The 227,880-nt window shown below is 66.0% G+C and carries 210 protein-coding genes, 1 tRNA gene and 2 pseudogenes (1 of these 213 only partly in view); 123 read left to right on the forward strand and 90 right to left on the reverse strand.

Annotated elements, in window-relative coordinates:
- The first annotated feature begins 167 nt into the window (after nt 1–167).
- Nucleotides 168–797 carry a GNAT family protein gene (locus RW112_RS10170; RefSeq protein ID WP_317781659.1) on the forward strand — a complete coding sequence of 210 codons (630 nt, stop codon included), beginning with the start codon at nt 168–170 and terminating at the stop codon, nt 795–797.
- 159 nt (nt 798–956) lie between these two features.
- Here the strand turns inward: RW112_RS10170 and arfB are convergent, their stop codons facing one another.
- The 3 genes from arfB to RW112_RS10185 all read right to left on the reverse strand — a co-directional run bounded on the left by arfB (nt 957) and on the right by RW112_RS10185 (nt 2,881).
- Nucleotides 957–1,379 carry an alternative ribosome rescue aminoacyl-tRNA hydrolase ArfB gene (arfB, locus tag RW112_RS10175; protein WP_317781660.1) on the reverse strand — a complete coding sequence of 141 codons (423 nt, stop codon included), beginning with the start codon at nt 1,377–1,379 and terminating at the stop codon, nt 957–959.
- Between the two features lie 73 nt (nt 1,380–1,452).
- Complete coding sequence (locus RW112_RS10180; RefSeq protein WP_317781661.1) at nt 1,453–2,562, reverse strand: cytochrome P450; 1,110 nt, start codon at nt 2,560–2,562, stop codon at nt 1,453–1,455.
- Between the two features lie 64 nt (nt 2,563–2,626).
- A complete protein-coding gene (locus tag RW112_RS10185) occupies nt 2,627–2,881 on the reverse strand; it encodes a hypothetical protein (protein WP_317781662.1) in 255 nt (84 codons plus the stop codon).
- A 497-nt stretch (nt 2,882–3,378) separates the two neighbouring features.
- Here RW112_RS10185 and RW112_RS10190 point away from each other — a divergent pair, with 497 nt between their 5' ends.
- From RW112_RS10190 to RW112_RS10205, 4 genes are all read left to right on the forward strand, one after another.
- Nucleotides 3,379–4,767, forward strand: coding sequence for a sigma 54-interacting transcriptional regulator (locus tag RW112_RS10190; protein ID WP_317781663.1), 1,389 nt, complete (start codon nt 3,379–3,381; stop codon nt 4,765–4,767).
- A 40-nt stretch (nt 4,768–4,807) separates the two neighbouring features.
- Nucleotides 4,808–6,814, forward strand: coding sequence for a VWA domain-containing protein (locus RW112_RS10195; protein WP_317781664.1), 2,007 nt, complete (start codon nt 4,808–4,810; stop codon nt 6,812–6,814).
- Between the two features lie 118 nt (nt 6,815–6,932).
- Nucleotides 6,933–7,223, forward strand: a complete 291-nt coding sequence (locus RW112_RS10200) for an antibiotic biosynthesis monooxygenase (RefSeq protein WP_317781665.1) — start codon at nt 6,933–6,935, stop codon at nt 7,221–7,223.
- Between the two features lie 131 nt (nt 7,224–7,354).
- A complete protein-coding gene (locus RW112_RS10205) occupies nt 7,355–7,696 on the forward strand; it encodes a YciI family protein (RefSeq protein WP_317781666.1) in 342 nt (113 codons plus the stop codon).
- A gap of 32 nt (nt 7,697–7,728) precedes the next feature.
- Here RW112_RS10205 and RW112_RS10210 read toward each other — a convergent pair whose 3' ends face one another.
- The 5 genes and pseudogenes from RW112_RS10210 to RW112_RS10230 all read right to left on the reverse strand — a co-directional run.
- The gene (locus RW112_RS10210; RefSeq protein WP_411709903.1) at nt 7,729–8,181 is read right to left on the reverse strand and encodes a DUF427 domain-containing protein; all 453 of its coding nucleotides are present in this window, start codon (nt 8,179–8,181) and stop codon (nt 7,729–7,731) included.
- Between the two features lie 121 nt (nt 8,182–8,302).
- A complete protein-coding gene (locus RW112_RS10215) occupies nt 8,303–9,121 on the reverse strand; it encodes a DUF6226 family protein (protein WP_317781668.1) in 819 nt (272 codons plus the stop codon).
- A gap of 360 nt (nt 9,122–9,481) precedes the next feature.
- On the reverse strand, nt 9,482–9,919 hold the full coding sequence (locus RW112_RS10220) for a VOC family protein (protein WP_317781669.1): 438 nt from the start codon (nt 9,917–9,919) through the stop codon (nt 9,482–9,484).
- Nucleotides 9,920–10,272: 353 nt separating this feature from the next.
- Nucleotides 10,273–10,578 carry a hypothetical protein gene (locus tag RW112_RS10225; RefSeq protein ID WP_317781670.1) on the reverse strand — a complete coding sequence of 102 codons (306 nt, stop codon included), beginning with the start codon at nt 10,576–10,578 and terminating at the stop codon, nt 10,273–10,275.
- 1,523 nt (nt 10,579–12,101) lie between these two features.
- A pseudogene (locus RW112_RS10230) lies at nt 12,102–12,296 on the reverse strand (3-hydroxyacyl-CoA dehydrogenase family protein); the annotation flags it as partial.
- Between RW112_RS10230 and RW112_RS10235 the strand changes: the two are divergent.
- Nucleotides 12,295–13,056: pseudogene (locus RW112_RS10235) on the forward strand (thiolase family protein); the annotation flags it as partial. The pseudogenes RW112_RS10230 and RW112_RS10235 overlap by 2 nt on opposite strands.
- 601 nt (nt 13,057–13,657) lie before the next feature.
- Nucleotides 13,658–15,826 carry a bifunctional polysaccharide deacetylase/glycosyltransferase family 2 protein gene (locus tag RW112_RS10240; RefSeq protein WP_317781671.1) on the forward strand — a complete coding sequence of 723 codons (2,169 nt, stop codon included), beginning with the start codon at nt 13,658–13,660 and terminating at the stop codon, nt 15,824–15,826.
- 114 nt (nt 15,827–15,940) lie between these two features.
- Here RW112_RS10240 and RW112_RS10245 read toward each other — a convergent pair whose 3' ends face one another.
- Entirely contained in the window at nt 15,941–16,291 is a 351-nt protein-coding gene (locus tag RW112_RS10245) for an ArsR/SmtB family transcription factor (RefSeq protein WP_305940917.1), read from the reverse strand.
- Between the two features lie 59 nt (nt 16,292–16,350).
- Nucleotides 16,351–17,088, reverse strand: a complete 738-nt coding sequence (locus tag RW112_RS10250) for an aquaporin (RefSeq protein ID WP_317781672.1) — start codon at nt 17,086–17,088, stop codon at nt 16,351–16,353.
- Nucleotides 17,089–17,133: 45 nt separating this feature from the next.
- Here RW112_RS10250 and RW112_RS10255 point away from each other — a divergent pair, with 45 nt between their 5' ends.
- The 12 genes from RW112_RS10255 to RW112_RS10310 all read left to right on the forward strand — a co-directional run bounded on the left by RW112_RS10255 (nt 17,134) and on the right by RW112_RS10310 (nt 27,116).
- Entirely contained in the window at nt 17,134–17,808 is a 675-nt protein-coding gene (locus RW112_RS10255) for a metalloregulator ArsR/SmtB family transcription factor (RefSeq protein WP_317781673.1), read from the forward strand.
- 138 nt (nt 17,809–17,946) lie between these two features.
- A complete protein-coding gene (locus RW112_RS10260; protein WP_317781674.1) occupies nt 17,947–18,369 on the forward strand; it encodes an arsenate reductase ArsC in 423 nt (140 codons plus the stop codon).
- 24 nt (nt 18,370–18,393) lie between these two features.
- Complete coding sequence (gene trxB / locus RW112_RS10265) at nt 18,394–19,383, forward strand: thioredoxin-disulfide reductase (RefSeq protein ID WP_317781675.1); 990 nt, start codon at nt 18,394–18,396, stop codon at nt 19,381–19,383.
- A gap of 33 nt (nt 19,384–19,416) precedes the next feature.
- Nucleotides 19,417–20,793 (forward strand): FAD-dependent oxidoreductase, encoded by a 1,377-nt coding sequence (locus RW112_RS10270; protein WP_317781676.1) that lies wholly within the window; start codon nt 19,417–19,419, stop codon nt 20,791–20,793.
- 38 nt (nt 20,794–20,831) lie between these two features.
- Nucleotides 20,832–21,494: an arsenate reductase ArsC gene (locus tag RW112_RS10275; RefSeq protein ID WP_317781677.1), complete on the forward strand. Its 663-nt coding sequence runs from the start codon at nt 20,832–20,834 to the stop codon at nt 21,492–21,494.
- Nucleotides 21,491–21,925, forward strand: a complete 435-nt coding sequence (locus RW112_RS10280) for a low molecular weight phosphatase family protein (RefSeq protein ID WP_317781678.1) — start codon at nt 21,491–21,493, stop codon at nt 21,923–21,925. The genes RW112_RS10275 and RW112_RS10280 overlap by 4 nt, the downstream gene beginning before the upstream one ends.
- A 2-nt stretch (nt 21,926–21,927) precedes the next feature.
- A complete protein-coding gene (locus RW112_RS10285) occupies nt 21,928–23,415 on the forward strand; it encodes an MFS transporter (protein WP_317781679.1) in 1,488 nt (495 codons plus the stop codon).
- Nucleotides 23,416–23,429: 14 nt separating this feature from the next.
- Nucleotides 23,430–24,041 carry a carboxymuconolactone decarboxylase family protein gene (locus tag RW112_RS10290; protein ID WP_317781680.1) on the forward strand — a complete coding sequence of 204 codons (612 nt, stop codon included), beginning with the start codon at nt 23,430–23,432 and terminating at the stop codon, nt 24,039–24,041.
- A gap of 154 nt (nt 24,042–24,195) precedes the next feature.
- Complete coding sequence (locus tag RW112_RS10295) at nt 24,196–25,335, forward strand: acyltransferase (RefSeq protein WP_317781681.1); 1,140 nt, start codon at nt 24,196–24,198, stop codon at nt 25,333–25,335.
- A gap of 50 nt (nt 25,336–25,385) precedes the next feature.
- A complete protein-coding gene (locus tag RW112_RS10300; RefSeq protein ID WP_305940926.1) occupies nt 25,386–25,589 on the forward strand; it encodes a hypothetical protein in 204 nt (67 codons plus the stop codon).
- A 125-nt stretch (nt 25,590–25,714) separates the two neighbouring features.
- On the forward strand, nt 25,715–26,119 hold the full coding sequence (locus RW112_RS10305) for a GNAT family N-acetyltransferase (RefSeq protein ID WP_317782177.1): 405 nt from the start codon (nt 25,715–25,717) through the stop codon (nt 26,117–26,119).
- Nucleotides 26,120–26,177: 58 nt separating this feature from the next.
- Complete coding sequence (locus tag RW112_RS10310; RefSeq protein ID WP_317781682.1) at nt 26,178–27,116, forward strand: 5'-3' exonuclease; 939 nt, start codon at nt 26,178–26,180, stop codon at nt 27,114–27,116.
- Nucleotides 27,117–27,153: 37 nt separating this feature from the next.
- On the opposite strand, the gene RW112_RS10315 is transcribed toward RW112_RS10310, so the two are convergent.
- Nucleotides 27,154–28,176: a LacI family DNA-binding transcriptional regulator gene (locus RW112_RS10315; RefSeq protein WP_317781684.1), complete on the reverse strand. Its 1,023-nt coding sequence runs from the start codon at nt 28,174–28,176 to the stop codon at nt 27,154–27,156.
- 111 nt (nt 28,177–28,287) lie between these two features.
- Nucleotides 28,288–29,730 (reverse strand): sugar porter family MFS transporter, encoded by a 1,443-nt coding sequence (locus tag RW112_RS10320; RefSeq protein WP_317781685.1) that lies wholly within the window; start codon nt 29,728–29,730, stop codon nt 28,288–28,290.
- A gap of 208 nt (nt 29,731–29,938) precedes the next feature.
- Between RW112_RS10320 and RW112_RS10325 the strand changes: the two genes are divergently transcribed.
- The 7 genes from RW112_RS10325 to RW112_RS10355 all read left to right on the forward strand — a co-directional run bounded on the left by RW112_RS10325 (nt 29,939) and on the right by RW112_RS10355 (nt 37,772).
- Nucleotides 29,939–30,403, forward strand: a complete 465-nt coding sequence (locus tag RW112_RS10325) for a GatB/YqeY domain-containing protein (RefSeq protein ID WP_317781686.1) — start codon at nt 29,939–29,941, stop codon at nt 30,401–30,403.
- Nucleotides 30,404–30,487: 84 nt separating this feature from the next.
- A complete protein-coding gene (locus RW112_RS10330) occupies nt 30,488–31,747 on the forward strand; it encodes an MFS transporter (protein ID WP_317782178.1) in 1,260 nt (419 codons plus the stop codon).
- Complete coding sequence (locus RW112_RS10335) at nt 31,744–32,424, forward strand: VOC family protein (RefSeq protein WP_317781687.1); 681 nt, start codon at nt 31,744–31,746, stop codon at nt 32,422–32,424. Before RW112_RS10330 ends, RW112_RS10335 begins: the two co-directional genes overlap by 4 nt.
- A gap of 137 nt (nt 32,425–32,561) precedes the next feature.
- Nucleotides 32,562–34,403 carry a gamma-glutamyltransferase gene (gene ggt / locus RW112_RS10340; protein ID WP_317781688.1) on the forward strand — a complete coding sequence of 614 codons (1,842 nt, stop codon included), beginning with the start codon at nt 32,562–32,564 and terminating at the stop codon, nt 34,401–34,403.
- Nucleotides 34,404–34,675: 272 nt separating this feature from the next.
- Entirely contained in the window at nt 34,676–35,056 is a 381-nt protein-coding gene (locus RW112_RS10345) for a VOC family protein (protein WP_317781689.1), read from the forward strand.
- 164 nt (nt 35,057–35,220) lie between these two features.
- Complete coding sequence (locus RW112_RS10350) at nt 35,221–36,183, forward strand: D-2-hydroxyacid dehydrogenase family protein (RefSeq protein WP_317781690.1); 963 nt, start codon at nt 35,221–35,223, stop codon at nt 36,181–36,183.
- Entirely contained in the window at nt 36,183–37,772 is a 1,590-nt protein-coding gene (locus RW112_RS10355; RefSeq protein WP_317781691.1) for a DASS family sodium-coupled anion symporter, read from the forward strand. Before RW112_RS10350 ends, RW112_RS10355 begins: the two co-directional genes overlap by 1 nt.
- Here the strand turns inward: RW112_RS10355 and RW112_RS10360 are convergent.
- From RW112_RS10360 to RW112_RS10375, 4 genes are all read right to left on the reverse strand, one after another.
- Nucleotides 37,769–38,917 carry a glycerate kinase gene (locus RW112_RS10360; protein ID WP_317781692.1) on the reverse strand — a complete coding sequence of 383 codons (1,149 nt, stop codon included), beginning with the start codon at nt 38,915–38,917 and terminating at the stop codon, nt 37,769–37,771. The two genes, RW112_RS10355 and RW112_RS10360, sit on opposite strands and share 4 nt — an antisense overlap.
- A 1-nt stretch (nt 38,918) precedes the next feature.
- Nucleotides 38,919–40,364 carry a C4-dicarboxylate transporter DctA gene (dctA, locus tag RW112_RS10365; protein WP_317781693.1) on the reverse strand — a complete coding sequence of 482 codons (1,446 nt, stop codon included), beginning with the start codon at nt 40,362–40,364 and terminating at the stop codon, nt 38,919–38,921.
- 137 nt (nt 40,365–40,501) lie between these two features.
- The gene (locus tag RW112_RS10370; RefSeq protein ID WP_317781694.1) at nt 40,502–41,599 is read right to left on the reverse strand and encodes a tartrate dehydrogenase; all 1,098 of its coding nucleotides are present in this window, start codon (nt 41,597–41,599) and stop codon (nt 40,502–40,504) included.
- Between the two features lie 174 nt (nt 41,600–41,773).
- Nucleotides 41,774–42,682, reverse strand: coding sequence for a LysR family transcriptional regulator (locus tag RW112_RS10375; RefSeq protein WP_317781695.1), 909 nt, complete (start codon nt 42,680–42,682; stop codon nt 41,774–41,776).
- Nucleotides 42,683–42,736: 54 nt separating this feature from the next.
- Here RW112_RS10375 and RW112_RS10380 point away from each other — a divergent pair, with 54 nt between their 5' ends.
- On the forward strand, nt 42,737–43,894 hold the full coding sequence (locus tag RW112_RS10380) for an alanine racemase (protein WP_317781696.1): 1,158 nt from the start codon (nt 42,737–42,739) through the stop codon (nt 43,892–43,894).
- Here the strand turns inward: RW112_RS10380 and RW112_RS10385 are convergent.
- From RW112_RS10385 to RW112_RS10395, 3 genes are all read right to left on the reverse strand, one after another.
- Complete coding sequence (locus tag RW112_RS10385) at nt 43,881–45,413, reverse strand: carboxyl transferase domain-containing protein (RefSeq protein WP_317781697.1); 1,533 nt, start codon at nt 45,411–45,413, stop codon at nt 43,881–43,883. The two genes, RW112_RS10380 and RW112_RS10385, sit on opposite strands and share 14 nt — an antisense overlap.
- Nucleotides 45,414–45,415: 2 nt before the next feature.
- Complete coding sequence (locus RW112_RS10390) at nt 45,416–46,663, reverse strand: CoA transferase (protein ID WP_317781698.1); 1,248 nt, start codon at nt 46,661–46,663, stop codon at nt 45,416–45,418.
- Between the two features lie 61 nt (nt 46,664–46,724).
- The gene (locus tag RW112_RS10395; RefSeq protein WP_317781699.1) at nt 46,725–48,125 is read right to left on the reverse strand and encodes an SLC13 family permease; all 1,401 of its coding nucleotides are present in this window, start codon (nt 48,123–48,125) and stop codon (nt 46,725–46,727) included.
- 133 nt (nt 48,126–48,258) lie between these two features.
- Between RW112_RS10395 and RW112_RS10400 the strand changes: the two genes are divergently transcribed.
- From RW112_RS10400 to RW112_RS10415, 4 genes are all read left to right on the forward strand, one after another.
- Nucleotides 48,259–48,966, forward strand: coding sequence for a FadR/GntR family transcriptional regulator (locus tag RW112_RS10400; protein ID WP_305940940.1), 708 nt, complete (start codon nt 48,259–48,261; stop codon nt 48,964–48,966).
- Nucleotides 48,967–49,105: 139 nt separating this feature from the next.
- Complete coding sequence (ribA, locus tag RW112_RS10405; RefSeq protein WP_317781700.1) at nt 49,106–50,959, forward strand: GTP cyclohydrolase II RibA; 1,854 nt, start codon at nt 49,106–49,108, stop codon at nt 50,957–50,959.
- Between the two features lie 80 nt (nt 50,960–51,039).
- Nucleotides 51,040–51,639 carry a dihydrofolate reductase family protein gene (locus RW112_RS10410; protein WP_317781701.1) on the forward strand — a complete coding sequence of 200 codons (600 nt, stop codon included), beginning with the start codon at nt 51,040–51,042 and terminating at the stop codon, nt 51,637–51,639.
- 181 nt (nt 51,640–51,820) lie between these two features.
- The gene (locus tag RW112_RS10415) at nt 51,821–52,705 is read left to right on the forward strand and encodes a helix-turn-helix transcriptional regulator (RefSeq protein WP_317781702.1); all 885 of its coding nucleotides are present in this window, start codon (nt 51,821–51,823) and stop codon (nt 52,703–52,705) included.
- A 13-nt stretch (nt 52,706–52,718) separates the two neighbouring features.
- Here RW112_RS10415 and RW112_RS10420 read toward each other — a convergent pair whose 3' ends face one another.
- Together RW112_RS10420 and RW112_RS10425 are read right to left on the reverse strand one after the other, a co-directional pair.
- Nucleotides 52,719–53,303: a hypothetical protein gene (locus tag RW112_RS10420; RefSeq protein WP_317781703.1), complete on the reverse strand. Its 585-nt coding sequence runs from the start codon at nt 53,301–53,303 to the stop codon at nt 52,719–52,721.
- A 101-nt stretch (nt 53,304–53,404) separates the two neighbouring features.
- The gene (locus tag RW112_RS10425; RefSeq protein ID WP_317781704.1) at nt 53,405–54,262 is read right to left on the reverse strand and encodes an SDR family oxidoreductase; all 858 of its coding nucleotides are present in this window, start codon (nt 54,260–54,262) and stop codon (nt 53,405–53,407) included.
- A 187-nt stretch (nt 54,263–54,449) separates the two neighbouring features.
- On the opposite strand from RW112_RS10425, the gene RW112_RS10430 reads away from it, so the two are divergent.
- Nucleotides 54,450–55,643 carry a winged helix DNA-binding domain-containing protein gene (locus tag RW112_RS10430; RefSeq protein ID WP_317781705.1) on the forward strand — a complete coding sequence of 398 codons (1,194 nt, stop codon included), beginning with the start codon at nt 54,450–54,452 and terminating at the stop codon, nt 55,641–55,643.
- Here RW112_RS10430 and RW112_RS10435 read toward each other — a convergent pair.
- Nucleotides 55,637–56,296: a class I SAM-dependent methyltransferase gene (locus RW112_RS10435; protein WP_317781706.1), complete on the reverse strand. Its 660-nt coding sequence runs from the start codon at nt 56,294–56,296 to the stop codon at nt 55,637–55,639. The genes RW112_RS10430 and RW112_RS10435 overlap by 7 nt on opposite strands.
- Nucleotides 56,297–56,760: 464 nt before the next feature.
- Here RW112_RS10435 and RW112_RS10440 point away from each other — a divergent pair, with 464 nt between their 5' ends.
- From RW112_RS10440 to hrpB, 3 genes are read left to right on the forward strand one after another with little or no spacing between them, the layout of a single operon-like run.
- Complete coding sequence (locus RW112_RS10440; RefSeq protein WP_317781707.1) at nt 56,761–58,155, forward strand: prealbumin-like fold domain-containing protein; 1,395 nt, start codon at nt 56,761–56,763, stop codon at nt 58,153–58,155.
- A 55-nt stretch (nt 58,156–58,210) separates the two neighbouring features.
- On the forward strand, nt 58,211–58,396 hold the full coding sequence (locus RW112_RS10445) for a VOC family protein (protein WP_317781708.1): 186 nt from the start codon (nt 58,211–58,213) through the stop codon (nt 58,394–58,396).
- Nucleotides 58,397–58,429: 33 nt separating this feature from the next.
- Nucleotides 58,430–61,114: an ATP-dependent helicase HrpB gene (hrpB, locus tag RW112_RS10450; RefSeq protein WP_317781709.1), complete on the forward strand. Its 2,685-nt coding sequence runs from the start codon at nt 58,430–58,432 to the stop codon at nt 61,112–61,114.
- A gap of 22 nt (nt 61,115–61,136) precedes the next feature.
- On the opposite strand, the gene RW112_RS10455 is transcribed toward hrpB, so the two are convergent.
- Nucleotides 61,137–61,676, reverse strand: a complete 540-nt coding sequence (locus RW112_RS10455; RefSeq protein ID WP_317781710.1) for a hypothetical protein — start codon at nt 61,674–61,676, stop codon at nt 61,137–61,139.
- Nucleotides 61,677–61,861: 185 nt separating this feature from the next.
- On the opposite strand from RW112_RS10455, the gene RW112_RS10460 reads away from it, so the two are divergent.
- From RW112_RS10460 to RW112_RS10470, 3 genes are all read left to right on the forward strand, one after another.
- Entirely contained in the window at nt 61,862–62,476 is a 615-nt protein-coding gene (locus RW112_RS10460; protein WP_317781711.1) for a PadR family transcriptional regulator, read from the forward strand.
- Nucleotides 62,477–62,626: 150 nt separating this feature from the next.
- A complete protein-coding gene (locus RW112_RS10465) occupies nt 62,627–62,767 on the forward strand; it encodes a hypothetical protein (protein ID WP_317781712.1) in 141 nt (46 codons plus the stop codon).
- A gap of 112 nt (nt 62,768–62,879) precedes the next feature.
- Nucleotides 62,880–65,060, forward strand: coding sequence for an elongation factor G-like protein EF-G2 (locus RW112_RS10470; protein ID WP_317781713.1), 2,181 nt, complete (start codon nt 62,880–62,882; stop codon nt 65,058–65,060).
- Between the two features lie 31 nt (nt 65,061–65,091).
- Here RW112_RS10470 and RW112_RS10475 read toward each other — a convergent pair whose 3' ends face one another.
- Together RW112_RS10475 and RW112_RS10480 are read right to left on the reverse strand one after the other, a co-directional pair.
- Nucleotides 65,092–65,769: an alpha/beta family hydrolase gene (locus RW112_RS10475; protein ID WP_317781714.1), complete on the reverse strand. Its 678-nt coding sequence runs from the start codon at nt 65,767–65,769 to the stop codon at nt 65,092–65,094.
- A gap of 60 nt (nt 65,770–65,829) precedes the next feature.
- Nucleotides 65,830–67,746, reverse strand: coding sequence for an amylosucrase (locus RW112_RS10480; protein ID WP_317781715.1), 1,917 nt, complete (start codon nt 67,744–67,746; stop codon nt 65,830–65,832).
- 182 nt (nt 67,747–67,928) lie between these two features.
- Here RW112_RS10480 and ligD point away from each other — a divergent pair, with 182 nt between their 5' ends.
- Entirely contained in the window at nt 67,929–68,951 is a 1,023-nt protein-coding gene (ligD, locus tag RW112_RS10485; RefSeq protein WP_317781716.1) for a non-homologous end-joining DNA ligase, read from the forward strand.
- An 11-nt stretch (nt 68,952–68,962) separates the two neighbouring features.
- On the opposite strand, the gene RW112_RS10490 is transcribed toward ligD, so the two are convergent.
- From RW112_RS10490 to RW112_RS10535, 10 genes are all read right to left on the reverse strand, one after another.
- Nucleotides 68,963–69,583 carry an L-threonylcarbamoyladenylate synthase gene (locus RW112_RS10490; protein WP_317781717.1) on the reverse strand — a complete coding sequence of 207 codons (621 nt, stop codon included), beginning with the start codon at nt 69,581–69,583 and terminating at the stop codon, nt 68,963–68,965.
- Nucleotides 69,584–69,655: 72 nt separating this feature from the next.
- Nucleotides 69,656–70,798: an XdhC/CoxI family protein gene (locus RW112_RS10495; protein ID WP_317781718.1), complete on the reverse strand. Its 1,143-nt coding sequence runs from the start codon at nt 70,796–70,798 to the stop codon at nt 69,656–69,658.
- A 24-nt stretch (nt 70,799–70,822) separates the two neighbouring features.
- Entirely contained in the window at nt 70,823–71,548 is a 726-nt protein-coding gene (locus RW112_RS10500) for an SRPBCC family protein (RefSeq protein WP_317781719.1), read from the reverse strand.
- Nucleotides 71,539–72,795, reverse strand: a complete 1,257-nt coding sequence (locus tag RW112_RS10505) for a vWA domain-containing protein (protein WP_317781720.1) — start codon at nt 72,793–72,795, stop codon at nt 71,539–71,541. Before RW112_RS10505 ends, RW112_RS10500 begins: the two co-directional genes overlap by 10 nt.
- Nucleotides 72,788–73,711: a MoxR family ATPase gene (locus tag RW112_RS10510; protein WP_317781721.1), complete on the reverse strand. Its 924-nt coding sequence runs from the start codon at nt 73,709–73,711 to the stop codon at nt 72,788–72,790. Before RW112_RS10510 ends, RW112_RS10505 begins: the two co-directional genes overlap by 8 nt.
- Nucleotides 73,708–74,322, reverse strand: a complete 615-nt coding sequence (locus tag RW112_RS10515; protein ID WP_317781722.1) for a nucleotidyltransferase family protein — start codon at nt 74,320–74,322, stop codon at nt 73,708–73,710. The genes RW112_RS10510 and RW112_RS10515 overlap by 4 nt, the downstream gene beginning before the upstream one ends.
- Nucleotides 74,306–75,220: an XdhC family protein gene (locus tag RW112_RS10520; protein WP_317781723.1), complete on the reverse strand. Its 915-nt coding sequence runs from the start codon at nt 75,218–75,220 to the stop codon at nt 74,306–74,308. The genes RW112_RS10515 and RW112_RS10520 overlap by 17 nt, the downstream gene beginning before the upstream one ends.
- Before the next feature lie 10 nt (nt 75,221–75,230).
- The gene (locus RW112_RS10525) at nt 75,231–77,627 is read right to left on the reverse strand and encodes an aerobic carbon-monoxide dehydrogenase large subunit (protein WP_317781724.1); all 2,397 of its coding nucleotides are present in this window, start codon (nt 77,625–77,627) and stop codon (nt 75,231–75,233) included.
- Nucleotides 77,624–78,175 carry a (2Fe-2S)-binding protein gene (locus RW112_RS10530; RefSeq protein WP_317781725.1) on the reverse strand — a complete coding sequence of 184 codons (552 nt, stop codon included), beginning with the start codon at nt 78,173–78,175 and terminating at the stop codon, nt 77,624–77,626. Before RW112_RS10530 ends, RW112_RS10525 begins: the two co-directional genes overlap by 4 nt.
- A gap of 5 nt (nt 78,176–78,180) precedes the next feature.
- Nucleotides 78,181–79,059, reverse strand: coding sequence for a xanthine dehydrogenase family protein subunit M (locus RW112_RS10535; protein WP_317781726.1), 879 nt, complete (start codon nt 79,057–79,059; stop codon nt 78,181–78,183).
- Between the two features lie 119 nt (nt 79,060–79,178).
- Here RW112_RS10535 and RW112_RS10540 point away from each other — a divergent pair, with 119 nt between their 5' ends.
- Nucleotides 79,179–80,156, forward strand: coding sequence for a LysR family transcriptional regulator (locus tag RW112_RS10540; RefSeq protein WP_317781727.1), 978 nt, complete (start codon nt 79,179–79,181; stop codon nt 80,154–80,156).
- 129 nt (nt 80,157–80,285) lie between these two features.
- Nucleotides 80,286–80,717 carry a VOC family protein gene (locus tag RW112_RS10545; RefSeq protein ID WP_317781728.1) on the forward strand — a complete coding sequence of 144 codons (432 nt, stop codon included), beginning with the start codon at nt 80,286–80,288 and terminating at the stop codon, nt 80,715–80,717.
- A gap of 38 nt (nt 80,718–80,755) precedes the next feature.
- Here the strand turns inward: RW112_RS10545 and RW112_RS10550 are convergent, their stop codons facing one another.
- Together RW112_RS10550 and RW112_RS10555 are read right to left on the reverse strand one after the other, a co-directional pair.
- Nucleotides 80,756–81,865 carry a class I SAM-dependent methyltransferase gene (locus RW112_RS10550; RefSeq protein ID WP_317781729.1) on the reverse strand — a complete coding sequence of 370 codons (1,110 nt, stop codon included), beginning with the start codon at nt 81,863–81,865 and terminating at the stop codon, nt 80,756–80,758.
- A gap of 189 nt (nt 81,866–82,054) precedes the next feature.
- Entirely contained in the window at nt 82,055–83,680 is a 1,626-nt protein-coding gene (locus tag RW112_RS10555) for a LuxR C-terminal-related transcriptional regulator (protein ID WP_317781730.1), read from the reverse strand.
- 200 nt (nt 83,681–83,880) lie between these two features.
- Here RW112_RS10555 and RW112_RS10560 point away from each other — a divergent pair, with 200 nt between their 5' ends.
- Both RW112_RS10560 and RW112_RS10565 read left to right on the forward strand, forming a co-directional pair.
- Complete coding sequence (locus RW112_RS10560; protein WP_317781732.1) at nt 83,881–85,263, forward strand: MBL fold metallo-hydrolase; 1,383 nt, start codon at nt 83,881–83,883, stop codon at nt 85,261–85,263.
- Nucleotides 85,260–86,591 carry an erythromycin esterase family protein gene (locus RW112_RS10565; protein WP_317781733.1) on the forward strand — a complete coding sequence of 444 codons (1,332 nt, stop codon included), beginning with the start codon at nt 85,260–85,262 and terminating at the stop codon, nt 86,589–86,591. The genes RW112_RS10560 and RW112_RS10565 overlap by 4 nt, the downstream gene beginning before the upstream one ends.
- A gap of 77 nt (nt 86,592–86,668) precedes the next feature.
- On the opposite strand, the gene RW112_RS10570 is transcribed toward RW112_RS10565, so the two are convergent.
- Nucleotides 86,669–87,319, reverse strand: coding sequence for a hypothetical protein (locus tag RW112_RS10570; protein WP_317781734.1), 651 nt, complete (start codon nt 87,317–87,319; stop codon nt 86,669–86,671).
- Nucleotides 87,320–87,462: 143 nt separating this feature from the next.
- On the opposite strand from RW112_RS10570, the gene RW112_RS10575 reads away from it, so the two are divergent.
- On the forward strand, nt 87,463–88,332 hold the full coding sequence (locus tag RW112_RS10575; protein WP_317781735.1) for a universal stress protein: 870 nt from the start codon (nt 87,463–87,465) through the stop codon (nt 88,330–88,332).
- Nucleotides 88,333–88,456: 124 nt separating this feature from the next.
- On the opposite strand, the gene RW112_RS10580 is transcribed toward RW112_RS10575, so the two are convergent.
- From RW112_RS10580 to RW112_RS10595, 4 genes are all read right to left on the reverse strand, one after another.
- Nucleotides 88,457–89,266: a maleylpyruvate isomerase family mycothiol-dependent enzyme gene (locus RW112_RS10580; RefSeq protein ID WP_317781736.1), complete on the reverse strand. Its 810-nt coding sequence runs from the start codon at nt 89,264–89,266 to the stop codon at nt 88,457–88,459.
- Nucleotides 89,266–90,102 carry a fumarylacetoacetate hydrolase family protein gene (locus tag RW112_RS10585; RefSeq protein ID WP_317781737.1) on the reverse strand — a complete coding sequence of 279 codons (837 nt, stop codon included), beginning with the start codon at nt 90,100–90,102 and terminating at the stop codon, nt 89,266–89,268. Before RW112_RS10585 ends, RW112_RS10580 begins: the two co-directional genes overlap by 1 nt.
- Nucleotides 90,102–91,244, reverse strand: a complete 1,143-nt coding sequence (locus RW112_RS10590) for a cupin domain-containing protein (protein WP_317781738.1) — start codon at nt 91,242–91,244, stop codon at nt 90,102–90,104. Before RW112_RS10590 ends, RW112_RS10585 begins: the two co-directional genes overlap by 1 nt.
- Before the next feature lie 142 nt (nt 91,245–91,386).
- A complete protein-coding gene (locus RW112_RS10595; protein ID WP_317781739.1) occupies nt 91,387–92,220 on the reverse strand; it encodes an IclR family transcriptional regulator in 834 nt (277 codons plus the stop codon).
- 48 nt (nt 92,221–92,268) lie between these two features.
- On the opposite strand from RW112_RS10595, the gene RW112_RS10600 reads away from it, so the two are divergent.
- The 8 genes from RW112_RS10600 to RW112_RS10635 all read left to right on the forward strand — a co-directional run bounded on the left by RW112_RS10600 (nt 92,269) and on the right by RW112_RS10635 (nt 99,825).
- Complete coding sequence (locus tag RW112_RS10600; protein ID WP_317781740.1) at nt 92,269–93,624, forward strand: aromatic acid/H+ symport family MFS transporter; 1,356 nt, start codon at nt 92,269–92,271, stop codon at nt 93,622–93,624.
- The gene (locus RW112_RS10605; RefSeq protein WP_317781741.1) at nt 93,617–94,867 is read left to right on the forward strand and encodes an FAD-dependent oxidoreductase; all 1,251 of its coding nucleotides are present in this window, start codon (nt 93,617–93,619) and stop codon (nt 94,865–94,867) included. The genes RW112_RS10600 and RW112_RS10605 overlap by 8 nt, the downstream gene beginning before the upstream one ends.
- A 217-nt stretch (nt 94,868–95,084) precedes the next feature.
- Nucleotides 95,085–95,579, forward strand: a complete 495-nt coding sequence (locus tag RW112_RS10610; RefSeq protein ID WP_317781742.1) for an HAD domain-containing protein — start codon at nt 95,085–95,087, stop codon at nt 95,577–95,579.
- Nucleotides 95,580–95,748: 169 nt separating this feature from the next.
- Nucleotides 95,749–96,957 carry an inorganic phosphate transporter gene (locus RW112_RS10615; protein WP_317781743.1) on the forward strand — a complete coding sequence of 403 codons (1,209 nt, stop codon included), beginning with the start codon at nt 95,749–95,751 and terminating at the stop codon, nt 96,955–96,957.
- Nucleotides 96,958–97,179 carry a hypothetical protein gene (locus tag RW112_RS10620; protein ID WP_317781744.1) on the forward strand — a complete coding sequence of 74 codons (222 nt, stop codon included), beginning with the start codon at nt 96,958–96,960 and terminating at the stop codon, nt 97,177–97,179.
- A 279-nt stretch (nt 97,180–97,458) separates the two neighbouring features.
- Nucleotides 97,459–98,403 carry a hypothetical protein gene (locus RW112_RS10625; RefSeq protein WP_317781745.1) on the forward strand — a complete coding sequence of 315 codons (945 nt, stop codon included), beginning with the start codon at nt 97,459–97,461 and terminating at the stop codon, nt 98,401–98,403.
- On the forward strand, nt 98,400–99,269 hold the full coding sequence (locus RW112_RS10630) for a hypothetical protein (RefSeq protein WP_305940973.1): 870 nt from the start codon (nt 98,400–98,402) through the stop codon (nt 99,267–99,269). Before RW112_RS10625 ends, RW112_RS10630 begins: the two co-directional genes overlap by 4 nt.
- Before the next feature lie 13 nt (nt 99,270–99,282).
- Nucleotides 99,283–99,825 (forward strand): dihydrofolate reductase family protein, encoded by a 543-nt coding sequence (locus RW112_RS10635; RefSeq protein ID WP_317781746.1) that lies wholly within the window; start codon nt 99,283–99,285, stop codon nt 99,823–99,825.
- Between the two features lie 44 nt (nt 99,826–99,869).
- On the opposite strand, the gene RW112_RS10640 is transcribed toward RW112_RS10635, so the two are convergent.
- Nucleotides 99,870–100,334, reverse strand: a complete 465-nt coding sequence (locus tag RW112_RS10640; RefSeq protein WP_317781747.1) for a hotdog fold thioesterase — start codon at nt 100,332–100,334, stop codon at nt 99,870–99,872.
- Nucleotides 100,335–100,545: 211 nt separating this feature from the next.
- Between RW112_RS10640 and polA the strand changes: the two genes are divergently transcribed.
- The 3 genes from polA (at nt 100,546) to rpsA (ending at nt 106,239) form a co-directional block, all read left to right on the forward strand.
- Complete coding sequence (gene polA, locus RW112_RS10645; RefSeq protein ID WP_317782179.1) at nt 100,546–103,188, forward strand: DNA polymerase I; 2,643 nt, start codon at nt 100,546–100,548, stop codon at nt 103,186–103,188.
- A gap of 77 nt (nt 103,189–103,265) precedes the next feature.
- A complete protein-coding gene (locus tag RW112_RS10650) occupies nt 103,266–104,555 on the forward strand; it encodes a GNAT family N-acetyltransferase (protein WP_317781748.1) in 1,290 nt (429 codons plus the stop codon).
- Nucleotides 104,556–104,763: 208 nt separating this feature from the next.
- Complete coding sequence (gene rpsA / locus RW112_RS10655; RefSeq protein ID WP_305940977.1) at nt 104,764–106,239, forward strand: 30S ribosomal protein S1; 1,476 nt, start codon at nt 104,764–104,766, stop codon at nt 106,237–106,239.
- Between the two features lie 112 nt (nt 106,240–106,351).
- Here rpsA and RW112_RS10660 read toward each other — a convergent pair whose 3' ends face one another.
- The 3 genes from RW112_RS10660 to RW112_RS10670 all read right to left on the reverse strand — a co-directional run bounded on the left by RW112_RS10660 (nt 106,352) and on the right by RW112_RS10670 (nt 108,110).
- Nucleotides 106,352–106,780 carry a DUF1810 domain-containing protein gene (locus RW112_RS10660; protein WP_317781749.1) on the reverse strand — a complete coding sequence of 143 codons (429 nt, stop codon included), beginning with the start codon at nt 106,778–106,780 and terminating at the stop codon, nt 106,352–106,354.
- A gap of 111 nt (nt 106,781–106,891) precedes the next feature.
- Nucleotides 106,892–107,425 carry a GNAT family N-acetyltransferase gene (locus RW112_RS10665; RefSeq protein WP_317781750.1) on the reverse strand — a complete coding sequence of 178 codons (534 nt, stop codon included), beginning with the start codon at nt 107,423–107,425 and terminating at the stop codon, nt 106,892–106,894.
- Nucleotides 107,412–108,110 (reverse strand): YigZ family protein, encoded by a 699-nt coding sequence (locus RW112_RS10670; RefSeq protein WP_317781751.1) that lies wholly within the window; start codon nt 108,108–108,110, stop codon nt 107,412–107,414. The genes RW112_RS10665 and RW112_RS10670 overlap by 14 nt, the downstream gene beginning before the upstream one ends.
- 22 nt (nt 108,111–108,132) lie before the next feature.
- Between RW112_RS10670 and coaE the strand changes: the two genes are divergently transcribed.
- The 4 genes from coaE to RW112_RS10690 all read left to right on the forward strand — a co-directional run bounded on the left by coaE (nt 108,133) and on the right by RW112_RS10690 (nt 114,303).
- The gene (gene coaE, locus RW112_RS10675; protein WP_317781752.1) at nt 108,133–109,422 is read left to right on the forward strand and encodes a dephospho-CoA kinase; all 1,290 of its coding nucleotides are present in this window, start codon (nt 108,133–108,135) and stop codon (nt 109,420–109,422) included.
- 40 nt (nt 109,423–109,462) lie between these two features.
- Nucleotides 109,463–111,544 carry an excinuclease ABC subunit UvrB gene (uvrB, locus tag RW112_RS10680; protein WP_305940982.1) on the forward strand — a complete coding sequence of 694 codons (2,082 nt, stop codon included), beginning with the start codon at nt 109,463–109,465 and terminating at the stop codon, nt 111,542–111,544.
- A gap of 164 nt (nt 111,545–111,708) precedes the next feature.
- On the forward strand, nt 111,709–112,737 hold the full coding sequence (locus RW112_RS10685) for a TerC family protein (protein ID WP_317781753.1): 1,029 nt from the start codon (nt 111,709–111,711) through the stop codon (nt 112,735–112,737).
- Nucleotides 112,738–112,869: 132 nt separating this feature from the next.
- On the forward strand, nt 112,870–114,303 hold the full coding sequence (locus tag RW112_RS10690; protein ID WP_317781754.1) for an MFS transporter: 1,434 nt from the start codon (nt 112,870–112,872) through the stop codon (nt 114,301–114,303).
- On the opposite strand, the gene RW112_RS10695 is transcribed toward RW112_RS10690, so the two are convergent.
- Both RW112_RS10695 and RW112_RS10700 read right to left on the reverse strand, forming a co-directional pair.
- Nucleotides 114,289–115,647, reverse strand: a complete 1,359-nt coding sequence (locus RW112_RS10695) for an alpha/beta fold hydrolase (protein ID WP_317782180.1) — start codon at nt 115,645–115,647, stop codon at nt 114,289–114,291. The genes RW112_RS10690 and RW112_RS10695 overlap by 15 nt on opposite strands.
- A gap of 31 nt (nt 115,648–115,678) precedes the next feature.
- Nucleotides 115,679–116,179: a GNAT family N-acetyltransferase gene (locus RW112_RS10700; protein ID WP_317781755.1), complete on the reverse strand. Its 501-nt coding sequence runs from the start codon at nt 116,177–116,179 to the stop codon at nt 115,679–115,681.
- A 139-nt stretch (nt 116,180–116,318) separates the two neighbouring features.
- Here RW112_RS10700 and RW112_RS10705 point away from each other — a divergent pair, with 139 nt between their 5' ends.
- Entirely contained in the window at nt 116,319–117,203 is an 885-nt protein-coding gene (locus RW112_RS10705; RefSeq protein WP_317781756.1) for an SGNH/GDSL hydrolase family protein, read from the forward strand.
- Nucleotides 117,204–117,218: 15 nt separating this feature from the next.
- Here RW112_RS10705 and RW112_RS10710 read toward each other — a convergent pair whose 3' ends face one another.
- A complete protein-coding gene (locus RW112_RS10710) occupies nt 117,219–119,765 on the reverse strand; it encodes a DEAD/DEAH box helicase (RefSeq protein ID WP_317781757.1) in 2,547 nt (848 codons plus the stop codon).
- 110 nt (nt 119,766–119,875) lie between these two features.
- Between RW112_RS10710 and RW112_RS10715 the strand changes: the two genes are divergently transcribed.
- The 17 genes from RW112_RS10715 (at nt 119,876) to RW112_RS10795 (ending at nt 139,194) form a co-directional block, all read left to right on the forward strand.
- Nucleotides 119,876–120,655 carry a trans-aconitate 2-methyltransferase gene (locus tag RW112_RS10715; protein WP_317781758.1) on the forward strand — a complete coding sequence of 260 codons (780 nt, stop codon included), beginning with the start codon at nt 119,876–119,878 and terminating at the stop codon, nt 120,653–120,655.
- A gap of 43 nt (nt 120,656–120,698) precedes the next feature.
- Nucleotides 120,699–122,432: an ABC transporter ATP-binding protein gene (locus RW112_RS10720; RefSeq protein WP_317782181.1), complete on the forward strand. Its 1,734-nt coding sequence runs from the start codon at nt 120,699–120,701 to the stop codon at nt 122,430–122,432.
- On the forward strand, nt 122,429–124,315 hold the full coding sequence (locus RW112_RS10725) for an ABC transporter ATP-binding protein (RefSeq protein ID WP_317781760.1): 1,887 nt from the start codon (nt 122,429–122,431) through the stop codon (nt 124,313–124,315). The genes RW112_RS10720 and RW112_RS10725 overlap by 4 nt, the downstream gene beginning before the upstream one ends.
- Nucleotides 124,312–124,692, forward strand: a complete 381-nt coding sequence (locus tag RW112_RS10730) for a GntR family transcriptional regulator (RefSeq protein WP_317781761.1) — start codon at nt 124,312–124,314, stop codon at nt 124,690–124,692. The genes RW112_RS10725 and RW112_RS10730 overlap by 4 nt, the downstream gene beginning before the upstream one ends.
- A gap of 45 nt (nt 124,693–124,737) precedes the next feature.
- Nucleotides 124,738–127,665, forward strand: coding sequence for an excinuclease ABC subunit UvrA (uvrA, locus tag RW112_RS10735; protein WP_317781762.1), 2,928 nt, complete (start codon nt 124,738–124,740; stop codon nt 127,663–127,665).
- Between the two features lie 107 nt (nt 127,666–127,772).
- A complete protein-coding gene (locus tag RW112_RS10740; RefSeq protein WP_317781763.1) occupies nt 127,773–128,489 on the forward strand; it encodes an HAD hydrolase-like protein in 717 nt (238 codons plus the stop codon).
- Nucleotides 128,476–129,144: a lysophospholipid acyltransferase family protein gene (locus tag RW112_RS10745; protein ID WP_305940993.1), complete on the forward strand. Its 669-nt coding sequence runs from the start codon at nt 128,476–128,478 to the stop codon at nt 129,142–129,144. Before RW112_RS10740 ends, RW112_RS10745 begins: the two co-directional genes overlap by 14 nt.
- A 38-nt stretch (nt 129,145–129,182) precedes the next feature.
- Entirely contained in the window at nt 129,183–131,192 is a 2,010-nt protein-coding gene (gene uvrC, locus RW112_RS10750; RefSeq protein WP_317781764.1) for an excinuclease ABC subunit UvrC, read from the forward strand.
- Nucleotides 131,193–131,260: 68 nt separating this feature from the next.
- Nucleotides 131,261–132,184 carry an RNase adapter RapZ gene (gene rapZ, locus RW112_RS10755; protein ID WP_305940995.1) on the forward strand — a complete coding sequence of 308 codons (924 nt, stop codon included), beginning with the start codon at nt 131,261–131,263 and terminating at the stop codon, nt 132,182–132,184.
- The gene (locus RW112_RS10760) at nt 132,184–133,206 is read left to right on the forward strand and encodes a uridine diphosphate-N-acetylglucosamine-binding protein YvcK (protein WP_317781765.1); all 1,023 of its coding nucleotides are present in this window, start codon (nt 132,184–132,186) and stop codon (nt 133,204–133,206) included. Before rapZ ends, RW112_RS10760 begins: the two co-directional genes overlap by 1 nt.
- A 9-nt stretch (nt 133,207–133,215) precedes the next feature.
- On the forward strand, nt 133,216–134,196 hold the full coding sequence (gene whiA / locus RW112_RS10765) for a DNA-binding protein WhiA (RefSeq protein ID WP_305940997.1): 981 nt from the start codon (nt 133,216–133,218) through the stop codon (nt 134,194–134,196).
- A gap of 123 nt (nt 134,197–134,319) precedes the next feature.
- Nucleotides 134,320–134,943, forward strand: a complete 624-nt coding sequence (locus RW112_RS10770) for a superoxide dismutase (RefSeq protein ID WP_043481406.1) — start codon at nt 134,320–134,322, stop codon at nt 134,941–134,943.
- 275 nt (nt 134,944–135,218) lie between these two features.
- Nucleotides 135,219–136,229, forward strand: a complete 1,011-nt coding sequence (gene gap / locus RW112_RS10775; protein ID WP_305940999.1) for a type I glyceraldehyde-3-phosphate dehydrogenase — start codon at nt 135,219–135,221, stop codon at nt 136,227–136,229.
- Between the two features lie 10 nt (nt 136,230–136,239).
- Complete coding sequence (locus RW112_RS10780) at nt 136,240–137,466, forward strand: phosphoglycerate kinase (protein WP_317781766.1); 1,227 nt, start codon at nt 136,240–136,242, stop codon at nt 137,464–137,466.
- Between the two features lie 80 nt (nt 137,467–137,546).
- Nucleotides 137,547–138,362, forward strand: a complete 816-nt coding sequence (gene tpiA / locus RW112_RS10785) for a triose-phosphate isomerase (RefSeq protein WP_317781768.1) — start codon at nt 137,547–137,549, stop codon at nt 138,360–138,362.
- A gap of 49 nt (nt 138,363–138,411) precedes the next feature.
- Entirely contained in the window at nt 138,412–138,669 is a 258-nt protein-coding gene (gene secG, locus RW112_RS10790; RefSeq protein ID WP_011691936.1) for a preprotein translocase subunit SecG, read from the forward strand.
- A gap of 147 nt (nt 138,670–138,816) precedes the next feature.
- Entirely contained in the window at nt 138,817–139,194 is a 378-nt protein-coding gene (locus tag RW112_RS10795; RefSeq protein WP_305941002.1) for an RNA polymerase-binding protein RbpA, read from the forward strand.
- Here the strand turns inward: RW112_RS10795 and pgl are convergent.
- The 6 genes from pgl to tkt are packed head-to-tail and all read right to left on the reverse strand — an operon-like array spanning nt 139,165 to nt 147,424.
- On the reverse strand, nt 139,165–139,983 hold the full coding sequence (gene pgl / locus RW112_RS10800; protein ID WP_317781769.1) for a 6-phosphogluconolactonase: 819 nt from the start codon (nt 139,981–139,983) through the stop codon (nt 139,165–139,167). The two genes, RW112_RS10795 and pgl, sit on opposite strands and share 30 nt — an antisense overlap.
- Nucleotides 139,973–140,914: a glucose-6-phosphate dehydrogenase assembly protein OpcA gene (locus RW112_RS10805; RefSeq protein WP_305941004.1), complete on the reverse strand. Its 942-nt coding sequence runs from the start codon at nt 140,912–140,914 to the stop codon at nt 139,973–139,975. The genes pgl and RW112_RS10805 overlap by 11 nt, the downstream gene beginning before the upstream one ends.
- Nucleotides 140,911–142,473, reverse strand: a complete 1,563-nt coding sequence (gene zwf, locus RW112_RS10810; RefSeq protein WP_305941005.1) for a glucose-6-phosphate dehydrogenase — start codon at nt 142,471–142,473, stop codon at nt 140,911–140,913. The genes RW112_RS10805 and zwf overlap by 4 nt, the downstream gene beginning before the upstream one ends.
- Before the next feature lie 15 nt (nt 142,474–142,488).
- Nucleotides 142,489–144,126: a glucose-6-phosphate isomerase gene (locus RW112_RS10815; protein WP_317781770.1), complete on the reverse strand. Its 1,638-nt coding sequence runs from the start codon at nt 144,124–144,126 to the stop codon at nt 142,489–142,491.
- Nucleotides 144,127–144,132: 6 nt separating this feature from the next.
- A complete protein-coding gene (tal, locus tag RW112_RS10820; protein WP_317781771.1) occupies nt 144,133–145,248 on the reverse strand; it encodes a transaldolase in 1,116 nt (371 codons plus the stop codon).
- 58 nt (nt 145,249–145,306) lie between these two features.
- Entirely contained in the window at nt 145,307–147,424 is a 2,118-nt protein-coding gene (tkt, locus tag RW112_RS10825) for a transketolase (RefSeq protein ID WP_317781772.1), read from the reverse strand.
- 438 nt (nt 147,425–147,862) lie between these two features.
- Between tkt and RW112_RS10830 the strand changes: the two genes are divergently transcribed.
- The gene (locus RW112_RS10830) at nt 147,863–148,822 is read left to right on the forward strand and encodes a heme o synthase (RefSeq protein ID WP_317781773.1); all 960 of its coding nucleotides are present in this window, start codon (nt 147,863–147,865) and stop codon (nt 148,820–148,822) included.
- Between the two features lie 297 nt (nt 148,823–149,119).
- On the opposite strand, the gene RW112_RS10835 is transcribed toward RW112_RS10830, so the two are convergent.
- Genes RW112_RS10835 through RW112_RS10845 form a run of 3 tightly spaced genes read right to left on the reverse strand, consistent with a single transcriptional unit; the run spans nt 149,120 to nt 151,795 of the window.
- Nucleotides 149,120–150,064: a COX15/CtaA family protein gene (locus tag RW112_RS10835; RefSeq protein ID WP_317781774.1), complete on the reverse strand. Its 945-nt coding sequence runs from the start codon at nt 150,062–150,064 to the stop codon at nt 149,120–149,122.
- A gap of 7 nt (nt 150,065–150,071) precedes the next feature.
- Complete coding sequence (locus RW112_RS10840) at nt 150,072–150,830, reverse strand: ABC transporter permease (protein WP_317781775.1); 759 nt, start codon at nt 150,828–150,830, stop codon at nt 150,072–150,074.
- Nucleotides 150,827–151,795, reverse strand: a complete 969-nt coding sequence (locus RW112_RS10845; protein WP_317781776.1) for an ABC transporter ATP-binding protein — start codon at nt 151,793–151,795, stop codon at nt 150,827–150,829. The genes RW112_RS10840 and RW112_RS10845 overlap by 4 nt, the downstream gene beginning before the upstream one ends.
- A 105-nt stretch (nt 151,796–151,900) precedes the next feature.
- On the opposite strand from RW112_RS10845, the gene RW112_RS10850 reads away from it, so the two are divergent.
- Genes RW112_RS10850 through RW112_RS10875 form a run of 6 tightly spaced genes read left to right on the forward strand, consistent with a single transcriptional unit; the run spans nt 151,901 to nt 157,069 of the window.
- Nucleotides 151,901–152,791 (forward strand): helix-turn-helix transcriptional regulator, encoded by an 891-nt coding sequence (locus RW112_RS10850; protein WP_411709891.1) that lies wholly within the window; start codon nt 151,901–151,903, stop codon nt 152,789–152,791.
- The gene (sufB, locus tag RW112_RS10855) at nt 152,791–154,254 is read left to right on the forward strand and encodes a Fe-S cluster assembly protein SufB (protein ID WP_305941014.1); all 1,464 of its coding nucleotides are present in this window, start codon (nt 152,791–152,793) and stop codon (nt 154,252–154,254) included. The genes RW112_RS10850 and sufB overlap by 1 nt, the downstream gene beginning before the upstream one ends.
- Nucleotides 154,254–155,504, forward strand: coding sequence for a Fe-S cluster assembly protein SufD (gene sufD, locus RW112_RS10860; RefSeq protein WP_317781779.1), 1,251 nt, complete (start codon nt 154,254–154,256; stop codon nt 155,502–155,504). The genes sufB and sufD overlap by 1 nt, the downstream gene beginning before the upstream one ends.
- A 19-nt stretch (nt 155,505–155,523) precedes the next feature.
- Nucleotides 155,524–155,880: a non-heme iron oxygenase ferredoxin subunit gene (locus tag RW112_RS10865; protein WP_305941016.1), complete on the forward strand. Its 357-nt coding sequence runs from the start codon at nt 155,524–155,526 to the stop codon at nt 155,878–155,880.
- Between the two features lie 45 nt (nt 155,881–155,925).
- A complete protein-coding gene (gene sufC, locus RW112_RS10870) occupies nt 155,926–156,723 on the forward strand; it encodes a Fe-S cluster assembly ATPase SufC (RefSeq protein WP_305941017.1) in 798 nt (265 codons plus the stop codon).
- Nucleotides 156,724–156,736: 13 nt separating this feature from the next.
- On the forward strand, nt 156,737–157,069 hold the full coding sequence (locus tag RW112_RS10875; protein WP_011691953.1) for a metal-sulfur cluster assembly factor: 333 nt from the start codon (nt 156,737–156,739) through the stop codon (nt 157,067–157,069).
- Between the two features lie 144 nt (nt 157,070–157,213).
- Here RW112_RS10875 and RW112_RS10880 read toward each other — a convergent pair whose 3' ends face one another.
- Nucleotides 157,214–158,095 (reverse strand): neutral zinc metallopeptidase, encoded by an 882-nt coding sequence (locus RW112_RS10880; RefSeq protein ID WP_305941019.1) that lies wholly within the window; start codon nt 158,093–158,095, stop codon nt 157,214–157,216.
- Between the two features lie 60 nt (nt 158,096–158,155).
- Between RW112_RS10880 and RW112_RS10885 the strand changes: the two genes are divergently transcribed.
- Complete coding sequence (locus tag RW112_RS10885) at nt 158,156–159,556, forward strand: class I adenylate-forming enzyme family protein (RefSeq protein ID WP_317781780.1); 1,401 nt, start codon at nt 158,156–158,158, stop codon at nt 159,554–159,556.
- A gap of 34 nt (nt 159,557–159,590) precedes the next feature.
- The gene (locus RW112_RS10890; protein WP_317782182.1) at nt 159,591–160,805 is read left to right on the forward strand and encodes a thiolase family protein; all 1,215 of its coding nucleotides are present in this window, start codon (nt 159,591–159,593) and stop codon (nt 160,803–160,805) included.
- Here the strand turns inward: RW112_RS10890 and RW112_RS10895 are convergent.
- The 3 genes from RW112_RS10895 to RW112_RS10905 are packed head-to-tail and all read right to left on the reverse strand — an operon-like array spanning nt 160,802 to nt 162,898.
- Nucleotides 160,802–161,461 carry an energy-coupling factor transporter transmembrane protein EcfT gene (locus RW112_RS10895; protein WP_317781781.1) on the reverse strand — a complete coding sequence of 220 codons (660 nt, stop codon included), beginning with the start codon at nt 161,459–161,461 and terminating at the stop codon, nt 160,802–160,804. The two genes, RW112_RS10890 and RW112_RS10895, sit on opposite strands and share 4 nt — an antisense overlap.
- On the reverse strand, nt 161,458–162,210 hold the full coding sequence (locus tag RW112_RS10900; RefSeq protein ID WP_317781782.1) for an ABC transporter ATP-binding protein: 753 nt from the start codon (nt 162,208–162,210) through the stop codon (nt 161,458–161,460). The genes RW112_RS10895 and RW112_RS10900 overlap by 4 nt, the downstream gene beginning before the upstream one ends.
- Nucleotide 162,211: 1 nt before the next feature.
- Nucleotides 162,212–162,898 (reverse strand): biotin transporter BioY, encoded by a 687-nt coding sequence (locus tag RW112_RS10905; RefSeq protein ID WP_317781783.1) that lies wholly within the window; start codon nt 162,896–162,898, stop codon nt 162,212–162,214.
- 325 nt (nt 162,899–163,223) lie between these two features.
- Here RW112_RS10905 and RW112_RS10910 point away from each other — a divergent pair, with 325 nt between their 5' ends.
- Nucleotides 163,224–164,822 (forward strand): ABC-F family ATP-binding cassette domain-containing protein, encoded by a 1,599-nt coding sequence (locus tag RW112_RS10910; RefSeq protein WP_305941025.1) that lies wholly within the window; start codon nt 163,224–163,226, stop codon nt 164,820–164,822.
- Nucleotides 164,823–164,887: 65 nt separating this feature from the next.
- On the opposite strand, the gene RW112_RS10915 is transcribed toward RW112_RS10910, so the two are convergent.
- From RW112_RS10915 to RW112_RS10930, 4 genes are read right to left on the reverse strand one after another with little or no spacing between them, the layout of a single operon-like run.
- Nucleotides 164,888–165,367, reverse strand: a complete 480-nt coding sequence (locus RW112_RS10915; protein WP_317781784.1) for a YbaK/EbsC family protein — start codon at nt 165,365–165,367, stop codon at nt 164,888–164,890.
- A gap of 3 nt (nt 165,368–165,370) precedes the next feature.
- Entirely contained in the window at nt 165,371–166,237 is an 867-nt protein-coding gene (locus tag RW112_RS10920; RefSeq protein WP_317781785.1) for an SURF1 family protein, read from the reverse strand.
- A complete protein-coding gene (locus RW112_RS10925) occupies nt 166,238–166,498 on the reverse strand; it encodes a hypothetical protein (RefSeq protein ID WP_317781786.1) in 261 nt (86 codons plus the stop codon).
- Nucleotides 166,495–166,926: a DUF3099 domain-containing protein gene (locus tag RW112_RS10930; RefSeq protein WP_411709892.1), complete on the reverse strand. Its 432-nt coding sequence runs from the start codon at nt 166,924–166,926 to the stop codon at nt 166,495–166,497. The genes RW112_RS10925 and RW112_RS10930 overlap by 4 nt, the downstream gene beginning before the upstream one ends.
- Nucleotides 166,927–167,066: 140 nt before the next feature.
- Here RW112_RS10930 and fabG point away from each other — a divergent pair, with 140 nt between their 5' ends.
- The 3 genes from fabG to RW112_RS10945 all read left to right on the forward strand — a co-directional run bounded on the left by fabG (nt 167,067) and on the right by RW112_RS10945 (nt 169,297).
- Nucleotides 167,067–167,792, forward strand: coding sequence for a 3-oxoacyl-ACP reductase FabG (gene fabG, locus RW112_RS10935; RefSeq protein ID WP_317781787.1), 726 nt, complete (start codon nt 167,067–167,069; stop codon nt 167,790–167,792).
- 145 nt (nt 167,793–167,937) lie between these two features.
- Nucleotides 167,938–168,354 carry an Hsp20/alpha crystallin family protein gene (locus RW112_RS10940; protein ID WP_411709893.1) on the forward strand — a complete coding sequence of 139 codons (417 nt, stop codon included), beginning with the start codon at nt 167,938–167,940 and terminating at the stop codon, nt 168,352–168,354.
- 181 nt (nt 168,355–168,535) lie between these two features.
- Nucleotides 168,536–169,297, forward strand: coding sequence for an SDR family oxidoreductase (locus RW112_RS10945; RefSeq protein ID WP_317781789.1), 762 nt, complete (start codon nt 168,536–168,538; stop codon nt 169,295–169,297).
- A gap of 104 nt (nt 169,298–169,401) precedes the next feature.
- On the opposite strand, the gene serB is transcribed toward RW112_RS10945, so the two are convergent.
- Nucleotides 169,402–170,295: a phosphoserine phosphatase SerB gene (serB, locus tag RW112_RS10950; protein WP_317781790.1), complete on the reverse strand. Its 894-nt coding sequence runs from the start codon at nt 170,293–170,295 to the stop codon at nt 169,402–169,404.
- Between the two features lie 133 nt (nt 170,296–170,428).
- Between serB and RW112_RS10955 the strand changes: the two genes are divergently transcribed.
- From RW112_RS10955 to RW112_RS10975, 5 genes are all read left to right on the forward strand, one after another.
- The gene (locus RW112_RS10955) at nt 170,429–171,214 is read left to right on the forward strand and encodes an ABC transporter ATP-binding protein (protein WP_317781791.1); all 786 of its coding nucleotides are present in this window, start codon (nt 170,429–170,431) and stop codon (nt 171,212–171,214) included.
- An 18-nt stretch (nt 171,215–171,232) separates the two neighbouring features.
- Nucleotides 171,233–172,018 carry a sulfite exporter TauE/SafE family protein gene (locus RW112_RS10960; RefSeq protein WP_317781792.1) on the forward strand — a complete coding sequence of 262 codons (786 nt, stop codon included), beginning with the start codon at nt 171,233–171,235 and terminating at the stop codon, nt 172,016–172,018.
- Nucleotides 172,019–172,079: 61 nt separating this feature from the next.
- On the forward strand, nt 172,080–172,889 hold the full coding sequence (locus RW112_RS10965; RefSeq protein ID WP_317781793.1) for an RNA methyltransferase: 810 nt from the start codon (nt 172,080–172,082) through the stop codon (nt 172,887–172,889).
- Between the two features lie 136 nt (nt 172,890–173,025).
- Nucleotides 173,026–173,283 (forward strand): type B 50S ribosomal protein L31, encoded by a 258-nt coding sequence (locus RW112_RS10970; RefSeq protein WP_028267311.1) that lies wholly within the window; start codon nt 173,026–173,028, stop codon nt 173,281–173,283.
- A gap of 93 nt (nt 173,284–173,376) precedes the next feature.
- The gene (locus tag RW112_RS10975) at nt 173,377–174,486 is read left to right on the forward strand and encodes a biotin/lipoate A/B protein ligase family protein (protein ID WP_317781795.1); all 1,110 of its coding nucleotides are present in this window, start codon (nt 173,377–173,379) and stop codon (nt 174,484–174,486) included.
- 104 nt (nt 174,487–174,590) lie between these two features.
- Here the strand turns inward: RW112_RS10975 and pepN are convergent, their stop codons facing one another.
- A complete protein-coding gene (gene pepN / locus RW112_RS10980; RefSeq protein ID WP_317781796.1) occupies nt 174,591–177,218 on the reverse strand; it encodes an aminopeptidase N in 2,628 nt (875 codons plus the stop codon).
- An 86-nt stretch (nt 177,219–177,304) separates the two neighbouring features.
- A complete protein-coding gene (locus tag RW112_RS10985) occupies nt 177,305–178,351 on the reverse strand; it encodes a YeiH family protein (protein ID WP_411709904.1) in 1,047 nt (348 codons plus the stop codon).
- A gap of 234 nt (nt 178,352–178,585) precedes the next feature.
- Here RW112_RS10985 and RW112_RS10990 point away from each other — a divergent pair, with 234 nt between their 5' ends.
- From RW112_RS10990 to RW112_RS11000, 3 genes are all read left to right on the forward strand, one after another.
- Nucleotides 178,586–180,142, forward strand: a complete 1,557-nt coding sequence (locus RW112_RS10990) for a circularly permuted type 2 ATP-grasp protein (protein ID WP_305943626.1) — start codon at nt 178,586–178,588, stop codon at nt 180,140–180,142.
- 81 nt (nt 180,143–180,223) lie between these two features.
- Nucleotides 180,224–181,150 carry an alpha-E domain-containing protein gene (locus RW112_RS10995; protein WP_317781797.1) on the forward strand — a complete coding sequence of 309 codons (927 nt, stop codon included), beginning with the start codon at nt 180,224–180,226 and terminating at the stop codon, nt 181,148–181,150.
- A complete protein-coding gene (locus RW112_RS11000) occupies nt 181,147–181,998 on the forward strand; it encodes a transglutaminase family protein (protein ID WP_317781798.1) in 852 nt (283 codons plus the stop codon). The genes RW112_RS10995 and RW112_RS11000 overlap by 4 nt, the downstream gene beginning before the upstream one ends.
- A 32-nt stretch (nt 181,999–182,030) precedes the next feature.
- Here RW112_RS11000 and RW112_RS11005 read toward each other — a convergent pair whose 3' ends face one another.
- Nucleotides 182,031–182,516 (reverse strand): pyridoxamine 5'-phosphate oxidase family protein, encoded by a 486-nt coding sequence (locus RW112_RS11005; protein WP_305941039.1) that lies wholly within the window; start codon nt 182,514–182,516, stop codon nt 182,031–182,033.
- Between the two features lie 156 nt (nt 182,517–182,672).
- Here RW112_RS11005 and RW112_RS11010 point away from each other — a divergent pair, with 156 nt between their 5' ends.
- Complete coding sequence (locus RW112_RS11010) at nt 182,673–184,370, forward strand: GAF domain-containing sensor histidine kinase (RefSeq protein ID WP_317782185.1); 1,698 nt, start codon at nt 182,673–182,675, stop codon at nt 184,368–184,370.
- On the opposite strand, the gene RW112_RS11015 is transcribed toward RW112_RS11010, so the two are convergent.
- The gene (locus RW112_RS11015; protein WP_411709894.1) at nt 184,367–185,131 is read right to left on the reverse strand and encodes a response regulator; all 765 of its coding nucleotides are present in this window, start codon (nt 185,129–185,131) and stop codon (nt 184,367–184,369) included. The two genes, RW112_RS11010 and RW112_RS11015, sit on opposite strands and share 4 nt — an antisense overlap.
- A gap of 273 nt (nt 185,132–185,404) precedes the next feature.
- Here RW112_RS11015 and RW112_RS11020 point away from each other — a divergent pair, with 273 nt between their 5' ends.
- Complete coding sequence (locus RW112_RS11020; RefSeq protein WP_317781800.1) at nt 185,405–185,848, forward strand: universal stress protein; 444 nt, start codon at nt 185,405–185,407, stop codon at nt 185,846–185,848.
- Between the two features lie 27 nt (nt 185,849–185,875).
- Here the strand turns inward: RW112_RS11020 and RW112_RS11025 are convergent, their stop codons facing one another.
- The 3 genes from RW112_RS11025 to glgC form a co-directional block, all read right to left on the reverse strand.
- The gene (locus RW112_RS11025) at nt 185,876–186,340 is read right to left on the reverse strand and encodes a pyridoxamine 5'-phosphate oxidase family protein (protein ID WP_317781801.1); all 465 of its coding nucleotides are present in this window, start codon (nt 186,338–186,340) and stop codon (nt 185,876–185,878) included.
- 90 nt (nt 186,341–186,430) lie between these two features.
- Nucleotides 186,431–187,882, reverse strand: coding sequence for an SDR family NAD(P)-dependent oxidoreductase (locus RW112_RS11030; RefSeq protein ID WP_317781802.1), 1,452 nt, complete (start codon nt 187,880–187,882; stop codon nt 186,431–186,433).
- 67 nt (nt 187,883–187,949) lie between these two features.
- Nucleotides 187,950–189,347: a glucose-1-phosphate adenylyltransferase gene (gene glgC / locus RW112_RS11035; RefSeq protein ID WP_317781803.1), complete on the reverse strand. Its 1,398-nt coding sequence runs from the start codon at nt 189,345–189,347 to the stop codon at nt 187,950–187,952.
- Nucleotides 189,348–189,448: 101 nt separating this feature from the next.
- Here glgC and glgA point away from each other — a divergent pair, with 101 nt between their 5' ends.
- On the forward strand, nt 189,449–190,645 hold the full coding sequence (gene glgA, locus RW112_RS11040; RefSeq protein ID WP_305941045.1) for a glycogen synthase: 1,197 nt from the start codon (nt 189,449–189,451) through the stop codon (nt 190,643–190,645).
- Between the two features lie 87 nt (nt 190,646–190,732).
- On the opposite strand, the gene RW112_RS11045 is transcribed toward glgA, so the two are convergent.
- On the reverse strand, nt 190,733–192,850 hold the full coding sequence (locus RW112_RS11045; protein ID WP_317781804.1) for an acyl-CoA dehydrogenase: 2,118 nt from the start codon (nt 192,848–192,850) through the stop codon (nt 190,733–190,735).
- The gene (locus tag RW112_RS11050; RefSeq protein ID WP_317782186.1) at nt 192,847–193,536 is read right to left on the reverse strand and encodes a TetR/AcrR family transcriptional regulator; all 690 of its coding nucleotides are present in this window, start codon (nt 193,534–193,536) and stop codon (nt 192,847–192,849) included. The genes RW112_RS11045 and RW112_RS11050 overlap by 4 nt, the downstream gene beginning before the upstream one ends.
- 156 nt (nt 193,537–193,692) lie before the next feature.
- On the opposite strand from RW112_RS11050, the gene RW112_RS11055 reads away from it, so the two are divergent.
- The 3 genes from RW112_RS11055 to RW112_RS11065 are packed head-to-tail and all read left to right on the forward strand — an operon-like array spanning nt 193,693 to nt 197,321.
- The gene (locus RW112_RS11055; RefSeq protein WP_317781805.1) at nt 193,693–195,063 is read left to right on the forward strand and encodes an acetyl-CoA C-acetyltransferase; all 1,371 of its coding nucleotides are present in this window, start codon (nt 193,693–193,695) and stop codon (nt 195,061–195,063) included.
- Nucleotides 195,064–195,072: 9 nt separating this feature from the next.
- Nucleotides 195,073–196,413, forward strand: coding sequence for a 3-oxoacyl-ACP reductase (locus RW112_RS11060; RefSeq protein ID WP_317781806.1), 1,341 nt, complete (start codon nt 195,073–195,075; stop codon nt 196,411–196,413).
- Complete coding sequence (locus RW112_RS11065) at nt 196,410–197,321, forward strand: MaoC family dehydratase (RefSeq protein WP_317781807.1); 912 nt, start codon at nt 196,410–196,412, stop codon at nt 197,319–197,321. Before RW112_RS11060 ends, RW112_RS11065 begins: the two co-directional genes overlap by 4 nt.
- Nucleotides 197,322–197,411: 90 nt before the next feature.
- Here the strand turns inward: RW112_RS11065 and RW112_RS11070 are convergent, their stop codons facing one another.
- The 5 genes from RW112_RS11070 to RW112_RS11090 are packed head-to-tail and all read right to left on the reverse strand — an operon-like array spanning nt 197,412 to nt 201,976.
- The gene (locus tag RW112_RS11070) at nt 197,412–198,533 is read right to left on the reverse strand and encodes an FUSC family protein (RefSeq protein ID WP_317781808.1); all 1,122 of its coding nucleotides are present in this window, start codon (nt 198,531–198,533) and stop codon (nt 197,412–197,414) included.
- A 51-nt stretch (nt 198,534–198,584) separates the two neighbouring features.
- The gene (locus RW112_RS11075) at nt 198,585–199,739 is read right to left on the reverse strand and encodes a serine hydrolase domain-containing protein (protein WP_317781809.1); all 1,155 of its coding nucleotides are present in this window, start codon (nt 199,737–199,739) and stop codon (nt 198,585–198,587) included.
- Between the two features lie 36 nt (nt 199,740–199,775).
- Entirely contained in the window at nt 199,776–200,855 is a 1,080-nt protein-coding gene (locus RW112_RS11080) for a glutathione S-transferase family protein (protein WP_317781811.1), read from the reverse strand.
- A gap of 9 nt (nt 200,856–200,864) precedes the next feature.
- Nucleotides 200,865–201,614: a M50 family metallopeptidase gene (locus tag RW112_RS11085; RefSeq protein ID WP_317781812.1), complete on the reverse strand. Its 750-nt coding sequence runs from the start codon at nt 201,612–201,614 to the stop codon at nt 200,865–200,867.
- Nucleotides 201,611–201,976 (reverse strand): TraR/DksA family transcriptional regulator, encoded by a 366-nt coding sequence (locus RW112_RS11090; RefSeq protein WP_317781813.1) that lies wholly within the window; start codon nt 201,974–201,976, stop codon nt 201,611–201,613. The genes RW112_RS11085 and RW112_RS11090 overlap by 4 nt, the downstream gene beginning before the upstream one ends.
- A 191-nt stretch (nt 201,977–202,167) precedes the next feature.
- On the opposite strand from RW112_RS11090, the gene RW112_RS11095 reads away from it, so the two are divergent.
- Nucleotides 202,168–202,671, forward strand: coding sequence for a hemerythrin domain-containing protein (locus RW112_RS11095; protein WP_317781814.1), 504 nt, complete (start codon nt 202,168–202,170; stop codon nt 202,669–202,671).
- Nucleotides 202,672–202,695: 24 nt separating this feature from the next.
- On the forward strand, nt 202,696–204,849 hold the full coding sequence (gene malQ / locus RW112_RS11100) for a 4-alpha-glucanotransferase (RefSeq protein ID WP_317781815.1): 2,154 nt from the start codon (nt 202,696–202,698) through the stop codon (nt 204,847–204,849).
- 15 nt (nt 204,850–204,864) lie between these two features.
- Here malQ and RW112_RS11105 read toward each other — a convergent pair whose 3' ends face one another.
- The 3 genes from RW112_RS11105 to RW112_RS11115 are packed head-to-tail and all read right to left on the reverse strand — an operon-like array spanning nt 204,865 to nt 208,323.
- Entirely contained in the window at nt 204,865–205,752 is an 888-nt protein-coding gene (locus RW112_RS11105; RefSeq protein WP_317781816.1) for an HNH endonuclease, read from the reverse strand.
- A gap of 30 nt (nt 205,753–205,782) precedes the next feature.
- The gene (gene lhgO / locus RW112_RS11110; protein WP_317781817.1) at nt 205,783–206,979 is read right to left on the reverse strand and encodes an L-2-hydroxyglutarate oxidase; all 1,197 of its coding nucleotides are present in this window, start codon (nt 206,977–206,979) and stop codon (nt 205,783–205,785) included.
- Between the two features lie 42 nt (nt 206,980–207,021).
- Nucleotides 207,022–208,323: a class I SAM-dependent methyltransferase gene (locus RW112_RS11115; RefSeq protein ID WP_317781818.1), complete on the reverse strand. Its 1,302-nt coding sequence runs from the start codon at nt 208,321–208,323 to the stop codon at nt 207,022–207,024.
- Between the two features lie 244 nt (nt 208,324–208,567).
- Here RW112_RS11115 and RW112_RS11120 point away from each other — a divergent pair, with 244 nt between their 5' ends.
- Nucleotides 208,568–208,750 (forward strand): hypothetical protein, encoded by a 183-nt coding sequence (locus RW112_RS11120; protein ID WP_317781819.1) that lies wholly within the window; start codon nt 208,568–208,570, stop codon nt 208,748–208,750.
- A gap of 71 nt (nt 208,751–208,821) precedes the next feature.
- On the opposite strand, the gene RW112_RS11125 is transcribed toward RW112_RS11120, so the two are convergent.
- Nucleotides 208,822–209,013: a hypothetical protein gene (locus tag RW112_RS11125; protein ID WP_305941059.1), complete on the reverse strand. Its 192-nt coding sequence runs from the start codon at nt 209,011–209,013 to the stop codon at nt 208,822–208,824.
- Nucleotides 209,010–209,483, reverse strand: coding sequence for a hypothetical protein (locus RW112_RS11130; protein WP_317781820.1), 474 nt, complete (start codon nt 209,481–209,483; stop codon nt 209,010–209,012). The genes RW112_RS11125 and RW112_RS11130 overlap by 4 nt, the downstream gene beginning before the upstream one ends.
- Nucleotides 209,484–209,596: 113 nt before the next feature.
- Between RW112_RS11130 and RW112_RS11135 the strand changes: the two genes are divergently transcribed.
- The gene (locus tag RW112_RS11135) at nt 209,597–210,100 is read left to right on the forward strand and encodes a hypothetical protein (RefSeq protein WP_317781821.1); all 504 of its coding nucleotides are present in this window, start codon (nt 209,597–209,599) and stop codon (nt 210,098–210,100) included.
- A 246-nt stretch (nt 210,101–210,346) separates the two neighbouring features.
- The gene (locus RW112_RS11140) at nt 210,347–210,865 is read left to right on the forward strand and encodes an HNH endonuclease family protein (RefSeq protein ID WP_317781822.1); all 519 of its coding nucleotides are present in this window, start codon (nt 210,347–210,349) and stop codon (nt 210,863–210,865) included.
- Between the two features lie 79 nt (nt 210,866–210,944).
- Here RW112_RS11140 and RW112_RS11145 read toward each other — a convergent pair.
- Nucleotides 210,945–211,027: transfer RNA gene (locus tag RW112_RS11145), tRNA-Leu, on the reverse strand.
- 165 nt (nt 211,028–211,192) lie between these two features.
- On the opposite strand from RW112_RS11145, the gene RW112_RS11150 reads away from it, so the two are divergent.
- Together RW112_RS11150 and RW112_RS11155 are read left to right on the forward strand one after the other, a co-directional pair.
- Nucleotides 211,193–212,497 carry a M20/M25/M40 family metallo-hydrolase gene (locus RW112_RS11150; protein WP_317781823.1) on the forward strand — a complete coding sequence of 435 codons (1,305 nt, stop codon included), beginning with the start codon at nt 211,193–211,195 and terminating at the stop codon, nt 212,495–212,497.
- A 47-nt stretch (nt 212,498–212,544) separates the two neighbouring features.
- Nucleotides 212,545–213,708: an acyl-CoA dehydrogenase family protein gene (locus RW112_RS11155; RefSeq protein ID WP_317781824.1), complete on the forward strand. Its 1,164-nt coding sequence runs from the start codon at nt 212,545–212,547 to the stop codon at nt 213,706–213,708.
- 47 nt (nt 213,709–213,755) lie between these two features.
- On the opposite strand, the gene RW112_RS11160 is transcribed toward RW112_RS11155, so the two are convergent.
- Nucleotides 213,756–213,989, reverse strand: a complete 234-nt coding sequence (locus RW112_RS11160; protein ID WP_028269225.1) for a DUF5703 family protein — start codon at nt 213,987–213,989, stop codon at nt 213,756–213,758.
- A 39-nt stretch (nt 213,990–214,028) separates the two neighbouring features.
- Here RW112_RS11160 and RW112_RS11165 point away from each other — a divergent pair, with 39 nt between their 5' ends.
- Entirely contained in the window at nt 214,029–214,295 is a 267-nt protein-coding gene (locus RW112_RS11165; protein WP_317781825.1) for a hypothetical protein, read from the forward strand.
- A gap of 43 nt (nt 214,296–214,338) precedes the next feature.
- On the opposite strand, the gene RW112_RS11170 is transcribed toward RW112_RS11165, so the two are convergent.
- On the reverse strand, nt 214,339–215,274 hold the full coding sequence (locus RW112_RS11170; RefSeq protein ID WP_317781826.1) for an aldo/keto reductase: 936 nt from the start codon (nt 215,272–215,274) through the stop codon (nt 214,339–214,341).
- A 52-nt stretch (nt 215,275–215,326) separates the two neighbouring features.
- Between RW112_RS11170 and RW112_RS11175 the strand changes: the two genes are divergently transcribed.
- Both RW112_RS11175 and mshC read left to right on the forward strand, forming a co-directional pair.
- The gene (locus RW112_RS11175) at nt 215,327–216,160 is read left to right on the forward strand and encodes an undecaprenyl-diphosphate phosphatase (RefSeq protein ID WP_317781827.1); all 834 of its coding nucleotides are present in this window, start codon (nt 215,327–215,329) and stop codon (nt 216,158–216,160) included.
- 15 nt (nt 216,161–216,175) lie between these two features.
- Nucleotides 216,176–217,453, forward strand: a complete 1,278-nt coding sequence (gene mshC, locus RW112_RS11180; RefSeq protein WP_317781828.1) for a cysteine--1-D-myo-inosityl 2-amino-2-deoxy-alpha-D-glucopyranoside ligase — start codon at nt 216,176–216,178, stop codon at nt 217,451–217,453.
- Between the two features lie 30 nt (nt 217,454–217,483).
- Here the strand turns inward: mshC and RW112_RS11185 are convergent, their stop codons facing one another.
- Nucleotides 217,484–218,389, reverse strand: a complete 906-nt coding sequence (locus RW112_RS11185) for a PAC2 family protein (RefSeq protein ID WP_305941092.1) — start codon at nt 218,387–218,389, stop codon at nt 217,484–217,486.
- A 186-nt stretch (nt 218,390–218,575) separates the two neighbouring features.
- Between RW112_RS11185 and RW112_RS11190 the strand changes: the two genes are divergently transcribed.
- From RW112_RS11190 to pafA, 9 genes are all read left to right on the forward strand, one after another.
- Nucleotides 218,576–219,325, forward strand: a complete 750-nt coding sequence (locus RW112_RS11190; protein WP_317781829.1) for an HAD family phosphatase — start codon at nt 218,576–218,578, stop codon at nt 219,323–219,325.
- Nucleotides 219,318–220,505, forward strand: a complete 1,188-nt coding sequence (locus tag RW112_RS11195; RefSeq protein ID WP_317781830.1) for a site-2 protease family protein — start codon at nt 219,318–219,320, stop codon at nt 220,503–220,505. Before RW112_RS11190 ends, RW112_RS11195 begins: the two co-directional genes overlap by 8 nt.
- A 102-nt stretch (nt 220,506–220,607) precedes the next feature.
- Nucleotides 220,608–221,675, forward strand: coding sequence for a tRNA (adenine-N1)-methyltransferase (locus RW112_RS11200; RefSeq protein WP_317781831.1), 1,068 nt, complete (start codon nt 220,608–220,610; stop codon nt 221,673–221,675).
- 82 nt (nt 221,676–221,757) lie between these two features.
- Nucleotides 221,758–223,539: a proteasome ATPase gene (gene arc, locus RW112_RS11205; protein ID WP_317782187.1), complete on the forward strand. Its 1,782-nt coding sequence runs from the start codon at nt 221,758–221,760 to the stop codon at nt 223,537–223,539.
- A gap of 50 nt (nt 223,540–223,589) precedes the next feature.
- Nucleotides 223,590–225,209, forward strand: coding sequence for a depupylase/deamidase Dop (dop, locus tag RW112_RS11210; RefSeq protein ID WP_317782188.1), 1,620 nt, complete (start codon nt 223,590–223,592; stop codon nt 225,207–225,209).
- A gap of 83 nt (nt 225,210–225,292) precedes the next feature.
- Nucleotides 225,293–225,496 (forward strand): ubiquitin-like protein Pup, encoded by a 204-nt coding sequence (locus RW112_RS11215; RefSeq protein ID WP_317781832.1) that lies wholly within the window; start codon nt 225,293–225,295, stop codon nt 225,494–225,496.
- Nucleotides 225,497–225,582: 86 nt separating this feature from the next.
- On the forward strand, nt 225,583–226,407 hold the full coding sequence (gene prcB / locus RW112_RS11220; RefSeq protein WP_317781833.1) for a proteasome subunit beta: 825 nt from the start codon (nt 225,583–225,585) through the stop codon (nt 226,405–226,407).
- Nucleotide 226,408: 1 nt separating this feature from the next.
- Complete coding sequence (prcA, locus tag RW112_RS11225; RefSeq protein ID WP_305941099.1) at nt 226,409–227,116, forward strand: proteasome subunit alpha; 708 nt, start codon at nt 226,409–226,411, stop codon at nt 227,114–227,116.
- 1 nt (nt 227,117) lies between these two features.
- Nucleotides 227,118–227,880, forward strand: partial view of a Pup--protein ligase gene (pafA, locus tag RW112_RS11230; protein ID WP_305941100.1) — the 5' portion only. The gene runs 602 nt beyond the window's last position; only the first 763 of its 1,365 coding nucleotides appear in the window; its start codon is at nt 227,118–227,120; its stop codon lies off the right edge, out of view.

A 227,880-nucleotide genomic window follows, 5' to 3' on the forward strand; every position in this document is an offset into this window, starting at 1 on the left:
GGGTGCCATGGCCGGTTGCGTCCACCCCGATTGTAGGACCCCTCGTAGCGCGGGGCCAGACCTTGAATTCGGACAGGAAAAGTGACTTCAACTGATCGCTTCGCGTTTACCTTGCGTTAGTGGTGGTCCCGGATGCTGTCCGGACGATCCCGCAAGGAAAGGTCACCATGACACTTCGCCTTCCCCGCGCCCTGCCGACGCTTCACACGGCCACAGGCCGCTTTGTCCTGTCGCCGTTCAGTCCGGACGACGTCGAGCCGCTGGCGCACCTCCTGGCCAATGACGACATCTGGGCCACGGGGTTCGGTGACGGGCACCACCGGCCAGGTACGCACGAGGAGTTGGTCCGCTTCGTCGACCGGCGCCATGAAGGTCTCCGGATCTTCGCGGTGCACTATACGGGCTTGCCAGGCGGCCCGTTGTTCGTTGGGACTACTGGTATTACGGAGTCGCACACACCGACACAGCGCGTGAAAATCGGCCGGACCCTCATCAGCCCGCCCTTCTGGGGAATGAAGGCAAACCATGAGGTGAAGCTGGCCCTGCTGGACTGGGTGTTTGCCCGCGGAGCAGGGCGCGTCGAATGCGATGTGGATCCGCGAAACCGCAGGTCCCTTTCGTCCCTCAAACGGTTCGGGTTCACTGTTGAGGGCACCCGTCGGCGTTCTTCGCGGCGGAACGACGGATCATGGCGGGACATCGTCGTGCTGTCATTGCTGACGGAAGAGTGGCCTGCGACCAGGGAACGGGCTCTTCGTGCCTTGGCCGATGTGCGCAATTTCCCGATGTGCCTCTGAAGTCGCCGGGTTGACTGTGGGCGGGGGCGTGGGACGGCGGCTGTGGTCCATCGTGGTCGCGGCCGTAGCATGCTTCGGCGTCGGGCGAGTTTTCGCGCCTAGATCCTTGTCCAAGGCTTCGAAGGCAGGGTCCAGGCCACTCTTCGGCCCGCGTCGGAGCTATTCGGCGGACGGCCGCTGGCGTTGCCTTTTGGTTGCCGACCGCAGCTGCTTTGTGGCGAGGCGACGCCGTTCCGATCCTCGGGTGGGCTTCGTCGGACGGCGGGGAGCCGCATCGGGAGCAAGGCCCTCGGAGACGAGTTCAGCCAGTTTGGCCAGCGCGATCTGTCGATTGCGGAGCTGTGATCGGCGCTCGGCGGCAGTCACGGTGATCACCCCGGAGCTTAGGCGTCGTCCGAGCCGGGCGACGAGCACCTCCCGCTGCCCGTCCGAGAGCACAGCCGACTCGGCGACATTCCAGGAGAGCTCGGCACGGCTGTCCGAGGTGTTCACGTGCTGGCCGCCCGGCCCGGATGAACGCGAGAACCTCCAGCTGAGTTCCGACGACGGGATCGTGAGCGCGGGGGTCACCTCCAGATCCATGCAACAAGTGTTGCATGGATGCTCCCTCCCGGTGCCGGACGGACTGGCGCGGACGGGTTCTGCGCCTTGTTGCTCAGGCTGCCTGCCAGCTGGCGGGAAGCGCCTTCAGCCCATAGACGATGGTGCTGTCCATCCGTTCCAGGCGCGCTCCCGGGGCGAGGGCCAGTCCGGGCAGCCTGGACAGCATGGCGGACAGTGCGATCCTTGCTTCCAGTCGTGCCAGCGGCGCTCCGAGGCAGAAGTGAATGCCGTGGCCGAAGGCCAGGTGCCGGTTCTGGCTCCGGTCGACGTCGAACTGCGCCGGGCGCTCAAATTGCCGTTCGTCGCGGTTCGCGGAGCCGATCCACGCGACCAGCGGGGCACCGGCCGGAATCCGGACGTCGCCCAGGGTGGTGTCAGCAACGGTCACCCGGTACATGGACTGCACGGGGGACCGGAAGCGGAGAACCTCTTCGATGGCCTGGGGAAGCAGGGCCGGCTCCTGCCGCAACCGCTCGATGGTGCCGGGCACTTCAGTCAGGCAAAGAACCGCGTTGCCAATCAGGTTGGTGGTCGTTTCATTGCCGGCCACGAGAAGCAGGCTGCAGAAACCCAGCAGCTCGGCCACATTGAGCTTCTGCCCGTCGATCTCTGCGGAGAGCAGGTTGCTGATCAGGTCCTTGCCGGGCCGGCTCCGGCGCTGCTCAATCAGGTTCAGGAAATACTCGGTCATCTCCACGTTGGTGAGGTGCTGGTCCTCATTCACCGCACCGGCCCGCGTTTGGCTGACGACGACGTCGGACCAGTGCTTGAAGCGGTCGCGGTCCTCAGCGGGTACACCCATGAGTTCCGAGATCACGATGACCGGCAGCGGATACGCCAACTCCTGGATCAGGTCTGCCGATCCCAGGGCAGCGAGCCCGTCCAGGAGCTCGTCCGTGAGCCGGGAGATGCGGGGAGCGAGAGCATCCACGGCTTTTGGCGTGAACGCCTGGGTCACCAGGGAGCGCAGCTGCCGGTGCCGCGGGGGATCGGCCGTGATCAGGCTGGACGCGAACAACTGCCCCGTCTCGGACGGGTCGTCACCGCCCATCCGCGAGGAGAACCTGGCATATTCGGACAATACCCGCTGCACATCGTCATACCGGAAGACATGCCAGCTGCCGGATTGGTCGTCATGAAAGACGGGTGCGGCCTGCCTCATTCTCTCGTAATGGGGAAAAGGATCCAGCGGATGCTCATCGGCCGCAGCGAAGTCCATGGCTGGGTCAGGCAGTCGCAGGGTAGCTGGAAAGGATGTAGTCCGCCGCGGCCGGTCCTTTCATCCGCCGCCGGGAGTTGCGCAGGTCAATGCCGCAGCGCTCCATGGCAGCCCGGAAGGCGATGTCGTCCACCGGAGTGATGTTGTGAAGCAGGCACCAGCTCGTGTACAGGCCGTAGAGACAGTCCGGTCCCAGGGGACAATGTGTGTCATCCGGAGCAGTGGCGTCGAGGAGGAATCGTTCGAAATGCGAGATGGCCATCAGGGGCTCTTTTCCGCGGGTGCAACATGGCGCCACCGTTCGGCTACAGCGGCTCTCCTTGCGGCCGTGCACCCGGCGGCAAAGAGGTCCCCACCTTGGAAAGGTGATTAGGACTGTTACGAATCTACGGAATTCCGACGCGCCTGTCTAGACTACGAAGCGGTCCGGAGGGGGCCTGGGAGCACCCCGCGAGGCAACCTACACGAGCGGCCACGGGTACCGCGTCCCGGTGCGGTCAACCGGCAGCACACCGCGGCCCTCGGCGAGCTGTGTCAGCTCCCGGCCGGACACCGGCTGTCCCCTGTCACAACGCCCTCAGGCCGCTCAAGGGTTCCGCACCAGCGGGAGCAGGGTGCCCCACGGTGTCGAAGTCGGTGTCGATTCCGACGGCGTTGCTGCAGTCATCAGCACCAAGCGTCGGCCGTTCCTCGGGCCCGCGCCCGGGAACTTCAGAAATTCCCTCGATTCCCCCAGCATTCGGGGACTACCGTAGAGAGGTGAGTGATCGTCCCGATATTTTCACGGTGGGTGAACTGCGTGCCTCCGGCCACGTCCACAAGGACCTGCGCCACGAAATCCGTGACAACCTGCTCGCCGCGCTCGCGGCCGCGCGCGATCCGTGGCCCGGGATGTACGGCTTCAGCAGGACTGTCCTTCCCCAGCTGGAGCGTGCCCTGATTGCCGGCCACGACGTCGTCCTGCTCGGTGAGCGGGGACAGGGCAAGACGCGGCTCCTCCGCACCCTGGCGGGGCTGCTGGACGAGTGGTCTCCGGTGATCGAGGACTCGGAACTGAACGAGCACCCTTATGAACCCATCACGGAGCACTCGCGCGCCCGGGCCCTCACCGAAGGCGACCGGCTACGGGTGGCGTGGCGCCACCGCTCGGAACGCTACGTCGAGAAGCTCGCGACGCCGGATACCTCCGTTGCCGACCTCATCGGCGACGTCGACCCGATGCGGGTAGCGGAAGGCCGCCGGCTCGGGGACCCGGAAACCATCCACTACGGCCTCGTTCCGCGCTCCAACCGCGGCATCATCGCCATCAACGAACTACCGGACCTGGCTGAGCGGATCCAGGTGGCGATGCTTAACGTGATGGAGGAGCGGGACATCCAGATCCGCGGCTACGTGCTGCGGCTGCCGCTGGACGTGCTCGTCGTCGCCTCCGCCAACCCGGAGGACTACACCAACCGTGGCCGGATCATCACGCCGCTGAAGGACCGCTTCGGCGCCGAGATCCGCACGCATTACCCGATAGAGCTGGACGACGAAGTGGCCGTCATCCGGCAGGAGGGGCGGCTGGTGGCCGACGTCCCGCCCGTCATCCTGGAAATCCTGGCACGGTACACCCGGGCGCTGCGGCTGTCCCCGGCCATCAACCAGACCTCCGGGGTTTCCGCGCGGTTCGCCATCGCGGGCGCCGAAACTGTCGCCGCCGCCGCGCTCCGCCGGGCAAGCGTGCGCGGGGAGGATGAGGCAGTGGCCCGGATTGTCGACCTGGAGGCGGCCGTCGAAGTCCTCACGGGCAAGATTGAGTTTGAATCCGGTGAGGAAGGGCGCGAGCAGGCTGTCCTCGACCACCTGTTGCGTACGGCCACCGCCGAAGCCGTACGGGCGCACTACCACGGCATCGACCTCGGTCCGCTCGTGGCCGCGCTTGACGGTCACACCACCGTGACTACCGGGGAGCAGATCACCGCCCGGGAGTTCCTCGAAAACCTTCCGTCCCTTGACGGGTCGAGCCTCTATGACGAGATCAGCGGGCGCCTGGGGGCCAAGAACGACGGGCAGCGGGCCGCGGCCATCGAACTTGCGCTGGAAGGCCTCTTCCTCGCCCGGCGGATCGCCAAGGAGTCCGACGACGAGGAAACGGTCTACGGCTAGCAATGGCCCCAGGCTGACACAGGATAGGGAAGGCAGCACCATGGGCGTTCACAACCGGTCATCCAGGTACAGCCGTTACAGGGGAGGACCCGATCCGCTGGCCCCGCCGGTGGACCTGGCAGAGGCGCTCGACGCGATCGCCGATGATGTCATGGCGGGCTACTCGCCCCGGCACGCCCTGCAGGAGTTCCTGCGGCGCGGCGGCCGTAACCGTGAAGGGCTTGATGACCTGGCCGGCCGCGTTCAACAGCGCCGGAGCGAACTGCTGGGCCGCCACCGGCTGGACGGCACCCTCAACGAGGTCCAAAAACTGCTGGACACCGCAGTGCTGGAGGAGCGCAAGCAGCTCGCCCGCGACGCCATGATGGACAACACCGACCGTGCATTCCGGGAAATGCAACTGCAGAACCTGCCCCGGTCCACGGCGGCGGCTGTCAACGAACTGGCCTCCTATGACTGGCAGTCGAGCACCGCCCGGGAGGCCTATGAGCGGATCAAGGACCTGCTGGGCCGTGAGGTCCTGGACCAGCGTTTCGCCGGCATGAAGCAGGCGCTCGCGAACGCCACCGATGAGGACCGCGAAGCCGTCAACGAGCTGCTGCAGGACCTCAACGGGCTGCTCGACAAACACCGCCGGGGTGCAGACACCGAGGCCGACTTCCAGAACTTCATGGGAAAGCACGGGCACTTCTTTCCCGAGAATCCCCAGTCAGTCGAGGAACTGGTCGACGCCCTTGCCCGGCGCGCGGCGGCGGCACAGCGGCTCCTGCAGTCAATGTCCGCTGAGCAGCGGGATGAGCTGATGCGCCTGTCCGCCCAGGCATTCGGCTCACCCGACCTCATGTCCCAGCTCGGCCAACTCGACGACACCCTGCGCGCACTGCGTCCCGGCGAGGACTGGACCGGCTCGGAACGCTTCGAGGGCCAGGAAGGACTGGGGCTTGGCGACGGCACCGGCGTACTCCAGGACATTGCAGAACTCGACGACCTGGCGGAACAGCTCTCCCAGTCCTACAACGGATCACGCCTCGACGATTTGGACCTGGACGCACTCGCCCGCCAGCTCGGGCAGAATGCCGCCGTGTCGGCCCGAACCCTCGCGGAGATCGAGCGGGCGATGCAGGACGGCGGCTACCTGCGGCGGGGAGCCGACGGCGACCTCCGGCTGTCCCCGGAGGCGATGCGACGCCTCGGCAGGTCACTGTTGCGGGACACCGCCAAGCAGTTGTCCGGCCGGCAGGGGCGCCGGGACACCCGGGTGGCCGGCGCGGCCGGCGAGCAGACCGGCTCCAGCAGGCAGTGGGAGTTCGGGGACGCCGAGCCGTGGGACGTCACGCGAACCATAACAAATGCGATCCGACGCACCATGGCAGACGGCGGTGATCCGGGCCGCGGACTGCGCCTCGGCGCGGGCGACATCGAGGTGGCGGAGACGGAGGCGCGTACGCAGGCGGCCGTCGTCCTGCTGGTGGACGTGTCATTCTCGATGGCAGCCGAGGGGCGGTGGGTGCCGATGAAACGCACCGCACTCGCCTTGCACCACCTGGTCTCGACCCGGTTCCGCGGTGACCGGCTGGAGCTGATCACGTTCGGCCGCTACGCGCAGTCCATGGACATTGGCGAGCTCACCGCCCTGGCATCCAGGCGGGAACAGGGAACCAATCTGCATCACGGTCTGCTGCTGGCCAGCCGGTTCTTTCGCCGCCACCCGTCGATGCAGCACGTCCTCCTCGTGGTGACCGACGGCGAGCCTACCGCGCATTTGTTGCCGGACGGGGACTCGTGGTTCGACTACCCGCCGGACCCGGAGACCATCCGTGTCACAGTTGCGGAGCTCGACCGCCTTGGCCGCGCAGGCGCACAAGCGACGTTCTTCCGGCTTGGGGATGATCCGGGCCTGGAGCGGTTTGTTCAGCGGATGGCCCGCAGGGTCGACGGCCGGGTGGTTGCGCCTGAGACCGGGGACCTCGGGGCCGCCGTGGTGGGGGAATACCTTCGCGCTCACTTCCGCGGCCGCCCCTACGACGACGCCGACTGGGCTTCGTAGCCGGTCGGAAGGCGGCCGGGAAGCGCGACTAACGATCAGCCGCGTCAGAGGCCGGAGCCCGGGCGGATAATTGAGGCGCCTTGGCCAGGTGCGGAGGTCCCTGTGTGAGACTGGTCTGGTGATTACAGAACACGCCCTCTTGCACGTCATCCCGGGCCAAGAAATGGACTTCGAGCGGGCGTTCAGTCAGGCCAAGCCAATAATTGCCTCGATGCCTGGCTTCCGAAAACTATCGTTGTCGCGTTCGCTCGAGTCGCCGGGTACTTATCTGCTGCTTGTCGAATGGGACCGGCTCGAAGACCACACGGTTGGATTCCGACAGTCAACGCAGTACGAGAACTGGCGCGCTTTACTGCACCACTTTTACGATCCCTTCCCTGTCGTGGAGCACTACACAAAAGTCCTCTAAGCGGTCGAGGCGCGGCGGATCACGGACCGCTTCGCGCGATAGTGGCCGTGCGACCGCTGAATCAGATGCGCCGCTCAACAGCATCTGCGAGGATAGTCCGGTCCCTGGAGTGTGAAGAAGGAGTCGACGCGATGACGAAGTACCTGATCTCGTTCCCGAGTGCCGCAATGGTCTTTCCCGCCGAGGACCTGCCGGCCGTTTCGGATGCGGCGCACGCGGTCGTGCAGGAGGCGAAGGACGCCGGCGTCTGGGTGTTCGGCGGCGGCATCGATGAGAGCATCCCGCCCGTCATGGTCGACGGCGATGGGACCGTGAGCGAGGGGACCTACCCGCAGACGACGCAACTCGAAGGCGGCTACTCCGTGCTGGAGCTGCCCTCGTACGATGCGGCGCTGGAATGGGCAGCCAAGATCGCGGCTGCCTGCCGATGCGCGCAGGAGGTGCGCGCATTCCAGTACGACCCCGCCAGCTGACGGCCCTCCACGTTCCTCTGCATCACGTGCGCTCACCACCCGGCCGTGCCCGGGCCACCCTTGAACGGGCCAACGATCTTCGTGGTGATCCAGCCGCCGTAAAAGTTACCTTCCTGGAAGGTGACCCGCTCGCCGTCGACCTCGCATGAATCCATGTGACCCGGGTAGAGGGCCACTCGGGTGCTGAGCGCCTCGAAACCCCGGGCCGGTTTCGGGTAGGTCCACCCGCCGCGGGGAACGAGGACTCCGCCGGCAACGACGTCGAAGTAGTGCGCTTCTCCCTTGAACTCGCAGAAGCTGGTGCCCTCGACCGGGACGAGTACACCGGCAGGGAATGCGTCCAGCGGCAGATAGTAGACAGGCGGATGACTCGTCTCCAGGACTCGCACTGCATCGGTGGTGTCGGCAATCACCTTCCCGCCTAGGCGCACAATAATCCGTTCCGATCGCGGCTCGACCCTCGGCGGCCGCGGGTAGTCCCACACCGATTCTTGACCAGCCTCGGGTTTGATGGGCTGGGGACGCCGAACGAAGCCGGGAAATCCGTGAGCAGGAGTCATGTCCCCATGTTGCCATCTTTCCCGGGCATGCCACCTGATACCAGGTTCAGCTTCCGCGCAGCGGCCAGGGACGCCACGCGCCGGGTACATCGCGCAGCCGGACCTCCGCGTCGTCGAGCCGGTAGGACGCGACAGGGACAGGTTCACCTTTTCCACTTTCAGAGCCGGATCCGTCGTACGCTGTCAGCGCGTATTCACTCCACCGCTGGCTGCCCACGGGGTAGCGTTCGCGGTAGCCGCCAGCCGCGACGGTGAGCACCAGCCGCTCCATCCGGTCTGCCGTTGTCTCAGCCGTTTCGTCACATGCATCGCAGCCGCACACGGGAAATGGAAAGTCGTGCAGCACCCCGGCATGCACTATGACGCCCGGATACCCGGTCAGCACAAACGTGAGGGACGCTGCCCCGGAGCGCCGCGGCGTGACCCTGACCGCCTGCAGCACGTCTCTGGCCTCCATCAGCAGTTCCGCGGCGAGCGCCGGGCCTTCGTGGACTTCCACGTCGTACACAGCAGCCAAGTGATCGATGAGAGCAAGGGCCACCCTGTGAAGGCCGGCGAATCGCTCCGGGTGGCTGTCGATGCCGTAGGAGTCCGGGGCCGGGCTGCCATCGCCCCATTGCTGACCGTAGGGAATGCGTGTCCCTTCAGCGGAGTAGTACGTGACCGCAGGAAGTGGCGGCCGGACGTAGCGCGGTTGTCCTGCAGGCGGCGAAACCGGGAGAGGAAGCCCTGCCGGGGACTCATCCGGCTTTTCCTGGGCCCAGTCTGCCAACACATCAATGAGGGCCTGCACCGCGGCTTCGTCTGCCCTGCGCAGGCCGTCGAGCAGACGATCGACCTCGAACTGCTTCTTCCTGTTTCCCACTGTAGGAGAGCCACCCTCGTAGGCGGTCCACCGCGAGTCAGGCCTCTGTCGGGCAATAGTGTTCCCGGCAAATATGGCTGCAGCAGCCCTTAGCATGCTGTCCTGCTCCAATTCGTACGCGTAAGCCCGAAGAAACCAAAAGAGCCGGCCAGGGTCATCGGCCAGCTCTTCGGCCCGCACACCGTGCCCGGCACAAAATCTCATGAACAGGACATAACCTCCAACATGCTTGACCTGCGGCTCAGGGCCCGATCTCGGCATGTATAGCCCGGTGCGGCGGGCCATTGGAGCCGGCAGTCCAGTTGGCTCCCCATCGAACAAGTCCTCTGCCGTTCCCATGCCGCGATCCCAGTCCGGGTGTCAGTCTTGCTTCAGTTTCTGGGCGAGCATCACGAGGATTCCGCTGGGACCCCGGACGTACGTGAGTTTGTACTCGTCGCCGTAGGTCGCCACGCCTCGCAGTGGATGGCATCCGTGCTTCGCGGCTACCTCAAGGGCTTTGTCGATGTCGTCGACCGAGAAGGCCACGCGGTGCATGCCGATGTCGTTGGGACGTGTTGGGTTCGACTCGATCGCTTTGGGGTGGATGTATTCGAAGAGCTCAAGTCGACCATGGCCGTCCGGGGTCTGGAGCATCGCAATCTTGGCGTGGTTGCCGTCAAGGCCGACAGCAGTGTCGGCCCACTCGCCGCTGACCGTGTCACGGCCAACGACCGTGAGCCCGAGGTCCGTGAAAAAAGCGATTGTTGCTTCGAGATCGCGAACGGCGATACCGACGTTCTCAAGTTTGATGGCCATGCGTTGAAGCTACCAAGGCGGACCCATTAGCTCCAGTGGCGACACTGGACGCGACTGAACAAGCACGGGAAGGCACAGAGCTTTTCTTGGGCGAAGCCGAACCCTGCCTGGGCTGAAAGTTGGCCTCTTCAGAGCTTCCCTTCCAAGGTGGCAAAGAATAGGCGGTCCGAAAGATTGCAACCCAATCGGCATTATTCATCGCATCAAAAAATGCCAAAACCCATCTTCGGCTGTGGCGCGCTCCCCGCACCCGGGCTGGCATCTTCCGGTGAGGAGCGGGCCGTTTTAGCTCCGCGGTGGTTTCTCGGACAACGATATGGGGACGAGTATCTGAATGAATATGAAGCCAGCGCCTACCGAACCATAATGATGAAATGAAGCTCTGTTCCCAGGGTTTCTTTTCCCCGCCACAGCAAGCGATTTGCGGTGTCTGTTGCGGTCTGTTCCGGTGTGGTGATCACTTTTTTGTCAGGTTGCATTGTGTCTTCGGGGGACGGATACCCGCCTTGTATGCCGCCGGCTTTCTCAGTGAACCCGCCGAGCGCGACAGCCGGCGGCATGGTGACGGTCCAAGCATCGGACGCCGGCTGTGATCCCCGCAATGGGGAGAACGCCCGCATCCAGGTCACCGTAACCGATGCGGCCGGCACGAAGGTCATCAACACAACTGCCCCGATGAATGACGCCGGCGGTTTCACCTACACCTTTGAGGTTCCATCCCAGGTGGCCATAGGAGACGCGACAGTTGAGGCTACACCGTACGGCATTGATTGGTGCGATGACACTGGCAGGAACAACCGCGCCGCCGGGCCAGACGCCACCATAGTGCGGGTGTCGTGTGCCGCACGAATTGAGCCACTGAGCATCACCCGCTAGAGGCTCCGGCAGTCCAATCAAGCTATTCGAACCTCATCAACAGCCGAACCTTGACCGGGCCGAAAACTGGCCATCTGGCGTGTGGGACTAGTTGGTGCCAGGAATTGGTCGCTCAGAGCGATAGCGACCTTTAACAGGCACCTGACTGGACAGCTCCTCCTGCAGTGTCGGTGAGCAGGGGCACGCGTCGGCCGGTGAGTCCAGTCAGGGTTGGGGCCAAATGCCAGCCCGTTGCTCTGCCCAAGGGGAAAGCCACCCTGACCGGGCAATTTTGAGTGCGAGCTTCCAGGACAATCCGTCGCCGGGGACTCCACGGGCGGCTTACCGCTCAGAGCCGAGGGAGGATCGCTGCAACCAAAAGGCTGATTGAGCGGAACCTCCTGCGGCGAGAAGCGATACTCCCGTTCCAAATAGGGACGAATGAGAATATGCTCCGTACAACAGCGCACCAGGCCGCCGGTTGTCCGGCTCCGGAGGGCTAAATGACGAAACGAGAAATTTTCGGATCTATGTTGGGCCTGATAGTCACCATCGGCGTGACCGTACTGGTCATGTCCTTATTGTTCCCTCCGGCCCATCCAAATTTCGGCGTAATGGTTGGAACGATCGTGACTGTGTTCGTGCTCCTCGAGGTTGCCCGAAACCTTTGGATTCACAGAATGCGCCGAAGTAACAGCGAATGACCTAGCTCAGATGCTCGGCACTGCTTCTGTGCGGTCCCGCATCGGCTCACTCGTAGACCGAACCCTGAGCGGCCCGAAAAGATGATCGGCCCGCCATATCGGCCGAAAAGTCCGTTCGCCGTGGGAACCAGTTGTCTTGGGATCAAAGCATTGGAATGCGGGCAGCCAGGAGCTCGTTTCAGGATGGGCTGTTTTTGGGACATGACCATGGTTTACGCTCTGGTCATGGCAAGCGGAACTGGGGGCACTGTCCTATAGCGGAAGGGAGCGAAAATGGCCAAGCGCCGAATGCACGGTATCTGGGTTTTGTACTTGTTGCCACCCTTCGCTTTCGCCGCCTTTCTCGTTTGGCTTATGAGGGACGTCTGGCACTGGTTCTGACAGGCCTCAGGGAAACTTTGAACCTCAAGTCCCTTACAACGGACTGTCCCTACACGCGCATCATCCGCAATTACCGCAGTGCGCATCCGCTGAGACTAGCCGCCAGCGTCCCGGGTGCTCCTGGTACAAACAGCGACCAGCTCCTGTTGCTTCCCACCGCAGTAACGCCATTCAACACGCGTGAACGTCAGTGGCGGCCAGCGGTGTCGCTGGCCGCCACTGACTTACTCGGCCGAGGCAGTTCAGGAATAGTCGTAGAAACCTTTGCCGGACTTGCGTCCCAGCTCGCCGCGCGCCACCAGGTCGCGGAGGATGCGGGGCGGGGCGAACCGCTCACCTAGCGTTTCATGCAGGTATTCGGCTATGCCAAGGCGCACGTCCAGCCCCACGATGTCCGTGGTGCGCAGCGGTCCGGATGCGTGCCGGTAGCCAAGGATGGGCTGGCGGCTGGTGAACAAGGCGATGCCGAAGGACTGGACGATCTCCCTGGGCGAGGCCACGGAGCGTTTGGCCGGGAAGTACGGCGTGACGCGCGAGGCGCAGGATGAGTTCTCGGCGAACTCGCACAACCTGGCCGCCGCGGCGTGGGACGAGGGGTTCTATGACAACCTGGTGGCTCCGGTGCCGGGCACGGACCTGGTCCGCGATGAAGGCATCCGGGCCGGGTCCTCGGCGGAGAAGCTCGCGGGGTTGAAGACGGTGTTCCGTGCCGAGAACGGCACGGTCACGGCCGGGAACGCGTCCCCGCTCTCCGATGGCGCGTCCGCGGCATGGATCGGTTCGGAGAACGCCGCCGGGATCCTGGGGATGGAACCTTTGGCCCGGATCGCGGGCCGGGGTGCGCACGCGAACGATCCGCAGTATTTCGGGTACGCGCCGGTGGAGGCTGCGAACAAGGCCCTCGCGAAGGCGGGCATCAGCTGGGAGCAGGTGGGCGCCGTCGAACTTAACGAGGCGTTCGCCGCGCAGTCCCTGGCGTGCATCAACGCCTGGGGGATCGACCACGAGATGGTGAACCGGCACGGCGGCGCGATCGCGATGGGCCACCCGCTCGGCGCCTCCGGCGGCCGGATCCTGGGCACCCTGGCCCGGTCCCTGCAGGCCTCCGGTGAACGCTGGGGCGTCGCCGCGATCTGCATCGGCGTCGGCCAGGGCCTCGCCGTCGTCCTCGAAAACGTCACAGCCGCCCGCAGCTGAATCTCGGAACGCGGGCTGCGGCACCGAAAGATGCCGCAGCCCCGTTCGCCTTCATGGTCATGCTTTTGGGATACGGATGGCGGATCATCTAAGGTTGATGCCCGATGGTAGCTCTTGATGAAACGCCCGATCAGTCGATGCCCGCGCCTCCGCGTGGGCCGGTCTTTGTAGACGGATCGGGCCGTCGCCTGCGGCTGGTGAAGCTTGTAGGCCTCGGGTCCGTGGGGCTTGTGGCGGGATATGTCGTTCTCCTGCTGGTTGCATTCATCGGGGGGCCCAACGTCGCCGCCCCGTACCTGCCTCTGCCTCCCGCCCCGGCGGCTCCCGCGGCCGGTGACGTTCCTTCTTTGCCTTCGACGCCGGCTCCCAGTAATTCAGCGCCCCCGGCTGGCGAGGCCGAGCCTGCGCCGGCCGCCTTCCAAGCGCCGGTGACCGAACCCTCTGCCGTTCCGGTGGCGCCACCGGCCGGTGGCACGGACGTTCAGCAGACGCACCCCTCTGATCCTGATACGGCTCCGGCGCCGCCCCCCGAGTCCACCTCGCCAGGCAAGAGCGGGACGGCTCCGGGCCAGACCACGCGGCCATCTGCCCCGTCGCAGCCGTGAGTGCGCGTCGCCCGGCTAAAACCGCAGTTCCCGTCAGTGTAAGGGCCCACTGGTTCGTCCTCATCGCCGTCCTGTTTGCGCTGGGAATTGCCCTCGCAGTGCAGGGATACATGCACCACCTTGCCGGGATCGGCGACGACTCCGTGCCGGCGAGTGCGTCTGCGGGAAGCGTGCCGGATGCCGTCTCGAGCGGCGGCCCCGTAGTAGACGCCCGGGGCGGGGAAGTCCGCACCGCGAGTCCTCCGGATCATACGCTCGCGCTCACGTTCGACGACGGCCCGGACCCTGTCTGGACCCCTCAGATCCTCGATGTCCTCCGAAAGCATCAGGTTCACGCGACCTTCTTTGTGGTCGGCTCCGCGGCCATCGACAACCCCGAGCTCGTGCGCCGCATCATCGCCGAAGGCCACGAGATCGGCGTGCACACGCTCACCCACACTGATCTCGGCACTGCCCCGTCCTGGCGACGCGAACTCGAAGTCCAGGGTGCTCAGGAGGCGATCACCGGGATCACCGGACAAGCCACCTCGCTGCTGCGCCCACCGTACAGCTCCGGGAACGAAGCGATCAACGACAGCACCTGGTCCGCCATGCGAACGTCTTCGGACGAGGGGTACATCACGGTGTTGAGCACCGTCGACAGCCAGGACTGGCGGCGGCCGGGAGTTGAAACGATCGAGCGGAATCTCGCCCTGTCCGGTCCGCAGGGGCAGGTGCTCCTCATGCACGACGGCGGCAGCGACAGGGAGCAGACGGTCGCCGCGCTCGATTCCGCCTTGTCGCGGTTCGCCGGCCAGGGCTACCGTGTGACAACCGTCGGCGACGCAATCGGGATTGACAGCATGCGGGACGCTTCCAGCGCGGAACAGATGACCGGAACCGCGTTCGTGCGGGGCATCCAGCTCAGCGATTTCGTCGTTACGGCTATCTCCTGGGGGCTGGTTGCGGCCGGCATCGTGACGCTTGTCCGTGCAGTCCTGGTGGTCGGCTTCGCGGCGCGCCACAGCCGGGCTGCGCGCCGTGTCCAGTCGGCGAGCCGGGGCCGGCGCCGCTTTGACGTGCCCGTCAGGCCGGAGATCACCGAGCCCGTCACCGTGATTGTCCCCGCCTACAACGAGGCCGTCGGCATTGAAGCCGCGGTCCGGTCCATCGCTGCCTCGAGCCACCCAGTGGAGATCATCGTGGTCGACGACGGTTCAACCGACGGCACCGCAGGCATCGTGGAAGCACTCGGCCTGCCCGGCGTCACAGTGATCCGCAAGGAGAACGGAGGCAAGCCGTCGGCCCTCAATGCCGGGCTTGACGCCGCCAGCCACGACCTTGTGGTGATGGTCGACGGCGACACCGTCTTCGAGCCGGATACGGTCCATTCACTGATCCAGCCGTTCGCCGACCCGCGGGTCGGGGCAATTTCGGGTAACACCAAGGTGGCCAACCGCGGCGGCATCCTCGGTGCCTGGCAGCACATCGAGTACGTCGTCGGCTTCAATCTGGACCGCCGATTGTTCGACGTCGCGGAGTGCATGCCGACCGTCCCCGGGGCCATTGGTGCTTTCCGCCGGGACGCCCTGCTGCGGGTCGGCGGAGTTAGCGACGACACGCTCGCCGAAGACACGGATCTCACCATGGCCCTGTGCCGCGACGGCTGGCGCGTCGTCTACCAGGACGACGCGCGGGCGTGGACCGAGGCCCCCGCCACCCTTGGCGCCTTATGGCGCCAGCGGTACCGGTGGTGCTACGGCACGTTGCAGGCAATGTGGAAGCACCGCGGCGCGGTGGTGCAGCGGGGAGCCGCCGGCAAGCTCGGCCGGCGCGGACTTGGCTACCTCCTCGTTCTCCAGGTGCTGCTGCCCCTGTTTGCCCCTATCGTCGACGTGTTTGCGGTCTACGGGCTGATCTTCCTCGATCCACTCCGGATCGCGGCGCTCTGGTTCGTCTTCCTGGTCGTCCAATTACTCATGGCCGGCTACGCGTTCCGGCTCGACAGGGAACGGCTCGGGCCGCTCTGGACGCTTCCGCTCCAGCAGTTCGTCTACCGGCAGTTGATGTATCTCGTGGTCATCCAGTCCGTGGTCACGGCGTTGGCGGGTGTACACCTTCGCTGGCACCGCATGGAGAGGTATGGCAGCCTGCGGGTCCCGCCAGCTACTGAACGCCAGGCGTAGGAGGGGCTGCGGTGGCATGGCCGGTGGCGATCCCCTGACGGTAGATCCGCCGGACGGCCGGCCAGTCGCCGTCGTGCATGGAACGGATGGTGACAGGGGACGGGACCGGCGCGGTCACAGGGTGGCCAAAAGTCCGGCCGTCTGCTCCAGGGCTCCGGGAACCAGGGAGTAGTAGGCCCACGTGCCGCGCTTCTCGCGGTGCAGCAGCCCGGCTTCCACCAGGATCTTCAGGTGGTGGGAGACCGTGGGCTGGCCAAGGTCCAGCGGCCCGGTCAGGTCGCATACGCAGGATTCACCGGAGGCGTCCGCCTTGACGATGGAGAGCAGGCGCAGTCGGTTCGGATCGGCCAGAGCCTTGAAGACCAGGGCTTTCTGCTTTGCCTCCTCTGCGCCCAGGGCAGGCGTACCTGCCGGGGCGCAGCAGGTTTCATCCGTGACCGGCTCGAGTACGGGCAGCGAGTTCATGTACCTATTATGCCCCAACATTGATAATCATCAATGTGTGGACGTCCCGCAAAACTCCGCTAGCCGGCCGCGGCGGAACTGTGCGGGAGCACGACGTCGTCCGCGGCACGGGCTGCGGCGGGGAACAGGACGAGAAGAAGGCCGAGGCCGATTGCCCCGCCGATCAGTTGCGCCACGACGAAGCCGGGCGCGGAAGGCGGGGCGATGCCGGCGAACGTGTCACTGAAGATGCGGCCGACCGTTACGGCCGGGTTCGCGAACGACGTTGACGACGTGAACCAGTATGCCGCCCCGATGTAGGCGCCCACCGCCGGCGCGGCCAGGACGCCCCGCTTGGTGGCTGCGAGGGCGAAAATGAGAAGAACGAGCCCCGCAGTCGCGACAACCTCGGCGAGCAGATGGCCCGGGGTGGCGCGCTCTTTGGTGGAGATGGAGGTCCCCACCTCAAACATCGCGTTCGCGAGCACGCTGCCACTTATTGCCCCTGCGGTCTGGGCCGCCACATAGGTGGCGAGTTCCGGCAAGGTCAATCCGGAGCCGATGCGCCGACCCAGGATCCAGTCGGCGAAGGAGACCACGGGGTTGAAGTGCGCGCCGCTGACCGGCCCCAGCATCAGGATCAGCACCGTCAGGCCCAGCACAGTAGCGGTGCTGTTCTGCAGCAGCTGCAGGCCAACATCGCCGGGGGAGAGTTGCTGGGCGGCGATCCCGGAGCCGACGACGATGGTCACGAGCAGGCAGGTGCCCAGCAGTTCGGCAGCGGCGCGGCGCCACAGGGGCGGCTGGTTTGAAGTCATGAAAACAGCTTGACCCAAAGAATAAACTCAGTCAAAATTGAATCAATGAAAATTGAGGCAACTGGGGAGTTCGGGGTTCGCGTCGCCAGGCACGCGGCCCTTGCCGATCCTGCGCGGCTGCGCATCGTGGATCTGCTGACCTTGGGGGACTTCTCCCCGACGGAGCTGCAGGCCGAGCTGGGAATGCCCTCCAATTTGCTGTCGCATCATTTGCGCACACTTGAAGACGCCGGGCTGGCCGTCCGGCGCCGCTCCGAGGCCGATCGGCGCCGCAGCTATTTCCATCTCGCAGCCGGCGCGCTGGAGGGACTGGTGCCAGGCGGCGGGCTTGGGGCCCGTCGTGTGCTGTTCGTCTGCACGCGGAACAGCGCCCGGTCCCAGCTTGCCGCCGCACTCTGGCAGCAGGCCAGCCATGTTCCGTCCATGTCGGCTGGCACTCACCCGGCTGACCGGGTCGCCCAGGGTGCCATCGACGCGGCCCGCCGTCACGGCATGGACCTCGAAGGCTGCCTTCCGCGCACGTTGGACCAGGTGGCGGAGGGCGGGGACTTTATGGTGACCGTCTGCGACAACGCGCATGAGGAGCTGCCGGGCCTTGCCGGTGCCCACTGGTCCGTGCCGGATCCGGTTCGCCTGGGTACGGAGGAAGCCTTCGAAGCGGCCTTCGCGGACATAGCGCGGCGCGTCCAGGGCCTGGCGCCCCGTGTGCTCACCGCGTAGTCGCCGCCTACGCAATCGGGTGGCAAGGCCTACATCCGTGACATATTGACAATCATCAATCTACTGCCAATACTCATTACATCGATCATCATCAATGTTCCACTGAGCGATGCCGAAACTGATTCCAGGAGAAACACTGTGAGCACCGAAACCGCCAAGAAGCCGTCCGTCCTGTTCGTCTGCGTCCACAACGCGGGCCGCTCGCAGATGGCCGCAGCCTTCCTCACCACGCTGTCCAACGGTGAAATCGAGGTCCGCTCCGCCGGTTCCCAGCCCGCCGAAAAGATCAACCCGGCAGCCGTCGAAGCCATGGCCGAGGTAGGCATCGACATGTCCTCGGAGATCCCGAAGGTCCTCACCACGGAAGCTGTCAAGGAATCCGACGTGGTGATCACCATGGGCTGCGGTGATGAATGCCCGTACTTCCCCGGCAAGCGTTACGAGGACTGGGTCCTGGAGGATCCGGCCGGCAAGGGCGTTGACTCCGTCCGCCCGATCCGCGACGAAATCAAGACCCGCATCCAGGGCCTGATCGAATCCCTCATCCCCGCCGCCAAGTAACCGTCCCGGACCAAGGAGCCTTTTGTGAGCACCCCCGCGAGCACCGAACAGCTGATCATCATCGGGTCCGGCCCCGCCGGCTACACCGCAGCCATTTACGCCGCCAGGGCTGGACTGCAGCCCCTGGTCCTGGCCGGATCGGTCACCGCAGGTGGTGCCCTGATGAACACCACCGAGGTGGAAAACTTCCCCGGTTTCCCCGGTGGTATCCAGGGCCCTGAGCTCATGGACGGGCTGCAGCAGCAGGCTGAGCGCTTCGGCGCCAAGGTGGTGTTCGACGACGTCACTGAAGTGACATTGGCCGGGCACCTCAAGCGCGTGGTCACCGGCGGCGGCGACACCCACGAGGCGCCCGCCGTCATCCTCGCCACCGGCTCCGCCTACAAGGAGCTGGGGCTGCCTGAAGAGAAGCAGTTCAGCGGCCACGGCGTTTCCTGGTGCGCCACCTGCGACGGGTTCTTCTTCCGCGACCAGGACATCGTCGTCGTCGGCGGCGGGGACTCCGCGATGGAGGAGGCGACGTTCCTGACCCGTTTCGCCCGGACTGTCACAGTGGTGGTCCGCAAGGGCGAACTGCGCGCCTCCCGCATCATGGCCCAGCGCGCCAAGGACAATCCCAAGATCAGCTTCGCGTGGAACACCGCCGTCACCAGGATCCACGGCGATGGCAAAGTCACCGGCGTGACCCTCACGGACACACGGACCGGTGAAACCCGCGAGCAGGCCGCAACCGGCATCTTCGTGGCCATCGGGCACCTGCCGCGCACGGAACTTGTGGAAGACCAGGTTGACCTGGACGCCGAGGGCTACATCAAGGTGGACGCTCCCACCACGGTCACCAACCTTTCCGGCGTCTTCGCCTGCGGTGACGCCGTGGACCACCGCTACCGCCAGGCCATCACGGCTGCCGGCACCGGGTGCGCCGCAGCCCTGGACGCTGAGCGCTACCTGGCCGCCCTGGACGATGCGGACAGCATCGCCACGGCTTTGGTGGAAGAACCCACCCACGCCTAGAGGCCGCCGCACCTACTGAAGAAAGAGGACCTGATGGATTCGACGACGAACCTTCCCATTGCAGTGATCGGCGCCGGCCCGGTTGGCCTGGCCGCCGCAGCCCACCTTTTGGAGCGCGGCCTGGAACCGCTGGTCTTCGAATCCGGGCCATCCGCCGGCGCGGCCATCGAACAGTGGCGCCACATCCGGCTTTTCTCGCCATGGCGGTACAACATCGACGCCGCTGCCGTCCGCCTGCTGGAAGCCGCCGGCTGGGAATCTCCCCGGCTCACGGCGCTGCCCTATGGCGGGGAACTGATCGACAATTACCTGGCCCCGCTGGCCGCACTGCCGGCCATCAGCTCACGGCTGGAAACCGGCGCAAAGGTCATCGCCGTGACACGGTCCGGCATGGACAAGACCCACACCCGTAACCGCGAAACCACCCCGTTCCTCGTCCGGGTGGAACACCAGGACGGCGAAATCCGCGACCATGCCGTGGCAGGTGTCATCGATGCCTCCGGCACCTGGTCCACCCGCAACCCGCTCGGCACCTCTGGCCTGCCTGCCATCGGCGAAGATACGGCTGCGGACAGGGTTTCCTCGCCGCTGCCCGATGTCACGGGACGTGACCGGGCCTCGTTCGTCGGACGCCGCGTCCTGGTGGTCGGGGCCGGTCACTCCGCAGCCAACACCCTGATCAGCCTCGCCGACCTTGCCAAGGAAGAACCGGACACCAGGATCCTGTGGGCCGTGCGCGGACCGTCCGCCGAGAAGGTCTACGGCGGCGGTGACGCGGACGGACTGCCTGCCCGCGGACAGCTCGGCAGCCGCCTCCGCCGGCTCGTTGGGGCAGGGACCATTGAACTGCACACCGGCTTCGGCATTGATTCCCTCAAGGCCCTGGAGTCGGGCGTAACCGTTGGAGCTGTCGACGGGCGCACGCTGGAGGCCGACGTCGTGGTTCCCTGCACGGGCTTCCGCCCGGACCTGGACATCCTGCGCGAACTCCGGCTCGACCTGGACCCTGCCGTCGAAGCGCCCCGGGAGCTCGGACCGCTGATCGACCCCGAATTTCACTCCTGCGGCACCGTTGCTCCCCACGGCGCCAAGCTCCTTGCCCACCCGGAACAGGACTTCTACATCGTCGGCATGAAGTCCTACGGCCGGGCGCCGACCTTCCTGCTGGCCACCGGCTACGAACAGGTCAGATCCGTGGTGGCAGCCCTCGCCGGGGACCGCGAGGCAGCAGACACGGTGCACCTGGAGCTTCCGGAAACCGGGGTCTGCTCCTCCGACGCCGGCACCAGCTGCGACGTTCCGGCCCCGGTCTCCGCAGGCACGGCGGATGCAGGCTGCTGTTCCGCACCCGAACCGGTACTGGTCGGCTTCCCCACAGGGCTGTCCCATGGTCGTTCCGGCAGCAACTGAACCAACATCGTCAGCAAACCCACCCTTGGAGTGCTGTTATGACTGAACACCGTGAACCCAGCCAGGGCCTGCAGGACCAAACAGAGCTTCTGCAGCGCATCAGCGCACGCCTCGCCGACCGGTTCTCAGGGATCTTCGCCGCGGAAACCGTCGAACGCTACGTTTTCGAGTCCTACACAGCCCTGGCCCGGACAGCGAAGATCACGGCCTATTTGCCGGCCACCACAGAACATTTCGCCACTGACAGGCTCAACGCCCTGGCCAAGTCCAAGGGCGCACTATCCACGGAAACTCCCGAAGTGCTGTTCGTCTGCGTGCAAAACGCAGGGCGGTCCCAGATGGCCGCCGCCTTGCTGACCGTCGAAGCCAAGGGCAGGATCAAGGTCCGCTCCGCCGGTTCCCTGCCAGCGGAAGAGCTGGACCCCGCCGTCGTGACCGTCATGGCCGAAATGGGGCTGGACCTTACCCGGGAGTACCCGAAGCCGCTCACAGACGATGTCGTACGTGCCTCCGATGTGGTGATTACGATGGGCTGCGGCGACTCCTGCCCCATTTACCCAGGCAAACGCTACGAAGACTGGGACCTGACGGAGCCTGCTGGCCAGCCGGTCGAAAAAGTCCGCGAAATACGGGACCACATCCACGACAAAGTAAAAGCCTTGACCGCATCCCTGCTCACTAAGGAAACGACTGTTTTATGACCCAGGAAACCACCCGTCCGGGGGAGGCCCCGGCCGTCCTCTTCGTCTGCAGCAAGAATGGCGGCAAATCCCAACTCGCCGCCGGTCTCATGAACCAGCTCGCAGGCGGGGCGGTGACCGTCTACTCCGCGGGCACCAAACCGGGCAAGTCCCTCAATCCCCAGGCCGTTGAGTCCCTGGCCGAACTCGGCGTCGATATCACGGGCGAGCACCCGAAACCCCTGACCGACGCGGTCCTGGACGCCGTGGACGTCGTCGTCGTGCTGGGCACCGAAGCAAAGGTCGAGCCGCGCGACGGCACCCGGTTCGAGGTGTGGGAAACGGATGAGCCCTCCGAGCGCGGCATCGAAGGCATGGAGCGCATGCGCTTGGTCCGGGACGACATCAAAGCCCGGGTCCAGAAGCTGAACGCGGAGCTGACCGGGAAGTAGCCGTGCCCGCCCCCGCGGTAACCCGGACACTGCTCGCGGAGGGTGCACCGCGGGGCGGCCTTGCAGCGTTGTGCGTTACCCAGACCACCGGCTGGGGCATCCTTTACTACGCGCTGCCCGCCGCGGTGCGGCCGATCAGCGAGGATACCGGCTGGGACCCGGCCCTCATCACCGCAGCCTTCTCCGCGGGGCTGCTTCTCTCGGCAGCTGCGGGCGTACCGATAGGACGTGCACTGGACAGGGCCGGGCCGCGAACCGTCATGGTTGGCGGCTCCTTTCTGGGAGTTTTGGCCCTGGCCCTGGCGGGATTGGCACCGAACCTGCCGCTGTTCGCCGGCGCCTGGCTGCTCGCCGGAACCGCACAGGCGGCGGTGCTTTATCAGCCGGCGTTCGCCGTGATCAGCCGCTGGTACGGCGCGCACCGGATCCAGCCGCTGACCATCCTGACCCTCAGCGCAGGATTCGCCTCCACGATCTTCGCCCCGCTCACTGCCGCCCTGAGCAACGGGATCGGCTGGCGGGCCGCTTTCCTGGTCCTCGCCGGACTCCTGGGAGTCATAACGGTGCCGCTGCACGCCCGCTACCTCAACCGGTCCTGGACCTCCGCCCAGCACGGGGTAAACCCCACAGTTGTCAGGCACCGGGTCCGCGACATCCGCCGCAGCCCTGAATTCATCGGGCTGCAGGGCCTCATGGTCCTGCTCTGCCTCGGCCTCTACACCGTGACGTTGAGCATCATCCCGCTGCTGATGGAAAAAGGCGCCGGCTATGCAACGGCTGCCCTCGGGCTCGGTCTTATCGGCGCAGGCCAGGTTGGCGGACGGTTGATCTTCTCTGCCATTCCATCCGCGGCGCGGCTACCGGTCATCACGGTCACCGCCACCGTTGCCATCCTCGTGCTCGCCCTCCTGCCAGGACCGGTGGCCCTGCTGATCGCGGCAGGCATGCTCGCCGGTGCCGTCCGGGGCTGCCAAACCCTGCTGCAGGCCACGGTCGTTGCTGATCTGTGGGGAACCGCCGGCCTTGGCACCCTTCAAGGCGCGTTCGCTGCACCGCTCACAGCCGCTACTGCCCTCGCCCCGGCCGCCGGACCGGCCATGGCGGCCTGGCTGGGCAGCTACACGAACATGGCCTACGCCATGGCCGCCGCCACCGGAACCGCGGCTGCCGTCATCCTCGCTGTTCGCTCGACAAAAGCCACCCACCGCCTTCGGGGGGTCGTGGAATGGGCGCCGGAGTGGCAGACTGCGGCCATGGATATCGAGCAATGGTGGGCGCAGCTCAAGCCGTCCACGAGGGCGTGGCTGATTGATAACAACGGCGACGCTGTTTCGGCGGAGATCGTCGCCGAGATCACGGACGCCGGAGGAAGCGTTGAGGCCGATGCCTGGTGGGTTGGCGAAAGCGGTCCCTCAGGTTTCTATTTCTCGGACGAAGCCATCGACTGGATCGAAGCGGTCGGAAACGGCGAAACGCCCGAACCTCGCTGACAAGGGTGAGAAGCATGACTATCTTGAAAATGACGCCCGAGGCCGAGGCCTCGGGCTTGACTGCTGAAATCTACGAGGCCGACCGCCGTTCCCTCGGCTATGTGCCTAGTCATACGCAGGCGATGAGCCTGAATCCCGAGGCCTACCTTGCCTGGGAGTCCCTCACCCGGGCCATCAGCTCCTCCCTCGGCCTCCGCCGGTATGAGCTGGTGACCCTGGCTGCCGCCCAGGCCATCGGATCGAGTCATTGCAGGCTGGCCCACGGGAAGAAGACGCTCACGATTATTGACGAAGAGCAGCTGCGTGCCATAGCCAGGGACTTCCACGATGCAGGACTGCCCGAGGCCGAGGTGGCCATGATGGACTACGCGGTGAAGCTGAGTGCTGACGCGGCTGCGATGACGGACACGGATGCGCAGCAGCTGCGCGATGTCGGTTTCAGCGACCGCGAGATCGCTGACATCACCATGGCTGCCGCCGCACGGAACTTCTTCAGCAGGGCTCTGCTGGCACTGGCCGTTGACACGGACGTTCCCGAAGGAATCAGCGACGAATTGCATGATGCGTTGCTGGCTCCGCTGGTCCGGGTTGACGCGCCCCGGACGGGCGGAGCGGCAGGCGCCTGAGTTCCTTGCCGGGCGAGCAAGGCCACCACGACCTATGCGCCGCCCGCCAGGGATCAGGTTTCGTCCAGATTGGCCGGGAATAATGAGCGGGGCGGCGCGTCGAACCGAACCGGCGCCCGAAACGAATTCATCCGGATAGGGCTGTGGAGGTCATTTGACGTTGCTGGTTGACGGAACGGTCGGAACGGTTGCCGGGCGGGCCGCCGGGCAAAGTGCGGTGCGACAGAGGCTGGACGGATTGGACGTCCTGCGTGGTGCTGCCGTGGGTGCCGTTCTCCTCGGACATTCCTGGCCAGGGGTTTTTCAGGGTGCCGGAATCGTCGGCGTCATAGCCTTTTTTGTGCTGAGCGGGTACCTGATCACGGGCGTGCTGCTTCGGGACATCGAACGGCACCGCAAAGTTCGCTACGGCCGTTTCTATGCGCACCGGGCCTTCCGGCTGCTGCCGGCGCTCATTGCCTTCCTGGGCGTCTATGCCGTCGTCGAACTGACGGCGGACGTCCTGGGGGATCGTTCCAAGGGAATCATCGGCTACACCCTCCTTGCCGGTTTTGGCTATCTCAAGGACCTGCCGCTTCCTTTTGATGTCAGCATGGCCATCGGGCCACTCTGGACACTGGCGGTGGAGGAACAGTTCTATCTGGTCTGGCCGGCACTGCTGGTGGTCGCGCTGCGGAGGAACCGCCAGGGACGGCTGGTGGGTTGGTCTGCCGCCGTCGTCATTTTCGTGATGACGGCCACTGTGCTGGGGATGCTTGTCCTGGCCCCGCACCTTCACTCGCTGGTTTACGCCCTTCCCACAACATGGGGACTGGGGCTGATCATCGGTTCGGCTGTGCGCCTCTACAGGGTCCGGGTGTTCCGCTGGTTCTCCGGCCCCCGGCTCCGGCTGGCGGCTTTGCCTGCCGCCGTCCTTGTCCTTGCCGCCCTGGCATTCTTCCCCAAGGCCAACGAATCGCCGGTTTTCTTCTTCGTTGGAGGCCCGCTGGCCATGGCTGCCGCGGCCGTCCTGGTAATACTGGCGGCATCCCGGCCGCTGAAAATGCCCGCGTGGACGCGCCCGCTGCAGTTGTTGGGCACGGTTTCGTACGCCGCGTACCTCTGGAACTATGTCATCATTCTCTGGCTGAACGACGGCTCCACGGCAGATCTGCCACCGCTGGTGGCTGTGTCGGCAATCCTGCTGACACTGCTCGTGGCGGTCATCAGCTGGCACACGGTCGAAAAGCTGGGCCGCCTGGGGCGCGATCGGTTCGACGCGCGGTATCAGGCCAAGGCGGGCTCCCGCCCATGAACGGCTGCCGGCCGGAGTAGGGTTTTGCCATAGTCGACGAAGGAGTCACCATGAGCTACAAATATCGAACCGTCCGGGTTCGCGGTACCGAGCTGGTGGGAACAATTGCCCGGAAACATGGCGGTGCGCCCGAAATTTACGAAACGTCCAAGGACGCGAGCACATCAGTGGTTCCGGTGTTCTTCGAGGAAACGGGCGAGATCCGCTTTTTCGACAGGTCAGTGCTGCAGGACGTTGTGGCGCCTGCCGGTTAGCAGCGAACGGCGGGGTAGACGCCGGCTGATGTGGCGAGCATGATGAAGCCGTGACTTCTGATGACTCAGCGGACGTGGAGGCGCCACGCCGGGCAACTCCGGCCGACGCGGTGACGGTGGCCCGGATGCTCCATGATTTCAACACCGAGTTTGAGACGCCGACTCCGGGCACGGACGAACTGACGTTGCGGCTTGCGCAGCTGCTGGCGGGGGAGGACGTGGCGGTGCTGCTCGTCGGCACGCCGCCCAAAGGGCTTGCTGTGCTGAGCTTCCGGCCCAATGTCTGGTACCCGGGCCCGGTGGCAATCCTGGATGAACTCTACGTTCAACCAGCCGTGCGGGGTCATCGCCTGGGGAGCGCGCTACTCGCCGCGGCTTGCGACATGGTCCGCGGCCGCGGCGGTGCGCTCCTTGAAATCAACGTCGACGGCGAGGACACGGATGCACGCCGCTTCTACGAAGCGCACGGGTTCACCAACACCGAACCCAACGGCACCGAGCCGATGCTCTACTACTATCAGGAGCTCTGACCGGCAGTCCGCGAACCGGCAGGATTCTCAAGGAGACACATCCGTGTCAGGATCAGGTATGCCCCACCGCCTGATGTTGCTGGACACTGCATCGCTATACTTCCGTGCGTTCTACGGCCTGCCCGACACGATCCGCCGCGAGGACGGCACGCCGGTGAACGCCGTTCGCGGTTTGCTGGACATGATCGCGCGGCTCACCATTGACTTTGAAGCCACGCATCTGGTGGCCTGCTGGGACGATGACTGGCGCCCGCAGTGGCGGGTTGACCTGATCCCGAGCTACAAGTCACACCGGGTGGCGCGGGAGGTGGCCGGTGCCCCTGACGTGGAGGTGGTGCCGGATGCGCTCGAGGCGCAGATCCCGATGATCCGCCGCGTACTGGAGCTTGCCGGCATCGCCGTCGTGGGGGCCGCTGAACATGAGGCCGACGACGTCGTCGGCACCTACGCCACCAACGCCGGCTTGCCGGTGGACGTGGTCACGGGCGACCGTGACCTCTTCCAGGTCATCGACGACGACCGCCAGGTGCGGGTGATCTACACGGCGCGCGGCATGAAGAACCTCGAAGTCGTGACCGACGCGGTGGTCGTCGGCAAGTATCGCGTGCTTCCCGAGCAGTACGCCGACTACGCGATTCTCCGCGGCGATGCTTCCGACGGGCTGCCGGGCGTGGGAGGTATCGGCGAGAAGACGGCCGCGGCGCTGCTCGGCGAATACGGGACGCTCGAGATGCTGCTCGCGGCGGCAACGGATGCGGAAAGCGGGCTGTCCGCATCCGTCCGGGCAAAGCTTGCAGCGGCAACTGACTACCTCAAAGTTGCACCCACGGTCGTGAACGTCGCACGCGACCTCGGGCTGCCGACGCTCGAGGAAGCGGGCGCGCAACTGCGCCCCGTGGCGGGCGATTCGCGCGCCGGCCTTGAGCGACTGGCCACCGAATGGAACCTTGGTGGTTCTGTCAGGCGACTCCTCGAGGCGCTCGACAAGCGGCAGTGAGGCGGCCGGCAGCGAAGGGGTCGCCTTCGCTGGTGCGCTAAGCCCTTGCTGCCGGCGCGGTGCTGTTGCGAACCACAAGGCGCGGGGTCAGCACTTCGGTGCGTTGGGGGAGGGCCGGGTCTGCCAGGCGTTCGAGGAGGAGCCGGGCGGCGCGGATGCCGACGTCACGGCTGACGGGGTCCACGCTGGTCAGCGAAAGGTGCCGGATGCCGGACAAATAGGTGTTGTCGTAGCCGACGAGGGAGAGCTGCGACGGAACGCCGATGCCGTGCTCGTCGGCAGCAGAGAGTGCTCCCACGGCGAGGATGTCGTTGGCGGCGAGGACAGCGGTGGGCGGCTGCACGCTGTCAATGAGGCCATTCATTGCTTCAAAGCCGGAATGCTCGCTCAGGTCAGTTGCCACCACGCGGATGTTCTCCCGGAGGCCATGACGGGACATCGTGTCCTCATATGAGCGGGCCCGCAAGGCAGCTGACCGGGTGGGTGCGGTGAGGTAGGCGATGTTGCGGTGGCCGAGTCCGATCAGGTGCTCGACGGCGGCGCGTGCTCCGGCGACGTCGTCATTGGTGACGATGTCCGCAGACAGTAGCTGGAAATCGCGGGCACCGGCGATCACCGTCGGAGTATGCGCTGCGGCCCGCACCAGGGTGTCATCGGCCTGGACGTCTCCGGCAATGATGAGGCCGTCGACCCGGAGATCCATGAATGCCGAGACCGGGCTCTCCCCGGGCCGGGCAAGATAGGTGGGATCACTCAGGACCATCCGCAGGTTCTGCTCACCGAGCACGCTCTGCAGCCCGTCGAGCAATTCCACGAACCAGGGGTTCGCCAGGTCGTCCAGCAAAACGCCGATGATTCCCGTGCGCCCGCTGGCAAGCCAGCGGGCAGCGTTGCTGGGCCGGTAATCGAGTGCTGCAATCGCGTCGGCCACCGCCTGCTTCTTTTCAGCACTGACTTTGGGGGAGCCACGCAGCACGAGCGAGACAAGGGCGCGGGAGACGCCGGCCACCCGGGCGACGTCGTAAATGGTGGGGCGTTTGGCCGCTTCCTGCTGCTTCACTTCACTCCCCGACGATCGGCCGTTTACTGCAGGCAAGCCTATCGCGGCCGGGGCGGCAGGTGCCGCTCCGGCCGCGATAGTTCACGGCGGCGTTGTGGAAAAGGCCGGACTCTACTTGGACCCGACCGGAGCGGCGATGACGGGCAGGCTGCCGGTGCGGAAGTGTACTTCCAGTTCCTCCAGCGACTGCCCCTTGGTCTCGGGAACGAACTTGGACACGAAAACCAACGAAACGATGTTCACCAGGACGAAGACTGCAAAGGTTCCGGTTGAGCCCAGGGCAACCACCAGGATCGGGAACAGGAAGGAGATGCCGGCGTTGACCGTCCACAGGGCAAAGACAGCGATCCCCATGGCGAACCCGCGGATGGCCATCGGGAAGATCTCCGACAGAAGGAGCCAGACGCACGTGCCGATGAAGCACTGCACGAAGGCGACAAACAGCATCATGGCGGCGAGGATCGTGTAGCTGACGAAATCTGACTGCGGCAGCATGAAGACGACGGCGAGGATCGCCTGTGACGCGACGACGCCGGAGAAGCCAATGACCAGCATGCGGCGTCGTCCGATGAAGCCCAGCAGGTAGATGCCCAGAATGGTCATCAGCACCGAGGTCACGCCCACCGCGACGGTGGCTACGAGTGAGGCGCTGACGCCGAGTCCGCTACGTTCCAGGATCGAGGGTGCGTAGTAGTTCACTGTGTTGATGCCGGTTGCCTGCTGGACCACTGCGAGGCCGATGCCGATCCAGAGGAGCTTGCGCATCCACGGGTTGTTCTTCAGGTCACGCCATGCGTGGGAGCGCTCATTCTTTGCAGTGTTCGCGGCTTCGACAATTTCCTTGTATTCGAAGTCGGCTTCTTCCGGGCTGCGGCTAAGGTCCAGGATGCGGCGGCTGTCCGAAAAGCGCTCCCGGATCGCGAACCAGCGGGGCGATTCGGGCAGGATGAGCATGCCGATCAACAGGGCGATGGCAGGAATGGACGCCACTCCCAGCATGAGGCGCCAGACCTCAGGATCGTGGATCAGCGAGTCGAGCAGGGCGTTGATGGCAAAGGCGAGCATCTGGCCGGTGACGATCATCAGTTCGTTGATGGTGACCATTCGCCCGCGCAGGTGGGCCGGTGCCATTTCCGCCAGGTAGAGGGGGCAGGTGACAGCGGCGGCGCCGACGCCGAGGCCGAGGATGACGCGGGCCACCACCATGAACCCGACCGTCGGTGCGATCGCACAGCCCAGTGCGCCCACCAGGAACAGCAGCGCGCAGATGAGGAGCGTGCCGCGGCGCCCGAGGGTGTCAGCCAGGCGGCCGCCGCTGAGGGCGCCTACCGCCGCACCCGGGAACAGCAGGGCGCTGACCACAGTGGCTTCTTCGACGGGGCTCATGCTCAGCGAATCCTGCATGTAGAGCAGTGCGCCGGAGATGACCCCGGTGTCATAGCCGAACAGGAGTCCGCCGAGGGTGGAGATGACAGTAAGGCGGGTCAGGTACCCGCGGTGTTTGGAGCCCGGTTTGTTCTGCGGTGCGGTAGGGCGTGCTGCATGCAACGACATTGTTGACTTCCTCGGATCGATTGGCCCGGACAACTGGACCGTGAGTGGGGTGCCGGCGAGTGTGCCAGATCACTTGCTGCACCCAACGTTAGAGCGCTCTAACGCTGAGGTCAAGACTTTGTTCTGACATGAGGTCAAATAGTCGGCCTGGCCGGCTCTGGACCAGCTCGGGGGACAATGGAGGCAAAGCCAACGAAACGAGAACACCATGACCACCCTCAAAGAACGCCTCCACGGCGACGTTGTGATCCATATGAAAGACCGGAACAAGGTGGCGCTAACCACCGTACGGAACGTCCTCGGCGAGATCGAAACACGCGAGAAGTCAGGCAAGACGCCGATTGAACTGGACGATGCCCAAGTCACCGGCCTGCTCCAGAAGGAGGCCGCCAAACGCCGCGACACCGCCAAGATCTATACCGAGGCCGGCGAGGCTGACCGCGCTGCCGCGGAAATCGCCGAAGCAGAGGTCATCGAGGCCTACCTGCCCAAAGCCCTGACCCGCGACGAGGTCGAAGCGATTGTGGACGAAGCAATCGCCGGCCTCAAGGCCGAAGGCCAGGAACCCTCCATGCGTCAGATGGGCTCAGTGATGAAGCCGGTCACTGCGAAGGTTGCAGGGCGGTTTGACGGCAAGACGGTCAGCGAGATCGTCCGGAGCCGCCTCGCCTAGCTGCCCCGGCTACTGGTGCGCGCAGCCTAACGGGACGAGAATGAGCTAGTGCTCTCACCTCGCCCCGGCGGCGACGTCAACGCCATGAGCGCCGGCGCCCGAAAGATCCAGCGTGTCTATCTCACGTTGACGCTGGGCAATACTGTTGCCGCCTCGTTCATCTGGGGCATCAACACGCTGTTCCTGCTGGATGCCGGGCTCAGCAACCTCGAAGCGTTTGCCGCCAACGCCTTCTTCACGGTGGGCATGGTGCTGTTCGAGGTGCCTACCGGAGTGGTCGCCGACGGCTGGGGACGGCGCGTGTCATTCCTGCTCGGCACTGTGACCCTGGCTGTAACCACCTACTTCTACTATCTCCTCTGGCAGCTGTCCGCCCCGTTCTGGTGGTGGGCGGTCGTGTCGGTCCTGCTCGGCCTGGGCTTCACCTTTTTCTCGGGCGCGGTGGAGGCCTGGCTCGTCGACGCCCTGCGCTTCGAGGGCTATGAGGGCGGGCTGGAAGCGGTGCTGGGGCGGGGAGTGATGGTGTCCGGCGTTGCGATGCTCGTGGGTTCTGTGGCCGGCGGCGTCATTGCGCAGATCACCGACCTGGGCGTACCTTTCCTCATCCGTGTGGCTGTGCTGCTGGCCATGTTTGTGGTTGCGTTCCGGCTAATGCACGACGTCGGTTTCACACCCGAGCGCTCGGCCCACCCCGTGCAGGCGACACGTGCCGTACTGAGGGCATCGGTCGATAACGGTTTGAAGAACCCGCCGGTCCGATACGTGATGCTGGCCGCGCCGTTCAGCGCCGGCGTCGGGATATATGTGTTCTACGCGCTGCAGCCGTATCTGCTTGAGCTCTTTGGCGATCCCCGGGCCTACTCCGTGGCGGGGCTGGCGGCGGCCCTGGTGGCTGGCGCGGACGTGCTCGGCGGATGGCTGGCGCCCCGGATCCGGCGTCGTGTTCGCAAGCGCACAACTCTATTGGTCCTGAGTGGCGCCATCGCAGCCATCATCCTGGTGGTGCTCGGCTTCACCCACGTATTCTGGGTGGCCCTTGTGCTGCTGACGCTCTGGGCGGTGGTCGACGCCGCGAGCGTCCCGGTGCGCCAGGCGTACCTGAACGACATGATCCCGTCCAAACAGCGGGCAACGGTACTCAGCTTCGACTCCCTTATTGGGTCAAGCGGTGGCGTGGTGGTGCAGCCGCTGCTCGGCCGCTCAGCCGATGCCTACGGATACGCGGCCTCGCTGGCAATCGGCGGCGTAATCCAGCTGATCGCGGTGCCGTTCCTGGTGGCCAGCCGCAGGCAGGGACACCCCGCCGATCTGTCCAACGCCCCGAGCGGCAAGGCTGTGTTGTGAACGCCCGGATCGATCACCTGGTGATCGCTGCCGATTCGCTGGAGCAGGGTGCCGCCTGGTGCGCGGCAATGTTTGGCGTTGAGCCCTCCGGTGGCGGCAAGCACGCGCTGATGGGCACGCACAACAGGGTGATGGCCATCAGCAGTGAAAGCTTTCCTGATTGCTACCTCGAGGTCATTGCGATCGACCCCGAAGCCCCGGAGCCGGGGAGGCCGCGTTGGTTCGGCCTCGACAACCCTGAACTGCGCGGTGCTGTCCGCGAATCACCCCGACTGGTGCACGCAGTCGCGCGCACGCGCCACATCGAGGTGCTGCGCGGGAACCTTGCGAACGTCGCCCTCGACCCCGGCGAAGTGCTGACTGCGCAGCGCGGCACCGCTCATGGCCTGTTGAAGTGGCGCATCACCATCCGCGACGATGGCCGAACTGAATGCGACGGCGCACTGCCCAGCTTGATCGAATGGGAAGGGCAACACCCGTGTGCCCACCTGCCTTTCAGCGGAGTGGCGCTGCATGGCCTGGTGCTGCGCGGAGTTCCGGCGCCGGCGGTCGAACTGTTGGGGCTTCCGGCCGTGCACACGGGCCCGATCGACGCTAATCACAAGGCGCCGCTCAGCGCGACGCTGGAATCGCTACGGGGCCCGGTGGTGCTCGATGCCTGGCGCCCCGCACGCTGAACGGTGCTGAAGCCTTCGGAGGGTGCGGCGCCGCCCCCATGGGCTGCCGTCCCAATGCATTGAGTGTTGAGTGTCACTACGGGCCGGAGTAACGTGACCCTCACCCCACTCCGCACCACCCTGACTCGGGAGCAACCATGCCAAAGGTGAGACGTCGAATTGCCGCCCTCACGGCGGCTCTGGCCATGAGCGTGACAGGCGGTGCCGTCATGAGCCCCGCCTTCGCAGATCCGCGGGAAGTTAAGAAGGAGCCCACCGCCGAGGGCTACGGCGGTGCTGTCAGCACCGTTGACCCGGAGGCATCCGCCGCGGCGATTGAGGTGCTCCGCAAGGGCGGCAATGCGGCGGACGCCGCCGTCGCCGCGGCCGCGACCCTGGGGGTGACCGAACCCTACAGTGCCGGGATTGGCGGCGGCGGCTACTTCGTCTTCTACGACGCGGAGAGCGGTGAAGTCGGCACCATCGACGGCCGTGAGACCGCCCCGGACGATATGCCGAACGATGCGTTCATCGACCCCGCGACCGGAGCGCCTTACAAGTTCACGCCCGACCTGGTCACGAGCGGCGTCTCCGTGGGGGTCCCCGGCACGCCGGCCACCTGGGAGCGCGCTCTCGACCGGTGGGGCACCTTGGACCTTGGCGACGCCCTGAAACCCGCAATCAAAGTGGCCAACCGCGGCTTTGTGGTGGACGAGACGTTCCGCCAGCAGACGCTCGATAACAAAGTCCGCTTCGCGGCGTTCACATCGACAAGCGATCTCTTCCTCCCCGGCGGCGACGCACCCGCCGTCGGAACTGTCTTCCAAAACCATGATCTCGCTGCGACGTACCGGCTTCTCGCGAAAGAGGGCACAAACGGCTTCTACGAAGGCCCCCTCGCGGACGAGATCGTGGCCACGGTGAAGGCCCCGCCGAAGGCCGCCACCACGACCCTCCCTGTTCCCGTCGGTTTCATGGAGGCTGAAGACCTCGCTGAATACGAAGCCCTGGACCAGGCACCCACGCACGTCGAGTACCGCGGCCTGGACGTCTACGGCATGGCTCCTTCGAGCAGCGGCGGCACCACCGTCGGCGAGGCCCTGAACATCCTGGAGCCGTTCAACCTGTCGGAGATGGCCACGCCTGATGGCAAGAATCCAGCCGCCCTGCACCACTACCTTGAGGCCAGTGCGCTCGCCTTTGCGGACCGCGGCAAGTACGTAGGAGATCCGGCTTTTGTGGACGTCCCCACTGACGAGCTGACTGATCCGCTGTTCGGCAAGGAACGCGCGTGCCAGATCAACCCGACGAAAGCGGCCAACAAGCCCGTCGACCCGGGCAACGTGTCCACGTACGACGGCGCGTGCCCGGCCGCCGCTGCGGCACCCGCCGATGAGACGGATACGGAGAACATCTCCACGACCAACCTGACGGTCGCGGACAAGTGGGGCAACGTGGTGGAATACACCCTCACCATCGAGCAGACCGGGGGATCCGGCATCGTGGTGCCGGGCCGCGGATTCCTGCTCAACAACGAGCTGACGGACTTCTCCACCGTGTACAAGGAGGACGATCCGAACCGGATCCAGCCGGGCAAGCGCCCGCGTTCCTCGATGTCACCGACCATCATCCTGAAGGACGGCGACCCGTTCCTGGCGCTCGGCTCGCCGGGCGGATCGACCATCATCACCACTGTCCTGCAGACCATCCTGAACCGGGTGGACCTGGGGATGGACATCTCCGAGGCCATCGCGGCGCCGCGTGCTGCCCAGCGGAACACAACCAATGTCACGGCTGAGCCTGCCTTCATCGACGCATACGGGGCGGCGCTGACTGGCTACGGCCACACGTTGGCCCCCGCCGGTGATGCTTTCACATCGGCGGCGGAGATCGGTGCGGCCACTGCTATCGAGTTCGGGCCCGGCGGGCTGATGGTCGCCGCGGCTGAACCCGCAAGGCGCGGCGGCGGCTCGGCGATGGTAGTCAAACCGTCGCGGTGATTCGGTCGCCACGGAGGGCGACGGCGGGACTGACTCCCGCCGTCGCCCTCCGTTTCATTGCCTATATCCGGGACGCCAATCTGCGGCCATAATGACGGTATGAACGCGGGGGAGACCCCCGGCCGGCCGTTGACAGCCGCGACGAAGGCCTCCCCGGCAACCGTCCCGGTGCACCGCAAACGGCCGGGAGCCGGCGCGAGCCGGCACCTCCGCCCCGCTTGCACCGCCTGCGGGGCGGGCATTTCGATCGCTTCACCTAAGGAGAATTCGACATGCTCAAGGACAGTGAAGTCGCCGCAGTCCTCCCTGCCAAGGACATCGCCAGGGCTCGTGGCTTCTATCGTGACGTCGTGGGACTGGACGACCCGGAAGTCATGGACGACGAAAACGTGTTCTACCGCTGTGGCAAGGGAACTGTTTTTATGCTGTACCAGACCGACAACGCGGGCACCGCGAAGAACACCCAGCTGGGCTGGATGACGGACAACCTCGAAGCCGAGGTCGACGAGTTGAGGGGCCGTGGAGCCACCTTCGAGGAGTACGACTTCCCGGGCCTGAAGACTGAGAACGGTATCGCTACCCTGCCAACAGGCAAGGCTGCCTGGTTCCTGGACACGGAGGGCAACATCCTCAACATCTTCCAGCGCACCTGACCACCCGTGGCTCCCGGCGACAAACCGGGGGCCACCCGCAGGTGCACAGCCTGCGACTGCTCCTCCGACGCGGCGTGCCGAGCGATACGACTGCTCCTCCGATACAACGTGTGGCGGTAGCCTGACTGCAGCGACCCCATGCTGCCTACACGGAGGATCCATCCATGCGCCTTGCCATTTTGGACGATTACCAGTCTGTCGCCCGGGACTATGCGCCCTGGGAGCAGCTTGCAGCGGACGGCGTCGAAGCCGCGTTTTTCGACCGGCCCTTCAAGGACGGGGACGACGCCGTAGCCAGCCTGGGTCGCTTCGACATCATCATCGCCATGCGGGAGCGGACCGCCTTCGGGCGCGATGTCCTGGCGCAGCTACCAGGACTGAAACTCCTGGTGACCACCGGCATGGCGAACCAGTCCATTGACCTTCGGGCGGCCGAGGAGCTGGGCGTGGCGGTGTGCGGGACCGGCGGCTCGCCGACTGCCGCCCCGGAACTGACCTGGGGCCTGCTGCTCTCGCTGGCCCGCAGCATTCCGCTCGAAGACCGGCGGCTGCGCGACGGGCGCTGGCAGTCCACGGTCGGCTTCGAGCTCGCGGGCAAGACGCTGGGCGTCCTCGGCCTGGGCAAAATCGGGCGCCGCGTCACCGCCTACGGACAGGCCTTCGGCATGAATGTCATCGCATGGAGTCCCAACCTCACTGACGAAGCCGCCGCCAGCGCCGGCGTCAGGAAGGTCAGCAAGGAGGCGCTCTTCCGGGAATCAGACGTTGTTTCAGTGCATGTGCGCCTCTCGGAGCGCTCCCGCGGCGTGGTGGGCGAGGAGGAACTACGTCTCCTGGGGCCGGCGGGAGTGCTGGTCAACACCGCCCGCGGACCCCTCGTCGATGAGGACGCCCTTATCCGGGGACTGAAAGAAGGCTGGCTCGGCGGGGCCGCTCTCGATGTCTATGACCTGGAGCCGTTGCCCGCCGGCCACCGCCTGCTGTCCGCGCCGCGGACCGTCCTGACGCCACATCTGGGCTACGTGACGCAGCAAAGTTACCGGGAGTTCTACGGCGGCGCGTTCGGAGCCGTGCAGGCCTGGCTCCGGGGCACTCCTGTTCGGCTGCTGACCGGTGTGAGCCGCTGATGACCGGGCGGACCGACGTCCGCGCCGCCCTGCTCGGCGGGAAGACCTTTCGGAGCCTGAGCGAGCAGCGGCTCTCGCCGCGGGAGGAGAAATTCGAGAGGGCCCGGCAAACCCTGGGGTTCTTCCTCGCCCCTGCGGCCGCCGTGACCTTCGCACTCCTCCCGGTACCAATGGACCGGACACCGCAGCTCCTGGCCGCGGTCCTTCTGGGCGTGATCATCCTGTGGATCTGCGAACCCGTGCCCATCCCGGTGGCAGGGCTCCTGGGGGTGGCTGCCGTGGTGATCCTTGGCGTGGCCCCGGCCAGCGACGTCCTGGCACCGTTCGGTTCGACGACGATCTTCACCTTCATCGGCGCGTTCATCCTTGCCCAGGCGATGCTCAAGCACGGCATCGCACAGCGGCTCGCGTTCGCCGTCCTCTCCCTCCCGGGCGTGGCCACGTCCACCTACCGCGTGATCATCGCGTTCGGCGTCATCACCTGCCTGTTGTCCGCGTTTGTCTCCAACACGGCAACAGTGGCCATGCTCATGCCCACGGCTCTCGGCATCCTGGCGGTCATCGGCCAGCTCATGCAGGACCGGGGCATCGTCCGGGCCGACTTCGACCCGCTGCGGCTGCGGGTCGGCGCGGCCCTGATGCTCACGCTGGCCTACGGTGCCAGCGTCGGGGGCCTGCTCACGCCGGTGGGGTCGCCGCCCAACCTCATCGGCCGGGGACTCATCGAGGAAGCCACCGGGGAACGGATTTCCTTTGCCCGGTGGACTGCCGCCGCTGCTCCGCTCTGCCTGGCGATGTTCGTTGTCCTGGCCTTGGTCATGTTTCTGCTGAATCGGCCGGAAGTCCGCCGGATCGAGGGCGTCGCGGAGTACATCCGTGAGCACCGGGCTGCGCAGGGCAGGATGTCGAGGGCCGAAGTAAATACCTTGGTCGCCTTCGGTTTCACTGTCACACTGTGGCTGCTTCCGGCCCTCGTCAGCCTGGCCGCCGGCACTGACTCCGGGCTTTATGTCCTCCTAGATGACCGGCTGGACGAAGGCATCGTGGCCGTTCTCGGGGCGTCCCTGCTGTTCATCCTCCCGACGAACTGGAGGGAACGCCGTGCCACGCTCACCTGGTCCGACGCCGCCCGGATTGACTGGGGGACCATCGTCCTGTTCGGCACCGGCATCATTTTTGGTTCACTCCTGGCCGCTACAGGGCTGGCAGACACCATTGGCGCCGCGGCGTCGCGGAACCTCCCGGTCACCAACGTCCTCGCGATCACAGCGTTCTCTGCAGTCCTGGCCATCCTCATCTCCGAGACGACGAGCAACACCGCGTCTGCCGCCGTCGTGGTGCCCATCGTTATCCCGCTGTGCCTCGCGACGGGAATCGACCCGTTCGTCCCAGCGTTGGCAGCCACTTTCGCTGCCTCCTTCGGATTCATGCTGCCGGTCTCGACACCGCAAAACGCGATCGTCTACGGTTCCGGCGTCGTTCCGATCATCAGGATGATCCGCACCGGGCTGGTCTTTGACATCGTTGGTGCGCTCCTGATTATTGGCATCCTCCCGGTGATGGTGGCCATCACCGGGATCGGCAGCTAGAGGAGGCTGGCCCCGATGTCTTTCCCGATCCGGCGGAGCAGCGCCGTGGAAAGCCCGGCGTCCTTCGAAGAGTCCCGGTCGGTGTATTCGGCCAGGGTGTAGACCCGGGTCAGGGCCAGCTCGGACCATCGCTCCCTCGGGAGGAGCGAGCGGCCGGCAACAGCGATGATCGGGCGGGTTCCGGAGCGGCGGGCGACGGCGGACGGCAGTTTCCCGGCCAGGGTCTGTTCGTCGATACTGCCCTCTCCCGTGATGACAACATCGCAGCTGTCCTTGCGGGTGTTGAAGTCCAGCAGGTCCAGGAAGAAGTCAGCGCCGGAGACCTGCTCCGCCCCAAGCAACAGGCAGGCGTAGCCGATTCCGCCGGCACTTCCGGCGCCGTCATGTTCGGCCAGCATCGCGGCGTCTGTGAATCCGGCTTCCGCCATCTTGGCCACGAAGTGCTCAAGGCCCTTGTGGAGCAATGCGACGGCGTCCGGTCCGGCACCTTTTTGGGGCGCGAAGACGGCGGGTGCGCCTTGGGCTCCGAGCAGCGGGTTGTGGACGTCGCTGGCGACGATGAGTTCCGTGGCGGACAGTCCCGGGAGTTCCGTGCGGTAGACGGAGTGGATTTGTTCCAGGGTTTGCCCGCTGCCGTAGAGCTGCCGTCCTTCCGGGTCGCGGAAGCTGTAGCCGAGGGCGGTGAGCATTCCCATGCCGCCATCGGTGCTGGCGCTGCCGCCCAGGGCCAAGACAATCCTGGCGGGGTTGAGGCCCAGTGCGAAAAGGATGGCCTCGCCGAATCCGCGGCTGGAGGCGTTCAGCGGTTCCAGCTTTCCGTCCGGCAGGAGGGCGAGGCCGCAGGTGTTCGCGACCTCCACGACTGCCGTCACGCCGTCGAAAGCGATGTCTGCCTGGACGGGCTGGCCGGTGGGTCCTGCAACGGTGTAGCTTCGGCGGCTGAAGCCGGAGGTGACGGCGGCGTCAACGCTGCCGTCACCTCCGTCTGCGAGTGGAAGGATCTCGCAGTGCACCGTCCCGGCGCCGGTGGCGGAACGGAGTCCGGCGGCCAATGCGTCGGCAACTTCACCGGCGGTGAGGCTGCCCTTGAACTTGTCGGGCGCGACCAGGGTCCGCACGGTCTTCGGGGCGATGGCGTTGATCATGTCAGATGGTTTCCGAGTAGGCGGGTCGGCGGTCGGTGGAGGGGTGCTTGGGCGCGTGGTGGCCGTATTCAGCCAGGTCGTCGTCGATATCGGTGACTTCGTCCAGGTGGATCGGGTCCTCGGCGGGCATGGGTTCAACGGATTCGCCGTTGAAGACGCGGCGGACCCGGTCGGCGTCGAGTGTGCGGTCCCACCAGGCGATAAAGAGGGTGGCGACGGCGTTGCCGGTGAAGTTCACGATGGCGCGGCACTCGGACATGAACTTGTCGATGCCGAAGATGAGCATGATGCCGGCGGCCGGGATGGTGCCGAGGGTGGTGAGCGTTGCGGTGAGGGCGATGAAGCCGCCGCCCGCGACGCCGGCAGCACCCTTGGAGGTCAGGAGCATGACGGCGAGCAGGCCAAGTTGCTGGCCAATGGTCAGATCCGTGTTGGTGGCCTGTGCGATGTAGAGCGCCGCCAGGGAGAGGTAGATTGCGGCGCCGTCGAGATTGAAGCTGTAGCCGGTGGGAACAACCAGGCCGACGGTTTCTTTCTTGACACCGGCGTGCTCGAGCTTGCGCATCAGGCCGGGCAGGGCAGGTTCGGCGGTGGAGGTGCCCAGGATGAGCAGGTACTCCTCTTTGAGGTGCCGGATCATCTTGAAGATGTTCAGCCTGAGGAAGGCCATCACGGAGCCGAGGACCACCACGACGAACAGGATCGAGGTGACGTAGAAGAGGGCGATCAGCCCGCCCATGCTGGTCAGGGAGGAGACGCCGTATTTTCCGACGGCGAAAGCCATGGCGCCGAAGGCGCCCAGCGGGGCGGCCTTCATGATGAAGCCCAGGATCTTGAACATGACGCCGGTGAGGCGCTGCACGCCGTCGAGAACGGGGGCGCCCACTTTGCCCATGGCGTTCAGAGCGATGCCGAAGACGACAGCGATGAAGATGATTTGCAGGATGTTGCCCTCAACGAAGGGGGCAACGATGCTTTCCGGGATGATTTTGGTGAGGAACTGCCACCATTCCTGGTGGGCGCCGGCGTCGATGAGCTTCGCGGCGGACTCGGAGGTCTCGATGCTGTCGGCGTCGGCGTTGACGCCGTCGCCGAGCCGGAAGACGTTGATAGCTACGAGGCCGAAGATCATGGCGCAGATGGTGCCTACCTGGAAGTAGGTGAGGGCCTTGAGTCCCGTCATACCCACTTTCTTCAGGTCTGCGACGCTGGCGATACCGCCGACGATGGTGAGGAAGACGATGGGGCCGATGAGCATCTTCATCGCATCGACGAACGTGGTGCCGATGGGTTCCATGGCAACGCCTGCGGCGGGGGCCAGCCAGCCGACCAGTATGCCGATGACGATCGCTGTCAGGACCCAGAAGTACAGCTGCCGGTACCAGCGTGTCTTGGGGGCCGCTGCCGGGGTTGTCCCGGCGCTGCCGGTGGGGGTGATGTGTTCCATGATTCCTACCTCATTGTGGAATGTAGCTGGAGGGGCTTGATGATTGGGCATGGCGGAATGGACGGCGGCAGCGTGTTGAGCCGCCGTCCACTCCGGGAGTGCTTGGCCGACGGGAGCCGGCCGGTCGCGTGCTCTGGCTAGACGGCGGCCAGGGTGTGGGTAAGTGCCTCGATGATCGCTTCGGTGACGTCATCGGTGGTGGCTTCGCCGCCCACATCACGGGTCAGGTGGCCGGCGGCGGTGGTCCGCTCGATGGCGGCTTCGACCAGCCGGGCCTCCTCATGCAGGCCGAAGTGGTCCAGCATCAGGGCAGCGCTGGCGATCGCGCCGATCGGGTTGCTGATGCCCTTGCCGGCGATGTCCGGTGCGGAGCCGTGGACCGGTTCGAACATGGACGGGAAGCGGCGCTCCGGGTTCAGGTTCGCGCTGGCCGCCAGGCCCAGGCTTCCGGACAGGGCCGAGCCCAGGTCCGAGAGGATGTCCGCGTTCAAGTTCGATGCGACGACGACGGAGAGGTCCTCCGGCTTGAGGATGAACTTGGCGCTCATGGCGTCAACCAGGACGCTCTCGGTGGCCACGTCCGGGTAGTCGAGGGCCACGCGCTGGAAGGTTTCGTCCCACAGGACCATGCCGTACTGCTGGGCATTGGACTTGGTGACGGAGGAGACCTTTTTCACCGTGCGGGTCCGGGCGAGGTCGAAGGCGAAGCGCATGATGCGCTCGCAGCCCTTTTCGGTGAAGAGGGCGGTCTGCAGCGCCACCTCGTTGCCCGGGCCGCGGCCGCTGAGGTTGCGTCCGCCGAGGCCCGCGTATTCCCCTTCGCTGTTCTCGCGGACAACAATCCAGTCAAGCTCGGTGTTGTCAGCCTTGCGGAGCGGAGACTGGATGCCGGGGAGGAACTTGACCGGGCGGATGTTGGCCCACTGGTCGAAGTTCTGCGTGATGTTCAGCCGCAGGCCCCAGAGGCTGATGTGGTCCGGGACGTTCTCCCAGCCGACGGCGCCGAAGTAGATGGCGTCGAAGTCCTTGAGGGCTTCAAGTCCCTTGGGATCCATCATCTGGCCGGTCTTTTCGTAGTAGCCGCAGCCCCAGGGGAACTCGGTCCAGTCAAAGGCGAACTTGCCGTTGGAGTTCGCTGCCAGGGCCTCCAGGACGCGGCGGCCGGCAGAGACGACTTCCTTGCCCACGCCGTCCGCGGGGATTGAAGCGATGCTGAATTTCTGGGTGGCGCTCATGTGCCTACCTCCTCGTTGAGTCTGTTAGCAGCGTCACACTGCCTTCCTCTTCAAGTAGACGGCCTGGGTGTAGTGGGCGTCCAAGACCAAGATTCGATACGGCAAATAGGCTCAGCCTATTGATTCCCTCCATCGATTGCTCCGCTAGCGCCGTTCTGGGCCCTCAAAACGGCGCTAGCGGAGCAGTGGATCGGTTTCGGCAGGTATGTGCAGCTCAGCCACCTTGAGGAACGCACGTGCCGCGGGCGTCAGGTCTTCCTTCCGGCTGAGTATTGCCACATCAAGGGTGGACACGGGTTCGATGAGCAGGGTGCGCAGCCCGGCCTTGTGCGCGGTGGGCGCCCAGGAGGAGGGCATCACGGCATGGCCCACTCCGGCGAGTACCAGCGGCAGGATGGAGGTCCGGTGGGCGACCTCGACGACGATCTCCGCGTTGACGCCGCGCGCCAGCGCGTCGTCCACCAGCCACCGCATCAGCGACCCGCGCTGGCTGGCGACCAGCCGGTGACCGCCGAGGTCCTCCCGCTCGATGGCTGTGCCCGGATTGAACGTGTCAGCCTGCGGGTTCACGATCAGGATCAGCGGCTGGCGTTCCAGCTCCAGGACCTGCACCCCGGGGACCCGGATGGGCGTTGAGGAACCTGCCAGCCCGATTTCGGTGCTGCCGGTTCGGACGGATTCGATGACCTCCTCGGGCGTGAACGCGGCGCTGACGTTGAGCCGGACCGAGGGATGCATCCGGGTGAACCCCGCGATCATCGAGGTCAGGGGTTCGATCCCCGGGGAGGGCATGGTGATGATGTCCAGCCTGCCGCTGCGCACCCCGCGGAGTGCCTGCACTGCGGACTGTGCGGCATCAAGGTCCCGCATCACCAGGCGCGCTGGCCCCACGAGTTCCCTGCCCGCTTCGCTGAGCACCGCCCGCCGGCCGATGCGGTGGAAGAGCGGCACTCCGAGGTCCTTCTCCAAGCCGGCGATGGTCTGGGACAGCGAAGGCTGGGCGATCAACAGATGCTCTGCAGCGCGGTTGAATCCGTCGTGGTCCACAACGGCGAGAAAATACTTCAGCTTTCGCGTGTCCACTCCGGCCCCTTCGCTGATTCGGCCTGGACAGCCCGGGCCGTGACACAATCGAGCATGCCGTATCCGCAGCTCCGGCTCAATCTCGATGCCCTTGACAACAACATCCGCGTCATGGCGGCCTGGTGCCGGGACCGGCAGGTGGATCTGGCGCCACACGTGAAGACCACCATGTCCGCCCCGATCATCACCCGCCAACTGGCCGCCGGTGCCGTCGGCGTGACCGTCGCCACCGTGGACCAGGTGGCCGCGGCGCTGGACTGGGGCCACCAGCAGGTTCTCATCGCCAATGAGGTGGTGGACCGGGAGGGCCTGGCAAGGCTTCGCAGCTGGTTGGATGAAGACCCCGGGCGCGAAATCCGCTGTTTCGTCGACTCCGCTGCCGGCATCACCGCAGCGGCGCAGGTGTTCACCGGGGAAGCGGGCCCGCCCCTGGAAGTGCTGCTCGACGTCGGAACGCCGGGCGGGCGCACGGGAGTGCGGAACCTCCACGATGCTGTCCGCCTTGCCGAACTGGTCCGCGCCGAGCCGGGCCTCAGGCTCGTTGGAGTGGCCGGCTACGAAGGCGTGGTGCCCAACAGCAGGGCGGACGAGACCGTTGCCGCCGTCGACCGGCACTGCCGCCTGGTGCGGGACATCTATCTGGAAGCCGTGCCGTTTTTTGAAACGCCCCGGCCCGTCTACTCCATGGGCGGCTCCGCGTTCCCGGACCGTGTGGCGGACTACCTTCCGGACGCCGGCCACGTGCCCGGAACGCGGCGGATCCTCCGATCGGGTTGCTACGTCACCCACGATCACGGCACGTACGCGGGCGTCAGCCCCGTGCCCGGTCTGATCCCGGCCCTGACTGTCCGCGCCGTCGTGCTGTCAATCCCCGAAGCAGGCATGGCCGTCGTCGGCGCCGGCAAGCGCGACCTTCCCTACGACGCCGGACTGCCGGTGGTCCTGTCCGCCCAGACCGCTGACGGCGCCCCAAGGGTCGGTGCGGCGGCTTCAGTGCGCAACCTCTTCGACCACCACGCAGTCCTCACCGGAGTGTCCGGCCTGGACGTCACGGACATGGTGGACTTCGGCATCTCCCATCCCTGCTCGGCCTTCGACCGCTGGCCCGAATACGTGGTCACCGACGGACAGGGACGGGACATCGATGTGTGGCACACGGATTTCCACCGGTCCTCTTTGGACGCTGTCCGCGTGGGGATCACCCGGCGATGATGCCGCCCAGGTTCCGGTACTTTGCCAGCCGCCGGGGGAGCAGCTCGTTCATCCCGGCGGCGGACAGGGCGGCGAGCTCGTACTCTATGGCCCGTCCCATGCGCAGGCAGAATGCCCTTGACTCAAGGGAAGCGTCGCCGTGGTCGGCGTGGCCGCGTTCGTCCACGATGTGCTCCACCAAGCCGGCGGCGTAGAGGGCTGCCACGTTGACGCCCTGGGCTTCGGACATGGCCGGGGCAAAAGCGGTGCTCCGGTGGACGATGGCGGACGCGCCTTCGGGCGGCAGCGGGGACAGCCATGCATGCCGGGCGGCGATGGTGCGGTCCGCGGGCAGGAGGGCCAGCGCCCCGCCCCCGGCACCCTGGCCCAGCAGTACGGACACGGTAGGGGAATGCAATCCAATCAGGTCGTGCAGTGACCGGGCAATCTCGCCGGCCAGCCCGCCTTCCTCGGCCTCCTTGGACAAGGCCGCGCCGCCGGTGTCGATGACCGTGAGCAACGGCAGCCCCAGCTCTTCGGCGAGCCGCATCCCGCGACGTGCTTCCCGGAGCGACGCCGGTCCCATGGCGGTCTGCCGTGCGGGCCTGGGCCGGGTGTGGCCGATGACCACGCAGGATTCCTGGCCGAAGCGTGCCAGGGCAAGCTGAAGCCCGGGGTCTTTTTCCCCCTGACCTGTGCCGTTCAGCGGGAGGACGTCCCGGGCCCCGTAGGCCAGGAGCTGCCGCAGGTCCGGCCGGCGGGGATTGCGGGAGATTTCGATCGATTCCCAGGCGCCGGTGTCGGACGGCTTGACTGAGAGGGTCTTCGGCGGCGCGAGCTGCGGGTGCGGACCGCTGACCAGCATGCCCAGGGCGCGGTCGACGACGTCGGACAGTTGCGCCGGAGGGACCACGGCGTCGATGAGGCCTTTGTCGAAGAGGTTTTCAGCGACCTGAACGTTCTCCGGAAACGGCGTGCCGTGCAGCGCCTCGTAGACGCGCGGTCCAAGGAATCCAAGCAGGGCGCCGGGTTCGGCCACGGTGATATGGCCGAGGGATCCCCACGACGCCATGACCCCTCCGGTGGTGGGGTGCCTGAGGTACACGAGATAGGGGAGCCCGGCCTGGCGGTGCGCGCGGACGGCGGCACTGATTTTCACCATGGACAGGAAGGCGATGGTGCCTTCCTGCATGCGGGTGCCGCCCGACGCCGGGCCGGCCAGGAGCGGCAGGCCCTCCCGGGTGGCCCGTTCGACGGCGGTGACGATGCGCTCCGCTGCGGCCAGCCCGATGGACCCGGCGAGGAACCGGAACTCGCTGACGATGACAGCCACACGCCGGCCGCGGATGAGGCCTTCACCGGTGATGACGGATTCGTCCACTCCTGTCCTGGCACGTGCGGCTGCCAGTTCCTCCTGGTACTCGGGTCCGGCATCGGGATCAACCACCGGAGCGTCCCAGCTCAGGTAGGAACCCGGGTCGAGCACCGCGGTGATGAGTTCGGCGGCGTCGAGGTGCCCGACCTTCTGTTCTGTCAGCATGGTCAGCGCACTTCCTGCTCCGGGCCGGCGGGGGTGCCGTTTGCGCCGGCGGGCAGCAGTCCGAGCCACTGCCGGATCTGTTCGCCGTCCTGGTCCAGCAGCGGCGGGGCGGTGTGCGCCGTGAGGGTCGTTTCGGCGGTGTCCGCTGCGCTGAAAAACCGCAGCGGTGGACCGGGCAGGCTCACGCTGCCCAGGATCTTGTGGTCGACGTCGATCACCAGCCCCTGGGAATGGACCTGCTCCCAGGCATAGACCTCGTCCAGCGTCCGGACCTTGCCGGCCGGTATGCCGGCTTCGTTGAGCTTTGTGAGCAGTTCCCCGGCCTCGTAATCGGAGAACGCCAACTCCACTTCTTCAATGACTTTCTCGCGGTTGCGCACCCGGTCCGCGTTGCTGGCGAATTCCGGCCGTGCTCCGTCGATTCCGAAGGCGGAGGCGAAGGTGTTCCAGAGCTTTTCGCTTCCCACGCTGATCTGGACCTTCCCCTGCCGGCAGTGGAACAGGCCGTAGGGGGCGATGGAGGGGTGGTGGTTGCCCTGGGCTTTCGGAACCTCGCCGGCCACAGTGGCCCGGGTGCCCTGGAAGGCGTGCACACCGATAAGGGCCGCAAGCAGTGAGGTGCGGACGATCTGGCCCTGCCCGGTCCGTTCGCGCTGCAGCAGAGCCGCCAGGGTGCCGAAGGCGCCATACATGCCGGACAAGAGGTCGGCGATGGGCACACCCACCCGCTGGGGGTCCTCGGGCCCCGAACCCGTCAGGGACATCAGCCCGGCTTCGCCTTGCAGGATCTGGTCATAGCCGCTGCGCCGGGATTCCGGGCCGTCATGCCCGAATCCGGTGATCGACAGGATCACCAAGGCGGGGTTGAGCGCGTGCATTTCAGCGGCGGAGAAACCCAGCCGGTCCAGGACGCCGGGGCGGAAGTTCTCGATCACGACGTCGGCGCGTTCCAGCAGTTCGCGCAGGACTGTCCGCCCGTCGTCGCTCTTCAGGTCCAGGGCGATGGATTCCTTGTTCCGGTTGCAGGACAGGAAGTAGGTGGCCTGCGGATCATCCTCAGGCCCGACAAAGGGCGGGCCCCAGCCGCGGGTGTCGTCCCCGGTGCCGGGGTTTTCGACCTTGATGACCCGGGCTCCGAGATCGGCCAGCATCATGCCGGCATGCGGGCCGGCCAGGGCGCGGCTCAGGTCCACCACAAGGTAGCCCGAGAGCGGGCCGTCGGTCCGCGTCGTGGATTCAGTGCTCTTCATGGGAGTTCCTTTTGTTGAATATGGATGCCTGGGTTGCAGCGGCGGGGTTGGGTGGCGGCCCTTACAGCCAGCCCGGGACCACCATGACCAGCCAGGCGATGGCGGGACCGGCCACGACGACGATGCCGCTGTAGGCCAGGATCTGCTTGTAGAACCGGTCCTTGTCCACGTCTTCGGGCGCGTTGGCAAGCACCAGTGCGCCGTTGGTGGAGAACGGCGAGACGTCAACGATCGTCGAGGCGACGGCGAGGGCGGCGATGACGCCCACCGCGCCGATTTCGCCGGTGGCCAGGAAGGGTACGGCCAGCGGGATGAGGGCTGCGAGGATGGCGGTGGAGGAGGCGAAGGCCGAAACGACGCCGCCGATGTAGCAGATCAGCAGGGCGGCGAGCAGCGGCATGCCGAGCTGGGCTACGCCGTCGGAAACGAACTTGATGGTGCCGGCTTCCTCGAGGACGCCCACGAAGGTGAGCATGCCGCAGATGAGAAGGACGGTAGACCAGCTGATCTTGTTCACAGCGCCCTTCTGGGCGGCCGGGGACACCAGGGCCAGGACGATGGCGATCGTGATGGAGACGAAGCCGACGTCCACCTTGAAGCCGAGCGAGATGACAGCGAGGGCGATCAGGCCCAGGATGGTGACGAGCTGGGGGATATTGGCGCGGGCCCCGTTCGCGGAGACGCCTGCTTGATCCGCTGCAGGCGCTCCGGAGCCGCCCGAAGTGCCCTTGGCCGAAACGCCGGCCGGGGAGATGTCCGAGCCGGAGCCCTGCAGGGTGACGCCGGCTGCGCGGGCGCCGACGCTGACGGACATCCGCGTTTCAGCGGCCTGTTCCACTACCCGGCCGGCTTTGGTGGACCGGAACCTGCCGCCGCCGAGGACGAGCGACAGCACCACCGCGATGGCCAGGTTGAACAGGAAGCTGGCCAGGAAGATGGCCATGGGGCTGGCTTCGAGGTCGGTCTTGCCGATAATGCCGTTGACCGTCACGCCGTAGACGGCGATGGGGGAGAAGCCGCCGGCCTGGGCGCCGTGGATGACCATCATGCCCATCATGAGCGGGTTGATCTTGTGCTTGGCGGCAAAGCTGAGGGCGATCGGCGCGATGATGGCGACAGCGGCGGGGGACAATGCGCCGACGGCGGTGATCAGCGCGGTGATGGCGAACATGACCCAGGGGATCAGCGCCACTTTGTTGCCTACCAGCCGGACGGCGCCGCGCACCAGGAGGTCAATGGTGCCGTTGTTTTGTGCGATGGCGAAGAGGTACGTGACGCCGACGATGGTCAGGAAAAGGCCGCCGGGGAAATTGGCCAGGATGTCGTTGGTGGACATGCCGAGGACGACCGACCCCAGCAGGAACGCCCCTACGAAAGCCAGGGCGCCCATGTTGAGGGGCAGCACCGTGGCCAGCAGGAACATCACCGCCAGGATGATGATGGACAGGACGGGAGCGGACATCGTTGTTCCTCCGGATCAGGGGTTGGTGTGACGTGGATTACTGGCTCACTGGCCTAGCCTCCTAGACACTAGGTGTCTTTGTCAATAGTTCTTCGGTAGGCTTGGGGTCAGGACGTCGCCGGAAGGACGCGCAATGCCAAAGAAGACAGCAACGCAACAGATCTCCAGGGTCTCGCGGCCGCGGCTCTATGAGCAGCTCGTGGAGCAGCTCATGGACTTCATTGAGGCCGCCGAGCTGGGGCCAGGGGACACCCTGCCGGCAGAGCGTGAGCTGGCCGAGCGGCTGGGGGTCTCCCGCGCAACGCTGGCGCAGGCCCTGGTGGCGCTTGAAGTTCTTGGCGTGATCGATGTCCAGCACGGCACCGGGGCCGTGCTGGTCTACCGGCCCAATGTTCCGTCCGTGATCAAGGGGCTGCGCGAACACCGCAGCAGGCTTCCGGAGATCGTTGAAGCGCGGAGCACGCTCGAGGTCAAGCTTGCCGAACTGGCCGCGGCCCGGCGCAGCGAGGCGGACATGAAGGCCATCGACAAGGCCCTCGATGCGATGGCTGAGGAGGTTGCCTCAGGCGGCCGGGGCGCGCATGGCGACGAACTGTTCCATCAGGCCGTAACCGCCGCCGCACACTCCGCGGTGCTCGCTCAGCTCATGACGTTCATCGCCGGGATGGTGCTGGAGACCCGGCTCGAGTCGCTCGGGCAGCCGGGCCGCCCGGAGCAGTCACTCGCATCCCACCGCAAGATTGCTGACGCCATCAGGGCGCAGGATTCTGCTGGTGCGGCCGCGGCAATGCTGGAGCACATCGAACTCGTCTCGGATGTGGCCCTGCTGAAGAACTCCTAGGCCGCCCCGCGGGGGGCGGCCCGCTGGGGCCCGGACGGCGGGCGAGGTGTGGCAAATACTTGCAGGTTCAACTAACCGGCTGTACGGTTAACTTCAACCTTCAAGTAATTTGCAACCCTTACCGAATGCTGAGGCCAAGATGACCGTTGTGTCCGAGCCCTTCACGCCGCTTGCTGTGGCAGTAGCCGCCGCTGCCATCCGCAGCAGGGTTACCGTACCGCTGCGCTTCCCCGACGGGTTCGTGTCCACGGCAGAGGTGCTGACGTTTCACGGGCTTGCCGACGGCAAGGAACACCTGCTGCTCGCCCTGGGCGCCTGGGAGCAGGCGCTGCTTGATACGGATGTGCAAGATCCGGCGATGCCTGGCGCAGGCCCGCTGGTCCGGCTGCACAGCGAATGCCTGACCGGCGACGTGTTCGGCAGCCAGCGCTGTGACTGCGGTCCGCAGCTGCGGGAAGCGGTGGAGGAAATCAGCGCCACCGGAGGGTTCCTCCTCTACCTCCGCCAGGAAGGCCGCGGCATCGGCCTGTACCCGAAGCTGGACGCCTACGCCCTGCAGGACACCGGTCTTGACACCTACGAGGCGAATCGTGCCCTGGGCCATGGCGACGATGAGCGCGACTACACGGCAGCTGCCCAGATGCTGGGCGCCATCGGGGCCACCACCGTCCGCCTGCTCACCAACAACCCGGACAAAGCAGCCCAGCTCCGCGTCCTGGGCATCGGCGTCACAGAGCAGGTCCCCACCGGGGTTCACCTCTCGCCGGCCAACCGCGGTTACCTGGCCACCAAGCGGGACCACACGGCGCATACCCTCGACCTTGCGCCCGCTGACCTTCCAAGCGATGAGGAGATGCTGGCCCGCGTCGACGCGCTCGTGCCACGCCTGCGGGAGCGGGCCGAGGAAACCGAGCGGATCCGCCGCCTTCCGGACGCCACGATGGCGGATTTGAAGGAGGCGGATGTCTTCCGTGTGCTCTCGCCGAAGGCCGTTGGTGGCTTCGGCATGGGCGTGGAAACATACGTTGAGGTTGTGCGTCGGGTCGGCCGGGGATGCCCCTCCACAGCGTGGACCGTCGGGCACCTTATTGAGCATGTCTGGATGCTCTCCCGTTGGCCGCGTGACGTCCAGGACGACGTCTTCGCCGACGGACCGGCACCTCTGGCCGCCGCCACCGGCGCCCCCGTCGGGCAGGCGGTCAAAGTTCCGGGAGGCTACTCCATTACGGGCCGTTGGACCTTTGCCTCGGGCGTGATGCATTCGGAGTGGGCGCTGCTGGCCGTGCAGCACGGGGACGCCCGCCTGCAGTGCCTGGTTCCCATGTCCGACGTCGAACTGCTGGACGTCTGGCATACCGCCGGCCTGAGGGGAACGGGCAGCAACGATATCCAGGCGGAGGGGCTTTTTGTTCCGGAGTATCGGACGCTTGACTGGGCGTTGCTGAGCGCCGCTGACAATCCCGGCAGCCGGATCCATCCGGATCCGATCATCCACACACCCCTGGCCACGCTGCTGAACCTGGTGGCACCCGCCGCCGCCCTGGGGGCGGCCGAGCACGCCGTCGAATTGTTCCGCGAACGCGTTCTGGTGCGCAAAGTCAAGAACACGGCTGAAAACCGGCAGGCTGATTCGCCCCTTGCACAGGCGCGGTTCTCGCACGCTTACGGGCTCGTTGCCACGGCTCGTTTGCAGTGGGATGAAGCGGTCCGGGTAATAACTGCCTCCCATCAGCGACGGCCCATGGCAATGACGGACCACGAGCGGGCACAATTCCGGCTCGCGCTCGCCCTCAGCGGCAAGGCGTCGGCCGACGCGGTTCGCCACATCATGGCAGGATCGGGCGGGAGCGCGCACCGCCTGTCCCATCCGCTCCAGCGCATCCAACGCGACGTTGACGTTCTGCTCAACCACCCGACGCTGACCCTGGACCCGATCCTTGAACAGGCGGGCCGCGGCCTGCTGGGCCTGGGGTTCACGGTTTCAGCGTTTTGACGGGTTGAAGGTTTTGACGGGTTGAAGGGGGCCACGGCCCGGCGTAAAGTCCATCGGACCACGGAAGCGAGGTGCCGATCATGGGTCGATTGATTGTTCAGGAATTCGTTACTGCCGACGGTTTCGCCGCCAATGCCAATAACGAATTTACGGCCTACGAGATGCTCGAAGGGGGCACGGCCGAATTCGACCGCAGCCAGTTGGCGTGGCTCGATACCGTCGATGCGATGGTCCTCGGCGCATCCACATACAGGATGTTCGCTGAATTCTGGCCCACTCCGGCATCAGAAGGCGAAATCATCGCGCCGGCACTCAACGCACTGCGCCGCTTTGTGTTCTCCCGGACGTTGAAGAACGCACCGTGGGGCGACTATCCCGAGGCCGCGGTCGAATCAGGGGATGCGGTTGCGGCGATCCGCCGCATCAAGGGCGAATTCGGGGGCAACATCGTGCTCTGGGGCAGCCTGACCTTGAGCGAGGCATTTTTTGACGCCGGCGAAGTGGACGGCGTCCGGCTTGTCGTCATGCCCGTTGCCATTGGCGCGGGCCGGGGCGTATTCCCTTCCGGCCACGATCCCCTCCTCCTCACCCTCCTGGGCGCAAAGACCTACGACGCCGGGCTGGTTGAGCTCGAATATTCTGTTGGGTCCGGCGGGCCGCGGCCTCGGCCGGAACGATGAAGATCAGCACGATGACGAGGGCGGCGGCGGATGGAAGCGTCCAGCACGATTTAGAAGTAGCTGACCAGGATGATCGCCAGAATCGCGGACGGGTTGGCCGGGCGTGCCGCGGCGTAGGCCGCCGCGAACGGTGTTCTGGCAGGCCCTCCCGGGATCGCGGGACCCGACGTAGCCTGATTCCATGGATAGCCAAAGCGACGTACGTGAGTTCCTCCGGTCCCGCCGGGCCAAAGTGACGCCCGAGCAGGTGAACCTGATCGTCGGCACCAACCGGCGCGTGCCCGGGCTGCGCCGGGAAGAAGTGGCCACCCTGGCCTCGGTCAGTGTGGACTACTACGCCCGGCTGGAGCGCGGTAACCTTACCGGTGTTTCCGACGAAGTCCTGGAAGCGATCGCCCACGCGCTGCGGCTTGACGAAGCCGAAACCGCCCACCTTTTTGCCCTGGCCCGCGCGGCTCAGCAGCGGCCTGCCCGCCGTCGTCGTCCGGCACCTCCGGAGCAGGTGCGCCCCGGGCTGCAGCGGTTCCTGGATTCCGTCACCGGCGCGCCCACCTGGATCCGCAATGAGCGCATGGATTTCGTCGCCGCCAACGCGCTCGGCCGCGCGCTGTACGCGCCGATCCTCGCTGATCCGGTGCGTCCCGCCAACAGTGCACGTTTTGTGTTCTTCAACCCGGGGGCGCGCACCTTTTACCCTGATTGGGAACAGGTGGCGAACGACGTCGTGGCCATCCTTCGCAGCTACGCCGGCCAGCGCCCGCACGACAAGGGCCTCACCGATCTGGTGGGGGAACTCGCCACCCGCAGCGAGGAGTTCCGCACCCGGTGGGCGGCCCACAACGTCCGTTTCCACCGGACCGGGATGAAGAAGCTGCACCATCCGGTGGTGGGCGACCTTGAACTCGCCTACGAGGCGATGGAACTGCCGGCCAATCCCGGCTGGACCATGTTCGCGTACACCGCCGAACCCGGTTCTGCCAGCGACGAGCGCCTGAAGCTGCTGGCCAGCTGGGCGGCCACCACCGTCAGCCAAGACGCCGTGCCTGCAGCGGAAAAGACGCAATAGGTGCGCTCCGGCCCTATTGTCCGGCGCCGGGGAGCATCTGACGGTTCCTGATCCGTGATTCGCCGAACTCTATGGTGAGCGGTTGAATCTCCCGCGTCCCGGCGTCCCTGGTGCGGGGGCTGCCCACGGCAACGTGCGGTAACCAGTGCGGGGACCTGAAGCCCAGGGCCCGGGAACTGAGGATGAAGTCATCGACGTTGTCCACCAGCAACCCGTCCAGCAGTTCGTGGAGGGCCTGGACGAGGAATACCTGGTATTTCCGGACGTGCTCCGGAACGTCCACTTCAAGCCCGGTCACGTTGCCGCCGCCCAGCGGAATCAACCGCTCGGCGCTGCCGGCGAAGCCGTCCAGCACGGGCAGCCCGTCCAACCAGGTCAGTGTGCTGTGGACAGCGGCATCAGCGCTGGTTATGCCTTTGGTCCATTCCGAGACGTCCTGGGAGAAATCGTCCAGTACCCCGAGGTGCAGCAGCGTCATATGCAGTCCGCGCGGCCTGCGCAGGGCACGGACGTAGCTGCCAAGGCCCTCATAGTCCGAGGGGCCGGATCCGATGCTGAGCACCGGCACCTCCACCGTAATCCGCGGAATAGTGTGCATTCCGGCCCCTCCTGACCGCGCCGACCGTAGCCTGTGGATGCCATTATCCGCCGGGACGGGCCTCCCAGCCCAGCGGCGGGCCTCCCAGCCCAGCGGCGGGCTCACCCGGCCAGCGGGCGCAGACCGTCAAGCAGGGGAGTGGTGGGACGGCCTGCCAGCCGGGCGAGGTCGCCGGTGGACAATGCGAGTGCACCCTGCTGGATGTTGCCGTCCAGGGCTGCGAGGAATCCTGCTGTCGCGGCGTCAAGGCCTGCGGCCTCCAAGGCGAGGGCGTGTTCAGCCGGACTCACCGAGGCATACCTAACGGGGCGTCCAAGGACCGTGGAGAAGGCCGACGCCAGCTCCTGGTAGGTCCAGGCGTGATCGCCTGACAGCTCGTAAACGTGGCCTTCATGTCCGGCTGTGCTCAGGACGGCGGCGATGGCTGCGGCGTAGTCAGCGCGGGTTGCGCTGGCCACACGTCCCTCGCCGGCACTGCCCAGGAGCGTTCCGGTCTCGCGGGCCGAGTGCAGGGCGGCAGCGTAGTTTTCCGTGTACCAGCCGTTGCGCAGGAAGGTGAAGGGTAGTCCGCTGGCGCGGATGAGCTCTTCGGCCTTCACATGGTCGGGTGCCAGGACCAGCGGGGTGGTGTCGGCCGCCAGGACGCTGGTGTAGAGGATGTGGCCGACCTTCGCCCGGACGGCGGCGTCGATGACGGTCTGGTGCTGGGTGGTGCGGTTCTGGACGTCGCTGCCGGATATGAGAAGGAGAGTGTCGCCCTCGTTCAGGGCAGCATTTACGCTGGCCGGGTCGTTGTAATCAACCGTTGCGGTGTTGACGCCGCGCGCCGATAGTTCGGCGAGCTGCTCGGCGGACCTGCCCGCCGCCACGATCCGGTCGGCCGGTACCCCGCGGCTCAGCAGTTCCTTGACGACGAGGCGTCCCAGCTGGCCGGTGGCTCCTGCAATGACAATGGACATGGGATTCTCCTAGGTATCCGGGCGCTTCTGTTCAGCGCCTTCTGTCATGGCCAACCCGCTTCGGGGGGCAACAATTCCGGCACCGGATGACGCACTTTGAAGTGCTATAGGCACCTTCAGGTAAGCATTGGCAGGGCGAAGCAGCTCTCTCCCAGGGGCGGCTGACAGGCGGCGATAGTATGAGCCAGTGCCTCACAGGATTTCGAAGGGCCAGGTCATTGCGTTTCGTCTTGGCGCCCACTGCCTCACCGAACGGCTAGCGGAGGACGGGCTGCCCCGCGCTGCCGGGCGGTGCGGCATTCAGAACAGCCCGCCCGGGTCGGCGCTGCTGGCCCTGCACGCCAGGGTGGGGAACTTCAGGCAGGATCAGTTGGCCTCCGCAGTCGCCGAGGAGAAAAGCCTGCTGCAGTCCTGGTGCATGCGCGGCTCGCCGTTCTACTTCCCGACCTCGGATGCAGCGGTCTTCACTACCGGAGTGCTGCCGCCCACCGAGGAGGCGATGCGCCACCTTGTTTCCGGCGTGGAGCCGGCGTTGGACAAGCTCGGGATGAGCTTCACCAAGGCCGTTGAGCTGACGGGCGCCGAGATCGGCGACGTCCTGTCCGGGCGGAGGCTCGCCATCAACGAGTTGGGCGCAGAGATCGCCACGCGAATTGCCCGCAGGCTGCCGCAGCGACAACGAGGCATCTGGCAGGAGAACGGTCCATACGCCCCCGGGCAGCCGTTTGGCGAGGGCATAGTCCATTTCTGCATCCGCATCCTCACATTGCAGCGTGTGGTCTGCTTCGCGCCGCGCACCGGGAACAAGGCACCACTCGTCCTGGTCAATGAATGGCTTGGCCATCCGATCCCGGACGTCGCCCCGGACCTCGCACGCGCCGAACTGCTTCGCCGCTACTTGCGCTGCTACGGACCGTCAACACGCGGCGGGTTCGCCGCATGGACGGGGGTCCATCCGGGTGACACCGGCCCATGGTGGAGCCTGATCGAGGACGAGATGACACAGGTCGACTTCGCCGGCCTGCCATCTTGGATCCTCACCGAGGATCTCGACGCGCTGCTGTCCGCGCCGATGCCGAAAGGGGTGCGTCTGCTCCCGCCACATGATCCGTACACCCAGATACACGATCGGAACACGATCGTCGACGAGAAGTACCACCGGGAAGTCTGGAAAGCGGCGGGCGGACCAGGCACGGTCCTTACGAGGGGGAAGCTTGCGGGCACATGGCGTCCGCGCCTGAGGGGGCCGAAGCTGACCATCGCCGTGAAGACGTTCGGCGCTCTGGGAGATCAAGACATCAAGTCGCTCAAGGATGAGGCCGGGCAGGTCGCGGCGCTGCGTGGCGCGCCGGCCGTAGAGGTCGAGTTCGAGGCCTATTGACCCCGCACCGGCGGACGCCGCGCGAGTATGACTGCCTGCGGTGACCGTTCAAGGCGCCCAGGTTCGCGTGTCATCCGGGCGACCGTGGTGAATCCGGCGTTGGCCAGTTGTTCGGAGATCCACGCCGATGGGAAGAATTGCGCATCCATGGAGACGTTGTGCCCGTAGGCGCGGGAGATGTGCCGGCGGCCCTCACCCGCCTGGAAGCTGACGAGCACATATCCTCCGGGCGCAAGGACCCGAAAGAACTCCGTAAAGACTCCGGGTATCTCCCAAGGTTGCAAATGGATGATGGAATACCAGGCGAAAATCCCGTCCAGCTGCTGGTCTGCATGGGGGAGGTGCGCCAGCTCTGCAACATCGAAGTCCAATCCGGGATGGTTCCTCCGGGCAACCTCAAGCATTCCGGCGGACATGTCAATCCCCGCCGTCGAGAGTCCCAAGGACTCCAACAAGCCGATCATCCGTCCCGTGCCGCACCCGGCGTCCAGCACTAGCCGGCCGTCCCCCTCTTTGATGTGGCTGGCAAACGCTTCGATCATTCCGCGGTCAGCCGGTGCCTCGATGCTGGCATCAGGGAGCAGCCGCGAATAGCTCTCTGCCACCAAGTCGTAGGCGGACCGGGCCCGGGCAAGTCGATCGTCAACAGGCATCCGGAAAGGCTATCCCGGGAATGCCATTACTGGCATACGACCTGCCGCAGGACTGCCACCAAATTGCCTGCTCGGGCTGCCGGATGGGCCGGGGAGCATTTTTTATGGCCAGTGTCTTTATTCGTCATTTTGATAAATATAATCGGCGCCTTTGCGGTGTTGCCGCGAATTGTGGGATATGTGCGCAAATGCCGGGACTACTCGAATCAATTTCCACTTGATGGGGAAGAAAGTCCGTAGTAATTCAGTCATGCGAGTACACCGGCTCAGGCGAGTTAGGTGTACACCACTGCTGTATTTGTCCGGCTCCCGAGTTTGACTGTGAGTGCGACTAATGTTTTTTCGCACTCCCGCCAGGAGTTTCCAGATCTATCGCGGGTGTGGTTAGGCCGGCCGGCCTCCGGCTGGCCGTTCATAATGAGGGAATTGCTGGGAATTCCAGGGTGTGGGGTTAATTCCCCACGTTGTTATCATCCAGCACAGAAAGTGAGAATTCCGTGAGAAATAAAACCGTCGCCCATTGGGGTGCAGGTTTAGCGTGTTTGGTGTTACTTCTCTCCGGCACCACAGCGGCCCAGGCCAATCTACCGGGAAGCCCCTTCGACGCATCCGACGGCAATCTGGTCCTCGATGACGAGACCAAGGACTGGATAAATGTTGGAATCAATTGCGTATCCGAGCCTAAAGTGGGCTGCGGCATTGACAAACCAACAGGGCAGAATGACGACTCGTTCGGCAACGGAACGAAGGAAGACACTGCCGTCCCGACCGTCATTGATGGATCCATTCCGAACAATAAGAGCGACCTGACCCGCTTCTACACAAAACTTGTCACTGAAGGCGACAAGGATTTTGCATACCTCGCCTGGGAACGGGTCCAAGAGCCCACCGGCACCACGAACATGGACTTCGAATTCAACAAGTCCGCCACGCTGTCTGGCAATGGGGTCACCCCTGTCCGCAGTGCGGGAGACGTTCTCATCAAGTACGACCTCTCCCAGGGCGGTACGGTTCCGACGCTCGGCTACCACCTTTGGGTGACGACGGGCGTAGGCCGAGATGTTTGCGAAGCATCCAATTCCGTCCCCTGCTGGGGCAAAGTTCAGCCGCTCACGGGCAATTTTGAAGGCTCGATAAATACTGTCAGTGTCGTTGACCCGATTGCTCCGGATAATCCCCGCACGCTCAGTGCCAGGACCTTCGGTGAGGCCGCAATCAACCTGACGGATTCAGGCATCATCCCGGCGGGCACCTGCAAAGGCTTCAGCACCGCCTACCTGAAGAGCCGTTCGTCCGATTCATTCACCGCCGCGGTGAAGGACTTCATTGCCCCTCAGCCACTGGACTTCGACAAGTGCGGCAAGATCGACGTTGTGAAGGTGGATGACGATTCGCCAGCCTCGGCACTGCAGGGAGCGGTATTCACTCTCTACAAGGACGAGGCTCCTGTTGGAACCGCACCGGGCACTGAGGACACCACAACCGGCCTGACCTGCACCACCGGCGCCGACGGCAAGTGCTCCTTTGCGGATGTGCCGACCGGCAACTACTGGGTAGTGGAGACCACCACCCCGGCTGGACATGACACCGCAGACCCGCAGCAGGCTGTTGTGGGGGCCGGAGGCACAGTGACACTGACCTTCATCAACCCCCGCGACTTCAAGGTCATCGTCCTGGTCTGCAAGGAAGCTGACAACTCCCTGTACCCCAGCACCGTGACTGTGAACGGAGAGGATAAGACGTCCCTCGCTGCCGCGCCGTCCGGTCTGACGGCTGCCCAACTGTGCGGCCTGGGCGGCGCCGCCTACGGCGACTTGAGCCACGGCGACCACCCGGCAAACGTCAACATCCCGCAGTAGGCGCAGAGTCTGAGCGCGAAGGACCCGGACCAGTTCGCCTGATCCGGGTCCTTCAGTGCTTCAGGCCGCACGCAGCTGGAGCGTCAATTTCGCCGTGCATGATGCGGACTCCACGGCCCGCCGCGCTGTCGCCCTGGGCGGCAGCATCCTGATGGCTCCGATGGACACGCCCGGATTCCGCAATGCCGTGATCGGCGACCCCCAAGGAGGCTTCTTCGCCGTCAGTGCAGCCGCAGGCTGACCCTCAGCGGTCACGGGCAGGCACAATGGAGGCGTGACTTCTCCGCTCCACCCTCCCGCCGCCGCACGCTCCAACCCAGCTTTCGACCTGGGCGTCATCGGTGCGGGTTTGGCCTTCGCTGCCTCCCTGGTGGACCTGGCAGGTGCCCTGCGGGCAGGCGGCGCGGGCGGAACCGCCGTGGTCCAGGCGCCGCCCGGTACAGGCAAGACCACCCTCGTTCCACCGTTGCTGGCCAACCTCGCGTCCCCCTCCGGATCCGGCGGCGCAGGCACCGCCCGGGCAGGAAAACACCGCGGCCCGCGCGTGGTGGTGACCCAGCCCCGCCGCGTCGCCGCGAGGTCGGCCGCGCGCCGCCTCGCAGCCCTGGACGGCAGCCGTCTCGGGGACCGGGTCGGCTACACGGTCCGGGGCGAGCGCGTCTCCGGTCCGGGCACCCTGATCGAGTTCGTCACGCCCGGAATCCTGCTGCAGCGGCTTCTTTCCGACCCGGGCCTGGAGACCGTGGACGCCGTGATCCTGGACGAGGTCCACGAACGCGGACTCGAGACCGACCTGCTCCTCGGCCTGCTCGCGGAGGTCCGCGAGCTGCGCGGCGACCTCATGCTGGTGGCGATGTCCGCCACACTGGACGCGCCGCGCTTCGCCGCCCTGCTCGGGTCAGGACAGGACGGAAACCACGACGGCGGCGGCCCGGCTCCCGTCGTCGACTGTCCGTCCGCACTGTTCCCGCTGGAGACGGAGTGGGCACCGGCGGCTGTGGCGCGGCTGGACACGCGGGGCGTGACCCGCGCGTTCCTTGACCATGTGGCGGACACCGCCGCGGCAGCGCATGCCAACGCATTGGCAGCCGACCCGGGCACCGACGCTCTGGTCTTCCTTCCGGGGGCGCGGGAGGTCTCGCACGTCGCTGACCGCCTCCGCGGCCGGACTGACGCCGAGGTGCTGGAGCTGCATGGCCAGGCCGGACCGACTGAACAGGACCGCGCGGTCTCCGGCCGGGAACCCGGCGGACGTGCCCGGATCATCGTCTCCACCGCGCTGGCCGAATCCTCCCTGACTGTCCCGGGAGTCCGGCTGGTCATTGACTCCGGCCTGTCCCGTGAGCCGAGGCGCGACACGAACCGCGGCATGTCCGGCCTGGTGACCGTGTCCTGCTCGCGTGCGTCCGCCGAGCAGCGCGCCGGACGTGCCGCCCGCCAGGGGCCGGGACGTGTGGTCCGGTGCTATGACCAGCGGACGTTCGGCGCCGCTCCAGCCCACCAGACCCCCGAAATAGCCGTCGCCGACCTGACCGGTGCGGCGCTGCTGCTGGCCTGCTGGGGATCACCGGGCGGGCACGGCCTGGCCCTTCCGGACGCCCCGCCCGCGGCCGCGATGGCGGACGCCATTGAGGTCCTGCGCGAACTGGGCGCCGTTGGTCCCGACGGCCTTGCCACGGGCCTGGGCAAGACCCTGGCCAGGATTCCCGCAGACCCGCGCCTGGCCCGCGCCCTCCTGGACGGTGCCGCAACCGTCGGCCACCGGACCGCTGCAGAAACCGTGGCCGTCGTTGCCGGTGACCAGCGCGCTCCCGGCGCCGACCTCACCCGGCTGCTGGCTGCGCTGCGTCCGGGAAACGATCCGGCGGCCCGCCGGTGGAAGGAGGATGTCCGGCGGATGGAAGCGATCGTCCGCAAGGAGATCGCCGCCGTCGAACAAACCCCGGCCGTGTCCCCGGTGGCCTCCGCGGAGGCCGTCGGGTTCGTCGTCGGCCTCGCCTTCCCGGACCGGGTGGCGCGCCGCGTCCCCGGGGCGGGGGAGCGCTACCTGCTGTCCTCCGGCACCCGGGCGGGCCTTCCGGCCGGCAGCCCGCTGTCAGGCCAGGAGTGGCTGGCTGTCGCCGAAGTCTCACGCGCTGAAGGCCGCGACGCGGCGGGAACCGGCGCCGTCATCCGCTCCGCGGCCCCGCTGTCTGCCGAGACGGCTGAAGCCGCCGCACGGCACCTGCTCAGGGACACCGTGGAAGCCGGATTCGCCCAGGGGCGCGTCACGGCCCGGCTGGAGCGCCGGCTGGGAAGCATCCTGCTTTCCTCGACGCCGGTCCGGCCGTCAGCCGCCGAGGGGCGGGCCGCTGTGGCCCGCGCACTGGCCAAGGAAGGGCTGGGAACCATCGGATGGTCGACGACGGCGGACGCCCTGCGCCGCCGTCTTGCGCTGCTGCACCGGGAACTGGGCGGTCCGTGGCCCGATGTGTCCGAACAGGCGCTGCTGTCCCGGCTGGACGACTGGCTGGCGCCCGAACTCGAAGCGCTGGCCGGCGGGAAGGCCACGGCCGGCGTCGACCTCACCGAACCGCTGCGCAGGCTGCTGCCGTGGCCCGACGCCTCCCGGCTGGGGGAACTGGCGCCGGAAACGCTGGAGGTGCCGAGCGGTTCGCGCGTCCGGATTGACTACCCTGATGCAGAGCACGACGACGGACGCCCGGTGGTGGCGGTCAAGCTGCAGGAGTGTTTCGGCTGGGCCGAAACGCCACGGCTGGCAGGCGGACGGGTCCCGGTGCTGTTCCACCTTCTGTCACCGGCACGGCGGCCGCTTGCGGTGACGGATGACCTCGCTTCGTTCTGGTCGGGACCGTACGCGCAGGTACGGGCCGAGATGCGCGGACGCTACCCGAAGCATCCCTGGCCGGAGGACCCGTGGACGGCGCCGGCCACCGCCGGGACGAAGAGCAGGATGTAACGCCGTTACGGGCAAGCCAGCCTCATTCGGCGGTGATGCGTATCCCGGCGACAGCCCCTGTCCAGGGGCCGGTGGGGTCCTGACGCGTCAGATGGACACCGACGTAGCCGGGCTGCAGTTCGACGACCTGCGACAGCACGCCTGAGCAATCGAGAACGAGTGGCGGCAACTCGGCCGCGGTCCCTGGATCCTGGCTGATTGAGATGTTGACCTCTTTGATGCCTGCACAAGCCGCCGTGACGGTGTACGCGCCCCCAGCCTTCACTCTTGCGGTTTTGCTGAAGCCGACCCCGGGTCCATCCGCGGGACCGGACTCGTCAAGCAGCACAGACCCGGCCGCCACTGTCAGGCGCTCTTTCAGCTCGGCGTAGTTGCGGGCTTCCCTGTCCAGAATGTCCGCACCTTTCGCCGGGACGGACGGCGCGGGACGGCCGCTGTACTCAAGGGCGGCGGTTGGCGGAGGATCGCTGGCGTCCTCGTACGAACATCCGGCCAGCACGCTGCCTAACACCACCACTGCCGCAGCACAGCGGCCCGGCCTCGTTCCCCCACGGCGTGACATGGGCCGAGTCTACGCTCCGCCCGAGGAAAGGTAAGCCATATCGGTCCGGATGGCGGATTCACGCTCGACGCCCCTACAGCGCCGAGACCAGACGCCCGAATCAAGACCATTGACCGGCGATACTTACCGATATATCGTTAAGTATCGCCGATGGTCGGCGGGCTTGGAAAGAAAGCGATGCCATCATGAAAGGCATTCAGGACAAATTTGCAGACAATGGGCCGGAACGCGGACGTTTCGGGCGCGGCCGGAGCCACCGGGGGCCCCATGGCCATGGCGGTGGCGGGTTCGGGCGGGGCTTTGGACCGGGTTTCGGGCCAGGCTTTGGGCCGGGGTTCGGACCGGGTTTCGGGCCGGGGGGACCGCGTCGGGCCAACAGGGGCGATGTCCGCTCCGCCATTCTTGCCCTCCTGGCCGAAGCGCCCTCCAACGGGTACGGGCTGATCAAGGCCATTGCCGAAAAGACCTCCGGAGCCTGGCGTCCCAGCCCGGGGTCGGTTTATCCGACGCTGCAGCAACTCGTCGACGAGGACCTGATCACGCAAGTTGGTGAAGGCCGGCGCACCGAGTTCACGCTCACCGATGCCGGCAAAGCCTACGTGGCGGAGCACGCTGAGGAGCTGGGCAGCGCCTGGAACACCGACCCGGAGGGCACAGGACCCGCGTTCCACCAGAGCGTGGGAAAGCTCATGGGCGTCATTCATCAGTTCAGGGTGGCGGCAACCGACGAACAGCGCCTGGCCGCCGTCGAAAAAATTGATGAGGCCCGGCGCGCGCTGTACCTCATCCTTGCGGAGTGAGCCGGGCAGATCCCGGAGTGCGTCAGTGAGGTAACTGATACACGGCGGAAACCTTGCGACGTTGCCGCGAAACATTGCACCGTTACGCTCATTCCTACCTGGACACAGCGGTCCACGCAGCGAACGGAAGGACACACCATGATGACTCTCTTGAGTACTTTGACACTCTCCCTTCATTCCGGCTGGAAGGACAAGGAACCGCACGCCGGCGGGCCGGGTTCCCTGAACGCTTTCCCCAGCGGGCAACTCTCCTCCACGCCCTGGGAAGGGTGGTGGCACGACGAACCCTAGCCCGTCAGGCAGGAGTCACAACCCTCCCTCTTGAAGTTCAGCCGCTTCAGGGTGTCGAATCGTCTTACGGAGGCCGCGCGGCGGCTCACGACTAAGACGCCTGGAGTTGCTCATGTCGGTAAAAGGCTCAAATGGCCGGGCCAAGAGCCCGGCCCGCGGCACCTCTGATTCCCGGAAGGCGGACGCCTCCGCCGGGGCCCCGGCCGAGGCGCCAGAGAAAGTCCGCAATGTGGCCCTGGTGGGCCACTCCGGTGCGGGCAAGACGATGCTGGTGGAGGCGCTGCTGGCGGCCACCGGCGTGATCTCACGGATGGGATCGATCGCGGACGGGTCCACCGTCAGCGACGCCGAACCCTCCGAGGTGCACCAACAGCGCTCCGTGGTGCTCTCCGTGGCCCCGCTGGTGGTGGAGGGCATCAAGGTCAACCTCCTCGACACACCTGGCTACGGGGACTTCACCGGCGAACTCCGCGCGGGCCTGCGGGCAGCCGACGCGGCCCTGTTCGTGGTGTCCGCCATCGACGACATCGATGCTGCCACCACGGCGCTCTGGGCGGAGTGCGACCAGGTGGGGATGCCCCGGGCGGTGGTGATCAGCCGGCTGGACCACCCGCGCGCGAACTTCGAGGCAACGGTGGCCGCGTGCCAGCGATCGTTCGGCGAATCAGTGGTGCCCGCCTACCTACCGGTGCGCACCGGCGATACCACCACCGGGCTGCACGGGCTGCTCTCCGGAACCGTATCGGAGTACTCCGCCGGCTCGGCGACGCCCGCTGTCCGGGATGCCAGCCCCGACGAGATCGCCGGCGCGGAAAGTGCCCGCGGAATCCTCATCGAGGGAATCATCTCGGAGAGCGAGGACGAAACACTCATGGACCGCTACCTCGCAGGGGAGGAGATCGACGTCGACGCGCTCGTCACCGATCTGGAGACCGCCGTCGCCCGCGGAACATTCTTTCCCGTGCTGGCGACATCCGCCGAAACGGGACTGGGCATGGCCGAACTCCTGGAAATGCTGACCCGCGCCTTTCCCTCTCCGCTGGAGCGCGCCCTCCCGCAGGTGACCAGCCTTGCGGGCGCGCCGGCAGCCCCGCTGGCGTGCGATCCTGCGGGCCCGCTCGCCGGCGAAGTGGTGCGGACCACCATAGACCCGTTCCTGGGCCGCGTCTGCCTGGTCCGCGTCTTCTCCGGCACGTTGCGCGAGGATTCAGCCGTCCACGTCAGCGGGCGGGGGTTGTCCGAGCGTGGCCACGAGGACCATGACAGCGATGAGCGACTCACCCACCTCTACTCCCCGGTGGGCTCCAACCTCAAAGCCGTGCCGTTCTGCGTGGCGGGGGATATCTGCGCGATTGCCAAGCTGGCCAGTGCCGAGACCGGAGACACCGTATCCGCCAAGGATGACCCGTTGCTGATCGTTTCGTGGGACATGCCGGAACCCCTGATGCCCGTGGCCGTGGAAGCGGCCTCCCGCAGCGACGAGGACGCCCTCGCCAAGAGCCTGGGGAAGGTGGCGGCCGGCGACCCGACGCTCCGCGTGGAACGGAACTCCGAAACCCATCAGCTGATCCTGTGGTGCATGGGCGAAGCCCACGGCGAGGTGGTGCTGGACAGGCTGCGTGAGCAGGGGGTCAAGCTGCAGACCGTGGACGTGATTACGCCGCTGCGGGAAACGTTCGCGGCACCCGCATCGGGCCACGGGCGGCACGTCAAGCAGTCCGGCGGCCACGGCCAGTACGCCATCTGTGACATCGAGGTGGAGCCGCTGGAACGCGGCGCAGGCTTCGAGTTCGTGGACAAGACCGTGGGAGGTGTCATCCCGGGGCAGTACATCGGCTCGGTGGAGAAAGGTGTCCGGGCACAGATGCAGAAGGGGGTGTCAGCGGGCTTCCCGGTGGTGGACATCCGAGTGACACTGACCGGGGGGAAGGCGCACAGCGTCGACTCCTCGGATGCGGCGTTCCAGGCAGCAGGGGCGTTGGCCTTGCGGGAGGCGGCAGCCGGGGGCCGGATCCAACTCCTCGAACCGGTCCTGGCGGTGACCATCAGCGTCGCCGATGACTATGTGGGCGCAGTGATGAGCGACCTCTCGTCCCGCCGCGGAAGGCTGACCGGAACCGCCTCGGCGGACGGCAGCGGAACCGAGATCAACGCGGAAATACCGGAGCAGGAACTGCTGCGCTACGCCGTGGAGTTGCGGGCACTGACCGCCGGTACCGGCCGGTTCCGCCGCACCTACCTGCGCCACGAGCCGGTCCCGCCGAACCTGGCCCGCTCGGCGCCGCGGCAGTAGGTCCCGTCCTGCGGACGCGGCCCGTCGGAACCTAGGCGTGTGAACGCAGATAGGCCGCGACCGGGGCCGCCACGGACGCGCCGATTTCGGCGGCCGTTCGCCTGGTGCCTTTGACCGCAAAGGAATGGTCGCCGCCGTCGTACCAATGGAGGGTGGCGGTTTGACCGATCCGGGCAACCACGCCCTCCAGCAGATCAGGGGTAGCGAACGTGTCCCGCGTACCCTGCATGAACAGCATGGGAAGGGTGAGGCCGTAGAGGTGCTCATCACGCAGCTTCTCCGGCCTGCCCGGGGGATGGAGCGGATAGCCGAGGTACACCAGCCCGGCCGCCGGCATTCCTTCGGCCACCGCCATGGACGCCATCCGTCCGCCGAACGACTTGCCGGCAGCCCACACCGGACCCGTGTCGGAGTGTGCGGCCGCCCTGGCCGCGGCCTCCTCCATGGCGGCACGCCACGCCGCTATGGCAAGGGGCGGCCGGTCCGGGAACTTCCGTCCGGCCTCGCGGTAAGGGAAGTTGAAGCGCAAGGTGGCGACGCCGTCGTGATTCAACGCGTTGGTGAAGCCGACCATAAAAGGGTGCTCCATGCCTGCGCCGGCGCCGTGCGCCAGGACGAGCGTGGCGAATGGGTCGTCCGGCCGGGCGTAGACGCCGGAGACCTGGACATCGCCGACGCTGATGGTGACGGGGGACTCGGGTGCGGGCATGAGTCCATCATGCCGGATACGCATGCACAGCCGGCACACAGACCGGCGGAAGTCCCCGGCTCAGCCGCCGGCCGGGGTGACCCGCAACCAGCGGAACTCCTGGGGCCGGAGGGGGACACCGCCGTCGATTCGCACCGGGTTCCCGGTCAGCACGTCCACGGCCCCGGACGCGAATCCGGAGAGCGTCTGCGCAGTGACGGTCTCGTGGCCGTCGCTGAAGTTGGCGAGGACCAGGATGAGGGTTCCTTCGCCTGGCCGCTGGTAGCCCAGGACGCCCGGGTTGTTCGTGCCGAAATGAACCAGATGGGTTCCGGCGAATTCCGGAGTCGCGGACCGCACCGAGATCATGGTGCGAAGGCCTTCAAACACCGCGCCCTCGGGGGTGTCCGGGTCGTGGCGCTTCGCGTATCTCCCGGCCGGGTAGTGGGGACGGTGCACCCATCTGCTGTCCGCGCCGTGGCCCTCCTCCGCCGCGTAGCCGTAGTCGTTGAGCTGACCCACTTCATCGCCAAGGTACAGCAGGGGGATCCCGCCGGTGCTGAAGGCCACCGAATGGGCCAGCAGGATCCGATCCACCGCCTGCCCGGCGCCGTCCTCCAGGCCGCACAGCGACGCCGTCGTGCCGGAGATGCGGCAATCACCCGTCCGCGGGTTGTCCTGGAAGGGAACGCCGCGCGCGAAGCTGCCCGGGAAACGGTTGACGTAGAAGGAGTTGAGGAAGCGGCGGTGGTCGAAGCCGTTGATGCCCAGTTCGGCGGCGTCCTCGTCCGCGAACGTCCAGCCGATGTCGTCGTGGCTCCGTACGTAATTCACCCAGGACGTACCTTCGGGGATGGTGTGCCGGCGCTCAAGGGCCTGTGACAGCAGGGCCACGTTCCGGGTGGCCATCGCCTCCCAAATCAGTGCCATCTGCAGCGGGTTGTAGGAAAGCTGGCACTCTGCCGGATCGATGTACAGGGCCACTTCGTCGGGGTGGACGATCGCCTCGGACTTGAACAGCAGCGACGGCGCGGCCAGGCGGCAGACGGCGTTGAAGGCCTGAAGCAGCGTGTGGGCCTCAGGGAGGTTCTCGCACGGCGTTCCGAGCTGCTTCCAGATGAAAGCGACCGCGTCCATCCGCAGGATATCCACCCCCTGGTTGGCCAGGAAGAGCATCTCGCCGGCCATGGCCCTGAAGACGTCCGGGTTGGAGTAGTTCAGATCCCACTGGTAGGTGTGGAACGTGGCCCAGACCCAGCGGCCGTCCTCCATCCGGATGAAGGACCCCGGGTGGTTCTCGGGGAAGATCTCGCGCACGTTCTGCTCGAACGCGTCCGGCATGGTCCGGTCCGGGAAAATCCAGTAGTAGTCGCTGTACCCGGGATCGCCCGCCGCGGCCTGCCTGGCCCACTCGTGCTCATCCGAGGTGTGGTTGAAAATGAAGTCAACCACCAGGCTGATGCCGTTGGACCGAAGCTCAGCGGCCAGTTCACGCAGCTGTTCCATGGTCCCCAGTTTCGGGTTGACCTGGCGGTAACTGGAGACGGCGTACCCGCCGTCGGAATGCGGTTCAGGCGCCAGGAACAGTGGCATGAGGTGCAGGTAGGTGAGGCCAAGCTCCTTGAAGTACGGAATCCGGGCGCGGACTCCTTCGAGGTCCTCCGCATACCGGTCCACGTAACAGACGCCGCCCAGCATGCTGTTGGAGAGGAACCATCCGCTGTTGTGCTCCCGTTCGGCATCCAGTGCCTTGAGCTCCGCCGGGCGCTCGTTCCACGAGCGGGCCGCCTGGATGACCAGCGACGTCAGCTGGTCCTGGAAGTCCGGCCGGGTGCCGTACAGGGCATGGAACAGCCGGTACAGGTCAGGGAAGTGACGGTCGAGCCGCTCACGGAAGCCGGCGCTGTCCTGCCCCTGTGGCAGGAGGCCTGCATGCCCATCCAAGGCGCTGAGTGCATGTTCCCTCGATGCGTGGTCCACACCAGCAGCTTCAACCATGGAACGGGTCTCCTTCGACGATTTCCGGGCACCTTCTCGGGTGCTTTCCCGGACGCCGCGGGGCATCCGGCCAGTTCACATCCTTACAGACCGTCGCTCGCGTGCCCAGTGGACAGGTCCAAGTTTCTTCCGTTGGGGCGCCAACTGCTGACGCAGCGGACCGGCCGGGGTAGGTTGTCACCATGGCGAGCGAATCCACCACCCTCACCGTCAACGGGCCCAACGGCCCCCGCGACATGCGCATCTCCAGTCCCAGCCGTGTCCTCTGGCCGGATCTGGGCCTGACCAAGCTGGACCTTGCGCGATACCTCGCGGAGGTGGGGGAGCCGTTCATCGCGGCGAACGGCGGCCGCCCGGTGGCGCTGCAGCGGTTTTCGGAGAACGTCGACGGCGACCAGTTCTTCTCCAAGAATCCGCCGAAGGGCACGCCGGACTTTGTCCGCTCGGTGAAGGTGACGTTTCCGAGCGCGCGCTCGCATCCCATGCTGGTTCTTGACGAACCGGCTGCCGCGGTGTGGGCCGCCCAGATGAATACCGTGGTGTTTCACCCGTGGCCCTCCCGGGCGGAGAATACGGACAACCCGGACCAGTTGCGGATCGACCTGGACCCCCAGCCGGGAACCGACTTCGACGACGCCGTCCCTGCAGCGCTGGAGCTGAAGGAGGTCCTTGCCGAAGCGGGCCTCAACGCGTTCATCAAGACCTCGGGAAACCGCGGGCTGCATGTGTATGCGCCCGTGGATCCCGTGCACGAATTCCTGGAGGTGCGCCATGCCGTCATCGCAGCGGCCCGTGAGCTGGAGCGGAGGATGCCGGACAAGGTGACTACGGCCTGGTGGAAGGAAGAGCGCGGCGAACGGGTGTTTGTGGACTTCAACCAGGCCAACCGCGACCGCACCATAGCCGGCGCGTACAGCCCCCGCGCACTGTCCCACGCGCCGGTCTCCTGCCCCATCACGTGGGACGAACTGGGCAGCGCCGATCCGAAGAACTTCACCATCCTCACCGTCCCGGAGCGGCTGAAGACCGTGGGGGACCCGTGGGCGGACATGAACGCCAACCCGGGAAGCATCGACGTCCTGCTCCAGTGGTGGGAGCGCGACGTTACGGCCGGGCTCGGGGAACTGCCCTTCCCGCCGGACTATCCGAAGATGCCGGGTGAACCGCCGCGGGTGCAGCCCAGCAGGGCGCGCAAGAAGGACTAGCTCATGCGCGGCTACTCGAACCGGGACGGATCGCCCATGCCGCGCCGCACTACCTCTGCCGAGCCGCTGGAAAAGTCGATGACCGTCGTCGGCTCCGCGCCGCAGTCACCGGAATCAACCACGGCGTCCACCACGTGGTCCAGCCGTTCCTTGATTTCCCAGCCCTGGGTGAGCGGTTCTTCCTCGTCCGGCAGGAGCAGCGTGCTGGACAGCAGCGGCTCGCCCAGTTCGGCCAGCAGCGCCTGGACCACGGCGTTGTCCGGAATGCGGACGCCCACGGTCTTCTTCTTCGGGTGCAGGAGTCGCTTGGGCACCTCCTTGGTGGCCGGGAGAATGAACGTGTAGCTTCCGGGCGTGACGGCCTTGATGCTGCGGAACACGTCGTTGTCGATCTGGACGAACTGGCCCAGCTGGGCGAAATCCTTGCAGACCAGGGTGAAGTGGTGTTTGCTGTCCAGCTGCCGGATGGCACGGATGCGGTCCAGGGCGTCCCTGTTGCCCAGCTGTGCACCGAGGGCGTAGCAGGAATCGGTGGGGTAGGCGATGAGGCCGCCGGACCGCAGCAGCTCCACTATCTGGCCTATCGCCCGGGGCTGGGGATCATCGGGGTGCACGTCAAAGTATCTGGCCATGCCCTGAGCTTAGGGCCCTGCGTTGATTTCTGCACGGAGGCTGGCACCTCAAATCAAACGCTGGCGCCTCAGTCAAACATCAGTGGCCCCGGCCGTCTCGTCGTGATGGATCCGCTCCGCGCGGGACCCCAGCGGCTCACCGCTGCCACCCCATTGCAGGGCGATGATCTCGGCGCCAATGGATACCGCAGTTTCTTCGGGAGTGCGTGCCCCCAGGTCCAGGCCGACCGGGCTGTGCAGTTTCAGCAGCTGCTCGTCGCTCAAGCCCGCGGCGCGAAGCCTTTCCATCCGATCGCTGTGGGTGCGCCGGGAGCCCATCGCCCCGATATAGGCGACCGGAGGGCCGCGAAGGGCGGCTTCAAGCACCGGGACATCGAACTTGGGGTCGTGGGTCAGGACACAAATCACGGTCCGCTCGTCGAGGAGCCCCCGGGCGAGCTGCTCGGAGAGATAATGGTGCGGCCACGCACGGACCACTTCCGCGGCGTCGGGAAACCTCGCCTGGGTGGCAAAGACGGCGCGGGCGTCGCAAACGGTGACCTGATAGCCCAGGAACGTGCCCAGCCGTGCCAGGGCCGCGGCGAAGTCGATGGCCCCGAAGACCAGCATCCGCGGCCGCGGGGCGTAGCTGGCGAAAAACACGGACATCCCGCTATCGAGCCGCTCGCCGTCCGGGCCGTATGTCAGGACGGAATTCCGGCCCGCGGCCAGCAGTCCCCGTGTGTCGTCACCGACGGCCTGATCAGCCCGCTCCGAGCCCAGCCCGCCTTCGAACCCGTCGGGCCGGACCACGAGGTGGCGACCCAGCCAGCCGGGAGCCGGGTGCTTTATCACAGTGGCGACCCCCACCGGGCGGGATGACTCGATATCCTCACGGACCCGGTCCAACTCCGCGAAGGTCTGCTGCGAAATTGGCTCGACAAACACCTCGATCGTGCCGCCGCAGGTCAATCCGACGGCGAAGGCGTCGTCGTCGCTGACGCCGTAGCTCACCAGCACCGGGCGGTGGTCTGCCTGAACCTGTGTGGCGAGCTCGTAGACGGCACCCTCGACACAGCCGCCCGAGACCGAGCCGAAGACTTCTCCGGTGGCCGTGACCAGCATGGAAGCGCCAGGGGGCCTGGGTGCTGAACGGAAGGTCCGCACCACGGTAGCCAACCCTGCGGTGCCACCCTGCAGCCAGCCGGGCATCATGGCGGCGAGTACGTCACGCATCTTCCTCTGTCCTCCCGGGCCGGCTTAGGGCCGGCCTGCGCGCAGCCCGGCACGGCGGCCCAGGCGATAGGCACAAAACGCGACGGCGGCCAGCAGCCCTACGAGCTTGCCGGGGTTGCTGAGCTGATCCGTGAGCATTCCCTTGGCTAGCGAAAGTGCGTCCAGGCTGTTGTCGGGCTGCGACGGAGCCGACGGAGCCGACGGCGACAACGGTGCGGATACCGCGGATACCGCTGGAACTGGTGACCCGGCCGGAGGTGCCGGCGGTGTTTCCTGCCCGGGCCCGCCCGGCGCTTCCCCGGCGGGTTCCGCCAGCAGCGACTGCAGGTTTGCGGCGAACAGTGCCATCATCTGCTCGGTGACGCCGCCGATGACGCTCTTCCCCATTGCGGCGGCCTTTCCGGACAGGGCCAGATCGGCGCTGACCGTACCCTGCGTGGAACCTTGAGCCTCAGCAAGGTTCAGCGTCACGGTGGCTTCGGCCGTTCCTTGGCCGCGGGTTTCCTGCGCCCGGCCCTGGAACACCGCGCGGTGTTCGCCGGCGTTCCGTTCGAGGACGGACATCTGCCCCTTGTACTGCATGGAAACCGGTCCCAGCTTCACCTTCATGCCAACCTGGTATGCGTCGTCGGAAAGCTTGTTCAGGATCTCAGCCCCCGGAACGCATCCGGCCACCCGCTGGAAGTCCATGAGCGTGTCCCACACTTGGTCGATGGGAGCGACTACGGAGAAAGCGCTGTCTATTTGCATGAGCGGTTGCCCTGCCTCTCTTGTGTTGTCCTGCGTCCGTCCCGGACTGCGGCTGCCACTTCCGCAAGGGCCGCATAGCTGTGGCCGCTGACAAAGGCGTCGCAGTAGGGAAGCGCCGCCGCCATGCCGGCCACCAGCGGCCGGTAGTTCACGTCCGCCTTCCTCGGATTAACCCAGACGATCCGGTAGGCGAGCCGTTTCAGGCGTTCCATTTGCGTGGCCACGAGGTCCGGATCGTCCTGGGCCCAACCGTCGGAGAGGACCACCACCACCGCACCCCTGGCCAAGCCCCGGCGGCCATGCGCGTCAATAAACCTCCGCAGGCTCTCGGCGATCTTTGTCCCTCCCGCCCAGTCCGGAGCAGTCGCGGCGGCCCGGGCCAGTGCCTGGTCAGGGTTCCGGACTGCCAGCTGCCGCGTCAGCCGGGTCAGACGCGTCGAGAACACGAACGCCTCCGCCCGGGCGCCCGTTACCGCGCCCTGGAGTAATGACAGAAAGACCCTCGTGTAGGGCTCCATGGACGCCGATACATCGCACAGCAGGACCAGCTGCCGCGGACGGGGCTGGCGACGGGCGTAGATGAGCCGCGTGGCATCCGAGCCGGCGCGCCGGGCTGCGCGGACGGTGCCCCGGATGTCGAGCCGTGCAGCGCTGTGCGAGGACTTGCGGGTCCTGCGGCTCAGGCGGGCCGGCGTGGAGAAGGCTATGTCGCGAACGAGCCGGCGTACGTGGACCAGTTCGTCGGAGGAGAGTTCAGCGAAGGACGTTTCGTGCAGCCTTTCCTCCGTCGAGGCCATGGCCAGGATGGCGGCGCGCTCAGGACCGGCGTCCTCCTCGGGGCGTTCCCTGCCGGGAAACAGCGCTGGCGGCGAAGCTTTGGGGAGAGCCGATGGCACACCAGCCGGCCCAGACGGCGGGGACGGCCGGAGGCGCGCCCCGGAGCCGATGGCAGGCGGTGCTTTGGCGGGGCCCCTGCTGTCTGCCAGGTCAAGCCGGGCGTCAAACACAGCGGCAAAGACGGCGTCGAAAAGGGATATTTGCTCCCGGGAGGACACCAGGACCACGCGGCAGGTCCAGTAAAGCGGCTCGCGGGCGAAGGGCGGGATCAGGCGGAGTGCTTCGGCCAGCCGGACGGCGCGGTCCGGGGAAGCCGGAAGGCCGGCACGGCGCAGCGCCGTGACAAGCCCGGCGGCCAGGGAAGCGGCCTCAACTCCGGGCGGGATGATGGCGGCGCTGAAATCAGCCATGACCGCCGCCGACCAGCCAGGCCGCGCCACGGGCTCCCACGAGCTCCAGGTCGTCCCGGTTCTTGACGATCGAGCCCCAGGTCTTCTCCACGGTGGGCGCATCGAGGTGCGTGATGCCGAGCACGGACAAAGCGGAGACCCAGTCGATTGCTTCGGCGATCCCGGGCGGCTTGGCCATGTCCAGTGACCGCATCTTCGTGATGGCCGATGCTGCCTCCTGCGCCAGGGGACCGGCGCTTCCGGGGACTCGACGCCGGACGATCTCGGCAATCCGTGCGGGTGCGGGATAGTCGATCCAGTGGTACAGGCAGCGGCGCGTGAGCGCGTCGTGCAGGTCCCTCGTCCGGTTGGACGTGAGGACCACAACGGGCGGATGGGTGGCCCGGATGGTGCCCAGTTCCGGGATGGTCACAGCGGCCTCTGCCAGCAATTCGAACGTGAACGCCTCGAATTCGGCGTCGGCCCTGTCGATCTCGTCCAGCAGCAGCACGGCCGGGCGCGGTCCGGGATGCTCGATCGCCTGGAGCAGCGGCCGGCGCAGCAGGTACTGCGGCCCGAAAAGGTCCGATTCGTTCAGGGCTGCATCGCGGACCTCTGCCAGCCGGATGCCCAGCAGCTGGCGCTGGTGGTTCCACTCATAGAGCGCTTCCCCGGCATCGATCCCCTCGTAGCACTGCAGCCGGAACAGGGGAGTGTCGAGCACGCGGGCCAGTGCCTTCGCAGCCTCGGTCTTGCCCACCCCCGCCTCGCCTTCCAGCAGGATCGGCTGCGGCAGGCGCACAGCCAGGAACAGTGCCGTGGCCAGTCCGACGTCGGCGAGGTAGTCGCCGTCGTCCAGTGCCGCAATCAGCGAGGGAACGTCCGGCACCAGCTGCTGCACATCCTTCTCCGCACCGGTGCGTGCAGCTTTGCTCATGGTGCCCCCCGAAGCGTGTCCAGCACCCGTTCGTAATCGTCATCGGTGTTGATGTCCAGGGGAATGGTTCCGGGCACAGCCACCTCGGTTACCTCCGGCGCGCGCTCCTCAAGCAGCTTCCACACCGCCTTGTCGCCGTGCAGTCCGGCGAGCGCCGGCAGTTCGGACCGGGCAAAGGCAAACGGATGGCCGATTCCGTCGTCGTAGCGGCATACGGCGATTCCGGACTGCCCGCGTCCCGCCAGCAGCCTGTGCACGTTCTCCGCCATAACCCCTGGCTGGTCCCCGAGCAACAGGACCACCACATCAGTGTCGGAATGAAGCACCGGCAGCGCGGCGGCTATTGACGATCCACAACCAGTGCCGAAGTCCGGGTTGACGGCGACATCGCAGCCGGCGGTGTTCACGCCCTTCAGCACCTCGTCGCTCGAGCCGCCCACCGCGAGCACCAGCTGGGCGAGCCCGCAGGCCCGTGCGGTGGCCAGCACGGCGTCGAGCAGCACTCCGTCCCCGTAGGGAAGGAGTTGCTTGGGACGGCCCAGACGGCGGGATCCGCCCGCGGCCAGGACCAGCCCGGCAACCCGGGGCCGGGCGTCAGCGGGCGGCGCCATAGCGTTCCGGATCTTTGCGGAATGCCTCGTAGCATCCCCGGGAACAGAAGTAGATTGTGGTGCCGCCGTGCTCGAGGTGGAGCGTTGACTCGACAGCGGCCACGGTCATGCCGCACACAGGGTCCACGGCCGACGCCGGTGAGCCCTGGGTTGCCGTTGAGCTTTGGCCAGGCGCAGGGCGCCTCCCCTTGGCCCGTTCTGCAATGAGCTGCGCGAGGATGGACACGGCGATCTCGCCCGGCGTGCGGGCTCCAAGGTCCAGCCCCGCCGGGCTGAACACACGGGAGCGCTGGGCTTCGTCCACATCCAGGGACGCCAGGACGGCAGCACCCCGCACTTCGCTGGCAACCAGCGCGACGTAGGGCACAGCGGCCCGCAGTGCGCCTTCCAGCGCACCTTCTTCCTCCCTGCCGTGGGAGGCGACGATGAGGGCGGCGTCGTCGGGCCGGGGGTCGGCCGCCCGGCCGTCAGTCAATTCCATCTGCAGGCCGACTCCGGCGCCGAGTGACGCCAGGGCCTGGGCCACCGGGGTGGTACCGACCACCAGGACCCGCGGCGCCGGGATGTGCGGCTCGAGGAAGATTTCCACCGTTCCTCCGCTGAGGCAGGGGTTTGACACCTCGACGGCGCCTTCCTCGCTCCGGTGCGACGGCTCGCCGGGCACAACGCGCAGCAACAACGGCTCCTGGGCGGCGAGTGCCTTCAGGCTGTATTCCCGCACTGAGGCCTCGACGCAGTTTCCGCCCACGAAGCCATCCATTTCACCGTTGGACAAAATCAGGGCCGTGTCTCCGGCGTGCGCGCTCGTGGGCCGCTGCGCCCGCACTACCGTGGCACGGACGAACGGCTCCCGGCGGCTGACGAGTTCCGTTGCCCTTGCCGCTAGGGTTTCCGCCATGGCCTGCATGTCAGATCGGTGGCCTTGGCCGGCCCTGCATGGCCTCCCAAACCCGGGCGGGTGTGCACGGCATATCCATGTGGACCACCCCGTAAGGTGCCAGGGCATCGACGACCGCGTTCACGATGGCCGGTGGTGAGCCGACCGTGGCGGACTCGCCGATGCCCTTGGCGCCGATGGGGTGGTGCGGCGACGGCGTCACGGTAAAGCCGGTCTCCCAGTCCGGCACCTCCATCGCCGTCGGGATCAGGTAGTCCATAAAGGACCCGCCCAGGCAGTTTCCCGCCTCGTCGAATTCAATGATCTCCATGAGGGCCATGCCGACGCCGTCGGTCAGGCCGCCGTGCACCTGGCCTTCGATAATCATCGGGTTGATCCGGGTCCCGCAGTCATCCACCGCGACGAAACGCCGCACTTTAACGTGGCCGGTTCCCGGATCGATGTCCACCACACAGATGTAGGCACCGAAGGGAAAGGTCAGGTTCGGCGGGTCGTAAGTCACCTCGGCGTCGAGGTTGCCGTCGATTCCCTCGGGCAGCGTCATGGTGCCGTGGGCGGCCATGGCGATTTCCTCAATGGTCTTTCCGGCGCCGGGATCACCCTTGACGAACCAGCGGCCCTTCTCCCACTCCAGGTCTTCGGGCCGGGTTTCGAGCATGGCCGCGGCGATGAGCTTCGCCTTTTCGCGGACCTTCCGCGCAACGAGGGCCACCGCACCGCCGCTGACCGGTGTGGACCGGCTCCCGTAGGTGCCCAGACCGAAGGGCGTCTGGTCCGTGTCGCCGTGGACCACGTCAATGTTCTCCGGCGGAATGCCGAGCTCTTCCGCGACGATCTGCGCGAACGTGGTCTCGTGGCCCTGCCCCTGGCTCTGGACAGAAAGCCGCACCACGGCCTTGCCCGTCGGGTGGACGCGCAACTCGGCGCCGTCGGCCATGCCCAGGCCCACGATGTCGAAGTGCTTGCGGGGGCCGGCTCCCACGACCTCGGTGAAGAACGCGACGCCGATGCCCATGAGTTCGCCGCGTTCGCGCTTTTCGGCCTGTTCGCGCCGGAGCGCCTCGTAGCCGGCCATCTCCATGGACAGCCGCATGGCCTCTTCGTAGTTGCCGGAGTCATAGACCCAGCCGGTCTTGTTCGCGTAGGGGAACTGTTCGGGCTTGATGAAGTTCTTCAGCCGGAGTTCCGCCGGGTCCATGTCCAGCTTCCGGGCCAGGATGTCCACCATCCGCTCCACCAGGTAGACGGCCTCCGTTACCCGGAATGAGCACGCGTAGGCAACGCCGCCCGGCGCCTTGTTGGTGTAGACGCCCCTGACTTTGCAGTACGCGGCCTTCAGGTCGTAGCTGCCAGTGAAGATCGAGAAAAAGCCGGCGGGGTTCTTGGTGGGCTGCGCAGTGGCGTTGAACGCGCCGTGATCGGCCAGCACGCTGGTCCTCAGCGCGAGGATCCTGCCGTCCCTGGTGGCGGCGATCTCGCCCTGCATGATGTAGTCCCGGGCGAACGACGTCGACATCAGGTTCTCCGAGCGGTCCTCCACCCACTTCACCGGCTTGCCGGTGACGATCGACCCGACGACGGCGAGGATGTATCCGGGGTAGATGCCCACCTTGTTACCGAAGCCGCCGCCAATGTCGGGGGAGACGATCCGGATCTTGTGTTCCGGGATGCCGGCCACAATCGCGAAGAGAGTCCGGTGCGCGTGCGGGGCCTGGGTCGTCTCGTAGAGCGTCAGCTTGCCGGAGACGGCATCAAAGTCCGCGACGGCGCCGCAGGTTTCCATCGGTGCCGGGTGGACACGGGGGTAGACGACTTCCTGGGCCACGACGACGACGTCGGCTCCGGCGAAGACCGCCTCGGTTTCCGCCTCGTCGCCCATCTCCCAGTCGAAAATCCGGTTGTCCGTCCGGCCTTCGAGATCATCCCGGATCACCGGGGCGTCTGTGTCCAGGGCTTTGCGCGCATCGATGACCGGGGGCAGCAGGTCGTATTCGACGTCGATCAGTTCCAGGGCGTCACGGGCGGCGTAGCGGTCCTCTGCGACGACGAAAGCGACCTCCTGCCCCTGGAAGCGCACTTTGTCGGTAACGAGCACGGCCTGAACATCCGCTGATAGCGTGGGCGCCCAGGCGAGGTTGAGCGCCAGCAGGTCCTTCCCGGTGATCACGGCGAGCACTTTCGGGTGCGCGAGCGCGTTGGTGGTGTCGATCGACACCAGCCGTGCATGGGCAACCGGGGCGCGCAGGACGGCGCCGTGCAGCATGCCCGGCAGCACCAGGTCGTCGATGTAGTTGCCTTTCCCACGGACGAACCGGGGGTCTTCCTTGCGCTGGATGCGCCCGAACCCGATCGGCCGGTCGGCGTCGCCGGCCGCCGGATTGCCGGGCCGGTCGTGGGTGACAGTCATGCCTTCACCTCTGTGTCTGCGATGTCCGGGATCGCCGTGTCCGTACCCTCGATGACGTCGTCTGTTGCTGCAACGTCTGCGGCCGCCCCTGCCGGGTGGGCGGCAGCCCACTGGATTGAGCGAACGATCGTGGCGTATCCGGTGCACCGGCAGATCTGCCCGGAAATGGCCTTCCGAATTTCGGTGTCGTCCGGATGCGGGTTCTTGTCCAGCAGGGCGCGGGCCGTGAGCATCATGCCGGGGGTGCAGAAGCCGCACTGCAGCCCGTGCTCCTCCATGAACCCCTGCTGGACCGGATCGAGGGTTCCCGCCGTGGCGAGTCCTTCGACGGTGCGGATATCGTGGCCGGCCGCCATTGCGGCGAGCACGGTGCACGACTTCACCGGCTGGCCGTCCATCAGCACCACGCACGTTCCGCAGTTGGTGGTGTCGCATCCCCAGTGCGTGCCCGTGAGGCCGAGGACGTCGCGGATGTAATGCACCAGCAGCACACGGGGTTCAATGTCGGAGACCACTTCGTTTCCGTTCACGGTCATGCTGATCTGCATGGAGTTCAACCTTCCTGTGTTCCGGCAGCCCGGGCGCATGCCTGCCGCAGGACCCTGCGGGTGAGCTCGTCGGCCAGATGCCGCTTGTAGTCGATCTGTCCGCGCTGGTCCGCGACGGGGTCACACGCAATGGCTGCCAGCCGGCCGGCTTCGACGAACAGCTCCTCGCGGGGTTGCTGTCCAAGGAGCACTGCCTCGGCCTCCGGGACGGTTCCGTCGAGGCCCAACGCCGTCAGGCCGATGGCGGCGGCATCGAGGCTGCCGTCGTCCGCCAGCGAGACGGCTGCCCCGGCTGCTGCTACCGCCCAGTCGCCAACCCTGCGCTCCACCTTTTCGTAGGCGCTTCCCGATCTCGGACGAACGGGGAACCGGACTTCGCACAGCAGCTCGTCAGGGGTCACCGCCGTTTCATAGGGTCCGCGGTGGAACTCCTTCATGCTGACGAGGCGTTCGCCGCCGGGACCGCGGACCACCGCCACAGCGCGCAGGACGTCGCAGACAGTGGAAAGGTCTTCAGCCGGGTCCGCCTGGCACAGGGAACCGCCAATGGTCCCGCGGTTGCGCACCACAGGATCCGCGATGACTGCTTCGGCGTCCGAAATGATCGGGAAAAGGCGGGCCGCTTCAGCTGATTCCAGGAGTGCCGTATGGCGCGTCAGCGCGCCCACCCGCAGCTGATCCCCGTCGAGAAGAATGAAGTCGAGCTCGAACAGGTCGTTGATGTCAATCAGCCATTCGGGCCGGGCCAGGCGCAGTTTCATCATGGGCAGCAGGCTGTGCCCGCCGGCGACGACCCGGGACTCGGGACCGTGGCGGGCAAGAAGTTCAATGGCATCGGCCACCGTGGTAGCCCGCACGTAGTCAAAAGGAGCCGGAATCTGCATGTGTCCCTACCTCACTCCATGGCGCTGCAAACTGGAAGGCGCCGATTTGAGGTCAGTCTTGCCCTGGCCCGAGCGGGGTGTCAATATCGTCATAAGCGAAGGGTTATGAAGCTGTGTCGATGACTTTGAGCCAGCTGCGGGCCTTTGCGCTCGTGGCCAGACTGGGGTCGCTTCACGCTGCCGCCGCGGCCCTGGCCGTCAGCGAGCCGGCCGTCTCGTCGGCCTTGGCTGCGCTCCGGCAGGACCTCGGCGACCCCCTCTTCGTCCGGGCTGCCGGAGGCATTGCCCTGACCCCGGGAGGCCGGGCACTGGCAGATTATGCCCAGGAAATCGTGGGGCTGGCAGACCAGGCCAGGTGGGAAGTCTCCCACGCAACCACCGACGCCGGGTTGCTGAGAATCGTAGCAACAGCCCCCTTCGCTGAACATGCGGCCGGAAGGCTGCTTGACCTCTTCACCAAACGCGTCCCCGGTGCCTCCGTCGATGTCGTCGTCGAATCCGCCGCAGACGTAGCGTCGCTGCTGCGTGACCGCGCCTACGACATAGCCCTTGGGGCCAGGCCCGCGCAGCCGGCAGGTGCCGGTGCCGACGTCGGCCTGGAGATGGTCCCCTTCCTGCGTTATCAGCGGGTCTTTGTGGTGGCGGGATCGCATCCCCTGGCAGGGCTGCACGGGCCGGTGCCACTGGCACGGTTGCTGGACCGGCCGTGGTTCGCCGGCCCCTCCGGCATCCAGGCGGAGACGGATGAAGGGCGGTGGCTATCGTCGATGGGCATGGCGCCGGAAGTCATCCGGCTCAGCAGCGAAACCGACGCGCTCGCCGCAGTCAGGGCGGGGGAGGGCCTGACACTCGCCTTGGGGCATATCGTGCGGGCGGAACTCCAAGCCGGAGTACTGGTTCGCGTACCTGTGGTCGGAACTCCGGTGCCAGGACTGTGGTGGGCAAGCACGCTGGACCACGGCCGGACCACCTCCAAGGCAAAGGCGCTGCAGCGCTTCGTCACCACCTCGGATGCAACAGCCGCCATGGTTGCCCCGGGCGGTTCCCGGGGGCTTGAACGGCGGGGCTCCAAGGTTCACGTTGCCCTCTGGAGCTGAGGAGTCATGCCGTGGCCGCCCCTATGCAGTTCGGCAGGTCTGGGGCAACATATGAAGTGTTCCAGGCCCGGGGCCGCCGGTTCCACGGGTGGTCCGGGTATTGACCGGTACGAGAGGACACACCTGACGATGACCACGACACTCAATCCCTACCTCGGCTTCCGGGACAATGCGCGGGAGGCCATGAACTTCTACCAGTCCGTATTCGGAGGCGAACTGGCACTGAGCACCTTTGGCGAGTTCCACGCCAGCGAGGACGCATCGGAGCAGGACAAGATCATGCACGGCATGCTGACCACCGGCTCCGGCATGGTGCTGATGGGGGCCGACACGCCCAACGGCATGAGCTACAAGCCAGGCGACAACTTCTCCGTTTCCCTCAGCGGCGAGGACGACGCCGAACTGCGCGGGTACTGGGAGAAGCTGTCCGACGGCGGCACCGTGACGGTGCCGCTCGAACAAGCGCCGTGGGGCGACACCTTCGGCATGTGCACGGACAAGTTCGGCGTCGCCTGGCTTGTGAACATCGCCGGTCCCCAGCAGGGCGCTCCCCAGCAGTAGGTGTTCCCGGCCGCAACGGGCGGAAGGCCGTTCGGCGCCTACTTTCGGGCCACGAAGTAGGCGTTGAACGGATCCTCCTCGAGTTCCCTTACCTCCACAGAGCGGAAGCCCGCGGCCCGGACCATGGACTCGGCCAACTGCACGCCCCACACCGTCCCGAGGCCCTCGCCGCCCTGCGCCAGGGACACCGACATGCAGTGGAACGTGGAGATCGCGTAGAGGAACGTCCCCCACGGCAGCTCAATGTTGTCGCTCAGGTTGCTTGAGGCCTTGATGTCGACCATGAGGAATGTACCGTCCGGGCGCAGGGCCCTGTGGATGTTCTGCAGCACTTTCGCCGGCCGGGCCTGGTCGTGGATCGCGTCGAAGACAGTAACGAGGTCGACGCCTTCCACGATGTCCAGGTCCGCCGCGTCCAGGAGCTCGAACCGGGCGTTCGTGAGTCCCAGCCGCCTCGCTTCCGCCCGCCCGGCCTGGACCGCGTCCTCGAAGAAGTCGTACCCGGTGAACCTGCTCGCCGGGAAGGCCGCAGCCATCAGGTTGACGGCATGCCCGGCCCCGCAGCCGATGTCCGCGACGTCGATTCCAGCCCGCAGCCGGTCTTCGCAGCCTGCCAGCGGCAGGATGGCGGACACCAGTGACGCGTCGTGGACGGAGGCGCTGTCTCCGGCCTGGATGTCCAGGAAATCCGGGTAGTCCTCATACCCCAGGCCGCCGCCTGTCCGGAATTTCTGCGCAATCCGTCCCGCCACCTCACCCATCAGGGTGATGTACTGCAGCGTCCGGGCCAGGTTGTCCACTCCAGGGCCGGAGACGGACGGGGCCAGCGCTGGGTCCAGCCGGTAGGTGTCCCCGGCGGGCTGGTACTGCACGAAGCGGGCCGTCACCATGCCGCCGAGCCATTCGCGGACGTAGCGTTCGTGGAGCCCCGCGGCGTCGGCAATCTGCTCGCTCGATGCCGGTGGAAGTCCTGCCATCACATCGAACAGGCCGGTCTGGTAGCCAATGCTGGCCAGGACGGCGGCCGAACTGTCGTTGAGGATACCGAGCAGCCGGGCAGCGCCCTCCCCAACAGCCTCTTCCGTGGTTGCGGCCTCGTCGCCGGCAGTCCCGCCGCCTGCTGCAAGGCCGATATCGGTGGTGGTCATGATCTTTCCTTTCGTCCGCGGACGTCGATGTCCGGCTACTTCGAAAGTACTTTCGCGGCCGGGAGCGCCGCGTCGGGCGCATGATGCATTTTTCCCGGGGCCGTGGGGCAAATGATGCAGGGGAACCGGCTGGAGCCGGGACCGAAGCGGACGCACGACGGCGGCGGGTGCCGCCGTCGTCGTCGTTCGTCAGGTCAGTCCGTGTTCCCTTGCCCAGCCGGCCGCGGCTGTCCGGCTGGAGACTCCGATCTTGCCGAAGATGTTCGCCAGGTGCCGCCCCACTGTTTTTTCACTAATGACCAGGGCCTTCGCCACCTGACGGTTGCTGGCGCCGGTAGTGATGAGTGCCAGGACCTCGCATTCACGGGCTGTCAGGCCGCCCCTGTCCGCGGTGCCGGCGGCACCGCGCTCCAGCCGTGCGATGTCCGGAGCGGCGCCGAGCTGGCGGTATATGGCCAGCGCGGTGGCGAGGTCGCCGTCGGCAGCCCCCGCCTGGCCCAGCGCACGGCGGCAGCCGGCCAGCAGCTCATGGATCCGGGCCGTGCGGTACCGTGCACGCTGCCCGCGGTACGTACGGGCCGCCGCATCGAGGAAGGGCAGGGCGTCCTCCGCCCGTCCGGCGGCCAGCAGGACGGCGCCCCGGGCCTGGCATGCCCACGCCTGGATGCCCGGCGAAGCAAAGCGGCCGGCTGTCCGTTCCAGCTCGGCGGTCAAGGCTTCGGCGAGCGCCAGGTCACTCTGGTCCAAAGACAGCTCGACGGCCGGCAGGAGCAACCGTGCCCGGTCCAGGAGCCGGCTCTCGCCCAGGGCGGCACGCAGCTGGTTGAGCGCCTGCGCGGTGTCCCCGGCAGCGTGGCGCAGCAGGGCTTCTCCCGGCTGGGGATCCACGCCGACATCCCGGGCACGCCGGTAGGCGGCCAACGCGCCGTCGGTGTTGCCGCGGAGTCGCCGGACCTCGCCCAGTTCGTAGTAGCCCGCACCTGCCATCCAGCCGTGCGAATCAACCAGATTGTCGCTGGAGAGGCCGATTTCCCGTTCCACGGCATCCCAGCCGCCTTCGGCGCTGACCAGCTGCAGTTCGTGGACGCGGGCCACTCCGGTGTACACAAAGGCGGATGACTGGCCCGCGGTCCAGTGTTCCAGGGCGTCGGTCCAGGCGCGCATCCGGGCAAGGTCGCCGAGCTGATGGCAGAGGTGGATGACCGTGCAATAGATGTCCCCGGACCACACGGGTGCAACATCGCCGGCCAGGACCGGCAGCATAGCCTCGTCCAGGTCGCTGAACCCGTCCTCGGTCCGCCCGGCACGGACGCCGGCCAGTCCCGCCAGTACGCGGGCGAAGCAGCCCAGGGTGGGGTCCGCCAGGCGCCGGGCCAGGGAGTCCAGTTTGTCAGCGGCCGCCTGTGCCGGTCCGGGATCTTCCTCCAAATCCAGTGACATGGCACTTTCGAGATAGAGCAGGTATCCGTGCTCCGGCCGTTCCGGCAGGCCCTGCAGCAGGCGCCGTGCCCGGTTGAGCCAGCCCGAGGCAACCATAAGATCCCCGCGCATGCCCCACTGCAGTGACAGGACTATTGCCTTCATTGCCGCGGCGGGCCGGTCTCCACCCGCGGTAAGGCCGCGGTACAGCTCCTCGGCAACGGACTGCGATTCGGGAAGATTGCCCAGCCACCACATGGCGTCGGCGAGGGCGTCCAGGTCCTGGAGCTCCAAACCTGCCGCGGTCCTGGCGGCCAGCAACCCGTTCCGTGCCGCGGGCCAGTCCCTGCGGGCATAGGCCTCGCGGGCGCTGGTGATCAAATCCTGTTCAGCCATACGACGTCTCCAAAGGGTGCTTCCAGCGTACTGCCGGGTGGAGGTTGCCGAAAAGGCGGTGCCGCCGACAGACCCGGGGCGCGGGCAGCCATGACTTTCGGCCCTACGGGGACACCCGGAAGAAGCGGAAGCTAGGACGTACATCTCCTCAACGGGAACGCTGCCCGACGGAAAGCCGCCCGACGGGAACAGGGAGCACTATGAAAAACCGACACCCGCAACTCCGGTTCCTCGGAGCAACGGACAGCGTGACCGGTTCCAGGTACCTGGTGGAAGCAGGCGGGAAACGCATCCTCGTGGACTGCGGGCTGTTCCAGGGCTACAAGCTGCTCCGGGTCCGCAACCGGGCCCCGTTCCCCGTCCCGGCGCACTCCATTGACGCCGTGCTGCTCACCCATGCCCACCTTGACCACACCGGCTACGTTCCCGCCCTGGTCCGGGACGGCTTTGCCGGACCCGTGTATGCCACCGAAGGCACCACCGAACTGTGCACCCTGCTCCTGCCCGACAGCGGGCACCTGCAGGAAGAGGAAGCCAAATATGCCTACGAGCACGGGTCGTCCAGGCACAGCCCGCCGGTACCGCTCTACACGGCGGCAGACGCGGTCAGGTCCCTCGACAGCTTCCGCAAACAGGGCTTCGACACCCCGTTGTCGCTGGGAGCGGGCATCTCCGCGACGTTCCTGCCGGCAGGCCACATCCTGGGGGCCGCCCAGATCAGGCTCGAGGTCGGTCCGCACTCCGTGCATTTCACCGGCGACCTCGGGCGCACAGACGATCCCCTGATGTTTCCGCCGCGGGGGCTGGGCGCCGCCGATATCCTTGTCACCGAATCCACATACGGCAACAGAAAGCACTCGAGCCTGGATCCCGAGCTGCAGCTGGGCGAGATCATCACCCGGGTGGCGAAAAAGAACGGCGTTGTGATGATCGCCGCGTTCGCCGTGGGGCGGGCGAAGACACTGATGCTTCACTTGTCCCGCCTCCGCAGGCGAAACGCGATTCCGGACATCCCCGTGTACCTGAACAGCCCCATGGCCATCGACGCCTCCGGGATGTACCAGCGGCACCCCGACGAACACCGGCTCAAGCAGCAGGAATACGAGGACATGTACAAGGTGGCCAAGATGACCCGTACCGTGGACGATTCGAAGCTGCTCAATCTCCGCGGCGGACCCATGGTGATCATCTCCGCCAGCGGCATGCTCACCGGAGGCAGGATCCTGCACCACATTGCGGAATACGGACCCGATCCGAAGAACGCCATCATCCTGAGCGGGTACCAGGCCGGCGGAACACGCGGTGCCGCGCTCGCCGCCGGCGAACGGCAGCTCCGCATCTATGGCGGGGACGTCCGGATCCGCGCCGAGGTGATCCAGATGGAAAACCTGTCCGCGCATGCGGATTCGGACGGGCTGATCGAATGGATGAGGGCGGCCGGTCGGGAACCGCGGATGACGTACATCACCCACGGCGAACCCGAGGCATCCGATGCGCTCCGGGTCCGGATCAAACGGGAGCTGGGGTGGCGGGTGCGCGTGCCCGAGCACCTCGAAAGCATCCTCCTCGAGGACCCGACGTGACCAACGGAAACCGTGCCGTCCTGAGCATGCTGGATGAAATCCGGACGCTGGCACGGCCCCTCAACGGGTTCCGCGACCTGGACCGGCTGGTCCACCGGGCAGGCGCCGGCCGCTTCACGGCCATCGGCGAAGCCTCGCACGGCACGCACGAGTACTACACCCTACGAGCCCGGCTCAGCATGCGGCTGATTGAGGAGCAGGGCTACAGCTGGATCGGCGTAGAGGGGGACTGGCCGGACTGCTGGCGGATTAACCGCTGGGTCCGGGGACAAAGCGGGCATGACACCGGCGTACACGCCATGCTCGCCGGGTTCGGACGCTGGCCCACCTGGATGTGGGCCAACCAGGAAGTGGCAGGCTTCCTCGACTGGCTTCGCGGCTGGAACCTCGAACGCCCCATGGAGGAGCGTGTGGGGTTCTACGGCCTGGACGTCTACTCGCTGTGGGATTCCCTGCGGGAGATCATCGGCTGGCTCCAGGAAAACGAGCCGGACGCGGTTCCCGCGGCCATGCGGGCATGGCAGTGTTTCCTGCCGCACCATGAAGACCCGCACGAGTACGCCTGGCGCACGCGGCTGGTGCCCGAATCGTGCGAAGCGGACATGGTGGCACTGCTGGCCGAAGTCAGGAACCGGGCGCTGGCGCTACAGGACCACGAGCCCCGGGCCGAAAACGACGAGGCGTTCGACGCCGTGCAGAACGCCGTAGTCGCCGCCAATGCCGAGCACTACTACCGCATCATGGTGCAGGGGAACAGGGAGTCCTGGAACGTCCGGGACCATCACATGGCGGACACAGTGGACCGGCTCAGCGCGCATCTTGGCCCCACATCCAAGGGCATCATCTGGGAGCACAACACGCACGTGGGCGATGCACGGGCCACGGACATGGCGCGGGACGGGCTGGTGAACGTGGGCCAGTTGCTCCGTGAGCGCCACGGACCGGAAGGGGTGACCCTGGTGGGTATCGGCTCGCACCGTGGAACTGTGATGGCTGCCGACGCGTGGGGCGCCCCTGAACGTGTCCTGACGGTGCCCGACGCCCGCACCGGCAGCCACGAGGACCTGCTGCACCGGGCGCTGGGTGCCCCGGCCTTGCTGGAATTCGGCAGGGACAGGTCCGGGCCGTGGCTGTCGGCCTGGCTGGGGCACCGGGCCATCGGCGTTGTCTACCGGCCGGCCAGGGAATACGGAAACTACGTTCCCACCCGGATGGGAGGGCGCTATGACGCCCTGATCTGGCTGGAACAGACCTCGGCGCTCCGGCCGCTCCATCACGAGGCGCCGCCCGGGGAGCCGGAGTTCGAAACGGAACCCTCAGGCTTTTGAAGCCCTTGGCGGGCCGGCGCAGGGAGCCGGCCGGCGCCGCAACATGAATAAGGCCGCCGGAACCTGCCGACGGCGGGTCATGCCCGTTCCCTGGCCGCCAGCAGTCGGCCCATCACCAGGCCGGTCACCAGCGCCATTCCCGCGGCCATCAGGATGGCGGCGGCAACGCCGATGGCGATGACCGTCGTCGGCGGCTGTCCCGGCTGCCACAACGGGGTTGCGACGGCGAAGAACACTCCCAGCCCCACGCACCACGCCACGGCGTTCCCGGCAACCCACCATCCACTGTCGGGAAGGTGGCGGCGGAGTTCCGGCCATTGCGCCAGCCCGATCGAACACAGCAGCAGCAAGGCGGCGGGCACCGCGACGGCGAACTGCAGGACCGGCGGCCATGCCTGCCATTGCACGGCGAAGGTGCTCGGGCTCAGCCCGATGAGCCAGGCGATTGACGCGCCGGCGGCGGTGCGGACGGTCCAGGCGCGCACCCGGAGTCCGGGCAGCGCACGCTTGAGGACGTGGGCCTGGGCGAGCCCCAGGACCGTGCCCTCGGCCGCGCCCGCCAGCGTCAGCCAAACCAGCGCGGCTGCGGTGTCCGGAATGATCACGAAGACGGCGACGACGGCGGGAGCCAGGAAGCCTGCACTCTCGCCCATTGTGACCCACAGCAGCCAGCGCCTGAGGAACGGCCTTGACCGTAAGGGAGCGGCGGCCGCCCGGGTGTCCTCCATGGCCCTGACGCTACGCGGGGGCCACGCGGCCCGGTGAGGGGCTTAAGGCCCTAACCCGGCGTCTGCCCGCGGAGCACACTGAAGGGGTCAGCGGCCTTCGGCGTGCTGATCCGAAAACGCGACGGAGAAGAGCAGGATTCAGAATGAGCAAACCAATCGTCGTCGGCATCAACGGCTCCACGGGAAGTGAGGCCGCAATGTCGTGGTCCCTTCACCGGGCGGCCAGGCTGAAGCTGCCGGTCATCGGAGTCCATGCGGTGGACGACCGCTGGATGTCACCGGACTTCCAGTACCACGAACTGATCAGGGAATCCGGCATGGAACTCCTGAGGCAGGTGCAGGAGGATGCCGCCAAGAAAGCTCCGGATGTCGCCGTCGATGTGCAGTTGCGTCACGGCAGCGCCGGCTCAGCCCTGAAGGAAATGTCCAAGGAAGCCTCCATGGTGGTCATCGGATCGCACCACCGCCACTGGGCGGACGGCGGGCCCATGACGGACCGGGCCCTGCAGATCGTCACCGCCTCGGACAGCCCGGTGGCGGTCATTCCCACGGACCAGGGACCGGAGGGGCGTGGCGTGGTGGTGGGCGTGGACGGCTCGGAGGAGTCCCTGCAGGCCGTCGCTTTCGCCGCCGCAGAAGCCGACCGCGAGGGGGACGAGCTGACAGCCGTGCTGGCTTTCCGGCGCCCTGCCCGCTGGGTGCAGAGCGGGATGCCGGCCAGCGGCCTGGCCGAAGTCATTGAGGAAGAAGACAAGATCGTGCTCGCCGAATCGGTGGCCGGGCTGCGGGACAGGTACCCGGACCTGGTGGTGAATCAGGTGCTCGACAAGGACACCGATCCGGCCAAGGCGCTAGTGGAGGCCGCCGCGAACGCCCGGCTCCTGGTGATCGGCAGCCGCGGGCGCGGGGGATTCAGCAGGCTCCTGCTCGGCTCCACCGCCCACGCCGTCCTGCTGCGGGTTCCGTGCCCCACAGTGGTGACCAGGGTGCACAAGGTCAAGCACGAGGAATAGCGGGCACCTCCGGTGCACAAGGGAGGCCCCCTCTGCTGAACGTCTCAGCGGAGGGGGCCTCCCTTGCGCACAGGACTAGGCTCTGCCGGCATCCTGCCGATGTGAGCGCTCCAGCGCATGGGCGCTAGATCCATTTGGGTGCTGCGGGCACTTCGGGCAGGTCGGCGTCCGACGGCGGTGTGGCGGGGTCCGCTGTTGTGGCGCCTGTTGTTGTGGCTGTGGTGCCTGTTGCTGTCACGCCGTGGGTGCCGCGTCCGGTGGCCCATTGCGTGATGGCAGCGAGCGGGCCGGAGATGACCGTTGGTGTTTCGGCGTCGGTGTCCCCGAAGGTCATTCCGCCGGGCTGGTCGGTGACTTTGAGGAGCAGTCCGGTGTCGGTGCCGCGGGTGTGCCAGGCGCCGGTGATGTCCTTGAGCAGGCGGGACAGGACCGGTGCCGGGATGTCGGTGAAGGTGGCGCCGTTGTCCAGGTCCACGGCGTGGACCCAGACTTCGCGGGTGCGCATCCAGACGGTTTCCTCGGCCGGGACGATCCGTCCTTGCGCTGTTGTGACTTTGTGGTGCCAGGCTTCTTCGGGGAGGTCCCGCCATTCGACGTTCAGGTGTACCGCGGAGTGGTCGAAAAGGTGCCGCAGTGCGATCGGCGGCAGGGTGGCGCCGAAGTCGATTTCGTGGTCCCGCACCGACGTGGAGGCGTACATGGGTGTCTCCACGCCGGTGGCTGCCCACTCGATGAGACGCGCGATGGCCCGCGCGTTGTAGCCGATGTGGGCCGTCACGTGCCGCCGGGTCCAGCCTGGCAGCAGCGAGTCTCCGTCGAGGTCCGCGTCGGAGAGCTCGTTGAGCTTGCGGGCGAAGAACGCGGTGCCCCGCCTCGCCTGCAGCAGGCCCTCGAGCAGGACCGGGTCGGTGGTCTGGTCGTGGCGGGCGACCATCAGGCTTCCTTGACCACGCGGTTGTTCAGCTGGCCCAGGCCCTCGATGGTGGTGACCAGGATCTGGCCTTCCTGCAGGTAGCGCTTGGGATCCTGGGCGTGGCCCACACCGCCGGGGGTGCCGGTCGCGATCACATCACCGGGGTTCAGGGTGATGATCGTGGAGATGTAGGAGACCAGGAATTCCGGGGTGAAGACGAGGTCGCCGGTGGGGGTGGACTGCTGGATTTCGCCGTCCACGGCCGAGGTCATCAGCGGGCCGGCGGTGAACTCATCCTGCGTGACCAGGGCGGGGCCGAACGGGGTGGAGTTCTCCCAGGTCTTGCCCTGCAGCCACTGGATGGTGCGGAACTGGTAGTCGCGCATGGACACATCGTTCAGCACCGAGTACCCGGCGATGTAGTCCTTGGCGTCGGCTTCGGAAATCCGGCGTCCCTGCTTGCCGATGACGACGGCGAGTTCGGCTTCCCAGTCCACGGTGTCTGATTCCTGCGGCAGGGCCAGGTCGTCGTTGGGGCCGATCAGGGATTCCTGGTACTTGGCGAACAGGGTGGGGTACTCGGGGATTTCCCGGTCCATTTCCTTGATGTGGTTGCGGTAGTTGTGGCCCACGCAGATGATCTTGCCCGGGAACGGGACCACCGGGGCGAGGTCGGCGCCCTCGAGCGGGTGCGTCGCACCGTTGGCGGCCTTCGCGGTGGCCTCCCAGGCCTCGGTGCGGAGGAGTTCCCCGACGTCTGCGAAGCCCTCGATCTCGGTCAGGGTCTCGCCGTCCTGGCGCACGGCCTTGGTAACTGTTGTTCCCTCATTCGAGAGGCGGAGGGTGAGGAGTCTCATTACTTGGTGCGTCCTTCGATGTAGGTGCGGTTGAAGTTCAGGCGTTCAAAGATGGGGGCGTCGCTGAACCGGAACAGGTCAAACGAAGTTTGGGAATCAGTCCCGGCCTGCAAGGACCACGAGGCCCAGGACGGGACAACGAAGAGGTCGCCCTTGGCCAGGTTCCGGGTTTCGCCGTTCAGGACCACGGAGCCGGTCCCCTCGAAGACCTGCCAGACGCTGGAGCCGACCTCGCGGACGGTCTCGGTGGACGCGCCGGCACGGAGGCGGTGGAATTCGGCCCGGATGGTGGGCATCACGTCCCCGCCGGTGGTGGGGTTGGTGTAGCGGACGGCGGCGTGGCCCTGGGACACGGTGGCCGGGTGGCCCTCGTCCTCGAGCAGGAGCTGCTCGGTCAGGGCGCGGTCGGTGTATTCCCAGCGGTAGGCCGCGATGGGGGAGCTGGTGGTGTCATCCAGGCCCGAGAGCGGGCGCAGGCCCGGGTGGGCCCAGAGCCGCTCGGAACGGGAAATGTCCGGGGTGGCCTCGTCCGTGACCCGCTCGGTACCGAACTCGAAGAACCCGGCGTCGGCGTAGTGCACGAACGGGATATCCAGCCCGTCGATCCAGGCCATCGGCTCATCGGTGTCGTTGTGGTGGCCGTGGAAGTTCCAGCCCGGGGTCAGCAGGAAATCCCCGCGGGACATCCGCACCGGATCCCCGTTCACCACGGTCCAGACACCCTCGCCCTCAACCACGAAACGGAACGCGTTCTGCGAGTGGCGGTGCTCCGGAGCGGTTTCCCGGCCCCCCAGATACTGGATCGCAGCCCACAGCGTGGGCGTCGCATACGGCGTCCCGGCCAGGCCCGGATTCGCCAGCGCAATGGCACGGCGTTCCCCGCCGCGGCCCACCGGCACCAGGTCACCGGCACGGGCCGCCAGCGGGTACAGGTCACTCCACCGCCACACATGCGGGACCGCCTTCGGCGACGGAACCATCGGCATCAAATCCGCGATCTCAGTCCACAACGGGATCAGGTTCTCGCGGTCAAAATCCCGGTACAACTCCTTGAGCTGCGCAGCCTCTTCCGCAGTCGGCTCCGGAGCAGTATGCCCCGCGGCCACTGATTCATGAGTCGTGTTCTCGGCGCTGATGGACACGTGGGCCTCCTCTATAGGTCAGAACGGTTCTTTGGCGTAGTTCGACTCTACGGATGCCGCCGTGTGACCCCCAACATATTCTGCTGGTCAGAATTATCCGAGGTGCCGTGCCAGCTGCCCGAACTGCGGCCCGACCCGGTGCCTAGTCCGGCTCCGCCGGATTGGCGGCGATGTCGATCTCCAGCTGACGGCAGGTTTCCCGCAGCGCCCGCACCAGGCCGGCGTCGAACACCCTGCGGAAGCGGGTTGCCGGAGTGGCGACGCTGATCGCGCCGACGACGATCCCGTGCCGGTTGTGCAGGGCCATTCCCAAGGCGCTGACACCCTCCTCGGTGCCTTCGAAGTTGGCGGCAAAGCCGTTGCCGCGGATGGTCTCCAGTTCGCGCAGGAAGGCGGGGTACTCGGCATCCGGAATGGTGTCCCCGCCAATCTCGGCGTTGTTGCTGCGGAAGAGCTGGTCAATCATGTGGGGTTCCAGCTCGGCCAGCATGGCCTTGCCCCCGGAGGTTTTGTTGGCAGGCATCACCGTTCCCTGGCGGTCACCGACCCGCAACACATTGTTTCCTTCCACCGTGGCCAGGAAGCGCACTTTGGTGCCTACCCGCACCATCAGGTTGACGGTCTCGTTCAGCTGCGCGGAAAGCAGTTCCATGTGCGGCTGCGCGAGGGAGCGGAGCAGCCTGGTCCAGCTCAGTCCGGCCGGCCCCACTCCCATTGCCGGGCCGGGCACGTAGCGGCGGGTTTCGTCCTGAACGGCGAAACCGCGGTAGACCAGCATCGCCAGGAGGCGATGGGCCGTGGACGGGGCAACGGCCAGCTCCTCGGCCGCATCCTTGAGTCTCAGCGCTCCGCCGTCGCGGAGCAGTTGCAGGAGCTGCAGCGCGTTGTCCACCGCCTCGATGGAATAGGTGGGCCGCTTTTGCACGGGCTTCCGGGCGGGCTTCGGTGCCCGATTGGAGGTTGGCTCTTTCTGCACATCAGAATTATATTGTGGTTCACCTCCAACAGCCATGACAGTAGTGGCATGAATCACACACCTCCCGCTGCAGCGCCGCAACGGTCCTCGCCGGGGGCCTCCGCCCCCACAACCGTTGATGGGCCTGCATCACGGTTCTCGAAAGCTTCGGCCGCAGCCGTCCTCGTCTGCTGGCTCCTGGTGGTCTTCGATGGCTATGACCTCATCGTCTACGGCACGGTCCAGTCTTCCCTGATTACCGAGACCGGCTGGGGCCTGAATAAGGCCACCGCCGGCACCATCGGGTCCATGGCCTTCCTCGGCATGATGATCGGTGCGATCTTTGCCGGCCGGATGGCGGACTCATGGGGCCGCCGCCGCACCATCCTGGGTTGCGCAGTCGTCTTCTCCATCTTCACCGTCCTCTGCGCCTTCGCACCCAACGCCGGTGTCTTCGGTGCCCTCCGGCTCCTCGCAGGCATCGGCCTCGGCGGCCTCGTGCCGTCGGCGAACGCCCTCGTTGCCGAACTCGTCCCCACCAAATGGCGGTCCACCATCGCCACCCTGATGATGTCCGGTGTCCCCATCGGCGGATCCATTGCCGCCCTGGTCGGCATCCAGCTGATTCCCGCCTTCGGCTGGCAGTCGATGTTCCTCGTGGCCGTCCTGGCCCTGGTGATCGTGGTGCCGCTGGGACTGAAATATCTCCCGGAGACGCTGGCCCCGGCCGGCGCCGCAGTCGGTGCCGCAGGGAAAGACCCGGCGAACGGCGCCGGCACGGGCCATGCGGTCAAGGAACCTTCCGGCTTCTCCTCCCTGCTCCGGGCCCCCTACCTGGGCGTCAGCATGCTGTTCGCCCTGGCGACCATCGCCACCCTCTTCGCCTGGTACGGACTGGGAACCTGGCTGCCTAACCTCATGCAGCTGGCCGGCTACAACCTGGGTTCCGCACTGACCTTCGCCCTGGCCCTCAACCTGGGTGCGGTGGCCGGCTCGGTCATCACGGCGTGGGCCGGGACCCGCTTCGGCCCGGTGCCGACCGCCATCGCGGCTGCCGCCGTCGCCGCCGGCGCACTGGTGGTCCTTGTGACCGGACCGTCGGTGACGGTGGTCTATCTCATGCTGGTCCTGGCAGGCGTAGGCACCCACGGCACGCAGTGCCTCATCATCGCCGCCGTCGCGAGCCACTATCCCGGACACCTGCGCGGTACCGCGCTGGGCTGGGCGCTGGGGACGGGCCGCATCGGCGCCGTCGTCGCACCCCAGGTGGGCGGTCTCCTGCTCGCCGCCGGACTGGGCGTCAATTCCAATTTCATTGCCTTCGCCGGTGCAGCCGCCATCGCAGCGGTCCTGCTGGCCGCCGTCGGCCTCAAACTCAAATCGAAACTCTCAACACCCTCACATACAGGAGCAATCAATGTCTGAGCACGCCACGTCCACCGATGTCCTCGTCATCGGAGGGGGAATGGCCGGACTGGCCGGAGCCCTCGCCCTGCGCGAAAACGGTGCCAACGTCACTCTCGTGGAGCGGGCTCCGGAATTCGGCGAGGTCGGCGCCGGGCTGCAGATGGCGCCCAACGCCTCACGCGTCCTCCGCCGCTGGGGCCTGCTGGAAAAGGCGCTGGAAATCGGCGTCCAGCCCAAGCACCTGGTCTTCCGCGACGCCGTGACCGGCGAGGAGCTCACCCGCCAGACCCTCGGTGCTGGGTTCGAGGAACGCTACGGCGCCCCGTACGTCGTGATCCACCGCAGCGACCTTCACCGGGTCCTCCTCGAAGGCTGTGAAGCGGCCGGCGTGACGCTGGTCAACGACGTCATGGTGGAGAGTGTTGAAACCGTCAACGGCCGCGGAGTTGCCCACACTGCAGCCGGTGTGGACTACGAGGCAGACGTCGTGATCGGCGCCGACGGACTCAAGTCCACCCTGCGCCCCCTCGTGGCCAGCGACGAACCGGTCCCTTCGGCCTACGTCGCCTACCGCGGCACCGTGCCGATCACCGAAAACACCCCCAAAACGGACCTCGAGGACGTCATCGTCTACCTCGGCCCGGACTGCCACCTCGTGCAGTACCCGCTGCGCAAGGGCGAGCTGCTGAACACTGTGGCCGTCTTCAAGTCCGCCTCCTTCGAGCGCGGCGAGGAGCAGTACGGCGGCGTTGACGAGCTCGAGGCAGCCTACAAGGATTGCGTCCCGGCCGTTCAGGATGCGCTCAAGAACCTGGCCACCGGCATCCGCTGGCCGATGTACGACCGCGACCCGATCGAGAACTGGGTGGCCGGCAGGATGGTCCTGATGGGCGACGCCGCCCACCCGATGCTCCAGTACCTCGCCCAGGGCGCCTGCCAGGCGCTTGAGGACGCCGCCGTGCTGCAGGACGTCAGCAACGGAACCGTCTTCACCGCAGATGGCGTCAACCCGGAGGCCTGGGACGGAGCGATCAAGGAATTCAACAACCTCCGCGCCGGCCGCACCGCCCGGGTCCAGCGCACCGCCCGTGTGTGGGGCGAATCCTGGCACGTCTCCGGGCTGGCCCGGACGCTGCGCAACCTGCTCTTCAAGAGCCGGAAGGACAACGACTTCCAGTACAACGACTGGCTGTACGGCCAGACCGGCGAGGGCATGCCTGCCCAGGGCCGCCCGGCAGCGGCGGCGAAAGTTCCTGCCTGATCCGCGGACCCTCCTGAGAGCTGCACCGGTGCCTTGAACTGCACCTTTGGAAGTGCCGGACACGTTCCCGTGTCCGGCACTTCCTGCGTCTGCCGCTGTCAGTGCGGCCGTTTACGCCCGTCGGCGCTTGAGGACGCCGCCGTGCCCCTGGCTGTTGCCCGCGCCGCAGCCCGTCGGTAACGTTTTTTGTGGAACTCCCGGAGGAAAGGACGCCGCCGTGAGAAAAGTCTCCCTCTATCTGGATGTGGACGGAGTCGTCTGCCCGTTCGGGGCCGCCGGGGTTACCGACTGGGGGAGCAGGTGGCGGATGTCCAACGCAGGACTCCTTGAGGTGGCCTACGCCGGCGAGCTGGTGGAGTCCCTCAACACGCTGTCCCGGACACCCGGCCTCCGGTGCGTCTGGCTCACCAGTTGGGAGGAGATGGCCCCGGAATACCTGTGCCCGGCAATCGGCCTCGCCGGGCGGGAATGGCCCGTCCTGGCCAGCTCCGGACCGGCCGGCGGCGAAGGCTGGTGGAAACTGCGGGCCCTCCAGCGGGACCTTGAGGAGACGGCGCCGGACCGTGCCGTGTGGATCGATGACCAGCTCGAATTCGAAGCCGAGGCACGGGCCTGGGCGTCCATCCTTGGCCCTCGCCTGCTGTTGGTTTCACCACATCCCAGACGGGGATTGTCCCGCGCTGAACTGGGGGCCGTGCGTGCTTTCCTTTGACCGCCGGTTGTTTTGTCCTCAGGGCGTTGACGCGTACGATCGTTAGGGTTTCAAGCCCCTTCCGAACAACACCACGTGAATTTCCGGCAAACATCCGGGTAATGCTGCGTGCGGACAGGGCACGGGGAAGTGGAACTGCTGACCGTCGACTCTGCAGATTGGGCAACAGGTGGAAATCACCTTCATGGTGGCGCTGGTAATAGCGCTGGCACTATTTTTCGACTTCACCAACGGCTTTCATGACACCGCAAATGCAATGGCTACGCCCATCGCCACCGGTGCCATCAAACCCAAGACGGCGGTTGCCCTGGCAGCAGTCCTGAACCTGATCGGAGCGTTCCTTTCCACCGAAGTTGCCAAGACTGTTTCCGGCGGCATCATCAAGGAGGGCTCCGACGGCATCCAGATCACCCCGGACATCATCTTTGCCGGACTCATGGGGGCCATCCTCTGGAACATGATCACGTGGCTCAAAGGCCTCCCGTCGAGTTCCTCGCATGCCCTCTTCGGCGGCCTCATCGGTGCGGCGATCGCCGGCATCGGCATCCACTCGGTGAATTTCGAGTCCCTCATGCAGAAGGTCATCCTGCCCGCTATCTTCGCGCCGGTCATCGCCGGAGGCGTGGCGTACGTGTGCACCCGCCTGGCCTATGCGCTGACGGCCCGGCATGATCCGGAGACGGGCAGCAAGCTCACGCAGAAGCGTGGCGGTTTCCGCACCGGCCAGATCTTCACGTCCAGCCTGGTAGCGCTGGCTCACGGCACCAACGACGCACAGAAGACGATGGGCATCATCACGCTCGTGCTGATCGCCGCCGGCACGCAGCAGCCGGGCTCCGGCCCGCAGTTCTGGGTGATCGCGGCCTGTGCCTTCGCCATCGCCATCGGCACCTACGCTGGCGGCTGGCGGATCATCCGCACCATGGGTTCGGGCCTGACGGACGTCAAGCCGGCCCAGGGCTTCGCTGCGGAAGCCAGCACGGCCTCGGCGATCCTTGCGTCCTCGCACCTGGGCTTCGCGCTGTCCACCACCCAGGTGGCCTCCGGATCAGTGATCGGTTCAGGGCTTGGCCGCAAGGGCACTTCGGTGCGCTGGGGCACAGCCGGCCGGATCGCCGTCGGCTGGCTTTTCACGCTGCCTGCCGCCGGCATCGTGGGCGCCCTGACCGCACTGCTGGTCAAGACAGGCGTCGTGGGTGTTGTCATAGCCGCCGTTGCCGGGACCGCCGCAGTTTTGTTTATGTTCTTCGAGTCCCGCAAGTCCCATGTGGGCCACCACAACGCCGTGGAGGTGGAGGAGGCAGGGCAGGCCGTCCGCTTCCGCAAGAAAAAGGCATTGGCCGCCAGCCGCGCGCACAAAATGAACGGTGGAAAATAGATGAAATGGTTGGAATTGGTCCAGGTGGCCGGTGCCACGCTCCTCGCCGCCGTTACGGTGGTGGTCCTGTACTCCATCGGAGTCCGCTTTACTGCGATTGCCGGTGACCCCGAGCAGGCTACGCCCCGGTGGATGAAGTCGCTTGCCTACGCCTGCTTCGGGCTCTGCGGCATGGCCGTGTTGTTCGGGCTGTACCTGATCATTCCGTACTTCAGCAAGTAGCTTCAGCAGCCAGTGCTGACCTGCGCCACCTCTGGAACACGAGGTGCTGCTCTGGCGGATATGGCCCATCGGGGGAATAGTTAACACTGTTTCAGCGTGTTTGGTCCGGCGCCGGCGCCGGCCGATTCCGGGAGCCATCCCGAAGGGTTCTATCCAGGCCGGTTCCCCTGCCGGGAACCGCAAGCAGGTGGGTCTGTCATGCACAGTCAAACCGGGGCTGCGGCCCGGCTAACGGCCCGACTACCAGGAACCGCGGCGGCTGCGTGCCTGCTGGTCTTGATGAGTGGATGCTTCGGCCCGCCGTCGCCGTCGCCCGAGCCCGGGACAAGCACGACGACGGCATCCTCATCGACGTCCGATCCCTCCGCTACCGCCTCCCCGGACTCCTCCAACGACCCGCCAACGGCTGCGCCATTGCCGGGGCCCGGGGACGGCCCGCCGCCCGCGGCCGGCGCCCCCGTCATCCGCTGGGTCCCCATCGGGCCGGCGGCCCCCTCCGACCCGCCGGAGGGAGCCCTGTACGAGTTCCTGCGCAAGCGGGACTGTGCCGGCCTGCGCGACTCGGCGCTCAACACCGGTTTCCCTGCCGTGTGGACGGCTGCGGAGGCCACCTGCCAGGCCTTGGCCACGGACCTGCCGGTGGACTGGCAACGGGCACAGACTGCGCTGGCAGATGTCACCGGCCTTCCGCCCGAGCGTTGCTGGGAAATCAAGGTCACGGAATCCCTGCGGCAGGCCGTGGATCTCCGGAATGCACACCAGGGGGTTCAACTCCTCGTGGATGCCGCAGGCGCAGGCGACGACTGCCCCCGGCAGCTGACCGGACTGACAGTCCTCGACGGACCCCAGGCCGGCTCGGCTGCCCCCACCGTTCCCTCCGCCGGTGGCGCCCAGGTTCGGCTGGAGGGGTTCTTTGTGAACGTGGATAGAATCCTGGTGAACGGGAACCCGGTCGACAACGGCGGCCTGCAGTTCGGCCCGCAGTTCGGTCCGTTCGTATTCTTTGCCCCTCCGGCCGCAGGAGCTTCCTCCGCCACAGTGACGGTGGAAGCCACGCCGGCCGTGTCCGGTGAGGCAGTGCTGCTTTATTCCGACCAGACTCCTCCTGGTCCCGGGCCCGCGCCGACTGAACCGACCACGTCGGGCCCGGCAACGTCAGACCCCGCCACGTCCGCGCCGCCGCAGACAGAGTCGACCGCAGAGCTGGCGGCGCCGCAGCCATGAGCGGAGACCCGGAGGCAGATCCCCGCTGGAAACGCGCCGTCGACATGCTGGCGGTCATCGGCCCGCCGCTGACCATTGCCACGGCATTGCTGGTCTACTTCGGCTGGGCCCGGACGGATGCCCAGGCGAAGGCCATGGGGCTGGACGTGAGCCTCTTTGGATACACCGTGCAGGACTTCGTCCTCCGGAGCATCCCTTCACTATTCATCCCGCTTGTCTGGCTGCTGATTGTGGCAGTCGGCTGGCTCTCCCTGGACCGGTTCCTGGCAAGGCACCTGGCCGCCGGCCGCACCGCAGGCATCCGGCGGCTCGCCGCGGTGATCCTGATAGCCGGATTGGCCTGTGCAGCAGCGATGTGGCTTGTAGTGATCCTGCAGCCTGAACGCACGGTACTGTTCGTGCCGTACATCATGGCCGGAGGCGTCCTGCTGGCCGCCTGGGGCCTGAGCCTCTGGCGGCGCTCCGCGCCAGAGCCCGGCCGCAGCCTGGCCGCACTGTCGCGGGGATCGGAAAAAACGCTCATCTTCTGCCTGGTCACCCTGCTGCTTTTCTGGGGCACCTCGGACTTCGCCCAGGCGCTGGGACGGGGACTGGCGGTGAGCTACGAGGAGCGGTCCGCGCTGCTGCCCACGGCGGTTGTCTTCAGCAAGGACCGTCTGGGCATCAGTGCGCCCAACGTCCATGAACAGTCCAGCGGCACGGCGGAGAATCCGGTCTACCAGTACAGCGGCCTCCGCCTTTTGGTGGTCAGCGGCGGACGGATCTTCCTGCTTAATGAGGGCTGGACGCTCCGGAGCGGCAAAGTAGTGGTGCTCCGCGACGATCCCGGCATGCGCGTGGAGTATGGGAACCCTGAGTCGAAATGACTAGGCTGTGGCCATGTCCAGTCTCCAATACTTCGTGGCCGCATCCCTCGACGGATTCATCGCCACGTCAGATGACAATCTAGCCTGGCTCCTCCAGTTCGACGGGTTCGAGGGCGGACGCGAAAGCTACGAATCATTCATGGCAGACGTCGGCTGCATCGTGATGGGCGGGGAAACCTACGCCTGGCTTATGGAGCACGAGCCCGGCAACTGGCCGTACCCCGACACGCCATGCTGGGTTTTCACCCACCATGAACATTCCGCGCCCCGGGGCGCTGACATCACTTTCGTCCGCGGCGACGTGCGTGAATTCATGGATGACTTTACGGCCGAGGCGGACGGCAAGAACATCTGGCTGGTTGGCGGGGGAGAGCTCGCGGCCCAGTTCGCCGATGCCGGCCTGCTGGACGAAATCATCGTTTCCATCATTCCGGTGGTGCTCGGCGCAGGTAAGCCCGTGCTGCCCATCAGGACCGGTCCCACCCGGCCGCTGGAACTTGCGGCGTCCACCACCATGGGCAGGGGGATTGTCGAGCTGCGGTACCGGCTCAGCTGAACCGTAGGCGCTGAACGTCGGGCGCTGACACCTCAGAAGCTCCGTCAGGGAGCGACGTCCCTGATCAGGTTGGTGATGCGCGCCGTGGACAGGCGGCGGCCCTTTTCGTCGGTCATCACCACCTCGTGGGTGGTCAGCGTGCGGCCCAGGTGGATGGCCGTGCAGGTTCCTGTCACAGTGCCGGCGGTGATGGCACGGTGATGCGTGGCTCCCACCTCGATGCCCAGCGCCTGCCGCCCCGGACCGGCGTGCATCCCCGCGGCAAATGAACCGAGCGTCTCGGCCAGCACCACATGGGCGCCGCCGTGCAGGATCCCGGCCACCTGGGTGTTGCCTACCACCGGCATGGTTGCCACCGTGCGTTCCGGACTCATTTCGAGGAAATGGATGCCCATCTTCACCACCAGGGCGCCAACACCGAATTCGCCGAGCCACTCGTGCAGTTCTTCCGGGATTCCGGCGGCGGCCAGTTCGTCGGCGAACCGGCCGGGCGTGAAATTGTCCATCATGGGAACTAGGCTGGCACCTGTGAGCGAAACTACCAAACCGGCCCTTGCCCCATCTGCAACAGACATCCTTCCGGCACCAGAGTCCGCATCAGCGACTGCGGCCAAGCCCGCCCGGAAAACCACACGCACCGCGGAGCCGGTTTCCGCCACCGTGGCCCCCGTGATTCCCATCACCGACCAGCCCCGGCTCCTGGTGCTGGACGGCCACTCCATGGCGTTCCGCGCATTCTTCGCCCTGCCGGCGGACAAGTTCTCAACTGCCTCGGGACAGCACACCAACGCGATCCACGGTTTCACGTCCATGCTCATTAACCTGATCAAGGAACAGAAGCCTACCCACATCGCCGTAGCCTTCGACGTCTCCGACGAAACCACCCACCGCAAGGTCGAATACAGCGACTACAAAGGCGGCCGGAACGAGACGCCCCGGGAGATGAGCGGCCAGATCGACCTCATCGACAAGGTCATGAACGCGTGGGGCATCAAGACCATCAAGCTGCCCGGCTACGAGGCGGATGACATTCTGGCCACCCTTGCCGCAATGGGGGAAAGGGCAGGCTACGAAGTGCTGCTGGTGACGGGCGACCGTGATGCCTTCCAGCTGATTACGGACAATGTGTTCGTGCTGTACCCCAGGAAGGGAGTCAGCGACATTCCCCGGCTGGATGCGCCTGCCATCCGGGAAAAGTACTTCGTCAGCCCGGCCGAGTACTCCGACCTGGCAGCTCTGGTGGGAGAGACGGCGGACAACCTCCCGGGTGTGCCCGGCGTTGGCCCCAAGACAGCCGCCAAGTGGATCAACCTCTACGGCGGGCTGGAAGGGGTACTGGAACACCTCGATGCGATCGGCGGCAAAGTCGGTGACGCCCTCCGCGAGAATGTGGAGGCCGTCAAACGGAACCGCCGGCTGAACAGGCTCCACACCGACCTGGAGCTTCCGGTGACGCTGGACGACCTGGCAGAGCCGCGGCCGGACCAGGCCGCGCTCGAGCAATTGTTCGACGATCTTGAGTTCAAAACCATTCGCACCCGGCTCTTTGCCCTCTACGGCAGCGACGACGTCGACCTCGCCGAGCGGGAAAGCCTTGATGTCCCGGACTACGTCACGCCGGCTGGCGCAGCCGAGCTCAGCGCCTTCCTGGACGCGGGCGCCGGTCAGCGGTCCGCCGTCGCCGTCGACCTCGTCCCCGGACGAATCGGTGAAGACGCCGCGGCGCTGGCGATCGTCAGGGATGGTGCGGCGGCATACATTGATCTTTCCGGCCAGGACGCCGACGCCGAAAACGTCTTGGCCGCGTGGCTGCGCAACCCCGAAGTGCCCAAGGTGATGCACGGTTTCAAGGCTGCCCTGAAGGCCCTGACTGCCCGCGGCCTGGAGCTGGAAGGAGTCGTCGATGATACGTCGATTTCCGGTTACCTCATCCAGCCGGACCGCCGCACCTACGAGCTCGCAGAGCTGGCGCAGCACCACCTCAACATCGAAATCTCCACCGCCGTTGCGAAGGCCGGGCAGCTGGAACTGGCGTTCGACGGCGATGACGCAGCCGCCGCCGGCGAACTCGTCCACGCTGCCGCCGTCGTCCAAACCCTCAGCCGCTATTTCGAGGCGGAGCTGAAGGAACGCAAAGCGGAGGAACTGCTTTCAACCCTTGAGCTTCCGGTCAGCCGGGTGCTGGCCGACATGGAGCTCGCCGGAATCGCCATCGACATGGCTCGGATGGATGAGCAGCTGGCTGACCTCGCCAAAGTCATCGACAACGCCCAGGATCTTGCCTTCGCCGCGATCGGCCACGAGGTCAACCTGGGATCACCGAAACAGCTGCAGACTGTGCTCTTCGACGAACTGCAGCTGCCGAAAACCAAGAAGATCAAGTCCGGTTACACCACTGACGCTGCTTCGCTGAAGAACCTGCTGGAAAAGACGGGCCACGAATTCCTGGTCCAGCTAATGGCGCACCGGGAATCGTCGAAGCTCCGCCAGATGCTCGAATCACTGAAGAAGTCGGTCGCCGAGGACGGACGGATCCACACCACCTACGCGCAGAACGTGGCGGCCACCGGCAGGATCTCCTCAAACAACCCCAACCTGCAGAACATCCCCATCCGCAGCGAGGAAGGCCGCCGCGTCCGTGGCATCTTCGTGGTCAGCGACGGCTATGAATGCCTCCTGTCCGCGGACTATTCGCAGATCGAGATGCGCATCATGGCGCACCTCTCGGGGGATGCCGGGCTGATCCAGGCGTACCGGGACGGCGAGGACCTGCACCGGTTCGTGGGATCCAACATCTTCCACGTCCCCACGGACCAGGTAACCAGTGCCATGCGTTCGAAGGTCAAGGCGATGTCATACGGCCTTGCCTACGGCCTGACCTCGTTTGGGCTCTCCAAGCAGCTGGAGATTTCCGTCGACGAGGCCCGGACCCTGATGAAGGAATACTTCGACCGGTTCGGAGCCGTACGCGACTACCTTCGGGGCGTGGTGGACCAGGCCAGGATCGACGGCTACACGGCAACCATCGAGGGCCGCCGCCGTTACCTCCCGGACCTCACCAGCACGGACCGACAGCTCCGGGAAAACGCGGAACGCATTGCGCTGAACTCTCCCATCCAGGGATCGGCGGCGGACATCATCAAGCGCGCCATGCTCGGCGTGCACGCGGAGCTGAAGGCCCAGGGGCTGAAGTCGCGGATGCTCCTGCAGGTCCACGACGAACTGGTGCTTGAAGTGGCTGCCGGAGAGCGTGTTGCGGTGGAGAAACTCGTCACCGAGCAGATGGGCTCCGCAGCGGACCTCAGCGTCCCGCTGGAAGTCCAGATCGGTGTGGGTCCGAGCTGGTACGACGCCGGCCACTAGCAGTTTCAGGACGCGCAGGACGCCGGTAACCCCGGCGTCCTGCGCGGTCATCCATTCGGTTCAAGGGGGAGCAGGACGTGGCAGACAAATACGAGATCCGTCGTTTCAGGGCAGCTGAGAAGGGTCTTCCCGGCTATGAGCAGGGAACGGACTGGATCCAGGCCGTGGGTTTCGGATTCCACGACTCCCGCCGCAACAACGATTACGTGGACAAGATCATGGCCATGTACCGGACGGACGGACGCGAGCTGACCGGGGTCTACCAGACCGGTGCAGTGGCACAGCACTCTTTGGGTGCCACTGTCCCCGTGGCAACATTCGGCACGCTCCGCCGGGACCTGAATGTTGGTTACGGCCGCCAGCTCCTCACGCACATGGTAACGGCAGTGACCGTGCGCGGAACCCACCGGCGCCAGGGCCTCCTGCGTCGCATGATGAGCGAAGACCTTACCGCGGCGAAGGCGGACGGCCTGGCGATTGCGGCGCTGACCGCTTCCGAGGGCTCCATCTACGGCAGGTTCGGCTACGGTGTGGCAACATTTGAGCGCAGCATCAAGGTGGATACCGGGCCGCGGTTCGGCCTCCGCCACCAGCCTTCCGGGACAGTGGAAATCGCGGACCGGAAGGTGCTGCTCGAACTGGCCCCGCAGGTGTTCGAGCGCGTGCACCGCCACACCCCGGGCTCCATCGTCCGGCAGGACGCGTACCGGCAGAACATCTCCGGCACCGTGGGCCGTGACGGGAATGAAGATGAAGCAATCAAGTGCGCGCTGCACTACGACGGCGCCGGAACGGTGGACGGCTACGTCTCGTACAAGTTCGCCGGCTGGGACACCAAGCCGTACACCGTGGAGGTCGTGGACCTCGTAGCCGCAACGGATGATGCCTACCTGGAGCTCTGGCAGTTCCTGGGCAGCATCGACCTCATCCAGCGCGTCAGCTGGGCGGATGCGCCCGTGGACGATCCGCTGGTGTGGGCCCTCGCGGACCCGCGCTGCGTCGAGGCCTCCGACCATCGGGACATGCTCTGGCTCCGCATCCTGGACAGCATCGGTGCCTTGGGTGCCCGGCGCTACTCCGCCGACGGAAGCCTGGTCCTTGCTGTCGAGGACACCATGGGATTCGCCGCCGGGACGTTCCTCCTGGCCGTCAGCGGCGGTGAGGCCAGTGTTTCGGCGGCACCGGCCGGGGCACAGCCGGACCTGTCGATGGACGTAGCCGATCTCGCCTCCATCTACCTCGGCGCCGTCTGTCCGGTGACGCTGAAGGCGGCCGGGCGGATTCAGGAACACACCCCCGGTGCCGCGCTCCGGGCGAGGCTCATGTTCGCCGTCGAACGGGCGCCCCACTGCCTGACCCATTTCTAGGCGGCCTTCCGGCGTGCGTCCGCTTTGACCGGTGTTGGCCGCGGCGACTAGAATAAACGGGCGTGTACTACGTGCACGTATCTAGAATCCACAAAATCAGGATGAACCTGGCAGAACCATGCGTTCTGCCATCACCCGCGCACTCGTCAATACGGGTGGGCGGCGGTCCGCCTGACCGACTAACTATCCACAACGGAGCCCCTACTACATGACCATCACCTCCACCGAGAAGCCCGGTACCCCCGTAGTCGCCATTAACGACATCGGTACCGCTGAGGACTTCCTCGCAGCAGTCGACGCCACCATCAAGTACTTCAACGACGGAGACCTCGTCGAAGGTACCGTCGTCAAGGTCGACCGCGACGAAGTTCTGCTCGACATCGGTTACAAGACCGAAGGTGTCATCCCCTCCCGCGAGCTGTCCATCAAGCACGACGTTGATCCCGGAGACGTCGTCTCCGTTGGCGATCAGGTCGAAGCCCTGGTGCTCACCAAGGAAGACAAAGAAGGCCGCCTGATCCTCTCCAAGAAGCGTGCTCAGTACGAGCGCGCCTGGGGCGACATCGAGAAGGTCAAGGAAGAAGACGGTGTCGTCACCGGTACCGTCATCGAGGTTGTCAAGGGTGGTCTTATCCTCGACATCGGTCTGCGCGGCTTCCTGCCCGCATCCCTCGTCGAGATGCGCCGTGTGCGCGACCTTGCTCCGTACATCGGTCAGCAGATCGAAGCCAAGATCATCGAGCTGGACAAGAACCGCAACAACGTTGTGCTGTCCCGCCGTGCATGGCTCGAGCAGACCCAGTCCGAGGTCCGCTCCACGTTCCTCAACAAGCTGGAAAAGGGCCAGGTCCGTCCCGGCGTCGTTTCCTCCATCGTCAACTTCGGTGCATTCGTGGACCTGGGCGGCGTAGACGGCCTGGTTCACGTCTCCGAGCTGTCCTGGAAGCACATCGACCACCCGTCCGAGGTTGTCGAAGTTGGCCAGGAAGTCACCGTCGAGGTTCTCGAAGTCGACCTGGACCGCGAGCGTGTTTCCCTGTCGCTCAAGGCTACGCAGGAAGATCCGTGGCAGACCTTCGCCCGCACCCACGCCCTGGGCCAGGTTGTCCCGGGTAAGGTCACCAAGCTGGTTCCGTTCGGTGCGTTCGTTCGCGTCGAAGACGGCATCGAGGGCCTGGTCCACATCTCCGAGCTGGCTGTCCGCCACGTGGAGCTGGCCGAGCAGGTTGTCTCCGTAGGCGACGAACTGTTCGTCAAGGTCATCGACATCGACCTGGAACGCCGCCGCATCTCGCTGTCCCTCAAGCAGGCCAACGAGGGTGTCGACGCCGAGTCCACCGAATTCGATCCCGCCCTGTACGGCATGGCCGCAGAGTACGACGAAGAGGGCAACTACAAGTACCCCGAGGGCTTCGACCCCGAGTCCAACGAATGGCTCGAGGGCTACGAGAACCAGCGCGCCGCCTGGGAGCAGCAGTACGCTGACGCCCAGACCCGTTGGGAAGCACACAAGAAGCAGGTTGCCCAGCACGCTGCCGACGACGCTGCAGCTGCAACGTCCGGTGACAGCGATTCCGGCACCACCAGCTACTCCTCGGAGCCGGCTGCAGCCGAGACCGGTGCAGGCACGCTTGCTTCAGACGAGGCTCTTGCAGCACTGCGCGAGAAGCTGACCGGCAACTAATTTCCCGGTTCCCTGAGGACGTGATTCCTTGGGACCCAGGCAGTTAGCTAGCTGAAGGTGGCCGTCCCCCGAAAGGGGGCGGCCACCTTTTTGTGTACCCCAGCAACGTTCCCTACCGCAGCAACCGGTCGGTTGCAGGGTCCGAGCTTCCGTCGAAGTACCGGTCGAGAACTTCCTGGAACACGGGCTCGTCCGGAGCGGCGCGCAGGAACAGCGTCATGGAGGACTGCAGCTTCCGGGCGTCGATCCCGCCGAAGATCCGGACGGCGCTCAGTCCGGTGTGGGCGGCAACAGCCCGTGCGCACTCCAGGAGCCGCGGCCCAAGCGCAGGGTGCGCCAGGTAGGCCTTCGCCTCCGCCAGCGACGTGATGGCGTATTTCCGGGACGTGGGGCTCTGCCCGAGGCCGGCGATCTGCGGGAAGATGAACCACATCCAGTGGCTCTGCTTCTCTCCGTCGCGAAGCTCCTGAAGCGCCCGCTGGTATGTCCCGCCAGCGTCCTGGGCGTGCACAAACCGTTCAAGGTCGAAGGGATCTTCCACCGGGGGCCTCCTCAACTCAGCTGGACACTGTCCATTCATCCAACCACCGGACCCGGCCGCATGGCGAGGGGGTTGATGCGTGACGCCAGGAGCAGGCCGACGTCGGGCGTCTCAGCGCAGTTTGATCCGCGCCGTCACCCGGGTGCCCGCAGCGTCCACGGCCAGCTCTGCCCCCGCGGAGCGGAGGAGCGCCTGTGCGGCCGTATTCCCGGCGCTCGTTTCGGCCTGCAGCACGGAGGCACCGGTGCCTCGGGCCACAGCACAAACGAGTTCCAACGCCTCCCGGCCAATTCCGCGTCCCCGGAAGCTCCGGCCCAGCCACAGCCCGGTTTCCACGTCTGGAATCCCGGACGGCGCTGTTCCGGTTCGCTTGAGCCGGATCGACCCGGCAACCGTCCCGCCACAGCTGATTGCCCAGGACTTCTGGCCGCCCGGCCCGTCGAGGCCGGCTGCCGCGGCACGGTGGTAGTCGCGGAACCAGCTGATCCGGTCCTCGTTCCAGCCGGGTGTGGCGCCCAGCGGGGGAGTGACGTCGTCGGCTGCGGCATCGGTGAGGGCGAGGTCCAGCAGCGCCCCGAGGACTTCCTCGGTGACGTCGAGCAGTTCCACCCGGCACGGCACGGATGGTTGGTCAGAAGGGGACATCGATCCACTCCGTGTCTTCGGGCCGCAGAGCGGCGCTGCCGGCTGTCATCGACGCAAGGCGTTCGGCGGCCCGCTCGAGTTCGTCGGGCTGGTCGGCCAGGGCTACCCGGAGGACAGTGTCCCTGGCGCCATAGCTGGTTTCCGCCATCACGTAGCCGGCTGCGCGGAGGTCGTTCTCCAGCCGTCCGGCGCCCGCATGCGGAACCTCCACCGAACAGATCCGCAGCCGGCGGCGCCGGACCAGCGGCGCCAGGTCCAGCGCGGAGGACACCGACTCGGAATACGCCCGCACCAGGCCGCCTGCACCCAGCAGGATCCCGCCAAAATAGCGGACGACGACGGCACTGACGTCGCTGAGGTCCGTCACCCCGGGCACTGCCTCCCGCCGGAGGAGGGCCTCGAGCATGGGGATGCCGGCGGTTCCGGACGGTTCGCCGTCGTCGCTGGAACGCTGGATGTCCCGGTCCGGGCCCAGCACGAACGCTGAACAGTGGTGCCGGGCGTCATGGAATTCCTTGCGCAATCCGGCCACCAGGGCCCTTGCGCCGTCTTCATCCCCGGTACGCCGGATCACGGTGATGAACCTCGACCGCTTGATCTCCAGTTCGTGGCGGAAGTCCGGCCCCGCCGCGAGGGTGGTGTAGGCCGTGGCCCTGCTCTCGCCGCGATCCGCCTTTTCCACCACCGGTTCAGTTTAGTCTGGAGGGGTGCTGAAAATCGGGTTGACGGGCGGCATCGCCTCGGGGAAGTCAGTTGTCGCGTCGCGTTTCCGGGAGCTGGGGGCCGTGCTGGTCGACGCCGACGCCCTGGCGCGTGACGTGGTGGAGCCGGGCACGCCCGGGCTTGGCCGCGTCGTGGAGGCCTTCGGGGAGGACATGCTGGGTCCCGACGGCGGGCTGGACCGGGCACGGCTCGGCGCGGTGGTGTTCGGCGACCCTGACCGGCTCGCGGTACTCAACGCCATCATCCATCCCCTCGTCCGGGAGCGTGCCGCTGCGATGATCGATGCCGCCCCCGGCGGCGCCGTCGTAGTACAGGACATTCCGTTGCTGGTGGAAACGGGCCAGGGCAGCAATTTCCATCTGGTGCTGGTGGTGGATGCACCGGACGAGGCGCGGGTGCAGCGCATGGTGGAACAACGGAAGATGACAGCGGAACAGGCGCGATCCAGGATGGCGGCGCAGGCCGCCAGGGACATCCGCCTGGCCGCTGCGGACGTGGTCCTGGACAACTCCGGAAGCATTGATGAGCTCAGATCCGCGGTTGACCGGCTGTGGTTCCGTCGGCTGGCCCCTTTTGCGGACAACATCAGCAAGCAGCGCGCGGCGCCGCGGGCGGGCGGGCCTGTACTTGCCCCGTCCGATCCGACGTGGGAAACCCAGGCGACCCGCCTGGCCGCCAGGCTGGAGGCTGCAGCTCCGGCGGACATCCTGGCGGTGGACCATATCGGATCCACTGCCGTGCCCGGGCTTGATGCCAAGGACATCCTTGACCTCCAGTTGACCGTTGCGGACCTGGCGACGGCGGACCGGATCGCGCCGCTGCTTGCCGCAGCGGGCTTCCCCCTCTGGCCCGGGGTGTTTGCTGACAGCCCCAAGCCGTCGCACCCTGACCCGGCGGACTGGGCCAAGCGCCTGCACGGCAATGCCGACCCCGGCCGGCCCGTCAACCTCCACGTCCGGCCCGCGGGATCTCCCGGCTGGCGTTTTGCCCTGTGTTTCCGGGACTGGCTCCGTGATGATGCCGAGGCCAGACGCGACTACCTGGCCGAGAAACGGAGGGTTGCCGCCCTCCACGGCGTGGACAAGTCGACGGCGGGCTATGCAGCGGACAAGGAAGCGTGGTTCACGGAGCATGCCGCCGACCGGATGGACACGTGGGTGCAGCGCACCGGCTGGCAGCCGCCGTCGTACGGAACCGGGCCGGACGCCACCGGTACTCCCGGCATCACACCCCGCCCGGCAGGCAGCGATGCCGGGAGTACCGCCCAAAGCTGAATCGGGGCACGATGTCAGAGCCCGGCGGTAGATTAGATTCATGAGTCTTGCCCAGCAAATCAACCGCGTCGTGGCTCCGTTCGAGGTCATCAGTGAGTTCAAGCCGGCAGGCGACCAGCCGGCCGCCATCGCGGAACTGACCGAACGCATCAAGAACGGCGAAAAGGACGTGGTGCTGCTCGGCGCCACCGGTACAGGTAAGAGCGCGACGACGGCCTGGCTCATTGAGCAGGTCCAGCGTCCCACCCTGGTGATGGTGCAGAACAAGACCCTCGCCGCGCAGCTGGCCAACGAATTCCGCGAACTGCTCCCGAACAACGCCGTCGAGTACTTCGTGTCGTACTACGACTACTACCAGCCGGAAGCCTATGTGGCGCAGACTGACACCTTCATCGAGAAGGACTCATCCGTCAACGAGGAAGTCGAACGCCTCCGCCACTCCGCCACCAATGCCCTGCTGACACGGCGGGACGTGATTGTGGTGGCCACCGTTTCCTGCATCTACGGCCTGGGCACGCCGGAAGAGTACATCGCAGGCATGGTGACGCTCCGCAAGGGGGCGGAGATGAACCGTGACGACCTGCTCCGGAAATTCGTCTCCATGCAGTACACCCGCAACGACATGGACTTCCACCGCGGCACGTTCCGGGTGCGCGGCGACACCGTGGAAATCATTCCGATGTACGAGGAACTGGCCATCCGGATCGAGTTCTTCGGCGACGAGATCGAGAACATCCACACCCTCCACCCCCTGACCGGCGAGGTGATCCGGGACGAAGAGGAGATGTACGTCTTCCCGGCCTCGCACTACGTCGCAGGGCCGGAACGAATGGCCCGGGCCATCAAGCGGATCGAGGATGAACTCGCCGAGCGACTGCAGGTGCTGGAGAGCCAGAACAAGCTGGTGGAAGCCCAGCGGCTCCGCATGCGCACCACCTACGACCTTGAGATGATGCAGCAAATGGGCTTCTGCAACGGCATCGAGAACTACTCCTCGCACATCGACGGGCGCGCCCGCGGAACTGCGCCGCACTGCCTCCTCGACTACTTCCCGGACGACTTCCTGCTGGTGATCGATGAATCCCACGTGACGGTGCCCCAGATTGGCGCCATGTACGAGGGCGATATGTCCCGCAAGCGGAACCTGGTGGACTTCGGCTTCCGCCTGCCTTCGGCGATGGACAACCGGCCGCTTAAGTGGGACGAGTTCCAGGAGCGCATAGGCCAGACCGTGTACCTGTCCGCCACCCCCGGCAAGTACGAACTCGGCAAGTCTGACGGCTTCGTGCAGCAGATCATCCGGCCCACGGGCCTGATCGACCCCGAGGTGGTGGTGAAGCCCACGAAGGGCCAGATCGACGACCTGCTGGGGGAGATCAAGACCCGCACCGCGAAGAACGAACGTGTCCTGGTCACCACGCTCACCAAGCGGATGGCCGAGGACCTCACCGACTACCTGCTGGGCCACGGCGTGAAGGTCGAATACCTGCACTCCGACGTGGACACGCTCCGCCGGGTGGAACTGCTGCGGGAACTCCGGATGGGTGTCTTCGATGTCCTCGTGGGCATCAACCTGCTCCGTGAAGGCCTCGACCTCCCGGAGGTTTCGCTGGTGAGCATTCTGGACGCGGACAAGGAAGGCTTCCTGCGATCGTCCACCTCGCTGATCCAGACCATCGGCCGCGCTGCCCGTAACGTGTCCGGACAGGTGCACATGTACGCCGACCGCATCACCGACTCCATGGCGCACGCGATCGACGAGACCAACCGCCGCCGCGCCATCCAGGTGGCGTACAACACCGAAAACGGCATCGACCCGCAGCCGCTGCGGAAAAAAATCGCCGACATCACCGACCAGCTGGCCAAGGAGGACGCGGACACCCGCGAACTGCTCGCCACCGCCGGGAAAACCCGCGGCAAGGGCAAGGGCGCGACCACCGTGCGCCAGGACGGACTGGCGGCCGCACCGGCGGAGGACCTTGTGGGCCTGATCGAGCAGCTGACGGAACAGATGCACGCCGCGGCCGGTGAACTGCAGTTCGAACTGGCTGCGCGGCTGCGCGATGAAGTGGGCGAATTGAAGAAGGAACTGCGGCAGATGCAGGCCGCCGGCCACGCCTAGGGTAAAGTTGTTGTCACGTAGGGGAGTATCCCAAGCGCTACGATCGTCAACACGCACGGCATAGATGCCCTGCCGGGCGTAGCGGGCTGCCGTTTCAGCACTAAGTGCGCAGGCAAGTCGGAGAGACTTACACCGCATCTTTGTACCCTGCGAAAGGCATCCCTGTGCTCGAACTACCCGTCTGGTTCGAGGTCGGCTCACTCGTCGCCCTCGGCCTCATCCTGCTGATCGACCTGTTGCTGGTTGTCCGGCGTCCCCACGAACCTTCCATGAAGGAAGCCGGCCTCTGGGTGGCGTTCTATGTGACGCTCGCCCTGGTCTTTGCGGGCGCCATGTTTGCCTTCACAGGCCCGGAGTACGGCGGGCAATTCGTTGCCGGCTGGGTGACGGAATACAGCCTCAGCATCGACAACCTCTTTGTCTTCATCATCATCATGGCGCGCTTCTCGGTGCCCCGTAAGTACCAGCAGGAAGTGCTGATGGTGGGCATCATCATCGCGCTGGTCCTGCGTGGCATCTTCATCCTCTTGGGCGCCATCGTGATCGAACAGTTCAGCTGGGTCTTCTACATCTTCGGTGCCTTCCTGCTCTGGACCGCCTGGAAGCAGGCCCAGGACGAAGGCGAAGACGAAGAGGACAAGGAAAACCCGCTGATCGCAAGGCTCCGCAAGGTCATTCCGATGTCGGAGAAGTTCGACGGCGGCAAGCTGCGCACCACGGTTGACGGCAAGAAGGTCTTCACCCCGATGCTGATCGTCTTCGTCACCATCGGCCTGACCGACCTGCTCTTCGCCGTTGACTCCATTCCGGCGATCTTCGGCCTGACCCAGAGCCCGTTCATCGTCTTCACCGCAAACCTCTTCGCCCTCATGGGCCTGCGCCAGCTGTACTTCCTGCTCGGCGGCCTGATGAACCGCCTGATCTACCTGAAGCACGCGCTCTCATTCATCCTGGCGTTCATTGGCGTCAAGCTGGTCCTCCACGCAATGCACGTCAACGAACTGCCGTTCATCAACGGCGGCCAGCACATCGAGTGGGCTCCCGAGATCCCCACGTTCGTCTCCCTGGCGGTCATCGTGGGCACCATCATTGTTGCCGTGATCGCCAGCCTGGTCAGCTCCAAGGCTGCCCAGGCGAAGGTGGACGCCCGTCTCGAAGAGGACGCCCGCAAGAGCATGAGCGAGGCCGAGTAAAGGTTCCGCACCGCTTCGAACACGCACCAGACAACCCCGGTCACCTCCAGTGGCCGGGGTTGTCTGCATGGGAAGGCCTTCCCTGGTCCGCCGGCCCTGTTTGCCCGGGCGGCCCGGGGCTATGCTCTGAAGATGGCAGACACTTCCGGGGCGGAGCCCGGCGTTAGCCACGCGCAGCGGCTTCTCCTGCAACGCCATACCGTCCAGCGGCGCACCGTCATCCTCCTGGGGTCGGCGCAGCTCCTGAGCGGAATCGGCACGGGTGCCACCGTTGCCATCGGCTCGCTGCTGGCAGTGGACCTTTCCGGATCCAGCGTCTGGGCAGGCTCCGTCGCCACGGTGATGACACTCGCCGCTGCCCTGTCGGCGCTGCCGCTGGCGTCGCTGGCCGAGCGCCGCGGCCGCCGTGCCGGCCTGGTGACGGGTCTCGCGGCAGCCCTCGCCGGTATGGTGTGCATCGTGGGTTCCGTGGTGTCAGGAACTTTTGCCTTGCTTCTCCTGGGCACTGCCGGCGTGGGGGTCGGCACCGCGTCAAGCCTGCAGTCGCGCTTCGCCGCCGTGGACCTCGCCGATGACGAACACCGCGGGCGGGCCCTGTCCGCCGTCGTCTGGGCCATCACCATCGGCGCCGTTGCAGGACCCAACCTCATCCAGCCCGGCGCGGTGGTGGGCCAGGCAGTGGGGCTTCCGCCCATCGCGGGCCCCTTCATCATTTCCGCCGCCGGACTCGTGCTGGCCTGCGCCCTGCTGCTTGCAGGGCTCCGCCCGGACCCGCTGCTGTTCGCACGGCAACTCGCAGCGGCTGGAAGCCAGCCGGCCGCCGGACCTCAGCCGGCAGGCCCGCTGCCCGCCGGAGCACAGCCGGCCGCACCCCGCGGCCGGGCCCTCGGCCGGGGATTGCGGGCCGCCCGCAGCTCGCCGGCCGCCGTCCTGGCGCTGGCTGCCGTCGTGGGTGCCCATGCTGTCATGGTGGGCGTGATGTCCGTGACGCCGCTGCACCTTCAGGAGCTGGTGGCCGGCCCCGGCACCGCCGCCCATGCCGGGCACGCGGCCTCCGGGGACGTCCTGGTGATCATTGGCTTCACCATCTCGCTGCACATTGCCGGGATGTTCGCGTTGTCGCCCGTGATGGGGTGGCTGACGGACACGGCAGGGCGGAAGCAGACGATCGTCGTCGGGTTCGTCCTGCTGCTCGCGGCAGTGTCCGCCGCCGGCCTGGGACAGCGCTCGACGGCCGGAGTCGCCGTCGGACTGGTTCTCCTCGGGCTCGGGTGGTCCGCAGCTACGATCGCAGGATCAACGCTCCTGGCTGAAAGTGTCCGCCAGGAAGACCGTGTGGTGGTGCAGGGCGTGTCGGACATGCTGATGGGAGCAGCGGGCGCGGTGGGCGGCGCCATCTCGGGCGTCATCCTCAGCTGGGCGGGCTACCCGGGCCTCAACCTGGCCGGAGGACTGGTTGCCGGAGCTGTCCTTGCCGCGGCCGTCGTCGCGCTCCTGCCCGGGCGGGCAGGGGGCCGCACGGGCGGGATGTCCCGAACGGCCCGGGGCCGCTCACTTGCGGACTGAGCGCACCATTCCCAGCAGGCGCCCGAAGATGCCTTCGCCGTCGTCCGCAATGCCGTCGTGGTGGAAGTCCGCCGTCTCCCACACCTGGAGCCCGCGCACCGCCGAGGCCGTTTCGAGGGAGAGGTCCCGGTCAACGTAGATGTCCTCGCTGTACACCGCGGCGGCAACGGGAACGGTGTTAGCAGCCAGCCGTTCCGGGTTGTACAGCGGCTTCCAGTCCGGCTTCTCCGCCAGCAGCTGCGCAACGTTCCCCAGCGGACGCAAGGCCGGATCCTGTTCGAAGTACCAGGGGTAAACCATTTCGCCGGTCAGCAGCGGCTCGGCGGCGTCCGGACGGAATTCCGGGAAGTCCTGGAGCACACGCAACGCCGCCCAGTCTGTCGCCTCGCCCTGGCCATAGATGGATTCATGCATGAGGGCGTACAACGGGTTCCCGGCGCGGGTGACAAGTCCACGGACCTGCTCCAGGAAGGTGTCCGAGAGGCGCTCCCCGTGAGGCGTCGCCACAAAGGCGTCCTCCAGCAGGTGGTGCAGGGTGTCCACGCGGGTATTGCCGCCCATGAACGAGCCAACCATCTGGAAGCGCTCCACGGTGAGCCGCCCGCCGTCGGGCAGGTGCTCCTCCGTGTCACGAAGGTGCCGTGCAATCCGGCTCACGGCGGCGCGGTCCTCCGGATAGGCGGCGAAGTATTCTCCGTTGCGGGCGGCGACGCGGCGGTAGGTGGCCTGGTACACCCTGTCCGCCGGACCGTGCAGCGGCGCCAATCCCCCGGTGATGAGCGCCTCACGCAGGCCCTCCGGGGCGAAGGAGAGGTAGCTGAGCGCGCAGAAGCCGCCGTAGCTTTGCCCGTAAATCGTCCACGGGGCTGACCCGAGGGCATGCCGGATCGCTTCGGCATCAGCCACAATCGAGTCCGCGCGGAAGTGCGTGAGGTAGTCCAGCTGGTCCGCATCATTCCCGCGCAGAGGGAGCGTGTTGCGGTCGATCGGGGTGGACAGTCCGGTCCCGCGCTGGTCCAGCATGAGGATGCGGAAGTCCTTGGCCGCCGCCTTGCTCCAGCCGCCAAGCGCGGGAAGCCGGTTGCCGCGGCCTCCGGGGCCGCCCTGCAGGTAGAGCAGCCACGGAAGTTCCGCGGCTTCCTCTTCGCTGTGATCGGCCGAGACGTATTCCCGGGCAAAGACCGTGATCGTCTCCCCGGAGCCGGAGCCGGAGCCGCAACCGAAGTGGTCCAGCGGCACCTCGAAAAAGTGCTCGGCCGTGCGCATCCGGCGGTATTCATGCCGCGCCCTGACGGTATGCGGGACGGCCGGCGCGTTGGTGCCGGCGGCCGCCGCCTCCAGCATTCCCACGGCGGCCAGCCCGGTCATCGGAAGATCAGCCAAGGACCTGCGCCTCACGGGCGGTGCCGAAGGACTCAAGGGCCTCCCCGGTCAGCCGGAACGTGGACCACTCCTCCATGGGGAACGCGCCCAACTTCTTGTAGAAGTTGATGGACGGTTCATTCCAGTCGAGGACGCTCCACTCGACGCGGGCATATCCGCGTTCGACGGCGATGGCGGCCAGGTGCTGCAGCAGCGCCTTGCCGTGGCCTTCGCCCCGTGCCTCCGGAGTCACATAGAGGTCCTCGAGGTAGATGCCGTGGACGCCTTCCCACGTGGAATAGTTCAGGAACCAGAGCGCGAAGCCCTGGACGTCACCGGATTCGTTCTCGGCCATGGCGGCAAACACCCGCGGATGCTCGCCGAAAAGTACCGCGGTGAGCATTTCCGGTGTGTTCCGGACGGCGTGGGGTTCCTTTTCATAGACGGCCAGGTCGTGGATCATCTGCAGGATGACGGGGACGTCGTCTACCGTGGCTGGCCGGATTACACTCATGATGGGGTTCTCGTCTCTCCCTGCTGGAGGGTGTTTTGAAGCTCGGGCTTGATGTCCACTCTACTGAATCCTGCCGCCCTGCCGCTCGATGCGGGGGGAGGCAAGCGGCGCCCACACTACTACCGACCGGCGGTGAGCTATGAACGGCCAGAACGGAGTGCGCACCCGGGCGAAACTCCTGCTCATCGTGGTGCTGGTAGTGGGAGGTGCCGCGCTTGCCGGCGGGGCGCTTTTCCAATTGACCGGCCCGCGTCCGGATCCGGTATCACCAGCATCCGCTCCGGCGGGGGCCGTGCCGTCGCCGGCATCCGCTCCGGCGGGGGCCGTGCCGTCGCCGGCATCCGCTCCGGCGGGGGCCGTGCCGTCGCCGGCATCCGCGCCGGCTGGGGCCGTGCCCCTCACTGACCTCCGGGCGCTGATCAGCAGTCCCGGGGCGCTGACCATCAGCGTCCTGGGGGACTCCACCGGGGATGAACCAGGCGAATGGGTCGACTTGTGGGCCCGGGACCTGGCGGCACGCGGAACCGTTACCCTCCACTTCTGGGACGCGGCCGCAGGCGACTGGGAAGCGCATCCCACGGTGTACCCGGGCCCTGATCGATCCATCACTGTCTGGAACGGTTCCCGTGCAGGAGCCTCCTACGCCTATCCGCTCGAGCACCTGCACCGGATCCAGCCCTCGCGGCCCTCGCTTACCGTGCTGAATTTCGGGCACAACCCGTACCCGGACCGGGCTGACGAGGGGGCCGCGGAGCTGCTGGCGGCCTCTGACGCCAAGTGGGCCGCGCCGGTTCCGGCAGCAATCGTGCTGCAGAACCCTTCGTTGGGGATGTGGCAGGAGCAGACGGCAGGCAGTGTGGCCGCGCTTCGGGGCTGGGCGCCGGGTGCAGGCTACCCCGTGATCGACGTCAACGAAGCGTTCCGGGCACGTGGAGGCCTGCCTGGCCTGCTGGCGGACGACGTCCATCCGAATCCAGCAGGACAGCGGCTGTGGGCGGACACAGTCCGTGCCGCCCTGGGTTGACGGCCGCAGTCCCGGTCAGAGCCTGCTGACGTCGGTCACCCGCACCACAGCGGTGCCGGTCTCATCCGACGCCGCCAGGTCAACCTCCGCCGAGATCCCCCAGTCGTGGTTTCCGGCAGGATCGTCAAAGATCTGCCGGACCTTCCACGTCCCGGGTTCCTCGGTGATGATGAGCAGGCCCGGTCCGCGGGCGTCCGGCCCGGTGCCGATGTCGTTGTGTTCGTCGAAGTAGTCGTCCAGGACATCCTCCCAGCGGTCGGCATCCCAGCCCGTGCCGCCGTCGAGTTCGCCGAGTTCGGTAGCAGCCTCATCGGCGAAGAGTTCCACGCGCCGGAACATTTCGTTCCGGACCATCACCCGGAACGCCCTGATGTTGGAGGTCAGCGACGGCGGCGGAGGCGGGGGAGCGTCGTGCGGGGTCGGGGCGGCGCCGGACGTGAGTTCCTCCCACTCGTCCAGCAGGCTGGAGTCCACCTGCCGGACCAGCTCGCCGAGCCAGGCAATGAGGTCCTCGAGGTCTTCCCGCAGGGCATCCTGCGGGACCGTCTGGCGCAGTGCCTTGAAGCCGTCGGCCAGGTATCGCAGCACGATGCCTTCGGAACGGGCCAGGCCGTAGAACTGGACGAATTCGCCGAAGTTCATGGCCCGCTCATACATGTCCCGGACCACGGACTTGGGAGCGAGTTCGAAGTCGCCCACCCACGGCGCTGCCTTGCGGTAGACGTCGAACGCTTCGCCCAGGATTTCCGCGAGCGGTTGGGGATAGGTGACGTCTTCCAGCATGGCCATCCGCTGGTCGTACTCGATGCCGTCGGCCTTCATCGCGGCGATGGCTTCCCCGCGGGCCTTTTTCTGCTGGGCGGAGAGGATCTGCCGGGGCTTTTCCAGCGTGGATTCGATGACGGACACCACGTCAAGGGCGTACGACGGCGACTCCGGATCAAGGAGTTCCAGTGCCGCCAGCGCGAACGGCGAGAGCGGCTGGTTCAGCGCGAAGTTGGCCTGCAGGTGGACCGTGAGCCGGACGGTCCTGCCGTCCGGTCCCTGTTCCCCGGCCGGGATCCGTTCCACCACTCCTGCGGCCAGCAGCTCCCGGTAGATGCCCAGCGCCTTTTTCATCAGCTGCAGCTGTGAACTGCGTGGTTCATGGTTTTCCGTGAGCAGCCGCCGCGCGGCCTTGAACGGGTCGCCGGGCCGTTCCATCAGGTTCATCAGCATGGCGTGGGTCACGGTGAAGCTTGATGTCAGCGGATCCGGGACGGACGAGACCAGGCGGTTGTAGGTGGGTTCACCCCAGGACACGAAGCCCTCCGGCGGCTTCCGCTTGACCACCTGGCGGAGCTTCTTCTGATCGTCCCCGAACTTTGCGGTGGCCTTGGCCATCGCCTTGACGTTCTCAATCACGTGCTCGGGGGCCTGCACCACCACGGTGCCGGCGGTGTCGTAGCCGGCCCGGCCGGCGCGGCCTGCGATTTGGTGGAACTCGCGGGAGTTCAGCAGCCGGGTGCGGACGCCGTCGTACTTGCTGAGGGCGGTGAGCAGGACCGTGCGGATGGGCACGTTGATGCCCACGCCCAGCGTGTCGGTACCGCAGATGACCTTGAGCAGGCCGGCCTGGGCCAGCTGCTCCACCAGCCGGCGGTACTTCGGGAGCATGCCCGCGTGGTGGACACCGATGCCGTGGCGGACCAGCCGGTTGAGGGTCTTGCCGAACCCGGCCGCGAAGCGGAAGCCTGCAATCAGCTCCGCGATCTTGTCCTTCTCCTCCCGCGTGCAGACGTTGATGCTCATCAGGTTCTGGGCGCGGTCGATCGCCTCCAGCTGGCTGAAGTGGACCACGTACACCGGAACCTGCCTGGTGGAGAGCAGCTCTTCAAGGGTCTCGTGGACCGGCGTCTGCTCGTAGTAGTAGTGCAGCGGAATCGGACGTTCAGCGGAACTGACAGTCGTCGTCGGGCGCCCCGTCAACTCGGTGAGGCCGGTCTCGAAGCGGCTGACATCCCCCAGCGTTGCGGACATCAGCAGGAACTGGGCCTGCGGCAGCTCCAGAAGCGGCACCTGCCAGGCCCAGCCGCGCTGGGGGTCGGAGTAGAAGTGGAACTCATCCATGATCACCGCGCCCAGGTCCGCACCGGCCCCCTCGCGCAGGGCGATGTTGGCGAGGATTTCAGCGGTGCAGCAGATGATCGGCGCGTCCTGGTTGACGCCTGAATCGCCGGTAATCATCCCCACGTTTTCAGCGCCGAAGATTTCGCACAGGGCGAAGAACTTCTCCGACACGAGTGCTTTGATGGGCGCCGTGTAATAGCTGCGCTCCCCCCGGGCCATCGCCTGGAAGTGCGCGGCGATCGCCACCAGGGACTTGCCGGAGCCTGTCGGAGTAGCCAAAATGACGTTGTCACCGGACGCCAGCTCCATAATGGCTTCGTCCTGGGCCGCGTAGAGTGACAGCCCCCGGCTTTCGGTCCACTCGACGAAGCGGGTGTACAGCTCGTCCGGATCGTGGGCCGTCCCGCTGGAGGTGCGTTCGGCCGGGACAGGGAGCTGCTCAACGAGTTTCATTGCTTTCAAGCTTAGTGCCCGCCGCCAATGGGTGGTTCTTCCTTGGTCGCGGGGCCGGCCGGGGCTAGGCTCGGCCTGACGGCAAGAGCACGAGCCATTGGAGGGCGTCTTTGAAATGGGATCCTGCGAAGTACGTGGAGTTCGGGAACCACCGCGACAGGCCGTACTTTGACCTCACGGCGCGCGTCCATGCTGACGATCCGCGCCACGTGGTGGACCTCGGCTGCGGACCCGGCAACCTGACAGCCACGCTGGCAGAGCGCTGGCCCGGTGCCGAGGTGGTGGGCATCGACTCGTCCGCCGAAATGCTGCGCCAGGCTGAAGACCATGCGGCGCAGTACGCCAACCTTTCCTTTGCGCTGCGGAACATCACCGAATGGATGCCGTCGCACCTGACGGATGTGGTGGTGACCAATGCGGCGCTCCAGTGGGTCCCCGGACACACCGCGCTGCTGGCAGGCTGGCTGGAGGCACTCAGGCCGGGCGGCTGGTTCGCCCTGCAGGTTCCCGGCAATTTCGGTTCTCCCTCCCATGCGCTGATGAGGCAGCTGGCCGGGTCCGGCCGCTGGAAGGAAGCGCTCGACGGCGTGCTGCGCCACGATGACGCTGTCGCCGAGCCCGCCGGATACCTGAACATCATGCTCGACGCCGGCTGCGACGCCGACGCCTGGGAAACCACCTACCTGCAGGTGCTTCAGGGGCCGGACCCGGTGCTGGAGTGGGTCAGGGGAGCAGGGCTGCGTCCGGTGCTTGCGGCGCTGGCGCCGGAGGAAGCTGCGGAATTCGAAGCCGAGTATGCCGCCCTGCTCAGGGACGCCTACCCTGCCACCGCCCACGGCACCGTCTTTCCGTTCCGGAGGACCTTCGCAGTCGCGCGGAAACGGGCCTGACCATGCCGTCACTGCGGGGGGAGGTGCGGTGCTCCGAGGCCTGATGCTGCGGCTGCTCGCCGCGCACAAACCGGCGGTGCTGGCCATCGTGGTGCTTCAGCTTGTCCAGACAACGGCCAATCTCCTGCTGCCCACGCTCAATGCCTCCGTGGTCGACGACGGAATCGTCAAGGGCAATACAGACCTCATTCTTCAGCTGGGCGGCTGGATGGCCGCAATTGCCGCTGTCCAGGTGGCCGCTGCGCTGGCCGCGGGATACCTCAGCGCCAATGTGGCCATGAAGCTCGGCCGGCAACTGCGCCTGGAGCTCTTCGCAAAAGTCCAGACGCTGTCCTCCCAGGAAGTGGCGACGTTTGGTGTGCCGAGCCTGGTCACACGGGCCACCAACGACGTGCAGCAGATCCAGGCGCTGGCCGTGCTGGTCTTCACCATGCTGGTGGCGGCGCCAGCCATGGGAATCGGCGGTATTGTGCTGGCCCTGAACCAGGACGTGGCCCTGTCCGGCATCCTGGTGGCCATTGTGCCGGTGCTGGTGCTCATCATGTACGTGATTGTCCGCCGTCTGGTGCCCCTGTACAGGGAAGGCCAGGTGCTCATCGACCGCATCAGCAGCGTGCTGCGGGAGCAGATCATCGGAGCCAACGTCATTCGCGCCTTCGTCCGCCAGGCACACGAGGCGCGCCGCTTCGCCGTCGTCAACCGTGACCTGACCCGGAACAACCTGCAGTCGGCGCTGCTGGTGGCAGGAATGCTGCCGCTGATCATGATCGTGGTGAACCTGTCATCCGTGGGCGTGGTGTGGTTCGGCGGCCACAGGATCCAGGCCGGGGAAATGCAGATCGGCGCACTCACGGCGTTCATTGCCTACATCCTGCAGATCCTCATCGCCATCATGATGGCGATGTACGTCCTGATGACCGCTCCCCGCGCCGCCGCCTGTGCGGAACGGATCGGAGCCGTGCTGGACACCCGCCCGGCCATCGCGGATCCGCCGGTTTCCCGTTCAGGGCTGCCCCACGGGCGGCGCACACCCGGCGGTACGGTGGAATTCCGGGACGTCACATTCTCCTATCCCGGAGCTGAGGCGCCGGTGCTGGACAGCATCAGCTTTACGGCTTCGCCGGGCACCATCACCGCCATCATCGGTTCCACAGGCAGCGGAAAGTCAACACTGATCAACCTGCTGCCCCGGTTCCTGGACGCCACCGCAGGGGACGTCATGATCGGCGGGCACAACGTCCGCTCACTTCCGCTTCACTTCCTGCGGGACAGCCTGTCGCTGGTGCCCCAGCGTGCCTATCTCTTTGCCGGCACCGTGGCCGAGAACCTGAGGATAGCTGCCCCCCATGCCAGCGACGAGGACCTCTTCCGCGCGCTCCGCACCGCCCAGGCGGAGGACTTTGTCCGGGAACTGCCGCAGGGACTCAACAGCGCCGTCGGCCAGGGCGGAACAAACCTGTCCGGCGGGCAGCGCCAGCGACTGTGCATAGCCCGGGCTCTGCTCCGCGACGCCCCGGTGTACCTTTTCGACGACAGCCTCTCAGCGCTGGACTATGCAACGGACGCCCGACTCCGCCAGGCGCTAGCCCCGCTCACGCGCCGATCCACGGTGATCATCGTGGCCGAGCGCATCGCCACCATCCTTGATGCCGGCCTCATCCTGGTGCTGGACCAGGGCAGGCTCGTTGCCCAGGGGACGCACGCAGAACTCATGCGCACCTCGACGGTGTACCAGGAAATTGCTGCCTCACAGCTTGCGCTGGGAGGCAGTCTATGACCGGAAGCACGACGACGGCGGTCACCGGCGGCGGGCCCGGAGCCGGCGCCTGGGCCACCGGCCGGCGCCTCCTGGGACTCCTGGGGCCGGTCAAATGGCGGATGCTCGCCGCCGTGGCGGCAACGTGCGCGTTTGTGGCCCTTAACGTGACGGCGCCCAAATTACTGGGTGACGCCACCGACGTCGTCGTTGACGGTGTCTTTGGAGGCACCTTCAACGAACAGGGGCTGGCCTCCCTGTTGCTGACCGTGGCAGTGATGTACATCGGGGCATCTGTTTTTAGCTGGGTGCAGGGCGCCGTCACCGCCACGGCGGTGCAGCGGGTGAGCTACCGGTTGCGGGCCGCCGTGGAGGACAAACTGCCGCGCCTCCCCTCTGCGCATTTCGACGAGCAGCGCCGCGGCGATGTCCTCAGCAGGGCCACCAACGACGTGGACAACATTTCCCAGGCCCTGAACCAGCTGCTGAACCAGCTGATCCTGTCCGCGCTGATGCTGCTCGGCGCACTGTCGATGATGCTCTGGCTGTCCCCGGTGCTGGCCGTCATTGCGCTGGTGACCGTGCCGTTTTCCGCGCTGGTCACGGTCCTCGTGGCGCGGAAGTCCCAGGCGCATTTCTCCGAACAGTGGAGCACCACGGGCGAACTCAACGCGCACCTGGAGGAGTACATCACCGGCCACGAGGTGCTCAAGGCTTTCGGACGGCAGGGGATGGCCACCGAGACCTTCACCAACAGCAATGACAGGCTGTTCCGGACCAGCGCCCGCGCACAGTACGTCTCCGGCGCCGTCCAGCCCCTGCTGGTGTTCGTCTCCAACCTCAATTACCTTGCCGTGGCCGTGGTCGGGGCCCTGCAGGTCACGGCCGGCGCGATGACCATCGGCGGAGTCCAGGCCTTCATCCAGTTCAGCCGGCTCTTCAGCCAGCCCATCGGCCAGATCGGCGGCATGGTGACGCTGATCCAGTCCTGCATCGCCTCAGCCGGGCGCGTGTTCGCTCTGCTCGACGCAGCCGAAATTCCGCCGGAGAGGGTGGAACCCGGGCAGGCGGACCCGGTGCGGGGGGAGCCGTCAGGCGCCCTCAATCCAGGAACCGGAAGTACCCGAGCCGGAATCACCGGCGGCCGCGTGGTGTTCGACGCCGTCACCTTCGGCTACAGCAGTGAAGCCCCCGTGGTCCATGAACTGTCCTTCACCGCCGAGCCGGGCCGGACCGTCGCCATCGTGGGCCATACCGGTGCCGGCAAAACCACCATGGTGAACCTGCTGATGAGGTTCTACGAGCTGGATTCGGGCCGGATCACCGTCGACGGGGTGGACATCGCGGAATGCTCGCGGGATGAGCTCCGGTCCATGATCGCGATGGTGCTGCAGGACGCCTGGCTGTTCAACGGCACCATCAGGGAGAACATTGAGTACGGCCGCCCCGGTGCGAGTGACGCGGACATCCAGGCGGCGGCCGAAGCCACGCTGGTGGACCACTTCGTCCGGGCCCTCCCGGACGGATACGCGACAGTGTTGGGCAATGACGGCGATACCCTCAGCCACGGCCAGCGGCAACTGATCACCATCGCCAGGGCACAGCTGGCCGGCCGCAGCATCCTGGTCCTGGACGAGGCGACGAGTTCGGTGGACACGCGTACTGAGGTGCAAATCCGGCGGGCGATGCTGCAGCTGCGGCAGGGCCGGACCAGCTTTGTGATTGCCCACCGTTTGTCCACCGTGCGGGACGCTGATCTAATTCTGGTCATGGACCACGGACGAATCGTTGAACAAGGGAACCACCGCCAGCTGCTCGCAGCCAACGGGCACTACAGCAGGCTCTACGATGCCCAGTTCGCCGGCAAGGAAGAGGCTCTGCGCGCAGGGGAGTCCGGGCTGTGAGCGGTGTGAACGAATTTCCCGGGAGCTGGAAGCCGAACCAAGGCAGTTCCGTGCCGCTCTTCGAACAGTTGCGCCTGAACATCATCGAGCGGGCAGACAGCGGCGTCCTTGCCCCCGGTACGCGCCTGCCGGCGGTCCGCAGCCTGGCCACCGCACTGGGTGTGGCTCCGCACACCGTGGCCCGCGCATATAAGGAGCTGGAAGCGGCAGGAGTCGTTGCAACCCGCGGCAGGCACGGAACCATCGTCTGCGCCAGGGACGAAGCCTGGTCCTCGCTGAGTGCGGCGGCCGCAGAATTCGCTACCGCGGCTAAGGCCCAGGGCGCCAGCTTCGCCGAGGCGGTCCAGCTGTTGGCGGCAGCCTACGACGCCGAATAGGCGGCCGCATGGAAATTCGAAGAAGTTTTCGATTAGCATTAGTGGGTGCCTAAAGCCGTAGCTGAAGAACCAGCCGTTGATGCCCGCCCCGCCGTCGTACCCCTAAACCAAGGAAAACCGGCGCGCCCTGACCTTTCCCGCCTCGTGGTGAAAGGGGCGCGCGAGCACAACCTGCGAAACGTGGACCTGGACCTGCCGCGGGACTCGATGATCGTTTTCACCGGGCTGTCCGGATCCGGCAAGTCATCCCTGGCGTTCGACACGATCTTCGCCGAGGGCCAGCGCCGCTACGTTGAGTCGCTCTCCGCATACGCCCGGCAGTTCCTGGGTCAAGTGGACAAACCGGACGTCGACTTCATCGAAGGGCTGTCCCCGGCGGTCTCCATCGACCAGAAATCCACCAGCAAGAACCCGCGCTCCACTGTTGGCACCATCACCGAGATCTACGACTACATGCGTTTGCTCTGGGCCCGTGTGGGGCGCCCGCACTGCCCCATCTGCGGCGAGCAGGTGGCCAAGCAGACGCCGCAGCAGATCGTCGACCAGTTGCTGGAACTTCCCGACGGCACCCGCTTCCAGGTGCTGGCACCCGTGGTCCGCGGGCGGAAGGGCGAATTCGTCGATCTCTTCAAGGAACTCACCGCCAAGGGCTACTCCCGGGCCCGGGTGGACAGCGAACTGATCCAGCTCAGCGACCCGCCCAAGCTCGGAAAGCAGTTCAAGCACACCATCGAAGTGGTGGTGGACCGGCTAGTCGTCAAGGACGGGATCCGCCAGCGCCTGACCGACTCCGTGGAAACCGCGCTGGGTTTGGCCGAGGGCCGGGTTCTGGCGGAATTCGTGGACCTCGAAGCGGACGATCCGGAACGGGTCAGGGCGTTCTCCGAGCATCTCGCCTGCCCCAACGAGCACCCCCTCGCCATCGACGAAATCGAACCCCGCTCGTTTTCCTTCAACAATCCGTTCGGTGCGTGCTCGGCGTGCAGCGGCATCGGCACCAAGCTCGAAGTTGATGAGGAACTGATCATTCCGAACGCCGAGCTTTCCCTGGGTGAGGGCGCCATTGCCCCCTGGTCCCTGGGCACGGCCACCAGCGAGTACTGGAACCGGCTGCTGTCCGGGCTGGCCAAGGAGCTTGGCTTCTCCATGAAGACACCATGGCAGAAGCTCCCCAAGGACATCCGGCAGACCGTCCTGCACGGCAAGGACCACAAAGTCGTGGTGCAGTACCGCAACCGCTTCGGCCGGGAGCGCAAGTACAGCACCGGCTTCGAGGGTGTCATCCAGTACGTGCACCGCAAACACCTGGAAACGGATTCCGATTCCGCCCGGGACCGGTACGAAGAGTACATGCGCCAGATCCCGTGCCCTGCCTGCAACGGCGCCCGCCTGAACCCGGCCTCGCTCTCGGTGCTGATCAACGGCAAGTCCATTGCCGAGGTCGCCGCGATGCCCATGCGTGAATGTGCGCACTTCCTGGACACCCTGGTGCTGACCGGCCGCGAAGCCCAGATCGCGCACCAGGTCCTGAAGGAAATCCAGGCGCGCCTGACCTTCCTCCTTGACGTGGGGCTCGAGTACCTGAACCTTGAGCGCCCCTCCGGCACCTTGTCCGGCGGCGAGGCCCAGCGGATCCGCCTGGCAACCCAGATCGGTTCCGGCCTGGTGGGCGTGCTCTACGTCCTCGACGAGCCGTCCATCGGCCTGCACCAGCGTGACAACCGCCGCCTGATCGAGACCCTCACCCGCCTGCGCGACCTCGGCAACACGCTCATCGTGGTGGAGCACGATGAAGACACCATCCAGGAAGCCGACTGGGTTGTCGACATCGGACCCGGCGCCGGTGAACACGGCGGCCAGGTGGTGCACTCCGGCTCATACAAGGAACTCCTGGAGAACACGGAATCGCTCACCGGGGACTACCTCTCCGGCCGGAAGAAGATCGACATTCCCAAGAAGCGGCGCAAGTACGACAAAAAGCGTGAGCTGAAAGTCATCGGGGCCAAGGAGAATAACCTCGTTAACGTGGATGCCGCGTTCCCGCTGGGCCTGTTGACGGCCGTGACGGGGGTGAGCGGTTCCGGCAAATCCACCCTGGTCAACGAAATCCTTTACAAGGTGCTCGCCAACAAGCTCAACGGCGCCAAACAGGTGGCCGGACGGCACAAGTCAGTGCAGGGCCTTGAGCACCTGGACAAGGTGGTGCACGTCGACCAGAGCCCCATCGGCCGGACGCCGCGTTCCAACCCCGCCACGTACACGGGTGTGTTCGACAACATCCGGAAGCTCTTCGCCGAGACCACGGAAGCCAAGGTCCGCGGCTACCAGCCCGGGCGGTTCTCGTTCAATGTGAAGGGCGGTCGCTGCGAGGCCTGTTCCGGCGACGGCACGCTGAAGATCGAAATGAACTTCCTGCCGGACGTCTACGTGCCCTGCGAAGTCTGCCACGGCGCACGGTACAACCGGGAAACCCTGGAAGTCCACTACAAGGGCAAGACCATCGCCGACGTTCTGGACATGCCGATCGAGGAGGGCGCTGAATTCTTTGCCGCCTTCACTCCGATCGCCCGGCACCTCCGCACGCTGGTCGACGTCGGACTCGGTTACGTGCGGCTGGGACAGCCGGCCACCACGCTGTCCGGCGGTGAAGCGCAGCGCGTCAAGCTGGCAGCGGAACTCCAGAAGCGCTCCAACGGCCGGAGCATCTACGTCCTGGACGAGCCCACCACAGGGCTGCACTTCGAGGACATCCGCAAGCTGCTGATGGTCCTCCAGGGGCTGGTGGACAAGGGCAACACCGTGATCACCATCGAACACAACCTCGACGTCATCAAGAGCGCGGACTGGATCGTTGACCTGGGACCCGACGGCGGCTCGGGCGGTGGCCAGATAATAGCGACCGGCACCCCCGAACAGGTCGCAAAGTCCACCACGAGCTACACGGCCTCGTTCCTGGCTGAAATCCTGGGCTAGCCGACCACTGCGCCGAATGGCTGGAGCGTGCTGATCCGGCGGGAAGAAGTATTCCCGCCGGGGAATGCGAGTTTCAGCCATTCGCGCACTCATGAGAAACTAGCCCGGTGACCCTTTCAACAGTGCCCGTGATCTTCGACCTGGACGGCACTCTTGTCGATCCGGCAGGCGGGATTACGGGCGGAATCTCCGCGGCCCTTACCCAACTCGGCATCAGGGTTCCCGCCCAGGCCCAACTGGACGCCATGATCGGTCCGAAACTCAGCGACTCCCTCCTCAACATCGCCGGGGTTCCGCAGGAGCAGCTGGCAGAGGTCATCCGCCTGTACCGGGCCTACTACCTGGAAACCGGCATCGCGCAGAGCCGCCTGTATCCCGGCATCCCCGACCTCATCGAGGAATACGCTGCGTCCGGCCGTCCCATTGCAGTGGCCACGCAGAAGCCCGAAGGTCTGGCACGGATTGTGCTTGAACACCACGGCATCGCGTCCTCGTTCCACTTCATCCGCGGTTCGGCGGCCGATGAAGCTGCCCACGCCACGGCTCCGCGCGGCAAAACCGAGATTGTTGCCGCAGCCCTGTCCGACCTCCGCACACAGCACGCCGTCATGGTGGGCGACCGTGCGCAGGACGTCGCCGGTGCCCTGGCCAACGGCCTTGACTGCATCGGCGTGAGCTGGGGCTTCGCGCCCGACGGTGAGCTCCAGGAGGCGGGTGCCGTGGCGATCGTGCACTCCACCACCGACCTCGCCGCCACCGTTGACAGCATGGACGCACTGCGTGCCGCGGCCCTGGGCGAGGTGAACAACGATGGCATTGTTTGATGCGATCCGCTGGACCACCCGCACGCTGATCTCAGGAACGTGCCGGCCCACCGTCATCGGGCTGGAGAACGTTCCCAAGGAGGGGCCCTTTATCGTCGCTCCGAACCACCTGTCCTTTCTGGACAGCGTGATTGTGCAGGCCCTCATGCCGCGGCCGGTGGCCTTCTTCGCCAAGGCCGAATACTTCACCACCGGAGGCGTCAAGGGGAAGGTCATGAAGTCCTTCTTCGAATCTGTCGGCTCCATTCCCGTGGAACGCGGAGAACAGGCTGCCAGCGTGGCGGCGCTCAAGACCCTCCTGGACATCCTCGAATCCGGAAAAGGCATCGGCATCTACCCGGAGGGCACCCGGTCCCGGGACGGCATCCTGTACCGCGGACGCACCGGTGTCGGCTGGCTCGCCCTGACCACGGGTGCGCCCGTCATTCCCGTCGGCCTCATCGGAACCGAGCACCTCCAGCCGGCAGGCCAGAACGGGGTCAAGCCGCAGCACTTCACCATGAAGGTCGGCGAGCCGCTGTACTTCGAAAAGACCGGGCCCGACCACTCGCTGCCGGCACGCCGACAGGTCACCGACCGCATCATGGACGCCATCGCCGAGCTCAGCGGCCAGGAGCGCTCCACCAGCTACAACCAGAGCAAGGTTGCGGAGTAGCGTCGGGGGCACCCGTGCATCCTCAGTAGACTTGATTCGTGGCAAATCCAGCTAGTTACCGACCCCAGACGGGTGAAATTCCAACCAACCCGGGCGTGTACCGCTTCCGGGATCCGCACGGCCGCGTCATCTATGTCGGCAAGGCCAAAAGCCTGCGGTCCCGCCTGAATTCGTACTTCGCCAATCCGGGCGGCCTGCTTCCCAAGACGTACGCGATGGTCCACGCGGCCAGCAGCGTGGAGTGGACCGTCGTCGGAAGTGAACTGGAATCGCTCCAGCTGGAATACACCTGGATCAAGGAATTCAAGCCCCGGTTCAACGTTGTCTTCCGGGACGACAAGACCTACCCGTACCTCGCCGTCACCATGGGGGAGAAGCTGCCCCGTGTGCAGGTGCTCCGCGGAGAACGCCGCAAGGGCACCCGCTACTTCGGCCCGTACACGGCAGGGGCCATCCGCGAAACGATGGATACGCTGCTGCGCGTTTTTCCCGTCCGCAGCTGCAGTCCCGGCGTCCTGAAGCGGGCGCAGGCCAGCGGACGGCCGTGCCTTCTCGGCTACATCGACAAATGTTCAGCACCGTGTGTGGGCCGCGTGACCCCGGAGGAGCACCGGGCACTGGCGGAGGACTTCTGCTCATTCATGGGCGGTGAGGCCAAGCGCTTCATCGGACGCCTGGAAAAGGACATGGCCGCTGCGGTCGCCGAACTCGACTATGAGCGGGCCGCGCGTGTCCGCGACGACATCATTGCCCTACGGAAGGTCTTCGAACGCAACGCCGTGGTCCTGTCGGAAGACACCGATGCCGATATCTTCGCGTTGCATGAGGACGAACTGGAGGCAGCCGTCCAGGTGTTCCATGTCCGGGGCGGCCGCGTCCGCGGCCAGCGCGGCTGGGTAGTGGAGAAAGTCGAGGACTCCACCACGCCGGACCTGGTGGAGCACCTGCTCCAGCAGGTCTACGGCGAGGAAGGCGAAACGCAGGGGCGGATGCCGCGGGAGGTCCTGGTTCCCGAAGAGCCGAGCAACGCGGCCGAACTCGCTCAGTGGCTTGCCGGCATGCGGGGTGCGAAAGTGGACATCCGCGTCCCGCGCCGCGGCGACAAGGCAGCGCTCATGTCCACTGTGCGGGAGAATGCCGAGCACGCCCTGAAACTGCACAAGTCGCGCCGCGCCGGAGACCTGACGAACCGGTCGCTGGCATTGCAGGAACTCCAGGAGGCCCTGGACCTGCCCGTCGCGCTGCTCCGCATCGAATGCTTTGATATCTCGCACGTGCAGGGGACCAACGTGGTGGCGTCCATGGTGGTGGTGGAAGACGGCCTTCCCAAGAAGTCCGACTACCGCAAGTTCTCGATCACCGGCGCCGCAGCCGCGGACGACACGGCGGCCATGCATGATGTCCTCACGCGTCGCTTCCGGAACTATCTCCAGGAGCAGGCGGACCACGCCGAAGCCGCCAGGCTTCCCGGGCACCAGGCGGCGCTCGAGGCCATGGCGGTCGCTTCCGTGCAGGACACCACAACGCCCGCGCCGCGCGCCAAGTTCGCCTACCCGCCCAACCTCGTGGTGGTGGACGGCGGCAAGCCCCAGGTCAACGCCGCGGCACGTGCCCTGGCGGAGCTCGGCATCGACGACGTCTACGTGGTTGGCCTTGCCAAGCGCCTTGAGGAGGTGTGGCTGCCGGACAGCGACTTCCCGGTGATCCTGCCGCGGACCTCCGAGGGCCTTTACCTGCTTCAGCGGATCCGCGATGAAGCCCACCGTTTCGCTATTACCTTCCACCGGCAGAAGCGCGGCAAGGCCATGACGGTGTCCGCCCTGGACAGTGTGCCCGGCCTGGGAGAGGCCAAGCGCAAGGCCCTGCTCGCACAGTTCGGCTCGGTCAAGAGCATCCGGACAGCCAGCGCGGCGGAACTTGCTACCGCCAAGGGCATCGGGCCGTCGCTGGCGGACGCCATCGTCAGCCATTTCAGTAATGTCGCCGCATCCCCGGACGCTGAATCGCCGGCCATCAACATGACGACCGGCGAAATCATTGAAACTTAGCTAGGGTAAGGACCTGAAGCGGAACGCGCGGTTGCGTCGAATTACATAGCAGGAATGGGGCATTACTCATGGCAGAGTCAACGGCAGGATCCGACGCGGAACAGGACGGCATGACGCCGGTCAGGCCCGTTGAAGCGGAACTGCTTGTGGTGACGGGTATGTCCGGGGCAGGGCGCAGCACGGCTGCGGATGCACTCGAGGATCATGGCTGGTATGTCGTTGAGAACCTTCCGCCGCAGATGCTCGGCACCCTCGCTGAACTGGTCTCGCACGCCCCGCAGTCCATTCCCAAGCTCGCTGTGGTGGTGGACGTGCGCAGCAAGGCTCTCTTCACCGACATCCGTGCAGCCCTTAAGACACTTGAGGCGAGCGGCGTAACGTTCCGGGTCTTGTTCCTTGACGCCAACGACGACGTTCTGGTGCGCCGCTTCGAGCAGGGACGCCGCCCGCACCCCCTGCAGGGAGGCGGGCGGATCCTCGACGGCATCGCCGCGGAGCGGGACCTGCTGCATGAACTCCGGGATTCCGCGGACATCGTGCTGGACACCTCCGAATTCAATGTCCATGCCCTCGCCACTGCCATCACGGAACTCTTCAGCGACACCGGTCCCGTGGCCCTGCGGCTGAACGTCATGAGCTTCGGCTTCAAGTACGGGCTCCCGGTGGACGCCAACTTTGTGGTGGATGCCCGCTTCATCCCCAACCCCCACTGGATCCCGCAGCTCCGCCCCCACACGGGCCTGGACAAGGACGTCAGCGATTACGTCCTGGAGGCTGAAGGCGTCAAGAGCTTCGTGGACCGCTACGTGCTGGCCATCGAGCCGGTCCTGGATGGCTACCGCCGGGAGAACAAGCACTACGCCACCATCGCCGTGGGCTGCACGGGCGGAAAACACCGCTCGGTGGCCGTCGCCATGGAGTTGTCCAAGAAGCTCGCGCAGTATCCGCGTGTCACAGTGACCACCACCCACCGGGACCTGGGCCGCGAGTAATGGGACTGCTTACCGGGCCGCTCCCCATGGTTCCACCGGCCGGCGGCGCCGGCGGCGGCGGGCAGCTGGACAAAGGTCCGTCCGTCGTCGCCCTCGGCGGAGGCCACGGACTGTCCGCCTCGCTGTCCGCCCTTCGGCTGCTCACCTCCGACCTGACGGCCATCGTCACCGTAGCGGACGACGGCGGGTCCTCCGGCCGCCTGCGCGAGGAGTACGGCGTCCTCCCGCCCGGCGACCTGCGGATGGCGCTCACGGCGCTGTGTGACGACACTGACTGGGGCCGGACCTGGCGGGACGTCATGCAACACCGCTTCCACCCCGGTGGCGGCCGCGGCGGCTCCCTCGACGACCACGCGATGGGCAACCTGCTGATCGTCACCCTCTGGGAACTGCTGGGCGACACTGTCGGAGGCCTCAAATGGGCCGGCGCACTGCTGGGCGCCCGCGGACAGGTCCTGCCCATGTCCAGCGTGCCACTGACGATCGAAGGGGATGTCCGCGTACCGGGTCCTGACGGGTCGTACACGCTGGAGACGGTCACAGGGCAGGCCAAGTGCGCTGTGGCCGGCTCGCTGGAGAGCGTGCGGCTCCTGCCGGAGTCGGCGCACGCCTGCGTGGAAGCCCTGACGGCCATTGAGCTCGCCGACTGGGTGATTCTGGGGCCCGGGTCCTGGTACACGTCAGTGCTGCCGCACCTGCTGCTGCCCGAGATGCGCCAGGCGCTCTCCGATACGCCGGCAAAGCGGTGCCTCACCATGAACCTGGCCACGGACACCAAGGAAACCTCCGGGATGTCCGCCGCCGACCACCTGCACGTGCTGCGGAGCTATGCGCCCGACTTCAGCATCGACGTCGTGCTGGCGGACCCGGTCTCCGTGCCGGACGTCGAGGAGTTCAAGCGGGCAGCGGGGATGCTCGGTGCCGAGGTGGTGTTGGGTAAAGTAGGGGCGTCGAGCCGCCGACCGATCCACGACCCCCTGCGTCTGGCAACGGCGTACCACGATATTTTCGGGAACAGTTAGGAAGGTGCCATGGCACTGACATCATCAGTCAAGGAAGAACTGTCCCGCCTGGACATTAAGAAGTCCTCGGTCCGCAAGGCTGAAGTCTCCGCAATGCTGCGATTCGCCGGCGGTCTCCACATCGTTTCGGGCCGCATCGTGATCGAGGCCGAGGTGGACCTCGCGTCCACGGCACGCCGCCTCCGGGCCGCGATCGCAGAGGTCTACGGCCACCAGAGCGAGATCATCGTCGTCTCCGGCGGCGGGCTCCGCCGCGGCAACCGGTACGTGGTGCGGGTCGTGCGGGACGGGGAAGCCCTGGCCCGCCAGACCGGCCTGCTGGACGCCCGCGGCCGCCCTGTGCGCGGCCTGCCCTCTGCCGTGGTCAACGGTTCCGCCGCCGACGCAGAAGCCGTGTGGCGCGGCGCCTTCCTGGCCCACGGATCGCTCACCGAGCCGGGCCGCTCCTCGGCCATGGAAGTGACCTGTCCCGGGCCCGAGTCGGCACTTGCCCTCGTCGGCGCAGCGCGGCGCCTCGGCATCCAGGCCAAGGCCCGGGAAGTCAGGGGAGTGGACCGGGTGGTCATCCGGGACGGGGACACCATCGCAGCCCTGCTCACCCGGATGGGCGCGCACGATGCGCTGATGGTCTGGGAAGAGCGCCGGATGCGCAAGGAAGTCCGGGCCACCGCCAACAGGCTGGCCAACTTCGACGACGCCAACCTGCGCCGCTCGGCCCAGGCCGCGGTCGCCGCCGGGGCCAGGGTTGACCGCGCCCTGGAGATCCTCGGTGACGACGTGCCGGACCACCTGAAGTATGCCGGCGAACTGCGCGTGGCCCACAAACAGGCCAGCCTGGACGAACTTGGCCGGCTGGCCGATCCGCCCATGACCAAGGATGCGATAGCAGGCAGGATCCGCCGGCTCCTGGCCATGGCGGACAAACGTGCCCTCGACCTTGGCATTCCCGGCACCGAGGCCAATGTGACGCCGGAAATGCTGGACGAGTAACGGCGCCCCTAGAATCGAGACCGGGTTACGGAAACCCGATAAATTTCCGGGTGACCAGTCACCCGGATGCACAATCCGAGAGTTACCAAACCGGACAACCTGTCCACGACATTGGAGGATTTTGTGACCGAGTACGTACTGCCTGAACTCAGCTACGACTACGCAGCGCTGGAGCCCCACATCTCCGCACGCATCATGGAGCTGCACCACAGCAAGCACCACGCAGCCTATGTGACCGGCGCCAACAACGCGCTGGCCCAGCTGGCTGAGGCACGCGAAAAGGGCGACTTCGCCAACATCAACCGCCTTTCGAAGGACCTGGCTTTCCACACCGGCGGCCACGTCAACCACTCCGTGTTCTGGAACAACCTCTCCCCGGACGGCGGCGACAAGCCCGAGGGTGAACTGGCCGCAGCCATCGACGACGCCTTCGGTTCCTTTGACGCCTTCCGGGCGCAGTTCAGCGCTGCCGCACTGGGCCTGCAGGGTTCGGGCTGGGGCTTCCTGGCCTACGAGCCCATCGGCGGAAACCTCGTTATCGAGCAGCTCTACGATCAGCAGGGCAACGTTGCACTGGGCACCACGCCGCTGCTGATGCTCGACATGTGGGAGCACGCCTTCTACCTGGACTACGTCAACGTCAAGGCCGACTACGTCAAGGCATTCTGGAACATCGTGAACTGGGCCGACGTCGCCAAGCGCTTCGACGGTGCACGCAAGAACGCCACGGGCCTCATTACCCTCTAAAGCCGTTCAGGCGTGACGTGGCAGACATGCCCCTGTAACAAACTTCACATTTAGCCCGTTTCGGACCGAATCGTGGAAGGTCGGCCCCCGCACTTGCGGGGGCCGACCTACTTAAACGTAAGATGGATCACGGAAGGCGGTTAGCCTTCAGCAATGTGGCTGGTCGCCCTCCGATCTGGTAATCATCTCTGCCCAATGGCGTGCGGGATCTGTTAGTTGGCTTGAACGCCCGCTCAACTAGTTGTGCTTCTACAAGCACCAAGGAGACTGAAAAAGTGACGACCCGTATTGGTATCAACGGCTTTGGCCGTATCGGCCGCAACTACTTCCGCGCAGCACTCGCACAGGGCGCTGACCTCGAGATCGTTGCAGTCAACGACCTCACCAGCCCCGAAGCGCTGGCCCACCTCTTCAAGTACGACTCCGTCGGCGGGCGCCTGAAGGAGACCATCGAGGTCAAGGACGGCAACATCGTCGTCAACGGGAACGTCGTTAAGGTTCTCGCCGAGCGCGACCCCGCCAACCTCCCCTGGGGCGAGCTGGGCGTTGACATCGTCATCGAGTCCACCGGCTTCTTCACCAAGGCCGCAGCTGCCAAGAAGCACATCGACGCCGGCGCCAAGAAGGTCCTGATCTCCGCCCCGGCCTCGGACGAGGACATCACCATCGTGATGGGCGTGAACCACGAGCTGTACGACAACGCCACCCACCACATCATTTCCAACGCGTCCTGCACCACCAACTGCCTCGGCCCGCTGGCCAAGGTGGTCAACGACGAGTTCGGCATCGAGCGCGGCCTCATGACCACGGTCCACGCCTACACGGCTGACCAGAATCTGCAGGACGGCCCGCACAACGATCTCCGCCGCGCCCGCGCCGCCGCCATCAACATGGTTCCCACCTCCACCGGTGCGGCCAAGGCAATCGGCCTGGTCCTCCCGGAGCTCAAGGGCAAGCTGGATGGCTACGCCATCCGCGTGCCGGTCCCCACCGGTTCGGCCACCGACCTCACGGTCACCGTTTCCCGCGAGACCACCGTTGAGGAAGTGAACGCCGCCCTGAAGAAGGCGTCTGAGTCCGAGGCACTCCAGGGCTTCCTGACGTACACGGATGAGCCGATCGTCTCCTCCGACATCGTCGGCGACCCCGCCTCCTCGATCTTCGACTCCGGTCTCACCAAGGTCATCGGCAACCAGGTCAAGGTTGTTTCCTGGTATGACAACGAATGGGGCTACTCCAACCGCCTGGTCGACCTCACGGAGCTCGTCGCATCCAAGCTGGGCTAGGGTTAGACACATGACATTCCACACCCTCAACGAACTGATCGCTGATGGTGTCCGCGGGCGGTACATTCTGGTCAGAAGTGACCTGAATGTGCCGCTCGACGGCTCTGAAGTGACTGACGACGGCCGCATCAAGGCCTCCCTGCCAGTACTGACGAAGCTCACGGACGCCGGTGCCCGCGTGCTGGTCACAGCCCACCTCGGCCGCCCCAAGGGCGCCCCGGAAGAGAAGTACTCCCTCAAGCCTGCCGCCACGCGGCTTGCTGAACTGGCCTCCTTCAAGGTCACCCTGGCCGGAGACACTGTCGGTGCCTCGGCCCAGGAGCTTGCCGCTGCGTTGCAGGACGGCGAAGCGCTGATCCTTGAAAACGTCCGCTTCGATGCCCGTGAAACCAGCAAGGACGACGCCGAGCGCGGCGCCTTCGCGGACGAACTGGTGGCGTTGACGGGGGAGAACGGTGCTTTCGTGGATGACGCCTTTGGCGCCGTCCACCGCAAGCACGCCAGCGTGTACGACGTCGCCACGCGGCTGCCGTCGTACCAGGGCGACCTGGTGCACACGGAAGTCGAGGTACTGCGCAAGCTCACGACGGAAACCCAGCGGCCCTACGTTGTGGTTCTCGGTGGCTCCAAGGTTTCGGACAAGCTTGCCGTTATCGACAACCTGATCGGCAAAGCCGACACCATCCTGGTGGGCGGCGGCATGCTGTTCACGTTCCTCGCGGCTGAGGGCCACAAGGTGGCAGGCAGCCTCCTCGAAGAAGACCAGATCCCCGTAGTGCAGGAGTACCTGAAGCGGGCGGCGGACGCAGGCACCGAGTTCATCGTGCCCACGGACGTTGTGGTTGCGGCCAGGTTCGCTGCGGACGCTGACCACGAGATGGTCGGTGCTGACGCCATCGAAGACAGCAGCTTCGGCGCGCAGGGCATCGGCCTGGACATCGGCCCCGAATCCGCGGCTGCATTTGCCGCCCGGATCAAGGGTGCCAAGACGGTGTTCTGGAACGGCCCCATGGGTGTGTTCGAATTCGAGGCATTCGCCGGCGGCACCCGTGCCATCGCGCAGGCGCTCACCGAAGCGGATGCGTTCACCGTGGTTGGCGGCGGCGACTCTGCTGCTGCAGTGCGTACGCTGGGCTTCGCTGACGACCAGTTCGGCCACATCTCCACGGGTGGCGGCGCCAGCCTGGAGTACCTCGAAGGCAAAGAACTGCCGGGCCTCAGCGTCCTCGACCGCTAGATCCTCCAGCCGGCAGGGCACCCCACTGAAAAGTCGGGGCCCTGCCGGCTGTTCACATCACAAGCATTTTTGGAGAACACGTGACTACGTCAACGAATGGCAAGTTCGACCGCACGCCCCTCATCGCCGGCAACTGGAAGATGAACATGGACCACGTCCAGGGCATCACGCTGCTGCAGAAGCTGGCCTGGACCCTGTCCGACGCCAAGCATGATTACAGCCGCGCTGAAGTTGCTGTCTTCCCGCCTTTTACCGACCTCCGCGGTGTCCAGACCCTCGTCCAGGGTGACGAGCTGGAAGTTGTCTACGGCGCCCAGGACCTGTCGCAATTCGACTCCGGCGCCTACACGGGTGACATCTCGGGCCAGTTCCTGAACAAGCTGGGCTGCAAGTATGTGCTGGTGGGACACAGCGAACGCCGCACCATCCACAACGAGTCCGACGACGTCCTCAACGCGAAGGTGAAGGCTGCCTTCCGCCACGGAGTCACCCCGGTGCTCTGCGTCGGCGAAGGCCTGGAGATCCGTCAGGCCGGGACGCACGTCCAGCACACCCTTGACCAGCTGCGCGCCGACGTCGAAGGCCTTGGCGCCGAGGACGCGGCCGAACTCGTGGTCGCCTACGAGCCCGTCTGGGCCATCGGCACCGGCGAGGTGGCAGGTCCGGAGGACGCGCAGGAAATGTGCGCCGCCATCCGTGCCGAACTCGTCACTCTCTTCGGCGATGACGTTGCCGCCAAGGTCCGCCTGCTCTACGGCGGTTCGGTCAAAGCCAACAATGCAGCCGCCATCCTGAACGAACGCGACGTTGACGGCGTGTTGGTGGGCGGGGCCAGCCTCGATCCTGCCGAGTTTGCTAATATTGTCAGGTTCGAGAGTCACCTGCTGACGGATTAGTCCGGACACAAGCGTGACCCCCGCAATCATCAACTTCTGAAAGGCCGTCGTGGACGTTCTTCATGTCATTCTGCAGATCCTCCTGGGCATCACCAGCCTCCTGCTGACGCTGCTCATCCTGCTCCACAAGGGACGGGGCGGCGGTCTGTCGGACATGTTCGGCGGAGGCATGAGCTCCGGCCTCAGCTCGTCCGGAGTGGCGGAACGGAACCTCAACAGGTTCACGGTCATCCTCGGCGTCACCTGGGGCGTTGTCATCATCGCGCTCGGCCTGCTGATGCGCTTCTCCGGGGGCGGCGACTCCTAGCATTCCGCCCGAAACAGATCGGGGATCGGGAGTTTTCCCGGAATTTACACCCCCGGTACTAACGGCCCTGCCGCCGTCGGGAACTCCGCACTAAACTGTGGCTGTTGGCTTCCAACAACCGGTCAGTCGAGTAGCCAGGAGTTCCCGATGGTGCATGCTGCTTCAGGGTTCCGGGGAACCCGTGTCGGGGTGGCCGAAGGGTCAGCTCCCAGAATCCAGCCAAACGACGTTGTCGGTGAACGCTTGCCGCGTATTCGTGTTTCCTATTGGTGCGCCAAAGGACACGAGACGCGGCCAGTTTTCCTTAAGCTCCCGGAAGACCAGATCCCCGTCGTCTGGGACTGCCGCCGTTGCGGCTGTCCGGCGTCGCGCGACGAGACGCTGGTGGAAGTCCCGCACCATTCCGAAGAGGGCTACAAGAGCCACCTTGAGTACGTTAAAGAGCGGCGCTCCAGTCAGGACGCCGAAGACGTACTGGCTGGAGCGCTGGAACGGCTACGAGCCCGCGGAACCCTTTCGGACTAGCTGCTCGGGAACCCTTGAGGCGGCATTCTCATCGATCAGCCACAGTGTCCGTGAGCGGCCCCTTGGCCCCGCCGCCGGGACCTGTACCGGGTTTGCGCCGGCCAGGGCAAGCCCTACGGCCCCGGCCTTGTCCTCACCCGCAACAACCATCCACACTTCACTGGCCGTGTTGATCGCAGGCAATGTCAGGGAAATCCGCTCCGGCGGCGGTTTCGGCGAGTTCCGGACACCCACCACCGTGAGCTCCTTTTCCCGGATGCCGGCCTGTTCCGGGAAGAGCGAAGCAACATGGGCATCCGGGCCCACGCCAAGAAGGACCACATCAAACCGCGGCAGCTTCCCCGGGTTCTCGGGTCGGTCGTCGGACATGTCCGCGGCATGCTCCGCTGCGGCTGCTTCGGCGAGTCGGCGCGCGTAATCGGCCGCCGCGTCCTCCGGGCTGTCGAAGTCGTCCGTGGACCCCGGCTGGTTTACGCGGTCCGGGTCCACTGAAATGCGGGACAGCAGGGCGTCGTGGGCCTGAAGGGTGTTGCGGTCGCTGTCGGTGCTGCCGACGAAGCGCTCGTCGCCCCACCAGAAGTTAACTTTGGACCAGTTCACTGCCGGAGCCGCCGCGGAGTCGGCAACCGCCTTGAGGGTTCCAATGCCCACAGTGCCGCCCGTAAGCACCACCGTCGCCTCATCGTGTTTGTCCTGGACGTCCACGAGCTTGGTGATGAGCCGCGCCGCAATGGCAGCCATTAGTACGGATGAGTCAGGGTGGATGCTTACTCTGGGATCAGCGCTCACTGGGACGGACACTCCTTAGATTTGTACGGGGCAGTCCAATAGTAATCACTTCGCCGAACACTTCGTCGGGATCCAGGCGCCGGAGCTCTTCCGCCAGGCAGTCCTTCAGGCTGCGGCGCGGGAGGGAGATGCGCTGCGCCGGCTGGCCGGGCTGGGTCAGTTCCGCCACGGACAGTCCCGGCCGGAACAGCTGGACGTCACCGCTGGCACGGCTCAGCCGCACCCGGCGGATACCGGTCCCGGCAGGGTCTGCCACGATGGTCACGGGGGCGTCCAGGGCCAGCGTCAGCCATGCTGCGAGGAGCAGCGTGCTGGGGGAGTCCGAGGCGCCTTCCACGGCCACGGCCGTCACGGGAGACGGGTCCACCTGGTCCAGCACTGCGGCCAGCTGGATCCGCCAGTTGGTCAGGCGGGTCCAGGCGAGGTCGGTGTCCCCGGCCTTGTAGGTGTTCCGGATGTTGTCCAGAGCCCGCTGCGGGTCCTCCTCGTTGGCTGAGTCGGTGATCCGGCGGTGGGCTATGCGGCCAATGGACGTATCACAGGCGCTCTTCGGCGCGCCGTGCGGCCACCAGGCAACGATCGGTGCGTCCGGGAGCAGCAGTGCCGCCACCAGGGACTCGCTTTCCTCGGCGAGTTCGCCGTAGCCGCGGAGGACGATCACTTCGGACGCGCCGGCGTCGCCGCCCACACGGATCTGGGCATCCAGCCGGGTGGGGGCCTTGGCACCGGCATCGGCGAGGACGATGATTCGGCACGGGTGTTCCCGGCTGGCTTCGTTGGCCGCTTCGATGGCCTCTTCCTCGAGCCCGGACTTGGTGACAACCACGAGGGTCAGCACACGTCCGAGCGCGATCACGCCGCCCTGCTCGCGCAGGGACATGATCTTCTTGGAGATGGCGGAGGTTGTTGTATCGGGAAGATCTACGATCATGGCCTTCTCCAGGTTCGTCCGTCGCGGGCAAGCAGCTCATCTGCCGAGGCAGGGCCCCAGCTTCCGGGGGCGTAGGGTTCGGGCTGTTCGTCAAGGCTGGCCCAGTACTCTTCAAAGGGATCCAGGATCTTCCAGGACAGTTCCACTTCCTGGTGCCGCGGGAACAGCGGCGGCTCACCCAGCAGCACGTCCAGGATGAGGCGTTCGTACGCTTCCGGGCTGGATTCGGTGAATGAGTGCCCGTAGCCGAAGTCCATCGTCACGTCACGGACTTCCATCTGGGTGCCCGGAACCTTCGAACCGAAGCGGATGGTTGCGCCCTCATCAGGCTGCACGCGGATCACCACGGCGTTCTGGCCGAAGTCGTCCTCGCCGTGATCGCGGAACAGCAGGTTGGGCGCGCGCTTGAAGACGACGGCGATTTCCGTCACGCGGCGTCCCAGGCGCTTGCCGGCACGCAGGTAGAACGGCACCCCGGACCAGCGGCGGGTGTGGATGTCCACACGGACCGCGGCGTAGGTTTCCGTGGTGGAGTCGGCGGGGATGCCTTCCTCCTCCAGGTAGCCGAGGACCTGTTCGCCGCCCTGCCAGCCGCCGGCGAACTGCCCGCGCGCCGAGTGGGTGGACAGGTCATCCGGGAGCTTGACCGCGGCCAGGACTTTTTCCTTCTCCGCACGCAGGTCATCGGCGTTGAAGGAAATGGGCTCCTCCATGGCCGTGAGCGCCAGGAGCTGCAGCAGGTGGTTCTGGATGACGTCGCGGGCAGCGCCGACGCCGTCGTAATATCCTGCCCGGCCGCCGGTACCGATGTCCTCGGCCATGGTGATCTGGACATGGTCAACATAGTTGGCATTCCAGAGCGGCTCGAACAACTGGTTGGCGAAGCGCAGGGCCAGGATGTTCTGGACCGTTTCCTTGCCCAAATAGTGGTCGATCCGGAACACGGCATCCGGCGGGAAGACGGACTCCACGATGTCATTGAGCTGCCGTGCCGACTCAAGGTCGTGCCCGAACGGCTTCTCGATGACCACGCGGCGCCACTTGTCACCCTCGGCCTGCGCCAGCCCGTGCTTGGACAGCTGCCGGCAGACCTGCTCGAACGCCTTCGGCGGGATGGACAGGTAGAACGCATGGTTGCCCCGCGTTCCGCGCTGTTCGTCAAGTTCATCGATCGTGTCGCCGAGCCGCTCAAAGGCGTCGTCGTCGTCGAACTCTCCCTGGACAAAACGGATGCCCTCGGACAGCTGGTTCCACACGGCCTCGTCAAACGGGGTCCGGGCATACGCCATGACCGCCGCCTTCACTTCGGCGGCGAAATCCTCGTTCTCCCACTGCCGCCGCGCGAAGCCCACCAGGGCAAAGCTCGGCGGCAGCAGGCCACGATTAGCCAGGTCATAGACGGCAGGCATGAGCTTCTTGCGGGCAAGGTCGCCGGTCACGCCGAAGAGGACAAGCGAGGAGGGGCCGGCGATGCGGTTCAGCCTGCGGTCCCGAGGGTCCCTCAGCGGGTTGCGGCCCCGCGCTGCTGACTTCCTGCTGCCGTTTTCAGTTTCTGGCATGGTTGGTTCGGTGCCTTAGCTTTCAGTGTGGGATGCTGCCTGGCCGGCAAGCTCTGAAACAATGTCCTGCAGCTGCTTGACGCCGGCGGCGCGGTCCGTCAGGTGCAGGCGGAGGACCGGACGTCCGTGGTCGCTGAGGACCTGGGCATCACCGGCGGCCTGAGCCGAGATCAGCTCACCGAACGTGAACGGCCGCTCCGGAATGGAGAGGTCCGTGGCGGACTCGGCGGTGACCTGCAGGAACACACCGATGGCAGGTCCGCCCTTGTGGAACTGGCCGGTGGAGTGCAGGAACCGCGGACCCCAGCCGAACGTCACAGGGCGGCCGCCGACTGCAGCAAGCTGGTCGCGGACGCCTTCGAACGGTGCGTATGCCAGCCGGTCGAAGTAGGCCTGGACGCTGAGGTAGCTGTCGTCTGCGAGCTGGGCGAGCAGTGCGGACACGGCGCCGGACGCCGTCGAAGCATCTCCGAGCCAGTCTCCGCCACGGACCTCAATGGCGCCGTCGACGAAATTGGCGGGCGTGGGCTCGGGCTGGGCGTCCAGCAGGCCCCGGGCGGCCACCTTGGCGGCCTCGACGTCGGGCTGGTCAAACGGGTTGATGCCCAGCAGGCGGCCGGCAACGGCCGTCGCAAATTCCCACACCATCATCTGCGTCGCGAGGCCGCCCGCGATGGCAACCTCGTTTTCGCCGAGCTGCACGTCGTCAGCGTCGGCTGATACAAGTCGTACCACCAGGACATCGGCTGCTCCGGAAGTGACCTCCGGTGCCTCCGGGCCGGCCACCACGGGGAGAATGCCGGTGCCCAGCTTGCCGGTGGATTCGGCGATGAGCTGTTCGGCCCAGTCAGCGAAGCCGACAATGCCGGACCCGTCCTCCGCAATGACGACCTTGTTGCGCAGCGGGCTGGTGCCGCCGAGGGCGGTGCCCAAGGCGAGGCCGATGTTTTCGGCGGTGTCCTCATTGAGGATCTCCGCTGCCTCTTCGGCCTCGTCCAGGAACCCCTGGATGTCCACTCCGGCGAGTCCGCAGGGAACCAGCCCGAAGGCGGTCAGCGCCGAGAAGCGGCCGCCGACGTTCGGGTCCGCATTGAAGACGGCACGGTAGCCGGCCTCCCGCGATGCCTTGTCCAGCGGCGAGCCCGGGTCGGTGACGATGACGATCCGGCTCTTGGCATCGATGCCGGCGTCAGTGAAGGCCTGCTCGAAGATCCGTCGCTGGGAGTCAGTCTCCACGGTGGAACCTGACTTGGACGACACCACGATGGCCGTTTCGGCAATCCGGTCCACCAAAGCGGCACTGACCTGTTCGGGGTCGGTGCTGTCAAGCACAGTCAGCTCGACGCCAGCGGTGCCCGCGATGACTTCAGGCGCGAGCGAGGAACCGCCCATACCGCAGAGGACAATGCGCGTCACGCCGTCGGCCTTCAGTGCATCACGGAGTTCCAGGATGTCGCTGACCAGGGGCTGGGAGACGGCGGCCGCCTCGACCCAGCCCAGCCGGACAGCCGATTCCTGCTCGGCATCCGGACCCCACAACGTATGGTCCTTCGCGAAAATCCGGGTGGCAATGCGGTCTTCCAGCAGGGCGGGAAGGTGCTGCTCCAGTGCCTTGCGGGCTGCGCCGGTGGCGTCGTAGCTGAGTGTGCTCATGGTGGGTTAGGAAGCCTTCCGTGCAGAGGCCAGCGCGGCTTCGACGTCGCCGAGGAGTTCCTTCCAGCTGGCCACGAACTTGTCGAGGCCTTCGGATTCGAGGAGTGCGACGACGTCGTTGTAGGAGATTCCCAGCGCGTCGAGGGCGTTCAGGGTCGCGTTCGCGTCGTCGTAGCCGCGGGTGACGGTGTCACCGGTGACTAAGCCGTGGTCGAACGTGGCGTCCAGGGTCTTTTCCGGCATGGTGTTGACCACGCCGGGGGCGACGAGTTCGGTGACGTAGAGGGTGTCCGGGTAGGCCGGGTCCTTCACGCCGGTGGAGGCCCACAGCGGGCGCTGCGGCAGGGCGCCGGCTTCGGCGAGCAGTGCCCAGCGTTCGGTGGAGAAGAGTTCCTCGTAGACCTGGTAGGCCAGGCGGGCGTTGGCCAGGCCGGCCTTGCCCTTGAGTGCCTTGGCTTCGTCGGTGCCGATGGCGTCGAGGCGCTTGTCGATTTCGGCATCGACCCGGGAGACGAAGAAGGACGCGACCGAGTGGATCTTGGAGAGGTCGTGGCCGTTGCCCTTGGCCTGCTCCAGGCCGGACTGGAAGGCGTTGATCACGGCGCGGTAGCGCTCGAGCGAGAAAATCAGGGTCACATTGACGCTGATGCCCTCGGCCAGGGTGGCCGTGATGGCTTCGAGGCCTTCGAGGGTTGCCGGGATCTTGATCAGGACGTTGTCCTTGGCGACCTTCTTGTACAGGTGCTTCGCTTCGGCGATGGTGCCGGCGGTGTCCCAGGCGAGGCGGGGATCCACTTCGATGGACACGCGGCCGTCAACACCCTTGGTTGCCGCGGCGACGGGAGCGAACAGGTCGCAGGCGTCGGCCACGTCGGTGGTGGTGATTTCGAAGACGGTCTCTTCGACGGTGGCGCCGGCTGCTGCCTGGGCGGTGATGACGGAGTCGTAGTCGTGGCCGGTGGTGATGGCGGCGTGGAAGATGGACGGGTTGGTGGTAACGCCAACGACGTTCTTCTCTTCGATCAGCTTGCGGAGGGTGCCGGTCTGGAGGCGGCCGCGGGACAGGTCATCGAGCCAGATCGAGACGCCGGCGTCGGAAAGCTGCTGGGTGGGGGTAGTCATGTCGAACTCCTTGAAGTCATGAGTTCCGGGGGACGGGGTCCCCCGGAACCGTGGTGGATCAGTTGGAGAGGCCGGCGAGGGATTCCTTCGCCGCGGCGGTGACGGCTTCTGCCGTGATGCCGAATTCCTGGAAGAGGCGCTTGTAGTCAGCGGAGGCGCCGAAGTGCTCGAGGCTGATGGTGCGGCCGGCGTCGCCGACGAATTCGCGCCAGCCCAAAGCCAGGCCGGCTTCGACGGAGACGCGTGCCTTCACAGCCGGCGGCAGGACGGCGTCGCGGTAGGCGGCGTCCTGCTTGTTGAACCATTCCACGCACGGCATGGACACCACCCGGGTGGGGATGCCTTCGGCCTGGAGCGCTTCGCGGGCATTCACGGCCAGCTGGACCTCTGAACCGGTGCCGATCAGGATGACCTGGGCGTCGGCGGTCTTGCCGTCCTTGGAGGCCTCGGCCAGGATGTAGCCGCCCTTCGCCACACCTGCGGTCGAACCGAAGGTGTCGCCCTCGGCGTCGCCCTCGCCGCGGGCGTAGGTGGGGATGTTCTGGCGGGTCAGCACGATTCCGGCCGGGTTCTCGTGGTTTTCCAGCATGACCTTCCAGGCAGCGGCGACCTCGTTCGCGTCACCGGGGCGGACAACGTCCAGGCCCGGTATGGCACGCAGGGAGGCCAGCTGCTCCACCGGCTGGTGGGTGGGGCCGTCTTCGCCCAGGCCGATGGAGTCGTGCGTCCAGACGTACAGGGACGGGACACCCATCAGTGCGCCAAGGCGGATGGCCGGGCGCTGGTAATCGGAGAAGATCAGGAACGTGCCGGAGAACGCCCGGGTCTTCCCGTGCAGGGCGATGCCGTTCACGATGGACGCCGCGGCGTGTTCACGGATGCCGAAGTGCAGCACGCGGCCGTACGGGTTGCCCTTCCAAGCACCGGTGGACCGGGACGCGGGAATGAACGAGGGCGAACCCTCGATGGTGGTGTTGTTGGACTCGGCGAGGTCGGCCGAACCGCCCCACAGTTCCGGCATGACCGGGCCGATCGCGTTCAGGACCTTGCCGGACGCGGCACGGGTGGAAACATCCTTGCCTGCTTCGAACACCGGCAGGGCGGAGTCGAGCTCGACGGGGAGCTTGCGGGCCTCGACACGCTCGAGCAGCGCGGCGGCTTCCGGGTTGGCGGCCTGCCATGCCTCGAAGGAGTCCTGCCATTCGCTGCGGGCAGCGGCACCGCGGTCAACGACGGCACGGGCGTGCGCCAGGACCTCCTCGTCGACCTCGAAGGTCTTCGCCGGGTCAAAGCCCAGGACGTCCTTCAGCGCCGATACTTCTTCGGCGCCCAGGGCCGAACCGTGGATCTTGCCGGTGTTCTGCTTCTTCGGCGCCGGGTAGCCGATGATGGTGCGCAGCGACACGATCGAGGGCTTGGTGGTCTCGGCCTTCGCCGCGACCAGGGCCGCGTACAGTTCCTGGACGTCTTCCTTGTATTCGCCGGTCTTGGTCCAGTCCACGCGCTGGACGTGCCAGCCGTAGGCCTCGTACCGCTTGAGGACATCCTCGGTGAACGCAACGTCGGTGTCATCTTCGATGGAGATGTGGTTCTCATCGTAAACAACCACAAGGTTGCCGAGTTCCTGGTGGCCGGCCAGTGACGAAGCTTCGGACGTCACGCCTTCCTGGAGGTCGCCGTCGGAGGCAATGACCCAGATGGTGTGGTCGAACGGGGACTCGCCCGCGGGAGCGTCGGCGTCGAATAGGCCGCGCATCCGGCGCTGGGAGTAAGCGAAGCCGACCGAGGACGCCAGGCCCTGGCCCAGGGGGCCGGTGGTGATTTCCACACCGGCGGTGTGCTTGTACTCCGGGTGCCCCGGGGTCAGTGAATCCCAGGTACGCAGCGCCTTCAGGTCCTTTAGCTCCAGGCCGTAGCCGGAGAGGAACAGCTGGATGTACAGCGTCAGGGACGTGTGGCCGGGGGAGAGGATGAACCGGTCACGGCCGATCCAGTCCGGGTTCTTCGGGTCGTGGCGCATCAGCTTCTGGAAGAGAAGGTACGCGGCCGGGGCGAGGCTCATCGCGGTGCCGGGGTGGCCGTTTCCTACTTTTTCGACCGCGTCCGCGGCCAAAATGCGGGCCGTATCAACAGCTCGCTGGTCCAAACTGGTCCATGACAGTTCTTGCTCTTCCAAATGTGGCACGAAAACCGGGCCCCTCTCTGTGCTGACGGCAGGTGGTACGAACAGGCCGGAGCGGGGGCACACATAATGGCGCCCGCTGCGGTTAGTACCAGCCGTTCACCATTGAAACGTTGATCTTCATTCAGTCGCGTCCGAGATTCCGGGAATGCGCATTCCATAGGCATTCCTTGCGTGCTGATCTGCAGACAGCTTAGCCCCATTCCAAGGGCTGGTCAGCGTGTATCTCACTAAGTGGACTGAATTTTCCTTATATGAATCACCGCGTCGCGCAGCGGCCGTGAGGATGGGTTAACGTGCCGGAATCATGGAGGCTTCGGAGTCCTAAGAGCCACGGTATGATATTCGGAGGCCACCGCCGGAGGGAGCGGGCCCGTTTTGGGCCGCCGCCGCTGCGAGAACCAGCCGGACTGAACAGCCAGACAGAACAGAGTGACTGCCACCGTGAGCACAACAGATACGCCGCTGAACGCCTCCCGGCTTCCCGGAAAGATCGGGATAGCCCGCAAAGCCAAGGCGTACCTTGCCCTCACGAAACCGCGGGTCATCGAACTGCTGCTTGTGAGCACCCTGCCAACCATGATCTACGCCGAACGCGGATTCCCCTCCATCGGGCTGATCCTTGCGACGCTCGTGGGAGGAGCGTTTGCCGCCGGAAGTGCAGGGGCTTTCAACTGTTACCTCGACCGTGACATCGACAAGCTGATGCACCGGACCGAGAACCGTCCCCTGGTTACCGGCGAAGTGACTCCGCGCGAGGCATTGGTGTTCTCCTGGCTTCTGGGTGCCGCCGCCATCGCGATCCTCTGGTTCGGCGCCAACCCGCTGTCGGCGTGGCTGGGCCTAGGGGCAATCGTCTTCTATGTGGTCATTTACACCATGATCCTTAAGCGCCGCACGGCCCAGAACATCGTCTGGGGCGGAGCGGCGGGTTGCTTCCCGGTGCTGATTGCGTGGGCCGCCGTCACCAACACGGTCGAGTGGCCGGCCATCGTCCTGTTCATGGTCATCTTCCTGTGGACCCCGCCGCACTACTGGCCGCTGTCCATGCGCTACGGCGAGGACTACCGCAACGCGAACGTCCCGATGCTCGGGGCAATCGCCGGGGCCAAGGTCGTCTCGGTCCAGGTTGTGCTGTACGCGTGGGCCATGGTGGCATGTTCACTGCTGCTGGTCCCGGCCGGCGGGGCGGGCTGGGTCTACACGGTCACCGCCGTGGCCGCAGGTGCCTGGTTCCTGTATGAATCGCACGCCCTCTACAACCGGGCCCAGGGTGGCGACGTCTCCGACAAGGGCGCCATGAAGGTCTTCCATGGTTCCATCAGCTACCTGACCCTGCTCTTCATCGCCCTGGCCGTTGACCCCTTTGTGGGTTCGGCCATCATGGGCTAGACGCTCTCTCACTTCCTGTCGCTTTATCCCGGACGCTCTCTCACCTGCAAGGTGAGGGGGCGTTCTGTCATCCCTCAGGGAGTGAGTGAGCGCTGCCAAAGGACCCGCAGGAGCTGCGAGAGCGTCCCGGGAAAACCCGCAGGAGCTGCGAGAGCGTCCAGGGAAAACCCGCAGGAACTGAGAGAGCGTCGTGGGTACCGGTGGCAGGGCACACAAAAGCACCCCGGTCACTGCGGACCGGGGTGCTGACTCTGCGCTGCTTTACTTATCCGGGCTGCGTTACTTAACCGGGCGGCCTTACTTGACCGGGCTGGACCGCGCGACGTCGGCGGCGTTCGTGGCGGCGCTCATGAGCAGGGCCGCACCCAGCATGTGGGCGCCCACCAGGAGGGCGGGGATGCCGTTGTAGTACTGCGTGAATCCGATGGCTGCCTGGAGCACCGTGACTCCCAGCAGCATCAGTACGGCGCTGCGGAACGGGCCTGTGATCCGTGCGCGGAACACAAGGTACAGGCCAAACAGCGCGCCTGCCGTGACGAGGTACGCGGGCACCGCATGGATGTGCGAGAACAGGTCCCAGTCCAGGCCGTTCCGGGGGGCGTCGGCATCGCCGGCGTGCGGTCCGGCTCCCGTAACCACAACACCGAGCATCACGGCGACGGCGGAGAAGAGGGCGACGGCGGCCATCACCGGCCGTGCAGCGCCCGGCAGGGATGGAAGTACGACGGCGGCGAACCGTCCCGTCCGGCCGTACGCCCTGTTGACCAGCAGAGTCGCAATCACGACGAGGGCCATCGACACCAGGAAGTGCAGCCCCACCACCCAGGGGTTGAGCTGGGTCAGCACGGTGATGCCGCCGATGACGGCCTGCGCCGGGATGCTCGCCAGCAGGCCCAGGGCCAGGAGGAACAGGTCCCTGCGCTCCTTGCGGAGATTCCACAGGTACACCAGCATGAGGACCGCAATCGCGGCCAGTGCGAACGTCAGGAGCCGGTTTCCGAATTCAATGAAGCCGTGGATGCCCATTTCCGGGGTGTTCACCAGGGATGCATCAGTGCAGCGCGGCCACGTGGGGCAGCCGAGCCCGGACGCGGTGAGGCGGACGGCCCCTCCGGTCACGACGAGCACCGTCTGGCCGATGAGGGAAAGGACCGCCAGCCTGCGGACGGTGCTGTCGACCGTGACTGGCAGCTTGGACGTCATTCGTCCGAGAATCTGGGGGAGGCGCGATGCCGTACTCACGGTTTTCTCAATTCCACTTGAACCAACGGATGGCAGCTGCACCGGCGAGGACCGTCCAGAGCAGCAGGACTAGGGTGGCGCCTCCATTAAGGGTGCCGGCGAGGAAAGCATCCCGCAGCGCCTCGCCCAACGCGCCGGACGGCAAGAAGTGGACCACTTCCCCGGCGGGCGCGGGCAGCCGCTCCGCGGGAATGACGATGCCGCCCAGGGCACCGAGCAGTATCCATAAAAGGTTGGTGAAGGCCAGGGTCGCCTCCGGCCGGACCGTGCCGGCGACCAGGAGGCCGAGGGCGGTGAAAGCTGCCGCCCCCAGGACCAGCAGCGCCAGCGCCGGTACCCATCCCGTCGTCGTCGGCTGCCAGCCGAGTGCGAAGGCCACGGCCCCGACCACCAGCACCTGCAGGGCCAGCACGGCCAGCACGGCCAGGATTTTTCCTGCAATCAGGCCGGCCCGCCCCAGGGGAGTGGTGGACAGGAAGCGCAGCACCCCGTAACGGCGGTCGAACCCGGTGGAAATGCCCTGGCCGGTGAAGGCCGTGGACATGGCGCAGAGGGCCAGGATTCCGGGCACCGCAACGTCAACGCGGGTGCCGCCAAGGCCGTCCAACAGCGGGGTGACGGTCAGCCCCACCAGGGCCAGCAGGGGAAGGACGATCGCCAGAATGAGCTGCTCGCCGTTGCGCAGCATGGTGACTGCTTCGTACTTGCCTTGGAGCAGAATGCGGCGGTGAAGCGGGGCAGGAGCGCTGCCCAGGACGCGGGTCATCGCATCTCCCTTCCCGAGATGTCCAAAAATACGTCTTCCAGGCTCCGGGCTTCCAGGCTCATGGAGCCGGGCATAATGCCATGGCCGGCCCACCAGGCCGTCAGTGCGGCCAGGTCTTCCGGCGTCAGCGCTCCGGTGGCGGCGTAGCTCCCGGCACGGGTTTCCCGGATGTCGACGGCGGCAGGCAGGACACCCGCGAAGTCCAGGCCGGGACGCGCCTCGAAGAGAAGGGTGCGGACGTGTTCCTGGGCGGCGTCCGTGCTCAGGTTCCGCATCAGCAGTTGGGCCACTGTGCCCTCGGCGACGTTCCGGCCGGCGTCGATGATGTAGACGTAGTCGGCCAGCCGCTGGGCATCGTCCATCAGGTGGGTGGTGAGGATGATTCCCATGCCGGCGTCGCGTAGCTCGGAAATCAATTCGAACACCAGCTGGCGTGACTGCGGATCCAGCCCCGCGCTCGGTTCGTCCAGGAAGAGGACCTCGGGGTTTCCCGCCAGGGCCGCTGCAAGGGCGAGCCGCTGGCGCTGGCCACCGGAAAGGCGCCGCACCGTAGTGCGGCTGAACGTATCAATGCCCAGGCGTCCGACCAAGTCATCCACGGACCATGGATCCTGGTACATTCCGGCGATATGCTTCAGCAGTGGGATGGGCCGGGCCGACGGCGGCAGCCCGCCGTCCTGGAGCATGACACCCACGCGGGAACGAAGGGAAGCCCCCGCCGTGTCCGGGTCCTGGCCCAGCAGGGAGACGGTGCCGCCCGACCGGCGCTGCAGTCCCTGCGCACATTCAATAGTGGTGGTTTTGCCGGCGCCGTTGGCTCCCAGCAGGGCCGTGACCTGGCCGCGTTCGGCGGTGAGGGAGACGCCGCTGACCACCCGGAGCATTTTGCCGTCAAGGGAGGCCAGGGGGCCAACGTCCTTAATAAGTCCCGTGATGGACAGGACGGGAGAATCGGGAGATCGCACCAAAGCATTCTACGCGATGTAGTACGCGCGCCATCCGACGGGATGTGACCGTAGGTCAGCCTCGCCTTACTGGAACGGGGGAGTAAATTACGACATGATTGTGTTGTGTATTCCATGAGCACTCGACTTTCTGCGCCCCGAACCGGGTCCGCCGCGCCAAACGGCGCCGCCGGTTCGTTCCGGCCCGGGACGGCTGCGCCCCAGGCGGCCTCCGAAGCCCGGCCTGCGTCGACGCCGCACGCGTTGCCGGCGGACTCGGATGAGCGCACGCGTGACCGCGTACTGAATGCCGTGCTGGAGCACGGTCCGGTCAGTGCTGCCGAACTCGGCGACCTGCTGGGCTTCACGCCCGCGGCCGTGCGCCGGCACTTGGACCACCTGTCACGCAGCGGTGTGATTGAGGTCAAGCGCGTGGCCAAGGCAGGTGCCGGTGCCGGACGCCCGGCCCGCCGCTACGTCCTGAGCTCGCAGGGCCAGTCCCGCCTAGGCGACGACTACCTTGACATTGCCGGCCTGGCTCTCCAGCGCCTCGGCGAAGTTGCTGGCCCCGACGCAGTCCGCGAGTTCGCCGTCGAGCGCTTCGCGGACATGGAACGCCGCTACGCGCCGGAGATCGAGGCCGCCGGGCCGGATATCACCGCGCGGGCGCAGGCCCTTTCCGCGGCGTTGAGCCGGGACGGCTTTGTGGCCTCGGCAGCGTCCATTGAAGCCAAGGCGCCGCTCCCTGCTGCGCTCTCCAGCGTCCAGCTGTGCCAGGGCCATTGCCCCATCCAGCAGCTGGCCACCAGGTTCCCCGTGTTTTGCGACGTCGAAACCGAACTGTTTTCCCGGCTCGTCGGCGTCGACGTGCGCAGGCTTTCCACGCTGGCACGCGGCGGACACGTCTGCACCACCCACATACCTACAGGCCGTCCGGCCGCCAAGGGTCCCGCGGGTCCCGGACACACCACGGACAGCCTGGGCGAAGTATCCAACCATCTGCAAGAAAGGCCGTGATGACGGACCAACTATCAGAGAATAAGGTTGCTGAAACTACTGTGATTTCGGAGATTCTGGAGAAGAACCCCGAGCTCCACGGTATTGGCACCTATGAGTACGGCTGGGCCGACAAGAATGATGTCGGAGCCAACGCACGTCGTGGCATCAACGACGAAGTTGTCCGGGACATTTCGGCCAAGAAGAACGAGCCGGAGTGGATGCTGGACCTGCGCCTGAAGGGCCTGAAGTACTTCGACCGCAAGCCCATGCCCACCTGGGGTGCAGACCTCTCCGGCATCGACTTCGACAACATCAAGTACTTCGTTCGCTCCACGGAAAAGCAGGCCGCCACGTGGGAAGACCTCCCCGAGGACATCCGGAACACCTACGAGAAGCTGGGCATTCCGGAAGCTGAGCGCAGCCGCCTCGTTTCAGGCGTGGCAGCACAGTACGAATCCGAGGTCGTGTACCACCAGATCCGCGAGGACCTCGAGGCCCAGGGCGTCATCTTCCTGGACACGGATACTGCCCTGCGCGAGCACCCGGAGATCTTCCAGGAGTACTTCGGGACCATCATCCCGGTGGGCGACAACAAGTTTGCGTCGCTCAATACGGCTGTATGGTCCGGCGGTTCGTTCGTCTACGTCCCCAAGGGCGTTCACGTGGACATCCCGCTGCAGGCATACTTCCGCATCAACACGGAAAACATGGGCCAGTTCGAGCGCACGCTGATCATCGCCGACGAGGACTCCTACGTCCACTACATCGAAGGCTGCACGGCGCCGATCTACACCTCGGACTCGCTGCACTCTGCCGTTGTGGAAATCATCGTGAAGAAGGGCGCCCGCGTCCGCTACACGACCATCCAGAACTGGTCCAACAACGTGTACAACCTGGTCACCAAGCGCGCCATCTGCGAAGAGGGCGCCACCATGGAATGGATCGATGGCAACATCGGCTCCAAGGTCACCATGAAGTACCCGGCCGTCTACCTCGTGGGCGAACACGCCAAGGGCGAAACCCTGTCCATCGCCTTCGCCGGCGAAGGCCAGCACCAGGACACCGGCTCGAAGATGGTGCACATCGCACCGAACACCAAGAGCTCCATCGTCTCCAAGTCCGTGGCACGCGGCGGCGGCCGTGCCGCCTACCGCGGCCTGGTACAGATCCGCGAAGGCGCCAAGCACTCCGCCAACACGGTCCGCTGCGACGCCTTGCTTGTGGACACGATCAGCCGTTCGGACACGTATCCGTACATCGACATCCGCGAAGATGACGTCCAGCTGGGCCACGAGGCAACCGTCTCGCGCGTTTCCGAAGAGCAGCTCTTCTACCTGATGTCCCGCGGCATGCGCGAAGACGAAGCCATGGCGATGATTGTCCGCGGCTTCATCGAGCCGATCGCCCGCGAGCTTCCGATGGAATACGCCCTCGAGCTGAACCGCCTCATTGAACTCCAGATGGAAGGATCCGTCGGTTAATGACTGCCGAAACTGTTACTGAAAAGGCCCGCATCGGAGCGCCTTCCATCGCCGGCTTCACCGAGGAGGGCGAGGGGCTGGTCGCCGCCAAGGTGGACCACAGCCACAATCACGGCGTCACCGTGATGTCCTCCCGCGCCGAACGCCTCACAAGCTTCAACGTGGCCGACTTCCCGCTGCCCACGGGCCGCGAGGAGGAATGGCGCTTCAGCCCGGTCCGCGGGCTTGCCAACCTGCTCTCCGACGCCCCCACGGACCGTGATCCCGTGCCGGCCGCCGGCTACACCGTTGAAGCGCCTGAAGGCTACGTCCGCGGCACGCTGGCTCCCGGAGCAGCACCCCGCGGAAGCGTCCTGGTCCCGGCCGACCGGGCCGCCGTCGTCGCCTCCGCCAACACGGACGAGGCCTTGCACGTGGTCATCCCGGCGGAAGCCGAGCCGGCAGAGCCGCTGCGGATCCTGGTCCACGGCGAAGCCGCGGGCCGCCGCTCCAACGCACACTTCGTGCTGGAAGCGGGTGCCAACTCGCGCAGCGTCGTGATCCTGGAGCACACGGGTTCGGCCGACCACAACGGCAACCTGGAAGTCATCGTTGGCGAGGGCGCCAAGCTCACCGTGATCTCGGTACAGCTCTGGGAAGACGACGCCAAACACCTGGCTCAGCACGACGCGCAGGTAGGCAAGGACGCTGTGTACAAGCACATCGCCGTGTCCCTGGGCGGCTCGATCGTTCGCCTGAACTCCAACGTCCGGTTCTCGGGCGAGGGTGCCGACGCCGAGCTGCTGGGCCTCTACTTCGCCGACGCGGGACAGCACCTGGAGCACCGCTCCTTCGTTGACCACAACGTGGCCAACTGCAAGTCCAACGTGCTCTACAAGGGCGCCCTGCAGGGCAAGGACGCACACACCGTCTGGGTCGGCGATGTCCTCATCCAAAAGCAGGCACTGGGCACCGATTCGTACGAGAAGAACCAGAACCTTGTGCTGACGGACGGCTGCCGTGCGGACTCGGTCCCGAACCTCGAGATCGAAACCGGCCTCATCGAGGGTGCCGGCCACGCGAGCTCCACCGGCCGTTTCGATGACGAGCACCTGTTCTACCTCATGGCCCGCGGCATCCCCGAGGATGTAGCCCGCCGCCTGGTTGTCCGCGGGTTCCTCAACGAGATCATCCAGAAGATCAAGGTCCCGGCACTCGAAGAGCGCCTGACCGAAGCTGTTGAGCGCGAGCTCGCCGCGAGCGAGAACTGAAACGGGCAGGCAGGAACGCATGAGTGAACAACCCAAGGGTGAGCTGGTATGCAATGCCAACGACATCCAGGTCAAGCAGGCGCTGCGGATCCTGATCGACGACTACCCGGTAGCCGTCGTCCGGGACTCGATGGGAGAAATCCACGCCATCGGCGACACCTGCTCGCACGCGGACATTTCACTGTCCGAGGGCGAGGTGGAAGGCTGCGCGATCGAGTGCTGGGGCCACGGCTCGCAATTCGACCTGCGCAACGGCCAGCCCCTGCAGCTTCCTGCCTACGATCCCGTGCCGGTCTTCGCCGTCGAGCTTGACGGTGACGACGTCTACGTGGATGTAACCAATGTCCTGAACGGCGCCACGGTCAACACCTACTGAGCGCCCCGGCCTCACAAGACTTACGAACGAAAAAGAAAGAAGAGCATGTCAACTCTTGAAATCAAGGACCTGCACGTCAGCATTGAGACGGAGCAGGGCACCAAGGAGATCCTGAAGGGCGTCAGCCTGACCATCAGGACCGGCGAAACCCACGCCATCATGGGACCCAACGGTTCGGGCAAGTCCACCCTGGCCTCCACCATTGCCGGCCACCCGCGCTACAACGTCACCAGCGGTTCCATCACGCTCGACGGCGAAGATGTCCTGGCCATGAGCGTGGACGAGCGCGCCCGCGCCGGCGTCTTCCTGGCCATGCAGTACCCGGTGGAGGTCCCCGGCGTCAGCATGACCAACTTCCTCCGCACCGCCAAGACCGCCATCGACGGCGAAGCGCCCAAGCTGCGTACCTGGACCAAGGACGTCAAGGCTGCCATGCAGAAGCTGCGCATCGATGCCGACTTCACCCAGCGCAACGTCAACGAAGGCTTCTCCGGCGGTGAAAAGAAGCGCGTGGAGATCCTGCAGCTCGAGCTCTTCAAGCCCAAGTTCGCCGTCCTGGACGAGACCGACTCCGGCCTGGACGTCGACGCCTTGAAGGTTGTCTCCGAGGGTGTCAACCGTGCCCACGCCGAAGGCAACATGGGCACCCTGCTCATCACGCACTACACCCGCATCCTGCGCTACATCAAGCCTGAGTTCGTCCACGTCTTCGTTGACGGCCAGGTTGTCGAAGAGGGCGGTCCGGAACTCGCCGACCGCCTCGAAGAAGAAGGCTACGACCGTTACGCCAAGGGTGCCGGCGCAGCAACCATCCCTGCAGCCGACGCTGCAGTCCAGGGCTAGTAAGGACAACGCCATGACCGAAATCAAAGCGGCCCGCACGGGCCTCGAAGATGTCGAAGAGGCACTGAAGGACGTCATCGACCCCGAGCTGGGCGTCAACATCGTTGACCTCGGACTGCTGTACGGACTGAAGTACTCGGACGACGACGGCGCGCTCCTGATCGACATGACGCTCACCACGGCGGCCTGCCCGCTCACGGACGTCATCGAGGAGCAGGTGGGCAAGGCCCTCGACGGCGTTGTTGACGACTGGCGGTTGAACTGGGTCTGGATGCCGCCGTGGGGTCCGGAGCGGATCACCGAAGACGGACGCGACCAGATGCGTGCCCTCGGGTTCAACATCTAGGCACCGACTCCGGTCGGCTTAAAGCACGACGGCGGCCGTTAACCTTCCCAGCGAAGGTGACCGGCCGCCGTCGTACTTTAAGCGGTTGCTCCGTAGGCGCCCTTATGGCGCGTCGTAACGGCAGTTGCGCAGCAGCGGATCCAGCTACAGGGTTGCCGCGCTGAACGTATCGCACTGGTTGATGTCGCCGGTCTGGTAGCCCTGGTAGAACCACCGCTGCCGCTGCTCGCTTGATCCGTGCGTCCAGGCTTCCGGCGAGACGCGCCCGGTGGCAGCCTCCTGGATGCGGTCATCGCCGACGGCCGATGCCGCGGAGAGCGCATCGTTCAGGTCCTGCTGGGTGAGCGGTTCAAGGAACGGCTGGCCGGTCTTCGGGTCCTGCTGGGTGGTGGCGTACCGGACCCAGAGGCCCGCATAGCAGTCCGCCTGCAGCTCCACGCGCACGGCACCCGATTCGGGACCCTGGGGATCCTGCTGGGCGCGGTCCAGGTTGCCGAGGACGTTCTGGACGTGGTGGCCGAATTCGTGCGCCACCACATATTCCTGCGCCAGGGGACCACCGGACGATCCAAAGCGGTCCACCAGGTCCTGGAAGAAGCCGGGGTCGAAGTACGCGGTGGTGTCAGCCGGGCAGTAGAACGGGCCCACCGCGGAGGTTGCGCCGCCGCAGGCCGTATTGGTGGCCTGGCTGAAGATCACCGTGGTGGGACGCGGATACTCCGTGTTGTACTGGGCCAGGTAGGCCGGCCAGAACGCGTTGAGGCTGTTCACCGTCCCGGTGATCCGGCAGTCGAGCCGGGCATCGGCATCAGCGCCGGTTTCGCAGGCGGGTGCCGTGCCTTGGCTTTGCGGCTCCTGCGCAGCCCCGGTCAGGCCTTCCAGCAGTTGCGGGTTGACCCCGAACAGAGCGGCCAGCAGGAGGATGATTCCGCCCCCGATACCGCCGCCGATCTTCGTTCCGCGGCCCATGCCGCGCCGGTCCTGGACCTGCGACGGGTCCAGTTGGACGTTGTCATTGAAACTCATAGTGTCACAATAACCCGACCGGACCGGCCCGGAGCCGTGGACGCCGGTAAAGTTGATCCGATGCCTTTCCTCAACAGACTCCAACAATGGGCCGATGACCGTCCCGACGACACCGCCGTCGTCGTGGCCGGCCGGCACCTGGGCTGGGCGGCGCTTCGGGACGCCGCGACGGCGCGGATCCCGGACGCCGCGGCCGTGACGATCCTCGCTGAGCCGAACTCGGTGGACTTCGCCGTAGCCTTCGCAGCCGCGGTGGCGGGGGACCGGCAGTGTGCCGTCCTCGACCCCGCCTGGCCCGTGCAACTGCAGGCCGACATCGCCGCCCGGCTGGACAATGCCGTCGCCGCCGGCCCGCCGGCGCCAGCGGAACTTCGTGACGGTCTGCCGGAATCCCCCTTCCTGATCGGGCTGACCTCCGGCACCACCTCCGTGCCCAAGGCCTTCACGAGATCCCGGCGCTCGTGGCAGCTTTCCTTCGACGCATCCATCGAATTCTTCGGCCTCACCCAGGAGGACAAGACCCTCGCCCCGGGTCCGCTGGCGGCCAGCCTTAACCTGTACGCGCTCTCTGAGTGCCTCTACGCCGGCTCCGAATTCCACACGCTGGAATCGTTCGACGTCGGCGACGTGCACGCCGCCATCACTCACGACGGCATCACCCGCCTTGTCCTGGTTCCCACCATGCTCCGGTTGCTCAGTGAGCGCGGACTGGCCGGGTGCGTGGACGCTTCCGGCATCACCTCCATCATCTGCGCCGGGTCCAAGCTCGATGCCCGGACGTTGGAAGCCGCGCGCCGCTGGGCACCCCGGGCCACCATCTTCGAGTACTACGGTGCGTCCGAACTGAGCTTCGTGTCCGGGGCGGGCCTGCGCTCGGGCGCGCCGCTGGACGCCGGAGGAACCGGTATCGGCAAACCGTTCCCCGGCGTCGACGTCCGTATCCTTAGCGACGCGGGCGACCGGGTTCCCGACGGCACGGACGGCAACATCTGCGTCCGGAGCGGCATGCTCAGCAACGGCTACCTCTGGGGCGACGACGGTCAGGCGCTCCGCTGTTTCGACGGCTGGTACACCGTGGGGGACCAGGGCTACCTGCTGGACGGTGAACTCCACATCCTGGGACGGCGCTCGGACATGATCATCACCGCCGGCAAGAACGTGTATCCGCACGAAGTGGAACTGGCCCTCGCGTCCGTCCCGGGAGTGGCGGCCGCCGTCGCATCGGGCATGCCCGATGATGTGCGCGGCCAGCGCGTGGTTGCCGGCGTGGTCCCCTCCCATGGAGGCATCACGGCAACCCAGCTGAAAGCCGGTCTTGATGACGTCCTGCCCAGGGACAAGCGGCCGCTCCAGTATTTTGCCTTGGCCGAACTGCCCGTCACGGACCGCGGGAAAGTCAGCAGGCAACTGCTGCTGGACTGGATTGAACGCGGAGACACAAGGGTCCGCCGCCTTGGCTGAACCTGTGCCGGACCAAGCACCGCCCGGGCAGCTGATGCCCGAACAGTTGCCGCCGGACCGGCAGCCCGTGGTCATCGCGGCCCTGCGGACGCCCATCCGCAAGGCCAACGGGGCCTTCAGGGAGATCCGCGCCCATGAGCTTTTGGCGCCTGTGCTTCGCCGCCTCCTGATGGACAGCGGCCTGCCGGCATCAGCTGTTACGGACGTTGTGATCGGCAACGCGGTGGGAGGCGGCGGCAATGTTGCGCGCCTGGCTGCCTTGGAGGCCGGCTTGCCCGTCAGCGTCCCCGGTGTAACGGTTGACCGTCAGTGCGGTTCCGGGCTGGACGCCATTGTGCTCGCCGCACGGCTGGTAGCTTCCGGAGGCAACGGCGCCTACCTTGCGGGCGGGGTCGAAAGCATCAGTACCGCACCCCTCCGGGCGAACAGGGCCGCCGACGGCAGCCCCGAGTTCTTCCGCCGCGCGCAGTTCGTGCCTGTGGCTTACGGCGATCCGGACATGGGGGTCGCGGCGGAGAATGTGGCATCCGTTGCGAGGGTCAGCCGGGACTGCCAGGACAGGTTTGCGCTGCGAAGCCACCAGCGGGCACTGGCCGCGGCGGCGGCGGGACGCTTCCTTGGCGAGACCGTGCCGCTGGAGGCCGCCTCCGGCACCGTGGCGTCCGACGACGGCCCGCGGGCAAGCCTGTCGGCCGCCCTGTTGTCCCGGTTCCCGCCCGTATTCGCCGAGGGGGGCACGGTCACCGCCGGGAATTCCTGTTTCGACGCGGACGCCGCGTCCGCCGTCGTGGTCACCTCACTCCGGCGTGCCCGGGAGCTGGGGGCAACCGACGGACTGCTGGTGCTCGGTACGGATACCGCGGGTGTGGACCCGCAGGTTCTGGGTATGGGCGCGGCAGCGGCGGCCGGACGGCTCCTGGCGGAACACAACGTAGCGGCCGCGGACATCGGGCTCGTGGAATTCAACGAGGCTTTCGCCTCGCAGACGCTCGCCTGCCTGGATGCCCTCGGCATCGATCCGGAACGGGCAAACCTCGACGGCGGTGCGCTGGCGTTGGGCCACGCGTACGGGGCATCGGGGGCCGTGCTGGTGACGAGGCTCCTTGCGCAGGCGCGGGGTCACAGGACGCCGGGCCCCGCCACACCGGCAGGAACGCTGGCGCTGGCCATGATCAGCATCGCCGGGGGAATGGGGACCGCAGCACTTTTCCGGTATGGGCAACTGGCGCAGGCCCAGGCGGGCGGCTAGCGGCCGGGCTGCCCGCCGTCGGTGCTGTCATCGTCCATGCCTGGTTCACCAAGCCCCCGGGCGGCGAGGGCATCGCCGGTCTGGCGTGCGTAGGCCACCGTAGTAATGAAGACCGGCAGGACCAGTGCCCGGGGGTTGCGTTCCAGTCCGCGCGCGCGGGCGGAGTCCCTGACGTCGGAGTAGGCCCCGGCGATGAAGGGAATGCTGCGGAGCATGATCGCGATGGTGAGGGCGAAGCGTTCAGGATCCGCGCCAAACCGCCGGAATGGCACGGCCAGGGAGACGACGCCGTCGAGGAGCCGCTGCATGGGCGTGGTGGCGGTCAGTATGGACGCGGCCACCACGCACACCAGGATGTTCAGGACAATCCGCGCCGCGACGGGACCGCCCAGCTGCCACCACTGGAACAACCCGATGGCCGCCAGCACGGGGAGGATGGGCCGGACGGCCTTGAACAAACGTGCCGGACCGGCGCCGCTGGCGAGGAACAGGGCGCACATGAGGCCCAGCACCGTTGCGGCGACAGCCCAGTCAACCACCAGGAATGAGGCCAGGCCGCAGCCGACTACTGCGAGGAACTTCAGCCAGAGCGGCGCCCGGTGGACCGGTGAGTTGCCGGGAACGTAGTTGACCAGCAGGAAGTCGTGGCCGCTCACGTGTCCTCCGGAGTGTGCGGGGCCAGGGTGGCGCCCACCGGCGGCAGCCCCGCGGCTGCCAGTGCCCTGTAGTGTTCGACGGCGGCGTCTGCACCGCCGTCGAACACCACCCGTCCGGAGTCCACAACCAGTACGCGGTCCATGTCGCGGACCAGATCCAGGTCGTGCGTGGACATCACAATTTGTTGGCTGAGGCCCGCGATGGTGCGGCGGAGAAGCTCGCGGTTGCGAAGGTCCAGCAGCGTGGAAGGCTCGTCCAGCACCAGAACGGCAGGCTCCACGGCCAGGACCGCGGCCAGCGCCATCAGCTGCCGTTCGCCGCCCGACAACTCGTAGATGCTTTGGTCTGCCAATGGCATCAGGCCGAAGCGGTTGAGCATCGCCGCGGCCGCGTCCCGGCGTTCCCCTGGGTTCCTGACGGACCGCCGCAGGGAGAGTTCCACGTCCTCCCGGCCGGTGGGCATCACCAGCTGGGACAGCGGATCCGTGAACACAAAACCGACCTTCCGGCGCACGGCACGCACGGAGTCGACAGTGTCGGCGCCGTCGATCGTCACCTGTCCACGGCTTGGTGCGACCAGACCGTTGAGCAGACGCAGGAGCGTGGATTTCCCGGAACCGTTCGCTCCGATCACCCCGATCCGCTGTTCGGTGAGATGGAGGGAGATTCCGTCCAGGAGTGTCTTGGGATCCGGACGCCCGTCCACGGCCACCCGGACACTGACCCCGTCCAGAACGATGCTGCCCATGCTAGTTAGCGGCCCCGCCCGTTCGGGCCGTGACCGCTTCGGGGTTCCGGCCGGTGCGGCGGATCAGGAGATCCGGGAACGCCTTGTGCAGGGCGAGTGCGATCGTCACGGCCAGGACGTTCTTGATGATGTCGCCGGGGTAGTAGGCCAGGTCAAGGAGGAATGCCTTGGAAAGGTCCAGTTTGCCGTTGACCATCATGCCGAGGACACCGAGGCTGTGGATCACCACAACGCTGGAGGCCATGGCTGCGGCGAAGAGGAACAGCCCGCGGTATTTCACGGTGCGGCGCAGCACGATGGTCGTCAGCCAGCCGACAGCGAGGGCACCGAGCGGGAAGGCGATGATGTAGCCGGCAGACGGACCGGCGAGGATCCCCAGACCGCTCCTGCCGCCGCTGAAGATCGGCAGGCCGGCCAGGCCCAGCAAGGTGTACAGGCCGACGGCGGCGAACGCCCGGCCGGGGCCAAGCGCCAGGCCCGTCAGCATCACGGCAAGGGTCTGCAGGGTGATGGGGACGCCGAGTCCGCCCACCGGGATGGCCGCTATGAGCGCGGAGCCGGCTACGAGGGCAGCAAAGACGGCGATGAGGCCGAGGTCCGTGGCGTTCCACCGGGTCCGGCCCGGTTTACGGTCTGATGTACCGCCGGAGGCGGCCTGGCCGGTGACGGCGTTGTCAGTCTGGGACATGGGAGTTCCTGTCGGTGGGTGCGGGTGCGGTGTTATGGGGAGGAGGGCGGCTGCCCGCGGGCGGCTGTTTTCCTTCAATTCCGACGATACGTCTCCGGCCACGGACCTATTTTGTAGGGGATCCACTAACGGAGGGCGCCGGCTCTGGACGGGGTGGCCAATGACCACCCGCCACGCCCCCGGAACGGGGTTGAGGTCGCAGGGTCCTCCGGGACGCGCGGGGCCGGTAGACTGGTAGAGGCCGTTCTCTCGGCCACACTGCCCCGGCCCCGAGACTCCATCCGTTGTGCCGCGGCGTTCCCTGTTGTGAAAGGCCTTACCTGCATTGATTACCGTCCAGGATCTCGAACTGCGCGCCGGCGCCCGCCTCCTCATGGACCAGGTGAGCTTCCGGATCGACAAGGGAGACAAGATCGGCCTGGTCGGCCGTAACGGTGCAGGCAAGACCACGCTCACCCGGGTCCTCGCCGGCGAAGGACTGCCGGCTGCCGGAAAGGTCACCCGCAGCGGTGAGATCGGCTACCTTCCCCAGGACCCCCGCACGCCCGACATGGAGCAGCTCGCACGGGACCGGATCCTGTCCGTCCGCGGACTGGACATCGCCGTCGGCAAGCTCCGCCTGGCCCACGAGGAAATGGCCAGTGAGGACGCCGCTGTCCAGAGCAAGGCGATGAACCGCTATGACCGGCTCGAATCCGAGTTCCTGGCGGCGGGCGGCTACGCTGCCGAAGCCGAGGCAGCAGCGATCTGCTCGAACCTCGCGCTCCCGGACCGTCTGCTGAACCAGCCGCTCAAGACGCTGTCCGGCGGACAGCGGCGCCGCGTGGAACTCGCCCGCATCCTCTACTCGGATGCCGAGACCATGCTCCTCGATGAGCCCACCAACCACCTCGATGCCGACTCCATCGCCTGGCTGCGTGACTTCCTGAAGAACCACCAGGGCGGGCTGATCGTGATCAGCCACGACACGGAACTACTCGAAGCAACGGTCAACAAAGTCTTCCTGCTGGACGCCAACCGCGCGCAGATCGACTTCTACAACATGGACTGGAAGCGCTACCTCCAGCAACGCGAAACCGACGAACGCGCCCGCAAGCGGGAACGCGCCAACGCCGAGAAGAAAGCCCAGGTCCTCTTCGACCAGGCCAACAAGATGCGGGCAAAGGCCACCAAGGCCGTTGCGGCGCAGAACATGGCCAAGCGCGCCGAACGCCTGCTCAGCGGGCTGGAAGCCGTCCGCGAAAACGACCGCGTGGCAGCCCTGCGCTTCCCGGATCCCTCTCCCTGCGGCAAGACCCCGCTCACCGCGGACGGCCTCAGCAAGTCCTACGGCTCGCTGGAAATCTTCACGGACGTGGACCTCGCAATCGACCGCGGCTCCAAGGTGGTCATCCTGGGCCTCAACGGCGCCGGCAAGACCACGCTGCTGCGGATGCTGGCCGGCGTCGACAAGCCCGACACCGGCGAAGTGATCGCAGGCCACGGGCTGAAGGTGGGCTATTACGCCCAGGAGCACGAAACGCTCGACGTCGACCGCACCGTCCTGCAGAACATGCGTTCCTCCGCGCCCGACATGAAGGACGCCGAGGTCCGGGGCATCCTTGGCTCGTTCCTGTTCTCCGGCGACGACGTCGACAAGCCCGCCGGAGTGCTCTCCGGCGGCGAGAAGACCCGGCTGGCCCTGGCCACGATCGTGGCTTCGAGCGCGAACGTGCTGCTCCTCGACGAGCCCACCAACAACCTGGACCCCGCCAGTCGCGCCGAGATCCTTGGCGCACTGCGGAACTACACCGGCGCCGTTGTCCTGGTGAGCCACGATGAGGGTGCTGTCGAAGCCCTCAACCCCGAGCGTGTTGTCCTGCTGCCCGACGGCGTCGAGGATCACTGGAACGAAGACTACCTGGACCTGATTACGCTGGCGTAGGCTGCGTCGCTCGTCCTATCCGATGGTTGCGTCCGCTTCGCTGCGCTCGGTGACACACCGACGTCTCAGCGGACCGGCATCTCCTCTGCGCCGGTGATCTTCTGCAGCTCTTTGTAGGTGATGGAAAACATCGAGTTGTGGTCTCCCGCTCCTGCCCAGAGGAGTTCGTGGGTTTTCAGGGACTCGTCCAGCAGGGTCTTGATCTTTTCGGGGTGGCCTACCGGGGCTACGCCGCCTACTTCCTGGCCTGTGTGTTGCAGGACGAAGGCCGGGGAAGCGCGGCGGATTTTTCCTGAGCCCAGCGTGGCTGCCACCAGCGCCGTGTCCACTTTCGCGGCACCGCTGGCGAGGATGAGCAGCGGTGCGCCGTCGACGTCGAACACCAGGCTGTTGGTGATCGCGGCGACATCGCAGCCCAGCGCTACCGCGGCGGCTGCCGCCGTCGGGACTTTTGAGTCGAATACTGTCACGGTGTCCTCGGCTCCCAATGCGGTGAGGGCGCGCTTGACGTTGGCCACCGGCTCAGGGATGGCGGGATCGCTCACCGGTCAGTACCCCTGGGCGTCGAGGATGGCGTCTTCCTCTTCCTCGGCCGTCGCGTTTTTCCGCTTCCGGGGCGCGGGCCGGCGCCGGTTCGCGGCCATGGCGTATTCGGGCGTACCGTCCGCCTCCGCGTCCTGGGCGTCAATTTCCGCGTTGCGGGCCTGCTGCCGCGCCGCGTAGCCGAAGCCAATAAACATCAGGACGCCGAAGGCGAACCACTGCAGTGAATAGGACAGGTGTGTTCCTTCTTCGGTCGAAGGCTTCGGGAACGGATACGGCATGGCCGCAGCAGCCGGCGTCTCGGAGGCGAGCTGCCCGTATGCGCCGGTCAGGACCGGGTAGCCAAGCTGGGCGGCGTAGGCCGGCAGATCGATGGAGGCAAGCTGCCCGTCGGGGGCGCCGCGCTGCAGTTCGGGCTCACCTGGCTTCAGGCGGACCACAACGGTGACCTCGCCGGAGGGCGGCTCCGGGACGGCGTCCGGGCGCCCGGGCGTGTTATTCCCGATGGGGAGCCAGCCGCGGTCCACAACGACTGTCTGTCCGGTATTCAGTTTGAAAGGGACCACCACTTCGTAGCCCGGCTGGCCGTTGAGCGGGCGGTTGCGCACCACGCGCTGGCCGCCGGCATCGTAGCGGCCCTTCATCTCCACCTGGGTCCACTCCTTGTCGGCATCCAGCCGGGAGAACTGCGCTTCGACGGCGGCGAACGGCAGGGGAGTGGCCGAGTAGTTCGACGTGACACGGTTGATTTCCGCCAGGGTCTCTGCCCTGCGGTCCATCTGCCATCGACCAAGGAAGACGCAGGCTGTGGCAAAGATCGCAGCCAACAGAAGGTAGCCCAGCCATTTGCTGGAGAAGAGGAAGCGGTACATTCAGCTGTCCCTGTCTGCCACAGGGGCAAGATCCAGCGGCAAAGTCTCTTTCCAGAGGCCGCGGGTTTGCAGGTAGTCTTCCAGCCATGTCCTGTGCTCCTCGCAGGCCAGCCAGGTCTTGCGTCTTTCCGGGGTGTGGATCTTGGGATTGTTCCACAGCAGCTGCCAGGCTGCGCCGGAGCGGCAGGCTTTCCGGGAGCACATGGGCGCGGCCGTTTCGGCTGGGGCGGGGCTGCCCCCGGCCAGGTCAAAAATGTTCATGAAGCTGCCCGTTCCTGCCCGTCGATATCGTCTTCGTCCTCAATGACCTCACCCTGGAGAACGGTTGGCCCTTCGTCTGCGCCGGCTGCCGGTGATTCCGGCGCTTCGAGCTCTGCCAGCGGTGCGGCGTCCAGCAGGTAGTCGCTGTGAACCTCGGCCTTGTCGCTTCCATTGGCGATGACCACGGCAATCCAGGGCAGGAACACTGCGCCGGCAATCGGTATGACCTTGAACCAGCCGTCAACGACAAAGACGAGAATGAGGCACACCATGCGGATGCCCATCGCGACGGCGTACTTGATCATCCGCCCCCGCATCTCTTCCGAGTGGGCGGTTGCGGCGTCCGTAATGCTGTGCACCTGGGCGTCACCGGAGGCGGCGTCCGGATCACCGGACATCGAAGGTCCGGGTCGTTTTGCAAGTGTCACGGCTGTTTGATCACGCTCCCAAGGCTTAACCCAATTCTCTCACCCTCACGAGTGCCGCCCAAACGGGGGCTAAGATCGGAGGCAGTAAAAATCCAGCCCCTCACCGCGGTGCCCCGTGCCGCAGAATCCCGGAGCAAACTATGACTGAAGCAGCATCAACCGGCCGCAGCGTTCTGATCACCGGCGGCAACCGCGGCATCGGACTGGCCATCGCAGAGGCTTTCCTGGCCAACGGTGACAAGGTTGCCGTGACGTACCGCAGCGAGTCTGCGCTTCCGGCGGGGATCCTCGGGGTCAAGGCCGACGTCACCGATGAGGCTTCCGTTGACGCCGCCTTCGCCGAAGTCGAAGCCGCCCACGGTCCGGTGGAGGTACTGGTGGCCAATGCCGGCATCACGAAGGACACGCTGCTGATGCGCATGAGCGAAGACGACTTCACGTCCGTCATCGACACCAACCTGACGGGTGCTTTCCGTGTCATCAAACGGGCGTCCAAGGGCATGATCCGGATGCGCAAGGGCCGCGTTGTGCTCATTTCCTCTGTTTCCGGACTGTACGGCGCCCCCGGCCAGATCAACTACTCCGCTTCCAAGGCCGGACTGGTGGGCATAGCCCGCTCGCTGACGCGTGAATTGGGAGGCCGCGGCATTACCGCCAACGTCGTCGCGCCCGGCTTCATCAACACGGACATGACGGCGGAGCTGCCGGAGGCCACCCAGAAGGACTATCTGTCCAAGGTGCCGGCGGGGCGCTTCGCCGAAGCCGCCGAGGTGGCGAACGTGGTTCGCTGGATTTCCAGTGATGAAGCGTCGTACATCTCCGGCGCCGTCATCCCCGTTGACGGCGGCCTGGGGATGGGACACTAACCCTCCTCCAGCTGCCCCAAACCCCTTGCCATGAAGGGACCTTTTGCCCATTACATGCCCCTCCGGCGGGTGTGTAATGGGCATACCGGCCGGTCCCGCGTGTGGACCGGCCCCAAATTGCGGTGAAAAACACAAGGGAGCTATCATGGCCGATCTCAATAAATGGACGCCGTCTGAGGTTCTTGAGCCGATTCGGCGGTTTCTCGACGGGGACCTGACAATGTCGTCAATCCGCGTGGAACAGTTCATGGACGGCAGCGTGCTCGTGGTGCGCGCCGAGGTGCCCGGCCTCGAACCCGAGAAGGATGTTGACGTCTCGGTGGCCGACGGCATGCTGCACATCAAAGTGGAACGCGAGGAAAAGTCGGAACACAAGAGCAAAACCGGTTACCGTTCGGAGTTCCGTTACGGCTCATTCTCACGGAGTGTCTCGCTGCCCCCTGGCGCCCGGGAGGAAGACGTCACCGCGTCCTACAAGGACGGCGTGCTTGAAGTACGTGCCCCGGCTCCCGAGCAGGCACCGGCCACCGGAACGCGCAAGATCCAAATCGACCACGGCTGAGCCGGCGCGGTCGGTCCGCTTCCCGGTCCGCTTCCCGGCTCCCGAGGCAAGTCGCAGGCATAGTCCGGAACTAGGCCGGGTCCGCTTCTTTGTGGACGTCAAACAACTGAAAAGTTCCCATCCGCTGGCATGATGGATGGCAGACCCACAGATTTTGGACGTTTGTAACAAAGGAGCTCGAATGGGATTGCTGGACAACAAGACCGCCATTGTGACCGGTTCGTCGAGGGGGATTGGCGCCGACGTCGCCAAGCTCCTCGCAGCCGAAGGTGCCGCCGTCGTCGTGAACTACCGCCAGAAGGCCCCGCGGGCCAACAAAGTGGTGACCGAAATTGAATCGGCCGGCGGCCGCGCCGTTGCCGTCGGTGCCGACCTCACCACGCAGGAAGGCGTCCAGGCCCTGGCCAGCGCCGCCATGGAAAACTTCGGTTCACTCGACGTTCTGGTCCTCAACGCCTCCGGCGGCATGGAATCGGGCATGGCAGACGACTACGCGCTGAAGCTGAACCGTGATGCCCAGGTCAACATGCTGAACGCCGCCGTGCCGCTGATGCGGGAAGGCTCCCGCGTGGTCTTCGTCACCAGCCACCAGGCCCACTTCATCGATTCCGTACCCACCATGCCCGAATACGAGCCGGTGGCACGCAGCAAGCGCGCCGGCGAGGACGCCCTGCGCGCCCTGATCCCGAACCTTGCGGACAAAGGCATTTCCTTCGTCGTAGTTTCCGGCGACATGATCGAAGGAACCGTAACCGCCACGCTGCTTGACCGCTCCAACCCGGGCGCCATCGAGGCCCGCCGGGCCGAGGCCGGCAAACTGTATTCAGTCGCCGAGTTCGCCGCCGAGATCGCCAGGATGGTGACTGCCGACGTCGAAACCGGGCACACCGAGTACGCCGGCGGTGCCGATTACTTCGGCAAGGGCACCGGCCAGGCCGGCTAGGACCGCCGGCGGCCAGTCCGCCGGGATGGCACGTCACGGCAATGTTCCTCGAAGCAACTGCCGCGACGTGCCATCCTGCGGTTAATGCCTGAAGCGGTTAATGCTCAGACCCCGGCGATATGCCGCACGGCGTCGAGGTACGGCAGGCTGACCGCTGCGTCCGCTGCCGCGCGGACAGCCGGTTTCGCATTGAACGCGACGCCAATTCCGGCCGCGCTGAGCATGTCCAGGTCATTGGCGCCGTCGCCCACCGCGATGGTGTGCTCCATGGGGATGCCCTCGGCGGCGGCCCACTCGCGGAGGTACTTCTCCTTCGCCGCACGGTCGACGACCTCCCCGAGCACCTTGCCCGTCAGTGCGCCGTCGACAATCTCCAGTTCATTGGCGATCCAGTAATCCAGCCCGAGGTCCTCCGCAATGGGGCGCAGGATCTGGTTGAAACCGCCCGATACCACTGCCACGGCGTGGCCGGCCGCTTTGAACGCCGCCACGAGATCTGCGGCCCCTTCCGTAAGTCTCACCTCGGCCCGTACGGAATCGACGACGTCGGCAGGCAACCCCGCGAGGACCGCCACCCGGGCGTGCAGGCTCTGGGCAAAGTCGAGCTCGCCGCGCATGGCAGCTTCGGTCACTGCCGTGACCTCTTCCTTCTTCCCGGCGTAGGCGGCCAGGAGCTCAATGACCTCCTGCTGGATCAGCGTGGAGTCAACATCCATGATGAGGAACTTCCGGGGTGCCTCCCTCAGCGACGCCGGGACGATGGCCGTATCCATGCCGCGAAAAGCCGCGGAGGTCACCTCATGTCGCAGCGCAGTGATGTCGGCAGCCGTCCCGGATTCAACGGCGAAGTCCACCGTGTACACCTCGAAGCGGGCGTCGCCGGTCCGGGATTCAGCGGAGAAAGAAGCCCCTGATCCAGTCAGCAGGGAACGGAGGTGCTCCAGTTCCGAAGGGGACAATTTCACGCCGTAGCTGACCGCAGTCACGTTCGAACTCATGGCTGCAATCTTAGCCAGCGCCCACCTTGCGCCCGAATTCGTTTCGTTCCGCCTATTGCAGTTGCCGACAGCGGGCCGTGGGGCGGTGTATCAGTTATCAGTCGGACCCCGTTTTGTCCTAGTGTCTACTCCTATGAGTGATGTTCTGGAATTGGACGCCGTCAGCGTTGTCCGAGGTAAAAAGACCCTGCTGGACAAGGTTGACTGGCAGGTCAACGAAGGCGAACGCTGGGTGATCCTGGGCCCCAACGGCGCCGGCAAGACCACTCTTCTCCAGATCGCCGCTGCCCGGATGCATCCGAGCAGCGGCACGGCCGGGATTCTTGACGAGATCCTGGGCCGGGTGGACGTCTTTGAGCTCCGACCCCGCATCGGCCTCTCTTCGGCCGCCCTGGCCACTCAGATTCCGGAACACGAGAATGTCCTCAACGTCGTGGTCACCGCCGCGTACGGCGTGACCGGCCGCTGGCGCGAGGGATACGAGCGCGACGACGAACGGCGGGCTTTCCGCCTCCTCAACGACTGGGGAATGGGCCCGCTACTGAACAGGACTTTCGCAACCCTGTCCGAAGGTGAACGCAAACGGGTCCAGATCGCCCGCGCCCTCATGACCGATCCCGAGCTGTTGCTGCTCGATGAACCTGCCGCCGGCCTCGATCTGGGCGGCCGCGAGGAACTCGTCCACAAACTCGGAGAGCTTGCCATGGACGAGGCAGCACCAGCCATGGTCCTGGTGACCCACCATCTTGAGGAAGTTCCGCCGGGGTTCACGCACGCCATGCTGCTGCGCGACGGCGGAGTGGTTGCCGCCGGCCCCATCACCGACGTCCTGACAGCCGAGCACCTCAGCGAGACCTTCGGCCTGCCCCTCGATGTAACGGTCAACGCGGGACGCTACACCGCCGTCGCCCGCCGCTGACCCGGCGGTCACCCGAGCGTGGAGTTACTCAACGGCGTCTTCATCTTCTTCGCGGGGTTGTGGGCCGGAACCATCAACAGTGTCGTGGGGTCGGGCACCCTGGTCACGTTCCCCGTCCTTATCGCCCTGGGCATGGCCCCGGTAACAGCCTCCATCAGCAATGCCATGGGGCTGGTCGCGGGGAACGCCGCGGGCGCGTGGGGGTACCGGAAGGAACTCGCGGGCCGCGGCAGGCAGCTCCTGCGGCTGCTGCCTGCATCCTTGCTGGGCGGCATCAGCGGCGCCTGGCTGCTGCTGCACCTGCCGGAAAAGGTCTTCCACTACGCCGCCCCCGCCCTGATTGTGCTCGCCCTGCTGATGGTCGTCTTCCAGCCCCGGCTCCAGCAGTGGGTCCGGAACCGGGAGGCGAACCCGGAGCATGCCATCAGGGACAAACGCCACGGCGTGCTGCTGATTGTGCTGGTGTACCTGGCCGGGGTTTACGGGGGCTATTTCGTAGCAGCCCAGGGCATCCTCCTGGTGGGAATCCTTGGCGTGTTCATGACGGGAACCATCCAGAACGCCAACGCCATGAAGAACATCCTCGTCCTGGGCGTGAACATCGTGGCGGCAGTGTCCTACTTGCTGTTCGCGTTCGGGCGCATCAACTGGACTGTTGTGGGAATCATCGCCGTGAGTTCGCTCATCGGCGGCGTCATCGGCTCAAAGGTTGGCCGGAGGCTTTCCCCGCCGGTCCTGCGCGGAGTCATCTTTGCGCTGGGCCTCGTTGCCCTCGGCTTCATGATCGCGAACCTCTTCAAGTGACCCGCGCCTGTGACCGGCGCCCCGTGCCCGATGGACCACCGGCCCCGATGAATGGCTTCCAGTGACTTTCCACTATCTCGAATCCGCTGACGATCCACGCGTTTCCGACTACACCCGCCTGACCGACGTCCACCTCCGCAAGGTGCGCGAACCCGCGGAAGGCATGTACATCGCCGAATCTTCGCGCGTACTCCGGCGGGCCCTGGCTGCCGGCCACATGCCACGGTCATTTTTCCTTGCCGAGAAATGGCTCGGTGACCTCGCAGACGTTTTTGACCGGTTTCCGGACGTCCCGGTGTACGTCGGCAGCGCCGCCTTGCTGGAAGAAATCACCGGATTCCACCTGCACCGGGGCGCCATGGCGGCGATGCACCGGCCGGCTCCGGTACCGCTGCCCGAACTGCTCGCCGGCGCCCGGCGGGTTGCTGTCCTCGAGGACATCGTGGACCACACGAACGTCGGTGCGATCTTCCGGTCCGCGGCCGCCCTGGGTGTGGATGCCGTGCTGGTCTCTCCGCGCTGCGGGGACCCGCTCTACCGGCGCAGCGTCCGCGTGAGCATGGGCACCGTGTTCCAGGTTCCGTGGGCGCGCCTGGAGTCATGGCCGGCCGACCTTGAGGCACTCCGGGAGCAGGGTTTCACGGTGGCCGCCCTGGAACTGACCGGCGACGCCGTGGACCTCGACGAACTGGCTGCCCGGAATCCGGACAAACTCGCGCTGGTGCTGGGCACGGAGGGCGCCGGGATGAGCGCCGACACCCTCGCCGCCGTCGACCTCGCCGTCAAGATCCCCATGCGCGAGGGAGTCGACTCGCTCAACGTCGCGGCGGCGTCCGCCGTCGCTTTCTGGGAACTGCGCCCGAAAGGCTGACGACCCGCGGCCGGTCAGGCGGCGAAGGCGCCGGTTTTCCGCTATGATTGATAGCTGGCCGTCCGGTACATTCCGCGGCCATCCCATTCATACCTGGCAACTGGCAAAATCCAGTTGTGCGAACAAAGGTCCCATTATGAAGTCTGATATCCACCCGAAGTACGAAGCTGTTGTATTCAACGACCTGGCTTCCGGCGTCAAGTTCCTGACCAAGTCCACCGTGTCTTCCAAGAAGACCATCGAGTGGGAAGACGGAAACACCTACCCGGTCATCGACGTCGAAATCTCCTCCGAGTCCCACCCGTTCTACACGGGCAAGCAGCGCATCATGGACTCCGCAGGCCGCGTCGAGCGCTTCAACGCTCGCTTCAAGGGCTTCGGCGGCAAGAAGTAACAACTTCTCCCCAAGGTCAATTGGGAAAGCCCGCACCTTCCGGAACTTCCGGATGGTGCGGGCTTTTCGCGTTTTTGGGGCAGGATGGGAAACATGACATTCCCTCCTTTTGAGGCCGGCCCGGCGGATGGCACGCACGACGACGGCGCCCGCCGCCACGGTGAGTACAAGGTTCCGGGCGGCAAGCTCGTTGTGGCGGATTTCGACGTCGTGGACGGGCGTCTGGCCCATGTTTCGGTCAGCGGGGACTTCTTCCTGGAACCCGATGAAGCGTTGCTGGACATCAACCGGGCACTGACCGGCCTCCCGGACTCAACAGACGCCGCAGACATCTCCGCGGCTGTGTCCGCCGGCCTTCCCGAAGACGCCGTCCTGTTCGGATTCTCCGCCGATGCCGTGGCCATCGCCGTCCGCAGGGCGCTGGCGAAGGCCACCGGCTGGGCGGACCACCACTGGAATGTGATTGCCCCGACCGTCCTGCCGACGCACGTCAATGTGGCCCTCGACGAGGTGCTCACTGAGGAAGTGGGGGCCGGACGCCGCAATCCCACGCTACGGTTCTGGGACTGGGAGGAACCGTCCGTGGTGATCGGCAGCTTCCAGTCCGTCCGCAACGAGGTCCATCCTGAGGGTGTGGCACGCCATGGCATCAGCGTGGTCCGCCGGATCAGCGGCGGGGGAGCGATGTTCATGGAAGCGGGCAACTGCATCACCTACTCGCTGTACCTTCCCCAGACCCTGGTGGACGGTATCAGCTTCGCCGACTCCTACGCGTTCCTGGACGCCTGGGTCATGGCTGCGCTGGAGAAACTGGGCATCAGTGCGTTCTACGTCCCGCTCAACGACATCGCCACGGAGCACGGCAAGATCGGCGGGGCTGCCCAGAAGCGGCTGGCAAACGGCGGCATGCTGCACCACGTCACCATGAGCTACGACATCGACGCCGACAAGATGGTGGAGGTGCTGCGGATCGGCAAGGAGAAGCTGTCGGACAAGGGCACCACCAGTGCCAAGAAGCGGGTGGATCCCCTGCGCCGCCAGACCGGGCTGGCCCGGGAGGACATCGTGGAGGCCATGATGGACGTCTTCACCGGCCGCTACGGGGCAACCCCCTCCGTCCTCACGGACGCGGAACTTGCCGCTGCCCGTGACCGCGTGGCGGCCAAGTTCGGCACCGCGAAGTGGCTGCACCGGGTGCCTTAGAATTTTCATCGATTGCTCCCCACCGGCACCCTCGCCTCACAAGCCCGGCCAGGGAACCCTGCCGGCGTGGCCGCAAGCGCCGTTCTGAGCGGCCTAAACGGCCGTTACGGAGCAACCGATCGTGCTTTTGCGGCCGCTGCCTGTGCAGTGAGGGCCCGGTGCAGGTGGCTCCGCTGCTCGATGATGATCCGGCGAAGCGCCCGGGGAGCCTCCGGATGCCCGGCGAGCCAGCCGTCTGTCTGGACTATCACGGCGTGGCTGTCCGGGCTGGTGCCGTCCAGGTCCTGTCCTGCCGGATAGAGCCCGCGGACAATCCTGCTGGCGATTTCGATGCTGCGCTCCGCCCACACGCGTTCCAGGCAGTCGAAGTACGGCTCAACGAACGGGTCCAGCAGCCCGTCGGGTGCCGTATTGAAACCGGCGATGGTGGCGCTGAGCAGCTGGTTGGAAAGCGCGGTGCCCTGGACGGCCGCGTCCCACGCAGCGGCTTTGACGGCGGCGTCCGGCCGGGCTGCGAGGGCCGTGGCGTGGCCGGCGCGGCCCGAAGCCGTGGTGTCGCGGGCCAGTTCCGCGTCGAGCTCGGCCTCCGTGGCCTGCCCGTTGGCTGCCAGGGCGTGCCACAGGCTCCAGCGGAGTTCCGGGTCAACCGAAAGCCCCTGAATGACGGTGGTCCCGGCCAGGATTCCCCGCACAAGGTCCAGCCGGCCTGTTGCCTGCCGGCTGGTGGTGGCCAGGGTCCGCGCCCAGGCAAGCTGATGGTCCGAACCAGGCTCTGCGGCGGCAAGCTCCCGCGCGGCCGCGTCCAGGAAGCTGCCACGGACTGCGGCCCGTTCTGCCGCCGGGACGTAGCGGTCAATGGCGGTTGAGGCGTTGCCCAGAATATTCAGCAGGACGCCGATGCCCGTTTCGGCAGGACCGAATTTTTCCACCGCGGCCACATAACGGTCCGCCGGTGCCACGCCGTCGCGGGCCGCATCCCAGAGCGCCGTCCAGCAGAGTGCCCTCGCCATGGGGTCCCGCAGGGCGCCAAGGGACTCGCGTGCGGTCGCTTCGGAACGCGGATCAAACCGGACCTTCGCATAGCTGAGGTCGTCGTCGTTGACCAGCAGGAGCGCCGGCACCGGCTTGCCGTCCAGTTCCGGGATCTCTGTGGCGTGCCCGCCCAGATCCGTTTCCACGCTGTCCATGCGGACCAGCGAGCCGTCAGTGTCGAAGTCGTAGAGTCCGATCCGGAGGCGGTGCGGACGCAGTTCCTGCCGTCCGGTGGCAGGGTCCACCGCGTCCTGGACGACGACCACCTTGCCCAGCACGCCGTCGTGCTCTTCGATGTCGGCAGTGATGGTGGAAATGCCCGAGGTCTGCAACCACTGGCGGGCCCACAGCCCGAGATCGCGGCCCGAGGCCTCGCTGAGGGCGGCGAGCAGGTCTGCGAGCGTGGTGTTGCCGTACGCATTGTCCTTGAAATACCGGCGGGAGCCGGCGATGAACGCTTCAAATCCGACGTAGGCCACCAGCTGTTTGAGGACGGATGCGCCCTTGGCGTAGGTGATGCCGTCGAAGTTCTGTTTGGCCGCCTCGAGGTCCGGGATGTCCGCGACGATCGGGTGGGTGGTGGGCAGCTGGTCCTGGACATAGGCCCAGGCCTTCCGGTTGTTGGCGAAGTTCACCCAGGCCGTGTCCCAGTCCGTGGCGCTGTCCACACCCAGCGTGCCCATGTAGTCGGCGAAGGACTCCTTGAGCCAGAGGTCGTTCCACCACTGCATGGTCACGAGGTCGCCAAACCACATGTGGGCCATCTCGTGCATCAGGGTGTTCGCCCGTCCCTGGTACTGGGAATCGGCCGCCCGGGACGTAAAGACGTAGTTCTCCGTGAATGTGACGAGCCCGGGGTTCTCCATGGCGCCCAGGTTGTATTCGGGCACGAACGCCTGGTCGTACTTGCCCCAGGGGTACGGATAGTCGAAAAGGTCGTTGAAGAAGGCGAGGCCCTGCTTGGTCAGCTGAAACAGGTGCGCGGTGTCGAAGGATGCCGCCATCGAGCGGCGGCAGAAGAGCGCTAACGGGATCTCCAGCCCGGAGCCGTCCGCCAGGGTGCCGCTCCAGTGGTCCTCGGCCTTGAAGTACGGCCCTGCCAGCACTGAGGTGATGTAGGTGGACATCCGCCGCGTCGGCGCGAAGTCCCACCGGCTTGTCGCGGGGTCGCTCGTCAGCTGGGTGCGGTCGGCCTCGGCACCGTTGGAGGCGACCTCCCAGTCGGACGGAGCCATCACGTGGAAGGTGAATTCCGCCTTGAGGTCGGGCTGTTCAAAGTTTGCGAACACCCGCCGGGCGTCGGCGGGTTCGTACTGGGTGTAGAGGTAGCACTTGCCGTCCGCGGGATCAAAGAAGCGGTGCATGCCTTCGCCGGAGGTGCTGTAGAGGGCGGTGCCGGTAACGGTGACCTGGTTTTCGGCCTGCAGGTTCTCCAACCGGATGCGGGACCCGTCCACCACGTCGGCGACCGAAAGCCCCTTGCCGTTCAGGAACACGCTGTGCACATCGCCGCTGATGAAGTCCAGGAAGGTGGATCCGCCGGGTTCCCGCGCTGAAAAGTTAATGACGCTGCGGCTGGTGTAGCCGGTGACCTCCGGATCCTGGGCCTGGCGGACGTCGAGGGACACGTCATAGCTGTGGGTGGTGATCAGGGCTGAGCGATTTGCCGCTTCTTCGCGTTGCAGGTTCTCATTCGACACCAAGCTATTGAATCATGGGCCGCTCGATCATCGGCGCGGCCGGAAGGTCCGTGCCAGTGAGCAGTGCAAGTGGCCTGTACGAATGATCAGTGCGGCTGGATGATCAGGACGGCGGCGCCAAGGCCCAGCGCGGCGATAAGCAGCCACGCCGCAAGGGCTGCCAGCAGTGCCCGGGCACCGGTGTGGAGCAGGGTCTGCACGCGGACTGCCGAGCCCAGGCCGAAGAGCGCCATGCCCAGTAGCAGGTCCTGCACGGCCGCCGCCGCCTCCAGCCAGCCGGGGGACAGCCATCCTGTCGACCGCACGCCTACCATGGCCACAAAGCCGATGACGAACATCGGCACAACCGGCGGGAGGCGGAGCTCGGCGCCGTCGGCTTCGGCTGCCGGATGGGTCGGCCCCGGCTGTGCCGCCCTGCCCGGGCCAGTGTCGGTCCGGGAACCTTTCCCAGCCCTGTTTCGGGCGCTATTACGGGTATTGTTCCCTGCCACGCGGCTCATTGCAGTCCTCTGGTGGACGCCGGCGGCGGCCACCATGGGGGCCAGGAGGATCACCCTTGTCAGCTTGACGACGACGGCGATCGCCAGGGCGCCGGTCCCCGCGGTCTGCGCGGTGGCCACCACCTGGCCCACATCGTGCACCGAGGCGCCGGTCCACGCGCCGAACACCTCGGGGGTGAGCTGCAGCGGGTGCAGGAGGAGCGGCAGGACGCCGATGGCCAGCGTGCCGCACAGGGTGACCAGCGCTACCGGCAGGACGGTGTCCGCGTGCCGGATCCGCCGGACCGCCGCCATCGCGCCGATGGCCGAGGCTCCGCAGATGGAAAAACCGGTGGCGATCAGCAACGAGGTGTCACGGGTCAGCCGGAACAGCCGGGAGATGCCGTAGGTCCCGGCGAAGCTCGCGAGCACCACGCCCGTGATCAGCAGCAGGGACTGCCAGCCGAGGCCAAGGATGTCCATGACGCTGACCTTCAGTCCCAGGAACACAATGCCGGCGCGCATCAGGTGCTTGCCGCCGAAGTCGAGGCCGGCGCGCCCCCGCCCGGCGGCCCAGGTTCCCGTGCCGGGAAGGTTCGCTGCGAGCAGGCCCAGGACGACCGCGACGGTCATGGCAGGCAGGACAGGCACCATTGCGTGTACGGTAAAGGCCACCCCGACGGCGAAAACGGCAGTGAGTAGTCCCGGCAGCAGGGGTGGGATCCGTGCGACGATCCGTCCTTGGCGGGCGGCGGGGAATCTGGGCAATGGCACTCACATACTTTGCCGGAACAGTGCGGAAAAACACGAACCGGAGGGCGTGGCGCCAACACGCCACAATGGGCATCAGTAATGAATTCGAAACAAAAAGGTGGTTGGCTAATGACCATGTCTGACCTATTCCAGGATTACTCCGAGGCCGCCGAACGCACCGGTGCCTACGACGAGATGTTTGCCCCCGGCCAAGAAGCCAGGAAGTCCTACGGGCAGGTCGCAGGGGCCCTGCGGGAGCTTTCCCTCACCGATGTCACCGCCCGTGCCGATTCGATGGCCCGGACGTTCCTGGACCGCGGTGTCACGTTTGACTTCGCAGGTGAGGAACGGCCGTTCCCCCTCGACATCGTGCCCCGCGTGATTCCTGCGGATGAGTGGACTGTCCTGGAAAAGGGTGTCGCGCAGCGGGTCCGTGCGCTGGAGGCCTTCCTCAACGACGTCTACGACAAGATGACCGTGGTTGCCGACGGCGTCATCCCGCGTCAGCTTGTCACCACCAGCGCCCACTTCCACCGCCAGGTTCACGGCTTCGAGCCGGCCGGCGGCGTCCGCGTCCACATCTCAGGGATCGACGTCGTCCGTGACGCTGCGGGAACCTTCCGGGTGCTGGAGGACAACGTGCGCGTGCCGTCCGGCGTGAGCTACGTTCTGGAAAACCGGCGTGCCATGGCCAAGGGCCTGCCGGAAGCATTCGGCCAGCAACTGATCCGCCCGGTGGAGGAGTACCCGCGCCGGCTGCTGTCCGCGCTCCGCAAGACGGCACCGTCCGGTGTGGATGACCCGACGGTGGTTGTCCTGACCCCCGGCGTGTTCAACAGCGCCTACTTCGAGCACACCCTGCTTGCCGGCCTCATGGGCGTGGAGCTCGTAGAGGGCCGCGACCTGATCTGCCGCGGCAACCGTGTGTACATGCGGACCACCGCCGGCGAACAGCGCGTTGACGTCATCTACAAGCGGATCGACGACGACTTCCTCGATCCGCTGCAGTTCCGGGCCGACTCCATGCTGGGCTGCCCCGGGCTGGTGAACGCCGCCCGCGCCGGCGGCGTGACCATCGCCAATGCCGTGGGGAACGGCGTCGCTGACGACAAGCTCGTCTACAGCTACGTGCCCGACCTCATCCGCTATTACCTCAACGAAGAGCCCGTCATTGCCAACGTGGACACGTTCCGGCTGGAGGAAAAGGAAGCGCGTGAGCACGTTCTGGACCGGCTGGACGAACTGGTCGTCAAACCGGTGGACGGCTCCGGCGGTAAGGGCCTGGTCATCGGACCCGATGCCTCCAAGGACGAACTCGAAGCGCTGCGCAAGCGCGTCATCGCCGATCCCCGCGGCTGGATTGCCCAGCCGGTCCTGCAGCTGTCTACAGTCCCGACGCTCAGCGGTGATAAGTTTGGCCCTCGGCACGTGGACCTGCGGCCGTTTGCCGTCAACGACGGCGACGACGTCTGGGTGCTCCCCGGCGGACTGACCCGGGTGGCCCTCAAGGAGGGGTCGCTGATCGTCAACTCCAGCCAGGGCGGCGGTTCCAAGGACACCTGGGTGCTGTCTGACTCGCCCCAGGTTCCGGTGGAACTCCTGCCGAGGCCGTCCATCACCGTCCGCGAGCGGGTTTCGGTGTGGCCGGTCGAAAGCAACTGGCGCGACCGCCAGACGGAGCAGCAGCAGTGAGCCGCCGCCCGCTGGTTCAGCCCGTATTATTTTCGCCTTTGATGTTTACGCAGATTTCGGACCCGCAGGAGGTAGCCGCAAATGCTTAGCCGTATTGCCGAGTCCCTATTTTGGATCGGCCGCTATGTGGAGCGGGCCGATGGCACTGCCCGCATCCTGGATGTCCACCTTGAGCGGCTCAACCATCTGCCCACGGAGGAGCGGGACAATGTTGCGCGGGAACTCCTGGCGGTTATGGGAGCCCGGCCCGAGGGTGACGAATTCGGCCTTGAGGAGCTGTTGCACGCCCTCGCCTACGACAAACAGAGCGCCACCTCGATCGCCGGATCACTGGGGGCCGCCCGCGAGAATGCCCGCCGTGCCCGCGAAACGGTATCCTCCGGGCTCTGGGAGAGCCTGAACACGACGTATTACGGCCTGAACCAGCACCGCAAGGACGTGGTGGGCACCTACCGCTTCTGCCACTGGGTGCTGGAACGTACGGCCATGGTGAGCGGACTGGCCGACACGACTGTCAGCCATGATGACAGCTGGCTGTTCCTGGCTCTGGGCCGTTCCCTGGAGCGTGCCGACATGACGGCCCGCATGCTCTCGACCCGCGATGTGCTCTCTGCAGGCATGTCATGGGTCAACATGCTCCGGTGCGCCGGAGCCTACGAGTCCTTCCTTCGGACACGCCGGGCTGCCTTCGGGGACCAGCATGCTGCCGAGTTCCTGCTGCTGGACCGTCTGTTTCCCCGCTCCATCGTTTACGCGCTGCGGGACGCCGACGATTGCCTGGCGAAGCTGGACCCCTCCGCGCAGCGTGTTGGCTTCATCAACGACGCGCGCCGGATCGTGGGCCAGGCCCGCACCTTCCTGGAGTTCCACCGCACGGACGACCTCATGTCTGAATTGCCGGAGCACATGGAGCGCGTCCAGAAGGCTGTGTCGCAGGCTTCAGACGCCATTTCCCGTAAGTACTTCAATCAGGCGGACGAACTGGCCTGGGTGGGAGAAGTTTCATGACCCGGCTGAGTATCATCCACAAGACCGGCTACAAGTACAACAAGCGTGTCACGCTGTCCTACAACGAAGCCCGCATGACGCCGCTGACGGATCCGCAGCAGGTGGTGCTGGAGTCGTCCATGAAGGTTGCGCCGTCGCAGGCCGCCATCAGCAGCTATCGCGACTACTGGGGCACGCGGGTCACTGCCTTCGATATGCAGATGCCCCACGAATATCTGGAGGTGGTCGCCACCACCACGGTCGAGGTGCACCGTGCGGAGCGTGTGCCGGCTGACGGCGACATCGTTGCCTGGGACGTGCTGCAGGCACCTGAGACGCTCAACCAGTTCAGTGACTGGATCCCGCAGTCCCGGCTGAGCGGTCCCGGAGACGAAGTCCTCGGCATCATCCCGGGGATCGTCGAAGGCCGCGACCCCCACGGGGCCGCCATGGCCATCTTCGAGTGGATGCGCGGCGAAATGACCTACATGAAAGGCTCAACCGGGGTCACGACCAACGCGGCACAGGCCTGGGGCCAGCGCCAGGGGGTCTGCCAGGACCTGGCGCACCTCGCCATCGGCGCGCTGAGAAGCTGCGGAATTCCGGCCCGTTACGTCTCCGGTTACCTTCACCCGCGTTCGACGGCGGACATCGGTGAGACGGTGGCCGGCCAGTCCCATGCGTGGCTGGAGTGGTGGGACGGGGAATGGCGCAGCTGGGATCCGACCAACCACAAGCCGGCCGGCGACTTCCATGTCACCGTGGCACGTGGCCGCGACTACCGGGATGTGCCGCCGCTCAAAGGCATCCTGTCCGGAGGCGGCGGCTCCGCGTTGAACGTGAGCGTGGAAATCACCCGCCTGGCGTAGCCGGGCGGCACAGCTTTCTGACGCGTACCCGTTTACTCGTACCCGGAACGGGTGGCGTCGTCCAGCGGCGTCCACCAGGTCAACGGGGGAGTGACCTTGAAGCGCCGGCCCGTAACGGTGTCCGGGGTGATCCGGACGAAGTGTTCTTTCTTCCCTGCCTGCCAAGGGAAGAGAAGCAGCCCAACCGTGTCCAGAACCTCCTGCGGGTTCTTGACCGGGGCGGCCTGCCCCTTGATCACGACGCTCCAGGCGATGCCGGTGTCGGCGTCAACGCCGTCGGCTTCCACGGCCACGGGTGTATCACCGGTAGCCGCCTGCAGCTTCGTGCCGTCCGCCGTGCGAAAGACCAGCGTTCCGTGGTCCACCTTGTAGTTGATGGGGAAGATGTCCGGGTGGTCCTCGACCCAGACAGCCAGCCGGCCCACCGAGACGCTCCTCAGCAGGCGCCAGCATTCGTGGTTGTCGAGGTTTTCGACTTCGTGCGGGTGGTCAGCGCCGGGTTTCCGATCAGTGCTCATGACGCCGAGCCTAAGCGAGGAAACGTCCGGAAAGCTAGGGCCCAAGGACCCCTGCCGCCCCTCACGGACGGTTTCGGCCCAAGGATGAAGGCCTTAACGGTATTCTGGCCTCACGACGCCGGAGCGGACAGGCGCGGTCAGGAGTGGGTTGTGGATATGCATGCCGATGGCGACGGTCCCGGACGATATACGGCAGCCAGCGGCACGAGGATCGAGGACCTGCTCAAGGACTTCGTTTCCCGGGCCGGTGAACTCCTCCAGTTCCAGGAGCGTATGGGCGGCCTCCTCGAAGCGGTTGTGGCCGTTGCAGAGGACTTGAGCCTCGATGCCGTGCTGGAGCGGGTTGTCCAGTCAGCCTGCCAGTTGCTGCGCGCCCGCTACGGGGCACTGGGTGTTATCGGGGACGACCGTGCACTCAGCCACTTCATCACCGTGGGTATCGACGGCGAACTCGCCAAGAAGATCGGCCCCCTTCCCACCGGCCATGGCGTCCTGGGCTTACTGATCTCGGATCCGCGGCCGCTGCGGCTCCATGACTTGCGGAGCCATCCCGAGGCATACGGCTTTCCCAAGCACCACCCGCCCATGCAGTCGTTCCTTGGCGTACCCGTCCGGGTACGCGACGTTGTCTTTGGAAACCTCTATCTAACGGAAAAGGAGGGCGGCGGCGATTTCACGGTGGAGGATGAGGAGCTGGCCGTTGCCCTCGCGGCCGCTGCCGGCGTCGCCATTGAGAATGCGCGGCTCTACGACGACGCCCGGCGGCGTGCGCAATGGCTGGAAGCCTGCATGGATGTCTCAGGGCTGATGCTGGGCACCGATCCCACGTCGTCGGCCGGCCTCGATCCCATTGCCGGACGGGCGTTGCGGGAATCCGGTTCCCGGCTTGCGCTGATTGTGGAGCCCATACCTGACGGCGCCGGCTACATCGTTGCCGGGGCGGACGGCGCGGATGCGGAACTGTTTTCCGGATTGCCCCTGTCCATGGATTCGGAGGCACTCCAGGCTGTGCTCGAAGGAGGCGAGCCTGTGTTGGTGGACAATGCCGCCGACGTTCTGGGGGTTCTGGAGGGGACTGTTGCCGGTCCGCTCCTTGCCGTGGCCCTCAGTACACAAGGCGCGCACCACGGCTTGCTGCTCCTTGTCCGGGATGCGGGAGCCGGGCCCTACGGACGAACCGACGTGGAGATGGGTGCTGTCTTCGGGTCGCACGTCGCGTTGGCGCTTGAACTAGCCAGGGTCCACCGGCTGCGGGAAGAGCTGCTGGTCTTCACCGATCGTGACCGCATCGCCCGAGACCTGCATGACCTCGTGATCCAGCGGCTGTTCGCTGCCGGCCTCAGCGTCCAGAGTCTGAACCGCTTCACGAAGGAAGACCTTGCCCTTGAGCGCATCCGCGCCATCACCGGGGAACTCGACGAAGCCATCCGCAGCCTCCGGGACACCATCTACTCGCTCAAAACCGGCTCCAGCGACACTGAACTGCTCAGCGGGCGGCTCCTGCGTGCCACGCGAAGTGCTGCCAAGTCAATGCCGTTTACGCCCGGCCTAAACCTGGAAGGTCCGGTGGACTCGGTTCTCCCCGACAAGGCCGAGCATGTGGTGGCCGTGGTGACCGAGGGGCTCAGCAACGCCGTCCGGCATTCGGGGGCAGACTCGATCGAGGTGTCCGTCTCCGCCCTGAACGGCAGGATGACGGTCCTGGTCACGGACAACGGCCGCGGGTTCAACGGTTCAGTGAAACGCAACGGACTCAACAACATGGAGGAGCGGGCCAGAATGCTGGATGGCACATGCGCCATCACCGGCACGCCGGACGCGGGAACCAGCCTGGAGTGGTCCGTCCCGCTTTAGCGCCGGTGTCCGTCCGCATCGTTGCCGGCGGCGTGGGCAGACGCTGAATGGGAGGCGCCGGAATGCCCCGTCGATGACGGGGCCGGCATCGCGTTGTTGGCAATATACACAGCCGCCTGCGTGCGCCGTTCAAAGCCCAGTTTTGCCAGGAGCGAGGACACGTAATTCTTCACGGTCTTCTCCGCCAGGAACATTTCCGCCGCGATCTGGCGGTTGGTGAGGCCGCCGCCCACGAGTTCCAAGACGCGCCGTTCCTGAGGCGTAAGCCCGGCGATCCTCGGATCGACCTGCTGGGGCGCTACCAGGCTCTCGACGATGCTCGCCGCCACGCCGTCGTCGAAGAGTGAGTCACCGGCAGCGGCACGGCGCAGTGCCCCTATCAGGTCAGTGCCGCCGATCTCTTTGAGGACGTACCCTCGGGCGCCGGCGAGGACCGCACCGCGCAGTGCCTGCTCGTCGTCGAAGCTTGTCAGGATGAGGCAGTTCAGGTTGGGGTCGACGGAACGCACGTCGCGGCAGACTTCGATTCCCGTTCCATCCGGAAGGCGGGCGTCGAGCACGCTCACATCCGGATGCAGGGCGGGAATGCGCCGCGTGGCCTCGACAGCGGAACCTGAGCTTCCCACAACCTGGAAACCCTCGCCTTCAAGAAGCTCCTGGAGCCCCCGCCTGACAAGTTCGTGGTCATCGAGGATGAACACGCGGATCAGGTCAGTGTGCATGTCCTGAGCGGAGTGACCTTGGTCTGCCCGAGGAATCATGGTCCTCCTGTCCGGCGGCCGGAGCTGCCATAATCGGTCCGCAACCAGCTTGCCGGTGCGGTGCAGATCCCATTATCGCTGTCTGGACCCGGTTTCCGTCATCCGGCTCTGCAATTCTCGTTGACGGCGGTAAGTGCTGCAAGGGTCCTTGGACCCACCGGAGCATGACTTTAGGCCCTAGCGAGGGCCGCACCCCGCCCACATCCTTGAAGGACACCTGCCGGCGTGCCCGTCGGGTCCTGCCCGTGACAGCCGCCCTCGAGAGGGGAAGCCATGAATGAGTCCAGGGATGCCCGTACGATCGTAGTGGGCGTCGACGGTTCGGATGCGTCCGTGGAAGCCCTGAAGCAGGCCCACGGCCTCGCAGGCCAGCTGGGAGCGCAGCTTGTCGCAATGGGGTGCTGGGATTACCCGCCTGTGTACGACGGCTACGTGGCCATGGGGATCGATGACTTCGATGTGCGTGCGGGCGAGATCCTCCAGGAAGCCGTGGAGAAGGCGTTCGGTCCCGAAACGCCGCAGGACGTCGAGGTCCGGCTCGTGCAGGGACGCCCGAGGCATACCCTCATTGAGGCGAGCCGGACTGCTGACATGCTGGTTGTGGGACGACGCGGCCACGGAGGCTTCGGAGGCCTGCTGCTGGGCTCGGTGAGCTCTGCCTGCGTTGCCCACGCCCACTGCCCGGTACTAGTGGTGCACACCCCCGAAAAACGGTGACTCAGGAGTGCGCTCCGGCGCTGCGACCTACTCGAACGCGGCGCGCCGGGGATCGGACAGCCGGGTGTTCCACAGGTCGGGCTTCTTGACCTTGAACCGGCGGCCGGTCAGTGCCTTGGGCGCAAGGCGGACATAGTAGTCCTTGTCTCCGGGCTGCCATGGTTCCAGGAACAGGGCATCCACTTCGTCCTTTTCGTCCTGGGTTTCAATCAGTTCTGCTTCGCCGCGGGCAACCACGCTCCATGCCATCTCTTCGTGGGCGTCATAGCCGTCGATTTCGAATGCCACGGGCTTGGCCGTCATGGCTGCCCAGAGCTTGGTTCCGCCCGCTGTCCGGAAGACTATGCTGCGGCGCTGGAGCACGAAATTAACCGGGAAAATCTCCGGGTGCGCATCGACAATCAGGGCGATTCTCCCCACCGTCTCGGTGTCGAGCATAACCCAGCACTGGTCAATGGACAGCTGGCCCTCAGGCGGTGACATCGTGTTCATGTAAACCCACGTTACGGTCCCACCCGGGCGCCCATTAGGGCCATTAGGCCCCTAGCGGCACCCCCAAAGACCCTGCTAGAGGGGATGTGCCTACCAGGGGCTCGGCTTGTAGTCCTTGAGGAAGACGCCGTACTGGTCCTCGCCGTTTTCGCCCATGACGATCGGATCGTAGACCCTGGCTGCACCGTCCACGAGGTCCAGCGGCGCGTGGAAGCCTTCCTCCATGAGCCTGACCTTGGTGAAGTGGGGCCGCTCGTCCGTAATCCACCCGGTGTCCACCGCGGTCATGAGGATGCCGTCGGAATCCAGCATTTCCTGCGCGCTGGTGCGGGTCATCATGTTCAGTGCGGCTTTGGCCATATTCGTGTGCGGGTGGCCCGGGCCCTTGTACGCGCGTGAGAACTGCCCCTCCATGGCGGAGACGTTCACGATGTACTTCCGGTGCGCGGTGGAGCGCTTCATGGCAGCCCGCAGCCGGCTCACCAGCAGGAAGGGCGCAGTCACGTTGCAGAGTTGCACCTCCAGCATTTCCAGTGGATCCACTTCGTCCACCACCTGGGTCCAGCTGTTGATCGTGGCGAGGTCCGGAACCAGGCCGCCGGCGTCGATGGCCGTTCCGGAAGCAATCCGTTCCAGCGATGCGGACCCTGTGGAGAGGGCAAGGGAGGTGATGGCGTCCCCGGCCAGGACGGGGTGCTCCATGACGCTGCTGGCCAGGGCAAGCGGGTGTTTGTCATGGGCGTGGCCGAAAGTCACCAGTTCCGGGCCGCCGTTGGCCGTCTCAAGGGCTGCCGGCAAGGGTTCGTCCTCGGCATCGACCAGCGGTTTATAGGCGTTGCCGGACCGGCGGACAGTCTGGGCGGCATTGTTGATGATGATATCCAGCGGTCCTGCAGCGTCCAGCGAGTCGGTCAGGGCCATCACCTGGGAGGGGTCACGGAGGTCGATGCCCACAATCCGGAGCCGGTGGAGCCAGTCCCCGCTGTCCTCCATCGCCGCGAAGCGACGCGCGGCATCCTTCGGGAACCGTGTGGTGATGGTGGTGTGTGCTCCGTCGCGGAGCAGACGTAGTGCGATGTACATGCCGATTTTCGCGCGGCCGCCGGTAAGCAGCGCGCGCCGGCCCTTGAGGTCCGTGCGCGCATCGCGCTTGCTGTGGCTGAATGCGGCACATTCAGGACACAGCTGGTGGTAAAAGGCGTCAACCTGCGTGTAGTGGTTTTTGCAGATGTAGCAGGGGCGCGACCTGATGAGGTGCCCGGCCACCTTGCCCGTTGCTGAAGGCTCCAGCTTGTTCCCGCGCGTTTCGTCATCGATGCGGTCGGGAGCTGCCGTTGCCGTCTGTGCTATCACGGCGCGGTCAGATTCCGCGATCAGGTCCCGCTTGGTGACCCGGCGGTGGCGTTTGACAGCCTTAAACATCTTGCCGGTGGCGCGGCGTACCGAGACATAGTCAGGGTGTTCCTCGTCGTAGGCGTGGATGGTGTTGAGAACCTTGAGGCAGGCCTGGATGTCCTCAGGCGTCAAATCGGGGGTGTTCATTGGTCCAATTTTACAGCCTGGGAATCCTGCGGCCTGCCGTCAGGGTTCAGCAGCGGCGGATAGCCCCTTAGTCGGTGACAGTCACACCCAGGGCCGCGGCGTGGGCTTCTCCCACCTTGGCCACGGAGTCCCGCGCAGACGGGTAGTTTTCGGTAGCTGCCTTAATCGCATTGGGGACCAAATGAAGGTTGGCCGCCGAAAGTGCTCGTTCAGCTTCGTCCGGCTCCGGGACTTGCTGGCCCTTCGACAGCACCGTAATGCCCGAGTCCGTGACCTTGAAGCCCCGGGCGCGGTCACGTTCGGGATCCAGGCCGATGGCCGCACCGGCGGGCACCTTGACGTTCTTGTCGATGATGGCACGGTGAACCACGGCACCCTCGCCGATCTGGACCTTGTCCATGAGGACCGAATCCACCACACGGCTCGAGGTGCCCACGTAGACGTCGTTGGACAGGACCGAACCCTCCACGATGCCGCCGGAGATCACTACGCCGCTTGCCACGATCGAGTCTAGGGCCGTACCCACGGTGTTTCCCTGGCCGCGAACAAACTTTGCCGGCGGTGAAATGCTCTGCCGGGTGTAAATGGGCCAATCCGAGTTGTACAGGTTGAAGACCGGCATCGGCGAAATAAGGTCCATGTGGGCGTCGTAGAAGGAATCGATGGTTCCGACATCGCGCCAGTACGTGCGGTCCCGTTCGGTCGAACCCGGAATATCGTTCAGCGTGAAGTCGTAAACGCCTGCTTCGCCCTTGTTGACGAAGTACGGGATGATGTCCCCGCCCATGTCGTGCTTGGTGTCGAGGCGCTCGGCATCCACGTGCAGTGCGTCCACCAGGGCGTCGGCATCGAATACATAATTTCCCATGGACGCCAGGAACTGCGTCGGGTCGGCGGCAAGGCCGGGGGTCGAGGAAGGCTTCTCGACGAAGGCCGCGATCTTCTGGGGATCGTTCTGGTCCACCTCGATCACGCCGAACTGGTCTGCCATGTTCAGCGGCTGGCGGACGGCGGCTACGGTGGCCTTGGCGCCACTGGCAACATGCTGTTCCACCATTTGGGCGAAATCCATGCGGTAAACGTGGTCTGCGCCCACCACGACCACAATGTCGGGGTTGGCGTCATGGATCAGGTTCAGGGACTGGTAAATGGCGTTGGCGCTGCCAAGGAACCAGCTCTTGCCGACGCGCTGCTGTGCGGGGACGGAGGCAATGTAGTTTCCCAACTGGGTGGACATTCGCCACGTTTCGGAAATGTGCCGGTCAAGGCTGTGGGATTTATATTGCGTAAGCACCACAATCTGCAAATACCGGGAATTCACCAGGTTGGACAGCGCAAAGTCGATCAGCCGGTAGCTTCCGGCAAAAGGCACGCCGGGTTTGGCCCTGTCAGCCGTCAATGGCATCAGACGGTTACCCTCGCCGCCCGCGAGGACAATAGCCAGGACTTTCTTATTCAACGGCATGGTGGTCGCTCCTGTACGCCTTCGTATCTTCCCCAAAAGTCCGGCACGCCCGGACTCCTTCACACTAGAACAGATACGCCGTAAGGACTACCTTGGGTATCGTGCGAATAGACATTGTGACTAAAGAGTTCCCGCCCGAGATTTACGGCGGCGCCGGGGTCCATGTGGCCGAATTGAGCCGTGTGCTGGCCAAGCATGTGGATTTGCAGGTGCGGGCCTTCGGGGCGCCCCGGGATCCCGACTACCACGGGGCGAAGGTGACGTCCTACTCCGTTCCGGAGGATCTGGGTGCGGCCAACGCCGCCGTCCAGACGCTCGGAGTGGATCTGCGGATCGTGCCGGACATTGCGGGGGCAGACCTTGTGCATTCGCACACGTGGTATGCCAACATGGCGGGCCACCTTGCGTCGCTGCTGCACGGCATCCCGCACGTGTTGAGCGCCCACAGCCTGGAGCCGCTGCGTCCGTGGAAGGCCGAGCAGCTCGGCGGTGGCTACGCCCTGTCGTCCTGGGTGGAAAAGACCGCCTACGAGGCCGCGGCAGCCATCATCGCCGTCTCCGAAGGAATGCGCCAGGACATTCTGCGCAGTTACCCGGAAGTCGATCCGGCCAAGGTCCGCGTGGTGCACAACGGCATTGACGTCGAACTCTGGACCCGCGACGAAGGCGATGACGCCATCCGCGCCCTGGGAATCGATCCGGAACTGCCCAGCGTCGTATTCGTAGGCCGCAACACGCGCCAGAAGGGCGTTCCCTACCTGCTCCGTGCTGCCGCGAAACTGCCGGCCAACGTCCAGCTTGTCCTGTGCCTCGGCGCGGCGGACACTCCGGAACTCGCCGCGGAAACCGCCCGCCTCATCGAGGAACTTCAGAGCCAGCGCACCGGCGTCGTCCTTGTTGAACGGATGCTGCCCCGCAATGAACTGATCCAGGTGCTCAGCCACGCAACCGCGTTCGCCTGCCCTTCCATCTACGAGCCCCTGGGCATCGTCAACCTGGAAGCCATGGCCTGCGGCGCGGCCGTCGTGGCAAGCGCCACCGGCGGGATCCCCGAGGTTGTCCAGCACGGTGAAACCGGACTGCTGGTGGAGCTGGAGCAGGTCACCGACGGTACCGGAACGCCGCTGGATCCGGAGAAGTTCGTCAACGAGTTCGCCGCTGCCCTCACCGAAGTGGTGTCCGATCCCGAGCGGGCGCGCGTCATGGGCCAGGCGGGGCGGCGCCGCGCGGAGGAGCACTTCTCCTGGGAGTCCATTACGGAAACCACCCTCGAGGTGTACCGCTCGGTCCTTGCCTGATTCGGAATAAACAACGACGGCGCCGCTCCCGGTATCGGGGGCGGCGCCGTCGCTGTTTCCAGCGTCCATTGGCGACGGGCAGTGGAACTAGCGGCGCGGAGCCTTGGCATCACGTGCCTGCCGGGCCACGAGGACCTTTTCGTCAACGGGGGCCTTGCCGTCGGCGCGCTGCGTCCGGAAATACGAACGTGCCTCATCCTGCCGGGCCTGTTCGGCGCCGGTCGCAATTGCTGCACGGAGGTGCTCCGGGCCGTAGCCGAAGGCGTCCACCAGATCCAGGGCGTGGGGCCGGATCTTGACCAGGAGGCGGTTGATGTAGTCGCCCACGGTGCGGGCACGCTGCATCGACAGGCGCCCGTTCATGAGGTACCAGGACAGGTTCTTCTCGATGAGCGAAAGTCCGAACAGGTCCCGGAGCCACGTCAGCACCCGCTTCGTGCCCGGGTCCTGCACGTCGGCCAGGGCTTCCGTGAAGGCTTCCCACTGCAGCAGTTCCGCGTGCGCCTGCGCCGCTTCGATCAGCTCATGCTGATGTTCGTTGAAGGCGGCAGCGGCCTTCTGCTGCGGCAGCTTGTTGGTCCCCTTCAGCGCGGCACCGGCCTCGGCAACCATGGTCTGCACCCGGTCGGTCAGCAGTAACCGCTGCGTGCCCTCGTCCCGCAGGGCAATGGCTGCCTTCTGGACCGAGCCCGTGTCGGCCACGAACTGGGCAACCTGGCGTAGGCCCGTCCGGTGGACTGCGGTGCCGGCGGCCTGGCTCACCACGTAACGGGCCAGGACCCCGACATCGACGCTGCGGAATTCCTTCGCGTAATCCGCGAGGAGCCGCTTGGCCACAAGCTGCAGCAGCACCGTGTTGTCACCTTCGAAGGTGACATAGACGTCCAGGTCGGCGCGCAAGGATGCAAAGCGGTTCTCAATCAGGAACCCGGCGCCGCCGCATGCTTCGCGACATTCCTGCAAGGTGTCCAGGGCGTGCCACGTGCTGAGCGGCTTGAGCGCGGCCGCCAGTGTCTCCAGGTCCTGCCGGTCCTCGTCCGTGTCATGTGCACCGGAGAAGACGTCGTCGAATTTCTGCAGCAGTTGCTCGTGGGCGAAGCCCGCAGCGTAAGTTGTGGCAAGCCGGGTGAAAAGCCGCCGCTGATGGCGCTGGTAGTCCAGCAGCACTTCCTCGTCAGTGTGGGAGGAGGCATTGAACTGGCGGCGTTCGGTGGCGTACTGGATGGCGGTCTTGAGGGCGAGCTTGCTGGCGGCCACCGCGGCACCGTCAAGGGAGACCCGGCCCTGGACCAGGGTTCCCAGCATGGTGAAGAAGCGGCGGCCCGGGCTGGCAATGGGGGAGGTGTAGCTGCCGTCAGCGTCTACGTTGCCGTACCGGTTGAGCAGGTTGGTCCGTGGAATCCGGACGTTGTCGAAATGCAGCCGCCCGTTGTCGATGCCGTTCAGCCCGCCCTTGACGCCGTCGTCCTCGCCGCCGATGCCCGGAAGAAATTTCTTCGTTTCCGGATCCCGCAGGTCAACGTAGAAGGCGTGCACGCCATGGTTCACTCCGTTCGTGACGAGCTGTGCGAACACCACGGCGCCGAGTCCGTCTATTGCGGCGTTGCCGATGTAATCCTTCCACGCAGCACGGAAGGGGGTGTGGATGATGAACTCCTGGGCGGCCGGGTCAAAGGTTGCCGTGGTGGCGATGCTGGCGACATCGGAGCCGTGGCCTGTTTCCGTCATCGCGAAGCAGCCGGGGATGTCCAGGTTCATGATGCCCGGCAGCCATTTGGCGTGGTGCTCCCCGGTGCCAAGGTGCATGACGGCTGATCCGAAAAGCCCCCACTGGACGCCGGCCTTGATCTGGAGCGACGGATCGGCGGTGACGAGTTCCTCGAACCCGGCGATGTTGCCGCCGTGGTCATCGGAGCCACCCAGCGACGCGGGAAAGGCGCGGTGGACGGCGCCGTTTTCCACCAGGTACTTGAGTTGGCCGAAGGTGCGCTTGCGGTGCTCCGTATGGGTAAGGCCCTCGGTCTTGTGCAGTTCGGGCCGGCCTGACAGTTCGCGCGAGTGCCGGCGGATGTGGGCCCACTTCCCCAGGAGCTGCTCGCCCAGGGCAGCGACGTCGACGGCGGGGGACGCCGAGACAGGGTGGTTTGTGCGGCCCGCGGGGCGGCGGCCTGCCTGGCTGGCGGGGCGGTCAACTACGTCAGTCATGTCGATTCCTTCTTTGGTTCTGACAATTCACTCAGGGTTTGGATTGTGGGGTCCAGGGTTTTCAGCTCGGGGGCAATGCCGACGCACAGCCAGGCGGTGATCTGACGGGCCATGGTTTCCTGGTCCGGTTTGGCGGGGGAGTCCGGGGTGCCGAGCCATTGCTCGCCGGCGTTCCGGACCAGCCCGATCGCAGCGGTGGGCCAAAAACCGATCACGGCCTCCTTGCCGGCGCCCAGGTGGGCGCGCATGGGGCGCGCGATCATGTCCCGGACCTCTTCGAAGAAGTGGCCCAGGGCCCCGGCAGCAGCGATGCCCCCGGGGGCCGTCCCCGGCTCGCCGGCGGAGTAGGTGGTGACGAATGTGTAGACATTGGGACTGGTCTCCGCCATTTGGAGGTAGGCGGACACCATGGCCAGAAGCCCCTCCCGGGGTGTTTGCGCGCCCTGGGCAGCCTCGTGGATGCGGCGCTGCATCTGGCTGATCACCACTTCGCCCACAGCCTGCTGGAGCCCCGCCTTGTCGCCGAAATAGCGGTAGAACACCGACTTGGACGTTCCGGCTGCGGCGGCGATGTCCTCCATGGATGCGTCACTGCCCAGCGCGTGGACCGCTTTCCGCGCTGACTTGATGAGCTCGCGCCGGCGCTCTTCCCGGTGGGACTGCCAGCGGGCCGCGCGTCCATCAATCGTGCTCCCGCCCTCGGAGCTGTCGGGCGCCGGATTGGCGGTCGCGGGGGTGCCGCCCGCGGGCACGGCAGGATCAACGGGAAGGATGTTCACGATACTCAGCGTATCAGGTACGCTGGGTATCGGTAATCAGCGTTGAGCAAAAGGAGACAGCACATGTCCTTTAACGGACAGTCCGCCACCGGACCAGAAGAATCATCCAACGCCGCAGCGGCCCCTCACGGAGAAGCCCCGTTGCGCAAGGCTGTGGTGGTCGGCGGGAACCGGATTCCGTTTGCCCGGACCGGCGGGGCTTACACCAAGTCCTCGAACCAGGACATGCTGACTGCGGCACTGGATGGCCTGATTGCCCGCTTCGGCCTTCAGGACGAACGGATCGGGGAGGTTGCCGCCGGCGCCGTGCTCAAGCACTCCCGCGACTTCAATCTCACCCGGGAGGCCGTGATCGGCTCCGCCCTCTCCGCGGAGACCCCGGCGTATGACCTCCAGCAGGCGTGTGCCACGGGACTGGAGACCGTCCTCGGCCTGTCCAACAAGATCAAGCTCGGACAAATCGACTCGGCGATCGCCGGCGGTGTCGACTCGGCCTCGGATGCACCGATCGCCGTCAGCGAGGGCCTGCGGGAGGTTCTGCTGGACCTCAACCGCGCCAGGACCCTGCCCCAGCGGCTGCAGGTCCTGAGCCGGCTTCGCCCCAAGGACCTCGCACCTGACGCTCCCAATACGGGGGAACCCCGGACAGGGCTTTCCATGGGTGAGCACCAGGCCCTCACCACGGCACAATGGAAGATCACGCGGGAAGCCCAGGACCAGCTGGCCTACAACAGCCACCGCAACCTGGCTGCCGCCTACGATGCCGGCTTCTTCGACGACCTGCTCACGCCGTACCGCGGGCTGACCCGGGACTCTAACCTCCGCGCCGACACCACCCTCGAAAAGCTGGCTACCCTCAAGCCTGTCTTCGGCAGGAACCTTGGCGCCGAGGCAACCATGACAGCGGGCAACTCCACGCCGCTCACGGACGGTGCGTCCACCGTGCTGCTTGCTTCGGAGGAATGGGCGGACGCGCATGAACTTCCCAAGCTCGCAACGGTCGTCGACGGCGAGGCGGCAGCGGTCGACTTCGTCCACGGCAAGGACGGACTCCTCATGGCGCCGGCATTCGCTGTACCTCGCCTGCTGGCCCGCAACGGCCTGACGCTTGGTGACATCGACTTCTTTGAGATCCACGAAGCATTTGCCGGCACCGTCCTGAGCACCCTCGCCGCCTGGGAGGACGAGGAATTCGGCCGCACCCGCCTTGGGCTGGAGGGCGCGCTGGGAAGTGTGGACCGGTCGAAACTGAACGTCAACGGCTCATCGCTGGCAGCCGGGCACCCCTTTGCCGCCACCGGCGGGCGGATCGTGGCGTCACTGGCCAAGATGCTCCACGAAAAGGGCCAGGTGGACGGCCGTCCGGCCCGCGGCCTGATTTCCATTTGCGCGGCCGGCGGCCAGGGTGTCGTCGCCATTCTTGAAGCACTTTAGGAGGCTGGCGTGACGGACAAATACACACAATTTGTAAGCCGCGGAATCGGCAAGGATGCTGCCAGGAAACTTGGCCTGCCGCAGCCGGTGGTGTTACGGCGCTACCAGCCGGGGCAGCCGCTGGTTCCAGGTCCCATCCTGGTCCAGGGATCCAGCGGAGGGGCTGACGAACTGGCCGCCGCCCTCCTGTCCTGGGACCTCGATGTCCGCCGGCATGCAGTGCCCCGGGAGAAACTGGGTGCCATCATCCTGGTGCTGGACGACCTGGAGCGGCCGGAGGATCTGGAAAGGCCCGTCCTCTCGGCGGGAGCTTCCGTCCGGGACCTGGCACCCAACGCGCGCGTGGTGACCATCTCCCGGTCCCCTGCGAGCGCTCCGGGACCGGCGTCTGCGGCGGCTCGCCAGGGAGTTGACGGACTGCTGCGCTCCCTCGCCAAGGAGCTGCGCGCCGGGGCCACGGCAAACGGCATCATGCTGGCAGACGGGGTAACCGCCACCGCTCCCAGCGCCCTCGGGGCCCTGCGCTTCTTCCTGTCCGGGAGATCGGCCTTTGTAGACGGACAGTTCCTCACCGTTTCAACCAGTGAAGGACAGCTCCCCGCAGATCCCGAAAAACCGCTGGCCGGCAAAGTTGCCGTCGTAACCGGCGCCGCCCGGGGCATCGGCGCGGCAATTGCCCGGACGCTCCACCGCGACGGTGCCACTTTGGTCGTCGTCGACATTCCCGCAGCCGGAGACCATCTGGCAGCGGTTGCCAACGAGGTCCGCGGTACGGCACTTCAGCTGGACATCAGCCGGGAAGACGCCGGCCAGCGGATCATCGACCACGCGGCGGGCAGGCACGGACGCCTGGACATCGTGATCCACAACGCGGGAATTACGCGGGACAAACTGCTGGCCAACATGGACCAGGGCCGCTGGAATTCCGTCATTGCCGTGAACATCGCAGCCCAGCTGCGCATCAATGAAGCGCTCCTGGCCTCCGAACAGTTCCGCAACTCGCCGCGGATTGTCTCGGTTGCCTCCACCAGCGGTATAGCGGGCAACCGCGGGCAGACGAACTACGCGGCGTCCAAGGGCGGCGTGATGGGCATGGTGCGCGCCACGGCACCCCTTATGGGGGACCGCCACGGAACCATCAACGCAGTGGCGCCGGGCTTCATCGAGACTGAAATGACGGCCCGGATCCCGTTTGCGACGCGGGAAATCGCCCGGCGCCTGAACTCCCTGCAGCAGGGGGGCCAGCCCGGAGATGTTGCAGAGGCCATCGCATTCCTCGCCAGCGACGCCGCGGGCGGCATCACGGGCGAGGTGCTGCGGGTGTGCGGCCAGAACCTGGTGGGCGCATGACCGGCGCCCAGCCCGTCATCCTCGGGGACATGCCGTCCTTGTCCAAGCTGTATGTGAATGCCGCGGCCACGGCGGCCCGTCGCCGCGTGCTGGGTACAGACGCGGGGGCCTCGCTTCCGCCCTGCGGACACGAGGTCAGGGGAGTGCTGGCGCAGGTGGGCAACCTCACGGCCTACCAGCACCTGGTAGGGGAGACGGCAAGCGACGTCCTTCCCGCCGGATTCCTCCATGCCCTGGCTTTTCCCGTGGCAATGAGCGTGATGAACCGTGATGACTTCCCGTTGCCGTTGCTGGGCATGGTGCACCTGGCCAACACAGTGGAGCAGCACGGGCCCCTCCTGTTCACGGAGTCGCTGGACATCACGTCATGGGCCGAAAACCTCCGCGGGCACCGCGCCGGCACGCAGATTGACGTCGTCGCGGAGGTCCGCCGCACGGATCAATCCGGGGTCGTGTGGAAGGGCACCTCCACGTATCTGGCCAGGGGTGTATTCCTTCCCGGGATCGACAAACCTTTGGTCATGCCTGAACCCGCGACGTTCGCGGCGCCCGACCCCACGGCACAATGGCAGTTGGGCGTTGACACCGGCAGGGCGTACGCGGCCGTGTCCGGCGACTTCAACCCCATCCACCTGAGTGTGCTTTCGGCCAAGGCGCTGGGCATGCGACGCTCCATAGCGCACGGCATGTACCTGGCCTCGCGGGCACTGGCCGACGTCGGCGCCGTCAAGGGGGATTCGTTCCGCTGGGATGTTGCCTTTGAGGCACCGGTGTTCCTGCCGGCCCGCGTTGCCCTGGACATCAGCTCGGTCCATTCGGGCGCCGGGGCCTGGCACCGCTCCGACTATGTCGCGTGGAACCCCCGCTCCGGCCGGCGGCATTTCAGCGGCAGCGTAACGGCGCTTTAGCGCCGGCCCGCCCAAGAAGGAAATGACGACGCCGGAGCTCCCCTCCCAAGGGGGCTCCGGCGTCGTGGTTGTTTCTGCCAGCCCAGCTGGTCAGGACTGTCCCGCCCTGACCACCCTGAGAATGCGGTGCAGGTTCAGCACAATTGATTCGGCGGCGCTGGGAGCGTCCGGGTTGACGTCGTCGGAGGCCATGCGCTCGGCCAGGGCGTCCACGGATGCCGTGGCCGCAGCAATCAGCTCGTCCTGCCGTTCCGGATGCTCGTCTTCCATGGACCGGAGGACCTCGCTGACCGCGGCCAGTGCATCGGCAAGCGGTTCGCTGTACGGCAGCGGGATGACGAAAGGAACGTCCTTGTCCCAGATGACATCTGAGAGCACTTCGGTCATGTCCTGGATGTGGAAGGTAACGCTTTCGAGACCCCTCACGTTCTTGTAGTCGCGGTCCAGGTCGTGCGGATGGAGCTTGCGCCGCGGATTGACCTGCCTGCTCGCATCGGCCTTCTGGACGGCCGCCCTGACCGCACGGGCCGACTGGGCGAGCTCGTCCGAACGCGCCGCCCAGTCCTCGTGTTCGGGCGGCCATTTTTCCCGGAGGGCTTCACCCATGTCGGAGAGCTGCTTGGCGAGCGCCCACCGGAGTTCGGCGAGGCTGAGCGCAGCGGCTTTGAAATGGAGCGGCGGGAACACCAGCATGTTGACTGCGATACCCACAATGACCCCCACGCCCATTTGCAGGAGATAGCCGAACGAGAAGTCGTCCGGGTCGTGTCCGCCCACCAGGAGGACCAGGAGCGCCGCCGTCGGAATCCAGTCACGGCCGGCGCCAAGCCGCGGCAATCCCGCGAGCAGGACCCCCAAGGCCATGACGATCCCCACCGTCAACGGCGAGGGGTCGGTGACGCTGACCAGCAGGAACGCCAGGCCGATCCCGAGCCCGAGCCCCACAAGCGTCTGCACGCCCTGCTTTACGGATCCCGACACGTTCTCGTACATGGCCACAAGGGCGCCCAGCGGGGCGTAGTACGGATACTGGGCAGCGGCGCCGGGCATCATGGGTGCAATGAGGAATGCCAGGCCCGCCGCGAGCCCTGCCTTCGCGGCCAGCTGCAGCCGGGGACCCGACAGTGCGACCGCGACGCTCCCCGTTACGGACTGCCGTATTTTGCCCACCCGCGACGGGGCGGCCTCGTCCTGCTGTTTTGTATTTGCCATTTGGCCCAACCATAAAGGTGCATGGAAGATGCTACAAATGGACAAACCTACTCACGGGTAGGTGCGGGCCGCCCCTGACCGGCCAGCCGGCGCAGGCCTGGGGCGGGAGGCCGCAGCCTGCCGCGCCGCCTGCGCCAGCCGGTGTGCGCGGCCCGGTGTCCTGCCTTCTTCCTGAGTTCCGGGAATGTACCCGAAAGCGAGATCATAGGCGGGGTCGGCAAAGCCCAGCGCGCCATTGGCACCTTCGTGGCCGAACGCCCTGTGGCTGCCGAAGTTCCGGCTGGGGTGCGGCTTCATGAAGATCACCGCGAAGGCATTGTCCAGTCCTGAGCTGCGGTCCAGGCCCCATACTTGCTCCTCGGACATGATCCTGGCGGTCTCCGGTGCCAGGAAGGCGGGTTCCCCGTCAACACCGGTTGTGGCGGCAGCATAAACCCGGGCAAGTCCTTCGGCTGATCCCACGCCACCGGCGCTGCTCATGCCGAGTTCGCGGACGATCCTGTGGTTGGGGAGCTCCATCACCGTGCTGACCGCAGCGTTGCCGTTGAGTCCCTCAAGGCCAAGCGGATCCAGCCAATCCTGCCGGGGATCGGCGGTGTACAGCACGTCCAGGTAGCGGGGTTCCTCCTCTTCCGGCAGTCCGAGGAAGAAGTCGATGCCGAATGGCAGCCGGATGCGGGAAGCGTACAGTTGCTGCAGGGTCGTGCCGGCGACGCGGCGGCACAGCTCCTCCATGATGATGCCGATGGCCAAGGCGTGGTATCCGAACGTGGCGCCGGGGCGCCACTGGGGTGCTGTTGCAGCAAGCTTCCGGGCAGCATCCGGCGTCGTGAATTCACTGAGAGCCAGTCCGCCTTCCACGCCCAGCAGCCCCGCCCGGTGGGAAAGCGCCTGGCGGACGGTGATGCCCTGTTTTCCGTGGGCAGCAAACTCCGGCCAGTAGTGGGCAACCGTGCGGTCCAGGTCCAGCAAGCCATCCTGGACCAGGAGCGCGATGACGAATGCTGCAACGCCTTTCGAACACGAGTAGGCGCCCGTGATCGAATCCGGAGCCAGGCGGGGCCCGCCGCTCAGCTGCAGCACCCTGACGCCCGAATGGTAGACGGCGACCTGGGCGCTGTACTGCGGGTCATCAAGAAGGAACGATTCAAACAGGTCCCGGACCGCTTGGTATTCGGGCGCGGAAACGCCTGACGATAGTGGCATGGGACAAGACTAGCGGCGGGCCGGGACGGCTCCCGGTCAGCGGGCGCCGTGTCCCGGGGCCACTTCCTCGCCGCCGCGGACGGGACCGGGCGGAGTGCCGTTTCCGAACGGGCGCCCTCCCAGTGCCTCACGCCCGTGCTCCGTCAGCCAACCGGCGAGGTCCGGGCCCTGCGGGACTATGCCAGTGGGATTGATGTCCTCGTGAACGATGTAGTAATGCTGCTTGATCTGCACGAAATCGATCGTGTCACCGAACCCGGGTGTCTGGAACAGATCCCGGGCATAGGCCCACAGCGCCGGCATCTCGCTGAGCTTTTGGCGGTTGCACTTGAAATGGCCGTGGTACACGGCGTCGAACCGGACCAGCGTGGTGAACAGCCGCACATCGGCCTCCGTGATGGTGTCGCCCACAAGGTACCGCTGTCCGGTGAGCCGCTCCTCCAGCCAGTCCAGGGCGGTCCAGAGCCGACTGTAGGCAGTGTCATAGGCGTCCTGCGAACCGGCAAAGCCGCAGCGGTAGACGCCGTTGTTCACCTCGGTGAACACCCTTTTGTTGACCTGGTCGATCTCCGCCCTGAGATGCGCGGGGTAGAGCTCGGGGGCGCCTGGGCGGTGGAACGCCGTCCACTCCGTGGAGAAGTCCAGCGTGATCTGCGGGAAATTGTTGGTGACCACCCCGCCTGACCGTACGTCGACGATCGCAGGGACGGTGATTCCGCGCGGATAGTCGGGGAACCTTCGGAAATAGGCGTCCTGGATCCGTTCAATGCCCAGCACTGGATCGACACCGTCCGGGTCCAGATCGAAAGTCCAGGACCGTGCATCATGTGTGGGACCGGGCTGCCCCAGGGATATGGCTTCCTCAAGCCCCAGCAGCCGGCGGACGATGACCGTCCTGTTCGCCCACGGGCAGGCACGGGCTGCGACAAGGCGGTACCGGCCGGCTTCCACCTGCCAGCCAGGTTCACCGTTCCGCCCCGGGGCGCCGTCGCTGGTAATCCGGTCCTCAATGTAGTTGGTGTCCCGGGTGAATTCCTCTCCTCCGGTGACGTAGGACCCCCTGGTGCTGAACCCGGGGTCGGATGAGTGATCGGAAGGACGGAAATCGGAGGTCATGGTCCCACCCTATTGGGTTGTGACCGCCAAAAGCACCCGGGCCATGGGTTGCCAGGCCACCCACCAGGCGCCGGCTACGACGCCCGTGAAGAGCAGGATCCAGACAACGGAGGGCACCGCCGTGGCCCGGTAGAGGAGGTGTGCGTCGGACGTGGGCAGCCTGTCCCGGCGCCGCAAGTGGACGTTGGCGAGTTTAGCCAGGTCACGGACGGCGGCCACCAGCAAAGCCAGGCCCAGCGCAATCACCACATGGCCGGTGAACTCGGGCGGGACGAAAAGCACCAGGAGGGCGCACCCCAGGACGGCCGCTGCCGTGATGAGGAGCCCGATTGCGTTGCGGATGAAGAGGAATGAGCCCAGCAGGGTCAACGTGCCCACGGACATCGCCGCCGGTCCCCAGCCGTTGAAACCGGACCACACCATGGCTGCCCCGACGACTCCGGGCACGGGATAGCCCCAGAATGTCGACCACACGGCGGGAAGGCGTCCCCGGCTGTACGTGGTGGTCGTCCCGGAGTGGTCCAGGCTAAGCCTGATGCCGCCGAGGCGCTGCCCGGTCGTGAGGGCCGCGAATGCATGCCCGAGTTCGTGGGTGACGGTGGCCAGCAGCCCGAAGTACCGCCATGAAGCCCGCGGCAAGGACAGTGCCGTGGCGAGCACGATGACAATCACGAGTTCCGTTGCCGTGACCTGCGGTGAGGGCGACAACGAAAATCCTGAAACGATCCTGTCCCACAGCGGGCCGGCCACGTCCGTCACGGCCTGCCCCCGGACTTGCCGCCGGCATGATCGATGCAATACGGCGTCCAGGGGCGTGCTTCGAGCCGGCCTTCGGCAATAGGCTCGCCGCAGATTTCACAGAAACCATAACTGCCGTCCGCGATCCGGCCCAGCGCCTTCTCGACTTGCGCGAGTGTGGCGCTGCTTTGCTGCATCAGGGCGGCAGCCTGGGAGAGCTCGAAGGCGATGGTGGAGCCTTCGGGGTCATGTTCGTCGTCGACGTTCGAATTTTGCCGCGCGGCGTTCGCGGAGGTGATGTCGGCGCGGAGTGCCGGCAGCAGCAGGGTTTTCCGGGCGCGCTCCGATTCCAGCAGGATCCTGAACTTCTCGACGTCGACCATAGAGTCCAAGGCTAGCGCGGTCCGGGGGATCGAGGCTAAAGAGCTTGGCGTAGTCGGGCCCAAAGACCCCTTGCCGCGGCACAGCGCCGCCGTAGAGTGAAAGTGCGCGAAGCCAGTCCATGTCCGGTGAGGGGCCGCCCGCCGGATGGCAGGCGCGCCTGAGACCGGGAGACACGATGAACGATCCGTCGATGAAAGACTCCGCAGCGGAAGCCGAAGCCCTGGCGGCGGTGGAGAGGCACCACGGCAGCATGCTGCGACGGCTCACGGCCCTGACTGACGCGCTGACGAGCGCCGTGGAGAAACACGACTCCGTATCCGAGCATGACGCGCACGAGGTATTGCTGGAGTGGTGCGAAAACGAACTGGTGCCCCATGCGCTCGCCGAAGAAGGCCCGCTCTACAGCGGACCCAGGGAAACCGCGGAGGGTAGGTTGCTGGTTGAAGGCATGCTGGCCGAGCACCAGGTGATCGTGGCCCTCGTGGAGGAGTTCCGCGGAGCCCGGGGGGTGGCCGCTGCTGTAGCCGCCGGGGCCGTCCAACGCATCTTTGCCCTGCACCTGGACAAAGAGAACAGGCTTCTCATGCCGTTTGTGGTGTCACAGCCCGGGCTGTCACTGGCCGAAGCCGTTTCAGGGTTGCATGAACTTGTGGGTGAAGAGCATGGACACCCGCGGCGAAACGGGCACGGTTAGCGGGCCGTCCAATAGAGTAAGGCCATGGCGGACGGAACGGAACAAGACCACACAGGAATAGCCGACGACCTGCTCCGCAAACTTGCGGCAGTCCGCGGCGTGAGCACCTCCTTCCGCGGCTGGGACGGCGCGGAACACCCGGTCGCAGCGAAAACCCTGCACGGTGTTTTAACGGCGCTGGGGGACCGGACCGGAACCACGGACGAGATTCAAAGCACCCTGCGTGATGCGGAGCTCGAGCCATGGCGGCGGCTGCTGCCGCCGTCGGTCGTGTCCAGGGAAGGGCGCGAAATAAACGTTGCCGTATTCGTCCCGCACGGAACGCCTGTCAGCGTTTGGGCGGTGACTGAGGACGGAACGCGGGTGGAGGCCGAGCAGCGCGAGGACTGGGAAGAGCCGCGCGACGTGAACGGCGTCCTTAAAGGGCGCGCAGCATTCGCCCTTCCCGGCGATATGCCACTGGGCTGGCACACCCTGCATGCCGAAGCGGCCGGGGAAGAGGCTGAATGTGCCCTCATCATTACCCCCGAGCGGCTCGGGACCACCCGCCGCCTGGCATCCGAACGCCATTGGGGACTCACGGCCCAGCTGTATTCGGTCCGCTCTTCCCGATCATGGGGCATCGGTGACTTCGCCGACCTGGCGGACCTGGCCGCGATTGCAGGACACGACGGCGCCGGTTTTGTCCTGGTGAATCCCCTGCACGCAGGTGAGCCCCGGCCCCCCATCGAAGACTCGCCCTACCTGCCCACCACCCGCCGCTTCTTCAATCCCCTTTATATCCGCGTCGAGGACGTGCCGGAGTACGCCTACCTGGAGCCTGCAGCCAGGACGAGGATCGAAAACAACGCCTCGTTACTCCACGCTGCCAATACGGCCGACGGCCTGCTCGACAGAAACGCCAGCTACCAAGCCAAGCTCGAGTCGCTGGAGCTCATCTTCACGGTCCGCCGCAGCCCCGCCCGGGAGCGCATGTTTGAAAACTTTTGCGCAGCGGAAGGCAAGGGCCTGGACGACTTCGCCCTGTGGTGCACCCTTGCGGAGCGGCTTCCGCCCACGGCGCCTGAGTGGTCCGGAGAAGCGTCGTCCCCGAACACCCCGTATTGCGACACCGTGCGGGAAGAGCATGCGGACCGGATGGAGTTCTACCGCTGGATGCAGTGGATCTGCGACGATCAGCTGGCCACTGCACAGCGGACGGCCAAAGAGTGCGGGATGGCCATCGGGATCGTCCATGACCTGGCGGTGGGCGTCAAGACCTCCGGAGCCGATGCCTGGATGCTTCGCGGCGAGCTGGCCCAGGGCGTTACCGTAGGGGCCCCGCCGGACGTCTTCAACCAGCAGGGGCAGAACTGGACCCAGCCGCCCTGGCACCCCGGACGGCTTGCGGCGTCGGGCTACAAGCCCTACCGCGACATGCTCCGTACGGTACTCCGCCATGCAGGCGGCGTCCGCGTGGACCACATCCTGGGCCTCTTCCGGTTGTGGTGGATCCCGGAAGGCGCCGGACCGGACGAGGGCACATATGTGTACTACGACCATGAAGCACTCATCGGCATTCTGGCACTTGAGGCGCAGCGGGCCGGCGCGACGGTTGTCGGCGAGGACCTTGGCGTGTTCGAGCCATGGGTCCGCGACTACCTGGCGGAGCGGGGCATCCTGGGCACGTCCATCCTGTGGTTTGAACACAATGACGCAGGTCCGCTGCAGCCCGAGGAATACCGCCAACAGTGCCTGACCAGCGTCAACACCCACGACCTGCCCCCGACGGCGGGTTATCTCGCCGGGGAGCACGTCACCCTCCGCGAATCGCTGGGACTCCTGCTGCGTCCTGTCGAGGAGGAAAGGGCGGAGGCTGCAGCCGAACAGGAGTCCGTACTTGCCCTTCTCCGCGAACGGGGGCTGATCCCTGAACCGTCCGGAGGCATTCAGAGAACGGTTGAAGCCCTCTATGCCTTCACCGCCTTGACGCCGTCGGCCCTGCTGGGTGTGGCCCTCGTGGACGGCGTCGGGGAAACCCGTACGCAGAACCAGCCCGGAACCGATGCGGAACACCCCAACTGGCGCATTCCCCTCGCCGGGCCTGACGGCCCGGTTCTCATTGAGGACCTGCCCCGGAACGGCCGGTTCAATTCGTTGGTGGGCGTCGTCCGGGAGGCGCTGAGGCCGTCGGGCTAAAGGTTGCCTGCTGACTCAGCGTTCGGGAACCGGCGGATGCTCCGGATCAGCGCCCGAAGGGCCAAGGATCCGCAGTGCCTGGTTGTGCGCTTCAAGCTCTTCGGGGGCCATGGTCCGCCCGCGCAGGAAGCCCGCGTCGGAAATAACCCGGCGAAGCTCCGAAAGCGTTCGTGGCGTGCTCACGCCGAGGTGCGCCATGGCGTGGCAGTTCGCGCACAACGGAATCAGGTCCGTGACCGGATCGAGTCGATAATTGCTGCCCAGAAGCGATGGCGGCACGGTGTGGTGGACGTCGATGAATTCCGTGCCGGCGTCCCCGTAGGCGATCTCGAAGGAGAAGCCGCAGGCCGCACAACTGGTTCCGAAGTGTGCGATGCAGGCACGGCGCGCCTCCGGATCCCGTTCATACCGGTTCGCTCCGACGGTGCTGACGGCCCACGCGGGGTACGTCCCGGGCGCCGGCAGGGTCGGGTCCGGAAACAGCGCGGGGCCTTTCAGGCGCCAGAGGTCACGGATCCGGGCTTCCGCGGACGGATCCAGGCCCTGGCCGTGGCGGATGTGGTTCCAGCCCACGTCCGGGAGCGCGTGCCTGAGTAGGTCCGGCCCGAGATGGTCACCGAGGGGCAGGAGGGAATCGAAGGCCACGAGCGGCCGGGAGAATGCCGTGCCGGCAGCGGCTGTCGGCGGAACACTGCAGGGCTCCGCCGTGATCACCACGCCATGCCCCAGCAGGCCCGTCCCATGCTTTCCCCTCACCAGCAGCCACGCGTCCGAACCGGCGGCCGCACCGGCGGCGGGCCACTCGCAATGGAACCGTCCGGTTTCGTGTACTTGCCCGACGGCGGCGGCATAGTTCCAGCCCTCCCGGCGGTCCGGGTTCCACAGCAGGAAGATGGCAGTCATGCGCCCTTGCTTTCAAGGAAACCGCGGACTTTACACGCCGAGGACATGGTGCTCCAGCACATAGTCTGCGATCGCCATTGCGGAGGTCGCCGCGGGGGAGGGGGCATTGCGCAGGAGCGTCACCGGACCCACTTTTTCGATGGCGAAGTCGTCCAGGAGGCTGCCGTCCAGCGACCACGCCTGGGCGCGGACGCCAGAGGCGGTTTTGGCCGTGAGGTCCTCGATGCTGAGTTCCGGGATAAACCTCCGCGCCTGCTGGAAATACAGCGGCTTGATCAGCGACGCCGCGATTTCCCTGGCACCCATCCGCCAGTGTTTCCTGGCCAGGGCCCTCGCACCCGGCCACATGATGGACGCGGCAGTGTCCCGGAACGACATCTTGTTCCAGCCGTAACCTTCGCGGGCTAGGGCAGGGACGGCGTTCGGACCCACATGGACGGTGTTGTAGACGCCGCGCGTGAAGTGGACGCCCAGGAAAGGAAACCCTGGATCCGGCACCGGATAGATCATCCCCCGGACCAGATATTGCTTGGCCGCTGACAGGCCCCAATACTCGCCGCGGAAGGGCAGGATTCTGGGCGCCGGAGCAGCGCCCACCAGCCCGGCGACCACGTCGGACTGCAGACCGGCACAGACAATCAGGCGATCGAACACGAACTCGGCCTGCGTTGTGGTGACGCGGACTTCGGCATGCCCGGACGTGATCGCAGTGGCCTCGTGGCCGAAAATGATCCGGCCTCCGGCGGACCGGATGTCCTCGGCCATGGCTTCCGTGATGGCCACGAAGTCGACGGCGGCAGTGTGTGGCGAGTGAAGCGCCGCCACCCCCGCAACGTGCGGTTCGACGTCGCGCATTGCTTCCGGACCGAGACGCCGCAACCCGGGCACGCCGTTCGCGATGGAGCGGCTCTCGATGTTCGCCAGGGCAGGAAGCTCGTCCTCAGTCAACGCGACGACAAGCTTGCCCAGTTCCCGGTACGGCAGGTTCCTCTCCCTGCAGTAGTCCCGCGTGAGCACCCGGCCGCGTTGGCACAACAGGGCTTTCAGCGAGCCGGGGGCGTAGTAGAGGCCCGCATGGACCACCCCCGAATTGTGCCCGGTCTGGTGTGTGGCGACCCGCTGTTCCTTCTCAAGGACGGTGACATCCGCCAGGCCGCGCGTGCTGAGGGCGCGCGCCATGGCGATCCCGAGGATGCCGCCGCCGATGATGCCGATACGCTCAGTCATTGATTCGGGTTTTCCGCCGGGTTCCAGCCGATTCCCGCCCAGTCACATCCATTCATGCCGCCGTAACGGCGGTTCGGCTCCGCCGGGGCGTTGGACCAGTACCTGGTTGACGCCGGTCAGGCCGCTCTCGAAGCCGAGTGCGCTGGCGGCCATATAGAGCCTCCAGATGCGCGCCCGCCCGGGGCTGCTGGCGCCGACTGCCTCCTCCCAGTGCTCCTCCAGGTTGTGCACCCAGGCGCGGAGGGTAAGTGCGTAGTGTCGCCGCAGCGCCTCGACGTCGAGCACTTCGAACCCGCCGGTCTCCAGCGCGCTGATCATGTCGGCGAGGCTGAGCATTTCGCCGTCGGGAAACACATAACGGGGTATGAACGAGTCCGGGTCCGGGCTTGTGGGGCCCGCATTCCACGAGATCGCATGGTTCAGCAGCCTGCCGCCGGGACGCAGCAGGCCATGCAGCGTGGAGACGTAACGGGATATTTGCTCGCTGCCTACGTGCTCGGACATGCCGATCGAACTGATCGCATCGTACGGACCGTCGTCCACGTCGCGGTAGTCCTGTACCCGGATGTCGACGCGGTCGGTCACGCCGGCGTCGGCCACGCGCTTGCGGGCGAGCCCCGCCTGCTCGCTTGAAAGGGTGACGCCCACGACGTCGACGCCGAAACGCTGGGCGGCGTGGAGCGCGAAGCTGCCCCAGCCGCACCCGACGTCCAGTACCCGCATTCCCGGCTGCAGGCCAAGCTTGCGGCACACGAGGTCGATTTTGGCCTCCTGGGCAGCCTCAAGACTGTTTTGACCGCCACGTCCGTCCGGCTGGTCGCTCCAAACAGCGCAGGAGTAGACCATCGACGGGCCGAGCACCAGGGCATAGAAGTCATTGCCGACGTCGTAATGATGTGAGATCGCAGCGGCATCGCGGCTTTTCGAGTGGCGCCGGCCGTGTCGATGGATCCTGGCCTCCTCCGGTGGCGGAGCGGGACTCGGTCCGATCGCGCCCGTCCGGACTGCGGTCTTGAGGAGGGCCAACGCTTCCTTGGCCGACAGCGGGGGAAACGGCCCGGGTTCGGCGAACTTTCCGGCCGAACTCAGCGCGGCGAAGCTGGCGAAAATATCACCGGGTGCGTCTATGTCCCCGGCTACATATGCCCGGCTGAGACCCAACTGCCCGGGCGACCACAGGATTCGGCGCAGCGCCCGCCGGGAACGGAACTCGAGCACCGGGGCGCCGTCCGGACCCGCCTCCGATCCGTCCCAGGCGCGCAGGCGTAACGGGATCCCTTCAGTGCCGAGGACTATGGCCAGCGCTTCGGCCAGCCGTGATGCCACACCTGTTGTCTTCGCCATGTGCACTGCCTCTCATTCCACAACGAAACTGCTGCCTGCCGGTCCTCATCTCCTGGCTGCGGGAGGGCTGCCTGCGCCCCGCCGCACCTGTAGTTGTTCAATCTATGGTGCAACCTCACCCGGTGTCTTGGGCCTAACGACACCCCCGGAGCCAGCCCGCAAAAAACAGTCGACCAGCCTGCACATTGGGAGGACGATTAATTGGGAGGACGATTAAAGGGCATTCACTATGAGGAGGTCAGTGATGTGCTATCCGTATAACAAGGAATTCCGGAGGGACGCTGGAAAAGAGGAATCGCGGAAGCCGGAGAAGCAGCCGGAACCGCGTGTGGAGGCGAAGGACTTCAAGTTCTGGGCCTTCCCGCGACGGGAACGGAAGTTCACGGGTTCGGAACCGGTAGTGGACCGGACTCCCGAAAAGGTCTAACGGAACCTGGACAAGGGATAAGGAAAAGGCCCCGCATGGCGGGGCCTTTTTCCTGGTTCCCGGCGCCTGGCTTAGAGATCTTCCTGGGAGAGCGCCTTGGTTTCAGCCGGAGTGGGGCGTCCCAAACGTTCATCGAGGGCAACACGCAGCTTGGCTGCGGCAACCTGGACCCGGTGCTCGGAAGGGGTCAAATGCCTGTCGCGGGGCGTGGACACGTGACGGGGCGTGCGGGACTTCTTTTGTTCCGGTGTGCTGGTGCTCATGGCCTTCCCTCCTCCGTTCGATCCGTGGTCGTTGTTCCATTGTCGCCGATTGGTTCCCCTGAGTCCACGGCGTCGACGTCCTCGTCCCATGTGCCGCCCTCGCCGTTGGCCTCCGTCACCGATTGCCAGGCAATGTCCAGCAGCTCAAGTTCTTCTTCACGCGCGAGGTCGCTTCGCGCCAGCACGGCGAGGGACGCCAGGCCAATGGCCTTGGCATCCTCGTCTGCCTCCAAGGCCTTGTCCAGTGCCCACTGCGTGCGCTTCCACCATTCGGCGCGGTCGTCAGCCCGCGTTTTTTGCCTCAGCGCCTGGGCGTCCGCCACGGCTTTTTGACGCAGTGTCCGCCAGCCAATGAAGGCAGCGAGGACGGCGCCCGCCAGCACCGCCAGTGGCCCCAGCGCGGCCACGATCTGCCACCACTCGGCAGGGGCGGAGAGCGCAGCTTCAAGAGGGGCCGGGGACAACTTCACAGACCCAGCCTAGGCCGTGCACACCGGCCGGGCGGGTATTTGCGCAGCCGCCGCCGCGAGTCTCCTGATTGGTCGCGCCATTCGCCGGTACCGTTATTTTGGGGGTGCATGACATGGAGAACGGCGTGACGGACCGGCTGTGGGACAGGGACGTGCAGGAGTTCATAGCTGCCTGCCGCCAGGAGAAGCTGAGCGATATTTCGGTAAGCCAACTCGACACTGAAAGCGGACAGTCGCTCTTGTCCGTTTCGGCAGCCTACCGGTCCAGGAAAGGGCGCATTCTGCCCGTCGGTTACCGGTGGACGAAGTCACGATCGGGCCCGATGGGGGAGGTCTACATCGGTCGGGCGAACGCGCCGGCCGGGCTGGAGCTGGACGGACTCTTCTGGTTGGCCCTGAGGTCCGGCCTCTGGGTTGAGCGGCGCCACGTCGCCTTTGCACTGCTGGCTCTGACTGATCTTCAGTCAAAAGCCGACGGCGTCCGCGTGCGGCTGCAGCTCGAGTACCTCAAGGTACTTGGCGGCAATGAACCAGTTGCACAAGCGCGGGAGCTGACCCTGCAAACACTCAACGACCTCGCTTTTCTGTACGGCACCCGTTCTACGCCAACAGCCTGAGCTGAACACCGCATCACGAAGGACACGACGATTCCACCCCGCAGCTCCAAAGTACTGACCATTGCGACCGCCTTACTCCTGCTGGGAGGACTGTCCGGCTGTGACGCCGCAGCATCCGCCGGCGCTGCGATTGCCAAAACCCTCCGGAGCGCAGCACCCCACCCTGGTGCGGAGGAGCCGGTTCCCCAACCGGCAATAGGCCCGGAGGAGGTTGCTGCTGCAAACGCCCAGCTTGGCAATATCCCGGTGAAGGGGCGCGCACCGAAGACCGGTTATAGCCGCGACCAGTTTGGCCCGGCCTGGGCGGATGTGGACCGAAACGGCTGTGACACACGAAATGACATCCTTGCCCGGGACCTGACCGGCGAGACATTCAAACCGGGGACCCGCGACTGCGTCGTGGCAAGCGGCATTCTGGCCGACAAGTACACCGGTGCAACCATCCGGTTCGTCCGCGGTCCGGATTCCAGTTCAGCGGTGCAGATCGACCACATCGTTCCGCTGTCACTGGCCTGGCAGACCGGCGCCCAGCAGTTCAGCGCCGAGCAACGGAAGCAATTCGCCAACGATCCGCTGAACCTCATGGCGGCCGACGGCCCGGCGAACTCGGCCAAGGGGGACAGTGACGCCGCCTCCTGGCTGCCACCGAACAAGTCCTTCCGATGCGAATACACTGCCCGCATGACCGCGGTGAAGGCGAAGTACAAGCTATGGGTCACCCGGCCGGAGCGTGACGCGATCCAGCGCGTCCTGGCCGCCTGCTAGCTCGGGTGAGCCTGGGACTCGCGGGTTTGGAGACAGAAAAAAACCCCCGGAATCCTTGGATTCCGGGGGTTTTCCCTTGTGCGCGGAGGGGGACTTGAACCCCCACCCCCTTTCGAGGACTAGCACCTCAAGCTAGCGCGTCTGCCATTCCGCCACCCGCGCAGGTGGTAATTCGGAGATCGTTTCCGCCTTTCAGCGTTTTGGATTTCTCCGAAGCAGCGAGAAAGACTCTAGCACGACTTTTCGGGAAACAAATAATCGGGGGTTGAAGGGGGCTTGTAGGTAGGCTGAAGCCAGCAATCAAGCCGCCCCCACGAGGAGTGAAACATGACTGAAGTACGCCCCGAGGATGAAGTCGTCAGGATCTGCCAGGAACTGATCCGGATCGACACTTCGAACTACGGCGACGGAACAGGTCCGGGGGAGCGTGCGGCCGCTGAATACACCGCCGGCCTCATCACCGAGGTGGGGCTGGATGCGGAGATTTTCGAATCGGCGCCCGGCCGGGCCAACGTGGTGACCCGGATTGCCGGGGAGGACCCCTCGGCCAGCGCCCTCGTGGTCCACGGACATCTGGACGTGGTGCCGGCGCTCCGGGAGCAGTGGTCGGTCGACCCCTTCGGCGCCGAACTGAAGGACGGCCTGATCTGGGGCCGCGGAGCGGTGGACATGAAGGACATGGACGCCATGATCCTCTCAGTCATGCGGAACTTTGCCCGGACCGGACGCAAGCCTAAGCGGGACCTGATTTTCGCCTTCTTCGCCGACGAGGAAGCGGGCGGCACCTACGGCGCCCGTTACGCCGTCGAAAACCGCCGGGAACTCTTCGACGGCGCCACCGAGGCAATCTCCGAAGTCGGCGGCTTCTCCGCCACCATCGGCGGCCAACGGACGTATCTCCTGCAGACTGCCGAGAAAGGCCTCTCCTGGTTGCGACTGGTGGCCCACGGCCGTGCCGGCCACGGTTCGCAGATCAACACGGACAACGCCGTCACGCGCCTCGCCAGCGCGGTGTCCCGAATCGGTGAGTACAGGTGGCCGGTGGAGCTGACACCCACCACCCGGCAGTTCCTCGACGGCGTGACGGAACTCACGGGCGTGGAGTTCGACCCGGACGATCCGGAAAAGCTCCTCAAGGAACTCGGAACCGTGGCGCGGTTCGTGGGAGCCACCCTGCAGAACACCACCAACCCGACGCTGCTCAAAGGCGGATACAAGCACAACGTCATTCCCGAGTCTGCTGAGGCCCTGGTGGACTGCCGGACACTTCCCGGCCAGGAACAGCAGGTGCTCGAGATCGTCAAGGAACTCGCCGGCACCGGGGTCGAGGTTTCCTACGTCCACAACGACGTCTCATTGGAAGTGCCGTTTGCCGGCAACCTGGTGGATTCCATGATCGACGCCCTGCACGCCGAGGATCCCGGTGCCAAGGTCCTGCCCTACACGCTGTCCGGCGGGACGGACAACAAATCCCTCAGCCGGCTGGGCATCACCGGCTACGGCTTCGCCCCGCTGCAGCTTCCCGATGAACTGGACTTCACGGGCATGTTCCACGGCGTGGACGAGCGCGTGCCGGCCGACTCCCTCAAGTTCGGCGCCAGGGTCCTGGACAGGCTACTGACCACCTGCTGATCCCGCCCGTTCCCGAATGACCAGAGACGCCCCCGGAAAGCCAGTCCATGACTCCTGACCAGATCCTTACCGAGCCCTTGCTGGAGCGCATCCGCGGCCGCGCCGCCGGTTACGACCGGGAGAACGCATTCTTCACTGAGGATCTGGAGGAACTCGCCGCAGCGGGTTACCTCAAGATCTTTGTGCCGGCGGCCGACGGCGGGCTGGGCCTTGGGCTAGCAGCGGCAGCCCAGCTGCAAAGGAGGCTGGCGACGGCGGCGCCGGCCACCGCACTGGCCATCAACATGCACCTGGTCTGGACCGGCGTCGCGCATGTCCTGGCCGCCCGCGGCGATTCCTCGCTCGATTTTGTCCTCCGGGAGGCCGCGCAGGGAGAGATCTTCGCGTTCGGCAACTCGGAGGCCGGCAACGACTCGGTGCTTTTCGATTCACAGACCGTTGCCACGCCGCATGCGGACGGCAGCTACACCTTCACCGGGCGAAAGATTTTCACCAGCCTTTCCCCGGCGTGGACCAGGCTCGGCATCTTCGGGAAAGACGGTTCGGCCCGGGGCGGCGAGGGGGAACTGGTCCACGGCTTCCTCGGCAGGGACGCTTCCGGCTACGAAATCCTCGAAGACTGGGACACGCTCGGCATGCGGGCCAGCCAGTCCAACACCACGGTGCTGCATGGCGCCGTGGTGCCTGCGGACCGGATCTTCCGCAAACTTCCGGTAGGACCGAACGCGGACCCGCTGATTTTTGCCATCTTCGCCTGCTTCGAGACGCTGCTGGCGGCGGTCTACACGGGAATCGGCGAACGGGCTCTCGCCCTGGGTGTTGAGGCCGTGAAGCGGCGCACGTCCTTGAAGAATGGGGGGCGCAGTTATGCTCAGGACCCCGACATCCGATGGAAAGTGGCAGAAGCGGCCATGGCGATGGACGCGTTGTATCCGCAGCTTGCGGAGCTGTCGCGGGACGTTGACGGGGTAGTGGACCACGGCAGCCAGTGGTTTCCCAGGCTTGTGGGCCTGAAGGTGCGGGCCACGGAAACAGCGCGCACGGTGGTGGATCTGGCAATCAGGGTGTCCGGCGGATCGAGCTACTTCCGGGGGTCCGAACTGGAACGGCTCTACCGCGACGTTCTCGCGGGCATGTTCCACCCGTCGGACGACGAATCAGCGCACAACACGGTGGCCAACGCCTGGCTGGGACGGCTGGAGACACCGTAGGCGGCCGGACGGGACGTCGCGCCGGGCAGCTGACGCCGGCAGGTGACCTAGACAGTCCGCTGGACCTGAATGACTTTCCGGCGGAGCCAGAAGCGCCGCCCGCCACCCAGGTAGAGGACGCTGCGCTCCAGCTCCCACTTGCCGTACTCGGAATGTTCAACCAGGCGCCGGCGGGCCTCCGGGAGCGAATCCTCAGGACTGACCGTCAGTACGAGGTACTCGTACTGCCTCGCGTAGTCCCGCTCCCGCTGGACTGAACTGCTCAGAAAATGTTCTTTCATTGCTCTCCATTTTCGTCTTTTTCCGGCTAACGTGAAGTCATGAGCATCGATCCGCGTGTCGCGCTTCAGTCACTGACCACAGCCCTTGAAGAACACCTGATCGCAGCCTCCGCCCGGCGGGGCGAAGGGGACCCAACGGTCGAAGCGGCTTTCTTTGCCGTAGCCGATGCCTTCGAAGTTTATGACGATTCCCTCTACGAGGCATATGGCGAAGTGACTCCGCTGGAGGTCATTGACGACGTGGAAGACGACGACGATGACGAGGATGCCGAAGAAGACGAAGAGCTGGAAATCGTCGACGACTAAGTCGCCAGGCAACCAGGAATCCGACTGCTCACTCCGCGGCTGTTCACTCCGTCCCTGAGACGTCTTCCAGCGCCCGTGCGATTTCCGCGGGCACATGGGTCAGTTGGGAATCCAGGATCTCTTTCAGTTGCACGGGGGACCTGGCTCCCACAATCGCGGTGGCCACGCCATGCTGAGACAACAGCCAGCTCAGGGCAACATCGATGGGGGAGCGGCCAAGACCCCGCGCGGCCATGGCGACCGCTTCCACGATCCTGGACGCAGGCTGCTCCAGATAAGGTTCCACGTAGCTGGCCAGCCGCTTCTGCGCCGCCCGGGATTCGGCCGGTATGTGCCCCCGGTACTTCCCCGTGAGGACCCCGCGGCCCAGCGGTGCCCAGGCAAACAGGCCAAGGCCGGCGTCCTCAATGGCCGGAATGAGCTCGGACTCGGGCTTCCGCTGCAGCAACGAGTACTCCGACTGGCTGGCCACCAGCGGGAAGCCTGCAACCGCCGCGGCCTTTGCCGTCTGCCATCCGTTGAAGTTCGATACTCCGGCGTAGCGGGCGCGGCCCGTTCGCACCGCAAACTCGAGGGCCGACAACGTCTCCTCCAGGGGGACGTTGGCATCCCAGGCCTGGGCAAACCAGATGTCGACATAATCGGTGCCCAGCCGGGCCAGGCTGGCATCGAGGCTGGAGAGCAGGCCGTTACGCGACGTATCGACGCTCCTGCGGCCGTCCGACGTCGAGATTCCGGCTTTGGTGGAAATCACCACTTCAGAGCGGGAGACGACGTCACCCAGCATTGAGCCGAGGAGTGCCTCCGCCTGGCCGTCGGCGTAGGAGGCGGCCGTGTCGACCACGGTTCCGCCGGCGTCAACGAACGTACGCAGCAGTTCGGAGGCATCCTGCTCATCCGTCTCCCGTGCCCACGACATGGTTCCCAGGGAGAGTGAGGACACGCGCAACCCACTGTTGCCGACATAACGCTGCTGCATAGCAGTTAGCTTACGGGGATTCACCCTGCTCCATGACGTAGGGTCTATAAACGTGAACTGGTTTGAAGCGGCCCTGCTGGGTCTTGTCCAAGGGCTGACCGAATTCCTCCCGATTTCCTCAAGCGCCCACCTGCGCATCATCGGCTCGTTCCTGCCGAACGCAGCGGACCCGGGGGCGGCCTTCACCGCCATCACCCAGCTCGGAACCGAGACGGCTGTAATCGTCTACTTCTGGCGGGATATCGTACGGATCGTCAAGGCCTGGTTCGGCTCGCTGACGCGGCGCGTGCCCTCGGACGATCCGGATGCCCGCATGGGTTGGCTGGTGATTCTGGGCAGCCTGCCCATCATTGTCCTCGGCCTGATCTTCCAGGACCAGATCGAGTCGGTCCTCCGCAGCCTGTGGATCGTGGCCACCATGCTGATCGTCTTCGGCCTCATCCTCGCCGTGGCAGACGCCGTGGGCCGCCAGGAACGCGACCTGACTGCCTTGACGTACAAGCACGGCATCTTCTACGGGTTCGCGCAGGCCATGGCCCTTATCCCTGGTGTGTCGCGGTCCGGCGGAACCATCACAGCCGGCCTCCTGATGGGGTACACCCGCGAAGCCGCAGCCCGGTATTCGTTCCTCCTTGCAATCCCCGCGGTGTTCGGCAGCGGCCTCTACCAGCTGTACAAGGTGGTGTCCAAGGACGGCATCACCGGCCCCTACGGCCTGCCCGAAACAGCACTGGCCACAGCCATCGCCTTTGTCGTTGGCTACGTCATCATCGGCTGGTTCCTGAAATTCGTTTCCACCCGGAGCTACCGGCTCTTCGTCTGGTACCGCATTTTCCTCGGCCTGGCGCTGTATTTGCTGCTCGGTTTCAATGTCATCAGCGCCTAGCACTAGGCTTGGCCTGTGAAATCCTGGATCTCCCGCCCCGTACCTCAGCTCCCCGGCCGCATGTCCGCCGTTCGGATTTTCGACACCGCCGAGAGGGCCTACAGCACCCTTGAAGCCACGGGTGAACAGTCACTGTACGTCTGCGGCATCACCCCGTACGACGCAACCCACATGGGGCATGCGGCCAGCTACGTCGCCTTCGACCTGCTGAACCGGGCATGGCGGGACGGGGGCCAGCGGGTTGCATACGTCCAGAACGTGACCGACGTCGATGATCCCCTGCTCGAGCGGGCAACAGCCACAGGCGTCGACTGGCGCGAACTGGCCGCAAGCCAGATTGACCTTTTCCAGACCGACATGGCCGCCCTTAACGTCCTGGCGCCGGACCACTACGTCGGAGCGGTCGAATCCATCCCGGACATCGTTCCCCCCATCGAACGACTCCTAAGTCTGGGGCTCGCCTATCGCGTCACAGGCACTCCCGATGAACCCGACGGAGACGTCTACTACGACGTCGAGGCTGCCAGCAAACAGTCAGCCGACACCGGCGCCTGGACCCTGGGATCCGTGTCGGGGCTTTCCGAAACCGAAATGCTGGAGCTGTTCGCGGAACGCGGCGGCGACCCGGGCCGCCGCGGCAAGCGGCAGGCCCTGGATCCGCTGCTCTGGCGCGTGGCCCGCGAGGGTGAACCCAGCTGGCCCGGCGGCAAACTGGGCGACGGCCGCCCGGGTTGGCACATTGAGTGCACCGTCATTGCGCAGAAATACCTGCCGGCACCGTTTACCGTCCAGGGCGGGGGATCGGACCTTATTTTCCCGCACCATGAGATGGGTGCGGGACACGCCTACTCGCTGGCGGGCGTTCCCCTGGCCCGGCATTTTGCCCACGCCGGAATGGTGGGCCTCGACGGCGAAAAAATGAGCAAGTCCAAGGGAAACCTGGTCCTCGTGTCCAAACTCCGCGCCGCCGGCGAGGAACCCGCGGCCATCCGCCTGGCAATCCTCGCCCACCACTACCGCAGTGACTGGTCCTGGACCGATGCCGGCTTCGCCGAAGCCAAGGACAGGCTCGCCCGGTGGCGTGGCGCCCTGGCCATGGCCCCGGAAGGGTCAGCCGCGGCCCTCATCGCCGAGATGCGGAACGAACTGGCCGACGACCTGAATGCTCCGGGCGCCGTCGCGGCGGTGGACCGCTGGGCAGCAGACGCGCGCGCCCGCGCAGTTGCCGGCTCGCCCATGGACCAGGCCCTGGTCAGCGACGCCGTCAACGCGCTTCTCGGCGTCGAACTCTAGGCTTCGCGCCGAACTCCAGGCTTTCGGACCCTACTGTTTGTCCTTGCCGCGCCGCTTGAGGTACCGCTCGAATTCGCGGGCAATCGACTCACCGCTCGCTTCCGGAAGGTCAGCGGTGTCTTTCGCTTCTTCCAACTGCCGCACGTAGGCCGCGATCTCCGGGTCCTCGGTGGCGAGCTCATCCACGCCGCGCTCCCAGGCGTCCGCTTCCTCCGCGAGTTCGTGCGTGTCGAGCGGCACCTGGAGCAGCTCCTCGATCCGGTGAAGGAGGGCAAGCTGAGCCTTGGGCGAGGGGGCCTGGGCGACGTAGTGCGGGACGGCCGCCCAGAGGGACACTGTAGGCAGGCCCGCCAGCAGTGCCACTTCCGAAAGCACTCCGACGATTCCCACCGGACCCTCGTACTGTGAGGCCTCAAGGTTCATCCGTTCGCGCAGGGCGCTGTCGTCCGTCGACGTGCTCACCGGGATGGGTCGGCTATGGGGCACGTCCGCGAGCAGGGCGCCCACAAGGATGACGTAGTCCACGTGCAAGGCTTCGGCATGGACAAGCAGCTCAGCCGTGTACGCACGCCATTTATACGACGGCTCCGTACCCTGGACAAAGATCACATCGACATTCGCGTCCGGGGCGCTGGCCTTGTAGATCCGCGTGGACGGCCATTTGATCTTGCGCTCCCCGGATGAGGTCCGGCGGATGGTTGGCCTGGTGAACTGGAAATCGTAGTATTCGTCTGCGTCAATCGAGGCCACTTTCTTGCCGCCCCACAATTTGTTCAGGTACCGAAGGGCATCGCTCGCCGCTTCGCCGGCATCGTTCCAGCCTTCGAAAGCGGCGAGCATCACTGTGATGCGCTGGCCTTCGGGCACGGGCTGCAACAGCCGCTCCGGCTCGGGCGTGGCACCCGGTTCGCTGGTGTCTCCCTCGAAGCTATTCATTTCTTCACCCTACGTCCAAGACGCCGTCGGGTGCATGAAATGAAGCCCCACTAATCTTGGCCGCGCCGCAGCCGGAGCCCCCGGCGGGGCTCCGCCGGGGCCCGCGCCGTTCCGGCATCCTGCAGGATATTCGCCATGGGCGTACTGCAGGGCTGCGGCCGATTGCTTCACCGTAGACTTGGAGCTATGCGATCCTCAGCCTCCCAGCCACTTCTTAAAGCCGCGTTATGGGACATGGATGGCACCATCGTCGACACCGAACCGTACTGGATCGAAGCGGAGCACGCCCTCGTTGCAGCCCACGGGGGACAGTGGTCCCACGCCCAGGCCATGCAGTTGGTGGGCCAGTCCCTGGTGTTCTCGGCCGGCGTCCTCCAAGGGGCCGGTGTGAAGCTGGAGAAACGGGAAATCATCGACACCCTCACAGCCCAGGTCGTTAGCAAAGTCCGTGCCTCCGTTCCCTGGCGGCCAGGGGCGCGCGAACTGCTGGACCAGCTCCACGAAGCAGGCGTCCGGTGCGCCCTGGTGACGATGTCCGAAGGGCCTCTGGCGCGCGAGGTCGTAGCGGCGCTGCCGAAACCCTATTTCGAGTTCCTGGTGACCGGCGACACCGTAACCAACGGCAAGCCCCACCCCGAGGCATACCTCAAGGCAGTCGACCTGCTGCGGCAGCAGGACCCGGACCTCACCATCCACGACTGCGTAGCCCTGGAGGACTCGGCCCCGGGCGTGGCAGCCGCCATGGCGTCCGGAGTCGTGACCGTGGCAATCCCGCACATCGTTCCGCTGCCTGCCGATCCGGCGCGGGCCACGTGGCATACCCTCGAAGGCCGCACCGTGGCCGATCTGCAGCAGCTCGTGGCCGCGCGCGGCGACTTCCCGGCCGGGGACGCCGGCCTGGAAGACTCCATGGTCCGGAGCCACGGCCTTGACTGAACCAGCTGGCGGCAGGAACCCGAAGGTCACCACGGGCCGCAGGGAAGGCATATCACTGGGCCGCATCGCGGGTATCCCGGTGGTCCTGGCCTATTCGTGGTTCATCATCGCAGCGTTCACCGTGATTGTGTATGGGCCCGTACTCGAGCGCCAGTACCCGGACATGGGCGTTGCGGCCTACTACGTGGCCTTCGCGTACGCCCTTCTCCTGCTCATCTCCGTGCTCGTCCACGAGCTCGCGCACGCCCTGACGGCCAAGATCTTTAACTGGCCCACCGAGAAAATCGTGCTGAACCTCTGGGGCGGCCACACCCAGTTCGAGGGCTTCACCGCCACCCCCGGACGCTCGGTGCTGGTGGCGATGGCAGGGCCCGCCGCGAACCTGCTGCTTGCCGGGGCCGGCTGGCTGTTCATCATCGCAACGGATCCCTCCGGCGTAACGGGCATCCTGTCAAACATCTTTGTCTGGGCCAACCTGCTCATCGGCATTTTCAACGTCCTTCCCGGGCTTCCCCTCGACGGCGGACGCCTTGTTGAGTCCGCCGTCTGGAAAGCCACCGGCAGCCAGGAAAAGGGCACGGTGGCCGCGGGCTGGGCGGGCCGGATCATCGTTATTGGGCTGGCGGCCTGGTTCGTCCTGCTCCCGTTGGCTCGCGGCGACCGCCCGGACGTGTCGCTGATGCTTATCACGGTACTGGTGGGCAGCTTCCTCTGGATGGGCGCTTCGGCCTCCATCCAGCACGGGCGGCTCCGCAGCCGGCTGCACCTCGTCAACGCCGCCGCCCTCGCCGAACCGGCGCTGGGAATACCGGAATCGTCCACAGTGTCCGATGTCCTGCAGCTGGCCCCGCAAGGGACCCCGGTCATTGTCCTGTGCGGACCGGACGGCCGGCCGGCACGAATCGTCTCCGACGCCGCCGTCGCCTCCGTCCCTGCAGGAGCGGCGGCCACGACGCCCGCCACCGCCGTGTCGCATGCCCTGGGTGCCGGCGCGTATGTGCCCGAGTGGTCCCAGGGCCAGGAGCTCGTACAGTTCCTCGCCCAGCTCGAAGGGCAGGAGTACGCAGTGGTGGATCACCACGGCAAAGTGACCGGCCTGCTCCGCCAGTCAGCCGTGGTGAGCGCCATTACAGGCAAAGAATTGCGCCGCGGCGGGCAAGCCAGGGCACAGAACCGGTAGAGTTACCTGCCGGTCGTGAAATACCGGCGCCCGGGGCCGGCAGCCGGTGCCCGGCCGTCCTGATGCACGGCCACCCAGGTTTACAAAAGCGAGGAATATTCCATGAGCAGCGAAACTGCCGCCAATAACATCACGCCGGGCGACGCCGTCGGCACCGCAGGCAGCACCGGGGCAGTGCCGGTGGGCGCTGCCCGGCGCCGGGGACCGTTCCGCGAAGGCGAGCGTGTGCAGCTGACTGACGAACGCGGCCGGATGAACACCATCTCCCTTGAGGCCGGGGGAGCATTCCACACGCACCGCGGCTTCCTGAACCACGATGAAATCATTGGCAAGGTCGACGGATCAGTCGTAACCAACAACGTGGGCCAGCAGTACCAGACGCTCCGTCCGTTGCTCTCGGATTTCGTGTTGTCCATGCCCCGCGGCGCCGCTGTGGTTTATCCGAAGGATGCCGGCCAGATCGTCACCATGGCGGACATTTTCCCGGGCGCGCGCGTGGTGGAGGCCGGTGTGGGTTCGGGTGCGTTGTCGATTTCGCTGCTGCGTGCAGTAGGCGACAACGGCTATCTGCATTCCTTCGAGCGGCGCGAGGAATTCGCGGACATTGCCCGAGGCAACGTGGAGACGATCTTCGGAGGTCCGCACCCCGCGTGGAAGATTTCCCTCGGCGACTTCCAGGAAGAAGTGGTTCGCAGCGAAGCTCCCGGGTCCGTGGACCGGGTGGTGTTGGACATGCTGGCACCGTGGGAGTGCCTTGACGCAGTGGCCACGGTCCTAGCCCCCGGCGGCGTGTGGATCAACTACGTTGCCACTGTGACCCAGTTGTCCAGGACCGCCGAAGCGATCCGCGCCGACGGCCGCTTCACCGAACCTGATGCCTGGGAATCCATGGTCCGCGGATGGCACCTCGAAGGCCTGGCCGTACGTCCGGACCACCGCATGGTTGCCCACACCGGCTTCCTGCTGGTCACGCGCCGGCTTGCCGACGGCGTTACCGGCATCTCGGTAAAGCGGAGGCCTTCCAAAACTGACTTCAACGAAGAGGACGTCAACGCCTGGACGCCGGGCGCCGTGGGCGAGCGGCTTGTCTCCGACAAGAAACTGCGCCGCGCCGCCCGCGATGCCATCGCCGGAACCCACGTCAAGGACGATCCGGAGGTTACGAACTAGTCCGTATTTCGGATGTCTCCAGCAGTACCCGGCTTCTTGGGGCTAAGGTCTTAATAGAAGCGCAGGAAGGGGCTGATGCATGATGGAAACTCCGAATAACGATTCCTCATGGACACCGGACGAAGCCGTGGGGGCAGAGGAACCTGAGAATGCCCGCTACGTGGCCAACGAACTCTCGGTTGCAGACCGGCAGGTAAACATCCTTCGGGACAAGCTGCGGCACATAGACCGCCAGCTTGCTGCCGCAACGCAGAACAACTCAAAACTGGTGGGCATGCTGGAAACCGCGAAGGCGGAAATCCTGCGTCTGAAGAACGCCCTGGACCAGGAAGGCCAGCCGCCTTACAGCTTCGGCACCATTCTGCAGCTCAACCCCAGGCGTCAGGCCACTCCCGGGAACAGCGGACAGGCTGCCACGGAGGAATCCGTGGACATCTTCAACGCCGGCCGCAAAATGCGCGTCGGGGTGAGCCCGCTCGTCAATATGAACCATCTGGCCGTCGGGCAGGAAGTCCTCCTCAACGAGGCCCTGCTGGTGGTGGCAGGTCTCGGATACGAACGGGCCGGCGAACTCGTGACGCTCAAGGAAATGCTGGGCTCGGACCGTGCACTGGTGGTGGGTCGGGCAGACGAGGAGCGCGTCATCCGCCTGTCCGGGGCGCTGATGTCGGAAAAACTCCGTGTGGGCGACGCCCTCTCCATCGACTCCCGGACGGGCTACGCCCTCGAAAAGGTTCCCCGCTCCGAAGTGGAGAACCTCGTGCTTGAAGAGGTCCCGGACATCACGTACGAGGACATCGGCGGCCTCGGCCCGCAGATTGAGCAGATCCGGGACGCCGTGGAGCTCCCGTTCCTGCACCCGGACCTTTACCGCGAACACGGGCTCAAGGCTCCCAAGGGAATCCTGCTCTACGGCCCGCCGGGTTGCGGAAAAACGCTCATCGCGAAAGCAGTGGCCAATTCGCTGGCTGCCCGGGCTGCCGAGCGCACCGGAAACGTGGACCTGAAGAGCTACTTCCTCAACATCAAAGGTCCGGAGCTCCTGGACAAGTACGTGGGCGAAACGGAGCGGCACATCCGCCTGATCTTCTCCCGGGCACGGGAGAAGGCGTCGGACGGGAGCCCCGTCGTCGTATTCTTCGACGAAATGGATTCCCTGTTCCGCACGCGCGGCACCGGTATCTCATCCGATGTCGAAACGACCATTGTGCCCCAGCTCCTGAGCGAGATCGACGGCGTTGAACGGCTCGACAACGTCATCGTCATCGGTGCGTCGAACCGCGAGGACATGATCGACCCGGCCATCCTGCGGCCCGGCCGGCTGGACGTTAAGGTCAAGATCCAGCGCCCGGATGCAGAGGCAGCCGCGGATATTTTCTACAAGTACATCACCACGGACCTTCCGTTCCACGAGTCCGACCTCGCGGAACACGGCGGCGACGTCCAGGCAACCGTGGACGCCATGATCCAGCGGACCGTCGAAGCGATGTACTCCACCGAAAAGTCCAACGAATACCTTGAGGTGACATACGCCAACGGGGACACCGAAATGCTGTACTTCAAGGACTTCAACTCCGGCGCCGTGGTGCAGAACGTGGTGGACCGTGCCAAGAAGTACGCCATCAAGGATCTGCTGACCTCGCAGCAAAAGGGCATTCGCATCGACCACTTGCTGCGCGCCGTCGTCGACGAATTCCGCGAACATGAGGATATGCCCAACACCACCAACCCGGATGACTGGGCGCGCATTTCCGGAAAGAAGGGTGAGCGCATCACCTACATCCGCACCATCGTCCAAGGCAAGGCAGGGCAGGAGCCCGGGAAATCCATCGAGACAATGCCGAGCACGGGCCAGTACCTGTGACGCCGCGCAGCGGACGGGTGCCGGGCGCCCCGCTCCCGGTGGGCGGTGCGATGCGGGTCATGGGATCGGAAACCGAATACGGCATCCACGCTCCGTCGGCGCCCGGAGCAAACGCCACGATGATGTCTGCCCGGGTGATCCAGGCCTACGCCCAGCTGACCCGGCAACGGGCCGCGGGCGGGGCGGAAACCCGGTGGGACTACACCGACGAGGAACCCCTGCATGACGCCCGCGGGTGGACCCTCGAACGGAACCAGGCGGACCCCAGCCAGCTGACGGACCAGCCTCCGGTTCTTGACGCGGAGGCGGTGGCCCTGGCCTATGGACGGGAGGAACTCGAGCAGGACGGCGAGGACGAAGCCGGCTCACTCCTGATGAACATGGTGCTGGGCAACGGCGCGCGCCTCTACGTGGACCACGCCCATCCGGAATATTCCAGCCCGGAGGTGACGAATCCGGTGGACGCGGTCGCGTGGGATGCGGCCGGAGACATGGTGGCGCTTTCGGCGGTTCGCCGGATGGCCGCTGATCCGCAGCTTCCGCCCGTGAACCTCTACAAGAACAACACCGACAACAAGTCAGTGTCCTACGGCTCCCACGAGAATTACCTCATGCCGCGCGCGGTGCCCTTTGGCGACATCGTTCGGGGGCTGACGCCGTTCTTCGTCACCCGGCAGATAATGTGCGGCGCCGGCCGGGTGGGCCTTGGCCAGGACAGTTCCCGGCCGGGTTACCAGATCAGCCAGCGGGCGGATTTCTTCGAGGCAGAGGTGGGCCTGGAGACCACCATCCGCCGGCCCATCATCAACACCCGGGACGAACCGCACGCCACGGCGGACAAATACCGCCGGCTGCACGTGATCATCGGTGACGCCAACCTCAGCCAAGTTTCCAACTACCTGAAGTTCGGTACCACGGCCATGGTGCTCAGCCTGATCGAGGCCGGCCTCGCGCCACGCGTGGAGGTCCACGAGCCGGTGGCCGCCCTGCAGGCCGTCAGCCACGACACGGCGCTGAGCGCCACGATCCGGCTTCTGGACGGACGCCGGGTCACGGCGCTGGACCTGCAGTGGATGTACCACGAAGCGGCTGCCAAGCTCGCCCAGGACACCGGTGTGGGCGACGCCGTGGACGGTGACGGACATACCCATGCCCTCCTGGAACGCTGGGCTGCCACTTTGACGGACCTCGACAGTGACCGGACAGCCGCTGCCTCCTCCGTGGAATGGCTGGCCAAGCTCTCCCTGCTGGAGGGCTACCGGCATCGGGACGGCCTGGAATGGAACGACGCCCGGCTGGGCCTGGTGGACCTCCAGTGGGCCGACGTCAGACCCGAAAAGGGTCTGTACTACCGGATGCTCGCCAGGAACCGCATGGAGCGGATCGTCGACGACGAAACAATCGGCCGCGCGGTGACAGCACCGCCGTCGGACACCCGCGCCTATTTCCGCGGCCGCTGCGTCAGCAGCTTCAGCAAAGACGTCGTCGGCGCCAGCTGGGACTCGGTGATCTTCGACGTTCCAGGCCGCGGGCGGCTGCAACGCGTGCCCACCCGTGAGCCGCTCAGGGGCACTGAAGCACTCACCGGAGGCCTCTTTGCAAGGCATCAGGACGCCGGATCGTTCCTGGCAGAATTGCTCGGACAAACTCCGCCTCCGCCACCGGCATAAAGCACCCCACCACGGCTTAAGGCGTGGCAATATGGGCTTACAGGATGTCCCCTCTCATCAGGGGCGGATAGAAGGAGAAGGAAATGGCAGGCCAGGAGCAGCAGAAGCCGCAGTCACGCGAAGACGAATTCGACGACGACGCCCCCGCAACGCCGCCCGCATCCGGTGATGCCCAGGCATCGGCAGCCACCCAGGGTGTGGACGATCTTCTGGACGAAATCGACGGCGTCCTTGAATCGAACGCCGAGGAATTCGTCCGGGCCTTCGTCCAAAAAGGCGGCCAATAGGGCCCAGGCTGCCACCGCCTGAATGGAGGGACGGCAGCCCGGACGGCCGAAAAGACGTTGATCCACCACGTTGAAGGAGTGCATCAGTGCAGGACACCACAGCCAACCAGGTAGCTGCGAACGCCACGTCATCATTCACTGAACACCTCCAACGCAACAGGCCCGGCTTACTGCCCTTCAACCAGGCCGTGCCGGCGACCGCCGTAGCAGGTTCACAGCCGCTGCAGGTGCCGCATGCCACCACCATCGTCTCGATGACGTATGGCGGTGGTGTCCTGATGGCCGGCGACCGCCGCGCCACGATGGGGAACGTCATTGCGAGCCGGCACATTGAAAAGGTCTTCCCGGCCGACCGGTATTCCGTGCTGGGAATTGCGGGCACAGCCGGCATCGCCATCGACCTCACGCGGCTGTTCCAGGTGGAGCTGGAACACTACGAAAAGATCGAAGGAACGTTGCTGAGCCTGGAAGGCAAAGCCAACCGGCTCGGCGCCATGATCCGCGGAAACCTGCCCATGGCCATGCAGGGACTGGCGGTGGTGCCTCTCTTTGCCGGGTTCGACCTGCCTGTGGGCGTGGGCCGCCTTTTTTCCTATGACGTCACCGGCGGGCGGTACGAGGAACAGGAGCATCACGCGGTGGGTTCCGGCTCCATGTTTGCCCGCGGAGCCCTCAAAAAACTCTGGCGGCCGGGACTTACCGAAGAGGAAGCCGTAGCGGTGGCCGTTGAAGCGCTCTACGATGCCGCGGATGACGACTCGGCAACCGGCGGACCGGACCCCGTCCGGCAGCTGTGGCCGGTTGTCTACACCGTGGGCCGGACAGGTGCCCGGCGAATACCCGAGCATGATCTGGCCGCCGTCGCCGGCGCCATCATCGAGGCCCGGACAACGGCTCGGCGGGAGGCCTGATATGACTCAACAGTTTTATGTGTCGCCCGAACAGCTGATGAAGGACCGTGCGGACTTCGCACGGAAGGGTATTGCCCGCGGCCGCTCCGTCGTCGTCATCAGCTGCGAGGAGGGCATCGCCCTCGTCGCGGAAAATCCGTCGCCGTCGTTGCATAAGATCGGCGAGATCTACGACAAGATCGCCTTCGCCGCCGTCGGCAAATACAACGAGTTCGAAAGCCTCCGCCAGGCGGGAGTCCGCTACGCCGATGTCCGCGGCTACTCCTACGACCGTGAGGACGTGACGGCCAGGGGACTGGCCAGCGTCTATGCACAAAGCCTTGGTGCTGTGTTCACCGCCGAGCAGAAACCCTTCGAAGTGGAGCTGGCCGTGGCCGAGGTCGGGGAAAGCCCCTCGGACGATCACCTTTACCGGCTGACGTTCGACGGCTCGATTGCCGACGAAAAACGTTTCATTGTCATGGGCGGCCAGGCGGACAAGGTCGCCGAGACAGTGGAAGGCGGGTGGCAGCGGGAACTGAACTTCGCCGGTGCAATCAGGCTCGCCATGAAGGGGCTGGTCACCGACAAGGAAGCCGGCGAACTGCCCGCATCAGCCCTGGAGGTGGCGGTCCTGGACCGCGGTTCGGAAAGCGCCCGCGGATCCCGGCGGGCTTTCCGGCGCCTCGGCGACGACGAAATCGCCGCCCTGCTGTCTGAGGAGAACTGAAATGGACAAGCGCATCTTCGGCATCGAAACCGAATTCGGCATCTCTTACTCGAGCCCGGACTCCCGCCCGCTCGCACCGGAGGAGGTGGCGCGCTACCTGTTCCGCAAAGTGGTCAGCTGGGGACGTTCCTCCAATGTGTTCCTGACCAACGGTTCCCGGCTGTACCTCGATGTGGGCTCCCACCCCGAGTACGCGACAGCCGAGTGCGACGACCTGGGACAGCTGATCGCCCACGACCGCGCGGGCGAACTGATCCTGGACGACCTCGTGGATGAGGCGCAGGAGAGGCTTGCCGCCGAAGGATTCAACGGAACGGTCTACCTTTTCAAGAACAACACCGACTCCGCCGGCAATTCCTACGGAAGCCACGAGAACTACCTCATTCCCCGCCGCGGGGAATTCTCGAGGCTCGCTGAGATCCTCATTCCGTTCCTGGTGACACGCCAGCTTATCGCCGGGGCGGGCAAGATCCTGAAGACCCCGCATGGCGCCACCTTCGCCTTTTCCCAGCGCGCGGACCACATCTGGGAAGGCGTTTCCTCCGCCACCACCAGGTCCCGTCCCATCATCAACACCCGGGACGAACCCCATGCTGACGCGGAGTTCTACCGCCGCCTCCACGTGATCGTGGGCGACTCCAACATGTCCGAAACCACTGCCCTGATGAAGGTGGGCACCGTGGACCTGATCCTTCGGATGATCGAGGCTGGTGTGATCATGCGGGACATGCGGATGGAGAACCCGATCCGCAGCATCCGCGAAA

It is taken from the genome of Arthrobacter sp. B10-11 (assembly GCF_033142195.1).
GTDB classification, from domain to species: Bacteria; Actinomycetota; Actinomycetes; order Actinomycetales; family Micrococcaceae; genus Arthrobacter; species Arthrobacter oryzae_C.

What these genes read in the sequence shown, in the direction of transcription:
- RW112_RS10815 (WP_317781770.1), bottom strand. Translation starts at nt 144,126, where the DNA reads ATGAGCACACTCAGCTACGACGCCACCGGCGCAGCCCGCAAGGCACTG.
- fabG (WP_317781787.1), top strand. Translation starts at nt 167,067, where the DNA reads ATGACTGAAGCAGCATCAACCGGCCGCAGCGTTCTGATCACCGGCGGC.
- RW112_RS11075 (WP_317781809.1), bottom strand. Translation starts at nt 199,739, where the DNA reads ATGCCACTATCGTCAGGCGTTTCCGCGCCCGAATACCAAGCGGTCCGG.
- RW112_RS10945 (WP_317781789.1), top strand. Translation starts at nt 168,536, where the DNA reads ATGGGATTGCTGGACAACAAGACCGCCATTGTGACCGGTTCGTCGAGG.
- RW112_RS10460 (WP_317781711.1), top strand. Translation starts at nt 61,862, where the DNA reads ATGAAAGGCATTCAGGACAAATTTGCAGACAATGGGCCGGAACGCGGA.
- serB (WP_317781790.1), bottom strand. Translation starts at nt 170,295, where the DNA reads ATGAGTTCGAACGTGACTGCGGTCAGCTACGGCGTGAAATTGTCCCCT.
- RW112_RS11000 (WP_317781798.1), top strand. Translation starts at nt 181,147, where the DNA reads ATGACCCGGCTGAGTATCATCCACAAGACCGGCTACAAGTACAACAAG.
- RW112_RS10900 (WP_317781782.1), bottom strand. Translation starts at nt 162,210, where the DNA reads ATGGGCAGCATCGTTCTGGACGGGGTCAGTGTCCGGGTGGCCGTGGAC.
- RW112_RS10245 (WP_305940917.1), bottom strand. Translation starts at nt 16,291, where the DNA reads ATGAACTCGCTGCCCGTACTCGAGCCGGTCACGGATGAAACCTGCTGC.
- RW112_RS11155 (WP_317781824.1), top strand. Translation starts at nt 212,545, where the DNA reads ATGACTCCTGACCAGATCCTTACCGAGCCCTTGCTGGAGCGCATCCGC.
- RW112_RS10505 (WP_317781720.1), bottom strand. Translation starts at nt 72,795, where the DNA reads ATGGCTGATTTCAGCGCCGCCATCATCCCGCCCGGAGTTGAGGCCGCT.
- RW112_RS10925 (WP_317781786.1), bottom strand. Translation starts at nt 166,498, where the DNA reads ATGAACATTTTTGACCTGGCCGGGGGCAGCCCCGCCCCAGCCGAAACG.
- RW112_RS10270 (WP_317781676.1), top strand. Translation starts at nt 19,417, where the DNA reads ATGGATTCGACGACGAACCTTCCCATTGCAGTGATCGGCGCCGGCCCG.
- whiA (WP_305940997.1), top strand. Translation starts at nt 133,216, where the DNA reads ATGGCACTGACATCATCAGTCAAGGAAGAACTGTCCCGCCTGGACATT.
- RW112_RS11150 (WP_317781823.1), top strand. Translation starts at nt 211,193, where the DNA reads ATGACTGAAGTACGCCCCGAGGATGAAGTCGTCAGGATCTGCCAGGAA.
- rapZ (WP_305940995.1), top strand. Translation starts at nt 131,261, where the DNA reads ATGGCAGAGTCAACGGCAGGATCCGACGCGGAACAGGACGGCATGACG.
- RW112_RS10665 (WP_317781750.1), bottom strand. Translation starts at nt 107,425, where the DNA reads ATGTCCCCTTCTGACCAACCATCCGTGCCGTGCCGGGTGGAACTGCTC.
- RW112_RS11120 (WP_317781819.1), top strand. Translation starts at nt 208,568, where the DNA reads ATGTGCTATCCGTATAACAAGGAATTCCGGAGGGACGCTGGAAAAGAG.
- RW112_RS10700 (WP_317781755.1), bottom strand. Translation starts at nt 116,179, where the DNA reads ATGAGTGTAATCCGGCCAGCCACGGTAGACGACGTCCCCGTCATCCTG.
- RW112_RS10535 (WP_317781726.1), bottom strand. Translation starts at nt 79,059, where the DNA reads ATGCAGATTCCGGCTCCTTTTGACTACGTGCGGGCTACCACGGTGGCC.
- RW112_RS10745 (WP_305940993.1), top strand. Translation starts at nt 128,476, where the DNA reads ATGGCATTGTTTGATGCGATCCGCTGGACCACCCGCACGCTGATCTCA.
- polA (WP_317782179.1), top strand. Translation starts at nt 100,546, where the DNA reads ATGGCGTTCCGCGCATTCTTCGCCCTGCCGGCGGACAAGTTCTCAACT.
- RW112_RS10400 (WP_305940940.1), top strand. Translation starts at nt 48,259, where the DNA reads ATGCCAAAGAAGACAGCAACGCAACAGATCTCCAGGGTCTCGCGGCCG.
- tal (WP_317781771.1), bottom strand. Translation starts at nt 145,248, where the DNA reads ATGACTACCCCCACCCAGCAGCTTTCCGACGCCGGCGTCTCGATCTGG.
- RW112_RS10220 (WP_317781669.1), bottom strand. Translation starts at nt 9,919, where the DNA reads ATGGCCATCAAACTTGAGAACGTCGGTATCGCCGTTCGCGATCTCGAA.
- RW112_RS11055 (WP_317781805.1), top strand. Translation starts at nt 193,693, where the DNA reads ATGTCCTTTAACGGACAGTCCGCCACCGGACCAGAAGAATCATCCAAC.
- RW112_RS10520 (WP_317781723.1), bottom strand. Translation starts at nt 75,220, where the DNA reads ATGGCGGAAACCCTAGCGGCAAGGGCAACGGAACTCGTCAGCCGCCGG.
- RW112_RS10570 (WP_317781734.1), bottom strand. Translation starts at nt 87,319, where the DNA reads ATGGAGGACACCCGGGCGGCCGCCGCTCCCTTACGGTCAAGGCCGTTC.
- RW112_RS10510 (WP_317781721.1), bottom strand. Translation starts at nt 73,711, where the DNA reads ATGAGCAAAGCTGCACGCACCGGTGCGGAGAAGGATGTGCAGCAGCTG.
- RW112_RS10725 (WP_317781760.1), top strand. Translation starts at nt 122,429, where the DNA reads ATGACCGGAAGCACGACGACGGCGGTCACCGGCGGCGGGCCCGGAGCC.
- RW112_RS11200 (WP_317781831.1), top strand. Translation starts at nt 220,608, where the DNA reads ATGAGCAGCGAAACTGCCGCCAATAACATCACGCCGGGCGACGCCGTC.
- RW112_RS10205 (WP_317781666.1), top strand. Translation starts at nt 7,355, where the DNA reads ATGACGAAGTACCTGATCTCGTTCCCGAGTGCCGCAATGGTCTTTCCC.
- RW112_RS11165 (WP_317781825.1), top strand. Translation starts at nt 214,029, where the DNA reads ATGAGCATCGATCCGCGTGTCGCGCTTCAGTCACTGACCACAGCCCTT.
- RW112_RS10605 (WP_317781741.1), top strand. Translation starts at nt 93,617, where the DNA reads ATGTCTGAGCACGCCACGTCCACCGATGTCCTCGTCATCGGAGGGGGA.
- RW112_RS11170 (WP_317781826.1), bottom strand. Translation starts at nt 215,274, where the DNA reads ATGCAGCAGCGTTATGTCGGCAACAGTGGGTTGCGCGTGTCCTCACTC.
- RW112_RS10620 (WP_317781744.1), top strand. Translation starts at nt 96,958, where the DNA reads ATGAAATGGTTGGAATTGGTCCAGGTGGCCGGTGCCACGCTCCTCGCC.
- RW112_RS10885 (WP_317781780.1), top strand. Translation starts at nt 158,156, where the DNA reads ATGCCTTTCCTCAACAGACTCCAACAATGGGCCGATGACCGTCCCGAC.
- RW112_RS10640 (WP_317781747.1), bottom strand. Translation starts at nt 100,334, where the DNA reads ATGATGGACAATTTCACGCCCGGCCGGTTCGCCGACGAACTGGCCGCC.
- RW112_RS10995 (WP_317781797.1), top strand. Translation starts at nt 180,224, where the DNA reads ATGCTTAGCCGTATTGCCGAGTCCCTATTTTGGATCGGCCGCTATGTG.
- RW112_RS10865 (WP_305941016.1), top strand. Translation starts at nt 155,524, where the DNA reads ATGAGTGAACAACCCAAGGGTGAGCTGGTATGCAATGCCAACGACATC.
- RW112_RS10275 (WP_317781677.1), top strand. Translation starts at nt 20,832, where the DNA reads ATGACTGAACACCGTGAACCCAGCCAGGGCCTGCAGGACCAAACAGAG.
- RW112_RS10875 (WP_011691953.1), top strand. Translation starts at nt 156,737, where the DNA reads ATGACCGAAATCAAAGCGGCCCGCACGGGCCTCGAAGATGTCGAAGAG.
- RW112_RS11090 (WP_317781813.1), bottom strand. Translation starts at nt 201,976, where the DNA reads ATGGTCGACGTCGAGAAGTTCAGGATCCTGCTGGAATCGGAGCGCGCC.
- RW112_RS10290 (WP_317781680.1), top strand. Translation starts at nt 23,430, where the DNA reads ATGACTATCTTGAAAATGACGCCCGAGGCCGAGGCCTCGGGCTTGACT.
- RW112_RS11065 (WP_317781807.1), top strand. Translation starts at nt 196,410, where the DNA reads ATGACCGGCGCCCAGCCCGTCATCCTCGGGGACATGCCGTCCTTGTCC.
- RW112_RS10185 (WP_317781662.1), bottom strand. Translation starts at nt 2,881, where the DNA reads ATGGCCATCTCGCATTTCGAACGATTCCTCCTCGACGCCACTGCTCCG.
- RW112_RS10545 (WP_317781728.1), top strand. Translation starts at nt 80,286, where the DNA reads ATGACCACGACACTCAATCCCTACCTCGGCTTCCGGGACAATGCGCGG.
- RW112_RS10490 (WP_317781717.1), bottom strand. Translation starts at nt 69,583, where the DNA reads ATGGCCAGATACTTTGACGTGCACCCCGATGATCCCCAGCCCCGGGCG.
- RW112_RS10370 (WP_317781694.1), bottom strand. Translation starts at nt 41,599, where the DNA reads ATGAGCGCCACCCAGAAATTCAGCATCGCTTCAATCCCCGCGGACGGC.
- RW112_RS10905 (WP_317781783.1), bottom strand. Translation starts at nt 162,898, where the DNA reads ATGTCCCAGACTGACAACGCCGTCACCGGCCAGGCCGCCTCCGGCGGT.
- RW112_RS10940 (WP_411709893.1), top strand. Translation starts at nt 167,938, where the DNA reads ATGGCCGATCTCAATAAATGGACGCCGTCTGAGGTTCTTGAGCCGATT.
- RW112_RS10345 (WP_317781689.1), top strand. Translation starts at nt 34,676, where the DNA reads ATGCTCAAGGACAGTGAAGTCGCCGCAGTCCTCCCTGCCAAGGACATC.
- sufD (WP_317781779.1), top strand. Translation starts at nt 154,254, where the DNA reads ATGACTGCCGAAACTGTTACTGAAAAGGCCCGCATCGGAGCGCCTTCC.
- RW112_RS10380 (WP_317781696.1), top strand. Translation starts at nt 42,737, where the DNA reads ATGCCGTATCCGCAGCTCCGGCTCAATCTCGATGCCCTTGACAACAAC.
- RW112_RS10880 (WP_305941019.1), bottom strand. Translation starts at nt 158,095, where the DNA reads ATGAGTTTCAATGACAACGTCCAACTGGACCCGTCGCAGGTCCAGGAC.
- zwf (WP_305941005.1), bottom strand. Translation starts at nt 142,473, where the DNA reads ATGCCAGAAACTGAAAACGGCAGCAGGAAGTCAGCAGCGCGGGGCCGC.
- dop (WP_317782188.1), top strand. Translation starts at nt 223,590, where the DNA reads ATGCGGGTCATGGGATCGGAAACCGAATACGGCATCCACGCTCCGTCG.
- arc (WP_317782187.1), top strand. Translation starts at nt 221,758, where the DNA reads ATGGAAACTCCGAATAACGATTCCTCATGGACACCGGACGAAGCCGTG.
- RW112_RS10555 (WP_317781730.1), bottom strand. Translation starts at nt 83,680, where the DNA reads ATGGCTGAACAGGATTTGATCACCAGCGCCCGCGAGGCCTATGCCCGC.
- RW112_RS11160 (WP_028269225.1), bottom strand. Translation starts at nt 213,989, where the DNA reads ATGAAAGAACATTTTCTGAGCAGTTCAGTCCAGCGGGAGCGGGACTAC.
- RW112_RS11030 (WP_317781802.1), bottom strand. Translation starts at nt 187,882, where the DNA reads ATGAACACCCCCGATTTGACGCCTGAGGACATCCAGGCCTGCCTCAAG.
- RW112_RS10395 (WP_317781699.1), bottom strand. Translation starts at nt 48,125, where the DNA reads ATGTCCGCTCCCGTCCTGTCCATCATCATCCTGGCGGTGATGTTCCTG.
- RW112_RS10250 (WP_317781672.1), bottom strand. Translation starts at nt 17,088, where the DNA reads ATGACTTCAAACCAGCCGCCCCTGTGGCGCCGCGCCGCTGCCGAACTG.
- RW112_RS11010 (WP_317782185.1), top strand. Translation starts at nt 182,673, where the DNA reads ATGCATGCCGATGGCGACGGTCCCGGACGATATACGGCAGCCAGCGGC.
- ribA (WP_317781700.1), top strand. Translation starts at nt 49,106, where the DNA reads ATGACCGTTGTGTCCGAGCCCTTCACGCCGCTTGCTGTGGCAGTAGCC.
- RW112_RS10635 (WP_317781746.1), top strand. Translation starts at nt 99,283, where the DNA reads ATGTCCAGTCTCCAATACTTCGTGGCCGCATCCCTCGACGGATTCATC.
- RW112_RS10455 (WP_317781710.1), bottom strand. Translation starts at nt 61,676, where the DNA reads ATGTCACGCCGTGGGGGAACGAGGCCGGGCCGCTGTGCTGCGGCAGTG.
- RW112_RS10170 (WP_317781659.1), top strand. Translation starts at nt 168, where the DNA reads ATGACACTTCGCCTTCCCCGCGCCCTGCCGACGCTTCACACGGCCACA.
- RW112_RS10350 (WP_317781690.1), top strand. Translation starts at nt 35,221, where the DNA reads ATGCGCCTTGCCATTTTGGACGATTACCAGTCTGTCGCCCGGGACTAT.
- RW112_RS10310 (WP_317781682.1), top strand. Translation starts at nt 26,178, where the DNA reads ATGCCCCACCGCCTGATGTTGCTGGACACTGCATCGCTATACTTCCGT.
- RW112_RS10470 (WP_317781713.1), top strand. Translation starts at nt 62,880, where the DNA reads ATGTCGGTAAAAGGCTCAAATGGCCGGGCCAAGAGCCCGGCCCGCGGC.
- rpsA (WP_305940977.1), top strand. Translation starts at nt 104,764, where the DNA reads ATGACCATCACCTCCACCGAGAAGCCCGGTACCCCCGTAGTCGCCATT.
- RW112_RS10180 (WP_317781661.1), bottom strand. Translation starts at nt 2,562, where the DNA reads ATGAGGCAGGCCGCACCCGTCTTTCATGACGACCAATCCGGCAGCTGG.
- RW112_RS10300 (WP_305940926.1), top strand. Translation starts at nt 25,386, where the DNA reads ATGAGCTACAAATATCGAACCGTCCGGGTTCGCGGTACCGAGCTGGTG.
- RW112_RS10305 (WP_317782177.1), top strand. Translation starts at nt 25,715, where the DNA reads ATGCTCCATGATTTCAACACCGAGTTTGAGACGCCGACTCCGGGCACG.
- RW112_RS11070 (WP_317781808.1), bottom strand. Translation starts at nt 198,533, where the DNA reads ATGGCAAATACAAAACAGCAGGACGAGGCCGCCCCGTCGCGGGTGGGC.
- RW112_RS10530 (WP_317781725.1), bottom strand. Translation starts at nt 78,175, where the DNA reads ATGCAGATCAGCATGACCGTGAACGGAAACGAAGTGGTCTCCGACATT.
- sufB (WP_305941014.1), top strand. Translation starts at nt 152,791, where the DNA reads ATGACGGACCAACTATCAGAGAATAAGGTTGCTGAAACTACTGTGATT.
- RW112_RS10320 (WP_317781685.1), bottom strand. Translation starts at nt 29,730, where the DNA reads ATGTCGTTGCATGCAGCACGCCCTACCGCACCGCAGAACAAACCGGGC.
- RW112_RS10425 (WP_317781704.1), bottom strand. Translation starts at nt 54,262, where the DNA reads ATGTCCATTGTCATTGCAGGAGCCACCGGCCAGCTGGGACGCCTCGTC.
- RW112_RS10760 (WP_317781765.1), top strand. Translation starts at nt 132,184, where the DNA reads ATGGGACTGCTTACCGGGCCGCTCCCCATGGTTCCACCGGCCGGCGGC.
- RW112_RS10990 (WP_305943626.1), top strand. Translation starts at nt 178,586, where the DNA reads ATGTCTGACCTATTCCAGGATTACTCCGAGGCCGCCGAACGCACCGGT.
- RW112_RS10195 (WP_317781664.1), top strand. Translation starts at nt 4,808, where the DNA reads ATGGGCGTTCACAACCGGTCATCCAGGTACAGCCGTTACAGGGGAGGA.
- RW112_RS10225 (WP_317781670.1), bottom strand. Translation starts at nt 10,578, where the DNA reads ATGACCTTCGTGCCGGCCGCATCGGTTACGGTGACCTGGATGCGGGCG.
- arfB (WP_317781660.1), bottom strand. Translation starts at nt 1,379, where the DNA reads ATGGATCTGGAGGTGACCCCCGCGCTCACGATCCCGTCGTCGGAACTC.
- RW112_RS10955 (WP_317781791.1), top strand. Translation starts at nt 170,429, where the DNA reads ATGAGTGATGTTCTGGAATTGGACGCCGTCAGCGTTGTCCGAGGTAAA.
- RW112_RS10390 (WP_317781698.1), bottom strand. Translation starts at nt 46,663, where the DNA reads ATGAAGAGCACTGAATCCACGACGCGGACCGACGGCCCGCTCTCGGGC.
- RW112_RS10550 (WP_317781729.1), bottom strand. Translation starts at nt 81,865, where the DNA reads ATGACCACCACCGATATCGGCCTTGCAGCAGGCGGCGGGACTGCCGGC.
- RW112_RS11135 (WP_317781821.1), top strand. Translation starts at nt 209,597, where the DNA reads ATGGAGAACGGCGTGACGGACCGGCTGTGGGACAGGGACGTGCAGGAG.
- RW112_RS10585 (WP_317781737.1), bottom strand. Translation starts at nt 90,102, where the DNA reads ATGAGACTCCTCACCCTCCGCCTCTCGAATGAGGGAACAACAGTTACC.
- RW112_RS10600 (WP_317781740.1), top strand. Translation starts at nt 92,269, where the DNA reads ATGAATCACACACCTCCCGCTGCAGCGCCGCAACGGTCCTCGCCGGGG.
- RW112_RS10985 (WP_411709904.1), bottom strand. Translation starts at nt 178,351, where the DNA reads ATGGTGCCTGTCCTGCCTGCCATGACCGTCGCGGTCGTCCTGGGCCTG.
- RW112_RS10420 (WP_317781703.1), bottom strand. Translation starts at nt 53,303, where the DNA reads ATGCACACTATTCCGCGGATTACGGTGGAGGTGCCGGTGCTCAGCATC.
- RW112_RS10970 (WP_028267311.1), top strand. Translation starts at nt 173,026, where the DNA reads ATGAAGTCTGATATCCACCCGAAGTACGAAGCTGTTGTATTCAACGAC.
- RW112_RS10690 (WP_317781754.1), top strand. Translation starts at nt 112,870, where the DNA reads ATGGCAGACACTTCCGGGGCGGAGCCCGGCGTTAGCCACGCGCAGCGG.
- RW112_RS10330 (WP_317782178.1), top strand. Translation starts at nt 30,488, where the DNA reads ATGAGCGCCGGCGCCCGAAAGATCCAGCGTGTCTATCTCACGTTGACG.
- RW112_RS11080 (WP_317781811.1), bottom strand. Translation starts at nt 200,855, where the DNA reads ATGACCTCCGATTTCCGTCCTTCCGATCACTCATCCGACCCCGGGTTC.
- RW112_RS10525 (WP_317781724.1), bottom strand. Translation starts at nt 77,627, where the DNA reads ATGACTGTCACCCACGACCGGCCCGGCAATCCGGCGGCCGGCGACGCC.
- RW112_RS10435 (WP_317781706.1), bottom strand. Translation starts at nt 56,296, where the DNA reads ATGCCTGTTGACGATCGACTTGCCCGGGCCCGGTCCGCCTACGACTTG.
- ligD (WP_317781716.1), top strand. Translation starts at nt 67,929, where the DNA reads ATGGCGAGCGAATCCACCACCCTCACCGTCAACGGGCCCAACGGCCCC.
- RW112_RS10480 (WP_317781715.1), bottom strand. Translation starts at nt 67,746, where the DNA reads ATGGTTGAAGCTGCTGGTGTGGACCACGCATCGAGGGAACATGCACTC.
- RW112_RS11190 (WP_317781829.1), top strand. Translation starts at nt 218,576, where the DNA reads ATGCGATCCTCAGCCTCCCAGCCACTTCTTAAAGCCGCGTTATGGGAC.
- RW112_RS11020 (WP_317781800.1), top strand. Translation starts at nt 185,405, where the DNA reads ATGAATGAGTCCAGGGATGCCCGTACGATCGTAGTGGGCGTCGACGGT.
- RW112_RS11125 (WP_305941059.1), bottom strand. Translation starts at nt 209,013, where the DNA reads ATGAGCACCAGCACACCGGAACAAAAGAAGTCCCGCACGCCCCGTCAC.
- RW112_RS11025 (WP_317781801.1), bottom strand. Translation starts at nt 186,340, where the DNA reads ATGAACACGATGTCACCGCCTGAGGGCCAGCTGTCCATTGACCAGTGC.
- RW112_RS10705 (WP_317781756.1), top strand. Translation starts at nt 116,319, where the DNA reads ATGAACGGCCAGAACGGAGTGCGCACCCGGGCGAAACTCCTGCTCATC.
- sufC (WP_305941017.1), top strand. Translation starts at nt 155,926, where the DNA reads ATGTCAACTCTTGAAATCAAGGACCTGCACGTCAGCATTGAGACGGAG.
- RW112_RS11185 (WP_305941092.1), bottom strand. Translation starts at nt 218,389, where the DNA reads ATGAATAGCTTCGAGGGAGACACCAGCGAACCGGGTGCCACGCCCGAG.
- RW112_RS10710 (WP_317781757.1), bottom strand. Translation starts at nt 119,765, where the DNA reads ATGAAACTCGTTGAGCAGCTCCCTGTCCCGGCCGAACGCACCTCCAGC.
- ggt (WP_317781688.1), top strand. Translation starts at nt 32,562, where the DNA reads ATGCCAAAGGTGAGACGTCGAATTGCCGCCCTCACGGCGGCTCTGGCC.
- RW112_RS10560 (WP_317781732.1), top strand. Translation starts at nt 83,881, where the DNA reads ATGAAAAACCGACACCCGCAACTCCGGTTCCTCGGAGCAACGGACAGC.
- RW112_RS10325 (WP_317781686.1), top strand. Translation starts at nt 29,939, where the DNA reads ATGACCACCCTCAAAGAACGCCTCCACGGCGACGTTGTGATCCATATG.
- RW112_RS10795 (WP_305941002.1), top strand. Translation starts at nt 138,817, where the DNA reads ATGGTGCATGCTGCTTCAGGGTTCCGGGGAACCCGTGTCGGGGTGGCC.
- RW112_RS11105 (WP_317781816.1), bottom strand. Translation starts at nt 205,752, where the DNA reads ATGACTGCCATCTTCCTGCTGTGGAACCCGGACCGCCGGGAGGGCTGG.
- RW112_RS10625 (WP_317781745.1), top strand. Translation starts at nt 97,459, where the DNA reads ATGAGTGGATGCTTCGGCCCGCCGTCGCCGTCGCCCGAGCCCGGGACA.
- RW112_RS10280 (WP_317781678.1), top strand. Translation starts at nt 21,491, where the DNA reads ATGACCCAGGAAACCACCCGTCCGGGGGAGGCCCCGGCCGTCCTCTTC.
- RW112_RS10575 (WP_317781735.1), top strand. Translation starts at nt 87,463, where the DNA reads ATGAGCAAACCAATCGTCGTCGGCATCAACGGCTCCACGGGAAGTGAG.
- RW112_RS10805 (WP_305941004.1), bottom strand. Translation starts at nt 140,914, where the DNA reads ATGATCGTAGATCTTCCCGATACAACAACCTCCGCCATCTCCAAGAAG.
- RW112_RS11015 (WP_411709894.1), bottom strand. Translation starts at nt 185,131, where the DNA reads ATGATTCCTCGGGCAGACCAAGGTCACTCCGCTCAGGACATGCACACT.
- lhgO (WP_317781817.1), bottom strand. Translation starts at nt 206,979, where the DNA reads ATGACTGAGCGTATCGGCATCATCGGCGGCGGCATCCTCGGGATCGCC.
- RW112_RS11115 (WP_317781818.1), bottom strand. Translation starts at nt 208,323, where the DNA reads ATGGCGAAGACAACAGGTGTGGCATCACGGCTGGCCGAAGCGCTGGCC.
- RW112_RS10630 (WP_305940973.1), top strand. Translation starts at nt 98,400, where the DNA reads ATGAGCGGAGACCCGGAGGCAGATCCCCGCTGGAAACGCGCCGTCGAC.
- RW112_RS10920 (WP_317781785.1), bottom strand. Translation starts at nt 166,237, where the DNA reads ATGTACCGCTTCCTCTTCTCCAGCAAATGGCTGGGCTACCTTCTGTTG.
- RW112_RS11005 (WP_305941039.1), bottom strand. Translation starts at nt 182,516, where the DNA reads ATGAGCACTGATCGGAAACCCGGCGCTGACCACCCGCACGAAGTCGAA.
- RW112_RS10540 (WP_317781727.1), top strand. Translation starts at nt 79,179, where the DNA reads ATGACTTTGAGCCAGCTGCGGGCCTTTGCGCTCGTGGCCAGACTGGGG.
- RW112_RS10890 (WP_317782182.1), top strand. Translation starts at nt 159,591, where the DNA reads ATGCCCGAACAGTTGCCGCCGGACCGGCAGCCCGTGGTCATCGCGGCC.
- RW112_RS10500 (WP_317781719.1), bottom strand. Translation starts at nt 71,548, where the DNA reads ATGCAAATAGACAGCGCTTTCTCCGTAGTCGCTCCCATCGACCAAGTG.
- RW112_RS11045 (WP_317781804.1), bottom strand. Translation starts at nt 192,850, where the DNA reads ATGACTGACGTAGTTGACCGCCCCGCCAGCCAGGCAGGCCGCCGCCCC.
- RW112_RS10355 (WP_317781691.1), top strand. Translation starts at nt 36,183, where the DNA reads ATGACCGGGCGGACCGACGTCCGCGCCGCCCTGCTCGGCGGGAAGACC.
- RW112_RS10385 (WP_317781697.1), bottom strand. Translation starts at nt 45,413, where the DNA reads ATGCTGACAGAACAGAAGGTCGGGCACCTCGACGCCGCCGAACTCATC.
- RW112_RS10255 (WP_317781673.1), top strand. Translation starts at nt 17,134, where the DNA reads ATGAAAATTGAGGCAACTGGGGAGTTCGGGGTTCGCGTCGCCAGGCAC.
- prcA (WP_305941099.1), top strand. Translation starts at nt 226,409, where the DNA reads ATGACTCAACAGTTTTATGTGTCGCCCGAACAGCTGATGAAGGACCGT.
- RW112_RS11095 (WP_317781814.1), top strand. Translation starts at nt 202,168, where the DNA reads ATGAAAGACTCCGCAGCGGAAGCCGAAGCCCTGGCGGCGGTGGAGAGG.
- RW112_RS10975 (WP_317781795.1), top strand. Translation starts at nt 173,377, where the DNA reads ATGACATTCCCTCCTTTTGAGGCCGGCCCGGCGGATGGCACGCACGAC.
- glgC (WP_317781803.1), bottom strand. Translation starts at nt 189,347, where the DNA reads ATGCCGTTGAATAAGAAAGTCCTGGCTATTGTCCTCGCGGGCGGCGAG.
- dctA (WP_317781693.1), bottom strand. Translation starts at nt 40,364, where the DNA reads ATGGAACACATCACCCCCACCGGCAGCGCCGGGACAACCCCGGCAGCG.
- RW112_RS10780 (WP_317781766.1), top strand. Translation starts at nt 136,240, where the DNA reads ATGACATTCCACACCCTCAACGAACTGATCGCTGATGGTGTCCGCGGG.
- RW112_RS11215 (WP_317781832.1), top strand. Translation starts at nt 225,293, where the DNA reads ATGGCAGGCCAGGAGCAGCAGAAGCCGCAGTCACGCGAAGACGAATTC.
- RW112_RS10410 (WP_317781701.1), top strand. Translation starts at nt 51,040, where the DNA reads ATGGGTCGATTGATTGTTCAGGAATTCGTTACTGCCGACGGTTTCGCC.
- RW112_RS10415 (WP_317781702.1), top strand. Translation starts at nt 51,821, where the DNA reads ATGGATAGCCAAAGCGACGTACGTGAGTTCCTCCGGTCCCGCCGGGCC.
- RW112_RS10515 (WP_317781722.1), bottom strand. Translation starts at nt 74,322, where the DNA reads ATGGCGCCGCCCGCTGACGCCCGGCCCCGGGTTGCCGGGCTGGTCCTG.
- RW112_RS10475 (WP_317781714.1), bottom strand. Translation starts at nt 65,769, where the DNA reads ATGCCCGCACCCGAGTCCCCCGTCACCATCAGCGTCGGCGATGTCCAG.
- RW112_RS10495 (WP_317781718.1), bottom strand. Translation starts at nt 70,798, where the DNA reads ATGCGTGACGTACTCGCCGCCATGATGCCCGGCTGGCTGCAGGGTGGC.
- malQ (WP_317781815.1), top strand. Translation starts at nt 202,696, where the DNA reads ATGGCGGACGGAACGGAACAAGACCACACAGGAATAGCCGACGACCTG.
- RW112_RS10695 (WP_317782180.1), bottom strand. Translation starts at nt 115,647, where the DNA reads ATGCTGGAGGCGGCGGCCGCCGGCACCAACGCGCCGGCCGTCCCGCAT.
- RW112_RS10840 (WP_317781775.1), bottom strand. Translation starts at nt 150,830, where the DNA reads ATGACCCGCGTCCTGGGCAGCGCTCCTGCCCCGCTTCACCGCCGCATT.
- uvrB (WP_305940982.1), top strand. Translation starts at nt 109,463, where the DNA reads ATGAGTCTTGCCCAGCAAATCAACCGCGTCGTGGCTCCGTTCGAGGTC.
- RW112_RS10720 (WP_317782181.1), top strand. Translation starts at nt 120,699, where the DNA reads ATGCTGCGGCTGCTCGCCGCGCACAAACCGGCGGTGCTGGCCATCGTG.
- RW112_RS10580 (WP_317781736.1), bottom strand. Translation starts at nt 89,266, where the DNA reads ATGGTCGCCCGCCACGACCAGACCACCGACCCGGTCCTGCTCGAGGGC.
- RW112_RS10360 (WP_317781692.1), bottom strand. Translation starts at nt 38,917, where the DNA reads ATGATCAACGCCATCGCCCCGAAGACCGTGCGGACCCTGGTCGCGCCC.